Origin of the sequence: Duganella sp. P38, assembly GCF_050859475.1 — a bacterium.
Taxonomy (GTDB): Bacteria; Pseudomonadota; Gammaproteobacteria; order Burkholderiales; family Burkholderiaceae_D; genus Rugamonas.
Map to the genome: position 1 here is coordinate 5,040,470 of NZ_CP193936.1, position 228,281 is coordinate 5,268,750.

Genomic DNA, 228,281 nt, shown 5'->3' on the forward strand with positions numbered 1-228,281 from the left:
TACAACTCGGTAGCAGCGATCTGCGGGTCAGCAAGATCTGCCTCGGCACGATGACCTGGGGCGAGCAGAACACCGAAGCGGAAGCGCACGCGCAGCTCGACTACGCCATCGAACGCGGCATCAACTTCATCGACACCGCAGAGATGTACCCGGTGATGACGCGCGCGGAAACGCAAGGCGCGACCGAGCGCTACATCGGCACCTGGCTGAAGAAGACCGGCTTGCGTCACCAGGTGGTGCTGGCCACCAAGGCGGCCGGCCCCAACGCCAGCATCGGCTGGATACGCGGCGGCCGCGCGCGCAACTTCGACGCCGCCAACCTGAAGGCGGCGGTCGATACCAGCCTGCAACGGCTGCAAACCGACCATATCGATTTATACCAATTGCACTGGCCGAGCCGCAACGTGCCGGTGTTCGGCAACAATGTGTTCAATCCGAAGCATGAGCGCGCCTGTGTGCCGATCGAGGAAACGCTGGCGGCGCTGGGCGATCTGGTCAAGGCCGGCAAGATCGGCGCCATCGGCATATCGAACGAGTCGTGCTGGGGCGTGAACCAGTTCATCAAGCAGGCCGAGATGAAGAACCTGCCGCGCATCGCCACCATCCAGAACCTGTACAACCTGACCGCGCGCCACTACGAAACCAGCTTGCTGGACGAGACTTGCTACCGCGAGAACGTCAGCCTGCTGGCGTACAGTCCGCTGGCTTTCGGCCAGCTGAGCGGCAAGTACATCGACGATCCGAAGGCGCACGGCCGGCTGACGATTTTCCCGGCCAACTGGAGCCCGCGCTATGTGCGTCCCGCTACAGTCGAGGCAGCGCGGCGCTACGCCCAGCTGGCGCGCGAGCACGGCCTGACGCCGGCGCAGCTGGCGCTGGCGTGGTGCTATTCGCGCTGGTTTGTGGCCTCGACCATTATTGGCGCCACCAGCGTGGAGCAGCTCAAGCACAATATCGACGCCTACGCCGTCGCGCTGCCGCCGGAGCTGGTCAGACAGGTTGACCTGATCCACGCCGAAATCACCAACCCCGGCCAGTAACCCCGCCCCCGTCATTCCCACGCAGGCGGGAATCCATAGAGCGCGTGCATGTTGGCGCGCAGTCAGCATGGGTTCCCGCCTGCGCGGCAACGACGGGGCGACGTTATATCCAGAACTTGAATATGATTAGTCACAACGATTAGTGGGCAGCATACGCGCCTGCTGATATGCTTTTTGCTATCCATACTTTCAAGAGACACCCGATGCTACGTCCCCTGCTGCTGACCAGCCTGATTTCCTCCGTCGTCCTACCCGCCTTCGCCCAGGAACAACCCGTCGATGGCGAATTGCAGTCCATCGTTGTCACCGGCACCTACGCCAAGAACCGCCGCACCATCGACACCGAGTCGCCGGTCGACATCATCGGCGCGCGCGAGCTGCAAGCCAGCGGCTCGACCGAGCTGGCCACCGTGCTGGGCCGCGTGCTGCCGTCGCTGAACTTCCCGCGCCCGTCCGGCGCCGACGCCTCCGACGCGGTGCGCCCGGCGCAACTGCGCGGCCTGTCGCCGGACCAGGTGCTGGTGCTGGTCAACGGCAAGCGGCGCCATGCGTCGGCGGTGGTCAACGTCAACGGCACCCAGGGACGCGGCTCGGCGCCGGTGGACCTGAACGCGATTCCGCTGTCGGCCATCGACCACATCGAGGTGCTGCGCGACGGCGCCGCCGCCCAGTACGGCTCCGACGCCATCGCCGGCGTCATCAACATCATCCTGAAAAAAGGCGCGGACGGCGGCGATGCCGAAATCGGCTTCGGCGAGTACCAGGAGCGCGACGGCAAGCAGGTGTCGCTGCGCGGCTCGACCGGTTTCAAGCTCGGCGAAGACGGCTGGGTTCGGCTGGCGGTGGACGCCGCCGACCGCGATCCGACCAACCGCGCCGGCGCCGACTACCGCTTCCCCAACGACCCGCGCTACGGCCAGGTCAACCAGCGCTTCGGCGATCCGGACACCAAGCCGCGCACGCTGTTCGTCAACGGCCAGTACCGCGTCAGCGACAATATCGACTGGTACGCTTTCGCCAACTACGGCCAGCGCAAGACCTCGGCGGCGGCCACCTGGCGCAGCTTCGGCCGCAGCCCGGTGTTCCCGGAGGGCTTCCTGCCGCTGGAAAACAGCAAATCGACCGACAGCGCGCTGGTGACCGGCCTGCGCGGCGAAGCCAGCGGCTGGCGCTGGGACCTGAGCGCCAACTACGGCAGCAATGAATTCAAGCTGGACCTGGACAACACGGTCAACCTGTCGCTGGCCGACAGCCCGACCCATTTCTACGCGGGCAAGCTGAAGAACACGCAGGCGCTGCTGAACTTCGACGTCGCCCGCGAATTCCCGGTCGAGGCCTTCAGCGGCCCGCTGACGGTGGCGCTGGGCGCCGAATACCGCCACGAGGAATATGAAATCGGCGCCGGCGACGCGGCCTCGTACAGCGGCAGCGGCGCGCAGGGCTTCTCCGGCTTCCGCCCGGTCAACGCCGGCAGCAACAGCCGCCACAACCAGTCGGTCTACGCCAACTTCGAGGCCGAGATCAGCAAGCAGCTCTCCGCCTCGGCCGCGCTGCGCCACGAGCGCTACAGCGACTTCGGCAACACCACCTCGGCCAAGGCGTCGACCCGCTACGCTTTCAACGACGCGGTGTCGCTGCGCGCGACGGCCTCGTCCGGCTTCCGCGCGCCGTCGCTGGCGCAGCAGTTCTACACCATCACCACCACCAATTTCTCGGTGGTCAACGGCGTCAACACGCCGATCGAGACGGGCACGTTCGCGGTCGGCAGCGCCGCCGCCGCCGCGCTGGGCGCCACGCCGCTGAAGGCCGAGAAGGCGCGCAACTACAGCCTCGGCCTGCAGTTGCAGCCGAGCCGCAACTGGACCGCGTCGATCGACGCCTACCGCATCGACATCGACGACCGCATCGCGCTGTCGGCCAATATGACGCTGAACCCGGCGCTGCAAAACACGCTGGCGGCGCAGGGCATCCTGGTCGGCGCCGGCCGCTACTTCACCAACGCCATCGACACCCGCACCACCGGCGTCGACCTGCTCAGCACCTACCGCTGGGAAACGCGCGACGCCGGCCGCTTCGACTTCACCGCCGCCTACAACCACAACAAGACCAAGCTGGAACACGTCAACGCCAATCCGGCCATCCTGAGCGCCAACGGCCTGACCTTGATCGACCGCCAGACCATCAACCGCCTGACGGTCGGTTCGCCGAAGGACAAGTTCAGCCTGGCCACCGACTGGTCGCTGGCCAACTGGGGCGTGCGGGCAGTGGTCACGCGCTACGGCAGCTTCACCGTGCCGCAGAACAACGCGACGCTGGACCAGACCTACGATCCGCAATGGGTGCTGGACCTGTCGGCCAACGTCAAGCTGGGCAAGAACTGGCGGCTGACGGTGGGTGTCGACAACGCCACCGACCGCTACCCGGACCAGGTGACGTCGGCTGGCAACCTCAACACCAACGGCATCTACCCTTACAGCGGCTGGGCGCCGAACGGCTTCAACGGCCGCTACTACTACGCCAAGGCCGGCTTCAGCTGGTAGCGCGCAAGGGCGCGCAGGCGCCGCTCGGCGCATAAGTGGCGCATAAGTGGCGCTAAGGGCCGCGCGCCGGCGTGGCGCAGACGCGCTGCGGCGGCCCGTTTGCAGCGGCGCCTACGCAACGACCAGGTGGCGTGGCGCGGGACGCGGCGCGGCCGGCGGCGGTCCGCCCGCCAGCTTGAACACGCTGACGGCCTGCGCCAGCAAGTCCGCCTGGTCGCGCATGCTCTGCGCGGCGGCGGCGGCCTGCTCCACCAGCGCCGCGTTCTGCTGCGTCACATCATCAATCGACACAATCGCCTGGTTGACCTGTTCGATGCCGGTGCTCTGCTCGCTGCTAGCCGCGCTGATCTGCTGCATGATTTCCGCCACCTGCCGCACCGACTGCACGATGCTTTCCATCGTGCTGCCCGCCTGATCCACCAGCGCCGTACCCGCATCCACCGTTTCCACCGAGCGCCCGATCAGCTCCTTGATCTCCCTGGCGGCCGAGGCCGACCGCTGCGCCAGCGTGCGTACCTCCGACGCCACCACCGCGAAGCCCCGGCCCTGCTCGCCAGCACGCGCCGCCTCCACCGCCGCATTCAAGGCCAGGATGTTGGTCTGGAACGCAATGCCATCGATCACGCTGATGATGTCGACAATCTTGCTGGAACTCTCCTTGATCGCGCCCATCGTGCTCACCACCGCGCCCACCACCTGCCCGCCCTTGCTGGCGTAATCCGAGGCGGCCACCACCAGCCGGGTAGCCTGCCGCGCGTTCTCCGCATTCTGCGTGACGGTCGAGGTCAGCTCCTCCATCGACGACGCCGTTTCCTCCAGGCTGGACGCCTGCTGCTCGGTGCGCGAGGACAAATCCATATTGCCGGTGGCGATCTGGTTCGACGCGGTGGCAATCGTATCGCTGCCCTGCCGCACCTGGCCGACCGTGCGCGCCAGCGCATCGTTCATATCGATCAGCGCGCGCAGCAGCTGTCCGGTCTCGTCGGAAGAATGCACTTCCATGCGCATGGTCAGGTCGCCGCCGGCCACCGCCTGCGCCATGCCCACCGCGCGGTTCAGCGGCTGCGTGATGCTACGCGTGATGACGTAAATCACCCACGCCGCCAGCGCGGCCGCCAGCACCGTCAACACCAGCATGGTGTTGCGCGAGCTGGCATACGATTGTTCGGCCACCGCCGCCGTCTGCTCGATCGCTGCGTTTTGGTATTTGACCAGGTCGGTCAAGGCGTTCAGATAGGCGGTCTGCTCCTTGCGCACCGTGGTCAGCAGGTATCTGACCGACTCGTCGCGCCGGCCGGCATCGGGCGACATCTTCAGAAACACGCTTTGCACCACCACGTATTTTTCGCGCGCGTCCAGCACAGCCTGGAGTTTGGCCTTGCCTTGCGGATCGTTGTCATCGGCGATCAGCTTGCCCAGCTTGTCGAGCCGTTCGGCATTCTCCACGCGGCGTTTCTCGACGCGCTCCAGTTCCGCGCTGACCACGGCCGGATCGCTGGACAGCATGGCGTTGCGCATCGCGCGGGCGACATCGTTCAAGCCGCCTATCGTTTCGTAAGCCAGTATGACCTTGGGAACTTTGTCGGCAGCCAGGTCCTTGGTGTTGGCATTCAGCTTGCCAAGATTGCTGATGCCTTCGATGGAGATGCCGATCATGAAGATGATGGCCACGCCCAGACCGGCCGCCAGCCGGTAGCCGATTTTCCAATTGCCGAATCCCATTACGCGCTCCCGGATATGGTTGCAGGAATCCAGTATATGGCTGTTCCGATACGAAAATTAGAAAATTTACACGACTGTTTTGCCGCCGCCACACTCATGTGACGGCGGCAATCAATCAGGCCAGGTCACCGCCGTTGAGGGCGGCATCGATGTCGGCGCGGGTCAGGTCCGGCGCGAATTGCTGGATGAAATGGTAGGCATACGAGCGCAGGTAAGCGCCCTTGCGCACGGCCAGCCGCGTGGTGTTCTGCGCGAACAGGTGCGACGCCTCCACCGCGCGCATGCCCTTGTCGCGGCCATGGTCGAACGCCATCGAGGCAACAATGCCCACGCCCAGGCCCAGCGACACATACTGCTTGATGACGTCCGAATCCATCGCCGTCAGCACGATGTCCGGGCGCACGCCGGCTTGCGCGAAGGCGGCGTCGATGTGGCCGCGGCCGGTGAAGCCGACGTCATAGGTAATCAGCGGGAACTCGGCCAGGTCCTCCAGCCTGATCGGCGAACGCGACAGCAGCGGGTGGCCGTCCGGCACCACGATCAGGTGGCTCCAGCGGTAGCACGGGAACGACACCAGGTCCGGGAACTGCGACAGGCCCTCGGTGGCGATGCCGATGTCGGTCTTGCCGGACAAAATCCATTCCGCGATGTGCTCGGGCGCACTCTGCTGCAAGGCGATGCGCACGTCCGGATACGCGGTGCGGAAGCTCTGCACCACTTTCGGCAGCGCATAGCGGGCCTGCGTGTGGGTGGCCGCCACGCTCAAGGTGCCGCTTTGCTGGCCGGTGTATTCCAGGCTGGCCTGTTGCAGATTCTCCGCCTCGATCAGCAGGCGATCGATGATTTTCAAAATGCCCTTGCCCGGCTCGGTCATGCCGGTCAGGCGCTTGCCGTTGCGCTCGAAGATAACCACGCCCAGCTCGTCCTCGAGCTCGCGGATCTGGCGCGACACGCCAGGCTGCGAGGTGAACAGCGCATTCGCCACTTCGGTCAGGTTGTAGCCGCGCCGGGCCGCTTCGCGGATCGACCGCAGTTGCTGGAAATTCATACCGATGCTCCTTCGTCCACGAACACGCGCAAGCGCTTCGGACGCACCACCAATGTTTCGCCTTCCTTCAAGCCGAGGCTGATAAAGCGCTCGTTGGGAATGACGGCCTCGATCAGTTCGGCGTTATCGCCGCGCTCCAGGTCCAGCTGGGCCAGCGGGCCGATGGCGTGCGCGCGGCGCAGCTTGACCACGATGCCTTCCGCGCCCGGCGTGTAGCGGTCCACGTCAAGCTCGTGCGGACGCACATAGGCCGTGCCCTTGCCGGCCGCCGCCGATGCGCCCGGCACCGTGAAAGAGGCGTCGCCGCTGGCCAGCACGCCGTCCTGCACGCGGCCATGGAACACGTTGACGTTGCCCAGGAAGCCGTAGACGAACGGCGAGGCCGGGTGGTTGTACACCTCGTCCGGCGCGCCGATCTGCTCGACGTTCCCCTTGTTCATCAGCACCACCTGGTCGGCCACTTCCAGCGCCTCTTCCTGGTCGTGGGTGACGAAGATCGAGGTCACGTGCAGTTCGTCGTGCAAACGGCGCAGCCAGCGGCGCAGTTCCTTGCGCACTTTCGCGTCCAGCGCGCCAAACGGTTCGTCCAGCAGCAGCACGCGCGGCTCGACCGCCAGCGCGCGCGCCAGCGCGATGCGCTGGCGCTGGCCGCCCGACAACTGCGGCGGATAGCGGTCCGCCAGCCAGTCCAGCTGCACCAGCTCCAGCAGGTCCTTGACCTTGCGGCGGATCTGCTCTTCCGACGGACGCTCGCTGCGCGCCTTGACGCGCAGGCCGAAGGCGACGTTCTCGAACACCGTCATGTGCTTGAACAGCGCGTAGTGCTGGAATACGAAACCGACCTGGCGCTCGCGCACGTGGCGGTCCGAGGCGTCCTCGCCGTCCAGCAGCACCTGTCCGGAATCCGGATGTTCGAGGCCGGCGATGCAGCGCAGCAGCGTGGTCTTGCCGCAGCCCGACGGGCCGAGCAGCGCGGTCAGCTCGCCCTGCGGGAAGTCCAGCGAGATGTTGTTGAGCGCGACAAAATCGCCGAAACGTTTGTTGATGTTTTTTACTTGGATCGTCATGGTATTACTCCGAAGTACGTGCGTCGTCGGCGATGGATTCGTTCAGGCGCCAGGCGATAAAAGTTTTCACAACCAGGGTCACCAGCGCCAGCAGCGCCAGCAGCGAGGCCACGGCAAAGGCGGCGGCAAAGTTGTATTCGTTGTAGAGGATCTCGACTTGCAGCGGCATGGTGTTGGTTTCGCCACGGATGTGGCCGGACACCACCGACACCGCGCCGAACTCGCCCATGGCGCGGGCGTTGCACAGGATCACGCCGTACAGCAGGCCCCACTTGATGTTGGGCAGCGTCACGCGGCGGAAGGTGTCCCAGCCCGACGCGCCCAGCACGATGGCCGCTTCTTCCTCTTCGCTGCCCTGCGCCTGCATCAGCGGAATCAGCTCGCGCGCCACGAACGGGAAGGTGACGAAGATGGTGGCCAGCACAATGCCCGGCACCGCGAACAGGATCTTGATGTCGTGTTCCATCAGCCACGGACCGAACCAGCCTTGCGCGCCGAACAGCAGCACATAGATCAGGCCGGAGATCACCGGCGACACCGAGAACGGCAGGTCGATCAGCGTCAGCAGGAAGCTTTTTCCCCAGAACTCGAACTTGGCGATGCACCACGACGCCGCCACGCCAAACACCAGGTTCAGCGGCACGGCGATGGCGGCGGTAATCAGCGTCAGCTTGATGGCCGAGATCGCATCTTCCTCGACAATGGCGGTGACGTAGGCATCCCAGCCTTTTTTCAGCGCCTCGAAGAACACCGCCACCAGCGGGATGAACAGGAACAGCGTCAGGAACAGCAGCGCGATGGCGACCAGCACGCCGCGCACCCAGCGCGGTTCCAGAATGTCGGCCTTGGACGGCAGTTCGCCGCGCCGGACTTGCGTAACAGGAGCTCCGCTCATTTTATTTCCCCGACTTTCCGCGAGCCCAGGCTTGCAACAGGTTGATCGCCAACAGCAGGATGAAGGACACCACCAGCATCACCAGCGCGATCGCGGTAGCGCCGGCATAGTCGTACTGCTCCAGCTTGGTAATAATGAACAGCGGCGTAATCTCCGACACCATCGGCATATTGCCGGCGATGAAGATCACCGAGCCGAACTCGCCGGTGGCGCGCGCGAAGGCCAGCGCGAAGCCGGTCATCAGCGACGGCAAAATGGTCGGGAACACCACGCGCGTGAAGGTCTGCCAGGCGTTGGCACCCAGGCTCGCGGCGGCCTCTTCCAGTTCGCGCTCGGCGTCTTCCAGCACCGGCTGCACCGTGCGCACCACGAACGGCAGGCCGATGAAGGTCAGCGCGATCACCACGCCCAGCGGCGTGAACGCCACCTTGATGCCGAGGTAGCCTTCGATGAACTGGCCCAGCCAGCCGTTGGCCGAATACAGCGCGGTCAGCGTAATGCCAGCCACGGCGGTTGGCAGCGCGAACGGTAGGTCGACCAGCGCATCGACGATGCGCTTGCCGGGGAACTCATAACGCACCAGCACCCACGCCACGATGCCGCCGAAGATGACGTTGATGAAGGCGCCGATCAGCGAAGCGCCAAAAGTCAGCTTGTACGAGGCCACCACGCGCGCCGAGGTCACCGTGGTCCAGAACGAATCCCAGGTCAGCGTGAATGTCTTCAGGAACACGGCCGACAGCGGGATCAGCACGATCAGCGTCAGGTAAAAAATGGTGAAGCCCAGCGAGAGCCGGAAACCTGGCATCACGCGGAACGGTGCGCCCCGTTTGGCCACCGCTGTGGCGGCCGCGGGCGCTGCAAGAACAGCAGACATTGGATGCTCCCTTATTACAAAACCTTCTATAAGGGCTGCATGTTCTCATCATTGCTTCATAATACAAACGAAGCAATAGTCATTTGATTAGATGATTCAGCTATATACAAGCTTGACTGCGACGGCAACCAACGTTACCGCAAGGATAGCGCGCAGCAGGCGCTCGGGCACGGCGCGGGCAACGTAGGCGCCGAGGGTGATGCCGGGCACGGAGCCGACCAGCAAGGTTAGCAGTAGCGACCAGTCGATCGAGCCCAGCCACCAGTGGCCGATGGCGGCGATCGCGGTCAGCGGCACGGCGTAGGCGATGTCGGTGCCGGCCACTTCGGCGGCCGTCAGGCGCGGGTAGAGCATCACCAGCAGGGTCGCGCCGATGGCGCCGGCGCCGATTGATGAGATCGTCACCAGCACGCCCAGCATGGCGCCCGAAATAATGGTGGCGTTGCGTAGCGCCCTGCCCTGCAATTGGCGCTCGGGATGCGCGGTGACCCAGGCCAGCATCTGGCGCTTGAACAGCAGCGCGGTGACGGTGAGCATGACCGAGCCGGCGATGGTGTAACGGATGATCTGGCCCATCTCGTGGCTGAGGGTGCCGAAGTGCTTGAGCGCAAGGCTGGCGCACAGCGCCGCCGGCAGCGCGCCGAGGCACAGGCGGCGCACGATGTCCCAGTGGACCGTGCCGCGCAGGCGATGGGTGAAGGTGCCGACGCCCTTGGTCAGCGAGGCGAACGCGAGGTCGGTGCCGACCGCCACGGCGGGGGTGACGCCGAACAGCAAGGTCAGGAGCGGCGTCATCAGCGAACCGCCGCCAACGCCGGTCATGCCGACCAGCAGGCCAACTGCGAATCCTGATGCGACAAACTGCAAATCCATAACGCTTTCCCAAAGTAGGCCCGCAGGTTACCTAGTCTGGGAAGCAAACCCAACAACGAAAAACTCATAAGCTTATCCACCGTCGTTCCGCATCGGCGGACCGCCGCGCAGGCGGGAACCCATGGAACGCTGATTCAGCCAACTCCGCATGGATTCCCGCCTGCGCGGGAATGACGGGTTGCCGCCTGCGCGGGGAATGACGGGTTGCCGCCTACGCGGCGTCCGCCGATGCGGAATGACGCTTACTTGTTCGGCTGCGGCGTCACCCGCAGGTAAGGACGCTCGGCGGTAAAGCCTTTCGGATACTTCTGCTTCAGCACCTCCGGGTCCTGCACGGTCAGCGGGATAATGACATCATCGCCATCCTTCCAGTTGCCCGGCGTAGCCACGGTATAGCCATCGGTCAGCTGCAGCGCATCGATCACGCGCAGTACCTCGTCGAAGTTGCGGCCGGTGCTCATCGGATAGGTAATGGTCAGGCGCACCTTCTTGTTCGGATCGATGACGAACAGCGAACGCACGGTGGCGGTGGCCGACGCCTCCGGGTGGATCATATCGTACAGCGTCGACACCTTGCGGTCGGCATCGGCAACAATCGGGAAGCCCACCACGGTCTTCTGCGTTTCCTCGATATCCTTGATCCAGTTCTTGTGCGACTCGGCCGGATCGACCGACAGCGCAATCGCCTTCACATTGCGCTTGTCGAACTCCGGTTTCAGCTTGGCGGTCAGGCCCAGCTCGGTGGTGCACACCGGCGTGAAATCGGCCGGGTGCGAAAACAGCACCACCCACGAATTGCCAGCCCACTCATGGAACTTCAGCGGACCGATGGAGGAATCTTGTTCGAAATCAGGGGCGGTATCGCCCAGACGGATAGTCATGGTTAGTCTCCAGAGTAGAAAGGATCATGCGGACAATACACCATTGTGCGCCTGCTCTGCTAAAAAATACAAGGTTTCCAAACCTTCCGGCCAATCGCCCAGGCCGGACTCGGCATTGATGTGCCCCAGCGGTCCGCCATTGATAAAACGGCTCTGCCAGCGGTGCGCCCACAGCTGCGCGCGCGGCGCCGCCATCCACGGATCGTTGGTGCTGCCCACCATGATCGACGGCACCGCCAGCGCTTCTTGCGGCAGCAGCGCGGCGACGTTGAACTTATCCGGATCGGCCGGCGCCACCAGCAGCACGCCGGCCACCCCGTGCGGATCGCGCGCCACGCTGTGCACGGTGGCCAGCGCGCCGAAGCTGTGGCCGACGATCAGCGTGGGGCCTGCGGCACGCTGGCGCAACTCGTCCACCCGGGCCGACCAGCGCGGCAGGTCCGGCGCCTCCCAATCGTCCTGCTGCACCCGCTCGAAGGCGGGGAACAGGCGTTGCCAGCGGCTTTGCCAGTGCTCCGGTCCGCTGTTATGCAGACCGGGCGCAATCAGCACGCGCAACTGTTCAAAGGCGCCGCTCATGGTCATTACTTGTTAGGCTGGTAGATCTGGTCGAACAGGCCGCCGTCGGCGAAGTGGGTCTTCTGCGCCTTGGTCCAGCCGCCCGCCACGTCGGCGATGGTGAACAGCTTCACGTTCGGGAACTGGCCGGCGTATTTCTTGGCCGCTTTCTCGGTGGCCGGACGGTAGTAGTTCTTGGCGATGATGTCCTGCGCTTCGTCGGTGTACAGGAAGTTCAGGTAAGCCTCGGCCACCTTGCGGGTGCCGCGCTTGTCGACCACTTTATCGACCACCGCCACCGGCGGCTCGGCCAGGATGGAAACCGACGGCGCCACGATGTCGAACTTGGTCGGACCCAGTTCCTTGATCGCCAGCAGCGCTTCGTTTTCCCAGGCGATCAGCACGTCGCCGATGCCGCGCTCGACGAAGGTGGTGGTGGCGCCGCGCGCGCCGGAATCGAGCACCGGCACATTCTTGTACAGCTTGGTCAGGTAGTCCTTGGCGGTGGCTTCGCTGCCGCCCGGCTGGCGCAGCGCGTAGCCGTAGGCGGCCAAGTGGTTCCAGCGGGCGCCGCCCGAGGTCTTCGGATTCGGGGTAATCACCGACACGCCCGGCTTGATCAGGTCAGCCCAGTCCTTGATGGCTTTCGGGTTGCCCTTGCGGACCAGGAACACGATGGTCGAGGTGTACGGGGTGCTGTTGTGCGGCAGCTTTTTCTGCCACTCAGGCGACAGCAGCTTGTGCTCGGCGATAGCGTCGATGTCGTAGGCCAGCGCCAGCGACACCACGTCCGCTTCCAGGCCATCGATCACCGCGCGGCCCTGCTTGCCGGAGCCGCCGTGCGATTGCTTGATCTTGACGTTGTCGCCGGTTTTGGCTTTCCACTCTTTGGCGAATGCCGTGTTGACGTCCTGGTACAGCTCGCGGGTCGGGTCATACGACACATTCAGCAGCGAGATGTCCGCAGCCAGGGCTGGGGCAACGGCGGTGACGGCGAGAACAGCGGCGGCAATGATTTTTTGGACAACATTGGATTCCCCTAGTAGTGAAGGGCTCCAGATTACCGGCGCGCTTTATAAATTAGAACTAAGCTTTTTTTAGTTCTATATACCGGAAAATCATATGAAGCGGTTATACAGCACCACGCTCCAGGTGGCGACCGCCAGCAAGCAGGTCAGCAGCACCGCCGCGCTGCCGAAATCCTTGGCGTTTTTCGACAACGGATGGCGTTCCAGCGACACCCGGTCCACCACCGCCTCGATTGACGAGTTGATCAGTTCAACAATCAGAATCAGCAGCAACACGCCGATCAGCACCAGCTTTTCAAACGCCGACACCTTCAGCAGCAGCGCAATGACGGCGCCGACCACGAACACGCTGACTTCCTGGCGGAAGGCGTGCTCGTTGCGCCAGGCGGCGCGGAAGCCGTCGATGGAGTAGAGAAACGCCGTGTAAATACGCTTAAGACCGCTTTTGCTTTTGAATTCGCTGACTGGTTGCATGATGGCTGTGGTAACGGGTGAATAGCATATTATGCATCCAATTCCGCTTTTTTCCACATTATGGTATAAATCAATTATCGAATTCTGCATTGCACCAACCACATCATGAAAATCGAAACCGTTCCAGAGCAAAAGACCACTATCCAAGTGATCGAGCGCATGGTGGCGCTGCTCGATGCCCTGGCCAAGTATCCCGATCCCGTCAGCCTCAAGGAATTATCCAAGGTCTCGGGGCTACATCCGTCCACCGCGCACCGGATTCTGAACGACATGGTGGTCACCCGCTTTGTCGACCGGGTCGAGCCGGGCACCTACAGGCTCGGCATGCGGCTGCTGGAACTGGGCAATGTGGTCAAGAGCCGGCTGTCGGTGCGCGAGGCTGCGCTGGACTTCATGCGCGCACTGCACAAAAAACCCAGCAGACAATCAATCTGTCGGTACGGCAAGGTGACGAGATCGTCTACATCGACCGCGCCTTCTCCGAACGCTCGGGCATGCAGGTGGTGCGCGCGATCGGCGGCCGCGGCCCGCTGCACCTGACCTCGACCGGCAAGCTGTTCCTGTCGGTCGACGAGCCGAAAGCCATCCGCGCGTATGCGACGCGCACCGGCCTGGCCGGGCACAACAAGAATTCGATTACCGATCTGGGCAAGCTGGAGCGCGAGCTGAGCCTGGTGAAATCGCGCGGCTACTCGCGCGATAACGAGGAACTGGAACTGGGAGTGCGCTGCATGGCCGCCGGCATCTACGACGACAGCGGCAAGCTGATCGCCGGCCTGTCGATCTCGGCGCCGGCCGACCGCCTGCAGGAAGACTGGCTGGAAGATCTGGTGCTGACCGCGCGCCAGATCTCCGTCACCCTCGGTTACATGCCGGTCGAATAAGGCGTGGTGGCGACGCCGCCGCCGACCAGGTTGGCCGGGCGCAGCGCTTCCAGCCATTTGCGCATGCGGCCGGCGTCGGCCGTCCGCGACTGCTTGCCCTTGGAATCGAGGAACACCATGATGACCGAGCGGCCTTCGATCACCGCCTGCATCAGCAGGCAACGCCCGGCTTCGTTGATGAAGCCGGTTTTCTGCAAGCCGATCGCCCAGTCCGGGCTGGCCACCAGATGGTTGGTGGTGCCGAACTGCATCGGGCGGCCGTTGCTGGTTTCGACGATGGCTTTCGGATCGGTGGAGAACTGGCGCAGCACCGGCTGCTGGTAGGCGGCCATCGCCAGCTTGGCGAGGTCGCGCGCGCTGGCCACATTCATTTTCGACAGGCCGCTGGAATCGACATAGTGGGTGTCGCTCATGCCCAGTTCGCGCGCCTTGGCGTTCATCGCTTCGACGAAGGCCGGCTTGCCGCCCGGGTAGTTGCGGCCCAGCGCCGAAGCGGCGCGGTTTTCCGAGCTCATCAGCGCGATGTGCAGCATGCTGGCGCGGCTCATCTGCGTGCCGACCTTCAGGCGCGAGCTGCTGAATTTTTCGCGGTCCACGTCCTCATCGGTGATGGTGAGGATTTCGTCCATGTCCTGCTTGGCTTCCACCACGATCAGGCCGGTCATCATCTTGGTGATGGAGGCGATTGGCAGGGCGACGTTGGAATTTTTCTCGAACAGCACTTCCGAGTTGGCCTGGTCCAGCACCAGCGCCACGTTCGACGCCAGCGACAACGGATCGTCGGTTTTGTTCAGGCCGGCCAGATCGCCCATGGTCGGCATGGCCGGCGCGGCGGCCAGCACGCGCTGGTACACCACCTTGCGCTTGCCATTGACCTTAACCGTGCGCTTGACCACGCGGTCACTAGCAACCGGCGCTGCCAGACGCATGGTCTGGCGCTTTTTCTTCACGACCTGTTTTTGGGCGCGGCAGCGCTATCGGTTGCCGGCGCCGCGATGGCGGCGGAAGCAAACATCAGCGAAATCAGCGCGCTTAATGCGAGTTTGACCATTCGTATCCCCAAAAAAGAATTCAACCGAGCCGTTGCAGTGTAGCAAATCGCTGCGCGAGCGCAAGAAAATTTAACACTCACGGCAGCATTGGTTGTGTTCACGCAATATAGGAAAAGGCAAGCTATGCCTATTCAACAAATTTAACAAATTCCGGCAGCGCCATGCGCTCGGTCTGCAAAGAATTTTCGATCTGGCTCAAATCCGCCACACCGAGCGCCATGCCGCACACCACGGTTTCGCCTTCCGGCAGCGCCAGCTGCGCGGCGATGATGCGGTGGTACTGCGTAAAAGCGGCTTGCGGGCAGGTATCAAGACCGCGTGCGCGGGCGGCGATCATAATATTTTGCAGGAACATGCCATAGTCCAGCCACGATCCTTGCTCCATGATGCGGTCGATAGTGAAGATCAGGCCGACCGGGGCGCCGAAGAAGTCATAGTTCTTGCCGTGCTGGGCGGCCATGCCGGCCTTGTTGTCGCGGGTCAGGCCCAGCAGCGCGTACAAATCCCAGCCGACCTTGCGGCGCCGGTCGATATATGGCGACACCCATTGCTGCGGATAGTAGGCGTACTCTTCCTTGTGCTGTAGCGCCTGCTCTGGATCGTTATATGCGGCCAGTATCGCCGAAGACAAGCGCCGCTTGGCCTCGCCTTGCAGCACGTGGACTTTCCACGGCTGCGTGTTGGTGCCGGAAGGCGCCCTGCCCGCCACCCGCAGGATCTGCTCGATATCGTCGCGCGCCACCGGCGTCGGCAGGTAAGCGCGGATCGAGCGGCGCGAGGTGATGGCGGCATCGACCGCTTGCTGCTCGGGAGTTGAAATCATGCGTTCTTGCTCACTTTGGTTTCTTGACCACGAAGATCACGCCCGTCACCGCCAGCAACATGCCAGCCATGCCGAGCGCATTAAAAGCTTCGCCAAACATCAGCCAGGCCATGATAGCGGTAGTCGGCGGCGTCAGATACAGCAAACTGGTGACCTGGGTGGCGTCATTTCGGCGGATTAAGGCGAACAGCAGGAAAATCGCGCAGATCGACACGCCCAACACCGCCCAGGCCAGCGCGCCGATAAAGCGCGGCGTCCACTGCACCGCAGCAAAGTCCGGCCCCAGTCCCTCGAAGATCACGGCCAGCGGCAAGACCAGAATGGTCGAGGCGGCAAACTGGATCACGGTGCCGACGCGCAGGTCGAATTGCGGGCAATGGTGCTTCTGATACAGGGTGCCGCAGGTGATGCTGACCAGCGCCAGCACACACAGCAGGATTGCCGCAGCCGACAGGCCGACCAGCTGTATCTTGGCGGCCACCACCAGCGCTACGCCGCCGATGCCGAAAATCAGGCCCAGCCACTGGCGCGGCAGCACTTTCTCGCCAATCAGCGGCGCGGCAAACGCGGTCAGGATCGGCTGCATGCCGACAATCAAGGCCGACAGGCCGGCTGGCATCCCCTGCTTGATGGCGCACCACACGCCGATCAGGTAGCCGGCCTGCACCAGCAGCCCGGCGACAGCGATATGGCCGACCTGGCGTAGCGGCGGCCACGGCGCGCGCAACGCCAGCACCACCGGCGCCAGCACCGCCAGCACGCAGAGAAAGCGCAGCAGGATGAAGGTCAGCGGCGGCGCGTACGGCAGGCCGAACTTGGCGACGATGAAGCCGCTGCTCCACAACAGCACGAAAAACATCGGAATCGGCGACAAAAAACTGGCGTGCCGGGTCGTGGGAACGGCGGAAGGCGTGTTGGACATCAGGCTGACTTGTGAAATGGAAGGCAATCGGCGCCGCTGAACGACGCCGAAACCGGTGGCCTTGAGTCTAACACGTCAGACAACTTCCGGCCGGCAGGCCGCTATTTTCCTTGCGTGGCCGAGGAAGTTGCGGTCAGGAATTAGCTAGCACAACTAGTTGATCGTTCTTTGATGCAACGCACAAAAAAGCGCTTGACTTAATTTTTGAGGGGCTTAAAATTGATCGTGTTGCGTTGCACAATATGTTGTTCGGTCTGAAACGAAGTTTGCCTGTTTCTCACCGACGGTAGAAACACAAGCAGTAATTCAATCAACGACTATTTCTGGAGATCTAAATGTTTTCGATTCCTGAGCAATTTTCCAATGCGACCAAAGCTAATTTCGAAGCCCAGTTCGCGATCTTCTCGACCCTGACCAACAAGGCATTTGAAGGCGTGGAGAAATTCGTCGACCTGAACCTGACCGCGGCCAAGGCCTCGCTGGAAGAAACGTCGGCCACCACCAAGCAATTGCTGGCTGCTAAAGATCCACAAGAATTCTTCTCGCTGGCCACTGCTCAGGCTCAACCAAGCGCTGAAAAAACCATCGCTTACGGCCGTCACCTGGCGACCATCGCAACCAGCACCGGCGCTGAATTCAGCAAAGCCGCAGAAACCCAGATCGCCGAAACCAACCGCAAGGTTATTTCGCTGGTCGATGAAGTCAGCAAAAACGCGCCAGCCGGCACTGAAAATGCTGTCGCCCTGTTTAAATCGGCGATTGGCAATGCCACCGCCGGTTACGAGCAATTTACCAAAACTGCAAAACAAGCGGTTGAATCGTTTGAAAGCAATGTTAGCGCTGCGGTAAATCAATTCAATACCGCTGCCGCCAAGGTTGCGCCAGTGAAGAAATAAATAGAAATTATCCGGCACGGTAGGGTGCCGGTTATTTTCAGAAAGCCCCTGCGGGGGCTTTTTTATTCCCCCGTCGTTCCCGCGAAGGCGGGAACCCATACACAGCGTGAGTTTCAGGCCGCCTCAAAGGTAAGCTCAGCATGGATTCCCGCCTTCGCGGGAATGACGGTGGTGTGCGTGGCGTGCGTGGTATGCGTGCTGTGCGGAAGGTGCGTGCGGACGGCGGTGTGTGATGGGGATATGCGGATGGCGGTGTGCGACGGCGCTGTGCGGGCGCTAGTATGCACTTCCGGCCAAAAATCGGCACGAACGCACCAATTTTTAGCATATCCCAGCCCCAAAAAAGCCGCACAGCCTGCGCTGCACGGCTTTTCAGGAAAGCGCGAGTTATTCGCCCAGGTACGCGGCTTTCACGCGCGGATCGTCCAGCATAGCGCTGGCGGCCCCGGTCATCGTAATATTACCGGAGTCCATTACGTACCCGCGATGCGCGGCCTGTAGCGCCAGCTTCGCATTCTGCTCCACCAGCAAAATAGTAATACCTTCTTTCGACACCGTGCGAATAACCTCGAAAATCTTTTCCACCATAATCGGCGATAAACCCATCGACGGTTCATCCAGCAATAACAGCTGTGGATGCGACATTAACGCACGCGCCATCGCCAGCATTTGCTGTTCGCCACCAGATAAAGTACCGGCCAATTGCTGCGCGCGTTCTTTTAAACGGGGAAACACCGCAAACCATTTTTCAATATCCGATTCACTACCGGCTTTATCGGTGCGGGTATAAGCACCCATCATCAGATTCTCGTGAATCGTCATGCGGGTAAATACGCCACGGCCTTCCGGTACCATCGCCAGTTTCTTTTCAACCAAATGGAACGACTTGCTGCCTTTCAGCGATTGCCCCTGATAAGTAATCGTGCCCTCGACTTTGCACGGCGGCAGCGTGCCGGTAATCGCTTTCAGCGTTGTGGTTTTACCAGCCCCATTGGCGCCAATCAGCGCGATTAATTCGCCCTTGTTTTACTTCGAGATCGACCCCCTTGACGGCTTTAATGCCGCCATATGCGACTTTCAGTCCCGATACTTTTAGAACGTTGTCGCTCATTAGTGCGATCCTCCCAGGTAGGCGTCAATTACCGCCTGATTGCTTTGTATTTCCGCCGGCAGGCCCTCGGCGATCGGCTTGCCGTATTCCAGCACCATCATGCGGTCGCACAAGCTCATCATCATCTTGACATCGTGTTCAATTAACAACACCGTCCTGCCCTGCTGTTTGATCTTGATCAACAGTTCGCGCAGTGCCAGCTTTTCGGTGGCGTTCATGCCGGCCGCCGGTTCGTCCAGCGCCAGCAGTTGCGGATCGGTCGCCAGCGCGCGGGCGATTTCCAGGCGGCGCTGGTCGCCGTACGACAGGAATTTGGACGTGCGGCTGGCAAACTGGCCGATGCCGACGAAATCCAGCAACTCCTGCGCGCGCTGGCGGATCGCCGCCTCTTCCTCGCGCGCCGCCTTGTGGCGGAAGATGGCGCCGAACACGCCTTGCTTCGAGCGCACGTGGCGGCCGACCATGACGTTTTCCAGCGCCGTCATCTCGCCGAACAGTCGGATATTCTGGAAGGTGCGCGCGATGCCCGCCTTGGCCACCTGGTGCGGCGCCGACGGCGAATACGGCTTGCCGGCCAGCTCGAAAGTGCCGGTGTCCGGCTGGTAGAGGCCGGTAATCACGTTGAAGAAAGTGGTCTTGCCGGCGCCGTTCGGGCCGATCAGGCCGTAAATCTGGCCCTGCATGATCTTGATGCCCACATCGGTCAGCGCCTGCAAGCCGCCGAAACGCTTGTTGACGCCAGCGATCTGGAGAATTACCTGTTCAGTCATGATTGTCTCTTCCTCAGGCCGCCATTACGCCGGTCGATTGATTCTTGCTGTCGGAGTCGCCGTCCGGGCGATCCTCATGCTTGGGCGCGGGCCACAGGCCGGCCGGGCGCAGCAGCATGGTCAGCACCAGGGCCAGGCCGTACAGCAGCTGGCGCAGCACTTCGGCTTCGATCAGCACGTGACCGAACAGTTTCTCCTGCAACGGTTCCACCACGTGGCGCAGGATCTCCGGCAGCGCCGCCAGCAGCGTGCCGCCGAGGATCACGCCCGGAATGTGGCCGATGCCGCCCAGCACCACCATCGCCAGCACCAGGATCGATTCGGTCAGCGAGAACGATTCCGGCGACACAAAGCCCTGGAACGAGCCGAACATGGCGCCGGCGATGCCGCCGAACGAGGCGCCCATCGAGAACGCCAGCAGCTTGACGTTGCGGGTATTGATGCCCATCGCCTTCGCGGCGATCTCGTCCTCGCGGATCGCCACCCAGGCGCGGCCCAGGCGCGAGTGCTGCAGGCGCGAGGTGACAAACACCACCAGCACGCACAGGAACAGGAACAGGAAGTAGTAGGCATTCACCGACGGCATGCCGTAGTCGCCGATGAACACGGTGGCGCGCGAGCCGGCCTCGCCGGACAGGTTGACGCCGAACACGCGGATCGGGTCGATCATATTGATGCCCTGCGGGCCGTTGGTGAAATTGATCGGCGCGTTCAGGTTCAGCATGAAAATACGGATAATCTCACCGAAGCCCAGCGTGACAATCGCCAGGTAGTCGCCGCGCAGCTTCAGCGTCGGCGCGCCCAGCAAGGCGCCGAACAGGCCGGCCAGCGCCGCCGCCAGCGGCACGATCACCCACACCGACAGGTGGATGCCGTTCTGCTGGATTTCCGGCCCGAGAAGGGCCACCAGCGCCTGCGCCAGCGCCGGATAGTCGTAAATCATCGACTCCAGCATGGTGGCGAACTGCGGCGAGGCCAGCATGCCGGCCAGGTAGGCGCCCACCGCGTAGAAGGCGATGTAGCCGAGGTCCAGCAGGCCGGCGAAGCCGACCACGATGTTCAGGCCGAGCGCCAGCATGATATACAGCAGCGCCATGTCGGCGATGCGCACCCACGAGTTGCCGTAGTCCTGCGCGAAGAACGGGAAAGCCACCAGCAGCACGGCCAGCACCGCCAAGCTGCCGTAGGCCTGGCGCGGATGACGCTTGAGGTCGAAGCTCACAAATGCCATGGTCGTCTCCTTAAGCCCGGTCCGCCACGCGCTCGCCCATGATGCCGGACGGCCGCACCGTCAGCACCAGGATCAGCACCACGAAGGCGAAAATGTCCTGGTAATGGCTGCCGAGAAAGCCGCCGGTCACATCGGCCAGGTAGCCGGCGCCCAGGCTTTCGATGATGCCCAGCGCGATGCCGCCGACCATGGCGCCGTAGATATTGCCGATGCCGCCCAGCACCGCCGCGCAGAAGGCCTTCAGGCCCGGCAGGAAGCCCATGCTGAACTGCACGGTGGCGTAGTTGGCGCCCCACATCACGCCGGCGACCGCGGCCAGCGCCGCGCCCAGCGCGAACGTGACCACGATGACCATATTCGAGTCCACGCCCATCAGGCCGGCAACGCGCGGGTTTTCCGCGGTCGCCCGCATGGCGCGGCCCATCTTGGTTTTTTCCACCAGCAGCACCAGGCCGGCCATCGACACCAGCGCCAGCGCCAGCAGCAGGATCTGCGTCGGCGTGATCACCGCGCCGCCGATCAGCACCGGATCGCTCGGCAGCATTTGCGGGAACGGTAGCGGGTTGCGCTCCCAGATCATCATGGCGAACACATTGAGCAGCGTCGAGATGCCGATCGCCGTGATCAGCGGCGCCAGCCGCGGCGCATTGCGCAGGCGGCGGTAGGCGACGCGCTCGATCACCACATTGACGATGATGCAGACCGGAATCGCACCGCCGATGGCGATGGCCAGCTTGATATAGCCCGGCAACTCCGGCGCGTACTGGTTCAGCAGGTTAAGAATGGTCATGCCGGTCATGGCGCCGATCATCAGCACATCGCCATGGGCGAAGTTAATCAGATTCAGCACGCCATACACCATGGTGTAGCCCAGCGCCACCAGCGCGTACATGCTGCCCAGCACCAGCCCGTTAATGATTTGTTGGATAAACGTATCCATGTTTTGCCCTTTGTTATGCGCGGTCATGTAACAAAAACGGCACCCGGGTGTCCCCGTAGTGCCGCCGTTGACTACACAATCACGTTGCAAGTTCCATGCCTGATCGGTGTCTCCATCGCTCCGGATAATTAAGCCGAAACGACAACTTTTTAGAGCGAGGCCAATAATAACGAACATTCCGGAAAACTAACGCCGGAATACCGTTGGCGGAGCTGAATTATATTCCGCTCCGCGGCAAATGGATCAGAGGGCGCCCTCGATTGGTGCGTTTTTTTGTCCGCCGTCCAGGCCTTTGGGCAGCGGGAAGGTGACGTTCTCCTCGACGCCGTCCAGCGGCCGCACGCTGCGCACGCCCAGCTCCTTGAGCCGGTCGATGACGGCCTGCACCAGCACCTCGGGCGCCGAGGCGCCGGCGGTGACGCCGACGCGCAGCTTGCCTTCGAGCCACTCGGGCTGGATCTGCCGGGCGTTGTCGACCATGAAGGCCGGCGTCCCCTTCTTTTCCGCCACTTCGCGCAGGCGGTTCGAGTTGGAGCTGTTCGGGCTGCCGACCACGATCACCACTTCCACCTGCGGCGCCATGAATTTCACGGCCTCCTGGCGGTTGGTGGTGGCGTAGCAGATGTCGCCCTTCTTTGGCTCGATGATGGCCGGGTACCTGGCCTTCAGCGCGGCGATGATGTCGGCGGTATCGTCCACCGACAGCGTGGTCTGCGACACATACGCCAGTTGCTCCGGCTTGCTCACCTGCAGCCTGGCCACGTCCTCGACCGTCTCGACCAGGTACATGCCCTCCTCGGTCTGGCCCATCGTGCCCTCGACTTCCGGGTGGCCGTCGTGGCCGATCATGATGATCTCGCAGCCCTGCTTGCGCATCTTGGCCACCTCCACGTGCACCTTGGTCACCAGCGGGCAGGTGGCGTCGAAGATGCTGAAGCCGCGCGCATCGGCCTCGGCGCGCACCGCCTTCGACACGCCGTGCGCCGAAAACACCAGCGTGTTGCCCGGCGGGACTTCACTGAGTTCCTCGATGAAGATCGCGCCCTTGGCGCGCAGGTCGGCCACCACATAGGCGTTGTGGACGATTTCATGGCGCACATAGATCGGCGCGCCAAACTGCTGCAACGCGCGCTCGACGATTTCGATGGCGCGGTCGACGCCGGCGCAAAAGCCGCGCGGCTGGGCCAACAGGAGTTCTTTATCGCTCATGTAATCCTCACAGCACCGAAATCAGTTGAACTTCGAACTTCAGCGGCTGGCCCGCCAGCGGATGGTTGAAGTCGAACAAGCAGGTTTCCTCGCCCAGCTCGCGCAGGATGCCGGCAAAGCGGCCGCCGCCCGGCGCGGCGAAATCGACCAGGTCGCCGATCTTGTAGTCAGCGTCCGGCGCCGAGTTCTGGTCCAGCGTGGCGCGGCTGACCTCGCGGATCAGCTCCGGGTTGCGCGGGCCGAAGCCGACGCCCGGTTCCAGGTCGAAGGTCTTGTGCGTGCCTTCAGGCAGGCCGATCAGCAATTCTTCCAGCACCGGCGCCAGCTGGCCCTGGCCCATCAGCAACGTGGCCGGCGTGGCGCCAAAGGTGGTGACAATATCGTTGCCATCCAGCGAGGCCAGACGGTAATTCAGGGTGAGGTAGGACGACGCGGTGACAACAGGTTGCTCGTTAGACATGACTTCAGCTTTGTTGGACAGAGAAAGGCCATATTGTAAGCCACCTTTGATCCTGCTCGCCTTCTCCGGCTGCCGCTGATGCAAAGTAATTGCTGATTTCAAGGGGATCATCATGGCGATCATCGACTGGCCGCAGGAAAAACGCCCGCGCGAGCGGCTCATACGCGAGGGCGCGCAGGCGCTGTCGGACGCCGAGCTGCTGGCCATCTTCCTGCGCATCGGCGTGGCCGGCAAGGACGCCGTGCAGCTCGGGCAGGACATGATGCACCATTTTGGATCGCTGCAACGGCTGTTCGGCGCCACGCTGGCGGAGTTCGCCGAGGTGCACGGGCTGGGCCCGGCCAAGTTCGCCCAGTTGCAGGCGGTGATGGAGCTGGCCCGGCGCGCCCTGCTGGAGGAAGTCGCGGCCGGCTGCATGCTCGGTTCGCCGCGCGCGGTGAAGCAATACCTGCGCACGGCGTTCGCCGGCAAGCCCTTCGAATCGTTCCACGTGCTGTTCCTCGACGTCAAAAACCGCCTGATCGACGCCAAGGAAATGTTTCGCGGCACCTTGACCCACACGGCCGTGTATCCGCGCGAGGTGGTCAAGGAAGCGCTGGCGCGCAACGCGGCCAGCGTCATGCTGGCCCACAACCACCCGTCCGGCACGCCCGATCCCAGCGAATCCGACCTGCTGCTGACGCGCGCGCTGATGCAGGCGCTGGCGCTGGTCGATATCCGCATCCTCGACCACTTTGTGGTGGCCGGACATCAGGTTCACTCGTTCGCCGAGCATGGCCAGCTCTAGGTTTTACCCCTATGCGCTCAAGGGTTTACGAGCGGAATCACAATTGTTAAATTTTTCCATTCAATCGAGACACAATTGTTTTTCGTAAGTGATTGAAAAACCTGATTTTTTTGGATATACTCTCGTTTTTCCAATTGTGGAATGTCTTTTAAGGAGTGCGTTATGGCACGTGTTTGCCAAGTTACTGGGAAGAAGCCGATGGTCGGCAACAATGTTTCCCACGCAAACAACAAAACCAAACGTCGTTTCCTGCCTAACCTGCAGAACCGTCGTATTTTTGTTGAATCTGAAAACCGCTGGGTCTCCCTGCGTCTGTCCAACGCTGGTCTGCGTGTAATCGACAAGGTCGGCATCGATGCCGTCCTGGCCGACATGCGCGCGCGCGGCGAAAAAGTCTAATAGGGAGTTATCATGGCGAAAACTGGCCGCGACAAAATCAAGCTGGAATCGACCGCAGGCACGGGTCACTTCTACACCACCACCAAAAACAAGCGCACGATGCCTGCCAAAATGGAGATCACCAAGTTTGATCCTAAAGCACGCAAGCACGTGATCTACAAAGAAACCAAGATCAAGTAATCGATCTGCGCTTCTTGCAAAAAGCCACTCATCGAGTGGCTTTTTTTATTCAGCGCCGGATATTGGTGTTGCCGTCGGATGGCGGCGGCGGCCGGGTGTCGGTGGCGCCGGGATTGGCGCCGGTTGCCGTCGCTGTGCCGGCGCCGGCGCTGTCGCCGGCATGGTGTTCTCCGTTCCAGAGTGAATCACCAGCTTAGGCCGCGCGGCGCGGCGCCGATATAGGCCGGCGCCATGCGCGCCTGTAGGAGAACGGGCAAGAAAATGGCCCCGCAGGGCCATTGTTTGTTACGCGTAGCTGCGCAGCCGCAGCGAGAAGTCCTGCAGCGACTTGATGCCCGACGCTTCCGCGCGGTTGCACCAGTCTTGCAGCTTGTGCAGCAGCTGGTCGCGGGTGAAGTGCGAACGCTCCCAGATCACGCCCAGCTCCACGCGCATATTGTGCATGGTTTCCAGCGCCTTGCTGTGCTGGAACAGCTCCGACAGCTGCTGCTGTTGCGGCGCCTCCAGCTTGCCCGGCTCGCGCTGCAGCAGCTTGCGCGACGACTTGAGGAAGCGCGCTTCGAGCTGCGCCTTGTCCTTCAGGTGTTCCAGCTCTTCCTTCCAGGCGCTCTTGATCGACTTGGCGTACTTGGCCATGACGTCGTAGCGGTTGGCGATCACCGATTGCAGCGTGTCGAAGTCGGCTTCGGTCTTGCCCTTGGCGAACTTTGGTGCCGGCGCGCGTTTCTTCACTTTCGCCAGGCCCACCATTTCCAGCGCACGGATATAGCCCCAGCCGATGTCGAACTCGTACCATTTCGACGACAGCTTGGCCGAGGTGGCAAAAGTGTGGTGATTGTTGTGCAGCTCTTCGCCGCCGATCAGCAGGCCGAACGGGATGATGTTGGTGGCCGCGTCCGAGCAGTCGTAGTTGCGGTAGCCCCAGTAGTGGCCGATGCCGTTGATGATGCCGGCGGCGGTGACCGGTATCCACAACATCTGCACCGCCCACACGGTGATGCCGATCACGCCGAACAGCGCGACGTTGATCACCAGCAGCGACGCCACGCCCAGCGCGCTGTGCTTGGTGTAGACATTGCGCTCGATCCAGTCGTCCGGCGTGCCGTGGCCGTACTTCTCCATGGTTTCCTTGTTCTTCGATTCAGCGCGGTACAGTTCGGCGCCTTCCCAGAACACTTTCTTGATGCCGCGCGTGACCGGGCTGTGCGGGTCTTCCTCGGTATCGCACTTGGCGTGGTGCTTGCGGTGGATCGAGGCCCACTCCTTGGTCACCGGCCGGTGGTCAGCCACAGCCAGAAACGGAAGAAATGGCTGACGATCGGATGCAGGTCCAGCGCGCGGTGGGCCTGGCAGCGGTGCAGGTAAATCGTCACCGCCGCGATGGTGATGTGGGTAACCACCATCGTGTAAAAGAAAACTTGCCAACCGGTGAAACGGGTGATGCCGTTCGCCAGGAAATCCAGTACTGCATATAAATCCATTACCACTCCAACCAAGATTGTGTTTTTTACAGGCGTGCGCCGCCCGCCGTGTCCGACTTTTGGACGATATTGTACGACGATTTGCCGTCGCCGCCCTGACTATTCTTTAGGCACGGTCGTGCTTTCCTGCTCCGCCAGCGCGGCCGGCACCGGCCCCAGGATGCGCATCTCGCGCTGCGGGAACGGCACCGAGATGTGGTTTTGCTTGAGCGCGCGCCAGATCGCACGGTTGACGTCGGAGGTGACGCCGCCGCGGCCGTTCTCGGGATCGTTGATCCAGAAGCTGACCGACAATTCCAGGCCGTCGGCGCCGAAATTGGTCAGGTTGACCGACGGCGGCTTGTCCTTCAGCACCCGCTCGACCGTCAGCGCGGCCTCGGTCAGCAGCGCGATGACGGCATCGACATCGGTATCGTAGGCTACCGAGACCTTGGTGGAAATATTGACCAGGCTGTTCGACAGCGACGAGTTCTGCACCGCGCCCGACACCAGCATCTCGTTCGGCACGATCGATTCCATGCCGTCCAGGCTTTGCAGCACCGTGTAGCGGGTATTGATCTGGGTGACCTTGCCGCTGTACTTGTCGACCGTGATCATGTCGCCGATGGTCAGCGAGCGGTCCAGCAGGATCACGAAGCCCGACACATAGTTGCTGGCGATCTTTTGCAAGCCCAGGCCGAGGCCGACGCCAAGCGCGCCGCCGAACACCGACAGCACGGTCAGGTCGATCCCCACCAGCGACAGGCTCATCAGCACAGCCACCAGGATCAGCACCGCGCGCGCCGTGCGCGACACCACCACCCGCAGGTTGGTGTGCATGCCCTGCACCTTCATCAGCGATTCTTCCAGCGCCGCGCCGGCCCACAGCGCCAGCATCAGCAGCACGATCACCGACAGCGTCGCCTGCAGGATGTCGGCGACCGACACCTTGTACTTGCCGATCGGCAGCACGGTGTTCTCCATGAAGGCGAACACGTCCACCCACAGCCCGGTCACGTACAGCACGAACGACAGCCACACCAGCAGCTGGAACACCTTCTCGAACGCCAGCATGGTCGGGCTGATGGTGCGGCCGTTGCGCGCGAACACGCGCCGCAGCAGGTAGAAGGTGAAGCGGATCACCGCCAGCGAGCCGAAGATCGGCATCGCCACCAGCACCAGGTTGACGTGGATGTGGTACCTGACCAGCAGCAGGCGCGACAGGAACAGCAGGCCGACCACCATCAGCGGCGCCATCACCCGGCCGAAGCTCTCGACGCCAAAGCCCAGCACCCCCGCCTGCTCCTCGCGGGCGCGGCCGAAGCGCTTCTTCAGCAGCCGGGCCAGGCCGAAGCCGAGCGCCACCGACAGCAGGATGGCGCCTAGCTGCCACATCAGGCTGACGTCGTGGATATCGCCTTCGATCAAATCGTCGATCAGGTTGAGCAGGGGTTGTTGTCGTGCCATGGGCTTTCTGATTCAGTGGTGAGACGCGCAGCGTAACGGCAAACAGGCCGGAATCCCCGGCCTGCCGCGTTACTCCTGTTCCGCTTCCTTGGCCGGCTTGGCCATCGGCTTGCGTTCGAACACGGCGGCAAAGAAGCCGTCGGTCTGGTGCTTGTGCGGCAGCAGCTTCAGGTAGTCGCCCATCTCCAGCGCGATCTTCTGCTCGGCCAGCGCCTGGTGCATCGGCACCAGCGTGAAGTCCGGATGGGTTTCGAGGAATTGCTTGGCGATGAAGTCGTTCTCGTCGTCCAGCACCGAGCAGGTGGCGTACACCAGGCGGCCGCCGCCCTTGACCAGGCGCGCGGCGCCGTCCAGGATCGCCGCCTGCTTGACTTGCAGTTCGGCCACGGCGTCCGGCTTCTGGCGCCACTTGACGTCCGGATTGCGGCGCAGGGTGCCCAGGCCCGAGCATGGGGCGTCGACCAGCACGCGGTCGATCTTGCCGGCCAGGCGCTTGATCTTGGCGTCGCGCTCGTGGGCGATCACCACCGGATGGACGTTCGACAGGCCGCTGCGCGCCGGGCGCGGCTTGAGCTTGGTCAGGCGCTTCTCGGACACGTCAAACGCGTACAGGCGGCCGGTGTTGCGCATGGCCGCGCCCAGCGACAGCGTCTTGCCGCCGGCGCCGGCGCAGAAGTCGACCACCATCTCGCCGCGCTTGGCCGCGACCAGCGCCGACAGGATCTGACTGCCCTCGTCCTGCACCTCGATGTGGCCGTCCTTGAACAGCGGCAGGTTTTGCAGCTGCGGCTTGGTCTTGATGCGCAGGCCCTGCGGCGCGAACGGCGTCGGCTCGGCCTTGATCGGCGCCTCGGCCAGCTTGGCGATGACGTCCTCGCGGTTGGCCTTGAGCGTGTTGACGCGCAGGTCGAGCGGCGCCGGCTTGTTGAGGCTGTCGGCCAGCTCCAGCGTTTCCGCTTCGCCGTACTGCGCCACCAGCTTCTCGAACAGCCACAGCGGCATATTCGAGCGGCTCGACTTGTGCATCAGCGTGCGGTCGATGTCCATGATGCGCGTGACCCAGGCGGCCTCGTCTTCCGAGACGCCGCCCAGCGCTTCCAGGCCGACGGCGTCGCTCATGCCCAGCAGCGTCAGCCGGCGCATGGTGGCGCCGCCGCCCTGCTCGGAGAAGTCGGTGTAGAAGTTCTTGTTGCGCAGCACGTTGTACACGGACTCGGCGATGGCGCCGCGCTCGCGGCCGCCCAGGCGCGGGTGATCTTTGAAATAGCGCGACAGGGTGGTGTCGGCCGGCGCGGCAAAGCGCAAAATCTCGCGCAACACTTCTTCGGCGTTGGCGAGTATCGCTGGAGGCAATCTCATGGAATTCCTTGGTTAGTTGTTACTTACTGTGGTCCACCTGGACCCGGCCCTGCGCCAGCGTCAACCTGTCTTCGACAAACCAGCGCACCGCGCGCGGATAAATGGCATGTTCCTGTTCCAGCACGCGGGCCGACAGCGTTTCGACCGTATCGCCCGGCAACACCGGCACGGCAGCCTGCAACACCAGTGGCCCGTGGTCGAGTTCGGCCGTCACGAAATGCACCGTCGCGCCATGCTCCGCCACGCCGGCAGCCAGCGCCTGCGCATGCGTCGCCAGCCCGGGGAACAGCGGCAGCAGCGACGGATGGATGTTGAGCATGCGGCCGGCGTAGTGCGCGACAAAGCCGTCGGTCAGGATGCGCATGAAGCCGGCCAGCACCACCAGATCGGGCGCATAGCCGTCGATCACGGCCTGCAGCGCGGCGTCGAACTCGGCCCGGCTGGCGTAATCCTGGTTGCGGACGACAGCCGTGGCGATCCCTGCCCGGCCGCAAAGTCCAGTCCGGCGGCGTCAGCCCGGTTGCTGATGACGGCGGCCACGCGCGCCGGCCAGCGCTCCGCCTGCAGCGCGTGGACGATGGCTTCCATATTGCTGCCGCGACCAGAAATCAGGATGACGATGTTTTTCATAACCCGGCATTGTACCTCGTCCACAGGCGCAGGGCCACTGCCGGGGCAGGAATTGTTGCGGCGCAGCAGAGGCGCGCCGGGCGCAGCGGCGCGCCCGCGCGGCGCCGGGCGGCCTACTCGAACGAGTAAAACACCCGGAACGGCACGTGTTTGTCGGCCCAGAAGTCGGCCGCGTCGCGGAACACATCCAACAGCGTTTCCCGTGCTTCCTTGTCAAATTTCTGGGCGTTCGGCAGCTGTTCCAGCACCACCAGGAAGCCGGTGTGGGTGCCGGCGGCCTGCCACATGGTGTCGGTCAGCGTCGCGCGCAGCCCGTCGAAATTCTTGCCCACCCCTTTGGGGAACTGGAACGACTCCGCGATGATGCCCAGCACCTGCTGCTTGGTCGCGCCGGCGATGCAGTGCGCATACAGGAAGTGCTGGCCCAAACGGGCCGCCTCCTCCTGCAGTTCGCCCACGCGGAAGGCGCGGATCGACTGCACAAGGTTGGCCGGCACGCTGGCCAGCAGGCTTTCGTCTCCCTCGATTTGACCTGGCGTGTACGGTGTATCCACTTTGTTGTCGGGAGTGCCTAACTTGTGAATTAATGAATAAATAATTTGAGCACCTGTCCACTAGAATGGCCTGCAGGTCGGTGCCGGCCATCGATTCCCATACGCGTATTAGGGTAACGTGTTGTTCCTTCCAGATCAACACGTATATGATATCCAACGCAATATTTGTTAAAAACAGAAGTTTTTTGCGGGAATTTAGGGGTTAAATCGGCACAATTCCCGATCCGGCCGGCCCGGACGGTGCCCGTTGTTACAATTTGTTGCCACAGATACCGGCCGGCCACTAGCGGCGGCGGTGCCGCAGGATTACCATACGATTCATGCAATATCAGAATTCCCCTGATAGACACCCTGAACCAAAACGAGGTATCAAAATGAACCTGCAAGTGAAACTGATCGCGTCGGCCCTGTGCCTGAGCGCCCTGCCGTTCGCGCACGCCGCCGACTTCGAGGATTACGGCCGCGTGGTGCGGGTGACGCCGCAAACCGAGCAAATCAACCGGCCGCGCCAGGAATGCCGCACCGAGTACGTGCAGGTGCAGCAGCCGGCGCCTGAGCGCGGCGTCGGCGGCGCCATCCTGGGCGGCATCGTCGGCGGCCTGGCCGGCAACCAGATCGGCGGCGGCAGCGGCCGTTCGGTGGCCACCGCGGCCGGCGCCATCGCCGGCGCGCTGGTCGGCGACCGCGTCGACAACGCCAACACCCCGAACAGCGGCGGCGTGCAGGAGCAGGCCGTCAAGCAGTGCCGCACCGTCGACCACTGGGAGTCGCGCACCTCGGGCTACGAGGTGACCTACGATTACCGCGGCCGCAACTACACCAGCATCATGTCCTACGACCCGGGCGAGCGCGTGCGCCTGCGCGTGGTGGTCGAGCCGATGCAGCGTTGATCGGCAGCCGCCCTCCTCCCGCCTGAATGCCGGCCTTGCGCCGGCATTGTTGTTTTCAGATAATGCCGTTTCACTCCGTGCGCGACCTCCCCCATGTTAATCAAACGTAAATCCATCGAAAAAGAAGAATCCTCCCGTCCGGCCGCGGCCGCGGCGGCCAAGCCGGCGCGCAAGCCAAAGTACGCGCCGGTGACGCTGTCGGAATTCGATGGCGTGCGCTACCTGCATTTCGGCACCGAATGGGTGCAGGGCGCGATGCGCATCCGCAAGCCGAACTGGCCGGAGCTCGAATACGCGCAGCAGATGATGAGCTGGATGCTGTGGCTCGACCAGCCGCGCCACATCGCCCAGCTGGGCCTGGGCACCGGCGCGCTGACCAAGTTCTGCTACGCCACCTTCCCGCAGGCGCAGGTGACGGCGGTGGAACTCAATCCGTCGGTCATACACATCTGCGAGTCGATGTTCAAGCTGCCGCCGAACGACGCCCGGCTGCAGGTGCGGGAACAGGACGCGCTGCTGTTCGTCAACGACAAGGCCAACGCCGGCACGCTCGACGCGCTGCAGGTCGACCTGTACGACGCCACCGCGCGCGGCCCGGTGCTCGACACGGCGGAGTTCTACCAGGCCTGCAACGCCTGCCTGAGCGAGGACGGCGTGATGACGGTCAACCTGTTCGGCGACCACCCGAGCTACGCGCGCAATCTGAAGGCCATCCGGTTCGCCTTTGCGCAGGTGATTTGCCTGCCGCAGGTACATGATGGTAACGTGGTGGCGATCGCCTTCCGGCGCGCGCGCGACATCGATCCGGCGGCGCTGGCGGCGCGCGCCGCGCAAATCGTGGCTGACACCAAGCTGCCGGCCAAATCCTGGGTCAAGGGCATACTGACCGCATAAGTTCCGCTGAAAGGTGGCCTGACGATGACAGCGCTCGATCTGCAACAGATTTACACCTGGCTGCTGGCCGACGGCATGATACGCAAGGCCGACGTCAAGCAGCTGTACGCGCAGAGCCACGCCATCCTGAAGAACACCAGCGGCTATATGCACCCGCTGTGCGCGGTGGCGCACGCCAAGCTGCTGTCGGCGCAGCCGCCGCACCGGCTGCTGACGCTGGACGCGCTGTGCGAATGGCTGGCCGCGCGCGCCGGCCTGCCGTTCATCCGCATCGATCCGCTGAAGATCGATTTCACCAAGGTGGCCGACGTGATGTCGGCCAACTACGCCGCCCGCTTCAACATCCTGCCGGTCGAGATGACGGCCGACACGCTGGTGGTGGCCACCGCCGATCCCTATGCGCAGGAGTGGGAGGCCGAGATCGCCAAGGTGGCGCGCCGCGCGGTGCGCCGCGTGATCGCCAACCCGCTCGATATCGCGCAGTACATCACCCAGTTCTTCAGCCTGGCCAAGTCGATCAAGAAGGCCAACAAGTCCAACCGCCACGACCTGGCCTTGCGCAACAACTTCGAGCAGCTGGTCGAGCTGGGCAAGAGCAACCAGCAGGTCGACGCCAACGACCAGCACGTGATCAACATCGTCGACTGGCTGTGGCAGTACGCGTTCGAGCAGCGCGCCTCCGACATCCACCTCGAACCCAAGCGCGACATGGGGGCGATCCGCTTCCGCATCGACGGCGTGCTGCACCAGGTCTACCAGGTGCCGGCGGTGGTGATGATCGCCATGACCGCGCGCATCAAGCTGCTCGGACGGATGGACGTGATCGAGAAGCGCCGGCCGCAGGACGGCCGCATCAAGACCCGCACCGCCGGCGGCCAGGAGGTCGAGCTGCGCCTGTCGACCTTGCCGACGGCGTTCGGCGAAAAGCTGGTGATGCGCATCTTCGACCCGGACGTGGTGGTCAAGACGCTGCCCGAGCTGGGCTTCCCCACGGACGACGCCGCGCGCTGGGACGCGCTGACGCGGCGCCCGCACGGCATCATCCTGGTCACCGGCCCGACCGGCTCGGGCAAGACCACCACCTTGTACACCACGCTCAAGGCGCTGGCCACGTCCGAGGTCAACGTCTGCACGGTGGAGGACCCGATCGAGATGGTCGAGCCGGCCTTCAACCAGATGCAGGTGCAGCCGGGCATCGAGCTATCGTTTGCCGACGGCGTGCGCGCGCTGATGCGCCAGGACCCGGACATCATCATGGTCGGCGAGGTGCGCGACCTGGCCACGGCCGAGATGGCGATCCAGGCGGCGCTGACCGGCCACCTGGTGCTGTCGACGCTGCACACCAACGACGCGCCGTCGGCCGTCATGCGGCTGCTGGAGCTGGGCGTGCCGCACTACCTGCTGGAGGCGACGCTGACCGGCATCATGGCGCAGCGGCTGGTGCGCACGCTGTGCCCGGACTGCAAGACCGACGGCGGCGAGCTCAGCGACGACATCTGGGCCAGCCTGGTCGGCGACGCGCCGCTCGCCAGGCCGGCCCAGGTGTACCAGCCGGTCGGCTGCCCGGAATGCCGCCAGACCGGCTACCGCGGCCGCACCGGCCTGTACGAGCTGCTGACGGTGACCGAGGCCTTCAGCGCGCAGCTGCGCGCCCGCGCCGACGTCCAGGCGCTGCGCCGCCAGGGCATGGCCGACGGCATGCGGCCGCTGCGCATCGCCGGCGCGCTAAAGATCCAGGAAGGCGTCACCACAGCCGGCGAGGTGCTGAAGGTGACGGCGGCGCTGGGCATGCAATAAAAACGCCATAAAAAGAGCTTTGCAATTTGCGCCGGGCTGTATATAATACGGCCTCTTTCGGGGGTCGTTAGCTCAGCTGGTAGAGCAGCGGACTTTTAATCCGTTGGTCGCAGGTTCGAATCCCGCACGGCCTACCACCGAATTCCTGAAAAAGCTTCCGATCGGAAGCTTTTTTCGTCCCTCATCCGTGTAAGCTGGGGCCATGCGCGCACCGCGCCGGACTTTGGGGGCCTTATGGGCGGAAAGCACACCTGCTGGGCGGCGCTGCCACTGTGGTTGTGGCTGGCCGCGTCCTGCCCGCCGTCGCTGGCGGCGGCGCCCTCCCCCACCATCCTGCTGCGCACCGCCGCGCAGGAAGGCACCGAACCGAAATTCATCGCCGCCGGCAAGGACCGCATCAGCGGCCTGTGCATCGACATCATGCGCGCCGTCGAACAGGCCGATCCGGGCCTGCGCTTTGCCGGCGACCAGCGCTGGAAGCCGCTGGTGCGCGCTTACTCGGAACTGGAAAGCGGCGTCGAGGACGTGCAGTGCGCGGTCCAGCGCACCCGCGAGCGCGAGCGGCGCTTCAACTTCATCGGCCCGGCGCTGTACGCCATCGAATACCACTTGCTGGCGCGCGCCGGCGACCCGGTCAGCATCGCCAGCTGGGACGACGTGCGCAAGCTGGCGCCCGACAACGTGGTGCTGGTCAACCGCGGCTTCGCCGCCGGCGACGTCCTGGCCGCCATCGGCGGCATCGATGTCGACGCCAGCTCCACCAGCCAGGACCTGAACCTGCAAAAGCTGCTCGCCGGCCGCGGCCGGCTGTACTTCCATCGCGGTCCCGGCCTGCAAAAGCTGCTCGAACGCACCGGCACCGCCGGCAAGGTCAAGATCCTGCCGCCGGTGATGTACAGCGCCAAGCTGTACTTCGCCACCAGCAAGCAGCTCGACAGCCAGGTGGCCGCGCGCCTGGCCGCCGCGCTCGAGCAACTGGCCAAGAACGGCGAACTGGAACGCCTGACGCGCAAATGGGACTGAATCGCCGGCGCGGCCGGTCCCCGGCGCCGGCCGCGTGTTTTATACTGCCGCTTTCGACAGGCGATGGGAGTGGCGATGCGGTTACGGGGATGGCGCTGCGGATGGACGCTGCTGGGGGCGCTGCTGGGCGCGCCCGCGCTGGCGGCGCCGACGGTGCTGAAGGTGGTGGCGCAGGAAGGCACCGAACCGAAGTTCATCCCGGCCGGCATCGGCCGCGTGGTCGGCCTGTGCGTCGACCTGTACCGCGCCATCGAGCGCGTCGATCCGGGCCTCCAGTTTGTCGGCGACCAGACCTGGCTGCCGCTGCTGCGCGCCCACTTCGAGCTGATCTCGCACCAGCACGACGCGCTGTGCGCGGTGCTGCGCACCGACGAGCGCACGCGCGACTATGTGTTTCTTGAGCCGCCGCTGTTCCAGCTGCGCTACCAGCTGATCGCGCGCGCCGGCGACCCGGCCGTCATCCGCGGCTGGGACGATGTGCGCCAGCTGGGCGCCGACGGCGTGCTGCTGACCAACAGCGGCTACACCACGCCGATCATGCTCGAGCGCATCGGCGGGCTGCGCATCGACGCCAGCGCCAGCACGCCGGCCGACAACCTGCACAAGCTGGCGTCCGGGCGCGGCCGCTTCTTCCTGCACCGCGCGCCCGGCATCCAGGGCTTTATCGACCGCGCCGGCCTGGCCGGCAAGGTCAAGATCCTGCCGGCGGTGATGGCCACCACCAATGTCTACATGGCGCTTGGCACCCACGTCGATCCGGCCGTGCGGCTGCGCGTGCAGCGCGCGATCGAGCAGCTCGACAAGGCTGGCGAGCTGCGCCGCATGCTGAAGAAGTGGGATTGATCAGTCGCCCAGCAGGCGCGCGTGGCCAGCCACGCGGATCGAGCTGCCCGGCTCGTCGCCGAGCTGCACTTGCAAGTGGCAAGGCGCGCCCATGTCCTCGCCCTGGATGATGTCGATGGCGCCGCCGTGCGGCCAGCCGAGGTCGCGCAGATAGCCGGCCAGCGCGGCCGCCGCCGCGCCGGTGGCCGGGTCCTCGTAGACGCCGCCCGAGGCGAAGGCGTTGCGCGCGTGGAAGCGCTGCGGCGTCTCGGCGTACACCAGCGAGATGGTGGCGAAGCCGTGCCGGCGCATCAGCTCGCGTCCCTGCGCCAGGTCGTAGCGCATCGCCCGCAGCCGCTCGCGGCTGTTGAGCGCCAGCACCAGGTGCAGCGCGCCGCCGTTGGCCACGGCCGGCGGAATGCGGTCGTCGAGGTCGGCCGGCGTATAGCCGAACAGCGCCAGCGCGTCCCGCACCAGCGCCGGCGCCGCTGGCGCGCTGGACGTGGCCGGCGACTGCAGCGCCGCGTGGGCGCCGTTGGCGTGGGCGCGGCCCTCGACCGTCACGCGCGCGTGGTTGGTGGTCAGCGGAAAGATGCCGTCGCCGTTCTGCTGCGCCAGCACCGCGCCCAGCGCGATCGTCGCGTGGCCGCAGAACGGCACCTCGCCGTCCGGCGAAAAATAACGCACGCGCCAGCCGTCGCCGTGCGGCGCGGCAAACACCGTTTCCGAGTAGCCCATCTCGGCGGCGATGCGCTGCATCGCCGGCTCCTCCGGCAGGGCCGCGCGTATCATCACGCCGGCCGGATTGCCACCGCGCTCGCCGGCCGTGAAGGCCGCCACTTTGTGCACCTTGGTAATGGTCTGCATCTTGTCTCCAGTTGGGAAAACTTAATTGACAGCAATGGCGGTTGTGGCCACTATCGTTGTTTCACTGACTTTACCTGTACCTCGCCATGACTATACCGCGACTTTCCGTTCTTGCCTTCATCATTTCAGCGCAGCTGGCCGGCGCGGCGCTGGCCGCCGGCGCGGCGCTGGCCGCCGACGCCGCGCCGGCCCGGCACGCCATCACCCACGAGGATGTCTGGCTGATGAAGCGCCTCGGCGCGCCGCAGCCCAGCCCGGACGGCCGCTGGGCCGTGTTTGCCGTCACCGACCCGGCCTACGACAGCAAGGAACAGTGGTCGGACCTGTGGATCAAGTCGCTGACGGACGACACGCCGGCGCGCCGCCTGACGTTCAGCAAGGGCGGCGAAGGCGCGCTCAACTGGTCGCCCGACAGCAAGCAGCTGATCTTCATCGCCAAACGCGACGGCGACGAGGCCGGCCAGATCTACCGCATCGACATCGCCGGCGGCGGCGAGGCGCAGCGCCTGACCACGCTGACGCTGGGCGCGCGCACGCCGAAGTTCAGCCCGGACGGCAAGCAGATCCTGTTCGTCAGCGACCTGTTCCCCGGCAACGTCAGCGAGGACGACGTCAAGCAAACCGCCAAGCAGCGCAAGGAGCGCAAATACTCGGCGCGCGCCTATGAAAGCTTCCCGCCGCGCTACTTCGACAAATGGCTGGACGACAAGCAGGTGCGCCTGTTCGTCATGGACGCCGCCATCGGCGCCAGGCCGCGCGACCTGCTGAGCGGCACCACGCTGGCCGCCATGGCGGGCTTCGGCGGCGGCCAGGGCGACGAGGGCCAGTCGCTGGACGCGATCTGGGCGCCGGACGGCAAGAGCATCGTGTTTGCCGCCGCCACCAACCGCGACGAACTGGCGCGCAACTCGGCCTACACCCAGATCTTCAGCGTGCCGGCGGCCGGCGGCGACACCACCCGCCTGACCGCAGACAAGCGCAGCTACGGCAGCCTGAAATTCAGCGCCGACGGCAAGACGCTGTTCGCGCTGACCGAAGCCGAGGAGGCCGGCAAGGTCTACGACGTCAGCCGCCTGGCCAGCTTCAGCTGGCCGCTGCGCAGCGCCGCGCCGGCCATCCTGACCGCCGCGCTGGACCGCTCGATCGGCCGCTACGCGCTGCCGGCCGGCAGCAACCGCGTGCTGTTCAGCTACGAGCACGCCGGCCTGGAGCAGTTGCACTCGATCGGCTACAACGGCGCCGACCTGCGCGACGAGCCGTCGCTGCCGACCGGCGCCATCGGCGCGCTCAACGCCGGCGGCAAGGCCGTGGTCGGCCTGTGGGAATCGTCGGTCAACCCGCCGGAGGTATACGCCTTCGGCAACGGCGCGCCCAAGCGCCTGACCGCGTTCAACACCGAGCGCGCCGCCACGATCGACTGGCAGGCGCCCGAGCACTTCTGGTTCAAGGCCAGCGACGGCCGCATGATCCACAATATGGTGATCAAGCCGGCCGGCTTCGACCCGGCCAAAAAATACCCGCTGTTCGCGGTCATCCATGGCGGCGCCGCCAATATGTGGCGCGACCAGTTCGTGCTGCGCTGGAACTACCACCTGCTGGCCCGGCCCGGCTACGTGGTGCTGCTGACCGACTACAAGGGCTCGACCGGCTACGGCGAGGAATTTGCCCGCGCCATTCAGGGCGACCCGCTCAAGGGTCCGGCCGATGAAATCAACGAAGCGGTCGACGAGGCGATCAAAAAATACGACTACATCGACAGCGGCAAGCTGGCTGCCGGCGGCGCCAGCTACGGCGGCCACCTGGCCAACTGGCTGCAGGCCACCACCACCCGTTACAAAGCGATCGTCTCGCACGCTGGCGAGATGGACCTGATCATGCAGTGGGGCACCAGCGACAGCATCTGGGGCCGCGAGGTCAACAGCGGCGGCCCGGTGTGGGGCGAGCAAGCCGTCTGGCGCGAGCAAAGCCCGGTGCTCCAGGGCGGCAACCACGCCAAGGGCACCGGCTTCACGACGCCGATCCTGATCTCCGTGGGTGAGCTGGACTACCGTGTCCCGGCCAACAACGCGCTAATGAACTTCGCCACGCAGCAGCGGCTGAACGTCCCGAGCAAGCTGATCGTCTTCCCCGACGAAAACCACTGGATTTTAAAGGGAGAAAACAGCCGCTACTTCTACAACGAAGTGCACGGCTGGCTGGCCAAGTACCTGAAATAAACTCCGGGGTCAGATACCGTCTTGAATGGCAAGCCCTTTTGAAAGGTAATTGGCGTCAAAGGGCTTGCCGGTACGAATGACACCGTAGATGAGATGCACGAGCTTATGCATCACGGCGCCGATCACGGCTTTTTTCGCCATGCCATTATTCGCCAGGCGCTGGGCAAACTGGTGTAGTAGCGGGTTGTGGCGGCTTGCCACCATGCCGGGCATATAAAGCGCGGCGCGCATTGAGGTGTTGCCCTTGCGGCTGATGGTGGTGCGCCCCCGAAGCGAGGTTCCTGAGCTGCGCTGGCGTGGCGTCACGCCGAGAAATGCCGCCAAGGCCTTCGCGTTGCCGAAGCGCCGAATGTCGCCCAACTGGCCCAAGATGCGAGCTGCGGTGGTGTTGCCAATGCCTGGAATACTGGTGATGAGCTGCGCGTCGTGCTTGAGGCCGGGATGGCGGTCGATGTGGTCATCCACGTCGTCTTCCAGTTGCTTGATCTCGGTGTCAAACCAGGCAATGAGCAAGCGCGCGTGCTCAGCCACCTCGCCCATGCCGCTGGCCTCATAGCTTTCCAGCCGGTTGCGTTCCTGCTGGCGCATATCCTTCAGAGCCAGTATCCGCTGCGACCACGCACGCAACTGACGTTGCTCCAGCGGAGCGGGCGCCCACGTTGCCGGCGCCATCGCCGCGCAGTAACGTGCGATCAATGCTGCGTCCGCCTTGTCGGTTTTATTGCGCAGGTTCTCGCTCTGGCCAAAGCCCTTGATGCAGCCCGGATTGACTACGCTCACGGCAAGCCCGGCATCATAAAGCGTGGTCGCCACCTCCTCGAAATACACGCCGGTCGCTTCCATGCAGACCCGTAATGCCGCCTTGGGTAACTTGGTCTTGTCCAGCCATTCCAAGAGCACCTGATGGCCTGCGGCAGAGTTATCTATGACCTTGCTCTTGATCTTGCCGTTCACTAGCAGGGCCACGTCGAGCTTTTTCTTGCCGACATCAATCCCCACGATTGCTGTTGAGCTATCCATTTTTGACCTCTCTCGTATGCGGGCTTACGCGCGAGGCGATGACCCAAGATACCGTTCGGACTTTTAAAATGAAACAGGCAGGGGCACCAATCTGACCCACGGGCTCAATGGCCCAAATTCTGATCGGCATCACCCTGCCTGACCACCTCCGTCACTTTATCCGATGATGGGGCGGTATGCTCAATATACGAGGTCTGACATTCGCACACGAGCTCAGCTGCGTAGCAGCTGAGCTCGTGTGCGAATGTCAGACCTGACCCCGACTTGTCGACTTTGAAGGAGGCGCTATGACGATTGCGAATTGGTGCGTGCTGGTGGCTTGTCTGCTGCCGGTGGCGACCGTGGGACTGGCCAAGGGCGCGGGACGCGACGCCGAACGCTATAACAACCAGCGCCCGCGCGAGTGGGCCGCCAGGCTCACCGGCTGGAGGGCGCGCGCCAGCGCCGCCCAGCAGAATGGCTTCGAGGCGCTGCCGCTGTTCGTGGCGGCGGTGCTGCTGGCCCAGCAGGCCCACGCCGACCAGGACCGCGTCGATGCGCTGGCGCTGGCGTTCGTGGCGCTGCGCCTGGTGTATATCGCCGCCTATCTGGCCAATATCCCCGCGCTGCGCTCGCTGGTGTGGCTGGTCGGCGTGGCCACCTGCGTTGCCCTTTTGCTGATGAGCTAGCGGCGCACCGCGCGCGCCGGTTTAGTTGAAGCTCAGGCCACTGTTGCTGGCGTTGCTCAGCTTGCGCGCCTTGAGGTCGATGGTGAAGTGGTCGCTTGGCTTGCCCGAACCGAGCCCTTTCAGGATCGCAAACACTTGCTTGAACTGCGCCTGGAACGCCACGTGCACCGGGTTCTGGTCCGACAGCTGCGCGCCGACCTTGACGATTGCGGCAGGCGCGGCCGGGAAGGCGCCCATCAGCACCTTGTACTGCGCCACCCGCTCAGCGCCCATGTCGCGCAGCGCCAGCTCGCCGGCGTACACGGTGCGGTGGAAGTCGCCGTAGAACTCGTAGGCGCTGACCTTGGCGAAGTCGGCCAGCCTGAGGTTGGCGGCGGCTGCCACCTGCTCGGCCTTGGCGGTGGCGGCGGCCCAGTCGGCCGTCAGCTGGCTGGCGGCCACGCCGTCGACGCCCGCCGCGCCCTGCGCCGCGCAGGCGGCCGTCAGCGGCAGCACCGACGGGTTGTCCTTCAATTGCGCCAGCGTGACCCGGGTTTGCAACTGCGACAGGATCAGCATCTGGCGCAGGTCCAGCGCCATCGCCGCTTCCTTCATTTCGCACGGCCAGTAGTCGCCCATGAAGCGCAGCCGCGCCAGTTCGCCGAAGTAGGTGCGGGTGAATTCGCCGTAGGATTTGCTGTCGAGGATGTTGCGGTTCCAGCGTTTGGCGATGTCGCCGGCGGCCGTGCTGCCTTGCAGGTAGTCGTACTCGACCTGGTACAGCGGGAACAGTTCGTTGTGGCGCGCCACCGTGTTCAGGCCGACCGTCTGGACGTCGATCAGGTCCTTGCTCTGGTAGCGGATGATTTTGTAGGCGGCGCCAAACACGGCCAGCGACGGCGCTTGCACGTTGACCAGGTAATTGCCGGCGCTGTCCTGGTAGTCGTTGCTGCCGTTGAAGTGCATGTGGCCGCCCACGTGCAGCGGCAGCCCGGTCGCCGCCATGGCGGCGGTGGTGGCGGCCGCCGGCACGCGCGCCACCTGGAAGGCGCCCGGCTTGAACACGGCTTTCATGGCCTCGGTCTGGTTGGCGTAGAAGTCCATGGTCGGGTAGTGCGAGAAGGCCATCAGCTGCTTGCCCTGCGCCTTGGCGCGCGCGGCCACCGACTTGATCCACTCGATCTGGTGGATTTTGTGGGTCAGCATCTTGTTCCAGCCGCCATCGCCGGCGTTGTCGTAGCCTTTGAAGTAGTTGGGATTGGCCGGGTCGAAGTTGGCGTTGGGCGCGTGCACATTGCCGTCCAGCGCCAGCAGCCACAGGCCTTTGACCGGCTCGACCAGGTAGCTGGCGTCGACCATGTTGACGCAGCGGCTGTAGCTCTTGCCAGCCACCTTGTATTTGCCGCCCTCGCCTTCGGTGCAGATTTCGAACTGGCGCTTGCCGAGGTCGGCTGCGGCCACGGCAGCCTCATAGCTGTATTTGCCGTCGGCGTAGCTGCTGAACGGGGTTTCCCAGTAGACGTCGTTCTTGTCGGGCGCGTAGCCGAATGCGCCCAGCTTGGCCAGCAGCTTGTCGTAGCCCTGTTCCATCAACTGGTTGGTGCAGACCACCGCCGGGTCCTTGGCCTTGCAGGCGGCGTTGTTGACGGCGTAGATTTTCTGTTCCTTGCCGTCCTTGGTCAGGAAGTCGTTCTTGCCTGCCTCGTCGTCGTCATACGGTTCGTTGGGGTCGTGGTTGCCGGGGGCGATGAAGAAGCGCATGCCCTTGCCCTGGTATTCGCGCAGGATGTCGGCCAGGCCGTCGATGTTGATCGGCTGGGCGTCGTCCGAGATGTCGCCCGGCAGCGCCACCAGGCGCAGACCCTTGCCGTAGGCGTCGTCCAGCGCGGCGCGGAAGGCGAAGTAGTTTTCGTTGAACAGCCGCGTCGACGTCAGCTGCGCGTACATGGTGCGGATGGTGGCGTTCTTGCCATCCTTGGTCGGGATGCCGGCGAACTGGCTGCTCTTCAGGTCGCCATAAATATTTTCGAAGTGGACGTCGCTCATGAACGCGACCGCGGTACTGTTGACGCTGTCGGCCGGCGCCGGTGCGGCGGGCGCGGGCTCGTGGTCGCTGCCGCAGGCGGCCAGCACGGCGGCAAAGGCGGCGGCCGTCAGGGCCGCCGCAGGCAAGGCGTAACGCATGCAAAACTCCATCGGTGGTGGCAAACCGGCGCATTGTCACACCGGCAAATGACAGCCTGATTACATTTTGGAAGCGTTACCAGATTTTTACGCGGCGCTGGCGGCGACCGGCGCGCTGACCACCGCTGGCCGGCGGATCAGCCAGACTGCGGCGGCCGCCATCAGGCAGGCGGCGCCGGCGGCCCATAGCGCCGGATCGTAGGTCAGCAGCAAGGTGCGCACGCGGCCGGCGCCGTAGGCGGCCACGGCGGCGCCCAGCTGGTGGGCGGCGAAGATCCAGCCGAATACCATGCCGGCCTTCTCTTTGCCGAAGGTGGTGGCGGCCAGGCGCACGGTCGGCGGCACGGTGGCGATCCAGTCGAGGCCGTAGAACATGGCAAACAGCGACAGGCCGTACAGCGTGAATTCGGAATATGGCAGCCACAGCAGCGAGAGGCCGCGCAGGCCGTAGTAGATGAACAGCAGCTTGCGGTTGTCGTAGCGGTCCGACAGCCAGCCGGAGGCGATGGTGCCGACCAGGTCGAAGGCGCCCATCATGGCCAGCACCGAGGCGGCCGGCACCGCGCCGAGGCCGGCGTCGCCGCACAGCGCGATGAAGTGGGTCTGGATCAGGCCGTTGGTGCTGAGACCGCAGATGAAGAAGGTGCCGCCCAGTACCCAGAACACGCGGTGGCGCGCGGCCTCGGCCAGGATGGCAAACGGCGTGGCCAAGGTGATGCGCAGCGCCGGCGCGGCCGCCACCGGTGTGCCGGGCGCGGCGCCAAACGGCGCCAGGCCGAGGTCGGACGGCCGGTTGCGCATCAGCAGGTAGACCGCCGCTGCGGCCAGCGCGCAGGCGGCAAACACCGGCGCCACCGCGAGCCGCCAGCCGTAGCGCTCGACCAGCCAGGCGCCCACTGGCAGGAAGAGCAGCTGGCCGGTGGCCGAGGCTGCGGTCAGCAGGCCGACCACCAGGCCGCGTCGGCTGTCGAACCAGCGGTTGGAGACGACGGCGCTGAGCACCAGCGCGGTCAGGCCGGAGCCGATACCCAGCATGATGCCCCAGAACAACACCAAGTGCCAGAATTGCGTCATGCGCGTGGCCAGCGCCATGCCGGCCGCCACCAGCGTCAGCGCGGTGACGACGACGTTGCGCAGGCCAAAGCGTTCCATCAGGATGGCAGCGAACGGCCCTATCAGGCCGAACAGGGCGAAGCGCAGCGCCAGCGCTGATGAGATGTGCTCGACGTCCCAGCCGAATTCTTTCGACAGCGGCAGCAGCAGCGCGCCCGGCAGGCCCAGCGCGGCGGCCGACGACAGGCCGGTCACGAAGGTCAGGGTGACGATCACCCAGGCGTAATGCAGGCCGCGACGGTGCAGCCAATTGGATAAAGGTTGTGCAAACATCAAATCCTCACGATGGCGACGCGTGCGGAAGGCACGCTCACCGCCATTTTAAATGATGGTCATAATGAATACAACCAAAATGAGCGCGCAACATTGCGCGCCTACGGGGGTGGCGGGTGGCGGGTGGCGGCTGGCGAGTGGCGGCAGCGGGCGTGGCGGCGGGCAGCGGACGCAACGGCGGGCAGCGACGGTGAGCGGCGGTGAGCGGCAGCGGCGACGGCGAGCGACAGTGGGCGGCAGGCGGCAGGCGGTGCACGACAGCGCAGCGAACGGCGGGCCGCAGGCGCGGAGGTTCTGGGCCGGACGTGACGGCGCCCGGCGGCGTTTGCAAACGCGGCCGGGCGCCGGGGCGGCGGCGGAGGGGAGTTCCGCCCAACCCTTACTTGATGCGCAGCGAGCTCTGGACTTTATTGACGCCTTTGACGTTGCGCGCGACGTCAACCGCTTTGTCGACTTCAGCCTGCGAAGGCACGAAGCCGCTCAGCATGACGGTGCCGTTGTTGGTTTCCACGTGCACGTCCAGCGATTTCAGCGCTGGCTCGGCCATCAGCTCGGTCTTGACCTTGGTAGTGATGGTGGTGTCGGCGATAGCGTCCTTGGCCAGCTCGGTTTTAGAACGGGCTTCGCACGAGGCCTTGTCAGTGCCGCTCAGGCTGCTGCAGTCGATGCCGGTCTGCGCGGTGTCGGCAGCTTTCTTGCCGGCCTTGGCGTCGTTGACCCAGGCCGTGTGCTGCTGCTTGGCGCCGCTCAGGCAGCTGTCCTTGTCGGCGCCGCTGCGGTTGTCGCACTGTTCCTTGGCCAGGTCATAGTTGGCGTCGGCCACATTGATCTGGGCTTTTTCGATGGATTTCTTGTCGTTCTTGTATTGCAGGGCCGCAGTCGATTCGGCGTTGGCGCGCGCCACCTTGGCTTGCGCTTCGCAAACGTCCTTGGCGTTGCCGGACTGCGCGTCGCAGGCAGCCTTGGCGGTTTTGTAGTCGGCGTCCGACTTGTTGATCGCGGCCTTGTAGGCCACCGTGTCGTTGGTCGGGGTGGCGGCGAAGGCGGCGCTGGCGGCGGTGGCCAGCACGAAGGCGAGTAATTTGTTCATGATGTGTCCCTCTTTGTGGTGGTTGATGGACACATTAAACGCCTGTCGCGTTCAGCACTCCGTGCGGAAACGTACACTCGCCCGGTTTACTTGTCGCGCAACAAGCCCTGACGCCACAGCAGGCTGGCTTGCTCGAAGATCGGCAGGCCCGGCGTGAAGGCGGCGCCGCTCGGCGCCAGTTGCAGCCAGGTCAGCGTGCTGTGGGTGCCGGCCGCCGGCGCCGGTGCGCGCACCGCGCGCATCCACGCCGCCACGCTGGCGTATTGCTGCGGATGACGCTGGTGGATCCAGGCCAGCGCCACCAGGTCGGCGTAGCCCTCCTCGCGGCGCGTGTCGCGCAGCTCAGCTTCCGCGCCGGCCGCCAGCGGACGCTCTTCAAAACCGGCCGGCACGGCGTGCCAGTTGCCCTGGACGTAGCGCCAGCAGTGGCCGATCTCGTGCGCCACCATGGCCTCGATCATCAGCGGGCGCTGCGCGTCCGGCACGCTGTCGAGGATGTCCTCGGCGCCGGGATTGCCGCGCATCGACAGCACCAGCTTGCAGCGGCCCTGGCTCTGATCGTAGCCGAGCGCCAACGGTACATCGTGGGCGCGCGCCTGCGGTTGCACGGTGATATCGATCGGCAGCTTGAGTTCCTGCTTGGCGTAGTTCAGCACGGCCGCGCCGGCCGTCAGCCAGCGGATTTCGATCGCCGTCAGCTCGGCGGCGGAGGCGAAACTGGAGCTCAGCAACAGCAGGGGAGGAAGGCGCGTTTGATCATGGTGATCAAACTGTAGCATGCGTCGGGCAATAATTATTGCCCGACGGCAGGTATATTACTACGTAGAAAAACGGGAATGTTTACTTCGCCAACAAGGCAGTTGCCGTTTTAAACTCGGGGCGGATGTCGTTCGGCACCGCCCGCATTTTATCGAGCGCCTTCTGCACGTCCGGCCGGATCACCACGTACTTGCGCATCAAGGCCTGGGCGCGCGCGTAGTCGCCGGTGGCCTCGATGGTCAGGAATTCGCGGTCGAGGTCGGTCACGGCCTGGTGGATTTTGCTGAAATCGACCGCGAAAGTGCCGTCGCCGTGCGAGACGAAGCCGCCGTGGTCGAGCAGATAGTTGACCTGGATCGCCATGCCGCGCGCGTGCGAGTCGGTCAGGCCGAAGTGCAGCGTGCGGAAGGCCGAGGCCAGGAAGGTGGTGTACAGCTTGCGCTCGGCCGCGGCGCCCTGCCCCAGCGTGCCCTTGAGCTGGCCCTTGTCCATCATATAGGCCAGCGCGTACAGGCCGGTGATGTCGGCCTTGGCTTCCTCGATGGTCGAATACGCCTCTTTCAGGTCCTGGCGCGGGGTCGATTCCTTGCCGCCCTGGCGCGTGATGTGCGGGCCGAGGCCGTGCGTGATTTCGTGCGCCAGGATGTGGGTGAAGAAGGAGTCGAAGTCGACGTCCTGCTGGTCGGCCGGGCGCAGCACCAGTTTGGCGATCGGCGTCAGCGTCGACTGGAACTTGGCCTGCTGCACGTTCTTCAGCATCACGCGCTTGGAGCCGCGCTGGCTGATGATGCGCTCGTCGTTGGGCAGGTTGTAGGCGGCGGTCTGCACGCCCATATTGCCGTCGCCAGCGCCGTAGACCTGGTTGACCACCACCATCGGCGCCAGCGCGCCGACTTTCGGGTTGCGGTATTGCGCGTCCAGCGGCAGGTTGTCTTCAAGCTCCTGCATGTGCCTGGCGAAGAAATCGAGCTTTTGTGTTTCCTGCTGGTCGCGGATGCTGACGTAGGCTTCAAACGCGGCCTTGTAGCCGAACAGCTCGTCGTTATAGGTTTCGTACGGGCCGATGGTGACGTCGACCGGCGAGTCCAGGTCCATCCACGCGAAGTCGGAAGCCAGGTAGTCGTTGCTGAGGAAGGCGTCGGCGCGCAGCTCAAGGAATTTTTTCAGCGAGGCGTTGTCGGTGTCGGCGGCGGCCTGCCTGAGCAGCGCGGCGGCCTTGGCCAGCTCGGCCCTGTATTCATCGGCATACGTGACGGTGGCAAACTGGCCGGCCTGGTTTTTGCGAACGGTGGTGAAGAACCATTGCGCCTGTTCCTTGTCCTGGGCCGGCAGCGCGTTCATCCACGTTTCCAGTTCGGCCTTGGTGGCGCCTGCCGGATAGAAGTTGCCCCCTTCCGGCTTCTTGTGCGGCACCTTGATGCCGGCCACCTCGGCAGGCAGGAACGATTGGTGGTCGTCGAGGATGGACCAAGGGCCTTTGTTGAGCCAGAAGTAGTCAAGGCGCGCCTTGCCCAGCGGCGTGGTGTCCTGTTGCAGCGCGGCCCACAGCGCTTCGTTGCCGGACCAGCGCTGGCGCAGTTGCAGCACGTCGATGATCTTGGCCGCCTCGACCAGCTTGACGATGGCGCGCTTGTCGCCAGCGGACAGGTGGCTGGTGTCGGCGGTCAGCGCGACCGGCGCGTAGCGCTTGCTCATCTGGTTGAGCTGCTTGAGGTCGGCAGGGGCGGCGCAGGCGGTGGCGCAGGCGATGGCAAGCGCCAGCGGGAGCAGGATTTTTTTCATGGGGTCCTCTTGTGCGGTGAGGGACTTATTGTAATCGAGCCGCCCGCTTGCGGCTGCCGGCGGCGCCGCCCTGAACGGCGCGGAGAAACAGAGCACAGGTATAGCCGCTACCAGGCGCGGTAGACCTGGCCGGTCTGGGCGCCGTCGACGCTGCGGGCGTAGGCCAGCGCGGCGCGGCTGGCGGCGATCGGCTCAAAGCCGACGAAGAACGGGCCGTAGCTGCCCATCGATTCCTGCAGCACCGTCGGGCTGACGACGTTGATGCGCAGGCCGCGCGGCAGCTCGATGGCGGCGCCGCGCACGAAACCTTCAATGGCCGCGTTGACCATGCTGGCGCTGGCGCCGTGGCGAATCGGCTGCTCCGCCACGATGCCGCTGGTGAGCGTAATCGAGCCGCCGTCATGCAAATACTCCTGCGCCACCAGCGCCACGTTGACCTGCCCCATCAGCTTGCTGTTCAATCCCACGTGGAACTGCTCCGGCGTGAACGACGCCAGCGGCGCGAAATGCAGCTTGCCGGCCGCGACCACCACCGCATCGACCTTGCCGACCCGGGCGAACAAGTCGCGCACCGAAGCCATGTCGGCAAAGTCCACCTGCTGCTGGCCGCCGCGCGCGCCCACCGTCACCACCTCGTGGCGCTGGCCCAGTTCCGCCACCACCGCCTTGCCCACCGCGCCGGTGGCGCCAATCACGATCACTTTCATGCTGTGCTCCTTATAGAAAACAGCAGTATGTTCTCCTTCTCCCAAAGAATAAATGCGCTAACATGAACAACATTAGCAACCCACAGTTAGCAATCGATGGACAAGCTGCGCAGCATGGAAATTTTCGTTGCGGTGGTCGATGCGGGCAATTTCACCGCCGCCGCCGCGCGCTTCAACATTTCGCCGGTGATGGTGGGCAAGCATATCGCCCAGCTGGAGGCGACGCTGGGCGCGCGGCTGCTGGCGCGCACCACGCGCCGCCAGAGCCTGACGGAAATCGGCGCCCAGTACGCCGAACAGTGCCGCGCCATCCTGGCGCAGATCGACGCGGCCGAGCGCGGCGCCGAGGCGATGCGCAGCGGGCCGCGCGGGCGGTTGCGCATCACTGCGTCCACCTCGTTTGGCAACGAGTGGCTGGCGCCGGCGCTGACCGACTACCTGCGCCTGCATCCGGAAGTGAGCGTGGACCTCAACCTCAACGACCGCATGGTCGACCTGGTGGACGAAGGCTACGACGCCGCCATCCGCATCGGCGCGCCGGCCGATTCCAGCATGATCGCCCGGCCGCTGCGGCCGTACACCATGGCCATCTGCGCCTCGCCCGGCTACCTGCGCGCGCGCGGAACGCCGCGCACGCCGGCCGATCTGGCCGGGCACGAGTGCCTCGATTTCGTGGTGGGCGATGTGGGGATCAGCTGGCGGCTGCAATCGGTGCACGGCAAGCGCCCGCTGCAAGCGAGCCGCTTCCGCGCCAACAGCGGCCAGGCGCTGCGCCAGGCGGCGCTGAGCGACTTCGGCATCGTGATGCAGGCCGAGGTGCTGCTGGCGCAGGACATCGCGGCCGGGCGGCTGGTGCCGATCCTGCGCCAGCACCTGCCGCCGCCGCGGCCGATGAACGTGGTCTACCCGCGCGACCGCCGGGCCACGCCCAAGCTGACCACGTTCATCGATTTCATGGTGGAGCGCCTGGGACCAGCGGCAGGCATCCCCCGTCGTTCCCGCGCAGGCGGGAACCCATGCTGAGCCGGCGTTCCATGGATTCCCGCCTGCGCGGGAATGACGGCGAGGCCGCTGGCCTGTTCCGGCCAGCCGGTACCGTGCTGCGGCGTTACTGCGCCACGTGCGCCAGCTGCGGCGACGGCTGCCAGCCGGCGCCCAAGGCGCGCGCCACCGACACCGCCGCCAGCAGGCGCTGGGTGGTGATCTGCGCTGCCGCCCGATCGGCCGCCAGCGCGCTGCGCTGGGCGTCGGTAACGTCGAGGTAGGTCGACACGCCGCGCTCATAGCGGGCGCGCGCCACCAGATAACCGCGCGCCGCCGCCACTTGCGACGCCTGCTGCGCCTCGCCCTGCAACTGGCGCTGCTGGACGTCGGACAACGCATCCTCGACTTCGCGCAGCGCGGTCAGCAGCCTGGTCTGGTGATTGGCCAGCGCCTCGGCGTAGCGCGCCTTGGCGATGGCCAGGTTGGCCTTGTTGCGGCCGCCGTCGAACACCGGCAGCGACAATGCCAGCGGGCCGACGCTGAACTGGCGCGCATCGCCCTTGGCCAGCTTGCTCAGGTTCTCCGAGGCGAAGCCGAAGTTACCGGTCAGCGACAGCGACGGATAGAACGCGCCCTCGGCCACGCCGATCTGCGCATTGTCGGCGCGCAGCGTCGCCATGCTGGCGGCCAGGTCCGGGCGCTGCGCCAGCAGGCTGGCCGGCAGGCCGACCGGGATCGCCGGCGGCGGCGGCAGCGCGGCGGCGCTGGCGGCCGTCAGCATGGCCGACGGCGAGGCGCCAACCAGCGTCGCCAGGCTGTGTTCGAGCAGATTGCGCTGGCGCTGCACCTCGTGCAGGTCGGCCTGCGCGTTGGCGCGCTCGATGCGCGCGCGCGACACGTCCAGTTCATTCGACAGGCCGGCGTCGAAGCGCGCGGTCACCAGTTCCTCGCTTTCGCGGCGGGTGTCGAGCGCGCCGTTGAGGATGGCGATTTCGGCGTCGAGGCCGCGCAACTGCCAGTAGGTGGTGGCCAGTTGCGACGACAGCATCAGCAGCACGCCGTCGCGGTCGGCCTCGGCGGCCAGCGCCTGCGCGTCCGCCGCCTCCACCAGGCGGCGCACGCGGCCCAGCAGGTCCACCTCGTACGAGAAGCTGGAGCCAACCGCGTAGTTGTTGCCCTTGATCGAACGGCCGCCCAGCGCCAGCCCCTGCGAGGTTTCGGCCGAGGTGCGCGCGTTCGAGATGCCGGCGTTGACGCTCAGCTGCGGCTGCTGGTTGGCGCGGGTGACGCCGGCCTGCTCCAGCGCCTGCACCAGGCGCTGCGCGGCGGCCTGCACGCTGGGATTGTCGCGCAGCGCGGTTTCTTCCAGCCGGTTCAGGGTTGGGTCGTTGAACACGGTCCACCATTGGGCCGGCAGGTGCGCGGCGGCAGCGCCTTGCGGCTGGTGGCGGAAGGCGCTGTCGGCCACATTGGCCGGGGCCTGGAAATCGCTACCGACGGTAGCGCAGCCGGTGACGGCCAGGGTGACGGAAACAGCGAGCGTCAGGCGCTTCAAAGCTGAATGCAACATGATTACCTCTACATTTAAACAGTTATCCCGTCGTTCCCGCGTAGGCGGGAACCCATGGAGCGTGTCCTGCTTGCGTTCTATGGGTTCCCGCCTGCGCGGGAACGACGGGGATTCTTTAGTGGGCGCCGCCACCACCGCCGGATGGCGCTTTAACCTTGTCCGAGAACCACAGCACGCCGATGCACGCAAACAGCACCATCGCCACCAGGAAAAAGCCATCGTTATACGCCATGACAAAAGACTCGCGGCGCACCACGCCGTCGACCGCCTTGAGCGCCATATCGGCCGCGGTGGCGCTGTCGAAACCCTTGCCGACGAACGACGCGGTCAAGGTATCGAGGCGCTCCTGGGTGGCCAGCGCAAAGCTGCTGACCGACTCGCCGATGCGCACCGAATGGAAATGCTCGCGGTTGGTCAGCGAGGTCGCCAGCAGCGCGATGCCGATCGAACCGCCGAGGTTGCGCGTCATGTTGATCAGGCTGGACGCCGACGGCACATCCTTGGGCGCAATGCCGTTCATGGCGAAGTTCGACAAGGTCAGCATCACGAACGGCTGGCCCAGCGCGCGCACCACCTGCGACAGCAGCAACTGGTCGTAGCCGGTGGTGGCGTCCATATACGCGTTCATCAGGCACGAGCCGCCGAACAGCAGCAGGCCGAAGGTGCACAGGATGCGGTTATCGACCTTGGACGACAGCTTGGCCACGAACGGCATGATGAACAGCTGCGGCAGGCCGGCCCACATGATCACCTCGCCGATCTGCATCGGCGAGTAACCGGGAATCTGCGCCAGGAACAGCGGCAGGATAAACGCCGAACCATACAAGCCCATGCCCATCGCCATCGACAGCGCGGTGGCGGCGGCGAAATTGCGCTGGCCGTACAAAGCCAGGTTGACGAACGGCTGCTTGCGGGTGGCGCCGGTCACCACCCAGCCCAGCAGGCCGATCACGGCCAGTGCGGCAAAGGTGTTGATGAAGGCCGAGTCGAACCAGTCCTTGGAATTGCCCTCCTCCAGGAACACCGTCAGGCTGCCCAGGCCGACCGCCATGAAGGCGATGCCCAGCCAGTCGGCATTGAACAGCAGCGCAGGATTGGCCTTCTCCTTGTCGAGGCCGAAGGCGATGCCGCCGATCAACAGCAGGCCCGGCACCCAGTTGATGTAGAAGATCGACGGCCAGCCATACAGCTCGCTCAGATAGCCGCCCAGGGTCGGGCCCATCGACGGCGCCAGGGTCGCGGTCAGGCCGAAGATGGCCATGCCGGTGGCGCGCTTGGACGGCGGCAGCTTGGTCATCACCAGCGTCATCGCCATCGGGATCAAGGCGCCGCCGGTAAAGCCCTGCAACATGCGGAAGGCGATCATGCTTTCCAGGTTCCAGGCGAAGCCGCACAGCGTAGAGAAGCCGAGGAACAAGGCGGTGGTGCCGATCATATAGCGGCGCACGCCGAACACGCGCACGAACAGGCCGGTCATCGGAATGACGATGATCTCGGCCACCAGGTAGGCGGTGGCGATCCACGAGCCCTCTTCCTGCGTGGCCGACAGCGAGCCGAGGATATCCTTCAGCGACGAATTGGTGATCTGGATATCGAGCACCGCCATGAAGGCGCCCAGCATGCCGGCCGCCACCGCCAGCCAGGTGCGGCCGGAAACCTTGTCGGCCGCCGGCGCGCGCGCGGCCGGCGCGGCGCCGCCGTTATCGATTGTGGTGCTAGCCATGCCGGCTCCTTAGCGGGCGTCGGACTTCAGCGACACCTCGGCGATCGCCGACATGCCCGGCACCAGGCGGCCGCTGAGGGCCTTGACGTCCTCCGGCTTGAAGGTGATCTTGACCGGCACGCGCTGGACGATCTTGGTGAAGTTGCCGGTGGCGTTATCGGCCGGCAGCAGCGCGAACTGCGCGCCCGACGCTGGCGAGAAGCTGTCGACCGTACCGATCAATTCCTTGCCCGGCAGCGCGTCGACGGTGACGTGCACCGGCTGGCCTTTTTCAACTCGGCCAGCTGGGTTTCCTTGAAGTTGGCGGTCAGCCAGACGTTCTCCTGCACGATGGCGGTCAGCGACTGGCCCGGCTGCACGCGCTGGCCAACCTCGATGGTGCGCTTGCCGATGCGGCCCGACACCGGCGCCAGAATCTGGTTATACGCCAGCTGCTGCTGGGCGTCCTTGAGCTGCACCTGCAGCACGCCGATCTGCGCGTCGAGCACGGCGCGCGCCGACTTGGCCGAGGCGATCTGCGCCTTGGCGGCTGCCGCGCTGTCCTGGCGCGCGGCCACGTCGGCCACGGCGCTGGCGCGGGCGGCCACGGCGGCGTCCAGCTCGGCCTTGGAGACGGCCTTCATCTGGCTGTTATACAGCTGGCCGAAGCGCTCGGCGTCCTGCTTGGCGCGCAGCAGCTGCGCCTGCGACTGCACCACCTGGGCGGCGGCGGCGCTGGCCTGGGCCTGCACCTGGGCGATCTGGGCGTCGGCCTGCAGCACCTGCTGCTGGGCCGAGACGATCTGCGCGCGGATCTGCTCGACCTTGACGCCCTGGTCGAACGGATCGAGTTCGGCGATGACATCGCCCTGCTTGACCAGCTGGTTGTCGTCGATCAGCACCTTGGTCACCACGCCGGCGATGCGCGACGACACCGGATGCACGTGGCCGGCCACATACGCGTTGTCGGTCTCGACATAGTAATGGCTGCGATACCACATGCGGCCGCCGACGGCCAGCGCGGCCAGCGCAATGACAGCCACCACCACCAGCACGCGGCGGTTCGGCGGCTGCGGCGGCGTGACGGCCGGCGCAGCGGCTGGAGCGGGCGGCACGGCACTGATTTTTTGTTCTTGGACGGACATGAATAGCTCCAGGGAAATGAAATGAGATAGGAGCATTATCGCCGGATTCTGCGCAAAGTCAAGAAATGAAACGATTGCATTTCATTTTATGATGGACTAGCATAGCGCCATTCGCTATCATTCCCGGCCATGACTTCTTCAGACCTCACCGACGCCGCCCCGCTGGACGCGCAAGATTGTCCGGAAGGCCAGTACAGCCCCGACTCGCCCTGCTTCGGCAAGGCGGCCGGCCGCCCACGCGCCGCCGACAAGGAAGCGCGCCGCCAGGCGCTGTTGGCCACTGCCGGCCAGCTGTTCCTGGAAAAAGGCTACAGCAAGGTCAGCCTGGAAATGATCGCGCGCGAAGCCCACGTTGCGGTGCGCACCATCTACGTCAAGTTCGGCGGCAAGGCCGGGCTGCTCAAGGCCATCATCGCCAACGGCCGCTCGCACTACCTGTCCGGCCTAGCCTGCATGGAAACCGACCCGCGGCCGATGGAGGAGATCCTGCACGACTTCGCGCTGCGCTTCCTGGAACTGGTGTCGCTACCAACCTTCAACCACCTGCACCGGATGGTGGTGGCCGAGGCAAAAAGCACGCCGGAACTGGCCGAGACCTTCTTCAAGGCCGGCCCGCAGCTGACGCGCGACGAGCTGGGCCGCTTCTTCGCCCGTCCCGACATCCGCGCCCAGCTGCGCGACGGCGTGCGGCCCGAGCTGGTGCCGACCTTCCTGGTCAACTGCCTGATGGGCGACTACATGTCGCGGCTGCTGTTCCCGCGCGACGAACCGCTGCGCGGCGAGGAGCTGCGCCAGCGCGCGGCCGAAGGCCTGGACCTGTTTTTGCACGCCGTGCGCCGATAAGTTCGCTAGCGCACATTAAAACGCCGCCACGGATTTGCCATTTGGTCTATACTGATTTTTTGCAAATCGGAGTACACATGAGCAAAACAAATCGTCTGGACTGGAGCAAGCAAATCACGCTCATGAACGAGCGTATCAAACACTTCCAGGCCAATCCCGGCCAGGAACAGCTGGATGCGGTAGTCGCCGAGCTACAGGCTTATGCCGAGGCCGCGCGCAGTGGCGGCATCGAAATTCCGGCCCGCTTCACCGTCAACTAAGCCCCCGGCCGGCGCATGCGCATCCGCACCCTGCAACCCGACGACGCCGAACGGCTGCTGGCGTTCGAGCTGGCCAACCGCGGCTGGTTCGAGCAGCATGTGGAGGCGCGTGATCCGGCCTTCTATTCCCCCGAGGGCGTGCGCGCCCACATCGCCGACTACCTGGCCAGCCACGCGGCCGGCGCCATGCACCCGTGCGTGCTGACCAGCGATGACGACGCCGTCATCGTCGGCCGCGCCAATCTGCGCCGCATCGAGCGCGCGGCCGGCAGCGCCGAAGTCGGCTACCGCATCGCCCGCGACCATGCGCGCCAGGGCCTTGGCGGCCTGGCGCTGGCACACCTGATGGAACTCGCGCGCACGCACTACGGCCTACGCCTGCTCAACGCGTGGATTTCGCCGCAGAACCTCGGCTCGCGGCGCATCCTGGAAAAATACGGCTTCCAGCGCGACGCGCTGGCGGCGCCGCACGTGGTGCAGGTGGACGGCGTGGCGCACGCCTCCCACCTGTACCAATGTCACCTGTAATTACTTCTTGGCGCGCGCCTGCGCCACCAGCGCGTCCAGCACCTGCAGCGTGGCGGCGTTGAGCTGGGCGCGCGGCGTGCCCGGATTGGCGTCGTCCACCTGCGCCGGCGTGGTCAGGTAGCGGCCATCGACGATGATGGTCGGCGTGCTGCTCACCTCATAGGTGGCCGCCACGCGGCCGGCGTTCTTCAGCCGGGTCAGCACCGAGAACGAATTGTAGGTGGCGGTGAACTTGTCCTTGTCGATGCCGTTCTTGACCGCCCACTCGATATTGTCGGCGTCCGACTTCAGGCGCTTGCGTTCGACGTGCCAGGTCTGCAGCACCTTGGCGTGCAGCTGGTCCTCAAGCTTCATCGCCTCCAGCGTCAGGAACAGGTGCGCCTCGGGATCTTTTTCGCCGGTCAGCGGCAGGTGGATGCGGCGGAAACTGATGTTGTCGCCCTGCTTCTTGACCCAGGCCAGCATCTCCGGCTCCAGCGCGTAGCAGGCCGGGCAGTGGTACATGAAGAACTCGATCACCTCGACTTTTTTGCCCTGCGCCTGCACCGGCTGCGGGTTCTTCAGGGTGGTGTACTCGGCGCCGTTGCGCGGCGCGGTCGGCGAGGCAAACGCGGTAGCGGCGCACAGGCCGGCAACCACCAGGGCAATCTTCATCATACGCATGGGGCTAACTCCAAAGGCAAAAAACAGCAGAGTATCACTTCTGCGGCGCGCGCGCCTCCAGTCCGGCGATATCCTGCATCAGCGCGATCAGCCGCTTGGCGCCCAGGCCCAGCGGGCGGTCGTTGAGCCACACCACATCGACCCACAGGCGCAGCTCGCTGCTCATGTGGGCGAAGATGATCGGCAGCAGCTCGCCGCCGTCGATCAGCGGCTGCGCCAGGCGGCGCGGCAGGTAGGCCCAGCCGAGGCCGGCCCGCACCAGGCCCAGCGTGGCCAGATGGCTGTCGGTGCGCCACAGCTTGCGCGACACCAGCACGCGCTGGTCGGCCTCGGCCACGGCGCGGCTGAAAATGGCGATCTGGCGCAAGTCGACCAGGTCCTCCAGCCGGAAGCTGCCGTTGCGCGCCAGCGCCAGCGGATGGCGCGGCGAAATCACCGGCACCAGCACCTCGCTGCCGAGTTCCTGAAAACTCTCGTGCTCGTCGACGCGGGCGCGCTCGTAGATCAGCGCCAGCTGGGCGGCGCCGTCGTGCAGCAGGCGCAGCGCGTCGTCCTGCGGCGCCGACAGCACCTCGACCTCCAGCGCCGGGAAATCCTGCGCCAGCCGCGCCAGCGGATCGCTCCACGGCGCCGACAGCAGCTCCGGCGCCACCGCCAGCGTCAGGCGCCGCTCCAGCCCCTGGTGCAGCGACAGCGCGTGCGCCTGCAGGCGGCGCAGCTGGCCGGCCATCTGCCGCGCCTCGGGTTCCAGCGCGCGCGCCGACTCGGTCGGCCGCACCTCGCGCGAGCTGCGCTCGAACAGCGTCAGGCCCAGTTCGGCCTCCAGATGGGCGATGGTCATGCTGACGGCCGACGGCACGCGCCGCAGCGCCCGCGCGGCGGCGGAGAAAGAGCCGTGGTCCAGCACGGCCAGGAACACAGCGACGTTATCGGATGAAAAAGCCATAACTGGCAGCCTATCAGAAAAACTGACAGCTGCTGACTTTTTCATTCAGAAAACTGCGCATACCATGGGCGCCGTTGTCACAAGAAAGGAAATGCCATGCAAGGATTGAAACGCAAAATCGTCTACGCCAGCCTGTTCGAACTGATCGCCATCGGCCTGACCAGCAGCCTGCTGATGTTCGGCGCCGGCCACGACGCCGGCCACGCCGGCGTGGCGGCGGTGGTCTCGTCCACCATCGCCTTCGTCTGGAACTTCGCCTACAACTACGCGTTTGAGGCGTGGGAAGCGCGCCAGCCGGCGCGCGGGCGCGACTGGAAACGCCGGGTGCTGCACGCGGTCGGCTTCGAGGGCGGGCTGGTGCTGCTGCTGGTGCCGCTGTTCGCGTGGTGGCTGGCCATCTCGCTGTGGCAGGCGCTGCTGCTGGACATCGGCCTGCTGCTATTTTTCATGGTCTACACCTATCTGTTCGCGCTGGCCTTCGACCGCGTCTTCGGCCTGCCCGCCTCGGCGCAGGCGTAAGCTACAATCGCTGGCAGACCATCACCCGGAGAACTCATGAAACCGCTTGCACTCACCGTTCTGGCCCTGGCGCTGGGCAGCGCGCGCGCCGACGGACTGTCGGCCACCGAACGGCAGATCGTGGCCGAGGTCAAGGCGCACGCGCCGCACGGGCTGGCGCTGCTGGAGCGCGCGGTCAACATCAACAGCGGCACCATGAACCATGACGGCGTGCGCGCGGTCGGCAAGCTGTTCGGCGAAGAATTCGCGCAGCTCGGCTTTGCCACGCGCTGGTCCGACATGCCGCCGGCGATGCGGCGCGCCGGCCACCTGATCGCCTCGCGCGAAGGCAAACAGGGCAAGCGCCTGCTGCTGATCGGCCACCTGGACACGGTGTTCGAGAAGGACAGCCCGGTGCAGCTGTGGCGGCGCGACGGCGACCGCGTGCGCGGCCAGGGCGTCAACGACATGAAGGGCGGCGACGTCATCATCATCGAAGCGCTGCGCGCGCTGCACCGCGTCGGCGCGCTCGACAACACCAGCATCCGCGTGGTGTTCACCGGCGACGAGGAAGACGCCGGCGAGCCGATCGCCGTCTCGCGCGCCGACCTGGTCGACGCCGCCAAACGCAGCGACATCGCGCTGGCCTTCGAGGCCAATATGCGCGACCAGCAGGGACGCGACACCGGCACCATCGGCCGCCGCGCGGCGTCGTCGTGGCAACTCAAGGTCAGCGGCAGGCAGGGGCATTCCAGCGGCATCTTCAGCGACAGCGCCGGCTATGGCGCCATCTACGAGGCGGCGCGCATCATCGACGGCTTCCGCCAGCAGGTGATCGAGCCGGACCTGACCTTCAGCCCGGGCCTGATCGTCGGCGGCACCGACGCCGGCAGCGACGCGCTGGGCGCGGCCGGCCAGGCATCTGGCAAGAGCAACGTCATCGCCCGCACCGCCACGGTGGAGGGCGACCTGCGCTACCTGAGCTACGAGCAGCGCGACCGCGCGCACGCCAAAATGCAGGCCATCGTCGCGCAGCACCTGCCGGGCACCAGCGCCGGCATCAGCTTCCGCGACGCCTACCCGCCGATGTCGCCGACGGCCGGCAGCCTGGCGGTGCTACAGGTCTACTCGCAGGCCAGCCAGGACGCCGGCCTGGGCGCGATTCCCGCGCTGCCGCCGGGCCAGCGCGGCGCCGGCGACGTGCAGTTCGTCGCGCCGCTGCTCGACAGTCTGGATGGCCTCGGCGCCACCGGCAACGGCGCCCACTCGCCCGACGAAGACCTGGAAATCGCCTCGATCGAACGCGCCACTATCCGCACCGCCATCCTGCTGTACCGCCTGACGCGCTAGGCGGGAGCGTGGTGCTACCCTGGCTGAATGATTGCCATGGAAGCATCGACCAACGTCAACAGCCCAAAGTACGTTGAGCGAGGAATTGCCTTTGCCGACGCCCTGCATCGTGCTTGTTATCAAAGCTGCGAAAGGATGGTTTCTTTTGATAATCGCAAGTTCGCGCGGCGAGTGGTGCTGCGCTGAGGATGTAAAGAATCCAGGAACGTGCGCTAGCACCGCTCAGTTTATAACGTCGTTCCCGCGCAGGCGGGAACCCATGCTGAGTCTGCCCATCGGGCGCTCCATGGGTTCCCGCCTGCGCGGGAACGACGCGGGCTTGCTGCTTAGCGCTTGCGCGGTGGCGGCAGGTCGGTGCAGGAGCCTTCGTAGACTTCCGCCGCCATGCCGATCGACTCGCCCAGCGTCGGGTGCGGGTGGATGGTCTTGCCGATGTCGGTGCCGTCGCAGCCCATCTCGATCGCCAGCGCGATCTCGCCGATCATATCGCCGGCGTGGGTGCCGACGATGGTGCCGCCGATGATGCGGTGGGTTTCAGCGTCGAACAGCAGCTTGGTGAATCCCTCGGCGCGGCCATTGGCCACCGCGCGGCCGCTCGCCGCCCACGGGAAGTGGCCCTTCTCGACCTTGATGCCCTTGGCCTTGGCCTCGTCCTCGGTAATGCCGGCCCACGCCACTTCCGGATCGGTGTACGCCACCGACGGAATCACCTTCACATCGAAGTGCGACTTCTGGCCGGCCGCGGCTTCCGCCGCCACGTGGCCCTCGTGCACCGCCTTGTGCGCCAGCATCGGCTGGCCCACCAGGTCGCCGATGGCGAAAATGTTCGGCACATTGGTGCGCATCTGGCTGTCGACCGGGATGAAGCCGCGGTCGGTGACGATCACGCCGGCTTTCTCGGCGGCGATCTTCTTGCCGTTCGGGCTGCGGCCGACTGCCACCAGCACCAGGTCGTAGACCTGCGGCGCAGGCGCAGGCGCGCCGGCTTCCGCCGCCTCGAACGTGACCTTGATGCCCTCCGGCAGCGCTTCCACGCCGACGGTCTTGGTCTTGGTCATGATGTTGTCGAAGCGCGCCTCGTTGTACTTCTGCCAGACCTTGACCGCGTCGCGGTCGGCGCCCTGCATCAGGCCGTCCATCATTTCGACCACGTCGATGCGCGCGCCGAAGGTCGAGTAGACGGTGGCCATTTCCAGGCCGATGATGCCGCCGCCGATGACCAGCATGCGTTTCGGGATCTGGCGCAGTTCCAGCGCGCCGGTCGAATCGACGATGCGCGGATCTTCCGGCACGAACGGCAGCTTCACCACCGACGAACCGGCGGCGATGATGGCCTGCTTGAACTGCACTACTTTCTTCGAGCCATCCTTGGCGGTGACTTCGATGTGGTTGGCGCTCAGGAACTGGCCGACGCCGGTGACGATCTGCGTCTTGCGCGCCTTGGCCATGCCGGCCAGGCCGCCGGTCATGTTCTTGATCACGCCTTCCTTGTACTTGCGCACCTGGTCGATGTCGATCGAAGGCTTGGCGAAGGTGACGCCGGTGTTGGCCATGTGCGCGGTTTCATCGATTACCGAGGCCACGTGCAGCAGCGCCTTGGATGGGATGCAACCGACGTTCAGGCAGACGCCGCCCAGCGTCTCGTAACGCTCGACGATGACCGTGTTCAGGCCCAGGTCGGCGGCGCGGAAGGCGGCCGAGTAGCCGCCAGGGCCGCCGCCCAGCACCATCATGTCGCAGTCGATGTCGACCTGGCCGCTGTAGCTGCCGCCGATCGGGGCAACCGCCGGCGCGGCCGGGGCCGGGGCCGGGGCCGGGGCGGCGGCAGGCGCCGGTGCTGGCGCTGCTGCCGGCGCAGCGGCAGCGGCAGGCGCGGACGAGGCGGCGCCGGCGGCTTCTTCCACCACCAGCAGCGCCACGCCTTCCTTGACCTTGTCGCCGACCTTGACGCGCACTTCCTTCACCACGCCGCTGTGCGACGACGGGATTTCCATGCTGGCCTTGTCCGATTCCACGGTAATCAGCGACTGATCGGTCTTGATCGTATCGCCGACCTTGACCATCACCTCGATCACTTCTACCTCTGCGAAGTCGCCGATATTCGGCACTTTCACTTCTGTGCTCATCATGGCTCCTTACAGCAGAATTTTACGCATGTCGCCGAGCACTTCGCTCAGGTACACGGAGAAGCGCGCGCCCATCGCGCCATCGATCACGCGGTGATCGTAGGACAGCGAGGTGCCCATCAGCAGGCGTGGCTGGAACTGCTTGCCATCCCACACCGGCTTGGTCGACGCCTTGGACAGGCCCAGGATCGCCACTTCCGGCGCATTCACGATCGGCGTGAAGTGCGTGCCGCCGATGCCGCCCAGCGACGAGATGGTGAAGGTCGCACCCTGCATATCGGTCGGTTTCAGCTTGCCTTCGCGCGCCTGAGCCGACAGCTCGGTCATTTCCTTGGCGATCTGCGTCACCGATTTCTGGTCGGCGTTTTTGATCACTGGCACCACCAGGCCGTTCGGCGTATCGGCCGCGAAGCCGATGTTGTAGTACTTCTTCAGGATCAGGTTCTCGCCCTTTTCGTCCAGCGACGAATTGAAGGTCGGGAATTTCTTCAGCGCGGCCACCGAGGCCTTGATGACGAAGGCCAGCATGGTGAGCTTGGTCGCGTCCTTGTTTTTGGCGTTGGCGTTGTTCGACTCCACGCGGAACGCTTCCAGGTCGGTGATGTCGGCGTCGTCGAACTGCGTGACGTGCGGGATCTGCACCCAGTTGCGATGCAGGTTGGGACCGGAAATTTTCTTGATGCGCGACAGCGGCAGCAGTTCGGTTTCGCCGAATTTGCTGAAGTCCAGCGACGGCCATGGCAGCACGCTGAAGTTGCCGCCGCCACCGACGGCGCCGCCAGCGGCAGCCGGCGATGCGACGGTGCCGGCGATCACGCCTTTGACGTAGTTCTGCACGTCGATCTGCGTGATGCGGCCTTTCGGGCCGGAGCCAGGCACCTTGCCCAGGTCAACGCCGAGTTCGCGGGCGAACTTGCGGATCGATGGCGAGGCGTGCGCCAGCTTGCCGGTCTGGACCGAGCCTTGCGATGCGGCCGGCGCAGCGGCGGCAGCGGCTGGTGCTGGCGACGGTGCGGCGGCAGGCGCAGGGGCCGGCGCGGCAGCGGTGGCCGGCGACGGCGCGGCGCTGGTCGGCGCGGCGGCGGCGCCTACCGGGCCACCGGTGGCTTCCACCACGAACACGATCGAACCCATGGCAACCTTGTCGCCGACCTTGACTTTGACTTCCTTGACCACGCCGGCGTGCGACGATGGAATCTCCATCGAGGCCTTGTCCGATTCCACGGTCAGCAGCGACTGGTCAACCTTGATGGTGTCGCCCACCTTGACCATGACTTCGATGACTTCCACTTCCTTGAAGTCGCCGATGTCCGGCACTTTAACTTCGACCGGGCCGGCCGCGGCCGCAGGGGCGGCAGCTGGCGCAGGGGCCGGTGCGGCGGCCGCCGGCGCAGGCGCCGGGGCGGCGGCGGCGGCCGGGGCAGGCGCGGCGGCGGCGCCTTCGGCCTCCACCAGCAGCACCAGCGAACCCATGGCGACCTTGTCGCCGACCTTCACTTTGATTTCTTTCACCACGCCGGCGGCGGACGACGGGATCTCCATGCTGGCCTTATCCGATTCAACGGTAATCAGCGACTGGTCCACCTTGATGGTGTCGCCGACTTTGACCATCACTTCGATGATTTCAACTTCCTTGAAATCGCCGATATCCGGGACTTTAACTTCCACAATGCTCATAGCGTTTGCTCCGTATTTAGATCCGTCGTCCCCGCGCAGGCGGGGACCCATGGAACCTTGGCTCAGCATGGGTCCCAGCCTGCGCGGGGACGACGGGGTATTGTTATTGGGTCACCGGATTTGGTTTGTTCGGATCGAGGTTGTACTTGGCAATCGCTTGCTCAACCACTTTGACATCGAGCTTGCCTTCTTCCGACAGCGACTTCAGCGCGGCAACCGTGATGTAGTAACGGTTCACCTCAAAGAACTCGCGCAGCTTGGCGCGGCTGTCCGAACGGCCGAAGCCATCGGTGCCCAGCACGCGGTAGGTGCGGTCCTTCGGAATGAAGGCGCGGATCTGCTCGGCAAACGCACGCATGTAGTCGGTGGTCGCCACGATCGGACCCTGGGTATCCTTCAGCAGCTGCGCCGCGTAAGGCACGCGCTGCGGCTGGGTAGGATTGACCAGGTTCCAGCGCTCGGCGTCCTGGCCGTCGCGCGCCACCAGCGTCAGCGAAGGCGCGGACCAGACGTCGGCGGCGATGCCCCAATCGTTCAGCAGCAGTTCCTGGGCGAAGATCGACTCGCGCAGAATGGTGCCGGAACCGATCAGCTGCACGCGCTGCTTGGCTTTCTTGTCGCCCTCTTGCAGCAGGTACATGCCCTTCAGGATGCCCTCTTCCTGGCCCGGCTTGATGCCTGGGTGCGGATAGTTCTCGTTCATGATGGTGATGTAGTAGAACACGTCTTCCTGTTCTTCCACCATGCGGCGCATGCCGTCCTGAATGATGACTGCCAGCTCGTGACCGAAGGTCGGGTCGTACGGCATGCAGTTCGGCACAGCGGCGGCGAACAGATGGCTGTGGCCATCTTCGTGCTGCAGGCCTTCGCCGTTCAGCGTGGTACGGCCGGCGGTGCCGCCCATCAGGAAGCCGCGGGCGCGCATGTCGGCCGCTGCCCACACCAGATCGCCGATACGCTGCATACCGAACATCGAGTAGTAGGTATAGAACGGGATCATCACGCGGTTGTTGGTCGAGTACGAAGTCGCCGCGGCGATCCACGAGCTCATGCCGCCGGCTTCATTGATACCCTCTTGCAGGATCTGGCCGGCCTTGTCTTCGCGGTAGTACATCACCTGGTCTTTATCGACCGGCTCGTACAACTGGCCTTGCTGGTTGAAGATGCCGACCTGACGGAACAGGCCTTCCATACCGAAGGTACGCGATTCATCGACCAGCACTGGCACGATGCGCGGGCCGACGCTCTGGTCTTTCAGCAGAGTGGTCAGGATACGCACGTAAGCCTGGGTCGACGACACTTCACGGCCTTCGGCGGTGGCGTCCAGCACGTTCTGGAAAGCGCTCAGCGGCGGCACGGTCAGTTTTTCGTCGGCCTGCTGGCGGCGGGCCGGCAGATAGCCGCCCAGCGCGGCGCGGCGCTCGTGCAGGTACTTGATTTCCGGCGCGTCATCGGCCGGCTTGTAGAACGGGATGTCGGCCAGCTTGTCGTCCGGGATAGGGATCGAGTAGCGGTCGCGCATTTCGCGCACGGCTTCGTCGGTCAGCTTCTTGGTGTTGTGCGCGGTGTTGCGCGCTTCGCCGTGCTTGCCCATGCCGAAGCCCTTGATGGTTTTCACCAGCAGCACGGTCGGTTGGCCTTTGTGTTCCTGCGCCACCTTGAACGCGGCGTAGATCTTGTGCGGATCGTGACCGCCACGGGTCAGGCGCCAGATGTCGTCGTCGGTCATGTTGGCAACCATCTCCAGCAGCTTCGGATGCTTGCCGAAGAAGTGCTTGCGCACGTAGGCGCCGTCCTTGGCCTTGTAGTTCTGGTACTCGCCGTCGACGGTTTCCATCATCACCTTGCGCAGGATGCCTTCTTTATCCTTCTGCAGCAGCGCGGTCCCAGCCCGGGCCCCAGATGACCTTGACCACATTCCAGCCGGCGCCACGGAATTCGCCTTCCAGTTCCTGGATGATCTTGCCGTTGCCGCGCACCGGGCCGTCCAGGCGTTGCAGGTTGCAGTTGACCACGATAACCAGGTTGTCCAGCTTCTCGCGCGCGGCCATGCCGATCGCGCCCAGCGATTCCGGCTCGTCCATCTCGCCGTCGCCGCAGAATGCCCAGACCTTGCGGTCGGTGGTGTCGGCGATCGAGCGCGCGTGCAGGTACTTCAGGAAGCGCGCCTGATAGATCGCCATCAGCGGGCCCAGGCCCATCGACACGGTCGGGAACTGCCAGAAGTTCGGCATCAGTTTCGGGTGCGGGTACGACGACAGGCCGCCGCCGTCGACTTCGCGGCGGAAGTGCAGCAGTTGGTCTTCAGTCAGGCGGCCTTCCAGGAAGGCGCGGGCGTAGACGCCAGGCGACGAGTGGCCCTGGATGTACAGCAGGTCACCGCCGTGGTTTTCGCTCGGCGCTTTCCAGAAGTGGTTGAAGCCGATGCCCAGCATATTGGCCAGCGAGGCGAACGAGGACAGGTGGCCGCCCAGGTCGCCGTCGAAGCGGTTGGCCTTGACCACCATGGCCATGGCGTTCCAGCGCATCCACGAGCGCAGTTTTTCTTCGTATTCCAGGTTGCCGGGGCAGTGTTGCTCCTTGTCGGCAGGGATGGTGTTGACGTAGGCGGTGTTGGCCGAGAACGGGATGTCCGAGCCGCTCTGGCGGGCCAGGTCGATCAGGCGTTCCAGCAGGTAATGAGCACGTTCAGGGCCCTCTTGTTCCAGCACTGCGGCCAGGGAATCCAACCATTCTTTGGTTTCTTGCGAATCAGGGTCGGTGTTTGCCGTTACCTGGTCGAGTTGAGCTGACATTTATTGAGTCTCCTGAGTTGAGATGTGCCCCGAACCACGCGGCTTTCGGGTTGAGAGTTCGCTGATTATTTACTAATACTTCGATGACGTGTGGGGATTCTAGCAGCCTATTTTTGCTTTTTCAAATTACGATAAGGCATTTCATATCGTGAAATTTCCCTATGAAAACCTTGTGCAGTGCAGCATGCGCGCTGCGCTGAAAACAAGGCAGGACGGGCCGTGCGGCCTTATAATGCTGTTCTCCCTCTACCACCCTGGTTAAATCATGTCTGCACAACTGATCGACGGAATCGCCCTCTCCAAAAAACTGCGCGCGGAAATTGCTGCACGTGCTGAAAAACTCACCGCCGCCGGCAAGCAGCCGGGCCTGGCCGTGATCATCGTCGGCGACGACCCGGCCAGCCACGTCTATGTGCGCAACAAGGTCAAGGCTTGCGAGGATGCCGGCTTCTATTCGCTCAAGGAAGAATACCCGGCCGACCTGAGCGAGGCCGCGCTGTTGGAGCGTATTGCCGCGCTGAACATCGATCCGAAGATCCACGGCATCCTGGTGCAGATGCCGCTGCCCAAGCACATCAACGCGCACAAGGTGATCGAAGCGATTTCGGTCAAAAAGGACGTGGACGGCTACGCGGTGCTGAGCGCCGGCGAGCTGATGACCGGGCTGGAAGGTTTCCGTCCGTGCACGCCATATGGCTGCATGAAGCTGATCGAAAGCACCGGTGTCGACCTGCGCGGCAAGCATGCGGTGGTGATTGGGCGTTCGAACACGGTGGGCAAGCCGATGGCGCTGCTGCTCTTGCAAGCCAACGCTACCGTCACCATCTGCCATAGCGCGACCCCGGACATCGGCGTGTACACCCGCCAGGCGGACGTGGTCGTGGCTGCAACCGGCCGCCGCAATACGCTGACTGCTGATATGGTCAAGCCGGGCGCGATCGTGATCGACGTCGGCATCAACCGTAACGACGAGGGTAAGCTGTGCGGTGACGTTGATTTTGACGGCATCAAGGAAGTGGCATCGCACATCACCCCCGTACCGGGCGGCGTGGGGCCGATGACCATTACCATGCTGCTGATGAATACGGTGGAAGCGGCCGAGCGCGTTTAACGGTCGCGCGCCAGTGCACATCGCGCGTTGGCGCGAACTGCGTGTGCTGTTGCGCACAGCGCGTATGTTCGCGCGCGCGCACCGCACATGCTGGCGCGTGCACCGTCGCTCCCGCGCAGGCGGGAGCCTATGCTGAGCCAGCGTTCTATGGGTTCCCGCCTTCGCGGGAACGACGCTTGATAAAGGAAAAATATGACTGACGCCACCAATCCCCTGCTCGACTTCAGCGGCCTGCCGCGTTTTGACGCCATCCGCCCCGAACACGTGACCCCGGCCATCGACGACCTGCTGGCCAAAAGCCGCGCCGTGGTCGAACAACTGCAAGCGCCCGCCGACAGCGTCACCTGGGACAACTTCGTCACCCCGCTGGAAAACGCCACCGAACTGCTGGGCCGCGCCTGGGGCATCGTCAGCCATCTAAACAACGTGGTGGACACACCCGAACTGCGCGCCGTCTACAACGAAAACCAACCGAAACTGACCGAATTCTGGACCGAAGTCAGCCAGAACGAAGCGCTGTTCGCCAAATATAAAGCCCTGCGCGCCTCGGCCGAATTCGACACCCTGTCGCCGGCCCGCAAGCGCATCATCGACAACGCCATCCGCGACTTCCGCATGGGCGGCGCCGAACTGCCTGAAGACAAAAAGCCGCGCTTCGCCGAAATCCAGGAAGAGCATGCGATGACCTCCACCCGCTTCTCGGAAAACGTGCTGGACGCCACCAACGACTACAAGCTGCTGGTCACCGACGAAGCCGACCTGGCCGGCCTGCCGGACGACGTCAAGGCCGCCGCCCGCGCCGCCGCCGAGAAAGCCGGCAAGCAAGGCTGGGAATTCTCGCTGCACTTCCCGTCCTACTACCCGATCCTGCAATTCGCCGACAAGCGCGCGCTGCGCGAGACCATCTACCGCGCCAACGCCACCAAGGCGTCCGAACTCGGCGACGCCTTCAGCAAAAAGGAAGACTGGGACAACACGCAAAACATTGTCACGCTGCTCAAGCTGCGCGACGAGGAAGCCAAACTGCTCGGCTATAACAACTTCGCCGAAGTGTCGCTGGTGCCGAAGATGGCCAAGTCGCCCGACGACGTCATCGCCTTCCTCGAAGACCTGGCCCGGCGCGCGCGCCCGTTCGCCGAGAAAGACTTGGCGGAGCTGCGCGCCTTCGCCAGGGACGAACTGGGCATCGAGGAGTTGCAAGCCTGGGACATCGCCTACGCCTCGGAAAAACTGCAGGAGGCGCGCTACGCCTTCTCGGCGCAGGAAGTGAAGCAATACTTCCCTGAACACAAAGTGGTCGACGGCCTGTTCCGCCAGATCCAGAACCTGTTCAACGTCGAGATCAAGCCCGACAGCGCGCCGGTCTGGCACCAGGACGTGCGCTTCTTCCGCATCGAACGCGACGGCAAGCTGATCGGCCAGTTCTACCTCGACCTGTACGCGCGCGCCGGCAAATCCGGCGGCGCCTGGATGGACGACGCCCGCGGCCGCCGCGCCGACGCCGGCAATGTCCAGACGCCGGTTGCCTACCTGACCTGCAACTTCACGCCACCGGCCGAAGAGGATGGCGTGGTCAAGCCATCGCTGTTCACCCACGATGAAGTGATTACGCTGTTCCACGAATTCGGCCACGGGCTGCACCACATGCTGACCCAGGTGGACGAGCTGGGCGTGTCCGGTATTTCCGGCGTCGAATGGGACGCGGTCGAGCTGCCGTCGCAGTTCATGGAAAACTTCTGCTGGGAATGGGAAGTGCTGGAACACATGACAGCGCACGCTGTCACCGGGGCGCCGTTGCCGCGCGCGCTGTACGACAAGATGCTGGCCGCCAAGAACTTCCAGTCCGGCCTGCAAACCTTGCGCCAGGTCGAGTTCTCGCTGCTGGACATGCACCTGCACTACGACTACGACGCCAGCACCGGCCAGACCGTGCAGCAGCTGATCGACGACGTGCGCCGCCAGTTCTCGCTGGTGATCCCGCCGGCGTTCAACCGCTTCCAGAACTCGTTCAGCCACATCTTCGCCGGCGGCTACGCGGCCGGCTACTACAGCTACAAGTGGGCGGAAGTATTGTCCGCCGACGCCTATGCCGCCTTCGAGGAAGCGCAGAAGCTGGGCCCTGCGGCAGTGTCGGAAACCGGCAAGCGCTACCTGGCCGAGATCCTGTCGGTCGGCGGTTCGCGCCCGGCGCTGGAATCGTTCACCGCCTTCCGCGGCCGCGAGCCCAGCATTGACGCGCTGCTGCGCCACAGCGGCATGGCCGCGTAACAATTCGTTCCACTCTTCGCGCCGGAAAACGGCTGGTAGCAACATCGATGCCAGCGTTTTCCGGCGTTTTCGCATACACTGGATTCACCATGACACGCATCGACTTCCACACCAATGTTCCGGACAAAGTAGCCTACGCCTGCCGCCTGGTGCGCAAGGCCTGGGCCGCCAACAACCGCGTGGTGCTGATGGCCGACGATGCGGCCCAACTGGCGGAACTTGACGCGGCGATGTGGACGTTTTCCGCCACCGACTTCCTGCCGCACGTGCTGGCCGACGACGCGCTGGCAGCGCAGACGCCGATCCTGTTGACGGCGAACGATGAGGCGGAATTACCACACACGCACACGGAATTGTTGGTCAATCTGTCGCGCCGCGCGCCACGCAATGTGACACAGTTTGCGCGCATGATCGAAGTGATTTCCTCTGAAGAGGATGATGCGGCCGCCGGCCGCAAGCGTTACGTCGCCTACAAGCAGCAGGACTATCCCCTCACCCACTTTGTCGCAGGTAAATCATGAGCCAAGCATCGTTTGACGCCAGCATCCCTGTATTGACGGAAGTACTGAAGGCAGAGCAGACGGCCGAGTCGCCGCCCGCCGCCGTGCCGCCGCCGTCGGCCGCCGCCGCGCTGGAAGCGGCCGCCGTCGACGGCTGGACCGACGCCGAATGGGCGGTCATGGAGCATCGGCTGTCGGTGCGCATCATGCACCAGTTGCAATCGCGCGTGGACTTCGTGCTGGAACAGCGCATTAAGGACAGCATGGCCGAGGTGCTGAGCCACGCGCTGCACGACCTGACCAATGAAATCCGCATCGGCCTGCACGACACCATCGAGAAGATCGTCTCGCGCGCGGTCACGCAGGAGCTGACCCATCTGCAAGCGCAAAAGAAATAACCGTCATTCCCGCGCAGGCGGGAATCCATAGAACGCATCAACACCAACGCAGTATGGATTCCCGCCTGCGCGGGAATGACGACCGAGCCGCGGGATGACGACCGAGCCGAGGCAATGACGAACGAGCCGCAACGGTGCACCAGCCGCACCGCCCTGAAGCACCTTTGCATCAAATCAGGGAAACGCTCCAAAAAAGTTCAAAACCACCTGTTTGCCGCTTTGCGCGGCGATTTTTTTGTTGTACCTTGGTGGCCTTGCATACAACTTTTGGAGATTGCACATGCGGTTCAAGTTCATCCCACTGGCCCTGGTCCTGGCGTTCGCCGGCAGCGCCGGTGCGCAGGAAGTGATCAAGATCGGCCACGTCGGTCCCGTCTCCGGCCCGTCGGCCCACCTCGGCAAGGACAACGAAAACGGCGCCAAGCTGGCGGTCGAGGATTTGAACGCCAAGGGCATCAAGATCGACGGCAAGCCGGTCAAGTTTGTATTGCAGCTGGAGGACGACGGCAGCGATCCCAAGCAGGGCACGGCGGTCGCGCAGAAGCTGGTCGACGCCAAGGTCAACGGCGTGATCGGCCACCTGAACTCCGGCACCTCCATCCCCGCCTCCAAGATTTACCACGACGCCGGCATCCCGCAAATCTCGCCAGCCACCACCCAGACCAAGTACACGCAGCAGGGCTTCAAGTCGGCCTTCCGCGTGGTTGCCAACGACGCCAAGCTGGGCGGCTCGCTGGGCAACTACGCCGTCACCAAGCTGGGCGCCAGGAAAATCGCCGTGATCGACGACCGCACCGCTTACGGCCAGGGCGTAGCGGATGAGTTCGTCAAAGCCACGCGCAAGGGCGGCGGCGTCGAGATCGTCGCCAAGGAATTCACCACCGACAAGGCCACCGACTTCAACGCCATCCTCACCAAGATCAAGGCCAAAAATCCGGACCTGGTGTTCTTCGGCGGCATGGACTCGGTCGGCGGCCCGCTGCTGCGCCAGATGAAGGCGCTGGGCATCAACGCCAAGTACATGGGCGGCGACGGCATCTGCACCGAATCGCTGCCGAAGCTGGCCGGCGCGGCCAATGCCAACGGCATCGTCACCTGCGCCGAGGCGGGCGGCGTCACCGCCGAGCAGCAAAAGGGCATGGACGATTTCGTCGCCCGCTACAAGAAGAAGTACAACGCCGATGTGCAGATCTATTCGCCGTATGTGTACGACGCGGTGATGACCATGGCCACCGCCATGCAGGAGGCGAAATCGTCGCAGCCGGCCAAGTACCTGCCGTTCCTGCAGAAGATCAAGTACCAGGGCGTGACCGGCCTGATCTCGTTTGACGACAAGGGCGACATCAAGGACGGCGCGCTGACGCTGTTCACCTACAAGGATGGCAAGAAGACCAAGATCGAAGTCATCCACTAAAATAAAAAAGCGCCCTCGGGCGCTCTACCATCACACATCGTCATTCCCGCGCAGGCGGGAATCCACGGGCCGTAGCGGCGGACCGGCCGCCTCTACGGCAACGACCGGTCATTTCTGCGACAACACCCATTTCACCAGGGTCTTGGCGTCGGCTTCGTTGACCTGCGGATTGGCCGGCATCGGGATCGCGCCCCAGGTGCCCGAACCGCCCTTCATCACTTTGGTGACCAGCTTGGCTTCGGCGTCTTTCTGGCCGGCGTATTTGGCGGCCACGTCCTTGTAAGCAGGACCGACCAGCTTGGTCGCAACGGCGTGGCACGCCATGCAATTTTTTGCCTTGGCCAGATCCGAACCCGCATCCGCCATGGCGGCTTGCGAGGCGAATGCGGAGGCCATTACTACCCCAACCATCATCAAATTGCGTTTCATTATTCATTCTCCAAGTAAAGGCATACCAAATGCTGCCGGTCATTCTACCGCGTTTTACCTTGAAGCATTTAACGCTTAAGTCAAGTTAAAGGTTGACGACGTGAGGTAAGATACTAGCAAAGGAGAACAACATGCCACTGATTCTGCTGATCGTTGCTTTGCTTGTGCTGCGCTACTTTGAGGTGTGGAAGTTTGCCCAACTGTCATGGTGGGCGATCGGCGCCCTGGCGGTGCTGGCGTTTCTCTGGTTCGAGTTTATCGAGCCGATGCTGGGCTTTGACAAGCGCAAAGCCCATAACGAAGATGAAAAGCGCCGCAAGGAGCGCGTGAAACAGACCTTCGACAAGAAATGATCCGTCATTCCCGCGTAGGCGGGAATCCATAGGCCGTGTGACAGGATACTCAGCATGGATTCCCGCCTGCGCGGCGGTCCGCCGCTGCGGAATGACGGGGGTGGGGTTAGCGTTTCAGTTGCGACAGGTCGCGCACGGCGCCGCGGTCGGCCGAGGTGGTCAGCGCCGCATACGCCTGCAGCGCTTGCGACACATAACGGTCGCGGCCAACCGGCTGCCAGGCATCGGCGCCCTTGGCCTCCATCGCCGCCCGGCGCGCCGCCAGTTCCGCATCAGGAATGCGCAAGCCGATGCTGCGGTTAGGAATGTCGATATCGATCATATCGCCCTCCTCCACCAGGCCGATGGCGCCGCCCTCCGCCGCCTCCGGCGACGCATGGCCGATCACCAGCCCCGACGAGCCGCCCGAGAAGCGGCCATCGGTGAACAGCGCGCAGGCCTTGCCCAGGCCCTTCGACTTGATATAAGAGGTTGGATACAGCATCTCCTGCATGCCCGGACCGCCTTTCGGGCCTTCATAGCGGATGATGACCACATCGCCGGCATGCACCGTATCGCCAAGGATGGCCTCGACCGCCGCGTCCTGCGACTCGAACACGCGCGCCTTGCCGCTGAACTTCAGGATGCTCTCATCCACGCCCGCCGTCTTCACGATGCAGCCCTTCTCGGCCAGATTGCCGTACAGGACAGCCAGGCCGCCATCCTGCGAATACGCGTGTTCCTTGTCGCGGATGCAGCCGGTGGCGCGGTCCAGGTCCAGCGAAGCGAAACGCTCCGACTGCGAGAACGCCACCTGGGTCGGCACGCCGCCCGGCGCCGCGCTGAACAGCTTGTGCACGGCCGGATCGTCGCTGCGCTTGATGTCGTTGCGTTCGATGGCGTCGGCCAGCGTCGGCGCGTGGATGGTCGGGCGCGACGTGTCCAGCAGGCCGGCGCGCGCCAGCTCGCCCAGAATCGCAATGATGCCGCCGGCGCGGTGCACGTCTTCGATGTGGAACTTGTCGGTCATCGGCGCCACCTTGCACAGGCACGGCACCTTGCGCGAGATGCGGTCGATATCGGCCATGGTGAAGTCCACGCCGGCCTCGTGCGCGGCGGCCAGCAGGTGCAGCACGGTGTTGGTCGAGCCGCCCATGGAGACGTCCAGCGCCATGGCGTTTTCCCAGGTCGCCTTGGTGGCGATCGCGCGCGGCAGGATGGTGTAGTCGTCCTGCTCGTAGTGGCGCTTGGCCAGCTCGACGATCAGGCGGCCGGCGCGCAGGAACAGCTGTTCGCGGTCGGCGTGGGTGGCAACAATGGTGCCGTTGCCCGGCAGCGACAGGCCCAGCGCCTCGGTCAGGCAGTTCATCGAATTAGCGGTGAACATGCCCGAGCACGAACCGCAGGTCGGGCAGGCCGAACGCTCGATCTCCGCCACGTCGGCATCGCTGACGGTGCTGTCGCCGGCCTTGATCATCGCGTCCACCAGGTCCAGCTTGATGACCTTCTGGCCGCCGTTGACCACTTTCACCACCTTGCCCGCTTCCATCGGGCCGCCGGAAACAAAGATCACCGGAATGTTCAGGCGCATCGCGGCCATCAGCATGCCCGGCGTGATCTTGTCGCAGTTGGAGATGCACACCATCGCATCGGCGCAGTGGGCGTTGACCATGTACTCGACCGAGTCGGCGATCAGGTCGCGCGACGGCAGCGAGTACAGCATGCCGCCGTGGCCCATGGCGATGCCGTCGTCCACCGCGATGGTGTTGAATTCTTTCGCCACGCCGCCGGCTTTTTCGATCTCGCGCGCGACCAGCTGGCCCAGGTCCTTCAGGTGCACGTGGCCCGGCACGAACTGGGTGAAGGAATTGACCACGGCGACGATCGGCTTGTCGAAATCGCCGTCCTTCATGCCGGTGGCGCGCCACAGGGCGCGGGCGCCGGCCATGTTGCGGCCGTGGGTGGTGGTGCGGGAACGGTACTGCGGCATGATGCTTTCTCCTGGTGTTGCTCGACTGCTAAGGCGAGCTTAAAGATGCTGGCTTAGTATCACAGTTTGCGACCTCCCTACCGCAGTGTCAAATATATGATACCCACCTCGGTGATTCGTATAAAATATCACAGAGGATCAACCACATGGAATTGCGACAGCTACGCTACTTCGTCACCGTCGCCGAAGAACTCCACTTCGGCAAGGCGGCGCTGCGCCTGCACATGACGCAGCCGCCGCTGTCGCAGACCATCCAGGCGCTGGAGGCCGAGCTGGGCGCCGCCCTGTTCGAGCGCAACCGCCGCGGCGTGGCGCTGACGCCGGCCGGCGCCGCGCTGCTGCCGGAGGCGCGCCGCATGCTGGCGCAGGCGCAGGAACTGCCGCAGCTGGTGCGGCGCGCCGCCAGCGGCGAAGCCGGCCGCCTGACGCTGGCCTTCGTTTCCTCGGCCGACTACAGCGTGCTGCCGCCGTTTCTGCGCGCCTACCGCGCCGCCTACCCGCAAGTACAGATCACGCTGCAGGAATCCACGTCCGACCTGCAACTGGACGACCTGCTGCACAACCGCATCGACGCCGGCCTGCTGATCCCGCCGCTGCCCGAGAAGGCGCGCGAACAGCTCGACTACCTGCCGGTGCTGAACGAGCCGCTGGTGCTGGCCCTGCCCTCGGGCCTGCCGTTGCTGAAGAAGAAAGGCAAGCTGCACCTGAACGCGCTGCCGCCGCTGCCGCTGATCATTTTCCCGCGCGCGATCTCGCCGGCGCTGCACGACGCCATCCTGTCCGTGTTCCGCGCGGCCGGCGTCACGCCGCAGATCGGCCAGGAAGCGATCCAGATGCAAACCATTGTCAGCCTGGTGTCGGCCGGCATCGGCATGGCGCTGGTGCCGCAGTCGGTCTCCAACCTGATGCGGACCGGGGTAGAATACCGGGCGCTCAGCCACCCCACGCCGCTGGTCGAAACCGGCCTGGCCTGGCGGCGCGACAACGCCTCGCCGGTGCTGCACGGCTTTTTGGAATTACTACGAAAGAACGTCATATGCTGATACACCCGATGCCCGATCCGATTGCACTGCAACTGGGTCCAGTCGCCATCCACTGGTATGGCCTGATGTATGTGCTGGCCTTTGCGCTGTTCATCGCGCTGGGCCGCGTGCGCATCAAGCAGCCGCACATCGCCGCGCAGCAGTGGAAGAAGGAAGACCTGGACGACATGCTGTTCTACGGCATGATGGGCGTGATCATCGGCGGCCGCCTGGGCGAGGTGCTGTTCTACGAGCCGGTCAAATACTTCTCCGACCCGATTGAAATTTTCAAGGTGTGGCACGGCGGCATGTCGTTCCACGGCGGCTTTATCGGCGTGCTGGTGGCGATGTCGCTGTGGGCGCGCAAGGCCGGCCGCAACATCCTCGACGTCTACGACTTCATCGCGCCGCTGGTGCCGCTCGGTTACGCGGCCGGCCGCATGGGCAACTTCATCAACGCCGAGCTGCCGGGGCGCGTGGTCGGCGACCAGTCGCTGCCGTGGGCGATGCTGTGGCCGGACATCCGCTATCCGCTGCATCCGGACCCGGTGTTCCTGCAAGGGCTGCGCCATCCGTCGCCGCTGTACCAGATGCTGATCGACGGCCTGCTGGTGTTTGTGATCCTGTGGCTGTTCTCGCGCAAGGAGCGCCCGCGCCTGGCGGTGGGCGCCTTCTACACGCTGCTGTACGGTTGCGCGCGTTTCTTCACCGAATGGTTCCGCACGCCGGACTGGGAGACGCATGTGCTCGGCCTGCCGATCACCTCCGGCCAGGTGCTGTCGCTGCCGATGATCGTCGCCGCCATCGCCATGCTGGTGTGGTCGTACAAAGCCAACCAACGCGGCCGCGCCCCACTCAAGTAACCCGTCGTTCCCGCGCAGGCGGGAACCCATAGGGCGCGTGCCACGATGCTCAGCATGGATTCCCGCGTGCGCGGGAATGACGAAGGTCAGGCTAGCAGTTTCAGGATGGCTTTCCACTGCGCCGGCGTCACCGGCGTAATGGACAGGCGACTCCCCTTCTGCAGCACCACCATATCCTCCAGCGCCGGAATCGTGCGCATCTCCGCCAGCGGCAGCAGACGCGTTTTACGCATACCCTTCACATCGATCGAAATCCAGCGCGGCTGCTCCGGCGTCGCCTTCGGATCGTGGTACTTGCTCTTCGCGTCGAACTGCGAAGCATCCGGATAAGGCGTACTCACGACCTCCGCCAGCCCGGCAATCCCCGGCTCCGGGCAGCTGGAATGATAAAACAGCACCCCATCGCCCACCTGCATCTGGTCGCGCATGAAATTGCGCGCTTGGTAGTTGCGCACGCCGAACCAGGCCGTGGTCTGCCGCGGCGACGCCATCACATCGTCGATACTGACTTCATCCGGCTCGGACTTCATCAACCAATATTGCATCGGAATCTCCAGACGAAAAAAGCGGCTGCGCATTCACATGCTTGCAACCGCTTTCTAGTTGAATAGGGCCCCGCCTGTGCCGTCTTGCCGGCATCCCGAACCAAGAGGCTCAGGTGGTCACAGTTAGTTCAATTTCGGGTTCATCGAACGAGCGACGCTCACGCCCATCGAACAAATTTCCGTAACCGGTGCAAAAGAATGGTTCAAGGAATATATGACAAGTCTCGAACACTGCAGGGTAAGAAGAGTTTACTCTCTTGTGCGCCGCAAAGGAAGGGCTGATCCAATTAAAAACTGCTTAAAACAGCGCTTCCTGTGGTGTCAGCGCGGCGTCCAGCACTTTATTCATGGAGGCGATCTTGGTCTGCACTTCCAGCAGCGACATGTCGGACAACGGCCCTTGCGGCGCCTTCACCGTCAGGAATTCCGCCGCCACGGCCAGCGCCGCCATCACGGCGATGCGGTCGTTGCCCTTGATCTTGCCGGCGTCGCGGATCGAGCACATCTTGCGATCCACCAGGCCGGCCGCCTTGCGCAACGCCGCTTCCTCTTCTTCCTTGCAGGCCAGCTTATAGCTGTTGCCCATGATGGTCACGTCCACCTGGATCATCGTGCTTCCTCGTTTTCAGGCTGCTGGGTTTCGTCGGACGCGGCGGTGTCGCCGTTGTCCGGGGCGGGGATGTGTTCCAGCAGCGCCTCGACCCGCGAGGAAGCCTCGCTCAGACGGCGCTGATAGCCCATGTTCTCCACCACGAGGGCGGCGTTGGCCTGGCGTAGCTGGGCGTTCTCCCGGCGCAGCGCGGCGGTCATCTCGGCCAACTGGTCGATTTTATCGGAGAGTTCTTGGAATTCTGAAATCATCCCGCCACTATAGGCAGCGCGCGGGATGCCGTCAACCGAATCGCGTGTTTGCGGTCAACAAGCACGCGATTTATTTACTCGACGTCAATTACTTGGCCGGTTCGATGGTCACATGGCCCTCGATACCGCTGCCCTGCCCGGCTTCGGCCTCGATCAGCACATTCAGTTCGCGCTTGCCGGCACCGGCCGGCAGCACGACATCCAGCGGCCCCTCGGCATAGCTATCCTTCTTGCCGATCAGCTTACCGTTAAGCCAGATTTCCGCCTTGCCCTTGATGGCCCCGAAGCGGATCAGGCCATTGCCGTCGGCCAGGTTCTTGCGCGGCGTGAAGCTGGAACGGTACAGATGGTACTTGCTGCCGGCGGCCGCGCGCATCGGCGGCGAGCCCCAGCCCCAGGTATTCATGTCAAAGCCGGCCAGCTTCTGGTTCGGGTCCGGGCGCGTATCGCCGTCCGGCGCGATGCGCCAGTTGCGCACGAAGGTCAGCGGCGCGTCGGCCAGTTCCACATACGGCACGGCGGCGACGCGCCTGACCGGAATGGTCACGCGCGCGGCCTTCAGGCCGGCGGCGGTGGCGCTGACGGTGATGTCGTCGCCGGCCTCGTAGTTGGTCTGCACGATCAGCTGGGCCAGGCCGTTGAACAGGCGACGCGTCGCGCCCTTCTCGTCCTCGTGCGAATTCGGATCGCCATTGCCATGGCCGATGGAATGGCCGCCGCCCGACACCGCAAACGTCACCTCGTTCTGCGCCAGCGGCACGGCGCGGCCCTGCGCGTCCAGCGCGCGCACCGTGATCGGCAGCGCGTCGAAGCCGTCGCCGGCCAGCTGCGCGCGGTCCGGCGCCAGTTCCAGCGACACCGCCTCGCCGGTGGTTTCCACCGCCGTGCGCACCACTTCCCTGCCGCCCTTGTAGCCAACGGCTTCCAGCTTGCCCGGCTCGAAGACGACGTTGAAGTTGTTCATGCGGTAGGGGTCGGCCTTTTGCTCGCTCAGTTCGCGGCCATTGAGCAACAGCTTGATTCTCTCCACGTTGGTCATCACCATCACGCGCACGTTCTCGCCCTGCTTCCAGTTCCAGTGCGGCGCGATGTGGATCAGCGGCTTGTCCTTGATCCACTGCACCTGGTGGATGTAGTACGCGGTCTTGGCAAAGCCGTTCAGGTCCATGATGCCGAACACCGAGCTGACCGACGGCCAGTCGTTCGGCGTCGGCTCGCCGCGGTAGTCGAAACCGGTCCAGACAAAACCGCCGGCCACGAACGGACGCGTATCGATGGCCTGCCAGGCGTCGCGGTGGGTGTTGCCCCATTGCGCGGCGTCGTCGTCATAGCTGGCGATCAGGTTCTTCTCTTTCACGGTCTTGTACTCGCCGCGCGTCATGAAGGCCGAGGTGTCCTCGGAACTGGTGAACGGCTTGTTCGGATAGGCCTTGTGATAGCGGTCGTAGTCGGGCACCTGGTAGTTGGAACCCACCACGTCCACCGCGTGCGACACATTCAGCTCGGTGAAGAAGCCGCCGTTCATCGCGGCGGTGACCGGACGCGTATCGTCCAGCGCCTTCACGGCGGCGGTCATGCGGCGCACCATCTCGTAGCCGACTTCGCTAGCCTGCACCGGCTCCTCGTTGAACACCGACCACAGGACGATGCCCGGATGGTGACGGTCACGCTTGACCATCCACTCCAGCTGCTTCATGTAGTCCGGCGAGGGATTGAAGTTGCGGTTTTCGTCCATGACGACAAAGCCCATGCGGTCCACCATGTCCAGCACCTCGGACGCCACCGCGTTGTGCGAGAAGCGGATGGCGTTGACGCCCATTTCCTTCAAACGGCGCAGGCGATATTCCCAGATCGACAGCGGCACGGCCACGCCGACGCCGGCGTGGTCCTGGTGGATGCACACGCCTTGCAGCTTGACGTGCACGCCGTTGAGGAAGAAGCCCTTGGCGGCGTCAAAATGAATGGTGCGGAAGCCGGTGTTCAGGGCAGTCTCGTCCACCACCTTGCCGGCTTGCAGAACGCGCGTGGTCACGCGATACAGATTGGTCTTCTCGATAGACCACAGGGCCGGATCGTTGACCGTCACCGGCAGCTTGACGGCGCTGGTGGCCAGCACGCCCACGCGCGCCGACTCGATACGCCTGGCGACCTGCTTGCCCGACGGGTCGTACACGGTGACTTCCACCTGCACATCGCCGGCGGTCTTGCCGCTGTTATTCAGCGTGACTTCGACCGGGATGCTCCACTGCTTGCCCTTGACCTGGCGCGGCGTGGCGTGCACGCCGTCGGTGACGACGTGCAGCGGGCTGCGTTTCACCAGCCAGCTGTGGCGATAGATGCCGGCGCCCTCATACCACCAGCCTTCCATCGCTTCGGCGTCGACGCGGATGGCGATGGTGTTCAGCGAGTCGCCGTAGCGCAGGAACGGCGTGATGTCGATGTAGCTGGCGTTGTAGCCGGACCAGTTGCGGTTGACCACATTGCCGTTGACCCAAACGGTGGCGTGGGTGGCGATGGCGTCGAACTGCAACTCAAAATGCTTGCCGCGATCGGCCGGGTCGACCTTCAGGTAGCGGCGATACCAGCCGATGCCACGCGGGCGATAGCCCTGCGACACATTGGCCTTCGGATCGAACGGGCCCTCGACGGCCCAGTCGTGCGGCAGGTTGAGACGGCGCCAGTCGGAGTCGTCGTATTCGTTGCCGGCGGCGCCGCCGGCGTTGCCGGCCTTGGCGTTGCTATAGGACTCCTCGTGGCCGACGATCGGCGGCTCGACGATGTCGCCCTGGTGGAACAGCCAGCCGCGGTCAAGCGACAGGCGCTCGCGCGGCGCGTTAGTCGCTGCGCCGGCGCTGACGCAGGCCAGCATGAGCAGGATGGTGGCGAATGCCCGTATTTTCAAATCAGTCTCCCCTGATAAAAAAACGGAGCAGCGCCATCACGCACCGCTCCGCAAAACCACGATAAAAACTGTTACGCGCTTACAGCTTGAACGACAGGCCCAGGTTGTAGCGGCGGCCGAACTCGGTCACCTCTTGCTGCAGCGGGTTGTTGGCACTGGTGTAGACAGCCTTCTGATTGGTCAGGTTGTCGATACCGAAGCGCAGCTGGATATTAGGCGTCAGTTGCTTGGCCAGGTTCAGCGTCACATAGGTTTCCGCATCGTTGACCAGCAACTGGCCGGCGCTCCACGTCGGGTTGCGCACAAACTCGCTGTGGTAGTTGGCCGACAGTCGCGCTTCATATCCGGCTTTTTCGTACCACAGGGTCACGCCGCCGTTGTGCTTCATCAGGCCTTCAACCGGGAACGGATTCTTGACCGGCACCTGCTCGCGGATCGAGCTATTGGTGTAAGCGTAGTTGCTGGCGATGCCCAGGCCGTCGAACGGCGCCGGCAGCGAAGTGAATTGCTGCTGGTAGGCCAGTTCCAGGCCACGGATGTTGCCGCCCTCGCCGTTGACCGAACGGGTGATGTTCTCGCTCTGGGTGATGGCGATGTAACGCTGCACCTGTTTGTAGAACACGCCCGCCGACAGCAGCGAACCTTTGGCGAAGTACCACTGGTAGGCCAGGTCCAGCTGGTTGGCCATCATCGGCTTCAGGTCAGGATTGCCGGCGCTGCCGGTCTGCGGCTGGCCGGTGCCGGCCAGGCTCAGGTTACGCGAGGCGCGCAGTTCGTCCAGCGGTGGGCGCGACATGGCGCGCGCCAGGCTGAAACGCACCTGATGTTCCTGCGCTTCGTCCATATTGAAGATCAGGTTCAGGCTAGGCAGGATCTCGGTGTACGAGGTGCCGCCTTCGACCGCCGTTGGCGTGCCGCCGCCGATCGACTCCATGCCGTAGCTGTCGGTCTTGGTGTGCACCACGCGGACGCCGACGTTACCACGATAGGTTTTGCCGAAGGCTTCGCCATCGAGGTCGCCCTGCACGTAGGCCGAGGTGCTGCGCTCCTTGACCTTCCAGCCGGCCAGCAGATCGTTAAAGGTCTGCGTACGGCCGGTCGGGTTGGTGGCGTTGGCGCCGTAAATCGACGAGATGGTGCCGTCGAAGTCTTTCAGCGCAATGTAGGCCGGGAAGCCGTCTACCTTCACGGTCTCGAAGGCCGATTGTGGAATCGCCTGCGAACCCATATCCCAGGTGGTCTGGCGGAAGCTCTTCTCGCGGTCGGTGGCGCGGATGCCGATCTTCAGGCGGCTGACGATGCTGTTATCGATCGGGCGCGCGGCGCTGACCGAGACGGCGTTCAGCAGATCTTTCACGTGGCCGTCGGTGTCGACGTACAGCGTGGCGTTGCTGAAGTTGGCCGGATTGCCGGTGTCCATGCCGAAGCTATAGGACTGGTTTTCGTTGCCGGTGAAGTTCCAGGTGGTCTTGGTATAGTCGTTGCTCCACTGGCGCACGTCGACCCACTGGCTGCTGCGCAGCGCGTGGGAGGTCGACAGGTCGGTTTCAACTTTCCAGTCGCCGGCGGTGAACTTGCCGTTCAGGCCCGAAGCGGCAACGGAGGCGTCCTGCTTCCAGCGCGAGTGGTTGTTGACTACCTTGGTCCAGTCGGCGGTAGCGCCGGCGACGTAGCCGTCAATCAGGTTGACGTTGGTGTAGTTGCCGAAATTGGCCAGACCCTCGGTCCAGTGCTGCAGCTGGTCCTCATCGATCTTGGTCTGCGCGTAGTAAGTGTCGGCGGTAATCAGCACATCGCTGTTCGGCTTCCACTCAACCTTGCCCAGCACGCTGCTGCGCTTGTTGTCGCCGCGGCGCACGTCGTCCTGGAAGCCCCAGGGCGTGCGGTTGGTGGCGGCGCTTTCGTCAAAGCCCCAGTGGCGCACGTTCTTCTGCACCGACGGCTGATCCTGATAGCTGAAGGCGATGGCCGCGCCCAGCGTCTTGTTCAGGAACTGGTCGATGTAGATGCCGCCCACGCGCGGCGCGGTTTTGTCGGCGCCCGGGATGTCTTTCGAGATCGGATAGTACAGCGCATCGGCTTTCAGGTTGATCTGACGGCCGTTGTAGCGCAGTGGCGAAACGGTTTGCAGGTCGATGGTGGTGGCAACGCCGCCCTCCACCAGCTCGGCGTTCTGCGTTTTGTACACGGTAGCGCCGCTGATCGACTCCGACGGGAACTGCTCGAAACGCACGGCGCGGTTAGGCTCCGACGATGCCAGCTCGCGGCCGTTCAGGGTGGCGCCGATGAAGCGTGGGCCCATGCCACGCGCGACGATCTGCGAGGCGTTGCCGCGATCCAGGCCGGACGACAGGCCAGGCAGGCGCGCCAGCGATTCGGCGATGGTGGTGTCAGGCAGTTTGCCGATGTCTTCCGACGATACGACTTCCACGATGCTGTTCGACGCTTCCTTCGCCGCCAGCGCATTGCGCACAGAGGCGCGGATACCGGTCACGTTCACTTGCTGAATTTCGCCGGTAGCTGCCGGTGCGGCTGCGGCCTCCTGCGCGAATGCTTCCTGGACCAGAAGCGGCGAAGTGAAGAGCGTGGCAATCAGCCAGCTCACTTTTTTCTGTTTCATTGTGCATCTCCAGTGTTTGTATTTTGTCCCGTCTCTGGTGAGGATGTGGACGGATAGACTGGATGCTAACTGAAACGTTTATTTTCAAACCAATAGATTATTTCGCGCGCGGCATACCAAGTTCGTATATCAGATCTGCGCCGGCGGCTGATAATTAGGATAGATGCTGGCCGCCGCGTCGCGCAGCGCGATCAGCATGGCGTCGGCGCCCGGCGAGAGCTGGTGTCGCTTGCGCGTCACAATGCCGAACGAATCCATGCTGACGCCGAGGTCGAACGGCAGCGTCTTCAGCAGGCCGGCGTCCAGGTAGGGCTGGACCGCCTCGGCCGGCAGCGCGACGATCATGTCGTTGTTGAGCAGCAGGCTGGCCACCACCGGCATGTCCAGCGTCTCGACGGTTTCGACCGGCTGCTCCAGGCCGTGCGACAGAAACAGCGCGGTCAGGCGGTCGCGCAGGATGGAGCCAGCCGGCGGCAAGATCCAGCACTGGTCCATCAGGTCTTCCAGCTTGAGGTCGGCGCGCGACATCAGCGGATGGCTGGCGCGCGCGATCAGCAGATGCGGCTCGTCGGTCAGCGGTTCGAAATTCAGTTCGTCGGCGGCCTCGGTGTCGAGGATGCGGCCGACCACCAGGTCCAGCTCGCCGCCGCGCAGGCGCTCGACCAGCACCTTGCTGGTCGACATGGTCACCGCCACGTGCACGCGCGCATGCCGTTCTTTCAACAGATTGATCGCCTTCGGCACCAGGCCGGTGGCGGGCGCCAGCACCGTGCCCAGGCCGACGCGCCCGCGCAGGCCCGACAGCAGCTCCATCACCTCCTGGTGCGCCGCGTCCATCTCGGCCAGCGCCGCGCCGGCGCGGCGGATCAGCACCTTGCCGTACCAGGTCGGCGCCACGCCGCGCGACAGGCGCTCGAACAGCTGCACGCCGAGCGCGTGTTCCAGCTCGCCCAATAATTTGGACGCGCCGGGTTGCGTCAGGTTGGCGGCTTGCGCCGCGTGCGCGATGGAACCATGCCGGCCCAGTTCGACCAGCAGAACCAGATGGCGCGTTTTCAGGTGGGAACGAACGAAGCGGTCCGAGCGGGAATCAGTCATATTGGTTTCAGTTTGATTGCCCATCATAAATGGGGGCTGAACCATCGTCAATCACCGCTACGCATGTGCGCGCCCTGTGGAAGCGCTACCGCTATCAATAAACAAGCCATCTTCCACACCGGGCGCCAGGCCGCGCGCCAGATCCGGCGGCAAGCCGTACAAGCCGCCCTGCGCACCCAGCACCAGCAGCTGCCGCATGCCGTCGCCGCCGAAGGCCACCGACGCCGCCGCCTCGCGCGCCAGCGCGATACGCTGCAACAGGCGGCCGTCGCGTTCGTACTGCACCAGCACGCCATCCTGCACGCTCCAGACGTTGCCCACGCTGTCGACGATGGCGGCGCCGGCGCCCGGCCCTGCCAGTTCAGTAAACGTTTTCGTATTGCTTACCTTGCCGCGCTCGGCATCGTAGTCGCATCGCATCAAGTCGCCACGCGTGGCGTCGGCGAAATACAGCTGGCGGCCGTCGGGGCTAAAGGCGATGCTGGCCGCTTTCACCACCGCCGGCAGCGCCAGCCGGCGCAACCCATGGCGCTGCGAATACTGGTAGAAGCTGCCGATCGGCCGCTGGTCCGTGGCGGTGTTGGCGGTGCCGAAGACGAAGTTGCCGTGGCGGTCGGCGCAGCCGTCGCTGATGCTGGTGCGCGGCTCGGCGGCGTCGATGGTCAGCAGCACCTGCGCCTGCAACGGCCGGCTCGGCTGTCCAGGCGGCGGCAGGTCCAGCAGGCCGAGCCGTTTGCCCAGTCCCAGCAACAGCCGGCCGGAACTGCAGCAGGCGATGGCGCACGCGCGTTCCTGCAAGCGCAAGCCGCTGGGCATGGCAGGCGGCGCCGGCCAGGCATACAACTGGCTGCCGATCGGGTCAGGCCAACGCCAGCATTGCCTTTCAGCATCCCAACGCAGCGCGCAACCGGCCTGCCCGACCCGGACCAGCAGGATGCCGGGCGTGGAAGCGACTGCGGTGGCTACATTCATAGAAGTTTCGGGAACAGTTGTCGACCTGAAAAGTCTAAGGGAAGGTGCCATGCTGCAGCTATGAATAAAGCGCCGGCATCCATGCTGATATCGGATAGCAGCCACGGTTGTCGTTGGTGCGGGGTTGGGTGATTGGCGTGCAGGCTGTGCCATTGGCTGTGCAGCGGTGCGGAATTGCGTGTGCAGGCCACGTCAGTGCCGGCGAGGCCACCTCATTTCCTGCACCGCACACGTCATTCCCTGAGAGGCTACGTCTACCTGCGCCGACCACGTCATCGCCTGAGAGGCCACGTCTACCTGCGCCGCCCACGTCAGTGCCTGAGAGCCCACGTCATTGCCGCGTAGGCGGCAATCCATAGGGCGCGGATTGAGTCCGCGCAGCATGGGTTCCCGCCTGCGCGGGAACGACGGGGAGAGGTATCTGATAATGATATGGCTCCTTGCGAATTAATCATATTTCCAGTCTAGCGACCGGCCTTAGACTGAGCGCTGTTCCCCGAACTCCATCCTGACCTGATCTCTATGAAAATCACAAAACTGACGACCTACCGTGTTCCACCGCGCTGGATGCTGCTGAAAATCGAAACCGATGAAGGCGTCGTCGGCTGGGGCGAGCCGGTCATCGAAGGCCGCGCCCGCACCGTGGAAACGGCGGTCCAGGAAATGGAGCCGTATCTGATCGGCCAGGACCCGGCGCGCATCAACGACCTGTGGCAAACCATGTACCGCGCCGGCTTCTACCGTGGCGGCGCCATCCTGATGAGCGCGATCGCCGGCATCGACCAGGCGCTGTGGGACATCAAGGGCAAGGTGCTGGGCAAGCCGGTGTACGAACTGCTGGGCGGCCTGGTGCGCGACCGCATGAAGATGTACAGCTGGGTCGGCGGCGACCGTCCATCGGACATCATCGAACAAATCCGCACGCTGCAAAAAGGCGGCTTCAACACCTTCAAGATGAACGGCACCGAGGAACTGGGCATGCTGGACACCTCGGCCAAGGTCGATGAGGCGGTGGCGCGCGTGGCCGAGATCCGCGCAGCGTTCGGCACCACCATCGAGTTCGGCCTGGACTTCCACGGCCGCGTGGCCGCGCCGATGGCCAAGTCGCTGTTGCGCGAACTGGAACAATTCCGCCCGCTGTTCGTCGAGGAGCCGGTACTGGCCGAGCAGGCGGAATACTACCCGCGCCTGGCCGAGATGACCTCCATCCCGCTGGCGGCCGGCGAGCGCATGTACTCGCGCTTCGAATTCAAGAACGTGTTCGCGGCCGGCGGCCTGTCGATCGTGCAGCCAGACCTGTCGCACGCCGGCGGCATCACCGAATGCCTGAAGATCGCCTCGATGGCCGAAGCCTACGACATCACGCTGGCGCCGCACTGCCCGCTGGGCCCGGTCGCGCTGGCCGCCTGCCTGCAAGTGGACTTCGTGTCGTACAACGCCGTGCTGCAGGAGCAGAGCATGGGCATCCACTACAACAAGGGCGGCGAGCTGCTGGACTACGTCATCAACAAGGAAGACTTCAAGATCATCGACGGCTATTGCAAGCCGCTGCCGAAGCCTGGCCTGGGCGTGGAAGTGGACGAGGCGCGCGTGATCGAGGCCAGCAAGAATGCGCCGGACTGGCGCAACCCGGTGTGGCGCCACGAAGACGGCAGCGTCGCCGAGTGGTGATCCCGCAGCACCGCAGCACTTCTTAATCCGCACCACCCTGCGGCGGCCCGTCACCGGCCGCCGCGATCCCCCACACGCGGCTGGCGACATAGGTCGCGCCATCGCGCGTTTTCAGCAGATCACCGAATATCGCCCGCAAAGCGCGGCCGTCCGGCGTCGGCCGCATCACCGCCACCTGCGCGCGCGACCAGTCCAGCACTTGCGCGCCGACCGGATGCCGCTCGGCGTGATAACTATCCAGCAGTCCTGACGGCGCCTCGCCGCGTAGCGTGGCCGCCAGCTTCCAGCCCAGGTTGACGGCGTCGCCGATGCCGAGGTTCAGCCCCTGCCCGCCCAGTGGCGAATGGATATGCGCCGCGTCGCCGGCCAGCAGGATACGGCCGTTGCGATAGCAGGTAGCCTGGCGCGCGCGATCGGTCCACGTGGTGGCGATATGCAGCGCGCCCAGCGTGACACCGGTTTGCGAGACGCGCCGCAGCACCGCCTGCGCATGCTCGCGCGTGACCGGCTGGCCGCTCTGGTGAAACGCGCCGCCGTCGAAATCCTGCACGGCGAAGTAGCCGGGCTGCGACTGGAAATACATGCCGGCCGGCGTGATATTGCGGCCCGGCCGGAGCTGGCCGGGATCGGCAATATCGACCTGCATCGTGTAGCCGGTGAACTCCGGCTCCGTGCCGGCGAATGCGAACCCGCCGGCCTTGCGCACCGCGCTGCGCGCGCCGTCGCAGCCCACCAGCCAGCGGCCGGCAAACGCGCGCTGGCCGGCGCGCACCGAGACGCCCGCCGCGTCCTGCGCCACGCCGTCCACAGCGACGCCGCGTAGCAGCTCCACGCCCAGCGACAAGGCGCGGCGGGTAAGCACGGCTTCGATCTCGGCCAGTTCGGCGATCAGGCTGGCCGGCGACGGCCAAGCTGCCGCATCTATATCGGCGTAATAAAACGGCAGGCCGGCAAAGTGGCCCGCTTGCGTGGGCGCCACATGGCCCAAGGGCTTCCTGGGGCGCTTCGGCACCTCCAGCTGATCGAGCAGTCCGCGCTGCGCGAACGCCGCTATGGTCGGCGCCGTCAGGCCGCGTATGCCAAACGGCAGCTGCTTCAACGGCGAGTGCGGGTCCGCCGCCTTCTCCAGCACCAGCACGGCGCAGCCCTCCCGCGCCATCTCGCACGCCAGAAACAGGCCGACCGGACCGGCGCCTGAAATAATCACATCGTAGATAGTATTCATGCCGCCAGTCTAGGGACGGCGGCGCTGGGCGGCTTGTATAAACGCGACAAACTACGTTCTGCGCCTGCGCGCAAAGACCGCCGGCGTCACGCCGCTGTAGCGCTTGAATTCGCGGCTCAGGTGCGATTGATCGACATAGCCCAGCTCCTGCGCCAACGCCGCCAGGCTGGTCGCGGGCGCGGTCCACAAGCGGTTGCGCGCCTGCTCGAAGCGCATCAGCCCCGCCACGTCCCTGACCGTATGGCCGGACGATTGCTTGAACTTGCGCTCCAGCGTGCGCACCGTCGCATGCGCGGCAGCAGCGACCTCGCTGACCGCCAGCGCGCCGCGCGCCTCCAGCATCGCCATGCCTGCCTTGCGCAGCACCTCGTCGACCGCCGTTCGCCGCGCCTGCGCAAAGTAGCGCGCCACCAGCGCCACGGCGTCCTCGACGCGCCCCGCCGCTATGCACTCGCGCAAGGGCTGCTGCAATTGCGCGACCGGATGCTCGAACAGGCGCACGCCGTCGCCAGCCGGCGCCAGGTCCAGCAGCTCGAACACCGTCCACGGATAACAGCGGACGCCGATCACCTCCAGCGGGCCGTCGACGGTCAGCGCCACCGGCTGGTTGAGCAGCCCCATCAAAAACGGCGAAGGCAGCGACTTGCCGTCCAGATAACAAGCGCCGAAGTGGAAAACGATTTCCGCGTAGCCGTCCGGGATGATCTCGAACCGGGCCTCGGCGACGTCGCGGCGGTTGTACCAGAAGCAACGGATGACGTCGCGCAGCGCCGGCGGCGGCTCAAATTCGCGGTGCTGAACATGCGTTGTAGTCATATCGATACTATTTTCTCTTCTTTTTGATGTTTCACAAGCTTGCATGCCTTGAAATGGGCAAAGGTCGTCCCTATAATTGGCACTCGTTAGGGATGAGTGCTAACAGCTCGCCCAACTACCAACATACTGTACCATTGCTAAAAAATTAAGGAGTTTTGTATGAACCTTCGCCCTTTGAACGATCGCGTAATCGTCAAACGCCTCGACCAGGAAACCAAAACTGCGTCCGGCCTGATCATCCCTGATGCGGCCGCTGAAAAACCAGACCAAGGCGAAGTCCTGGCGGTTGGCAATGGCAAGATCCTGGACGACGGCAAAGTGCGTCCTCTGGATGTCAAAGTAGGCGACCGCGTCCTGTTCGGCAAATACGCCGGCCAGACCGTCAAGATCGACGGCCAGGAACTGATGGTCATGCGCGAAGAAGACATCATGGCGATCGTCACCAAGTAATCCTTGGTCCACTGATCCCACCTAACACCTCAAGGAGTAATAAACATGGCAGCTAAAGAAGTTATCTTCGGCGACGCAGCGCGCGCCAAAATGGTTGAAGGCGTGAACGTACTGGCCAACGCCGTTAAAGTCACCCTGGGCCCGAAAGGCCGCAACGTTGTGCTGGAACGTTCGTTCGGCGCCCCTACCGTCACCAAGGACGGCGTATCGGTTGCTAAAGAAGTCGAGCTGAAAGACAAGCTGCAGAACATGGGCGCGCAAATGGTCAAGGAAGTTGCTTCCCGCACCAGCGACAACGCCGGCGACGGCACCACCACCGCGACCGTGCTGGCCCAGGCCATCGTGCGCGAAGGCATGAAGTTCGTAGCCGCCGGCATGAACCCGATGGACCTGAAGCGCGGCATCGACAAAGCCGTGGCAGCGACCGTTGAAGAACTGAAAAAAATCGCCAAGCCAACCACCACCTCGAAAGAAATCGCCCAGGTCGGCGCGATCTCGGCCAACTCGGATTCGTCGATCGGCGAGCGCATCGCTGAAGCGATGGAAAAAGTCGGCAAGGAAGGCGTCATCACCGTGGAAGACGGCAAGTCGCTGAACGACGAGCTGGACATCGTTGAAGGTATGCAGTTCGACCGCGGCTACCTGTCGCCATACTTCATCAACAACCAGGACAAACAAGTTGCCGCTCTGGACAACCCGTTCGTTCTGCTGTGCGACAAAAAAATCTCGAACATCCGCGACCTGCTGCCTATCCTGGAACAGATCGCCAAATCGGGCCGCCCACTGCTGATCATCGCCGAAGACATCGAAGGCGAAGCGCTGGCGACCCTGGTGGTCAACAACATCCGCGGCATCCTGAAAACCGTTGCAGTGAAAGCCCCAGGCTTCGGCGACCGTCGTAAAGCCATGCTGGAAGACATCGCCATCCTGACCGGCGGCCAGGTGGTTGCTGAAGAAGTCGGCCTGACCCTGGAAAAAGTCACCCTGGAAGAGCTGGGCCAAGCCAAGCGCATCGAAGTGGGCAAGGAAAACACCATCGTGATCGATGGCGCCGGCCAGGCCGCCAACATCGAAGCCCGCGTCAAGCAAATCCGCGTGCAGATCGAAGAAGCAACCTCGGACTACGACCGTGAAAAACTGCAAGAGCGCGTGGCCAAGCTGGCCGGCGGTGTTGCCGTGATCAAAGTCGGTGCTGCCACCGAAGTTGAAATGAAAGAGAAAAAGCACGTGTTGAAGACGCACTGCACGCTACCCGCGCTGCCGTGGAAGAAGGCATCGTGCCAGGCGGCGGCGTTGCCCTGCTGCGCGCCCGCGCGCAAGTACAAGGCCTGAAAGGCGACAACGCCGACCAGGACGCTGGTATCAAGATCGTGCTGCGCGCGATGGAAGAGCCACTGCGCATGATCGTGCAAAACGCCGGCGAAGAATCGTCGGTGGTGGTTGCCGCCGTGCTGGCCGGCTCGGGTAACTACGGTTACAACGCCGCCAACGGCACCTACGGCGACATGGTGGAAATGGGCGTGCTGGACCCAGCCAAGGTAACCCGTTCGGCGCTGCAAAACGCCGCGTCGATCGCTGGCCTGATGCTGACCACCGACTGCATGGTGGCTGAAGTCGTAGAAGACAAACCAGCCGGCGGCATGGGCGGTATGGGTGGCATGGGCGGCATGGGCGGCATGGACGGCATGATGTAATACTGCCGGCCGGCTGACGTAGCCTGCTGTTGAAAAGCCCACGCGGACTGCGGTCTGCGTGGGCTTTTTTCTTGTCTGTTACACTGGCGGGCATGAAATTACTTGCCCTGCTTCTCGCCTCCGCCCCTGCCTTCGCGCAGGACCTGCCTCCCGTCCTCCATGCCGACAGTCTGCCGGTGATTACCGCCGCGCCCGGCGTCACGCTGCGCGAACTCAGCGGCCGCACCGCGCCCGACGGCGCCCGCAGCGACAAGGTCAGCGTCGCCCTGTTCCGGCTGGAAGCGGGCAAGGCCAGTCCGTGGAGCCACAACAAGCTGGGCGAGGAATCGTTCTTCGTCCTCAGCGGCGAGGGCGAAGTCTGGACCGACGGCAAGGCGCAGCCGGTCAAGGCAGGTTCCTACATCGTCATCCAGGCCAGCACCGTGCGCTCGATCCGCGCCAGCAAAGGCGTGCCGCTGGAGTTCTACGCCATCACCGCGCCGGCGTGGAGCAAGGACGATGACGTGCTAACCACCGCCCCCGCAGGCGCCCCCAAGTAATGACACTGCCGTCATCGACTGCGGCGCAAGCGGACGACGCCACCGCGCCGAGCCGGCGGCGCGCGCTGCTCGCAGCCAGCGGCGCGCATGCGGTGCATGACGGCCTTACCGATCTGATCTATGTCTTGCTGCCGGTCTGGCAGGCACAGTTCGCCATCAGCTATGCGATGATCGGCTTGTTGCGCGCCGCGTATTCGGGCGTGATGGCGGGCTTTCAGCTGCTGGCCAGCCGGCTGGCGCGGCGCTGGGGCCGCGAACGCATGCTGATCGGCGGCACCGCGCTGGCCGGCGTGGCCTACCTGATCGCCGGCATGGCTGGCGGCCTGCCGCTGCTGCTGATCGCGCTGATGCTCGGCGGCCTCGGCGCCAGCACCCAGCATCCGCTGGCGTCGTCGCTGGTGGCGGACGCGTACGAGGCCGGCGGCGGCGTCAAGCAGGCGCTGTCGCAGTACAACTTTGCCGGCGATATCGGCAAGACCCTGATTCCCGGCGCGGTCGGCTTGCTGGTGGTGGTGGTCAGCTGGCAGACCAGCGTCATGCTGATCGGCTTGCTCGGCCTGGCTGCGGCGGCGCTGCTGTGGTGGCTGTTGCCGTCGCGCGCCACGGCCGGCCGCGCCAAGGCCGCGCGCGTGAGCGGCGGCAACGGCTCCATCGGCGGCCTGCGCGCGCTGCTGGCTACCGGCACGCTGGACAGCGCGGTGCGCATGGGCTTCCTGACGTTTCTGCCCTTCCTGTTGAAGAACAAGGGCGCCGGCACGGCCGGCATCGGCGTCGCCTTGTCGCTGCTGTTCGTCGGCGGCGCGTTTGGCAAGCTGTTCTGCGGCTATCTGGGCGCGCGCGTCGGCATGATGAAGACCGTGTGGGCGACCGAGTCGCTGACCTCGCTGTGCATCCTGCTGGCGGTATGGCTGCCGCTGAGCGGCGTGATGCTGATGCTGCCGCTGCTCGGACTGGCATTGAACGGCACTTCGTCGGTGCTGTACGGCGTGGTGCCGGAACTGGCGGCGGCGGGCAGGCACGAGCAGGCGTTCGCGTGGTTTTATACCGGCACCATCGGCGCCGGCGCGCTGTCGCCGGTGCTGTTCGGGCGCCTCGGCGATGTGCTGGGCGTGCCGGTGGCGCTGTGCGCGCTGGCGGCGCTGCTGTTGCTGACGCTGCCGCTATCGTGGCGCGTGCAAAAGGCGCTTGTGGGCTAGAATCTGTGTTCCCATGGACTTCATCAGGAGTGCAACATGGAAACACAAGAATTGCATCGCGGTCGCCTGATCGACCATCTGCAACTGGTCGTGCGCGACCTGGCTGCCTCGCAAACGTTTTATACCGCCGTGCTGGAGGTGCTGGACATTCCGCTCGGCGGCACCGGCGACACCTACTTCTGGGCCGACGAGCTATTCGTCTCCACCGCCGACAGCGAGGCGGCGCTGGGGCAGCTGACCGGCCGTCACCACCTGGCTTTCCAGGCCAGGGACCGCGCCACCGTGGAGGCGTTTCACAAGGCCGCATTGGCCGCCGGCGGCAAGGACAACGGCGCGCCGGGCGAGCGTCCCTACCACCCGGGCTACTACGCCGCCTTCGTGCTGGACCCGGATGGCAACAACATCGAAGCGGTTTTCCACGGCGACGCCAAACGCAGCGCGCCGTCAGTCCACATTACATTTTAACGGCGAAGTCGCCGCGCAATCCGCTGAAGGATTTCAGCAGGCGTTCTGTGAGAATATCGCCTGCATTTCCGATCTCAACAGCATATCGCTTGAGCGTTTGCTTATCGATCTGATCGAGAGGCTTTTGCTCTTGCGTCTCAATGCCGGCCAAAACGGCCAGCGTAATCGCTCGACTTTCGGCACTCGGAACAGACGAAGGCGCATCAAAAAAAGGCCCCCCCTCATCTCCTCTCTATGATGTATTCCTCTGATAGTGGATTCGCCCGCAGCCTCACGGCGACTAGCTTGAACAAATTGGCAACTGGTGACACTGGAATGACAAGCATCATGCCACGATCTCCGCCGGGGGTACTGCTTCCGGTGTACCACAGCCAGAAGCGCAGGCGATGACCGGAATCAGGCGTCGCGGTACTGGCCTTCGAGTTCTTCGCGGCGCGGCGTGTCGGCGATGTGGAGGATCAGGGTTTCTTTGAGGTCTGCCGGATGCGCAGCGCGATGTTGGGCGAACCAGAAGACTTCGTCCAGGTCGTCGTCCTCGTGCGCGGTGACCTGCACGCGTCGCTCCTCGGGCACTTCTTCGTAGTTGACGGCTTCCAGCGCGGCGTCTTCCAGTGCTTCGCGCCATTGCTCGCTGTCCTGGCCCCACGCCAGCGCGTACAGGCAGCCGGACTCGATCAGCCAGCGGCTGATGTCCCACATCGTCGTCTGCTGCACCTCGGCATCGGCGACGAGAACGGTTTTGAACTGGCGCAGGCCCTCCAGGGCTGGAAGATCTGCGTCCGGGCGAAGGTGAAGATATTTAGGGGCTGGGCTTTGCATGGCGTAACGCTGTTGCTAAAGCCCGCATTTTAGCCGAAGCGCGCGGCCGGCACGCCGGCCACGTCGACCCGCACCGCGAACACGGCGCCGGTCAACGGATGGGCGGCCAGTTGCTCCGGCGTGTTGTCCTCGCTGGCGGTGGTGATGTACAGCGTTTTCAGGTCGGCGCCGCCGAAGGTGCACGAGGCTGGGTTGCGCACCGGCACGTGTATCGTGTCCAGCAGCTCACCGGCCGGCGAATAGCGGCAGACGCGGCTGCCGCCCCACTGCGCGATCCACACGCAGCCTTCGCTGTCGACCGTCATGCCGTCCGGCGAACCCTCGCCTTCGCCGAACTGGCGCCACACGCGCGGCTCGCCCAGCGTGCCGTCGGCGGCCAGCGGATAGGCGTAGGTGCGGCCTTCAAAACTGTCGGTGTGGTACATGGTGGCGCCGTCCAGGCTGAAGGTCGGGCCGTTGCAGATGTGGTAGCCCTCATCGGCCACATGCAGCGTATGGTCCGTCTCCAGGCGGAACAGCTTGCCCACCGCCTGCGCGTAATCGGTGTTGTGCATCGAGCCGGCCCACAGGCGGCCGGTGCGGTCGACCTTGGCGTCGTTCATGCGCAGGCCGCTGCCCTCGGCGAACGGCCGGTGCAGGTACTCGATGCGCAGTTCCGGCTCCAGCCACACGTGGGCGATGCCGTCGCGCAGGCCGGCCATGAAGCCGTCGCCGTCGCGGCGCGCGATCAGCCAGCAGATGAAGTCGGGGAACACCCAGCTGCGGCGCTCGCCGCTCCCGGCCTCGATCGCATGCAGCGTCCGGTTCTTCAGGTCGACAAAGTACAGGCGGTCCTGTTCCGCCACCCACAGCGGGCCTTCGCCCAGTTGCGCGCCCGCTTGCCACAGGCATTGCACGTCATGCTTGCTCATCAGTTCGATCCCGTAGCTCAGGCGGCCAGCGCGCGCCAGGTGTTGACGAAGGCCTCGGCGCGTTCCTTCAGCTGCTCCAGCGTGACGCCCGGCGTGTACAGTGCGCCGCCGATGCCGAAACCGGTGGCGCCGGCCTTCACCCAGTCGGCCATCGTTTCCGGCGAGACGCCGCCCACCGGCCACACCGGCGTCCCGGCCGGCAGCACGCTCTTCAGCGCCTTGACGCCGCCGTGGCCAACCGACTCGGCCGGGAAGATCTTCAGCGCGTGGGCGCCGGCGTCCAGCGCGGCGAACGCCTCGCTCGGCGTGGCCACGCCCGGCGCGCAGTACATGCCGAGATCGGCCGCGCGGCGGATCACCGCCGGCACGCAGTTCGGCGACACCAGCAGGCGGCCGCCGGCCTCGAACACGGCGTCGACATGGCCGACGTTGAGCATGGTGCCGCCGCCGACCAGCGTGTCCGGCAGGTTCAGCTGGACGATGGAGGCGATCGCTTCCAGCGCGCCCGGACGGTTCAGCGGTACTTCCAGCGCGCGGAAGCCGGCCTGGTGCAGCACCTTGGCGACATCGACCGCCTCGGCCGGATTGAGGCCGCGCAGGATGGCGACGAGCGGCGTGGTCGGATGGGATAACGTGGTCATGATCTAGCCCTTCAAGAATTGGGAAACGGCGGTGCAATACACCTGATGTGGGTCGAGCACCGCGCATTGCAAGCCGACATGGCGGGCGGCGATCTCGTAGCGGGCGGCCAGCGCCGGCGAGCCGATGACGGTGATGCCCTGTCCCTCGGCCGCGCGCGCGGCGGCGGCGAACTCGGCGCCGATCAGCAGGCCGCTGATGGTGGCGGCCGCCTGCTCGGGCGGGGCCGAGCGCGACACCACGCCGGCGCGCACGCGGAACAGCGAATTGGTCAGCGGCTCGTTGCGGGCCGCCTGGTCCAGGCCGGCGGCAAAGCCGGCCGCGTCGGCGCTATCGCCGGCCAGCATGGCCGACAGCGTGCCGCCCTTGGACAGCATGGCGAAGAATTCGCCGGTCATATACGTGGCAAACGACTGGATGACGCCGTCGCGCAGCAGCACCCACTTGCTGTGGGTGCCCGGCAGCACGATCCAGCCGTCGCGGTGGCCTTGCGCGACCGCGCCCAGCAGCTGGGTTTCCTCGCCGCGCATGACGTCGGCGCTGGCGCCGTTGCGGTAGACATAGCCGGGCACGATGTAGCCGCGGCCGGCCCATGCCGGATCGCTGACGGCGGCCAGATGGCGCGGCAACTGCTCCAGCGGCACCGCGGCGTCGAGGTAATCGACTTCCTGCCAACCGGAGGCGCTGCCGACCATGCCGGACATGATCACCGGCACGTCGGCCGGCAATTGCATGGCGTCCAGCACGCCGGCCAGCGAGGCGCCGAACTTGTCGCGTCCGCCAACGGCCAGCATGCCCTGGCCGTCCTCATGCTCGGCCAGGCAGGCGCCCGATTGATCTATCAGATAGGCGCGCCGGTTGCTGGTGCCCCAATCTATCCCCAAAATATTCTTGTCCACAGGCGTATCCTTTACTGAGCTGCGTCGATGGTACGGAAAACCGCCCTCAACAGCCAATGAATTATCTGAGCGGAGTAATACCAAAATAATATAGGATAGCCACGTTTTCATGCCAAAACACCAATGAAAACCGCGTAAAAAACGGGCAAAAGTTGCCCCTCAGTTGCCCCTTACATGCCTTTAGTTTAGTATGGCCAGCAATAAAATAGTCCCATCACCCCCTCCATGGAATTAAGCGAAGCAGTCCTCCCGCAAACTGGTCATCGCCGGCGTGGCGACGACGCTCATCGCGCTGGGTTTGGCCGCCTGGTTCAGCCGCCCGCCGGTGGTCGAAAAGCAGGTCACGGTCAAGGCGCCGCCGCCGCCGCCGGCCAGCGCCAGCGCCTCGGCCACGGTCAAGAAGCCGGCCCCGGCAGCCGCGCCGCAGCGCCAGCCGGAGATCAAGGACCCGGTGCCGCCGGGCGAACCGCCGGCCATCCGCACCAAGGAGCAAGGCGCGGCCGCGCTGATGGCGCTGCCCGAGCTGCAAGCGTGGTCGGCGGCGATCGAAAAGAACTCGGGCGGCAAGGCCCACGGCGGCCTGCTCGAATACGACCCGACGCCACGCAAGCTGAACGGCAAAAACTACTGGCAGTTCAGCTTTGTCGAAAACAGCGCCGAGGCGGCGCAGCGCTGGGAAAGCTTCCTGGTCTCGTCCAGCGACGATGAAATCCTGGTGGAAGACGCCAGCAGCGAGGAGGCGATCAGCCTCGGCCGCTGGCGCCGCGAAAAGCATCCCGGCAAGCGTACCGCCGTCGACAACTAAGCTGCCTTCACCACCGGCGCCGCCACTTGCGCGGCGCCGCGCACCTGCCCCACCCACAACACCGTCAGCACGGCCAGCCCGGCCGCGATCCAGCCATTCAGCCCGTAGCCGGCGATGTGGCCGGACGCCTGCGTCTGCAAGCTCAGGCCGCCGAGCAAGGCGCCGAGGCCGGTGCCGACCTGCTGGATGGCCGCGTTGGCGCTGAGGAAAGCGCCGCGCCGCGACGGCTCGGGCACCGTCGTCATCAGCGCCTGCATCGGAATATTGCGGCCCGACGCCAGCACCATGAAGAACGGGAAGAACAGCACCACGCCCAGCAGCGGCAGCGCCGGCATGTGGGTGATGAACAGCACCGGCACAATGAACAGCAGCGAGACGATGCGGTACACCTTGTGCGCGCCGACGCGGTCCGACCATTTGCCGATCATGCGCGCGGTGAAGAAGGTGGCGGCGCCGCCGGCCAGATAAACATAGGTGATCTCGGCCGGCTGAAGGCCGACGTTATTCACCAGCACCGGCGAAATAAACGGAATCACCAGCATGCCTGTGGTCATGTTGACCACGGACAGCAGAAAAGCCTTCAAATGCCTCGGCTCCTTGTACAGCGCGAACAGATTGGGCAGCGCCGCCGACAGCGGCGTGCTGTTGGGCAGATGGCTGTCCAGCGCCGGCAGTACGCGCGCGGCCAGCAGCAGGATCGGCAGCGAGCACAGCACCAGAATATAGAACGGCGAGGCCCAGCCGTAATGCGCGGCCAGCATCACGCCGGCCGGCACGCCCGCCACCGAGGCCATGCTGAACGACGTCATCACGATGCCGGTGGCGGCGCCGCGCCGGTTGGCCGGAATCAGGTCGCCGATGATGGCCATCACGATGGCGCCGAGGATGCCGCCGGTGAGGCCGGCGAAGGCGCGCGACAGCACCAGCACGTGAAAGTTCGGCGCGGCCGCGCACGCCAGATTGGACAGCGTAGACAAGCGCGAACACCGTCAGCAGCAGCTTGCGGCGGTCGAAGCGGTCGATAGTACATGGCCGCGGCCAGGCCGGAAATGCCGGCGCACCAGGCGTAGGCCGACACCGCGCCGGACACGGCGGCCGGCTCGATCGCAAACGCGTGCATCAGCTGCGGCGCCAGCGGCATCATCACCATGAAATCCATGATGACGGTGAACTGCGTCAGCGCCAGCAGCCACAGCACCAGGCGCTCGCGCGCCGGAGTCAGGGGCAAGCTCATAGCGCGTTGATGTCCTCGACCGCCTTGCGCAGGATCGCGCGGATCTGCTCGATGCGCTCCGGCTGGTGGTTGCTGGCGCGCGCCTGCTCGATGGCCGCGTGCTTCAGTTCGTGCATGGCGCTGCGCAGGCCTTCACGGTGCTCGTCCGGATCGGCCAGGCGGGCCAGGATGGCGTCGACGAACTGGCGGTTCCCGGCCAGGGAAAGCCTCGCCTTCCGGCGTGATGGTGTGCAGCTTCTTGTTGCCGTCAGGCGAAGCGACCACGTGGCCCATATCCAGCAGCATCGACAGCAGCGGATAAATGGCGCCGGGACTTGGCGAGTAGCCGCCGCCGGAACGCTGCTCGAGCTCCTTGATGATCTCGTAGCCGTGACGCGGCTTCTCTGCAATCAAATGCAGCACAACATAGCGCATGGCGCCGGCATCGAACATTTTCGGGCCGCGACCGCGCGGACTATGACCGCCGTGCGTGTGGTGATGGCCATGGGGGCCATGCGGATGATGATGGTGATGACGATGGAACATCTGAACTCCTTAAGATATAACTTATTAAGATATATCTTACCTCATTTCTCAGCGATCGCAAGCAGCCATTTGTAACAAAACCGGGGTCAGGTCTGACAAACGCACACGGGCTCAACTGCTACGCAGTTGAGCCCGTGTGCGTTTGTCAGACCTGACCCCGGGGGACGTTAGCCGTCGAGGTGGGAGATTAGGAGGCGGCGGTTGTCGGCCTCGCCGTTGCTGCTTTTGTGTTCGACGACCAGGCGCGAGTTCTGCGCGTCGAGCGAGATGCCGACCGACAGGATGTCGATCAGCAGCAGTTGCAGGATGCGCGAGATCATCGACAGGAAGGTGGTGCTGTCCTCGGTGTGATCGACCGTCAGGCAAACGCTGGCTTTCTTGGCCAGCGGCGAGTTGCTGGCCGTGATGGCAATGACGTCGGCGCCGGCCGCGCGCGCCGCATCGACCGCCGCCAGCAGGTCCGGCAGCTTGCCGGAATTGGAAATGGCAATCACCACGTCGCCCGGCTTCAACAATTCAGCCGCCAGCGTCAGCAGGTGCGAATCGCCATATGCCGCGGTCGGAATGCGGAAGCGGAAGAATTTGTGCTGGCCGTCCAGCGCCACCACGCGCGAGTTGCCCATGGCGTAGAACTCGACCCGCTTGGCCTTGGCCACCAGCGCGATCGCCTTGTCGAGCGAGCGCACGTCGAGCTGGTCGCGGAATTTCAGGATCGCCGAGACGGTGTTGTCGATGACCTTGGCGCTGAGGTCGTGCGTGCTGTCGCTGACGCGCACCTGGCTGTGCCGCACAGGAATGGCGCCGGTCAGGCTGCTGGCGAACTTCAGCTTGAAGTCGGCCAGGCCGAGGAAGCCCAGCGAACGACAGAAGCGGATCACGGTCGGCTGGCTGACTTCGGCCAGCCGCGCGATGTCGGCGATCGGTTCGTTCAGCACCAGGCGCGGCTGCTCCAGCACCAGCTGCGCGACGCGCTGCTCGGCCGGCGTCAGCTCGTGCTGCAGATGCTGCACGCGCTCCATCAGCGTGTTGGCGCCGCTGCGGCCGCGCAGGTGTTCCGACAGAATCGTCGCCACGCCGTAGAACGCCGGGTTCGGCGTGGTGATCACATAGGTCGGGATTTCAGCCAGGTAGCTGGTGAAACGGCCCTTGGCCTCGAAGCGCGCGCGGAACGGCGACGTGGCGAACCAGTCGCCCAGCCGCGGCACGATGCCGCCGCCGATGAACATGCCGCCGAACGCGCCCAGCGTCACGGCCAGGTTGGCGGTGGCGCCGCCCAGCATGGCGCAGAAGCATTCCAGCACTTCCAGGCACAGCGGATCCTGGTCGGTCAGCGCACCGGAGATGATTTCCTGCGAGGTCAGATCTCGCACCTGGCGGCCGTTGCGCTTGGCGATGGCGCGGTAGATGATTTCCATGCCGGGGCCGGATATCAGGCGCTCGGTCGAGACGTGCGACCAGGTCTGCCACGCGTATTGCAGGATCGCGTACTCGCGCTCGTCGGCGGGCGCGAAGTTGGTGTGGCCGCCTTCCGACCCCAGCGTGACGAAGCCGTCGACGGTCGGGATCACGCCCGAGACGCCGAGGCCGGTGCCAGGGCCGAGCACGCCGATCACGGAATTCGAGGCCGGCTTGCCGCCGCCCACCTGCATCAGGTCGGCCGGTTTCAGGCCCGGCAGCGACATCGCCAGCGCGGTGAAGTCGTTGACCACCAGCAGCGTGTGCAGGCCGAGCGCGCGGCGCACCTCGTCGGTGGAGAATTCCCAGTCGCGGTTGGTCATGCGGATGTAGTCGCCGCTGACCGGGTTGGCCACGGCCAGCGCCGCGTGATTCAGGTTGACGCCGCTGTGGTCCGACAGGTAGGAGCGCAGCATGGCGACGATGTCGGGATAGTCGTCGCACTTGAGCACGCGCACGGCGCGGAACTCGCCGGGAGCGGTCTGCAAGGCGAAGCGGGCGTGGGTGGCGCCGATGTCGGCCAGCAGGCGCGGGCCGTCGGCAAAGGCGGTGCGATTCAGTTTTTGATCCACTTCAGCTTGTTTCATCTTTGTTCAGTCCAAACAGTTGGCGGAAGCATACCTGAAATGTTGATTTCTCACTACGTCGTTCCCGCGCAGGCGGGAACCCATGCTGCGTCGGCGCTCCATGGATTCCCGCCTGCGCGGGAATGACGGGGGGATTACTGCGCGTAAGCGAACCAGCCGCCGAAGGCCGGCAGCTGGACTTTGCCATTGGCCGCGCTGCCCGGCAGGCCATGACCTTGCAGCGCTTCGGCGCCAGCGCTGGTCGGCAGCTCCACGCTCTGCGCCTCGCCGCTCAGGTTAAACACGGCCAGGATGCTGCGCTCGCCCGCCAGGTCGCGGCGCAGCGCCAGCACCTGGTCCTGCGTATCGAAGAACACGATCTCGCCGCGCAGCAGTTGCGGATGCTTGCGGCGCCACGCGGTGAACGCGCGGGTGAACGCCAGCGTCGACCCCTGATCCGCCTCCTGCACCGAAGCCGCCTTGGCCAGGTGATCCGGCGACACCGGCAGCCACGGCTTGCCGGTGGTGAAGCCGCCATTGCTGTCATCGGTCCAGGCGATCGGCGTGCGGCAACCGTCGCGGCCCTTGAACTCCGGCCAGAAAGTGATGCCATACGGATCCTGCAGCAGCTCGTAAGGCACGTCCGCCTCAGCAAACGCCAGCTCGTCGCCCTGGTACAGGCACGGCGTACCCTTCAGCGACAACTGCATCGCCAGCGCCAGCTTGGCGAAGGCCTGCGGCGCGCTCGTGCCGCCCCAGCGCGAGGCCACGCGCGGCACGTCGTGATTGCCGACCGACCACGAGGCCCAGCCGCCCTTCACGCGCTTCTCGAACTGCTCGACCTGCTCGCGGATGTAATGCGACGACAGGTGGTTGACCAGCAGGTTGAAGCTGTACGCCATGTGCAGCTTGTCGCCGCCCTCGGTGTATTCGGCCATGGTGGCCAGCGAATCGTCGGAACCGACCTCGCCGATCGACACCGCCTGGTATTCGTCCAGCAGCGCGCGCAGCTTTTTCAGGAACGGCACGTTTTCCGGCTGCGTCTTGTCGAAGTCGTGCGCCTGCATGCCGTACGGGTTGACGTCGGTAACGGTGATCGAGTCGCGGTTGGTGGCCGGTGGATTGTCGCGCAGCTGCCGGTCGTGGAAGTGGTAGTTGCAGGCGTCCAGGCGGATGCCGTCCACGCCACGCTCCAGCCAGAAGCGCAGCGCGTCCAGGTGCGCCTGCTGCACGGCCGGGTTGTGGAAGTTCAGCTGCGGCTGGCTGGTCAGGAAGTTGTGCATGTAGTACTGGCGGCGGCGGGTGTCCCACTGCCACGCCGAGCCGCCGAACACCGACAGCCAGTTGTTGGGCGGATTGCCGTCGGCCTTCGGATCGGCCCAGACGTACCAGTCGGCTTTCGGGTTGTCGCGGCTGGAACGGCTCTCCTTGAACCAGGCGTGGTCTTCGGCCGTGTGCGCCATCACCTGGTCGATCATGATCTTCAGGCCGAGGCTGTGCGCGCGCTCGACCAGCGCGTCGAAGTCGGCCAGCGTGCCGAACAGCGGATCGACGTCGCAGTAATCGGCGATGTCGTAGCCGAAATCCTTCATCGGCGATTTGAAGAAAGGCGAAATCCAGACGATGTCCACGCCCAGCGATGCGATATAGTCCAGCTTTGCCGTAATCCCCGGCAGGTCGCCCACGCCGTCGCCGTTGCTATCCATGTAACTGCGTGGATAAACCTGGTAGATGATCGCGTCGCGATACCAGTCTGGAGAGTGCGGGGAGACTTGAGTTAGTTGCTTAGTCATAAGAGAATCCGGGGTTGGCTGTCTGGTGTAATTGATTTTGTAGAGAATATACATCACGACCAAGGTTTTTTCAATTGACGCCCGGCTGAACGATTACCACGAATAGTCGTTTAAAAACAAATGCTTATGGATTTCAACAGAAATCTTGACGCTAAAAATAGTAGTCAAACTACACAAACACAGGAGTGAATATAGTGAGCAATACCGGCAACGGGCCGATGCCCCGGCAAATCCCCTACATCATCGCCAACGAAGGCTGCGAACGTTTCAGCTTCTACGGCATGCGCAACATCCTGACGCCCTTCCTGCTCAGTACGCTGCTGTTATTCATTCCGATCGGCGACCGCACCGCCGAAGCCAAGCACATCTTCCACACCTTTGTCATCGGCGTGTACTTTTTCCCGCTGCTGGGCGGCTGGATCGCCGACCGCTTCTGGGGCAAGTACAAGACCGTGTTCTGGTTCAGCCTGATTTACGTGGCCGGCCATGCCTGCCTGGCGATCTTTGAGCACAACCTGGAAGGCTTCTACCTCGGCCTGGCGCTGATCGCCTTCGGCTCGGGCGGCATCAAGCCGCTGGTGGTGGCGTTTGTCGGCGACCAGTTCGACCAGACCAACAAGAACCGCGCCAAGCTGGTGTTCGACGCCTTCTACTGGATCATCAATTTCGGCTCCTTCTTCGCCTCGCTGCTGATGCCGGTGCTGCTGCGCGACTACGGCCCCAGCGTGGCCTTCGGCATCCCCGGCCTGCTGATGGCGATCGCCACGGTGGTGTTCTGGCTCGGCCGCCACAAGTATGTGCACGTGCCGCCGGCCGCGCCGAATCCGGATTCGTTCAGCACCGTCGCCCGCACCGCGCTGCTGGCGCGCGCGCCGGGCCGCCCAGGCGATCGCCTGGGCCGTCCCGGCCTGATGGTGGCCGGCGCCGGCGCGCTCGCGGCGATCGTCTCGCTGTGCATGACGCCGTCGTGGGGCTTCGTGATTGCCGCCTGCACGGCGCTGGTGCTGCTGCTGGCGTTTGGCGGCATCGGCGTGTCGATGCAGCTGGACCGCGCGCGCGGCAAACATACCGACGCGGCGGTCGAAGGCGTGCGCGCCGTGCTGCGCATCCTGATCGTGTTTGCCATGATTACGCCGTTCTGGTCGCTGTTCGACCAGAAGGCCTCGACCTGGATCGTGCAGGCCAACTCGATGGACAGCCCGCTGCTGTCGCTCTTCGGCTGGGAATTCAGGCTGCTGCCGGCGCAGATGCAGGCGGTCAATCCGATCCTGGTGATGCTGCTGATCCCGCTGAACAACATCCTGCTGTTCCCGCTGATGCGCGCAATCGGCATCACGCCGACGCCGCTGCGCCGCATGGGGCTGGGCATCGCGCTGTCGGCGTCGTCGTGGGTGGTGATCGGCATGATCCAGCTGTGGATGGATGGCGGCGACCACGTCTCGATCATGTGGCAGTTGCTGCCGTATGCGCTGCTGACGCTGGGCGAGGTGCTGGTTTCGGCAACCGGCCTGGAATTCGCTTACAGCCAGGCCCCGGCCTCGATGAAGGGCATCATCCTGAGCTTCTGGTATCTGGCCGTCACGGTCGGCAACCTGTGGGTGCTGATCGTCAACTCGGCCGTGAAGAACGACGTGGTCAGCGGCTGGATCGCCAGCAGCGGGCTGAGTCCGATCGCCTTCCAGATGTTCTTCTTCGCCGCCTTTGCCGCCGTCGTTACCGCCATCTTCGCCCTGTACGCGATGCGCTACAAGATGGTCGACAACTACCGCGCCGCTTAACTCGTACCAAAACTACACATTCTGGAGTACCATAACCGCAAAGTTCAGGGGCAAATTACAGATTTTGTAATTGCACTACTTCATATTGACGGTTTGGAGACAGAAGATGGCTGGTAAGCGCTTGGCAGTGGCAGGTTTCGGGGGCGCGCTGGCGCTGTGGAGTGTGACGGCGGCGGCGGCCCCGGCGCTGGCAGACTGCGATGGCGCGTTTGCGACCACGCTGCACGCCGCGCCCAGCGTGGAGGCGCATGCTTACTGGCTGAACGGGCAGTTGATCAAGTGGCCGGCTGCCAGCGCCGATGGCGTGTTCAAACTGTACTACTCCGCCAGCGCCGCCCTGCGCGCCGCGCCCGGCCAGCGTGTCGCCGGCGCCGATGGTGCGATTACGCTGTCGCGCTTCGATGGCGCGCTGCCCGCCGCTGTTGCGCAGCGCTTCAGGCATGTCGGCGCCGGCCCGGTCCTGGCGCTCGCGCCGGCCGATGCGGCACGCGTGATGACGCAGCAGGTGCTGCTGGTGCGCGAATCCGCGGATGGCGCCGTGCAGGATGCGACCGCGCTGCAAATTGCCGGTGCGCTGGATGATATCTACGCCGGCGCGGCCAAGGCCGAAGACCTCGGCGTCAGCGTCGGCGCGCGCGAGGCGGCCTTTAAACTGTGGGCGCCGACCGCGCAAAACGTTGCGCTATGCACCTACGACAGCGGCAGCAGCAAGGCCGCCGCCATCACGCCGATGAAACGCGACGACGCCACCGGCATCTGGTCCGCCCACGCCGGCCGCAACGGCCAGTATTACCAGTACCTGGTGGATGTCATCGCCCCATCGGCCGGCCTGGTACGCAACCTGGTCACCGACCCTTATTCCATCAGCCTGACGACCGACTCCAGGCGCAGCTATATCGCCGACCTGGACGCGCCCAGGCTGAAGCCGGCCGGCTGGGACAAGAGCCGCGCGCCCAACAAGGTCGCCGCGCAAACCGACATGACGGTCTATGAACTGCATGTGCGCGACTTCTCGATCAACGACAGCACCGTCAGCGCCGCCAATCGCGGCAAGTACACGGCGTTCACCGAAACCCGGTCGAACGGCATGAAGCACCTGGCGGCGCTCAGCAAGGCCGGCCTGACCGACATCCACCTGCTGCCGGTGTACGACATCGGCAGCGTGCCGGAACAGGGCTGCGTCACGCCGGACATCGCCAACACCGCGCCGGACGGCGAGCAGCAGCAAGCCGCCGTCGAAAAGGTCAAATTCCAGGACTGCTACAACTGGGGCTACGATCCGTACCACTACAACGCGCCGGAAGGCAGCTACAGCACCGATCCGGCCGACGGCGCCAAACGCATCATCGAATTCCGCCAGATGGTGCAGGCGCTGCACAAGGCCGGCCTGCGGGTCGGCATGGACGTGGTCTACAACCACACCTACATCGCCGGACAAAACGAAAAGTCGGTGCTGGACCGCGTGGTGCCCGGCTACTACCACCGCCTCAACGCCAGGGGCGGCATCGAGCGCTCCACCTGCTGCGACAACACCGCCACCGAAAATCTCATGATGGGCAAGCTGATGGTGGATTCGGCGGCGCTGTGGGTCAGGCACTACAAGATCGACTCCTTCCGCTTCGACCTGATGGGCCACCAGCCACGCGCCGCCATGGAGCAGTTGCAGGCGCGCGTCGGCAAGCAGATTAACCTGATCGGCGAAGGCTGGAATTTTGGCGAAGTGGCCGATGGCGCGCGCTTCGTGCAAGCGTCGCAGCTGTCGCTGAACGGCAGCGGCATCGGCAGCTTCAGCGACCGCGCGCGCGACGCCGTGCGTGGCGGCGGCGCCAGCGACAGCGGCGCGCAACTGGTGGCGCAACAGGGTTACATCAATGGCCTGGTGTACGACGCCAACGAGCAGGCCGGCAAGCGCCCGGCGGCGGAACTGCTGCAGGCGTCAGACCTGGTGAAGGTTGGCCTGGCCGGCACCATCCGCAGCTACCCGCTGACCATCGCCGATGGCCGCACGGTGGCCTTGCAGGACATCGTCTACGGCGGCAACCAGCCGGCCGGCTTCGCCAGCGAACCGGGTGAAGCGGTCAACTACGTCGAGAACCACGATAACCAGACGCTGTACGACATCAACGCCTTCAAACTGCCGCAAGCCACCACCGCGCACGAACGCGCGCAGGTGCAGATGCTGGGCGCCGCCATCAACACCTTTAGCCAGGGCGTAGCCTACTTCCACGCCGGCTTCGACATCCTGCGCTCCAAATCGCTGGACCGCAACAGCTTCGAATCCGGCGACTGGTTCAATCGCCTCGACTGGACCTACCAAGACAACTACATCGCCACCGGCGTGCCGCCCGCTACCGACAACGGCAAGGACTACGCGCTGATCAAGCCTATCCTGCGCAACGCCGCCATCAAGCCGGCGCCGGCCGATATCGCTTACGCGCGCGACGCCTTCCGCGACCTGCTGTCCATCCGCGCCAGCAGCACCCTGTTCCGCCTGCGCACGGCGGAAGACATCAGGCAGCGCCTGCGCTTCTTCAACACCGGCCCGTCGCAGGTGCCGACCGTGATCGCTGCGCACCTTGACGGCAAGGGCTATCCGGGTGCGCGCTTCAAGTCGATCACTTACCTGATCAACGTCGACAAGAAAGCGCAGACGATCACCGTGGCCGAAGAGAAGAACCGCCGCTACCGCCTGCACCCGGTCCACACCAGCAAGACCGCTGCGGACCAGCGCGTGGCAGCGCAGGCCCGCTACGACCACGCCACCGGCAGCTACAGCATTCCAGCCCGCAGCGCGGTGGTGTTCGTCGAAGACTGATCCTTACAGATCGACCTTGACCCGCGCGACGACGCTGCGCTCGACGCCCGGCACCACGTACAGGTTGCCCCACGAGTTGCTGTAATACTCGCGGTTGAACAGATTGTTGACGTCCAGCGACAGGCGCACGGTCTTGTTCACCTGCCAGTAGCCGAGCAGTTTGGCAGTGGCGTAGGACGGCAGCGCATACGTGTCGGCGGTATTGCCGGCGCGGTCGCCGACGTAGTTGGCGCCGCCGCCGATGCCCCAGCGACCGCCGCCTGCCAGCGCCGCTTCGCGGATCAGCAGCAGGCCGGCGCTGGCCTTCGGCACGTTCATCAGGCGCGCGCCGCTGCGCAGCGTCCTGTCCTTCGATACGCGCGCGTCGATCCATGAGAAGTTCGCGCTCACGCGCCAGTTGTCGTCGATCTGGCCGAAGGCGTCCGCCTCGAAGCCGCTGCTCTTCACTTCACCGGCCGCCACCGAATAGCCGGGAACATCGCTGGCCGTCAGCACATTGGTCTTGGTGATGTCGAACACCGCGAAGTTGGCGCCCAGGCGCTCGTCCGCCGTTTGCAGCTTGAGGCCCGCCTCATACGCAGTCGAGTGCTGCGGATCGAAGGCGCGGCCGCTGATGTCGGTGCCGCTGTTGCCGCGGAAGGACTTGCCCGCCGAGACGTACACCGAACTCCATGCGTTCGGCAGGTAGGTCAGGCCGGCGCGCGGCGACACTTCGCTCTGCTGCTGGCGCGTATCGGTTTTGGCGACGCGGTTGACCACGTGCTGCTTGTACTGGTCCCAGCGCAGGCCGGCCAGCAGCTTCCACTTCGGCGCAAGGCTGATCTGGTCCTGCGCGAACAGCGCCTTGACGCGCTGCTGCTCGTCCGAGCTGGTGGTCAGCAGCGTCAGCGCCGGCGCCGGCTTGCCGTACACCGGCGCGTAGATATCGATCGGGTAATTGGTCGAGCGCAGAATCTCCATGTTCATGAACAGGCTCGACGCCTCGGCGCCGACCAGCACCGTGTGGCCGATGCCGCCGGTATCGAACTTGCCCTCGACCTCCGCCTGCATCGACACATCGCGCGACGGCAGCTGGCGCCAGGTCGCCTGGCGGTTCAGCGTGCGGTTGTCGGCGGCCAGCGAGTTGGCCTCGGTATAGTCGCCGTCGAAGGTGCTTTCCTTGTAGCTGGCGCCCACTCTGGCGCGCCAGCCGTCGGCCAGCACGCGGTCCAGCGTCAGCTGATGGGTGTCGCTGTTCAGGCGCATATTGCGGTCGGACGGCTCGTTCAGCACCCGGTCGCGCGGCAGCGTGCCGAGGACGCCGCGCACATTGATCACGCCGCGGTCCAGCGGCGTGTTGACGCGCATGAATTCACCCTCGTAATTGAGCGTGGTGGCGTTGTCGATCACCCACGTCAGCGCCGGCGCCACCAGGTGGCGCTTGTTGTCCAGCAGCGTAGAACGGCTCATGCCCTCTTCCGTCATCAGGTTGAGGCGATAGGCGACATTGCTGCTCAAGGCGCCCGTGCTGTCCAGCGTCGCGCGGCGCAGGCCACGGCTGCCGACGCTGAATTCGGCCACATTGTGCGATGCGAATTTCGGCTTCTTGGTGACGATGTTGATGGTGCCGCCAGGCTCGCTGCTGCCATACACCGACGACGCCGGTCCCTTGAGGAATTCGAAGCGCTCCACGGTGGCGGTGTCGCGTGGCGGGTTGTAGCCGCGCGAGCCGGGGAAGCCGTTGACCAGGTAGCCCATGTCGGTGCTGCTGAAGCCGCGGATGCCGAAGTTGTCCCAGGTGCCGCCAAAGTCGTTCAGGCGCGAGATGCCGCTGACGTAATCCACCGTGTCGGCCAGGCGCAAGGCGCCGAGGTCCTCGATCTGTTGCGCGCTCATCACGCGCACCGCCTGCGGCACTTCGCGCAGCGGCGTATCGGTGCGGGTGGCGCCGCTGGAATGGGACGGGTTGTAGAAATCGGTGCTGCGGTCGCCGGCGACCGTCACCTGGGGCAAGGCCTGCTCGCTCTCCTGAGCGGCGGCCAGCGGCGCGGCGGCGATCAGGCCGGCCAGCAAGGCGGAGTTTCTTAAGCAAATCGACATAAATACCTGCATATCATTAAAAAAGTTTCACAACTATAAATGAGAAGCATTATCAATTGCAAATTTATATGAGCACGATTGAAATCCATTTCAGCGCCGAAACACTCAGCATGATAAGATGCTCTTTCTCCTGGGAAACAATATTTACATTTCCGTCACTCGAGCCGCACCCCCGCTCACAATCGCCGCCAGTGCCCTGACCCGCATTGCACCTGAACTGCTTACGGACTTTGCACCATGCCGACATCCTGCCTGACCGCCGAGGCACGCCGCCTTGACGCCCTGTACAAATTGAACCTGCTCGACACGCCGGCGAGCGAGGCGTTCGATCGCATCACGCGCATGGCGGCCAGCCTGTTCAAGCTGCCGATCGCCGCCGTCTCGCTGACCGACGCCAACCGCCAGTGGTTCAAGTCGCGCGTCGGCGTCGAACACACCGAGATTCCGCGCCTGCGCGCGCCCTGCGGCCAGGTGGCCGACAACACCGATGTGCTGGTGATTCCGGACCTGCACCTGGACGCGTTTTACCGCGACAGCACGCTGGCGGAAAACGGCATCCGCTATTACGCCGGCGCGCCGCTGACCACCGCCGACGGCCACTGCCTCGGCGCCATGTGCGTGCTGGGCACCGAGCCGCGCGACACCACGCCGGAGGAACTGACGGCGCTGTGCGACCTGGCCGGCATGGTGATGTCGCAGATCGAGCTGCAGCACGCGCTGGGCCGCGTCGACGCCGTCAGCCGCCTGCCCAACCGCCAGCAGTTCATCGACGACTTCCACGACCTGCAATCGGACGCCCAGCAGGGCGAGCGGCGGCTGGCGATCCTGCTCAACCTGGCCACGCCGGACCAGCTGACGCACGCCGCGCGCGCCATGAAGTCGTCCTACCTGGACGAGCTGGTAAGCGAGGGCGCGCGCTGGCTGCGTAGCCAGATCGGTCCGAAGCGCCGCATCTACCATGTCTCCACCGCGCAGTTCATGCTGCTGTCGCCGCCGGGCGAAACGCTGGAAAGCTGGCTGCCGCAGGTTGAGGCGCGCATGCAGGAGGCGCAGACCATCGCCCGCTCGCGCTACGTGGCCACGCCGTCGGCCGGCGTTGTGCCGTTCGATATCCACCACGACGACGCGCTGTCGGTGCTGCGCAAGGCGCGCAGCGCGGCGTTCGACGCCATTGCGCGGCCCAACCACGTGGCGGTGTACTCGCAGGTGGAGGACGCCCTGTACCAGCGCCGATTCAGCCTGCTCAACGACTTCGGCACGGCGCTGGCCGGCAGCGGCCAGCTGCGGCTGGTGTTCCAGCCGCGCATCGACGTCGCCAGCGGCGCCTGCGTCGGCGCCGAAGCGCTGCTGCGCTGGAACCATCCGACGCTGGGCGCCATCGGCCCGGCGGAATTCATCCCGATCGTCGAGCGTTCAGGGCTGGCGCAAGCCGCCACCGCGTGGGTATTGGAAGAAGCGTTGCGCCAGCAGCAGGCCTGGCGCGCCGCCGGCCTGGCCAGGCAGGTCTCGGTGAACGTTTCGGCGGCCAACCTGACCGAGGACGACTTTGCCGCCAGCGTGGCGACCGCGCTGGCGCGCCACCATCTGCCGCCGGATTGCCTGGAACTGGAAATCACCGAAAGCGCCATCATGGAGCAGCCGGCGAAGGCGCATGCGACGCTGGCGCAGATCGCCGCGCTGGGCGTGGGCCTGGCCATCGACGATTTCGGCACCGGCTACAGCAGCCTGTCCTACCTGCAGAAGATGCCGGCAGATGTGGTCAAGATCGACCAGTCCTTTATCCGCGAACTGGAACACGATGCGCGCCAGCAGGCGCTGGTGACAGCCATGATTACGCTGTCGCAGGACCTGGGCCACCGCGTGGTGGCGGAAGGCGTGGAGAGCGAGGCGGTGCTGGACTTCCTGCGCCGCGCCGGTTGCGAGGAGGCGCAGGGCTACCTGTTCGCCGCCCCGCTGGAAGCCGAGGCGTTCGCCGCTTATTCCTGGCCGATGAGCACCAGCGCGTTGCGCGTGCCAAAGTTGACGCTGTCGCCGCGCACCACGGCGGTCTTGCCGGAGTAGTAGTCCTTCACGCGCTGGCCATTGGCGAACACGCCATGCAGCTTGATGGTGCTTGCCTTGTTGGTCGGCAGGTCGAGCGCCACCACCACCTTGTCGCGCAGGCCGTTCTTGTCGTAGGTGCGCTTGAAAACATAGGGTTTCGCTTGCAGCTGCTGGTGCACGCCGGCGCCCACCGCCACGTGGGCCCTACGGAATTGTCCCAGCCTGGCCCAGTGCGCGCGCACGTCGGCGATCCTGTAGCCGTCGCGTGAGACGTTCTGCGCCAGCTCGTTCCAGTTCATGAAGGAGCGCAGCCTGGCGTCGCCGGTGGCTTCGGCGATATCGAGCTTGCGCGCCGTCTCGTCGCCGTAGTAGATCTGCGCGGCGCCCGGCGCCAGCAGCAGCTTGGTCGCGCTTTCAAACGGCTTCTTGCGCGACGGGTCGAACGGCGCGCCGTCGTCGTGCGAGTCCAGGTAGTTCAGCACCGAATAGCCGTTCAGGCGGCCGCCGTGCAGCGCGTTGGAATAGCTGCTGAACAGCGTTTCATAATCCTGCTCGGCGTCCTTCACCAGCGCGAAGTTGATCATGCTGTTGAAGTTGGCCTGGTAATAGTTGACGCTCTGGCCGCCGCCAAGGTCGTGATACAGGCCGTCGCTGATCTTGTAGTTGTAGACTTCCGCCGTGGTGTAGAACTTGTCGTCGCCGAGCTTCTTGTCCGGGTTGGCCTTTTTCCAGTCCTCGAAGGCGATGGCGGCTTCCTTCTGCAATTCCTTCCACACCTTGGCTTCCACGTGCTTGACGGTGTCGGCGCGGAAGCCGTCCACGCCGTACTTGCGAATCCAGTCGGTGTGCCACTTGATCAGGTAGTAGCGCGGCGCGCGCGGGTAGCCGGTGCGCGCGAAGAACTCGTTCAGACTCTTGACCTCCTGCTCGAAGCGGCCCTCCTGCTGCCACTTGGCCATCAATCGTTCCGGCAGCTCGACCGGCTCGTCGCTCTCGGTCAGGAAGTCCGGCAGGTTCTTCACCAGCGTGCATTCGATGGTGCTTCTGGCGTCCTTGTAGGTGCACTGCGGCGCCGTGCGCACCCACTCCTTCGGCCACACCGGATCGGCCTCGGTCACCGGGCCGGTATGGTTCATCACCACATCGAGCAGCACGCGGATGCCGCGCGCATGCGCCGCGTCCACCAGGTTGCGGAAGTCGTTCTCGGTGCCGAGGTTGGCGTCGACCGCGGTGAAGTCGGACGCCCAGTAGCCGTGGAAGCCGTAGGACTTGCCGGTGCCTTCGTCGGTGCCTGCGTGGATCTGCTCCACCGGCGGCGTGATCCAGATGGCGTTTACGCCCAGGCTGTCGAAATAGCCGTCGTTGATCTTGTTGATCACGCCGGCCAGGTCGCCGCCCATGTAGCCGCGCAGCGGCGCCGCGTCCTTCTTGCGGTCGTAGGCCAGGTCGTTGCCGGTGAAGGCGTTGTTGAAACGGTCGGTCAGCAGGAAATAGACGGTCGCATTCTCCCACAGGAACGGCTTCGGTTTTTCCGCCGCCGCTGCCGCCAGCGGCGCGCCTGCCGCCGCGCCGAGCGCCATGGTGAATGCGATTGTCGTCAATTTCATGCTGTCGTCCTTTAGGTGGTTACGGTGGGATGGGCGCGGCCGGTCCAGTCGGCGATGCCCGCTACCTGTTCGGCGATCAGTATCAATGCCGACAAGGCCTGCTGCGTTGGCAGGTGGTGGTATTTCGGATCGGCCTCGTAACGTTCCAGGTAGACGCGCAGCGTCGCCCCTTCGGTGCCGGTGCCGGACAGGCGGAACACCACGCGCGAGCCGTTGGTGAATACAATCCGCACGCCCTGCTGCCTGGACACGGAACCGTCGACCGGATCGGTGTATTCGAAATCGTCGGCCAGTGCCACCACGTAGTGGCCCAGGTCCTGTCCCACCAGCGTGGCCAGCTTGATGCGCAGCGACGCCATCAGCTCATTGGCGGCCTTAGTTTCCACCGCCTCGTAGTCGTGGCGCGAATAGTAGTTGCGGCCGAAGCGCGCCCAGTGCTCGCTGACCAGCTGCTCCACCGACTTGCCGCTGGCTGCCAGCAGGTTAAGCCAGAACAGCACCGCCCACAGGCCATCCTTTTCGCGGATGTGGTCCGAGCCGGTGCCGTAGCTCTCCTCGCCGCACAGCGTCGCCTTGCCGTCGTCGAGCAGGTTGCCGAAGAACTTCCAGCCGGTCGGCGTTTCAAAGCTCGGGATGCCCAGCGCCTCGGCCACGCGGTCGGCCGCCTGCGAGGTCGGCATCGAACGGGCGATGCCTTTCAGGCCGGCGCGGTAGCCCGGCGCCACGGTCGCATGCGCGGCCAGCACGGCCAGGCTGTCGGACGGCGTGACGTCGAACTTGCGGCCGAGGATCATATTGCGGTCGCCGTCGCCGTCGGAGGCGGCGCCGAAGTCCGGCGCATCGTCGGCGGCCATGATCTCGATCAGTTGCGCGGCGTTGACCGGGTTCGGGTCCGGGTGGTGGCCGCCGAAATCCTCCAGCGGCTCGGCGTTGATGACGGTGCCGGCCGGCGCGCCCAGCTGGCCCTCGATGATCGCCCTGGCGTAAGGGCCGGAGACGGCGTGCATGCCGTCAAAGCACATGCGGAAACCGCCGGCGAACAGCTTGCGGATGGCGTCGAAGTCGAACAGCTGCTGCATCAGCTCCGCGTAGTCGGCGACCGGATCGATCACTTCCACCTCGGTGTTCTCGATGCGCGTGACGCCGGGGCGATTCAGGTCGATGTCGGCGGCGTCGCTGATGCGGTACTGGGTGATGCTCTCGGTGCGCTTGAAGATCGCCTCGGTGACGTTCTCCGGCGCCGGGCCGCCGTTGGCGATGTTGTACTTGATGCCGAAGTCGCCGTCCGGGCCGCCGGGATTATGGCTGGCCGACAGCACGATGCCGCCCAGCGCGCCGCGCTTGCGGATCACGCAGCTGACGGCCGGCGTCGACAGGATGCCGCCCTGGCCCACCAGCACCCTGGCAAAGCCGTGCGCGGCCGCCATGCGCAAAATGGTCTGCACCGCCACGCGGTTGTGGAAGCGGCCGTCGCCGCCCAGCACCAGCGTCTTGCCGGTGCAATCGCCGAGCGTGTCGAACACGCTCTGCACAAAATTTTCGAGGTAATGCGGCTGCTGGAAGACCGTGACCTTCTTGCGCAGGCCGGAAGTGCCGGGCCGCTGGCCGGGGATGGCCGTGGTGTTAACCGTGTTGATGCTCATGTTCGCTCCGCATAAGGTTGGTGAGACCGAATATTACTTGTCTCGCGAACAATATTACATCATACCGGTTCCGCTGCGTCGCGCACAATAAGCGTCAGCACGCCGGCCACCGCCATGCACACGCCGCCCAGCATCAAAGTCTTGACGCTATGGCCGCCGAACCAGTACTTGGTGACGAAGCCGAGCACCAGACCGCTGACGATCTGCGGGATGACGATGAAGAAGTTGAACACGCCCATGAAGTAGCCCATGCGATCCGCCGGCAGCGAGCCGGCCAGAATCGCATACGGCATGGTCAGGATGCTGGCCCAGGCGATGCCGACGCCGATCATCGGGTAGTACAGCGTTTCCAGGTCGTGGATCGCATAGATACTGAACAGGCTGACGCCGCCGATGACCAGGCAGCTCAGGTGCACGAACTTGCGGCTGGTGTAGCGTGCGAACACCGGCAGAATGAACGCCGCCAGCGCCGACACGCCGCCGTACACGGCGAACATCACGCCGACGTGGTTGCCGGCTTCCTGGTAGGCGGCCGATTGCGCGTCGGCGGTGCCGAACACATTTTCCGCCACCGCTTGCGTGGTGTAGATCCACATGGCGAACAGCGCGATCCAGGTGAAGAACTGCACCACCGCCAGCTGCACCATGGTCTTCGGCATTTGCGCGAAGCCGCTGAAGATCTCCTTCAGCGTGTGGGCCAGGCCCTTGCTGCGCTGCTGCTCGGCGCGGAACGCCGCCAGGTCGGCCGGCGGCATCTCTTGCGCGGTCAGCACGGTCCACAGCACGGAGAAGAAGTACACGGCGCCGCCGGCGTAGAACGAATAGCGCACGGTGTCCGGAATGGCGCCGTCGACCGGCACGTTGCTGACGCCGTAGTGGGCGAAGATCGACGGCAGCAGCGAGGCGATCACCGCGCCCCAGCCAATGAAGAAGGTCTGCATCGCGAAGCCGGCGGTCTGCTGGCGCGGTCCGAGCTTGTCGCCGACGAAGGCGCGGAACGGCTCCATCGAGACGTTGATGGCGCCATCGAGCAGCCACAGCACCACGATGGCCATCCACAGCGCGGTGGAATGCGGCATCAGGAACAGCGCGATCGACGCCAGCAAGGCGCCGATGAAGAAGAACGGACGGCGGCGGCCCCAGGTCGGGTGCCAGGTGTTGTCGCTCAGGTAGCCGATGACGGGTTGCACCAGCAGGCCGGTGACCGGCGCGGCCAGCCAGAACAGCGACAGATCATCGGGGTTGGCGCCCAGCGTGGAAAAATCCGGCTGACGTTGGCGTTTTGCAGCGCAAAGCCGAATTGAATGCCGAAGAAGCCAAGGCTCATATTCCACAGCTGCCAGAACGACAGGATGGGCTTGTTGTTGCTGGAAGAATGCATGCTGCGCGTCCCGATTTTAAAATTTGTAGCAAAATAACACGCTGCCCCACGCATGTCAATCGCAACAACTTCCTAGTAAAATAAAGGAAAAAGCCTGACAAAAGGCCGGGCTATGGTGTCAAATGTAGCCAAACAACAAAAAACTACCTTCCCACTGAGACCTCGTTCATGACCATTAAATCCTTTGCAACATTGGCCGCGGCGACGCTGCTGGCCAGCCAGGGCGCGCTGGCGCAAAACGCCGCGCGCAAGTTCGACGGCGCCACCGAGCGCGACGGCCATCTCGAAGTACGCACCAGCGACGGCACCTACCTGATCAAGCCCTACTCCGCCGGCATCGTCGAAACCACCTTCGTGCCGGCCGGCGAGAGCGCCGATCCGGCCTCGCACGCGGTGGTGCTGGCGCCGGCCGCGGTGCGCACCTCGCTCAGGCAAACAGGCGGCAGCATCGAATATGCCACACCGGGCATCAAGGTCACCATCACCAAGTCGCCGTTCCGCATTGCCTATGCCTACAAGGGCAAGCCGCTGGTGGCCGAGAAGCGCGGCTACATCCGCGTCAAGGACGACCCGGCCACCGGCAGCAAGGATATCAACAAAGGCGAGGCGCGCGAACTGGAAGCCATCGAATTCGCGCTGGACAAGAACGAGGCCCTGTACGGCGCCGGTTCGCGCGCGGTCGGCATGGACCGCCGCGGCTACAGGTTCACGCTGTATAACAAGGCGCACTATGGCTACGGCGACCACTCGGAGCTGATGGGCTACACCATGCCGGTGGCGCTGTCGTCGAAAATGTACGCGATCCACTTCGACAATCCGCAGACCGGCTACCTGGACTTCGACAGCAGGAAAAACAACAGCCTGACTTACGAGGCCATCGGCGGGCGCAAGACCTACCAGGTCATCGCCGGCGACAGCTGGGAAGACGTGGTGGGCAACTACACCAGCCTGACCGGCAAGCAGCCCTTGCCGCCGCGCTGGGCCTTCGGCAATTTCGCCATGCGCTTCGGCTACCACACGGAGCAGGAGGCGCGCGACACGGTCGCCCGGTTCATCGCCGACGATATCCCGCTGGACGCGATCGTGTTCGACTTGTACTGGTTCGGCAAGGAAGTCAAAGGCACGATGGGCAATATGGCCTTCGACAAGGACAACTTCCCGCGGCCGGAAGCGATGATGGCCGACTTCAAGCAGCAAGGCGTGCAGACGGTGCTGCTCACCGAACCGTTTGTCACCACCACCTCCAACCGCTGGCAGGAGGCGGTCGACCACAAGGTGCTGGCGCTGGGCGCGGACGGCAAGCCGATGACGTTCGACTTCTTCTTCGGCAACACCGGCCTGATCGATGTCTTCAGCAAGCCGGCGCAGGACTGGTACTGGAATATCTACAAGGGCCTGCGCCAGCAGGGCGCGGCCGGCGTCTGGGGCGACCTGGGCGAACCGGAAGTGCACCCGGCCGCGCTGCGCCACGCCACCGGCAGCGCCGACCAGGTGCACAACATCTACGGCCACCAGTGGGCGCGGCTGGTAACGGAAGGCTACCGGCGCGACTTCCCGAACGAGCGCCCGTTCATCCTGATGCGCGCCGGTTACTCGGGCACGCAGCACTACGGCATCATCCCGTGGTCGGGCGACGTCAATCGCGGCTGGGACGGACTGCAATCGCAGCCTGAAATCTCGCTGCAGATGGGCATGCAGGGCCTGGGCTATATGCACTCGGACCTGGGCGGCTTCGCCAACCCGGTGCTGGACGACGAGCTGTATCAGCGCTGGCTGCAATACGGCGTGTTCCAGCCGGTGTTCCGCCCGCACGCGCAGGAAGAAGTGCCGTCGGAGCCGGTCTACCGCGAAGCCAGAACCAAGGCGCTGGCGCGCGAGGCGATCCGCCTGCGCTATCGCCTGCTGCCATACAACTACACGCTGGGCTTCGACAACAACCAGCAAGGCCTGCCACTGATGCGCCCCATGCTGTACGAGGAGCCGGGCAACGCCAAGGTGCGCGCCATGTCGTCCACCTACCTGTGGGGCAAGGACTTCCTGGTGACGCCGGTGCTGAAGCCCGGCCAGAAAACGGCCGAAGTCTACTTCCCTGCGCGCAGCGCGTGGTTCGATTTCTACACCGGCGAGAAGCAGGCCGGCGGCGCCAGCCGCAGCGTCGCGCTGCAGCCGGACCATGTGCCGGTCTACGTGCGCGCCGGCGCCTTCATCCCGATGACGAAAGTGGTGCAGACCACGCGCGACTACAACACCAGGGCCATCGAGCTGCATTACTGGCACGACGCCTCCGTGCGCGCCGACGCCGGCAAGCTGTATGACGACGACGGCCTGACCGCGCAAGCCTACGAACAAGGCAAGTACGAGCTGCTGCACTTCACCAGCAAGCTGGAAGGCAAAGCGCTGTCGCTGCGTGTGGTATCGGAAGTCGGCAAGCAGCACCAGCGCCCGGAACGCGCGATTGCGCTGACAGTGCATAACGTAACGTCGGCGCCATCGTCGGTGCGGGTCGATGGCAAGGTGGCCGTCTTCGCCTGGGACCAGGCGGGCAAGCAGCTCAGCGTGCAGCTGCCGGCCGGCGACCAGGCCAGCCGCAGCGTCGATATCTCGCTGTAAGATGCAGCGGCGGCCCGCCTACATGCGGTCCGCCGTCTGCTCGCGCGCCTGCGGGGCGAGGCTGCGCGCGATGGCTGCGCGCGCGGCCGCTTGCACGGCGTCGATGCTGTAAGGCTTGCGGATGAACTCCAGCCCCAGCCCGTCGAGCCGCGCCGGGTCGCCGAGGAAGCCGCTGGCCAGCACGATCGGCAATGCCGGCCAGGCCTGGCGCAACTTGCGCGCCAGCTCCACGCCATCCATCGTGCCCGGCATTTTCACGTCCGAGAAGACGAAATCGATGTGCGCCAGATCCGACAGCAGCGCCGCATCGGCGCTGTGGGCGCAGCACACGCGGCAGCCCATGTTGGCAAACATCTCCACCGCCAGCTCGGCAACGAAGGGATCATCTTCCACGCACAGCACGCGCTTGCCCGACAGCACATCGCCGGCGCCGCCCACCGCGGCCTGCGCCGGCGCAGGCTCCTGCGTGGCCGCCGCATCGCCGCCGCGCGGCAGCACAATGCATACCGTGGTGCCGTGGTCGGACGTGCGCAGATAGGCCATGCCGTTGCTCTGCTGCGCATAGCCATACACCTGCGACAGTCCGAGGCCGGTGCCTTTGCCCAGCGGCTTGGTGGTGAAGAACGGCTCGAACGCCTGCTCGGCGACCTCCGGCGTCATGCCATACCCCTCGTCGATCAGCGCCAGTTGCACGAAATCGCCCGCCAGCCCTTGCAGCTCGGGGAAGGCGGGCGCGGGCAAGCTCAGGTTGCGGATCGCCAGCGTCACCTTGCCGCCGCCGGGCATGGCGTCGCGCGCGTTGACCACCATGTTCAGCAGGGCGATCTCCAGCTGCGCCACATCGGTCTTCACCGGCCATGGGTTTTCCGGAATATCGAGCGCAAAAGCGATATGCTTGCTCAGCGAATGATGCAGCAGCTGCGCGATATCGGGCAGGTGCTTTTCCAGCCGCACGTCGGCGATCTGCATCGGCTGGCGGCGCGCGAACGATAGCAGCTGCTGCGTCAACTGCGCCCCTGCGCGGTGGCGCGCGTGATGCTGTCCACGCTTTTCAACAGCGCCGGATGCTCCTTCAGCTGGAAGCGCATCAGCGTCGACGCCGACGCGATCACCTGCAACAGGTTGTTGAAATCGTGCGCGACGCCGCCGGTGAGCCGCCCCAGCGACTCCAGCCGCCGCGCCTCCGCCAGCGACATCTCGATCTGGCGCCGCTCGCGCACTTCGCGCGACAGTGCGGTGGTGCGCTCGTCGACGCGCCGTTCCAGCTCCGCCGCGTGGTCGTTCAGCTCGCGCAGCTGGTCGCGCACCTGGCGCTGCAAGGTGCGGGTGCGCTGCGCCGACAGGATGGCCAGCATCAGCACCTCGTGCCGCAGGGGCCGCGTCAGCAGCGTCACGTTGCCCAGCCGTTCCAGCACCGAGGTCGGGCCGCCGGGAATCAGCGCGTCGGCGTCGGCGATCGCAATGATCGGGATGTTCGACCAGAACGGCTGCTTGTCCAGCTGCACCGACAGCTGCTGCGCCGAGCAGCGCGTCAGCCCCTCTTCCGAGGCGATCGCCATCAGCGCCGTTTCGTCCAGCGCGGCGCAGAATTCATCGGCGCTGTCGCACAGCCGCGAATCGATGTGCACCGCCGCCAGGATATTGCTCAACACCTGCGCATCCCTGCCCAATGGCGCGAAAATCACCGCGGGCATGCTAGACACCGGCGGAGATGGCCGTGGTGGCGGCGACGTCGGTATCCTTGGCGCCGACCGCGAAACCGTCATCGGTCAGGATGAATTCGCGCACCTCGCGGCTATGGTCGCTGTGGCGCTTCTTGAGCACGCAGATATTCTTCTTGATCGAGCCTTCCGAGTTGTAGGAGCTGAGCGAAATGACGTTATCGGTGATGATCGACAGCGCATCGGGCTCGCGCGACGTGTCCAGCCCGTGCGAATGGGCGCCCACCACCACCGCGATCACGCCCATATTGGCCAGGTAGGAGAACAGCTCGTTCATCTGCAGCAGCAAGGTGCGCTCCTCCTTGATCAGGTCGAGATAGGAGTTGATGCTGTCAATGATGACGATGCGCACATTGTCGTCCTCGACGCGGCGGCGCACGGCCCAGATAAACGCGCCTGCCGAAATGCGCGACGGGTTGATGCGCGAGATCAGCAAGTCCTTCGGCGACGTGGCGTCCGGCTGGATGCCAAAGCGTTCGAGCATGCGCGACTTCAACGTCACTTCCGCCTCGTCCAGCACGAAATAGGCGGCGCGCCCGCCCTGGCGCACCGCGGCCAGCGCGTACTGCAAGGCCAGCGTGGTCTTGCCGACGCCGGAGGTGCCGACGATCATGGTCGAGGTGCCGCTGATCAGGCCGCCGCCGAGCAGCTCGTCGAGGCCGGGCACGCCGCTATCGAGCACCGTGCGCTCGTAGTCGCGCTGGTGCTCCTCGGCGATCAGGCTCGGGAACACCAGGATTTCGCTGCGCTGGATGGCGAAGTCGTGCCAGCCGCTCTGGTAGTCGCCGCCGCGCAGCTTGACCACTTTCAGCACGCGCCGCACCGAACCATAGGAACGCTCGCGCTGCTCCAGCGTGATGGCGCCGTGGACCGCGCTCTGCAATTCGAACTCGTGCTCGATCGAGGTCAGGTCGTCGAGCATCAGCACGGTGGCGCCGGCGCGCGTCAGCCGCTCGCGCAGCGAAATCACCTGCCGCCGGTAATGCGAGCTGTTGTGCGCCAGCAAGCGGATTTCCGCCATCGAGTCGATCACCACCAGCTGCGCCCCGGTGCGCTCGATCTCGCCGGCGATGGTACTGACCAGACGCGACAGCTCGGCGTCGCTCGGCAGCATGATGGTCTGCTCGCCGAACTGCTGCGGGCTGAACAGGTCCGGAATGAACAGCTGCACGCCGTCCAGCGACCAGTCGTGGCTGGCGGCGGTGGCGTGCAGCTCCTCGGCCGATTCGGACAAGGACACATACAGGCGGCGCTGCCCGCGTGACGCTTCGGAGATCAGGAAACGCATGCCGATCGTGGTCTTGCCGGTGCCGGGCCGGCCCTCCAGCAAATGTATGCGGCCCTTGATCAGGCCGCCCCGCAATACGGCGTCGAGTTCAGGAATGCCAGTGGCAACGCGCTCAGTAGACATAGTTGTTCATCCCAGTTGTTTGCCAATATCGTGGCATAACTGTGGGAAACGAAATGCGCGCCAGCCCGCACAACGCCGCGCTGCGCAAAGCAAGATTGCAGCGGCCGTTAGTTGCTTAACATTATGCTATCCGATGCGGTCCAGCAACTGCTGTTCGGCGCGGTCGCTCAGCACCAGCACCAGCTTCAGCGCGCGCGCGTCATGCCGACGAACAGCTTGCGCAGCACCAGCTGGTCGATTTGCTCGAAGTCGATCTCGGTGAAAATAATGGCCGGCGCCGACTGCCCCTTGAAGCGGTACACCGACTCGGCCAGCAGGCCGCCGTCGCGGTACAGCGGGTTGCCGAACAGGTCGTACTCGCCGGTGAAGGACTTCAGCGTGTGCACATCGCTCAGCTGGTCGAGCTGCAGGATCAGCGACTTCTCGCGGCCGCGGAACGAGGCGATGGCGATATCGTGGCGCGCGAAGCCGGCTGCCAGGCAGGACGTGACGGCGTGCCGCGTCTGCGCCAGCATCGCCTCGTTGTCGCCGTGCGGATAGACCAGCTCCTCGATATCGGCGCCCTTGAACGGGCTGCCCGCCTCCACCGGCGACTGGGTGGCGCCGATCGACGCCAGGATATCGACGATCTGGCGCGGGCTGCGGTAATTGGTGTCGGAATGCAGCGTCACCCAGCCCGGCAAGGCCACGCTCTGCTTGCCGTACAGGTTCTGGTTCGGGTCCTCCAGCCAGATCGCGCGGCCGCCGTCGCGCAGCAGGCGCAGCACGATATCGCGCCAGCCCTCGGAAAAATCCTGGCCCTCGTCGACGATCAGCACATCGCACTGCCAGCGCTCGGGCAGTTCGGCGGCGGCCATCTGCGCCTCGATCCGCTGCCACACATCGGGCAGGCTGTAATTCGGAATATGGCCCTGTTCGCGGGCAAAGGCGTCGCACAGCATATGGAAGCTGGCGACGCGGCCGCCGGCCGGCACCAGCGACTGGATATGGTCGGCCAGCGGCCGGTTGTAGCACACGTACAGCGGGCACAGGCCGGCCTCGATGGCGGCGGCGTACTCGGCCAGCGCCAGCTGCGTCTTGCCGCTGCCGGCGGTGCCGACCACGCGCAGGCGGAACGGCGCGAACTCCAGCCGGTGCGCCCAGGTCGCCAGGCCGCCGGACAGCCGCGCCACCATGCGCGCGGCGTTGCCGATCATCGCGCTCGGGTCCGGGCGCAGGCTCAGCATATTGCCGAGGAAGCGCGCCACCTTGTCGAACTGGGCGTCGGGGCGCGGGTCGTCGACCGGCAGCACCTCGCGCACCATCTGCGCCAGCCTGTGCTTGCTGTGGGCGTCGATGATATGGCGTGGATCGAGGCCGGCCAGATGCGGCTGGCGCACGATGTAGTCGGGGCAATACAGCAGGTAATCGATGGACAGGTCGGCGCCGAAACGTTCGGTCATCACGCGGATCGCGCGCATGATGTGCTGGGCCACCTTGCGCGGCTTGCCGGCGTACTGCTTGACCAGGCCGTCGGGCGTCTCGTTCAGAAAGCCGGCGATCTGCTCGATCAGCAGCACCCGCCCGTTGGGCGCGACGATCACGAAATCGACCTGATCGAACGCCGAGTAGCCCTTCTCCACATTAGTCCAATGGACGCCGTGATAGACGTGATAAGGCGCATCGGCCAGCGCCGCATTCAGGTAAGCCAGGGTTTCGATCTCGCGCGCGGCCGCGCCGGTCGCCGACATCTCTTGCCAGCCGGTAGGATGAAGATGAGCCATAAAAATAGACGCCAAATAAAAAGCACATTGTAAGACCAAGTCCGGAGGTATGATCTGGGATCAACTAAGGGAGATGTCTGTGACACCAAAAATTATCAGCACGCTGCTGGCGACCGCGCTGGCAGCCTCCGGCGCCACCGCGCTGGCCGCCCCCGCCACCAGGCCGACCGTCGCCGAAGCCGAACGCTTTCTCGCCGATACCGAAGCCAAACTTAATAAGCTGAACAACGAACAGGCGCGCGCCGCCTGGGTCGGCTCCAACTTCATTACCGACGACACCGAGGCCATCGCGTCCTACTTCGCCGAGCGCTACCTGAGCGCCTCGGGCGAGGCCGCCATCGGCGCGCGCCGCTTCAACGGCCTGAAGCTGGCGCCCGACTCGGCACGCAAGCTGTCGCTGTTGCAGCAGACCGTGGTGTTCGCCGATCCGAAAGAGCGCGCGCAGTACGCCGCGCTGCAAGCGGCGCTGAACGGCGCCTACGGCAAGGCCAAGTACTGCCCGCAAAGCGGCGAGTGCATGCCGCTGGGCGACATGGAGAAAGTGCTGGCCACCAGCCGCGACGAGGCCAGGCTGAAGGAGATGTGGCTCGGCTGGCACGCCCAGTCGCAGGATTACAAGCAGAAGTATGTCGATTACGTCGCCCTGTCCAACAAGGGCGCCAAACAGATGGGCTTTGCCGACACCGGCGCCCTGTGGCGCTCGCAGTACGACATGCCGCCGGAAGCCTTCGCCGCCGAGATGGAACGCCTGTGGCAGCAGGTCAAGCCGCTGTACGACTCGCTGCACACTTACACCCGCCACAAGCTGCGCGCCACCTATGGCGCCGACGTGGTGCCGCTGACCGGCCCGATTCCGTCCCACCTGTTCGGCAATATGTGGAGCCAGAGCTGGACCAATCTGTACCCGATCCTCAAGCCGTCCACCGGCGCCAGCAGCTATGACCTGAGCAAGGTGCTGGAACAGCGCAAGACCGACGCCAGGCAGATGACCAAGTACGCCGAGGGCTTCTACACCTCGCTTGGCATGCAGAAGCTGCCGGAATCGTTCTGGGAACGCTCGTTGCTGACCAAGCCGCGCGACCGCGACGTGGTGTGCCACGCCTCCGCCTGGCCGATCAATGAGAAAGACGACGTGCGCATCAAGATGTGCATCACGCCGACCGCCGAGGACTTCACCGTCATCCACCATGAGCTGGGCCACATCTACTACTTCCTCGGCTATACCAAGCAGCCTTTCCTGTTCCGCAACGGCGCCAACGACGGCTTCCACGAAGCCATCGGCGACACCGTGGCGCTGTCGATCACGCCGGCCTACCTGAAGCAGATCGGCCTGATGGACGAGGAGCCCGACGTCACCGCCGACATCCCGCAACTGCTGCAGCGCGCGCTGAGCAAGGTGGCGATCCTGCCGTTCGCCTATTCGGTCGACAAATGGCGCTGGGACGTCTACGCCGGCAAGACCAAGCCGGCCGACTACGATAAAAGCTGGTGGCAGCTGCGCGAGCAGTACATGGGCATGAAGCGGCCGGCGCCGGGCGACGACGCCAAGGGCTTCGACGCCGGCGCCAAGTACCACGTGGCGGCCGACGTGGCCTACGCGCGCTACTTCCTGGCCGACATGCTGCAATTCCAGTTCCATCGCGCGCTGTGCCGCGAGGCCGGTTACAGCGGTCCGCTGAACCGCTGCTCGGTGTACGGCAACGCCAAGGCCGGCGCCAAGCTGCAACAGCTGCTGGAACTGGGCGCGTCCAAGCCGTGGCCGGAGGCGCTGAAAGCCATCTCCGGCGAAGACAAAATCGACGGCAACGCCCTGCTCGAATACTTCGCGCCGCTGAAAACCTGGCTGGACCAGCAGAACGCCGCCTTTGCGGCGGCTGAGAAGCAGTAAGCCCTAGCGGGCCGCCGCGTAATCCATCGCCGTCAGATCGGCGATCAAGCCTGGGCCGGCCGGATGCCAGCCCAGGCGCGCCTTGGTCAGCGCGGCCGAGGCCGACATGTCCTGACCGGCAAACAGCGCCAGCCAGCCGAAATGCGCGCCGGCTTCGGCCGCGGCCAGCGACCGGACCGGCACACCCAGGCCCTTGCCCACCGCCTCGGCGATATCGCGCGCCGCAATGCCCTCCTCCGCCACCGCGTGATAGCGCTCGCCAGCCTTCCCCTTTTCCAGCACCAGGCGATACAGCAGCGCGACATCGCTGACATGCGCGGCGGACCAGCGATTCAGTCCCTCGCCGATGTACGCGGCCTGGCCCTGCTCGCGGCTATTGGCGATCAGGTAGCTCACCAGGCCTTGCCGCCGGGTGTCATGCACCTGCGGCAGACGCACCACGCGCACATCCACGCCCGACTCCAGCGCCGCAACGCCCGCCAGCTCGGAGGCGATACGCGGATTGCGGTGCTCCAGATTCAACACCGTCTCCACCGCCGCCTGGCCATGCCCGCGTTCGCCCATGCCGACCCCGGACGTGATGATCAGCGGCCGGGCGGAGCCACGCAGCGCCTCGGCCAGCGCCGCGATCACACGCCCGTCCTGCTCGCAGCTCGCGGCGAACTTGCTGAAGTCATCGTGATTGAACGCCGTATGGATCACCGCGTCCGCCTGCGCCGCGCCGGCGCGAAGCCGGTCCAGATCTTCCAACCCGGCGCGATGCACCTGCGCGCCCGCCGCGGCCAGCGTTTCGGCGCCGGCGTCCGAACGGCTCATGCCCAACACCTCGTGCCCCGCAGCCAGCAACTGGGCCACCACTTGCGCGCCGATAAAGCCGGTCGCGCCTGTCACAAATACCCGCATCTCATGCTCCTTGATAGCTGAAGTGCGCGTATTATGGCCAGCATGTCTTTCCTATTAAAGTAGTGACGTTATACAGGTATAAGGACCAACAGGATGCATGACGATAACCCCCTCGGCAAATTCCTGCGCGACCGCCGCAACCGGCTCGATCCGGCCGCCTTCGGCATCGCCGCCGGACGCCGCCGCACGGCCGGCCTGCGCCGTGAAGAAGTGGCGCAGCGCGCCAACATCAGCACCACCTGGTACACCTGGCTGGAACAAGGAAGGGGCGGCGCCGCGTCGGCCGAAGTGCTGGAGCGCATCGCCGCCGCGCTGATGCTGACCGAACCCGAGCGCGAACACCTGTTCATGCTGGGCCTGGGCCGTTTGCCGGAAGCCCGCTACAAGAGCGCCGACGGCGTCACGCCGCGCCTGCAACGGGTGCTGGACGCCTTCACCGGCAGCGCCGCCATGCTGCGCACGCCGACCTGGGACATCGTGGCCTGGAACCGTCCGGCCACGCTGCTGCTGACCGACTACGCCGCGCTTCCCGCCAAAGAACGCAATGTCGCGCGGCTGATGTTCAGCAACGGCCGTGTGCGCGCATCGCAAAACAATTGGGAAAGTGTGGCCCGCTTCGTGGTCGGTTCGCTGCGCGCAGACGCCATACGCGCCGGCGCAGGCAATGAGGCGGCCATGCTGGCCGACGAGTTGTCGCGCCAAAGCCCCGAGTTTGCGGCCATGTGGGAAGACCATGAAGTCATCAGCGTCTCGGACGGCTACAAGGTGCTGCACCATCCTGTGCTGGGGGCGATTGATCTGGAGTTTTCGACGTTTGCCGTCGATGGACGGCCCGATTTGTCGATGATGGTCTACAACCCGGCGACGCCGGACACGGCCAGCCGCATCGCTGCCTTTTTGAAGTCGTCATAAAAAAAGGCGTCCACGAGGGACGCCTTTGCCTGCCAAGCGCTGACGCTTAGAACTTGTAGTTCACGCCGGCCAGCACGGTGCGGCCGTATTTCGCGTATTCCAGCTGTTGCGAACGGTCGCCGTTGTAGGTTTCGTAGGCGGCGTTGCGCAGGTTGTTCACTTGCAGCACCAGGCCCAGGCCCTTCATCGAACCGGTTTCGAAGGTGTAGCCGATCTGGAAGTCGATCACGTTCTCACCGACCACATAACGCAAGGTGCGGTCGTTCGAGAAGTTGCCGATCTCACCCACGAAGTCCGAGCGGCGACGCTGGCTGATACGGGTCTCGAAACCATTCTTCTCGTAGTAGGCGGTCAGGTTGGTGGTGCGCTTCGACAGGCCTGGCAGCGGGATGTTCGAGCCGATGTTGCTGCCCTGATCCTGAATCGTGATCGCGCTCTCGGTGTAGGTGGTGCTGGCGCTGATGCCGAAGCCGTCCAGCGACTTGCTCAGCATGTTAAGCGGCAGCGAACCCGACAGTTCAACACCCTTCAGGATACCGCCCTCGCCGTTGTACGCGGCGGTGTAGGTGCCGATGTTGGTCAGCGGTGGCAGCGTGCCGGTTGGGTATGTCGACGGCAGGTATTGCGAGAAGTCATACGGACGGCCCTGGGTGAAAATGTAGGTGTCCAGCTTTTTGAAGAAGCCGGCCAGCGCGAAGTACGCCTTCTTGTCGAAGTATTTCTCGTACGAGATATCGATCGCCTTGGCGCGCCATGGGTCCAGGCGGGCGTTACCGCCGCTGGCGCCCGGTTCGCGCTTGGTGTTGTCGATGCCGATCTCCAGCGCCGAACGCAGCTGGTCGATACGTGGACGGGCCAGTTGCTTGGCCACGGCCAGACGTACGGTCTGCTGGTTGTCGAAGCCGAACGCCAGGTTCAGGCTCGGCAGGTAGTCGGTGTAGCTCTTGCCGTCATGCACAGGCTTGACCGGGTTGGTGCCAGCAGCCGCGTTGTTGTCGTAGTAACGCGAATCCGACGACTGGTTGGTGTGCTGGATCTGCACGCCGATGTTGCCGCGCAGGCTGACCGACGGCGACAGCTCGGCTTCGATATTGGCCTTGGCGTAGGTGGTGGCGATCTTCTCGTTGACTTCCCAGGTTTTCGGGATCAGGTAGTTCAGGTTGTCCACCGGGGCGAACGACATGTACTGGCTGACCATCGCTGGCACGTTCCAGGTTGGAATCGAACCGGCGCCGGCGAAGCCCAGGTCTGCCAGGCCGTATTGCAGGTTGCCCGGCACGGAAACACCCGCGCCCACCAGGTTGATCGAACCTTCCGGCTGATGCTTGTTCTTGCTGCGGTCGGCGTAGTTGACGCCGAAGTCGACGCTGGAGAAGGCTTTTTCCCACGCGCCGGTGATCGGCACATTGATCGCCAGCTTGGCGCTCTTCAGCTCATCTTCGATGCTAGGCGTTTTGCCGTAGCCCGAGCCGTAAATCGTGTTGCCGATGTACAGGTTGCTGGCGTTACCGTAGTTCAGGCCGGTGGTCATCTGCGAGAAGCCGCCGTTACCGTACACCAGGTTGACCTTGTCCAGCAGGGCCGTCGCTGCGCCGTTGCTGTACTGCAGATTGTTTTCCAGGCTCAGCTCGTCGCGCTTGGCTTTCGAGTAGCTCAGGTCGGCGACGACGGTGAAGTCCGGCGTCTTGAATTCATTGTTCCAGCCGATCGCGCGGATATCGTCCTTGCGCTTGTTGTACATGCCGCGCACCAGCGGGCGCACATTGTTCATCGTGCCGCTGGCGATGGTGCCGTCGGCCACCTGCACCGGGTTGTAGTTGGACTCGCCTTGGGACAGCGAAATTTCCAGCTGGTTGGCGGTCTCTTCGGCCTTGAAGCGCGACGCGTACAGGTCCAGGGTGCTGGTCCATTGCTTGTTCGGACGGTATTGCAGCACGCCCATCAGGCCATCACGCTCGTTGCGGCCGCTGCGCGCGACCGCCTTGATACCGTTGGCCGAGAAGGTGTTGGCTGGCAGGCCGTTGCGGGCGTCCAGCGTCCATGGCTCGTACAGCCCGGTTTCGTTCGACAGGATAGGCGTTTCCAGGCGGGCATAGCCCAGCGCGATACCGATCGTGCGGTTGGCGAACTGGTCGATGTAGCTGGCGCTGAAGCGGGTGCCGGTGTCCTTGGCGTTGGCGATCTTGCCCAGCGAGTTCTTCTCGCCGCGGGCGTTCAGCGCCACGGTGCGACCGCTGAAGTTCAGTGGGCGCACGGTTTGCATGTCGATGGTGCCCGACAGGCCCTGGCCGACCAGGCTGGCGTCCGGGGTTTTGTAGACGGTCACGCCAGCCATCAGTTCAGATGGGTACTGGTCGAATTCCACGCTGCGGTTGTCGCCGGTCGAGACTTGCTCGCGGCCGTTCAGCAGGGTGGTGGCGAAGTCCGGCGACAGGCCGCGGACCGAGATCACTTGCGCACGGCCGGCAACGCGCTGGGCGGCCAGGCCCGGCAGGCGCGAGATCGATTCGGCGATCGACACGTCCGGCAGCTTGCCGATGTCCTCGGCCGAAATGGCTTCAACGATGGAGCTGGCGTCTTTCTTGACCGAGATCGCGTCCTCGATGCCGCGGCGGATGCCGGCCACGGTCACGGACTGGACTTTTTGCTCTTCAGCGGCCGGCGCTGCGGCGGCGGCGGTTTGAGCAAACGCTGGCGCGGCGGCGGCAGCGATCAGCAAGGCGCAGCCGGCGGCGACAGGCTTCAATGGAAATGCGGTGTGGCTACGCGTACTTGCGAAGATATTCATTTAATGTCCCCTCTCATGACACAAAATTAAGTCCCGCAATCAGCTGCGACTACACGGGATCCAAGGAATGACAACGTTCTAAAGACGTTCTGCCAAGAATTTTGTACTAAAACTAGATTGCATGTCAATCAAACTTCCCTGCCACTACCTAATGCGAGCCCCGGATATCAAGGCTCGCCCTACGATATCGGTGTTCTCGTTGTATTTCGGCTACAAGACGCGCGGCGCACACTTGTAGTAGAACTACAGATTGGAGGCGAAAATGGTGATTTTATGAAAGCAAATATCAGCTTCCGTCCCTTCCCTTGGTCAAAATTGGTCGTCAAAGTGTATTCGCGGTAAATTCAGCGCGTTTGATACGGTCGCGTTTTAAGAGTATTCTCTCGAAAAATCAAAGCCCTAAGCCCGAAAACAACAAAAACATGGGCGTGTAGTACGACTACCTACCCGGAGACTGCATGAAGAAAGTCCTGCTGGCGGCGCTGCTCGCCGCCCTGTTGCCGGCCGCCGCGGCGGCGCCTTATCGCATCGATCACATGGACCCGCCGCTGTGGTGGACCGGCATGCACAACAGCAAGCTGCAACTGATGGTGCACGGTCCGCAGCTGGCCGACCTCGAACCGGCGCTGAACTATCCGGGCGTGCGCATCGCCAGCGTCTCGCGTGTCGCCAACCGCAACTATCTGTTCATCGACCTGGAGATCGCGCCGGAGGCTCGGCCCGGCACGCTGGAACTGCTGTTCCAGCGCGGCGCGCAAAGCCTGCGCTACAACTACACGCTGCTGGCGCGCGCGCCGGCGTCGGCGCAGCGCGCCGGCTTCAGCAGCGCGGACGCCATCTACCAGGTGATGCCGGACCGCTTTGCCAACGGCGACGCGGCCAACGACAACATCGACGGCTACGCGGACAAGCTGAACCGCACCGACGGCTCCGGGCGGCACGGCGGCGACATCGCCGGCATCACCGGACACCTGGACTACGTGGCGGCCATGGGGTTCACGCAGCTGTGGCCTACGCCGCTGCTGGAATCGAATATGCCGCGCGGCTCCTACCATGGCTACGCGACCACCGACCATTACCGCATCGACCCGCGCTACGGCAGCAACGAAGGCTTCCGCCAACTGGTGGCGCAGGCGCGCGGCAAAGGCATCGGCGTGATACAGGACGTGGTCTTGAACCATATCGGCAGCAAACACTGGTGGATGCAGGACATGCCGATGCCGGACTGGCTGACCTACCAGGGAAAATACGTGCCAACCGCGCACCACCGGGTGGCGGTGCAGGACCCGTATGGATCGCAGCAGGACCAGCGCAATTTCACGCAGGGCTGGTTTGTGCAAGGCATGCCGGACCTGAACCAGGCCAATCCCTTTGTGGCGAATTACCTGATTCAGAACAGCATCTGGTGGATCGAATACGCCGGCCTGTCCGGCCTGCGCGTGGACACCTACGGCTACTCCAACACCGATTTCCTCAGCCGCTGGTCCGGCGCGGTGATGGCCGAGTATCCGCGTTTGAACCTGGTGGGCGAGGAATGGAGCCCGCTGATACCTGTGGTCGCGCACTGGCAGCGCGGCAAGCAGAATGTCGACGGCCATGTGTCGCACATGCCGAGCATGATGGACTTCCCGCTCAACGACGCGCTGCGCCGCGCGCTGGTGGCGCCGGACGGCGCCGAGCAAGGCCTGACCACCTTGTACGAAACGCTGTCGCAGGACTACCTGTATCCGGACGCGGCCAACCTGGTGCTGTTCGAGGGTAATCACGACCTGTCGCGCATCTACAGCGCGCTGGATGCAGACCAGGACCTGTTCCGCATGGCGCTGGCGGTGGTGGCGACGCTGCCGCGCATTCCGCAGTTCTACTCCGGCACCGAGATTCAGATGACCAGCACCACAAAGGGCCGCGACGACGCCTCGTACCGCGCCGACTTCCCCGGCGGCTGGCCAGGCGACAAGGTGAACGCCTTCACCGGCGCCGGCCTGACGTCGCAACAGGCCGGCGCGCAGGCCTACGTCCGCAAGCTGCTCAACTGGCGCAAGGGCGCAGCCGTCATCCATCGCGGAAAGCTGATGCACTATGGCCCGGAGCAGAACACCTATGTCTACTTCCGCTACGACGGCAGCAGCAAGGTCATGGTGGCGCTTAACAAGAACAAGACCGACACCACGCTGCCAACGGCGCGCTTCCACGAAATGCTGAACGGCGTGCGCTCGGGCGTGGATGTCATCAGCGGCCAGCGCGTGTCGCTGGACGGACAAGTTAAACTGCCGGCGCGTTCCGCGCTGATACTGGAGATCGAACAATGAAGCAATCCACCGCGCGCGCGCCGCGCAAACCACATCCGGCCACTACGCGCCAGGCGGCGAAAGCCGCCGCGCCACGCGCGTCCGCGATGATACGCGCGGTCGCACTTGCCGCCAGCGCCGCTGCGCTGACCGCCCACGCCGCGCCAGACGCCGCGAGCGCCAGCTATCCCACCTGGGACGGCAAGAAGGAAACCGTCCGCTACGCCACGCCGGACGCCGGCGCCGCGCTGCGCAGCTACACGCAGTCGACCACCATGCGCGTGCGCGAAGGCGGCAAGCAGGAAATCAGCTACGCCGAATCGGCCACCCTGCCGACTGTCCGCAGCGGCAACCTGGCCTTTGACGCGCTGTTCGCGCTGGCCGGCGCCGAGATGAAGCTGGACTCCGTCAGCGATATCCGCGACGGCAGCTACAACGGCGGCAACGCCATTCCCTGCGAGTGCTTCGAGACCGGCGAGTTGTGGCACTACGTGTGGACGCGCGACCTGTCTTACGCCGCCGCGCTCGGTCTCGGCATGCTGGACCCGCAACGCACCCGCAATTCCCTGGAATTCAAGCTGGCCGGCTACCGCGACGGCGTCAGCGCCGGCCTGCATGCTGTCAGCAACGACAACGGCTTCCAGATCGTGCAGGACACCGGCAGCGGCGGCAGCTGGCCGGTGAGCACCGACCGCGTCACCTGGGCCTTCGGCGCCGACGAGGCCTTGAAGGCGCTGCCGCCGGAGCAGCGCAAGGCTTTCGCGGCGACAGCCCTGCGCGCGCTGCGCAATACGCTGGAAAATGACCGCATCGCCATCTGGGACGCGGCCGATGGCCTGTACAACGGCGAGGAATCCTTCCTCGACTGGCGTGACCAAAGCTACGCCAACTGGATGCCGGGCGAGCTCTCGTTCATGGCCACGTCCAAGGCGCTGTCCACCAACGCCGCCCACTACAAGGCGCTGACGCTGGCCGCGCAACTGGCGGCGGAACAAGGCGACAGCGCCACCGCCGCGCGCTACAGCGGCTGGTCCGCAGACCTGAAGGCCGCCATCAACAAGCGCTTCTGGCAGGCCGACAGCGGCATGTATAGCAGCGTGACAGCCGGCCACTTCGACGGCGCCGCCATGTACAAGTACGACTGGCTGGGGCAGTCGCTGGCCATCGTCACCGGCATTGCCGACCAGCGGCAGGCGCAGAGCATCCTGGCGCATTATCCGCATGGGCCATTGGGCGCGCCGGTGATTTTCCCTCAGCAGGCCGATACCGCCGTCTACCATAACCGGGCGATGTGGCCATTCGTCACCGCTTACGGTTTGAAGGCGGCCGCCATCGGCGGCAATGTCGCCGTGGCCGATGCGGCTTACGCGACGCTGATGCGCGGCGCGGCCACCAACCTGTCCAACATGGAGAACCTGGAGTGGTTGTCCGGCCAGCCGATGCTGGACGACGGCAAGCTGAGTGGCCCGGTAGTCAATTCGCGGCGCCAGCTATGGTCTGTGGGCGGTTATCTTGGTATGGTGATCGGCGGCGTATTCGGCGTGGAGACAACCAACGACGGCATCGCGCTGCGGCCTTTCATCACGGCCAAGCTGCGGCGCGACACGTTCGCCGGCAGCGATGCGATTACGCTGAATAATCTGGCGCTGCGCGGCAAGCGTCTCACCGTGCGGATTGCGCTGCCGGCAGCGGACAAGGGAAATGGCTACTATGCCGTCGACAACATCACGCTGAACGGCAGGCCGGCCGCCGCCACGCTGGCGTGGGATGCGCTGGGCGAGGATAACCAGATCGAAATCCGTCTCGGCAGGCTGCTGCCGGGCCAGCAGGCCAGCCGCAGCGTGACCGGCAAGCCGCTGGTGCAGGACGCCGCCGTCTACGCGCCCGCCGAGCCGCGCATCGCCAGGCTGGAACGCGGCGCCTACGGCTACCCGACGCTGCACATCGCCAGCGGCGCGGTCGACGCAAAGCCCAGCGCCGGCAAGGGCGTCGTGTACAACGTATACCGCGACGGCCAGCTGGCCGGCGCGAATATTTCGGCCTCCACCTGGGCCGACCGTCACGCCGTCGCCGCCGACAATCTGTGCTACGCCGTCGAAGCGGTGTACACCAGCTCCGGCAACCGCAGTCACCACAGCATGCCGGTTTGCCTGAACGGCGGCCAGGAAATCGCCGTCTCACGCGCCACCTGGGGCGCACCTTCGGACACGTTTGCACAGCACTTCAAGGTAGACCGCGCCGGCAGCTACGCCATCCAGATCAAATACCGCAACACCGCCCACCAGATCAACCTGGGCATCAGCGGCGGCGTCAAATGGGCATCGCTGAAAGACGACAGCGGCAATATCGTCGCCAACGGCGTGGTGCAGCTGCCGCACTCCCCGGCCGGCGAAGGCGCCAAATACTCGACGCCGCTGCGCGCCAGCCTCAAACCAGGCGACTACACGCTGCACCTGGACGACTTCTACAACATGAGCTACATGAAAAACAACGCCACCTACAGCGACGCCGGCGGCGTGCAAGGGCCATCCAACAAGTTCGACATCCACGGCGTGCGCATCATGCCTGTGCCGAAGAGCGACGCCCCCACCGAGGCAATCGCCGCCGGCACGCTGCGCATCGTCGACAACTTCGCCTCGCCACAACTTGGCAATACCCGCAAGCTGCGCATCTACCTGCCGCCCGGCTACGACGCCAATCCGCAACAGCGCTACCCGGTGCTCTACATGCACGACGGCCAGAACCTGTTCGATCCCAAGACCGCCGCCTTCGGCACGGCCTGGGAAATCGGCGCCACCGTCGACAAGCTGATCGCCACCGGCGCCATCGAACCGATCATCGTGGTCGGCATCGACAACGCCGGCGAACAGCGCGTCGCCGAATACACGCCATGCTGCGACAAGCAGCACGGCGGCGGCAAGATCGACGCCTACGCCGCCTTCCTAGTCGACACCGTCAAGCCATGGGCCGACGCCAACCTGCGCACCCTGAAGGACCGCGATCACACCGCCATCATGGGCTCCTCGCTGGGCGGCATCGCCTCGGTCTACATCGCGCAGAAATACCCGCAGGTGTTCTCGAAGGCCGGCGGCGTATCCAGCTCGTTCTGGTGGAACGACCAGATGTTTTCCAGGAACGTCCCGCCACGCCAGCCGGTCAGGTTTTACATCGACGCCGGCACCGAAGGCGACGGCATCGACTTCACCACCAATATGCGCGACGCCATGCTGGCCAAGGGTTATGTGCTCAATGAAGACCTGATGTACCACCGCGCCGAAGGCGGTAGCCATAACGAGAAATCGTGGGCCGCGCGGGTCGGCATTCCGCTGACCTGGTTCTTCAGGAAGTAAGCAGCACGCGCTGCTGGCGCCCGGCCAGCAGCGCCCCCACCTCGTCCGCCGCCACCGGCGGGCTCAAACAGAAGCCGAACGCCTCGTCGCAGCCCATCGCCGACAGGCGCGCCAGCTGCTCCCCGGTTTCCACGCCGGCGGCGATTACCCGCATGTTCAGGCCATGCGCCATGTCGATGATGGCAGCCACCATCGCCTCGCCGCGCACCAGGTCATCCACCAGCGACTTGTCGATCTTCACCACGTCCACCGCGTAGCGGCGCAGATAATTCAGTGACGCGTAGCCGGTGCCGAAATCGCTGATCGCCACGCGCACGCCCATCTGCCGGAACTGCCCGAGTATTTCCTCCGCCTGCTGGTTCCTGTCGATCAGCATGGCCTCGTTGATTTCGATCTCGATGCAGCGCCCCGGCACGCCGGCCTGCTCCAGCGTGGCGGCAAGACTCGGCACGATATCCCGATGGAAGAACTGGCGCGGCGACAGATGCACCGTCACCGTCAACGGCAAGCCCTGATCCAGCCAGCCGCGCGCCTGCGCCACGGCGGTGGACAGCACCCACGCGCCGACCGGCAGCATCAGGGTGCTCTGCTCCAGCACCGGCAGAAAATCCAGCGGCATCACCACGCCCAGCTCCGGATGCTTCCAGCGCAGCAGCGCCTTCACGCCGCTGATCTGGCGCCGGCGCAGATCCATCTTCGGCTGATAGGTCAGCGCGAACTCCTTGTGTTCCAGCGCGTGACGCAGCGCCGTTTCCAGGATCAGCCGCGAATAGGCCTTGGCCTGCATGCTGGGCAGGAAGCGCTGGCTGGCGCCGTTGCCGCGCTGCTTGGCGGCGTACATCGCCAGGTCGGCCTTCTCGATCAGCGTCTCGATATCGTCATCGTCATCGGGATAGACCGCCACGCCGATGCTGGCGCCGACGTCGAGCAGGTCGCCGTTGACGACGAACGGTTCGGCGATGGCGCTGGTGATCTTGTCCGCCACCTGCTGCGCATCGGCGCCTGCGCGCAGCTCCGTCAGCAGCACGATGAACTCGTCGCCGCCGTGGCGCGCCACCGTGTCGACTTCGCGCACGCAGCCGCGCAGGCGCTGGGCAAACTGCACCAGCACCTGGTCGCCGGCGTCATGGCCCAGCGATCGTTGATGGTCTTGAAGCGGTCGATATCGACAAACAGCACCGCCAGCAGGCTGGCGTGGCGGCGCGCATAGGCCACGCCGTGCTCCAGCCGCAGCTGCAACTGCAAGCGGTTGGGCAGGCCGGTCAGGCTGTCGTGATGGGCCATGAAGTCGAGCCGCATGCCGGTGTCGCGCTGCGCCGCCAGCGCCGCCTGCAACTGCGCGCAGCGCGCGCGCAACAGGCGCGTTTGCCATTGGCCGGCCAGCAGCGCCAGCAAACATGGCGTGATGGCGGCCAGTACCGGCCAGATGCTGTTCATGCTGTCCCTCTTCGTCCGGTGCGTTGCGGAAGAGGCCATCATAGTTGAACGCCAGCATGCAAAAACGCCGTTCGCGCGCCCGCTTGACGCGCATCAAACCGCCTGTAGCGAAAAGCTTAACCGACCAGGCGCAAGGCCCGGCCCGGCGCAGCCGGCCGCGCCGCTTGGTCGCTGAGCTTGAAGACGCTGACCGCCTCGCGCAGGCCGGACGCCTGCTGCTCCAGCGATTCGGCGGCGGCCGCCGCCTGCTCCACCAGCGCGGCGTTCTGCTGCGTCACGCTGTCCATCTGGCTGATGGCGATGCTGATCTGCTCGATGCCGTCGCGCTGCTCGACGCTGGCCACCGAAATTTCGCCAATGATGGCGGTCACGCGCTGCACGCTGGCCACCACCTCGGTCATGGTGGCGCCGGCCTGGCCGACCAGCCGGCTGCCCTCCTCCACGCGGCCGACCGAGGTGCCGATCAGCTCCTTGATCTCGCGCGCGGCGGCAGCCGAACGCTGCGCCAGGTTGCGCACCTCGGACGCCACCACGGCAAAGCCGCGCCCCTGCTCGCCCGCGCGCGCCGCCTCCACAGCCGCGTTCAGCGCCAGGATATTCGTTTGAAAGGCGATGCCGTCGATGACGCCGATGATGTCGACGATCTTGCGCGAGCTGTCATTGATCTCGCCCATCGTGTGCACCATCTGCGCCACCGCGTCGCCGCCCCTGGCGGCCACGGTGGAGGCGGTGTCGGCCAGCTTGCAGGCCTGGTCGGCGTTGGCGTTATTCTGCTGCACCGTGGTGGTCAGCTCGACCATGGCGGCGGCGGTCTGCTCCAGCGAGCTGGCCTGCTGCTCGGTGCGGCCCGACAGGTCGAGGTTGCCGGCGGCGATCTCGGTGGCCGCGTGGTGGATGGTTTCCGTCCCCGAGCGCACCCGGCCGACGATATTGCTGAGATTATGCTGCATCGCCTTCAGCGCGCCCAGCAGCTCGCCGATCTCGTCCTTGGTGCTGATGCGCACCTCGCTGCTCAAGTCGCCGGCGGCCACCGTCTGCGCCATGCTGACGGCGGCGTCCAGCGGACGGGTAATGCTGCGGATCAACGACGACACCGTCACGCAGCCCACCACCACCGTGATCAGCAGCGTGACGCCCATGGTGATCATGGTCTGGCGGTGGGCGGCGCGGTTGGCCTGCTCCATGGCGGCCGTCAGCCGCACCGATTCCTTGCCGATGAACGCGACGATATCGTCGATTTTCTTGGTCGGCTCGCGGTCCATGCCCTTGACCAGCGTATCGACCACGTGCGCGCTTTGCGGATTGGCGGCGTCGTACCGCTGCAGCGCTTGCAGATAACGCGCCACCAGCTCGTTCTGCGTGGCGAGCGCTTCGCCGACCAGCGGCGTTTTCAGTTCCAGCCCGGCCAGCAGGCCGTCGAGCTTCTGCAACTCGGCGCGCGTGGTCTCGCCGCCCTTGACAAAGGCCTGGCGATAGCGCTCCAGCTGGGCGGGATCGTTGCCGCGTATCAGGATGTTTTTCCACTCCTGCACCTGGATCTTGAATTCGACCTGGGCGCTGCGCGCAGTATCGATGGCCTGGCTCAGCGCGGCCGAGCGGGCCATGGCGTCGGCGCTGCGCGCATTGCTGTTCTCCAGCGCGCGCCAGCCGGCGAATGCCACCACCGCCAGCGCGGCAAAGAAGAACGCGCCCAGCAGCCCCAGGCGCACGCCTATCTTCAGATTGGCGAGTTTCATACCTACTCCCTTCAAGAATTCAATTCAAACAAGCTTGTTGTTCTTAATTGGTTCCGTTGTTTGGGGAACAGGCAGCCGGTGGCGCCACGGGACAATGATGCTATATGGAACGATAAAAATCTATCGGATTCCCACCTCAGCGCAAATCCAGCTGGTAAATATTGGTAGGACGATTATCGGGCGGCAGCGTTTTGTGTTCAATAAACGTCAGCCCGAGCTTGGCCAGCAGATTGATCGACACGGTATTGGCCGGGTTGGTGATGCCCATCAGGCGCGGCAGGCCCAGCACGTCGCGCGCGTAGGCCACCACGGCCGCGGCGGCCTCATAGGTGTAGCCCTGGCCGAAATGGGCCGGCCGGATGGCGTAGCCGATATCGACCTCGGGCAGGCTGTCGCGCTTGATCAGCCCGCACAAGCCCAGCGGCTGCCCGTCGCGCTTGCGCTCCATCACATACAGCGAATGGCCCAGCCGCTGCTGCATCGCGCAGGGGCCGTCGATGATGGCGGCGCGCGCGTCCTCAACGCTGCGGATGCCCTTGTCGCCGATGTGCTCGATCCAGGTCGGATCGTTGACCAGCGCGTAGTAAAACGCCGCGTCGTCCGGCGCGATGGTGCGCAGCGTCAGGCGCGCCGTGTCGAGTATCCTCATGCGTCCGGCCACTGCGCGGGATCTTCCAGCAACTGGTACATGACGTAGACGTCGACATAGCCGAGGTACTGGTGGCGATAGGCGCGCGGCAGGGTGCCGACGATGGAAAAGCCCAGCTTCTTCCACAGCAGCACGGCCGGCATATTGGAGCTGACCACATAGTTGAACTGCATCGCCAGGTAGCCCTGCGCGCGGGCGCGCACCAGGCAGTCGGCGCCGAGCAGCTTGCCGACGCCGACGCCCTGCGCCGCCGGGCTGACCATGAAGGAGGCGTTGGCCACATGAGCGCCGCGGTCGCGCTGGTTCGGAATCAGGCGGTACATGGCCACCAGGCGCTCGCCGTTGAGCACGGCGACAAAGCTCTGGATGCCTGCGCCGAACCAGTAGTCGTGGCAATCCTCGCGGCTGGTGTCGGCGGCGAAGTAATAGGTGTCGCCGCTGGCGATCAGTTCCTGAAATATCTCCCACATGGCGCCAAAGTCGGCTTCCGTGGCGGGGCGGATGGCGATTTCTTTCAAGGCAACTCCGGGCGGATTTAACAGTGTTCGATTGTCATGTATTTCCCGCTGCAAGTCCAGCCTCGCGCCTCAGCGGCCGAGGCGGAAATCGACGTGTTCGGGCCGCTGCGGCAGGTGCAGCCGGGCCTGCGCGCGCGGCGACTCGGCCACGATTTTTCCCCGACGCATCACCAGCCGGCGGCCGGCGCGCAGGCGGATCGCCTCCACCGGATCGGCGGCGTCCAGCAGCACCAGGTCGGCATGGCAGCCGGGCGCGATGCCATAGCCGCGCAGGCCGAGGATGGCGGCCGGCGTCGTGGTCACAGCGCGGAAGCAATCGCGCATCGCCTGCTGGCCGGTCATCTGCGCCACATGCAGGCCCATGTGCGCCACCTCCAGCATATCGCCCGATCCCAGGCTGTACCACGGGTCCATCACGCAATCGTGGCCGAACGCGACCGGGATGCCGGCCGCCAGCAGCTCCGGCACGCGCGTCATGCCGCGCCGCTTCGGATAGCTATCGTGACGGCCTTGCAGCGTGATATTAATCAGCGGATTGGCGATGGCGTTGACGCCCGCCTCGCGCATCAGTGGCAGCAGCTTGCTGACGTAATAGTTATCCATCGAATGCATCGACGTCAGGTGCGAGCCGGTCACGCGGCCGTGCAGGCCGAGGCGGTTGCTGTGGCAGGCCAGCGTCTCGATATGGCGCGACATCGGGTCGTCGGACTCGTCGCAATGCATGTCCACCATCAGGCCCTGGTCGGCGGCGAACTCGCACAGGATGCGCACCGACTCGGCGCCCTCGGCCATGGTGCGCTCGAAGTGCGGAATGCCGCCGACCACCTCGACGCCCATGGCGATGGCGCGCTTCAGGTTGATCAGCGCGTGCGGCGCGCGCAGCACGCCATCCTGCGGAAAGGCCACCAGCTGCAAATCGAGGTACGGCGCCACGCGGCGCTTCACCTCCAGCAAGGCCTCCACCGCCAGCAGGCGGTCGTCGCAGACATCGACATGGGAGCGGATGGCCAGCAGGCCGCGCGCCACCGCCCAGTCGCAATATTGCAGCGCGCGGTCGATCAGCGCCTGCTGGGTCAGTTGCGGTTTCAGCTCGCCCCACAGCGCGATGCCCTCCAACAAGGTGCCGGAAGCGTTGACGCGCGGCAAGCCGTAACTCAGCGTGGCATCCAGGTGGAAATGCGCATCGACAAACGGCGGGCTGACCAGGTCGCCGCCGGCATCGATCTCGCGCGCCGCCTGCAACGGCAGGCGGGGACCGACGGCGGCAATGCGGCCATGCTCGATGGCGATGTCGACGCCCTGCTGTCCGTCGGCCAGATTAGCGTTGCGTATCACCACATCCATCGGCACTCCCGTTGATTTGAAGTAAGAACATTGTAGGCGCATTCATCAAAATACAGCAATTATTGCGCCGCACTAAGGATATCTGGCGCCCGCCTGCCCATGGTAGAAAAAATAACTTTCCATCCCGGTCAATGCTGGCTAGAATGGGCTTATTGCGTTGCATCATAATCTCAGGAGAAATTATGTCATCGATTACCGAACAGTTTTCCGCAGCGACCAAATCCCAGCTTGAAGCGCAATTCCACCTGTTGAACACGCTGGCCACCACGGCGGTCGACAGCGCTGAAAAAGTCATCGCGCTCAACCTCACCACTACCAAAGCCTCGGTGGAAAAATCGTCGGCTGCCGCCAAGCAGCTGTGGTCGGCGAAAGACCCGAAAGAATTCTTCAGCGTCGCCCAGCCGGGCAGCTTCGACGCGCTGCTGGCCTACGGCCGCGAGCTGTACAGCATCGCCTCGACCGCCCAGCAGGCGCTGGTCAGCAGCGCCCAGGGCACGTTCAAACAAGCAAGCGAGGCAGCGAAGGCCAACGCCGGGACGGCGCTGACCGCCGCGCCGCCGGCGGTGGCCGTACCGGAATCGGCATCGGTAGCGGAAGCGGTGGCTGCAGCCGCGATCGCGCCGAAACTGCCGAAACCCAAACCGGTGGCCGCGCCGATCCCGGAGCAACAAGACGTCATCGAAGTAAAAGCCGCGATCAAGCCATCGTTCCCTGAAACACCGCCGCAACCGATCGCGCTGGCGCCAGAAGCCAAGCCCGCCAAAGCCGCCCCCAAGGCCAAGAAATAACAGCCTCTACATTCGGGGTCAGGTCTGACATTCGCACACGGGCTCAACTGCTTCGCAGTTGAGCCCGTGTGCGAATGTCAGACCTCGTATATTGAGCATACCGCCCCATCATCGGATAAAGTGACGGAGGTGGTCAGGCAGGGTGATGCCGATCAGAATTTGGGCCATTGAGCCCGTGGGTCAGATTGGTGCCCCTGCCTGTTTCATTTTAAAAGTCCGAATGGTATCTTGGGTCATCGCCTCGCGCGTAAGCCCGCATACGAGAGAGGTCAAAAATGGATAACTCAACAGCAATCGTGGGGATCGATGTCGGCAAGAAAAAGCTCGACGTGGCCTTGTTAGTGAACGGAAAGATCAAGAGCAAGGTCATAGATAACTCTGCCGCAGGCCATCAGGTGCTCTTGGAATGGCTGGACAAGACCAAGTTACCCAAGGCGGCATTACGGGTCTGCATGGAAGCGACCGGCGTGTATTTCGAGGAGGTGGCAACCACGCTTCATGATGCTGGGCTTGCCGTGAGCGTAGTCAATCCGGGCTGCATCAAGGGCTTTGGCCAGAGCGAGAACCTGCGCAATAAAACCGACAAGGCGGACGCAGCATTGATCGCACGTTACTGCGCGGCGATGGCGCCGGCAACGTGGGCGCCCGCTCCGCTGGAGCAACGTCAGTTGCGTGCGTGGTCGCAGCGGATACTGGCTCTGAAGGATATGCGCCAGCAGGAACGCAACCGGCTGGAAAGCTATGAGGCCAGCGGCATGGGCGAGGTGGCTGAGCACGCGCGCTTGCTCATTGCCTGGTTTGACACCGAGATCAAGCAACTGGAAGACGACGTGGATGACCACATCGACCGCCATCCCGGCCTCAAGCACGACGCGCAGCTCATCACCAGTATTCCAGGCATTGGTAACACCACCGCAGCTCGCATCTTAGGCCAGTTGGGCGACATTCGGCGCTTCGGCAACGCGAAGGCCTTGGCAGCATTTCTCGGCGTGACCCCACGCCAGCGCAGCTCAGGAACCTCGCTTCGGGGGCGTACCATCATCAGCCGCAAGGGCAGCGCCTCAATGCGCGCCGCGCTATATATGCCCGGCATGGTGGCAAGCCGCCACAACCCGCTACTACACCAGTTTGCCCAGCGCCTGGCGAATAATGGCATGGCGAAAAAAGCCGTGATCGGCGCCGTGATGCATAAGCTCGTGCATCTCATCTACGGTGTCATTCGTACCGGCAAGCCCTTTGACGCCAATTACCTTTCAAAAGGGCTTGCTATTCAAGACGGTATCTGACCCCGGGTTTTTGCTGCTTGTTGTATCCTAGCGGGCTACAGGCTTTACCGGGGCAACATGCATGTCTAAACTCTCACGGCTGATCGGCGGTTTCGTTCGCCAGCACAGCCGCGCCTATATTTTGTCCGGCGCCATGCTGGCCGGCGTCGCGACGCTGAGCATTTGGGTGCCGCGCAAGGTCGGCGCCATGATCGATGGCCTGGCCAACCATACCCTGGCCGGCAATGCGCTGCTGATGGAGATCGGCGCGCTGCTGTTGATCGGCCTCGGGATTTATTTTCTGCGCGTGGCCTGGCGCCAGATCCTGTATGGCGCCGCCTACCAGCTCGGCGTGTCGCTGCGCACCCGCCTGTATACCCGCTTGACGCTGCAAGGCCCGGCCTTCTATCAGCGCCAGCGCACCGGCGACCTGATGGCGCTGGCCACCAATGATATCGACGCCATCGAGATGGCCGCCGGCGAGGCGATGCTGGCCGGCTTCGACGGCGCCCTCACGCTGGTCATGGTGCTGGGCGTGATGCTGCTGGGCGTCGATTGGCGCCTGGCCTGCATCGCCCTGCTGCCCTTCCCGCTGATGGCGTGGGCGTTCTGGTATATCTCCGGCCATATCCATACCGCGTCGACCGATTCGCTCAAGCGCTTCAGCGCGCTCAACGATCATGTGCAGGAGACCTTGTCCGGCGTGCGCACCTTGCGCGCGCTCGGCCTGGAGCAGCGCAGCGCGCAGCAGTTTTCCGCGCTGGCCGGCCAGGCTTCCGACGCCAGCCTGCGCGCGCAAGTGTGGGAAGCGGCCTATGAGCCGGCCGTCGGCCTGACGCTGACCGCCGCCACCGGCCTGACCCTCGGCCTCGGCGGCTATCTGATCTGGCACGGCCAGCTGACCATCGGCGCGCTGACCTCGTTCACCATGTACCTGGGCCAGTTGATCTGGCCGATGTTCGCCGCCGGCTGGGTGCTGTCGCTGATCGAACGCGGCCGCGCCGCCTGGCAACGCTTGCAGCCGATGCTCGACGCGCCGCTGGCCATCGACGACCACGGCACGCTGGCCCCCGTGCCGGCCGGCCCGATCGCGCTGCGCGACGTCGGCTACGCCTATTCCGGCCAGAGCGCGCCGGCCATCAGCGCTATCTCGCTGACGCTGCAGCCCGGCCAGACCCTCGGCCTGGTCGGCCCGACCGGCAGCGGCAAGTCGACGCTGCTGCGCGTGCTGCTGCGCCAGCTGACGCCGCAGCACGGCAGCGTGCAGTGGAGCGGCCACGCGTTCGATCAGTACCAGCTGCGGGCGCTGCGCGCCGCCATCAGCTGGGTGCCGCAGGAGTCCTTCCTGTTTTCGGCCTCGATCGCCGAGAATATCGCGCTGGCCCGGCCCGGCGCCACGCGCGCGCAGATCGAGCACGCCGCCAGCCTGGCCGCCATCCACGACGATATCCTGCTGTTCGCCGACGGCTACGATACGCAGGTCGGCGAGAAAGGCATTACGCTGTCCGGCGGCCAGCGCCAGCGCGTCGCCATCGCCCGCGCGCTGCTGGCCGATAACGATCTGCTGCTGCTCGACGATGCGCTGTCGGCCGTCGATACCGGCACCGAGACGCATATCCTGCGCCACCTCGAAGAGCTGCGCGCGCAGCGCCCCGGCCGCAGCGCCGTCATCGCCAGCCACCGCCTCAGCTCCGTGGTCAGCGCCGATCTGATTGTCGTGCTGCGCGAAGGCCGCATCAGCGAGACCGGCACACACGAACAACTGCTGGCACTGGACGGCTGGTACGCCAGCCAGTGGCGCTATCAACAATTGGAAGCCAGCCTTGATGAAGCCTGAACCTAGCTCCCCCGCCGGCCAGATGCGGCAGGCGTTTTCCCTGCTGCGCCGCGCCGCGCTGCCGGACCAGCATCACCTGTCGTGGGCCGTGCTGTGGCTGATCGCCGCCGCGCTGCTGGAGGTGATGGGTCCGATCATGGGCAAGGCGCTGATCGATGAACACCTGCTGCCGCACCATCTGGACTGGCCGCGCATGGCCGCCCTGCTGGCCGGTGTGGTGCTGACCGGCTGGATCGCCAGCGGCCTGCGCTACCTGCAGCTGGTGCGCCTGTCCGGCCTGGCCATGCGCTCGGTGATGCGGCTGCGCGAGATGGTCTACACCCACGTGCTGCTGCTGCCGATGTCGTTCTTCGACCGCGCCATCACCGGCCAGCTGGTGTCGCGCGTCACCAACGACACCGAGGCGGTCAAGAGCCTGTACATCCAGGTGCTGTTCGTGATGCTCGATTCGACCATCGTGTTGATCGGCACCGTCTGCGCCATGGCCTTCCTCGACTGGCGTCTGATGCTGATCGTGCTGGCGCTGCTGCCGGCGGTGCTGCTGATCGTCTGGCTGTACCAGCGCTGGAGCGCGCCGGCGGTGACGCGCGCGCGCGCGCTGCGCAGCGAGATCAATGGCCAGATGGCCGAGTCGATCGGCGGCATGAGCGTGCTCCAGGCCAGCAACGCCGAGCAGCGCTTCGGCCAGCGCTTCGCCAGCACCAACGACAGCCACTACACGGCGCGCCTGGCCGAGCTGCGCGCCAACGCCTGGCTGCTGCGCCCCGCGCTGGACCTGTTCAACATCATCCTGCTGGCGGCGGTGATTTTCCTGTTCGGCCAGCGCGAGATGACCGCCACCGAGGTCGGCATCCTGTACGCCTTCATCAGCTACCGGCGCGCGTGATCGAGCCGCTGATCCAGATCACCATGCAGTTCAGCCAGTTGCAGCAATCGGTGGTGGCCACCGCGCGCGTGGCGACGCTGCTCGACGAAGGCGCGGCGCGGGAACACAGCGGCGCCTCGCCACGCGCGGCCGCCCACGCCAGCGACGATGCGCCGGCGGTCGACATCCGCCATCTGAGCTTCGCCTACAACGAGGGCCAGCCGGTGCTGCACGATTTGTCGCTGCGGATCCCGCAGGGCGATTTCGTCGGCATCGTCGGCCACACCGGCAGCGGCAAGTCGACGCTGCTGTCGCTGCTGCTGCGCTTCTACCCGGCGCCGCACGGCAGCATCCTGATGCACGGCGCGCCGCTGGACGATATCGACAATGAACGCTTCCGCGCCGACGTCGGCCTGGTGCCGCAGGACCCGTTCCTGCTGGCCGCCTCCGCGCGCGAGAACATCGACATGGGGCGCGGCCTGACGCAGGCGCAGATCGAAGCGGCCGCCCGCGCCGCCCATGCGCACGACTTCATCAGCGCGCTGGACCGGGGCTACGACACGCCGCTGGGCGAAGGCGGCTCGCGCCTGTCGGTCGGCCAGAAGCAGCTGATCGCCATCGCCCGCGCGCTGGCCGGCACGCCGCGCATCCTGCTGCTCGATGAAGCGACCTCGCACATCGATTCGCAAACCGAGCAGATCGTGCAAACGGCGCTCGATGAACTGCGCGGCAAGGTGACGGTGATCGCCATCGCCCACCGCCTGTCGACCATCCGCGACGCCAACCGCATCATCGTGCTCAATCACGGACGCATCGCCGAAACCGGCCCGCACGAGCAGCTGATGCAGATCGACGGCGGCTTGTACCAACGCCTATACCTTTTGCAGCAACTAGCTGCTTAATGTAGTTGAAACGGCAGCGAAATCTGTGCAATTTTGACGACAATCGCCGGCCGCACGGGCTTTCTTGACTGCAACGAGAATATAATGACTCACACATCGTAGGGCAATGTGCGAGGACGTCAAGTTGGCAAGATCAGGAAATAGCGGCCGGTGGCAAGGCAGGCGGCGCGCCGCAGCGGCGGCGATCGCGCTGGCGCTGGCGCCGGCGTGGGCGCTCGCCCAGGCCACGCTGGACGAGCGCATACTCGACATCCGCGAACAAAGCCGCTTCGTGCCCGACAAGGCGCTGGCGCAGCTGCAAAAGCTGCAGCCGGAACTGGCTTCCGCCGCCACCCACACCCGCGCCGAATTCCTGGTCCAGATGAGCGCCACCCGCATGCGCCTGGGGCAGAACGACGTCGCGCTCGACGTGGCCGAGCAGGCCATCGCCTTCGGCAAGTCGCTGCGCGACGACGTCATCGTCGCCAAGGGCATGCTGGCCAAGACCTATGTGCTGTTCGCGCTGGCGGAAATCGACGCCGCGCACCGCATCGCCTTCGAGGCCGAGAAGCTGGCCCTGAGCACCGTCGACAATCCGCTCAAGGTGCAGGCCACCATCACCGCCGGCCAGACCTACGCCGAACAAGGCAACTTCCCGGCGGCGCTGGCCAAGTTGCAGCATGCGGTGGAGATGGCGCGGCCGCCGGCCGGCGACCGTCTCAGCCTGGTGGCGGCGCTGAACGCGCTGGCCAAGCTGCACACGCAGATGAAGGAATACGAGAGCGCCGCCGAAACGCTGGCCGAACTGCTCGACGAAACCGAAAAACTCAACTCGCGCGGCCGCATGGCCATGGCCAAGAACACCGAGTACGGGCTGGCCATCGACTCGGGCCAGCCGCAGCGCGCCTTGCGCGTGCTGCAGGAAAGCCTGGCGCTGGAACGCCACATGGGCGCCGAGCGCATGGTCGGCGTGACGCTGGTGAACCTGTCGGACAGCTATCTGAAACAGCGCGACTACGCGCGCGCGGCGCAGTACGCGCAGGAGTCGCTGCAATCGGCGCAGAAGACGCGCGACAAATCCACCGAGGCGACGGCGCGCCTGAACCTGGGCCAGGCCTACCTCGGCATCGGCCGCCTGGCCGAGGGCAAGAGGCAGTACGAGCTGGGTCTGGAACGCTACGAACAGGAGAACAACAAGCCCGATCTGCAAGTGGCGCTGCGCGAATACGGCGAAGCGCTGGAGCGCGCCGGCGACCTGCGCGGCGCGGTGGACGCCTATCACCGCGAGCGCGATATCTCCAACGAGCTGTTTGAGAAACGCCGCCAGCAGGCCACGCTGGAACTGCAGGAAAAGTACGACACCGAAAAGAAGCAGCGCCAGATCGAGCTGCTGAGCCACGAGAACCAGGTGAAGGGCGCGGAGATCGACAATCGCCGCTTGCAGCAGCGCGTCTGGTGGCTGCTGGCCTTGGTGTTCGCGCTGGCCGCGGCGGTGGTCGGCCTGTTGTACCGCAAGGTACGCCACACCAACGCCCAGCTGCAGGTGAAGAACCTGGAGCTGAAGGCGCAATCCACGCTCGATCCGCTGACGGCGCTGTACAACCGCCGCCACTTCCAGGACTTCATGCGCGGCCTGGCCACGCCGGAGCGGCCGGACGGCATGGTCGGCGCCCTGTTCCTGCTGGACGTCGACCACTTCAAGCATATCAACGACAACTACGGCCACGCCGCCGGCGATGCGGTGCTGAAAATGATCGCCGAGAACCTGCGCATCGCCTTGCGCGAAACCGACATGATCGTGCGCTGGGGCGGCGAGGAATTCCTCGCCTTCCTGCCGGCGATCCAGCGCCATGGCGTCGACGAAATCGCGCGCCGCATCCTCACCAGCATTTCAGCGCAGGCGCTGAAGTACGGCGAGCATGAGATATCGGTGAATGTGTCGGTGGGCTTCTCGCCCTTCCCGCTGGCGCCGGGCGGCGAGCCGCTGCCGTGGGAGCGCGCGGTCAACCTGGTGGACATGGCGCTGTACCTGGCCAAGGCGCATGGACGCAATCGCGCCTACGGCGTGCGCGGCTTCGACAACTTCCATCTGACGTCGATGGAAGCGGTCGAGCAGGACCTGGAACGCGCATGGCGCGCCGGCTTCGTCGATTTGACGGTGGTGCTGGGCAGCGATGCGGACGGCCACGCGTCCGCGCAGCGCGACAACGTGGTCCCAATCAAGCAGTCGGCCAGCACGCACTGAGGCGCGGCGCCGGCTTATTTTTCGCTTCGCGTTGCTCGGCGGCCGTCTGCATCTTCTCCCCGGCCTGTTCCAGCTTGCGGCCGGCTTCGCGGGTAGCGTTGTTCAAGGTTTCGCCAGCCTTGTCGGCGGCCTTGTCGAGACGCTGGCTGGTTTCCTTGGCGGCGTCGCTCAGTTGCGCGTTGGCGTCGCGGGCGGCGTTGTCGAGCCGGGCGCCAGCCTGCTCGGTGGCCTGATCGAGCTTGCGGCCGGCCCGTTCGGCCGGACCCGCCTCGCTCGGATCATCCTTCTTCTGGCAGCCGCCCAGCAGCGCCAGCGCCGTCAATGTCACTGCCACATAACGCATCATCATGCTTATCTCCTGAAAGAATGAGTTGTTTCCAAGAGCATACATCCGGCGGCGGCGACGCAGCGCACGTTTTGTGGCCGGCCCGCTGGAAGCGGGGTCCCAGCCGGCCTAGTCGGCGACGATTTTTTCGGCGGCGGCGGCGGCGCGAAGTCGATGGTTTCGGAGGCGGGGCCGCTGTCCAGCATCTCGGACTGGCTCAGCCATTGCTGCAGTTTCTCCATGCGGCGGATCAGGATGCCCTTGTTGCTGATGTAGCCGACCTGCTCGAAGTTCTCCGGCTTGCTGACCATCTTGGACACGGTCGGCAGGTTCTCCGCCAGCCGCTCGAACGCCTTGCGCGCCTTCTGCTCCCACTTGACCAGGTTGGCCTCGTTGAAGCGGTTGCTTTCGTAGTAGATCGTTAGCGTTCGGTCATGGTTGCCATAACCGACAATCGCCGCCCCCATGCGCACCGTCTCCAGCACGTCGGCCTTGATCGCCGCCGTCGGCACGAACAACGCCGCACGGCCGGTGATATCCGGTCGTTCCAGCGGCAAATCCTGTCCCATCACTCTGGTCATCATGCTTCCTGTCATTATCGCCATGAAGTTGCTGCTAGGCTATTTTTTCATTCTATATCGCTCTTTTGCCCATTACAAGAAGAATGCGCTCGCCGTGGCGCGCCCTGCAACTCCCTTATAATGCGGGCTGTTCCTTTAAACCGCCTCACCATGACGTCCTCCCCCTCGCGTTTCGGCGCCATTCCCGAAGCCGCCGTCGACCAGGCCGAACGCCACCTGCGCGACACCCTCGGCATCGCCCTCGAACACCGCGCGCCGCGCGCCGCGCTGATCGTCTACGACACCCGCACCGACCTCAATCGCGCGCTGACCGAGGCCTATCGGCGCGCCGCGCCGGATGCGCAATTCATCGACTTCGACAGCACCACGCCGGCGGCCATTCTCGCCACCTTCGAGCGCATGCAGGCCGGCGACCTGGTGGTGCTGGTGCAATCGACCAGTTTCCGCATGGACGCCTACCGCATCCGCATCGAACTGTTCAAGCGCGGCCTGAAAGTGGTCGAGCACGTGCACCTGTCGCGCATGCCGGGCGAACAGGGGCTGCACTACATCGCCTCGCTGGCCTACGACCCGGCCTACTATCGCGGCGTCGGCCACGCGCTGAAGGCGCGCATCGACCGCGCGCAGCGCGGCGTGGTCGATAGCGGCGACGGCGCACAACTGGTGTTCGCCTCGCCGTTCGAACCGGCCAAGCTGAATATCGGCGACTACAGCGGGATGAACAACGTCGGCGGCCAGTTCCCGCTCGGCGAAGTGTTTACCGAGGCGCAGGACCTGGAAGCGGTCAGCGGCCGCGCGCGCATCTTCGTGTTTGGCGACACCAGATTCCTGGTCAACAGGCCGGCCACGCCGATCACCATCATCGTCGAAAAAGGCCGCGTCACCGGCACCGAAAACAGCACGCCGGCATTCGAGCAGATGCTGGCCATCATCCGCGAACACGAGGGCGAAGTGTGGTTGCGCGAACTGGGCTTCGGCATGAACCGCGCCTTCACGCGCGAGCGCATGGTGGACGACATCGGCACCTATGAGCGCATGTGCGGCATTCACCTGTCGCTCGGCGCCAAGCACGGCGTCTACAGCAAGCCGCAGCTCAAGCGCAAGGACGCGCGCTACCACATCGACGTCTTCGCCGTCACCGATGGCGTCTATCTCGATAACGAACGCGTCTACCAGGACGGCGCATGGCATACTGGCCCGGTGCCGACAACCTGACGATCTCCATGCCCGACCACGCCGCCCCCTTCTTCATCGCGCTCAACGCCGGTTCCGGCCATGCCGAAACCGAGGAGCGGCAAACCATCATCGAAGCGGTATTGCGCGGCGCCGGGCAGCCGTTTCAGCTGACCATCATCGATCCGCCCGACGCCATCGACCAGGTGGCCGCGCAGCTTGCCCGACAGGCCGCCGCGGCCGGCGGGGTGCTGGTCGCGGCAGGCGGCGACGGCACCATCAACGCCGTGGCGCAGCAGGCCATCCGCCACGGTTGCGCGTTTGGCGTACTGCCGCAAGGCACCTTCAACTACTTCGCGCGCACCCACGGCATCCCGGAGGATCTGGAACAGGCGGTGCACGCGCTGCTGGCGGCGCGGGTGCAGGCGGTGCAGGTCGGCGTGGTCAATGATCGGGTGTTCCTGGTCAACGCCAGCATCGGCCTGTATCCCAGGCTGCTGGAGGAGCGCGAAGCGGACAAGGCGCAGTTTGGCCGCAGCCGGCTGGTGGCGGCGTTCTCGGCGCTGAAAACCATCCTCAGCCCGCATCGCCGGCTGCGCCTGGTACTGAAGATCGACGGCGAGTTGCAACGCCTGCGCACCGCCACCTTCTTCGTCGGCAACAACCGGCTGCAAATGGAACAAATCGGCATTCCGCCGCTGAGCGAGGCGCTGGAAGACGGCCGGCTGGCGGCGGTTGCGCCGCGCACCAAGGGCAAGTTCGGCATGCTGTGGCTGCTGCTGCACGGCGCGCTGGGCCGCATGGGCCGGCTGGATCAGGCCGACGAGCTGACCACTTTCAGCTTCAAGCGCATTCAGGTCAAAGTCCGCACACTTTCGCGCCGCCGCCGCATCAAGGTCGCCACCGACGGCGAAGTCACGTTGATGAGCAATCCGCTCGAATTCCACGTAATGGAGGAGCAACTGCTGCTCCTGAAGCCCACCACCCGTCATTCCCGCGAAGGCGGGAATCCAAGCCGAGCATCGAGGCCGGCGGTCCATGGATTCCCGCCTGCGCGGGAATGACGGGACGAGGGGCGAAAAGCAAGTGCGGACATACCGATGTACCCTATGCCGGCTGGCCGGCCAAGGTAGTCCATACGTCGTCCGGCAGCGATCTATCCCGCAGACAGACCCGGTCATGATCAGGGTAAGTGATGCGGTCGACCGGCGTGCGGGTTCCCACCACCAGGCAGCGCGTCGCAGACGCGCTCCGGTTCTCCAGATAATGCCCGACCGCGACGCCGGCCCGGAAAGTGGCAACGCCACCGGCAGCCACGATAGTTTCGGACGCTCCCTCGACCACGGTGATCTCGCCGGCCAGAACATAGACCATTTCATCTTCCGCACTATGCCAATGCCTGTTCGAGGAACGGCATCCCGGCTGCAGGATTTCGATGAAAGCGCCAAACTGGGTCAGCTCGCCGGTTTCGCTGATCCAGTGCGTTCGATTCGGTTCGCTGGAACCCTGCACCGGCTGGACTTCGGTGACCAACTGGTCAAGTGTAAAGACAGGCATGGACGACGCTCCGCGGCAGTGGATATCGAGGCAGCAGATATTGTCTCATAAGCGCGCGGCTGCCAGAGCGCTGTCGCTCAGCGCCCGGTCCCACGGCGGCACGGGATGATATTCGGCGACCAGGAAATCGATCAGCGCGCGCACCTTGGGCGACGGCTGGCGGCTGGCGGGATACAGCGCGCTGAGATGATTCAGCGGCAGTTCCCAGTCGCTGAGCACCGGCACCAGCGAGCCGTCCAACAGGCTGCGCCAGGCGAGGAAGGTGGTGTTGTAGACGATGCCCAGCCCCTGCTGCGCCGCCTGTTGCAGCACCAGGCCGTTGTTGGCGGTGAAGGCGGCCGGCACGCGCACCGATTGCCGCTCCTCGCCGCGCGCGAAATGCCACTGGGTGCCGTCGGTCAGGTGACTGAAGTGCAGGCAGCGGTGCTGCTGCAACTCCTGCGGCGCGGCCGGCATGCCGTGCCGCGCGAGGTAGGCCGGCGATGCGCACAACACCGCACGACACGGCGCCAGCGGCCGTATCGCCAGCGCGTGCACGTCCGGTATGCCGCCCACCCGTATCGTCAGATCGAAGCCGTGCTCGATCGGATCGAGCAGCGCGTCGTCGACAAACAGCATCGGTTCCAGCAGCGGATGCTGCACGGCGAAGCGCGCCACCGCGCCGGCCAGCCATTCGCTGCCAAAGCTCGACGGCGCCTGTATCCGCAGCGGCCCGGCCAGATCGTCGCCGGCCTGCGCCACCACCCGCGCCGCCTCGCGCGCCTGCGTCACCGTCGCCGTGCATGGCGCCGGGTAGGCCTGGCCGACGTCGGTGAGGCTGACCTCGCGCGTCGAGCGGTGCAGCAGCCGCGCACCGAGCTTTTCCTCCAGTTGCAGAATGTGCTTGCTGACCATGGCGCGCGTCAGCCCCAGCCGGCGGCCGGCCTCGCTGAAGCTGCGCAGCCTTGCCACCTCCACAAAAATTTCCATCGCGCGTAACTGGTCCATGCGGCAATTGTCTCCATTTAAGCGACAATGTGTCAACCTTTTGCCGATTGTGAGCGCCCGGCCGGCCCCGTAAAATGCGCTAGATCAAATATCCCGCCATGGAGCCAGAAATGCTGACAGAAGCACAAAAACAACAATACCAACGCGATGGTTTTATTGTTATCCCCGGTTTCAAGACCGCCGAAGAAATCGCCAAGCTGCGCGCCCGCGCCGCGCAGATTGTCAACGATTTCGATCCGAGCGCCCAATCCGGCATCTTCAGCACCATCGAGCAGGAAAAGACCACCGACGATTACTTCCTCGGCTCCGACAACACCATCCGCTGCTTCTTCGAGGAAGAAGCCTTCGGCCCGGACGGCCAGCTGAAACAGGCCAAGGAACTGTCGATCAACAAGATCGGCCACGCCATGCACGACCTGGACCCGGCCTTCCGCGCGTTTACCGCCGACGCCCGCCTCGAAGAACTGGCGCGCGAACTGGGCCTGAGCGATCCGAAGGTCTGGCAGTCGATGTACATCTTCAAGCAGCCGGGCATCGGCGGCGAGGTGCGCTGGCACCAGGACGCCACCTACTTCGACACCGATCCGGTCAGCGTGACCACCTTCTGGTTCGCGCTGGAAGACGCGACGCTGGACAACGGCTGCATGTGGGCCGAGCCGGGCGGCCATCGCGGCCCGATGCGCGAACGCTTCCTGCGCAACGGCGATGACGTGCGCATGGAAAAACTGAGCGACATGCCGTGGCCGGGCGACGCCACCGCCGTGCCGCTGGAATGCAAGGCCGGCAGCCTGGTGTGCTTCCACGGCTTGCTGCCGCATTACAGCGCGCCGAACCGCTCGCCGGTGTCGCGCCATGCTTATACGCTGCATGTGACTGACGGCGCCACCCGCTATTCGCCGCAGAACTGGATCCAGCGCGACGACAAGCTGCCGGTGCGCGGCTTCCTCTAACGTCGTTCCCGCGCAGGCGGGAACCCATACACAGCATCCGCGCACGGGCCCATGGGTTCCCGCCTGCGCCGGAACGACGGATATTATGCAAATTCAAATTTTCGCCGCCCAGTGGGGCAACAACGAGCTGCCGGCGCCGGTGTTCATCGAGCGCGTCAAGGCCGCCGGCTTCGACGGCATTGAAATGTCGCTGCCGCTGGACGCCGCCGAGCGCGACGACTGGACCCGCCAGATCGCCGACGCCGGCCTCGGCCTGATCGTCGCCCAGTGGGAAACGGTATTCCACCCAACGTTCGAGCCGCACAAGGCCGCGCTGGCCGAACTGCTGCACAACGCCTGCGCCGCCAGGCCGCTGCACGTCAACTCGCACACCGGCAAGGACTACTTCACGCCGGCGCAGAACCGCGAACTGCTGCAACTGGCCGCCGACATCTCGCGCCAGCACGGCGTGCCGATCGTCCACGAGATCCACCGCAGCCGCTTCAGCGGCCACCCGATGCTGCTGCTGCCCTACCTGGAGCAAATGCCGGACCTGCAACTGACGGCCGACCTGTCGCACTGGTGCTGCGCCTGCGAATCGCTGCTGGAAGACCAGCCGCAGACGCTGGCCGCCACGCTGCCGCACGTGCGCCACATCCACGCCCGTGTCGGCCATGCGCAAGGCCCGCAGGTGGCCGACTTCCGCGCGCCGGAATCGCAGGCGGCGCTGGAAGCGCACCTGTCGTGGTGGGATGAGGTGATCCGCCTGCGCCGCGCCGCCGGCGCCGAACGCATGACGCTGACGCCGGAATTCGGCCCGGTGCCGTACACCCAAACCCTGCCGTACACGCAGCAGGAAGTCTCCAACGCGTGGGAGCTGAACGTGGCCATGCTGCAGCTGCTGCGCCAGCGCTACGCCTGAGCGCTCTCCGCCTCCGGCGCCGGCGACAGCGGCAGCACCAGCAGCACGCTGGTGCCCGCCGCCGGCACCGACTCCACGCGGATCGTCCCTTTCAGCACGCCGGTCACAATGTTATACACGATATTCATGCCCAGGCCCGAGCCGCCATGCCCCATCTTGGTGGTGAAGAAGGGATCGAATATCTTGTGCAGCACCACGTCGTTCATGCCGACGCCGTTATCCTTCAGCTGCAACACCACCAGGTCGTCGCCCTCGCGCCGCGCGCTGATGGTCAGCACGCCGCTGTCGCGGCCATCGAAGCCGTGCAGCAGGGCGTTGGCGATCAGGTTGCTGAGCACCTGGCTCAGGCTGCCGGGATAGGAATCGAACACCAGGTCCGCCGGCACGTCCACCGACACCGAACACGATGCGCGCCGCAGCTGCGCGGCGTAGGTGGCCAGCGTATCGTGCAGCACTTCGTCCAGCCGGAAGCGGCGCCGCTGGCCGCTGGCCTGGTCCACCGCCACCTGCTTGAATGAGGTAATCAGGTCGCCCGCGCGCGTCAGCGAACCGGCCATGATGGCGCATGCCTTGCGCGCGTCCGCCAGCAGCGCTTCCAGCGACGAGCGCTTCATGCCGCCGTCCTCCTTGAGCCGCTGCTCGAAGTCGCGCACCATGTCGCCCAGCGCGGTGGCCGTCAGCAGGCTGTTGCCGATCGGCGTATTCAGCTCGTGCGCCACGCCGGCCACCAGCGCGCCCAGGGACGCCATTTTCTCCGACGTCTGCAAATTGGTCTGCGCCTGCTTCAGCGTCGCCACCACGCGCGACAAGTCGTTGCGGGCGCGCTCGGCGTGGCTCTTCTCGCGCTCCAGTTCCTGCAGGCTGTTTTCCAGCCCGCGCCGCGCATCGCCCTCGCGGCGGTTGGTCACCAGCAGCGCCGCGATCAGCGCGCTGATGACGACGCCGAAGATACCGATCAACACCACCGGCAGCTGCGAGCGCCCGTAGCGCGCGCCGGCGCGGCCCTCGAACGTGATGATCCAGTTGCGCTGCCCCACAGGCAGCACCGTCGTCGCCTTCATGCCCGGCACGGTTTCGGCCCGGCGCTGATGGCTTTCCACCTTGCCGTCGCTGTCGTACAGCAGCGTGTTGATGCCGGACGGCGGCGCCTTGCCGTTCTGGAAGCCGCCATCCTCGATGCGCACGTGCAGATGCTCCAGCAGCGCCGGATCGATCACCTCGCGCATCAGCGCATTGACGCGGAACACGATGGCCACGAAGCCCACCAGCGCCTCGCGCCGCTGCGCCGTCGTTTCCAGCAGCACGCCGTTGCGGTACACCGGCGCGCGCGCCACAAAACCCGGCTCGCCGCTGGCGTCCTGCACCAGCGTGATCGGCTCGGTGGCGACGATTTCGCCGCTGTCGCGCCCCAGTTCCAGCGCCTTCAGATGCGGCGGCAGCGCCGCCAGGTCGAGGCCAAAGGCGTTCTCGTTGCCGGCCATCGGCTCGGTGTACTCAATGATGTAATGCAGCGGGCGGCGGCTGGCCGGGTGCACATGAAAGTCGGGGTAGCCCTCGCCGCGCACGCGCGCCACCAGCGCCGGCAGCCCGGCCTCCGGCACCGCGCGCACAAACTGCAAGGCCTGATAGCCGGGATAGCGCTTGCCGATCTTCAGCTCGTTGACGAAGCGCTGAAACTGGCCGCGGTCGATATGGTCGTTGACCGCGTACATGCCCTTCAGGCCATGCAGCGAGTCGGCGTAGATCTGCAAGCGGGTCTGCGTGTCGCGCGCCACGCGGTCGATGTCGCGCTGGAAGCCGGCGTACACCTGCAGCTTCTGCTGCTCCTCCATGACGAAATAGCAGGTCCAGGCTGTCAGGCAGATCCCGACAAAGAAAGCCAGGTAGCCGCGCCCGCGCATGGCTTAACCGGCCGCGTCGCTGTACTGGTTGGCGATGGCCATGAACTGCTGCTCCACCGTCAGCATGGCGTCGACCACGTCCGGGTCGAAGTGCTCGCCGCTGCCCTGCCGTATCATCTCCATCGCGGTTTCGTGGGTAAAGGCCGGCTTGTAGACGCGCCTGGAAATCAGCGCGTCGTAGACGTCGGCCACCGCCATCAGCCGCGCCGCCATCGGTATCGCATCGCCCTTCAGCCCTTGCGGATAGCCGGAGCCGTCATACTTCTCCTGGTGCGAATAGGCGATTTCGCGCGCGTAGCGCAAGAAGGTGTTGGTGTAGCCGAGCGCATTCTCGACGTTGGCGATGGCGTCGCGGCCGTAGACCGTGTGCAGCTTCATCACCGCGAATTCGGCGTCGGTCAGGCGCTCCGGCTTGAGCAGGATGGCGTCCGGAATCGACACCTTGCCGATGTCGTGCAGCGGCGCCGCCTTGAACAGCGCCTTGATATTGGCGTCGCTCAGCTCTTCCGCGAAGCGCTTGTGGCCTTGCAGCTGGCGCGCCAGCGCCACCACGTAATGCTGCACGCGGCGCAGGTGGTTGGCGGTTTCGTATTCGCGCGTTTCGGCCAGCGAGGCCAGCGCCCAGATCATGGCGTCGAGCATCTGGCTCAGTTCCGCCGTGACCTCTTCCACCACGTGCTCCAGCAGGTTGCGCTGCTGCTTGAGCAGCTCGCGCGCGTGGCGCAGTTGCAGATGGGTGTCGACGCGCGCGCGCAGCACCTCGGCCAGCACCGGCCTGGCCACCACGTCGGCGGCGCCGTGCGCGAAGGCGCGCCGCGCATCGGCCTCGCGCTGCAACAAGATGACCGGGATTTCAGCGGTGTCGGGGCTGGACTTGAGCTGCTGGCAGACGCTGTAGCCGTCGACGATGGGCAGCTGCGCATCGAGCACCACCAGGTGCGGGCGCGGCACGTGCTGCATGATGTCCAGCGCGGCGCGGCCGCTGTTGGCCAGCCGCACTTCGTACTGCTCCTCCAGCATGCCGTTCATCTGGATCAGATTGTCCGAAGCCTCATCGACGATCAGTACGATGGCCTTTTTGACATTCATGCGCCGCTGCTCCCTGTATGTGCTTACCATCATCATAACCGAGCGGCCAGGCCGGCCAAACTATTTTCTCCGCCCTCGCTTGCAATTATATAGCACACTATCTATACTGGGGACATGGATACCCAAACTGACACCGCCGCCGTCCCGCAGCTGGACGCGCAACTCTGCTTCGCCCTGTACTCGACCTCGCTGGCGATGAGCAAGCTCTACCGCAAGCTGTTGCGCGGCCTGGGGCTGACCTACTCGCAGTACCTCGTGATGATGGTGCTGTGGGAAAAAGACCAACTGACCGTGTCGGAGGTGGGCGAGCGCCTGTTCCTCGACTCGGCCACGCTGACGCCGCTGCTGAAGCGCATGGAGGCGGCCGAGCTGATTACCCGCACCCGCGCCGCCAGCGACGAGCGCCAGGTCATCATCAAGCTGACGCCGCACGGCGAGGCGCTGCGCCACGAGGCGGCCAAGCTGCCGCCTTCGATCCTGCAAGCGACGCAATGCACGCTGGACCAGGTGGTCGGCATGAAGCAGCAGCTCGACCAGCTGCGCGCCAGCCTGATGGCCTCCGCATGACGGCGCCGATCTACACGCCGCTGGCCGACGCCGCCGCGGCGCTGCGCCAGCAAGGCTACGCGCTGCTGGCGCCGCAGGACGTGGCCGCGCTGGCCGGCCTGCCGCTGGCCACGCTCGACACGCTGGCCCCTGGCTGGGACGCGCTGGAGCCGGACCAATACCTGAAGGACGGCGGCCGCTATCGCCGCCGCCGCCACTCCTGTTTCGTGCAGCAAGGCGCGGCGCTGACGCAAACGCCGCACCGCGCGCACTGGCAGCCGCTCGAATACAACGCCCTGCACGGCGGCATGAACCGGCTGTTCGCGCCGGTGCTGCCGGCCACCGTGGCGCAGCCGGCGTGGCCGGCGCTGATCACCGCCATCGGCCAGCTGTGCAGCGAGGCGCGCCAAAGCAGCGCGCCGTGGTATGTTGAGGCGCACCAGTTCCGCATCGACACCACCGACGGCATCGGCCGGCCGACGCCGGAAGGCGCGCACCGCGACGGCGTCGATTTCGTCGCCGTGATCCTGGTCGCGCGCGACGGCATCAAGGGCGGCGAAACGCGCGTGTTCGAGGCCGACGGGCCGAACGGCAAGCGCTTCACGATGACCGCGCCGTGGACCATGTTGCTGCTCGACGACGCAACTGTCATCCACGAATCGACGCCGATCCAGCCGCTGGCGCGGCACGGCCACCGCGACACCCTGGTGCTGACCTGGCGCGCGGGCGGCTTCCAGGGACAGGAAACTTCCCCTTGAGAGGGTAATCCGATATAGTTGGCGCTGCTAACTACGCACCAGGAGGGTGGTCTGTGGACACCAGTTACGAAATACAGCCCGATGAAATCGAAATACTGATCGTCGAAGACAGCCCCACCCAGGCCGAACGTCTGCGCCGCCTGATCCAGTCGATGCGCTATAACGCCCGCGTGGCGCCGAACGGCCGCCTGGCGCTGGAAGCGATCCGCGAACGCAAGCCGCACCTGGTGCTGTCGGACATCGTCATGCCGGAGATGGACGGCTACACGCTGTGCCGCGCCATCAAGGCCGACCCGGAGCTGCGCGAGATTCCGGTGATCCTGGTGACGTCGCTGATGGACCCGAAGGACATCATCCGCGGCATCGAGTGCGGCGCCGACAACTTCATCCGCAAGCCCTACGCGGAAGACTACCTGCTCAACCGCATCGGCCACATGCTGATGAACCAGAAGCTGCGCAAGAACCAGAACATGGAGATCGGCATCGCCCTCTACCTGGGCGAGCAAAAGCACTTCATCAACGCCGACCGCCAGCAAATCCTCGACCTGCTGATCTCCACCTACGAACAGGCGGTGCAGGTCAACAGCGAGCTGCAGGCGCGCGAGCGCCAGGTGATCGAACTGAATATGCGGCTGGCGCACCACGCCGGCGAGCTGGAAACCATCAACCGCGAAATCGCGCTGAAGAACCTGGAGCTGGCCGAAGCGAGCCGCATGAAGTCGGCCTTCATCGCCAATATGTCGCACGAGCTGCGCACGCCGCTGAACGCCATCATCGGCTTCACCGGCGCGCTGCTGATGAAGCTGCCCGGCCCGCTGACGCCGGAGCAGGACAAGCAGCTCAACACCATCCGCACCAGCGCGCGCCACCTGCTCTCGCTGATCAACGACATCCTCGACGTCGCCAAGATCGAAGCCGGCAAGGTCACGCTGGAACTGGAGACGGTGCAATGCCAGGAGCTGGTCAAGGACGTGGTGGACACGCTGCGGCCGCTCGCAGTGCAAAAAACCTGACGCTGGAGATGCAGCTGGCCGATCCGGCCATCGCGCTTGAAACCGACCGCCGCGCGCTGACGCAGATCCTGCTCAACCTCGGCAACAACGCCATCAAGTTCACCGAAGCGGGCACCGTGCGCGTGACGCTGGCCGAAAAGCCGGACCACGACGGCGGCCAGCACGTGATCGAATTCTCGGTGGCCGACAGCGGCGCCGGCATCCGCGAGGAAGACCAGGCCAAGCTGTTCCAGGCCTTCTCGCAACTGGACTCGACCTCGACCCGCCACGCCGAAGGCGCCGGCCTGGGCCTGTACCTGTGCCAGAACCTGGCCAACCTGATCGGCGGCACGCTGTTCTTCAAGAGCGACTTCGGCCACGGCAGCACCTTCACGCTGGCGCTGCCGGCCAGGTAACGGTTTGAGCAATACTAAAGATGACTATAATGACAACGTAATTCTACGGTATTGCACTGCAACATAAAGCCCGGTATAGTGGGAACTGTCTCCTCCAATCCGTTCGCTGAACATTGGAATTAGCCCGCACCGCATGGTCGCGGGTTTTTTTTGCCTGCCTTTTTGCTCGCTGCTGCAATATTTTCAAACGGCTAACGTCTACCCCGCTGCAACGCTCGCTTGAGCACGTTTCAGCAATAAATTAAACAATCGATTTAATTATATCATTTGTTTTAATTGTGTGATGTAATGCCGCCATGAACGCTAAACCCACCCATACCAGCCCGCCAGCCGACGACGGCCGCAAGCCGCGTTCGGACGGCGAGCAGTCGCGCGAACGCCTGCTGCAGGCGGCGATGCGCCTGTTCGGCGAGCAGGGCTTCTCCAGGACCTCGACCCGCGAGATCGCCCAGGCGGCCGGCGCCAACGTCGCCGCCATCAGCTACTACTTCGGCGACAAGGCCGGCTTGTACCAGGCCTGCTTTAGCGCCATCTGCACGCCGGTCGAGAACAATATCGTCATGTTCGACCAGCCGCACTTCACGCTGCGCGAATCGCTGCGCGGTTTTTACCAGCAGATGACGGCGCCGCTGATGGCCGGCGCCGACGCCGAGGTGCTGCTCAAATTGTTTTACCGCGAGATGCTGGAGCCGACCGGCTTCTGGCAGAGCGAGATCGAAAACAACATCAAGCCGGAGCACATGGCGCTGGCCGGCGTGCTATGCCGCCACCTCGGCGTGGCCGCACCGGACGAGCGCGTGCACATGCTGGCCTACGCCGTCGGCGCGATGTGCGTGCAAATGCTGATCGGGCGCGACGTGGTCAACGCGATCACGCCGCACCTGATGGCGGGCCCGGAGGCGATCGCCGCCTGGGTCGAGCATCTGACCAACTTCGCCGAGACGCTGGTGCTGGCGGAAAAAACCAAACTTCAACAAGGGAAAGCATGAGTATCTTTTTACGCGCGGCGGCGTTGGCCGTCGCCGCCACGCTGGGCGGCTGCGCGGTGCAGGGTCCGGCGAAGCAGGTGGATGCACTGGCGCCCCCGCAGTGGCAGGCGCCGTTGCCGCACAACGGCAGCCAGGCCGATCTCGCGTCGTGGTGGCGCGGGCAGTCGGATGATTTGCTGGCGCAGTTGATCGAGTCGGCGCAGGCGGTCAGCCCGAACGTGGCCTCGGCGGCGTCGCGCATCGCGCAGTCGCGCGCCGAGCGCGTGGCGGCCGGCGCCGCGCTGGCGCCGAACGTGGATGCGGCGGCGTCGGCGAATCGCTCCAACCAGCAGTCGGCGCTGCCGATGGGGACCACCTCGCAGCTGGCGTTGAACGCCTCGTGGGAGATCGATATTTTTGGCGCGAACCGGGCCGCGCGCGATGCGGCGCAGGCACGCCTGGAAAGCGCGCACGCCGGCTGGCATGATGCGCGCGTGTCGGTGGCGGCCGAGGTGGCGAACCAGTACTACGGCCTGCGCGCCTGCGAGCAGTTGATGGCGGTGGCGCGGCAGGACGCGGTGTCGCGCGCCGACACCGCGCGCCTGACGGAGCTGAGCGCCACGGCGGGCTTCGAGTCGCCGGCCAGCCTGGCGCTGGCCCGCGCCAGCGCCGCCGACGGCAACAGCCGCTACATCTCGCAGCGGGCGGCGTGCGACATCGACGTCAAGGTGCTGTCGGCGCTGACCGCCATCGCCGAGCCGGAGCTGCGCGCGCGGCTCGCCGCCGGCGCCGCGTCCGCCGGCCCGGCGCCGAACAGCGCCGCGGCGGTAACCGATGCCTACGCGTCATTCGCGGCGCCAGCCATGGCGATCGGCGCGCTGCCGGCACAGACGATCAGCCAGCGGCCGGACGTCTTCACCGCCGAACGCGAAGTGGCGGCAGCCAGCGCCGATGTCGGCAACGCCGAGGCGCAGCGCTATCCGCGCCTGTCGCTGTCCGGCTCCATCGGCGTGGCCAACTTCCGCGCCGGCGGCGAAAATACCAAGACCGACACCTGGACCATCGGCCCGGTTTCGCTGTCGGTGCCGGTGTTCGACGCCGGCCGCCGCCGCGCCAACGTCGAATCGGCCAAGGCGCGCTACGAGGCGGCGGTGCTCAGCTACCGCGCCACGGTGCGCCAGGCGGTCAGCGAGACCGAACAGGCGCTGGTCAACCTCGACAGCACCGCCGCCCGCGCCAGCGACGCGCAAACGGCGCTGGCAGGCTACCGCGCCAACTACACCGCCGTCGATGCACGCTACAAGAACGGCATGGCCAGCCTGTTCGAGCTGGAAGACGCACGCCGCACGCGCCTCGCGGCCGAACAAACCGTCATCAACCTGCAGCGCGAACGCAGCGCCGCCTGGGTCGCCCTGTACCGCGCCGCCGGCGGCGGCTTCGCGCCGCAAAGCGCAGACGCCGCGCCGGCCGCCAACTAACTTCATCGCCTACCATGAACGCAAAACTGAAACCTCTCGCCTACGTCCTGGCCGCCGCCTTCGCGGTGGCCGCCGCCAGCATCGCCGCCTACTCGCAAGCGGCCGACGAAAAGAAAGCGGCAACGCCCAAGGCCGCCCTCACCGTCACCATCGCCAGGCCGAGCACCGCCAGCCTGCCGATCAGGCTCACCGCCAACGGCAACGTCGCCGCCTGGCAGGAAGCCAGCGTCTCCAGCGAATCGAACGGCCTGCGCCTGACCGAAGTGCGCGTCAACGTTGGCGACGTGGTCAAGGCCGGCGAGGTGCTGGCCGTCTTCTCGGCCGACACCGTCAACGCCGACCTCGCGCAAGCGCAAGCGGCATTGCAGGAAGCCCAGGCCAACGCCGCCGACGCCGCCGCCAACGCCGCCCGCGCGCGCACGCTGCAAAACTCCGGCGCCCTCAGCGCGCAGCAGATCAGCCAGTACAACACCGCCGAACAAACCGCCAACGCCCGCATCGCCTCCGCCAGGGCGGCGCTGGCCAGCCAGCAGCTGCGCCTCAAGTACACCAGGGTGGTGGCGCCGGACAGCGGCATCATCTCGGCGCGCAGCGCCACCGTCGGCGCGGTGTCCGCGCCCGGCACGGAACTGTTCCGCATGATCCGCCAGGGCCGCCTCGAATGGCGCGCGGAAGTCGTCGCCGCCGACCTGCGCCACCTCAAGCCGGGCGTCAGCGCCGTGGTCAAGGCCGCCAATGGCAGCGAAGTCACCGGCAAGGTGCGCATGGTGGCGCCGACCGTCGACCCGCAAACCCGCTCCGCCCTGGTCTACGTCGATCTGCCACAGCGCGCCGGCAGCCAGGACGCGCCGTTCAAGGCCGGCATGTTCGCCAGCGGCCAGTTCCAGCTGGGCGCCTCGGAGGCGATGACCGTGCCGCAGCAAGCCATCGTCGTGCGCGACGGCTTCAGCTTCGTTTTCCGCCTCAACCCCAACCAGCATGTGAGCCAGCTCAGGGTGCAGCCGGGCCGCCGCCTGGGCGACCGCATCGAAGTGCTGGGCGGGCTCGACGCCAACACCCAGATCGTCGCGCGCGGGGCCGGCTTCCTCAACGACGGCGACCTGGTTAACGTCGTCGCCCAATAAGGACCGGCCATGAACTTCTCCGCCCTCTCCATCAGGAATCCGATCCCGGCGATCATGCTGTTCGTGCTGCTGTCGCTGGCCGGCTTCATGGCCTACAAGGCCAATCCGGTGCAGGACTTCCCGGACATCGAACTGCCCATCGTCACCGTCACCGCCACGCTGGACGGCAGCGCGCCGGCGCAGCTGGAAACCGAAGTCTCGCGCAAGATCGAAGACTCGGTGGCCACGCTGCAAGGCGTGAAGAACATCTACACCACGGTGCTCGATGGCGTCTCCACCACCACCGTCGAATTCATCCTGGAGAAAAACATCTCCGACGCGGTGAACGACGTGCGCGACGCCGTGGCCCGCGTCAAGGCCGACATGCCGGCCGAGCTGCGCGACCCGAGCGTCACCAAGGCCGCCACCGCCGGCCGCGTGGTGCTGACCTTCACCGCCGCCGCCGCGCAGGCCCCGGGCGAAAAGCTCGACAGCCAGGAACTGAGCTGGTTCGTCGACAACACCGTCGCCAAGCGCCTGCTGACGGTGCCCGGCGTCGGCGCGGTCAAGCGCGTCGGCGGCGTGTACCGCGAAATCCGCGTCGAGCTGGACGACGCCCGCATGGCGGCGCTGCGCGTCTCCGCGCTGGACGTCTCGCGCCAGCTGCGCCAGGTGCAGAAGGAAGCGCCGGGCGGCCGCGGCGACGTCAGCGGCGCCGAGCAATCGGTGCGCACCATCGCCACCGTGCAGACGGCGGCCGAACTGGCGGCCATGGACCTGCCGCTGCCGGACGGCCGCCACGTGCGGCTCGACCAGGTGGCGACGGTGACCGACACCGTCTCCGAACCGCGCGCCATCGCCTTGCAGGACGGCGCGCAAGTGGTCGGCTTTGAAATCTTCCGCACCAAGGGCGCCAGCGAAGTGGCGGTCGCCAACGGCGCGCGCGCCGCCGTCGCCGAGCTGCAAAAAGCCCATCCGCGCGTCGAGCTGAAACAGGTAATCGACAACGCCCGCCCGGTCGAGGAGGACTTCGCCGGCTCCATGCACCTGCTGTACGAGGGCGCCATCCTGGCCGTGATCGTGGTCTGGTGGTTCCTGCGCGACTGGCGCGCCACGCTGGTGGCGGCAGCCGCGCTGCCGCTGTCGGTGCTGCCGGCCTTCCTCGGCATCTATTTGTTCGGCTACACGCTCAACATCGTCACGCTGCTGTCGCTGGCCCTGGTGGTCGGCGTGCTGGTGGACGACGCCATCGTCGAAATCGAAAACATCGAGCGCCACCTGCGCATGGGTAAAACACCGATGGAGGCGGCGCTCGAAGCGGCCGACGAAATCGGCATGGCGGTCATCGCCACCACCTTCGCGCTGGTGGCGGTGTTCCTGCCGACCGCCTTCATGAGCGGCATTCCGGGCCTGTTCTTCAAGCAGTTCGGCTGGACCGCCGTGATCGCGGTACTGGCCTCGCTGGTGGTGGCGCGCCTGCTGACGCCCATGATGGCCGCCTACCTGCTCAAGCCGGCCGTCCACCGCGAGGAAAAAGACGGCTGGCTGATGTCGCGCTACATGACCACCATGCGCTGGTGCCTGCGCCACCGCCTGGTGACGGCGCTGGCGGCGGGCGCCTTCTTCATCTGCTCGATCATGCTCACCGGCCTGCTGCCGACCGGCTTCGTGCCGGCGGCCGACCGGTCGCAGACGCAGATCACGCTGGAGCTGCCGCCAGGTTCCACGCTGGCCGAAACCAGCGTGGTGGCCGAGCGCGCGCGCAAGGCGGCGATGGAGGTCAAGGGCATCAAGTCGATCTTCAGCTCCATCGGCGGCGGCTCCAGCGGCGACGCCTTCGCGCCCGGCGCGGCGGCCGAAGCGCGCAGCGCGGTGCTGACGCTGACCACCGTGCACCGCACCGACCGCAAGGAATCGATGGCCGACATCGAATCCGACATCCGCCGCAAGCTCGACGCCATTCCCGGCGCCCGCTTCAAGGTCGGCCCGCCGGACAACGGCGTCAAGATGCAGCTGGTGCTGCGCAGCGAAGACCCGGTGGCGCTGAAGGCGGCGGCGCAAAAGCCGAGCGCGAACTGCGCACGCTGCAAGGCGTGGGCAATGTGCGTTCGACCGCCTCGCTGGTGCGGCCGGAGATCATCGTCAAGCCGGACTTCGCCAAGGCGGCGGACCTCGGCGTCACCGCCGCCTCGATCGGCCAGACGGTGCGCGTGGCCACCGCCGGCGACTACGACACCGACCTGACCAAGATGAACCTGCCTGAGCGCCAGGTGCCGATCCGCGTCAAGCTGCCGGACGCCGTGCGCGCCGACCTCGACGCCATCGGCCGCCTGACGGTGCCGGGCAAGAACGGCCCGGTGCTGCTGGCCACCGTGGCCGAGATCACGATGGAAAGCGGGCCGGCGCAGATCAATCGCCTCAACCGCAGCCGCAACGTCACGCTCGAAGTGGAGCTGGGCAAGCGCACGCTGGGTGAAGTCAACGACGAGGCGCGCGCGCTGCCGGCGCTGAAAAACCTGCCGCCGTCGGTGCAGATCGCGGAACTGGGCGACACCCAGGAGATGGCGGCGCTGTTCGCCAGCTTCGGCATCGCCATGCTGATCGGCGTGTTGTGCATCTACTGCGTGCTGGTGCTGCTGTTCAAGGACTTCATGCAGCCGGCGACGATTCTGGCGGCGCTGCCGCTGTCGATCGGCGGCGCGTTCGTGGCGCTGCTGATCACCAACAGCGCGCTGTCGATGCCATCGATGATCGGCCTGATCATGCTGATGGGGATCGTCACCAAAAACTCAATCTTGCTGGTTGATTATGCTATTCTGGCGCGCCAGGCGGGCATGGGGCGCTTCGAAGCGCTGGTTGACGCCTGCCACAAACGTAGCCGTCCGATCCTGATGACCACCATCGCGATGGGCGCGGGCATGCTGCCGCTGGCACTGGGCTGGGGCGCCGACCCGAGCTTCCGTTCACCGATGGCGATCACCGTAATCGGCGGCCTGATTACCTCAACGTTATTAAGCCTGTTGGTGGTGCCGGCGGTGTTCACCTACGTCGACGACTTTGAGCACTGGCTCAAACGCATGGTGCGCAAGCTGCGCCGCCAGCCGCAGGCACAAGGAGACGAGCATGCAATACGAGATCAAAAACCTGCCTGAAGTCCGGGTCGCCTACCTGCGCTACAAAGGCCCGTTCGGGCCGGCGCTGGGCGACTTCTGGAAGGAAGTATTCACGCCGTGGCAAACGGCGTTCGGGCTGACCGGCAAGGTGACCTACGGCGTCGCGCAGGACGATCCCGCCAGCACGCCGCCGGACGCATGCCGCTACGACGCCTGCGTCGAAGTCGCGCCGGACTACCCGATTGTCGCACCGGCGAAGGAAGCGCACTTGCCGGCGGGGCGCTACGCGGTGGCGCCGTTCCGCGGCACGGCCGCCGACGTGCCGCGCGCCTGGGGCGACTTCTTCGCCCTGCTGTCAGCCGAAGGCAAGATCGGCGAAGGCCTGTGCTTCGAGCGCTACCCGGCCGACTACGCGATGGACCCGGCCACCGGCGTCTTCAACGCCGAGCTTTGCATCCCCGCCAGATAATCCGGGGATTTACGGCGCCCAGCCGCCGCCCATGGCGCGGTACAGGTCCACCGAGGCGATCAGGATCCGCGTTTTTAGTTGCAGGCGCCCGACGTCGGCGCTGTAGAGCGTGCGCTGGGCGTCCAGCTCTTCCAGGTATGAGGCGTAGCCATTGCGATAGCGGTTGTGCGCGATGCGCAGCGTTTCCGCCGCCGTGGCGCGGCGCGCGTCGTTCTGGACCGCTTGTTCCTTGAGCCGGACGATGGCGCCGAGGCCGTTTTCGGTTTCCGAGAACGCTGCGCGCACGGCGTTTTCGTAGGCGTAGATGGTTTGGTCGCGCTGCGCCGCCACCGCGTCGGTCTGGCTTTGTACCCGGCCGCCGTCGAAGATCGGCGCGGCCACCACGCCGCTCAGGCGCCATAGCGCGGTCGGGGCGTTGACGAAATCGTGCCACTTCAGGTTCTGCACGCCCCCGGTGGCGGTCAGCTTGAACGACGGCAGCAGCTGGTCGCGCGTGGCTTGCAGGTTGGCGTTGACGGCGACCAGGTTGTATTCGGCGCGGGCGATGTCGGGACGGCGGCGCAGCAGTTCCGACGGCAGGCCTTCCGGCACGGCCGGCGCCCGTAGGTCGGCCAGTTCGCTGCCGCGCGCGATCGGACCGGGGTTGCCGCCGGCGAGGATCGAGAGCGCGTTTTCCTGCTCGAAGATTTGGCGCTTCAGTTGCGGCACCTGTTCGGCGGTGGTCTGGTACTCGGCTTGCGCTTGCAGCCATTCGAGACGCGAGCTGTAGCCGACGTCGAACTGCTTTTTCGCCAGTGCGGCGGATTCTTCGCGCAGTTTTAATGTGGCTTCGGTCAGCGCCAGTTGGGCGTCCAGGCCGCGCAGGTTGAGGTAGCCGCTGGCGACGGTGGCGGCTATCGATAGGGCTGCGGCGTCGGCGTTGGCTTGTTCGGCCTGATAGGTGGCGGTGGCGGCGTCGGTCTGCGCGGCCAGGCGGCCCCACACGTCGATTTCGTAGCTGGCCTGGAATTCGGCCTGGTAGATGTTGGTGACGTAGGGGACGCCGGTATAGGCCAGCTGCCGTGCGCGCGATGGGGCGCTGTCGACGCTGACCGTGGGCTTCTGCCCCGCTTCGGCGACGCCGATCTGCGCGCGGTATTGGGCAACGCGGGCGCGGGCGATGCGCAGGTCGCCGTTGTTTTGCAGGGCTTGGGTGACCAGCGCGGTCAATGCGGGGTCGCCGAAGCTTTGCCACCACTGCTGCGCCACCGGGCCGCTGCCCTGCCCTTCGACCGCCGTGCGCCACGCGGCGGGCACCTGCAAGGTCGACGCCGGCGGCGGCGCCACCGTCGCCGCGCAGCCAGCCAGCAGCAAAGCGGCTGCCAGCGCAACAGCCGGGGCGCCGCGACGCCCTGACGCCGGCGCCGGCGCGCGCCCGGCACCCACTGTGCCGGGCGGTGCGAAGCGAGGCATCATGGCCGGACTCCAGCGCTTGCCGGCGCGCTGACGGCCGGCGCGGCGGGGGCCGCGCCGGCTGGTGCGGTGACGGCCGGCGCGGTACCTGGCGCTGCGGGGGCCGCGCCGGCTGGTGCGGTGACGGTCGGCGCGGTGCCTGGCGCTGCGGTGCGGTCGGTTTCGCGGACTTTGACCGAGGTGTCGATGCTGACGATGACCGACATGCCCGGCGCCAGCCGGCGCGCGTTGGCCTGCCCCTGGTCGATGCGGATGCGCACCGGGATGCGCTGCGCGATCTTGACGAAGTTGCCGGTCGCGTTATCGGCCGGCAGCACGCTGAATTCCGAACCGGTGGCCGGCGAGATCCGCTCCACCACGCCGGTCAGCTGCGCGCCGTCCAGCGCGTCGACCTTGAAGGTGGCCGGCTGCCCAACCTGCACGTGATTCATCTGCGTCTCTTTCAGATTGGCGATCACCCACAGCTGCTTCGGCACCAGGCCCATCAACTGCGCGCCCGTATTCACGTAAGCGCCCTTGCGCACCGTGACCTGCCCCAGTTGGCCATCCTCCGGCGCCGTGATGCGCGTATTGTCCAGATCCACCCTGGCCGCCTTCAGCGCCGCCTCCGCGCTGGCCACCGCCGCTTCCAGCGACTGCTTGTTGACCGCCACCGTGCGCACCTGCTGCTTCGAAATCTCCAGGTTGGCGCGCGCCTGCTCGACCGCAGCCACGGTCTGCGTGCGCGCCGCCTTGGTCGCGTCCTGCTCGCGCTGCGACAGCGAACCGTCCGCCGCCAGCGCATCGACGCGCTTGAGGTCCGCCAGCGACCTGGCCGCCTGCGCCTGCGCATTGGCCAGCGTCGCCTCGTTCAGCAACACGCCCGCTTCGGCCGAGCGGCGCGACTGCGCCCAGTTTTCCAGCGCCGCCTTCTGCGCCGCCACCTGCGCCAGCGCCTGCTCGTAGCGCTGCTGGTAAATGCGGTCGTCGATCTGCGCCAGCAAATCGCCCTGCTTCACGTACTGGAAGTCCTGCACCTTCACGTCCACCACATAGCCGGGCAGCTGCGTGCCGATCAGCGTGACCTGCCCGCGCACCAGCGCGTTCTCGGTCGAGACGATGGCGCTGCTGAACGGCGGCAGCCGCCACGCGTACAGCACCACCAGCACGCCGACCAGCGCCACCAGTGAGAACAGCACAGCGGAGATGATTTGCGCGCGCCGGTCCGGCGCCGGCGCGCTCGGCGCGGAGGCCGCGACCGCCGCTGCCGCCGCAGCGGCAGCCACCGCCGCCACGCGGCTATCGGAGGAAGTATCGTTGTCTGGCGTATTTTTATCCATGTTTTAGCGAGATCCAGAATTATTAAGAGAGACATTGGCCATGCCGGTTTGCGCGTTCGGCCCGGCCTTGCCCTGGCAAACCACGCACTCGGTCCACAGCCAGCGCGCCAGCAGCCACGCCATCGTGACCAGCGCCAGCACGGTAATCGCCAGGAACACATCGTTATAGGCGAGGATGTTGGCCTCGCGCGTGGCGGCGCCGCCCAGCGCGGCCAGCCCGCCGGACTGGATGCGCGCCGCCACCTGCGGATCGAGCAGCGACAGGTGCTCGACCAGAATACTGGAATGGTACTTCTCGCGCCACACCTGGAAGGTGCCGGTGAGCGCCGTGCCCAGCAGGCTACCCAGGGTCTGCGTGATGCTGAACATGACCGAGAAGCTGACCAGGTTATTCGGCGCCGCGATCACTGCGCCAAAGCCGGAAATGAAGGTCGGCCCGACAAACATCGCGCCGCCAAAGCCCAGCAGGAACTGCGACAGATACAGGTCCTGCGGCCGCGTCAGATTGGTAGCGTGCGAATCCATGTACGCGCCCAGCGCCATCACCGCCAGCGAGAACAGCAACTGCGCCGTGCCGCGCGCCGGCGAAATCGTCAGCGCGCTGACCACCATGCCGGCGATGGCGCCGAACATCACGATCCACCACAGTTCCAGCATCTGGTCGTTGTTCAGCCCCAGCGCCTGCAAGAAGCCGACCGTGCCGCTGGCCTCCGACTGCACCACGCGGATCAGCAGCACCGACAACGCCAGCCGCGCCATGTTGGCGTTGGACAGCCAGCGCGTGTTGATCAGCGGGCGCGCGCGGTTATGCTCGACCGCCAGCGCCGCCAATATCAGCACGATCGATCCGGCCAGCGCGTAGCCGACCCACGGCGCCTCCAGCCACCACACGGTGCGGCCCAGCGCCAGCACCGCCGACAGCAGCGCCACGCCTGGCGCGAACAGGCCGAAGGTGACGAAGTCCATTTTCTCGAATACCTTGATGCGGTCGCCCGGCGGCAGTTTCAGCGCCAGCACGCAGCCCAGCGACACCAGCGCCAGCCCCAGCTCGAAGAAGTACAGGCCGCGCCATTCGGCGATCTCCATCAGGTCCGACGAGAACAGCCGCGCCATCGGAATCGCCAGCTGCGAAAAGCCGATGCCGAGCACCGCGCCCTTGAGCCGGTACTGCGCCGGAAACGCCTGCAAGGTGTAGTACAGGCCGAGCGTGGTCAGCGCCGCGCCGCTCATGCCGTGCGCCGCGCGCACCGCGATGGCCGAGCCGAGGCCGTGGACGAACAGGTGCGCCACGGTCACCGCCGCGTACAGGATCAGGAACAGTTCCGTAAACAGCCGCAGGCCATACTGCTGGCGGAATTTGACCAGCAACAGGTTCATGCAGACATTCGCCATCACATAGGCGGCCGGCAACCACTGGATCTCGGTCGAATAGACGCCGAGCGATCCTTGCAGGTATGGCAGGTTGACCGACACCAGCGCGTTGCCCAGGCCACCGGTGATGGCGACGATGAAACCGACGACCAGGAACGCAATCCGCTTCGGGAAGGTGTGATGCGGATTGGACGGCGATCCGGGCAAGGTGGGACGCTCGTGCGGCTGCCAGGCTTGGGGGCGTAAACGTCCATGCGTCTATGGTCCAAAAATGCATTATGGCGAGCATATCACTATGCCCGCCATCGGTGCATACTTCAATGGTGATAGGCGCGCTTACACAGGCAAGCCGTCGTTTTCACGCTGGAAGTTGCGGTGCCCGCCCAGGGCCTGCTTGAACGCCGCCAGCGTGCCGCCCAGCGCGCTGGCCTCCACCGTCCACAAGGCCAGGTCGGGCGAGCCGTCCGGGCGTTGCGGCGGAATGCCGACCGCCTGCAGCAGCTCCTTGCCGGCGCCGATCGCCAGGATAGGCTTGCAGTGGCGGTACTGGTGACGGACGAATTCGCGCGCGTCGGCGTCGTCCACCAGCATCCTGGCGCTGGCCGCGCCGTCGGCGATCACCACCGCGTCGTACAGCACGCCGGGGCCGGCATCGATGGAGATTTCGATGTCGATGCGGCTGCCGTCCGCGGCCGCCAGCTGGCCCAGTTGCGGCGCCACCACGCGCGGCGCGGCGCCGGCCGCCAGCAGGTCGGCATACACGGCCTTCAGCGTAGCGGCTTCGACGCCATGGCCGGCCAGGATGGCGACCTTGCGCGTCTTCGGCCCGGTGACGCCGGGGCGCGCCAGCAGCGACAGCGCCGGCGACGGCTCGTAATGCGCCGGCGGCGTGTCGATCGCCAGCGGCATCGGCGGCGGCACGTCCACGCCCAGGCCCTGCGCCACGCCGTCGACCAGGATCGGGTCGACATTGGCCAGCATCGACAGCAGGCGCACGCGCACCGCCGGTGTCTGCACGCGCGTCAGCTCGAAGCGGAAGGCGTTGACGATGTGGGCCTGCTCGGCCGGCGTCTGGCTGATCCAGAACAGGCGCGCCTGCGAGTAGTGGTCGGCAAACAGTTCCGGCTTGCCGCGCACCTTGTCTTCCGGCGGCTGCGGCATGCGGCTGAAGGCGCTGGTGAAGCCGGCCATGCCGGCCTGGAACGGACAGCCGCCGCCCAGCGAGTTCGGCTCATACGACACGCGGCCGCGGTGCACGGCCTGGCGGTGCATGCCGTCGCGCTGGTTGTTGTGCACCGGCGCCAGCGGCGCGTTGACCGGAATCTCGTGGAAGTTAGGGCCGCCCAGGCGGCTGATCTGCGTGTCCAGGTACGAGTGGATGCGCCCTTGCAGCAGCGGGTCGTTGGTGAAGTCGATGCCGGGCACGATGTGCGCGGTGCAGAAGGCGACCTGCTCGGTCTCGGCGAAGAAGTTGTCCGGGTTGCGGTTCAGCGTCATCTTGCCGACGATGCGCAGCGGCACCAGTTCTTCCGGCACGATCTTGGTCGGGTCGAGCACGTCGAACGGGAAGCTCTCGGCCTGTTCTTCGGTGAAGATTTGCAGGCCCAGTTCCCATTCCGGATAGGCGCCCGCTTCGATCGCTTCCCACAGGTCGCGGCGGTGGAAGTCCGGATCGGCGCCGACGATTTTCGCCGCCTCGTCCCACACCAGCGAGTGGGTGCCGCCGACCGGGTTCCAGTGGAACTTGACGAACACCGACGCGCCCTGCGCGTTCACCAGGCGGAAGGTGTGCACGCCGAAGCCCTGCATGGTGCGGTAGCTGCGCGGGATGGCGCGGTCGGACATCTGCCACATCAGCATGTGGGTCGATTCCGGCATCAGCGAGACGAAGTCCCAGAACGTGTCGTGCGCGCTCGACGCCTGCGGCATGGCGTGGTGCGGCTCCGGCTTGACCGAGTGCACCAGGTCCGGGAACTTCATCGCGTCCTGGATGAAGAACACCGGCATGTTGTTGCCGACCAGGTCCCAGTTGCCTTCCTCGGTGTAGAACTTGACGGCGAAGCCGCGCACGTCGCGCACGGTGTCGGCCGAACCGCGCTCGCCGGCCACGGTGGAGAAGCGCACGAACACCGGCGTGCGCTTGCCGGCGGCCGCGAACGGCGCGGCGCGGGTGATCTCGCTCAGGTCTTCATAGGCTTCGAAATAGCCATGCGCCGCCGAGCCGCGCGCGTGCACCACGCGCTCGGGAATGCGTTCATGGTCGAAATGGGTCAGCTTTTCGCGCAGGATGAAATCTTCCATCGCGGTCGGGCCGCGCAGGCCGATTTTCAGCGAGTTCTGATTGTCCGCCACCGGCACGCCCTGATTGGTGGTGAGGCGCTGGTCGCTGCCGTCGGCGCGCACGCGGTCGAGGTGACCGGCCGGGCACACGCCCAGCGGCGGCACGCCGCCGCCGACTTTCGGCGAGGCGTTGGTTTCGGCGGCGGTGCTGGCGGTGGCCACCGGATGCGGCACCGGGCAGGTCTTGCCCGGCTGTGGCGCGCGCGCCGCCTCGCCATGTTCGCCGGCCTTGTTGGCGTTGAACGGCATGGCGGCGGCGGTCTGCTGGCCGCCGGCCACTTTGTCGATCAAGGTCTGGTCGTGCGGGCTGGCGCCGCCCAGGCTGTCCGGGGTGGATGCCGACGATGGTCCGGAGACGGTGCTCAATACGGAGCCGGCCCCCATGACGGAGGCCGGCGTTTGCTTGCTGTTTGCCATGGATATCCCCTGAAGAGACGAACGGGAGCCCGGTCCGGGACACAACCGGTCGTCCCGGCAGCGATACCAGCCGGGCAAGACGGGTTATTTGCTGCTGCGCGAGCCGAGCAGCTTGGAGATGCCGTAGCCGGCGGCGGCGGCCACCAGCACCGAGATCAGCGGGTTGGCGCTGACACGGGTGCGGCTCGATTCGGTGAAGTTTTTGTAGGTTTCCACCACTTGCCTGCCGCGTACGGCCAGGCGGTCCGAGGCGCTTTCCGCGGTGTCGGCTACCTTGTCAACGCCGGTGTGGGCTTGCTTGGCCAGGCGTTCGGTCGCTGGCGGGATTTTTTCTGCGACCTGGTCGATTTTGGCGTGGGCGTCCGCGCGCAGGTCCTTGCCGATTTGGGTGACGCCGTCGCGGGTGTTGTTGAGTTTGCTGTCGATGCTGTTATCCATGATGCGATCCTCTCGTTAGGGTTTGCGGTGAACTGCCACGATAAGCGCATCTGCCGTGCTTGACCGTGCGGGAGCGCACTTTTAACAAAATGGCTTCCTATGTGAAATGGCACACGGACGCGACCGCCTTATCAGCGCATGCTAAATGTGACGCATAGACCTTTTGGAGAGCGGCATGTTCCCTATTTCTTCCCTGACACCGTCGGCGGCGACGGAATTGCAACCGGTTAATCGCGCGGCAGAAGCGGCGGCGGTCAACAGCGCCACCATCAACGCCGTGGGTTCGGCGCTGGATGCGCCGCCTGCGGCGTCGGTGCAGGTGGACCTGTCGCCGGTGGCCAGTTTCCTGCTGACAGTGACCAATGCGCAGCAGCAGCTTGCTCAAGCGCAAGGCACACAGGCACAGCGGGCCGATTCGGTGAATGCTGCCGTGCAGAACGTAGTCGATGCGTTCAATTTGCTGCCGACCGTGGACTTCGACCAGGGGCAGCCGCTGGAGGCGTCGCTGCTGAACAATCTGGTCAACAGCCTGAACCAGCAGAACAATGATGGCGCCAATACGCAGGCGCAGAATCTGGCGCGGCTGGGGCTGACCTTGCAGCCGCCGCTGCTGTCGGACTTGACCGGCGGCCTGTCGCTGGAGCCGGAGCTGTTGCGCGCGGCGTTCGGCGCCAATGACCGGCAGACCACCGATACCTTGCAGAATACGCTGAACAGTTTCCGCGATCAGGCGACGCAGTTTGCCGAGCGCCTGGCGGCGGCCGGCAGTTCGCAGATTCCGGGCTTGAATCCGTTCCAGCAACCGGCGCTGACGCCGGCCGATCTGGCCGCCAATGCGCGCCTCAGCCTGGCGCGCGCGGAGATCGATAACCTGTCGCAAAATCCGCTGCCCGAGACGGCGGCCGACCGCCTCGCCGCACAGCGGGCCGAGCTGGAGCAGCCGACCAACGCGCAACAGCCGCAGACGCCCTCGCCCATCGTCAATCAGCAACTGACCGCCCAGCAGCAGGCGCAGCAGGCGCTGGACGCGCAGGCCGCTGCGGACCAGCAGGCACAGGCGACGCTGCAAGCCAACGCCCAGCAGGCGCTCAATGCCCAGGCGACCCAGCAGGTCAACGCGCAGCTGCAAGCCAACCAGCTCGCCGCAGGGCAGGCGCAACAGGCCCAGACGCCGCAACAAGCTTTGCAGGCGCAAGCCGCACAGCAAGCGCAGGCGACACAGCAAGGCCAGCAGGCGCAAGCCGCACAGCAGGCGCAGCAGGCGCAACAAGCCAATCAGTTGAATGCCGCGCAGCGGCGCAGCAGCAAGCACAACAGGCGCAGCAAGTTCAGCAGGCGACCGAGCAGCTACAAGGAGCGCAACTGGCGCAGGCCGATCAGGCCGCCGACGCACAGCGCGCGCAGTTGCTGCAAGCCGCCACCCAGCAAGCCAACCTAACGCAAGCCCAGCAAACCCAGGCCGCGCTGAACCGCCAGACCCAGCTCGACCAGGCCGAAGCCGCGCAGCAGGCGCAGCTCCAGCAGGCCGCGACCCAGCTGCAAAACTTCCAGCAAGCGCAGGCCGCAGGCGTCTCCTCGCTGCTACAGACCCAAGCGCTGAACCAGGCCGCCGCCGAACGCGCCCAGCAAGCCGCCGACGCCCAGGACGCCCAGCAGCTGAACGCCACCCAGTCGGCCCAACAGGCTGCCGCCACCCAAGCCGCCGCGCAGACGCAGGCTGCGGACGAGGCACAGGCCGCCGAACAGGCTCAGGCCGAGGAAACCGCCACGCAAACCGCTGCCGAACAAGCCCAGGCCGCCGCGCAGGCGCAGACCGCGCGCCAGCAAGCCACCGCCACCGTCAACAGCGCCACCACCGCCGCACAGCAAGCGCAACAGCAGGCAGTGGCGGCGCAAAACGCCGCACAGAGCGTCAACATCCCGGCCAACGCCACGCAGGCGCAGCAGGCCGAGGCGGCACAGGCCGCCGCCGCCCAGGTAGCCATCGCCAACGCCGCCGCGCAATCGGCCGCCGTGCAGGCGCAAGCCGCGCAGAACGCCGCCGACGCCATGGCCGCCCAGAACGCCGCCGCCAATGCCGCCGCCGCACAGGCGCGCCCGGCGCAGAACAACACCCGCAACCCGGACGCCGCCACCACCGCGGCGACGGTCGCCGCGCAACAGGCTGCCGCCGCGCAGGAAACCGCGTCCAGCCCGGCAGCGGCCAACGCCGCCGCAGCCGACGCCTCGCAACAGGCAGCCGCAGCCGCCAACGCCGCCCAGCAAGCGGCCGCCGCCCAAGCCGCAGCCCAGGCCGAGCAAACCAACGCGGCGCAAGTGGCTGCCGCCCAGGCCGCAAGCAACACGCCGGCCGACCTGCGCAGCAACCCGGCGCTGGCCGCGGCCATTGCCGCCTACAACATCAACGACGTGGCCGGCACCAACGCCCGCGCCGTCCAGGCCGCCCAGTCGGCCATCCCGCGCGTGGCTGCCGTCAGCGCCACCAACGCCACACGCGGCATCGGCAACGCACCGTAAGCTCCCGCATCAGGCAGCCGCCCCACACTGGGGCGGCATGCACCAAATTAAATTCTGAACGACTGTGGTTTATCGGCCCAACTCGCACGATAATATTCTCGTTTTTTGAGGATAATCACCGGACTATAGTTATTCAGGAGATCGCATGAAATCGAAGCTCACCGTCGCCGCCCTGGCCTTGCTGGCAGCCTATGGCTCCCAGGCCCAGGACACCATTGTCAAAATCGGCCACAGCGGCCCGTTGTCCGGCGCCCAGGCCTTTGCCGGCAAGGACAATGAAAATGGCGCCCGCCTGGCGGTGGAAGAGCTCAATGCCAAGCCGATCACGGTGGCCGGCAAAAAGCTCAAGTTCGAACTGCTGTCGGAAGACGACCAGGGCGATCCGAAAGCCGGCATGGCGGCCGCCCAGAAGCTGATCGACAAAGGCGTGCGCTACGTGGTCGGCCCGTACAACTCGGGCGTCGCCATCCCGGCCTCGCGCGCCTACAACGACGCCGGCGCGCTGATCGCCAGCGTCGCCACCAACCCCAAGCTTACGCAGCAGGGCTACAAGGGCCTGTACCGCATCAACGCCAGCGACACCCAGCTCGGCTCCAAGATGGCGCTGTACGCGGCCAATGAGCTGAAGCTAAAAACCGTGGCAGTCATCGACGACCGCACCGCATTCGGCCAGGGCGTGGCGGAAGAATTCAAGAAGCAGGCCCGCGCCGCCGGCATGACCGTCGTCGGCCACGAATTCACCAACGACAAGGCGTTCGACTTCACCGCCATCCTGACCAAGCTGAAAACCAAGAACGTGCAGGCGATCTTCTTTGGCGGCTACGCGCCGCAGGGCGCACCGATGGCGCGCCAGATGAAACAGCTGGGCATCAGCGCCAGGCTGCTCGGCGGCGACACCATCTGCACCGCCGAAATGGGCAAGCTCGGCGGCGACGCCGTCGGCGACAACGTGCTGTGCTCGCAGGGCGGCGCGATTCTGGACAAGGCGGCGGCCGGCCCCGGCTTCAAGGCCAGGTTCAAGGCCCGCTTCAAGCAGGACGCCGACGTCTACGCCGCCGCCTACTACGACGCCACCATGATGTATGCAAACGCCATGCGGCAGGCCGATTCGACCGACCCGCAAAAGGTGCAGCAGGCCATCAGCGCCGGGGCCTATCAGGGCGTGGCCGGCACCTATGCCTTCGACGCCAAGGGCGACATGAAGCAGTCGCCGGTGACCATCTTCAGCTTCAAGGGCGGCCAGCCGGTTGCGCTGACGAGCTATTAAGCCGGTCGACCAGCGCAATCAGGCGGTCGAAGGCCTGCCGCGCGCCCGCGCAGGCCTGTCCGATCTGGCGCTCGCTGGTCACCGCGCCGCGCAGCGCGGCCAGGAACTGCTGCCAGCGCGGACCGGGTGCACCGGTGCCGCGCAGGTACGCCAGCGGATGCGGCGCCAGCCGCGCCGCCAGCCGCTTGTACAGCACCGCGCCGCCCAGCTGCGAACCTTCCATCACATACGCCACGCCCCAGCGGTAAGCCTCGTCGTCGAGCGGCGGCCATGGCGCGGACGCCAGCGCCGGCGCCGGCGGCAGCCCGGCCAGCGCCGGATGCGCCAGGTCGGCGCGGATCAGCGACAGGTAATCGCGCGCCGGCAGGCCGTGCCGCGCGCCGTCGTCGTGGCGCGCCAGCAGCGGCTGCAACGGCGCCAGCCACGCTTCCAGCAGGTGCAGGTGGTCGCGGTAGGCGCGCAGGTCGGGCGCGGCGGCGGCCAGCGGCGTGCGGGTGTCGAGCTCGGCATGGCGCTCGGCGGTCGCGCTCCGCAAGGCGGTCAAGACATCCAAATCGTTCCCCTGATTCAACATGATTTAATGATTGTACACACGCCCAAGGGCGCACGGTACGCAATAGCCCACTCGCGGATCGTCATGCTCAGGTAGAATTTCCGTATTCACAACCGTTTGCCCATGAACGATATCACCACACCAGACTGTTCCGTCCTGCTGATCGACGACGAAGCCATGGCCGAAGACCTGATCGGCTTCCATCTGTCGCGCCAGGACGGCATCCGCCTGCGCTACGACAACCGCGCCGAGCAGGCTGGCGCCCTGTGCCGCGAAATCGCGGCGACCGTGGTGCTGGTCGACCTGCGCATGCCGGGCGCGGACGGCTTCGACGTGATCCGCATGCTGCGCGCGGCGCCGGACACCGAACACGTGCCGATCATCCTGCTGTCGTCCGAGGACGACGCCGACATCAAGGCGCGCGCCTTCGCGCTCGGCGCCAACGACTACCTGGTCAAATGGCCGGACGCGCGCGAACTGGAGGCGCGCATCCGCTACCACAGCGCCGCCTACCAGGCGCGCTGCCAGCGCGACGCCGCCTTCCTCGAACTGCGCCAGCGCGAGGAGGAACTGCGCGCCAGCCAGGCGGCGCTGCACCAGTCGCAGAAGATGGAGGCCATCGGCCAGCTGACCGGCGGCGTGGCGCATGACTTCAACAATGTGTTGCAGATCATCGGCGGCAACCTGCAACTGGTAAAGATGATCGGCGGCGTCAATCCGCAAGGCCTGGCGCGCATCGAGAATGCATTGGGCGGCGTCGAGCGCGGCGCGCGGCTGGCGCAGCACCTGCTGGCGTTCGCGCGCCGCCAGCCGCTGCAGAACGCGGTGGTGGCGCTGCAGCCGGTGCTGGCCAATATGGAGGACATGCTGCGCCGCGTGCTCGGTCCGCGCGCGGTGGTCATCACCGACATCGCGCCGCGGCTGTGGAACACCGAGGTCGACATCGGCCAGCTCAACAACGTCATCCTCAACCTGGCGATCAATGCGCGCGACGCCATGAACGGCGAAGGCACGCTGACCATCCGCGCGCGCAACCTGCCGGCCGGCTCGCCGCTGCCCGACAACCATGGCGACAGCGGCGCCGATTACGTGCTGATCGAAATCGCCGACACCGGCGAAGGCATGCCGGAGGAAGTGCGCCAGCGCGCGTTCGAGCCGTTCTTCACCACCAAGCCGACCGGCCAGGGCACCGGGCTGGGCCTGAGCATGGCGTATGGCTTCGTCAAGCAGTCCGGCGGCGAAATCGCGCTGCAAAGCACGGTCGGCCACGGCACCTGCGTGCAGATCTGCCTGCGCCGCTGCGACGGCGTGCCGGCCGCCCACGCGCCGGCGCCGATGGCGCCGCTCAGCGGCGGCGTCGAAACCATCCTGGTGGTGGAGGATGAGGAGGACGTGCGCACCTCGACCGTCGACCTGCTGGCGGCGCTGGGCTACCAGGTGCTGAGCAGTCCCGACGCCGAACAGGCGGCGCGGCTGATCGAAGGCGGCGCGAGCATCGACCTGCTGTTTACCGACGTCATCATGCCGGGCAAGGTCAGCAGCCTGGAACTGAGCCAGCTGGTGCAGCGCAAGCTGCCGCGCGCCAAGGTGTTGTTCACGTCGGGCTATGCGGAAGGGGTGCTGGCGCACGACGGCAAGCTGCCGCCGGGGGTGCACCTGCTGCACAAGCCCTACACCGCCGAGGTGCTGAGCGCGCGCATCCGCCACCTGCTGCGCAGGGACGCGCCCGTTACTGCGGCTTGATGTAGCGGTGCGAGCCTGGCGGCGGCTCGTTGAGCACCGCCCAGAAGATGCCGAGGTCGGCGATGGCGCGGACGAATTCCTTGAAATCGACCGGCTTGACCACGTAGGCGTTGACGCCCAGTTCATAGCTGCGCACCAGGTCCTGCTCTTCCTTGGACGAGGTCAGCATCACCACCGGCATGCTTTTCATCGCCGCCGACTGGCGGATCTCGGCCAGCACTTCCAGGCCGTCCACCTTCGGCAGCTTCAGGTCCAGCAGCACCACGGCCGGATTGCCCTGCTCGCGGCTGGCGTAGGCGCCGCGCGCGTTCAGGTAGTCCAGCGCCTCGGCGCCGTCGCGCACCACGATCACTTCATTGGCCAACTGGCTGCGCTCCAGCGCGATCAGGGTCAGCTCCAGATCATTGGGATTATCTTCTACCAGCAAGATAGGCTTTAACATACGTACTCTCAATCATGATTGGGCAAGGCGAACGAAAACGTTGCGCCCTCTCCCGGCACGGAAGTGGCCCAGACCCGGCCACCATGGCGCTCGATGATACGGCGCACATTGGCCAGGCCGATGCCGGTGCCCTGGAAATCTTCCATGCGGTGCAGGCGCTGGAATACGCCGAACAGTTTGTGCGCGTACTCCATGTTGAAGCCGACGCCATTGTCGGCCACGTGGAACACAGTCTCGCCCGGCAACTGCTCGCTGCTGATGCGGATCACGGCCGGATCGCTCTTGCCGGTGAACTTGACTGCGTTCGACAGCAGATTATACAGCGCCAGTTGCAGGAAGGCCGGATCGGCGTCGACCTCCGGCAGCGGGCCGACCTGCCAGTCGACGCGGTGCGGCGGCAGGTCCGGCGCCAGCTTGTCGATGCAGCCCTGCACCAGGTCGCTCATGCGCACGCGGATCGGCCGCAGCGCGGCGCGCCCCATCTGCGAGAAACTCAGCAGGTCGTCGACCAGCTTGCCGGCCAGCCGCGCCGCGTCCTTGATGTTGGCCAGGAAGCGCTGGCGCCGTTCGGCGTTGTCGCTGCCGGCCGTCTCCATCAGCAGGTCGGCGAAGCCGACGATGTGGCGCAGCGGCGCGCGCAGGTCGTGCGACACCGAATACGAAAACGCCTCCAGCTCCTTGTTGGCGCGGCCCAGCTCCTCGGCCAGGTCGGCCATCTGCTCGGCGCGTTCGAGCGCGATGCCGACCAGCGCCGTGCGGAACTCCACCGCCAGTTCGACCTCGCCGTCGCGCCACGGCACGCTGGTGCCGTGTATGGTCTGGCGCCACAGCTGGAAGCTGGTGCGCGGCGACAGCTGGCCGTCCGCCGCCTGCTTGCCGTCCGGGCGGCCGGCCCAGTCGATGTGGTAGACGTGCTCGGGGCGGAACCACAGCAGGTAGTGCTGGTGGATGCGCGAAATCTGCATCGCCAGCAGGCCGCTGGCGCTGTCGGCGAAGTCGGCCGCCGGCGGATACTGCGCCGACAAATGGGCGCTGTGGAACACCTCCTGGTGCACCTGGGCGCCCAGCCACGCGGCCAGCGCGCCGATCTGCTGATCGGACGGCGTGTCGCCGAAGGCGATCAGGCGGTCGTCGATGACGATGGCGACGCCGCCGGCGCGGCCGAAATGCAGCAGCTCGGGCAGCACGCTGCGCAGGTTCTCGATGAAGTCGGCGCCCTGGGTCAGGCCGCCGAGGATGCGCACCATCGAGCGCCGCACCTCGAGCCGGAACTGCAGTTCGTCGGCGTCGCAGCGGTTCTTGATGTGCAGCGCCAGGATCTGGCCCAGCTGCTCGCAGACGGTGCGCTGGTGGAAGCTGAGCAGGCGCGGCGCGGCGTGGTGGCAGGAAATCAGCCCCCACAGCTTGCCCTTGATGACCAGCGACACCGACATCGACGCCAGCGTGCCCATGTTGCGCATGTATTGCAGATGCACCGGCGAGACGCTGCGCAGGGCCGAGAACGACAGGTCGTTGATCTTGCCGGTCAGCGGGTTGTGCGGCGGCGTCAGCCTGGACGGCATGTAGCCGGCGTCCTGGATCATGCGCACGCGGTTGGCCACGTACAGCTCGCGCGCACTGGCGCGGGATGTCGCTGGCCGGGAAGCGCTGGCCGAGGTAGCTGTCGTAGCCGTCGGCCAGCGACTCGGCCAGCACGTTGCCGTGGCCGTCCTCGTCAAAGCTGTACACCAGCACGCGGCCGAAGCCGGTCAGCGCGCGGATCTCCGCCGCCGCCAGTGCACACAAGGCGGCGATGGTGTCGGCCTCGGTGATCTTGTTGAGGAAATCGCCCACCAGCGGATACAGCTGTTGCAGGTCGGCGCCGTAGCTGCCGTGCGCCGGCTCGAACTCCAGCATCACCAGCCCGTCCCAGGCGTGGGCCAGCACGTCGAACGGCGCGCCGCCCTGGCTGATGGTGGCCAGATAGGCCGGCCGCTCGCGCAGCGCCCCGGCCAGCAGCGGCGCCAGCGTGGCGGCGCCGGCTTCGCCGATGACGTCGGCCAGCGGCCGGCCCAGCGCCTGCTGCGGCGCCAGGCCGGTCAGTTGCGCCAGGTTGTCGCTCACCTGCAGCACCTGCAGCGCCACGCCCGGCGCCAGCGCCAGCAGGAAGCCATGCGGTTGCACCGCGCCGGGTGTGCGGATCGGTTCGCGTTCGCAGCTGGTGAGGTCGATGGCGGTGCTGTCCTGGGGCATGGCTGGGGACGGAAAAAATCCGGAATTATCAGGCCTGCATCATACCAAGTTCTGCGGTAAACCGACGCACCGGTGTCTAGCCGCCGCGCACATCGTCGAGCAGCGGCACCGCCGCCAGCAACAGCAGGGCCAGCGCCAGCGGCACCGTGGCGCTGAAGCCGAGATACTGAAAACCGACCGCGCCGGCCAGGCCGCCGCCCAGGAACATCGCCAGCAGGGAACTGAGCAGCGACAAGCGGCGGCGGTCGGCGGTGACGCGGCCATCGGCGCCGGCGTCGCGGTTCCAGTACAGCAGCTTGCCCAGCTCGATGCCGATGTCGGTCACCAGGCCGGTGACGTGGGTGGTGCGGATTTCCGAGCGCGAGGCCTTGCTGACGATGGCGTTTTGCAGCCCCATGACAAAGCACAGCAGCGCCACGGTGGCGGCGATATGGCCGTGCGCCGCCAGCCGCGCGCCCAGCAAGCCGAACGCCAGCAGCAGCGCCGCCTCCAGCAACAGCGGCAGCGCGCAGCGGCTATGGGCGGCGCGCCGCCGGCCCCAGTTGATCAGGATGGCCGAGGTGGCGGCGCCGAGAAAGAAGGCCAGCAGCGAGCCGAGGCCGGCCAGCAGCAGCGTGAACTTGCCCAGCACCAGGTTGTCGGCCAGCGCCGACACCACGCCGGACATATGCGAGGTATATTCCCCCACGGCAAAAAACCCGCCGGCGTTGACCGCGCCGGCCACGAACGCCAGCGAGCGGCCGAGCCGGCGGTTGCCGACGTCGTCGCGTTGCGGGCTGGCGTAGCTGCGCAGGTAGTGCATCGGCATGGAGGCCTCGGGGTGGGGGCAAGCCTCCAACATATACTAGTAGACCGTCTCCGGCAACACAGCGCGTGCGATCCCATCGCGCACATCAATCACGCGCGGCTGGAATTTGCCCAAACTCATCTTGAAGTAGGCCTGGCCCTCCTTCCACGCGGTCGGCAGCACCATCAGGGCCTGGAAGGAACTCGGCTGCTCGTCGTGGGTAGCGAAAATCGGCCGCGTGCCGGCCAGCACGATGGCCTGCAAGGGATCGCCGCTGTCGATTTCCACGTGGTGGCCGCGCACCGACATTTCATGGATGTCGCCGGTCACGGTTTCCACCGTAGCGGTGCCGACCGCGCTGCCGTTGACGCGGTTGATCACCAGGTTCAGGCGCAAGGACGGACGGCCCAGGGTGGCGCTGTGGATTTCGTAGACGGCAGCAAATAATTGACTCATGGCAATTCCTAAAGTGAAGATGTGTAACAGGTCGCCACTGTAGGTCTTGCGCTGAAATCTTTCCTTCCGATTACCTTCGGATTGCCAAGCCTTTGTTTCTTAAAGGATTTTAACGACGCGGCAAGACCCAGTCAGGCCGCACGTAATGGCAGGTGTAGCCATTGGGAATGCGTTGCAGGTAGTCCTGGTGCTCCGGTTCGGCCTCCCAGAACGGCCCTGCGGGCGCCAGCTCGGTCACCACTTTGCCCGGCCACAGGCCCGAGGCGTTGACGTCGGCGATGGTGTCTTCGGCCACCGCCTTCTGTTCGGCGCTGGCATAAAAGATGGCCGAACGATAACTCGTGCCGAGGTCGTTGCCCTGGCGGTTGGGCGTGCTGGGGTCATGGATCTGGAAGAAAAATTCCAGGATCTTGCGGTAGCTGGTGACGGCCGGATCGAACACGATCTCGATCGCCTCCGCGTGGCTGCCATGGTTGCGGTAGGTGGCGTTGGCCACATCGCCGCCGCTGTAGCCGACCCGGGTGCTGACCACGCCCGGCATTTTGCGGATCAAATCCTGCATGCCCCAGAAGCAGCCGCCGGCCAGTATCACTTTTTCGGTCGTCATATTTCATTCCTTTCCATAAACGTTCTTACTCAATTTGGAGACAGATGCATATTTCTTCAAGCAAACGAAGGAAATCCCTCTATAATTGACGCCAGGAAAGCCATTCAGCTTCCGCCCCGCGTGCCCCCCAGTTTGTCGCGCTTCCCTATCTCCCGGCCTGGACCCAGCCGAACGTCGTTTCACCTTTCGTTCACTATCATGGACCAGACCAATTCTATCCAACGTATTTTAGTCGTCGACGACAATAGCGCAGCGGCCGACATTTCGGCCGAGCTGCTGGAACTGCACGGCTATCGCACCGCCGTCGCCTATGCCGGCCTGCCCGGCCTGGAGGCGGTGCGCACGTTCCAGCCGCACGCGGTGCTGCTCGACCTCGGCATGCCCGGCATGGATGGCTACCAGGTGGCGGCCGCGCTGCGCGCCGTGCCGGACTTCGACGATGTGGCGCTGATCGCCTTCACCGCCTGGGGCGACGTGCTGACCCGCCAGCGCGTGGCCGATACCGGCTTCGACGAGCACGTGATCAAGCCGGCCAATCTGGACCGCATCCTGGCCGCCGTCGGCAACGCGCTGGCCAAGCGCCAGCAGCGGGCCGCCCCGGCGGTCGATGCCGCCTCCTGATTATTTCAACAGCACCCGGCCGAAGCCGGTATCGGTGCGCTCGCCCGCCTGTCCCGCCTGGTAGGCGAAGCGGCAAGTCTGCAAATAGGCCGCGGCCTGCCCGGCCAGCGCCGGCGGCTGGCCGTTCGGCTCGGCCACCACGCGCCGCGGCGCGCCGTCGGCGTCCAGCAGGAAGCGCAGCAGCATGCCGTCGGCGCCGCTCGGGCGCTGGTCGGCCTCGCGGAAGCCGGCAAACCGGTCCGACGGCGCGCAGCTATCCTTGACCAGCAGCGGCCGCGCGGCCGGCGCGTCGCTGAACTGCCATACATATTGCAGCGCGAACACGGCGCCCTCGCGCGCCTCGGCCAGCCCCGGCTTGAACACGCAGCGGGCGATGCCGGCCACGGCGGCGGCGTCGAGTATGCCCCAGCCGCTGCTGTGGGTAACGGCCGGGCGCAGCACCTTGCCGTCCTCGCCGATCTGAAAGCGCACCGTGGTGGCGCCGGTGATTTCATAGCGGACCGCCTCGGCCGGCCACTGCGGCTGGGCACAGCTGGCGGGGCTGACCAGCGCCGCGAACGGCGCCTGGCGCGGCCCCGGCTGGGCGGCGCGGCTGCCGAGGTTGATGACGGCGAAGATCACGCAAACGGCGGCAAGCGCCAGCAATTTCTGGTTCATGCCGCGATCATAGCGCGCTTATTTGGCGGCGGCCAGTTGCAGCGCGCCGGCGGTCTTGTAAAATTGCCGCGCCAGCACCTCAACCACGGACCACCATGCCCCACCCTGCCCATGCTTAGCCGCGAGATCGAAATCTTCCGCGTGGTAATGACCACCGGCTCGGCCACCAAGGCCGCCCGGCTGATGCAGCTGACGCAGCCGGCCGTGAGCCAGTCGCTGCGCCGGCTGGAAAAATCGGCCGGGCTGGCGCTGTTCGAGCGCGGCGGCGGCAAGCTGCAACCGACGCCGGAGGCACGCGCGCTGCTGGCCGAGGTGGAGCGCCATTTTGTCGGCCTGGAGGTGATCGAACAACGGCTGCGCTCCCTGCGGCGCTTCAGCGAGGGCCGCGTGCGCGTCGCCAGCTTTCCCGGCATCGGCGTCGGCTTCCTGCCGCGCGTGCTGGCCGACCTGACGCGCGAGCGCGAACGCACGCTGGTGTCGCTGCAAATCATGGGGTCGGCCGAGGTGCGCAAGCGCATCCTCGCCAACGAGGCGGAGCTGGGCGTGGTGGCCGACGACGTTTCCACCAACGGCATCGAGGCGACGCTGTTCGCCCATTACTTCGGCGTGGTCGCCCTGCCCGCCGGCCACGCGCTGGCGCGCCACAAGCGCATCACGCCGGCCATGCTAGCGCGCCATCCGTTCATCGCGCTCAATCCCGAGGACAGCGTCAGCCTGCGGCTGGAGCGCATCTGCCGCCAGCACGGGGTGGAGCTGAACACGGTGGTCGAGTGCCCGTTCACCATCAGCCAGTGCGAGCTGGTGCGCAACCAGGTCGGCGTCGCCATCGTCAACCCGGTTACCGCCTGCGACTACCTGCACGCGGGCCTGGTGTTCCGGCCGTTCTCCGAGCAGCTGACCTATACCGCGCTGACCGTGCGCCCGGCCGGCCAGCCGGCGTCGTCTTTCGTGCGGCTGCTGCTGGGCGCCATGCGCAAGCGGCTGGAACGCGATATGCACACGCTGGCGCAGGCGATGGCGGCCGGCGACGCCGCCGGCCCGCTGCACAGCTTTGCCCATCTCAGCGGCGGTGAAACTGCTTGACCAGTTCGCGGAAATTGTTCACCGTGACTGATTTTTCGCGCGGCCGCGTGATCAGCGCGATGGCCGTGCCCAGGTCCTTGTTGCTGATGTCCTGGTAAGTCACGCCCTCGGCGCGGAACTGGCCGATCGATTCCGGGATGATGGCCACGCCGAAGCCCGCCGCCGCCATGTTCACGCCGGACGAAATCTGCGGCGACTCCATCCCGATCTTCGGCGAAAAGCCGGCCGCATGGCAGGCGCTGATGATGGCGTCGTACAGCTCCGGCCCGATCGCGCGCGGATACAGGATGAAGGGATCGGCGGCCAACTGCTTCAGGTCGATGGTGCGGCGCCGCCCGAGCGCGTGGCCGCTGGGCAGCACGGCAATCATCTTCTCCTGCAGCAGCGGCGTGACAATGGCGTCGCCGCAGTCCAGCGGCAGGCGGATCATGGCGCAATCGACCTGGGCGTCGGCCAGCTTGCCCACCAGCGCGGCGGCGTTGCTCTCCTCGGTGCGGATCTTGACGCCCGGATAATCCTCGCGGAAGCGGCGCAGCAGCCGCGCCACCGTCGGATGGAACACGGTGGAGCCGGCGAAGCCGATCGACAGGTGGCCGCTCTCGCCGCGCGCCGCCATCTTGACGTGTTCCAGCGCGTCGTTGGCGTCTTCCAGCACGCGCTGCGCGCGCTCCTTGAAGATGGCGCCGGCCTCGGTCAGCTCGACCCGGCGCGGGTGGCGGATGAACAGCTTGGTGCCGATCTCGCGTTCCAGCTTGATGATCTGCTGGCTCAACGGCGGCTGCGCGATGCCCAGCCGCTCGGCCGCCACGGTGAAATGCAAGTGCTCGGCCACCGCCAGGAAATAGCGCAACTGGCGAAATTCCATATTTTTCCCTTATTTATGCTTATCTCAAAAAACGCCGCGAAACGGCGTATCGATATCTTTTTCGTCTTGAAGAGACTGGCACGAAATATTGGATTTGCGGGCGCCGCTCTCTTAACCTGTCTCCATGCTGAAGAATCTGATCACCACGACCGCCGCCAAGGCCAATCTGCTGGAAGGGATGCGCGCCGCCTCGGCCTCCGCCCTGATGCTGCTGCTGGGCTGCGCGCTGAACGTGCCGGATTTCTCGTGGGCCGCCATCGGCGCCTTCTGGACCTCGCTGGCCACCGCGCCGGACACCGCGCGCAGCCGGCTGGCGTCGATGCTGTCGTTCGCGCTGCTCTCCACCGTCGGCGGCGCGCTGGTCACCTACACCGCCTCGCTGAGCGCCACCGCCGGCGCGCTGGCGATCCTGATCTTCGTCACGCTGGCCGGCCTGACCCGCATCTGGGGCGACCGTCCTTACCAGGTGGCGATCCTGGCCGCCACCGCCTGCGTGGTGATGATCGACCATCCGTCGGCAGCGTCCGGCCACATGGGCTACCTCGGCCTGTACCTGCTGGGCTGCCTGTTCGCCACCGCCCTGAGCATGCTGATCTGGCAGATCCGTCCGTTCGCGCCGGAACCGCAGCACACCACCTGGCAACAAGCGGCCGAGCGAACCGTGCGCGAGGCGCTGGCGACGCTGCGCGAGCATGCCTCGCGCTCGAGCGACGGCATGCACTTCGCGCTGCGGCTCGGCATCGCCACCACCGCCGCCTACCTCACCGTCCACATGCTGCAACTGCCGTGCGGCTACTGGGCCACCATGGCGGTGCTGCTGATCTTGCAGCCGTCCGCCTCGGGCACGCTGCCGCGCAGCCTGGAACGCGCGGCCGGCACCGTGGTCGGCACGCTGATCGCGGTGGCCATCGGTGGCCTGGCGCAAACGCCGCTGCAGATCGCGCTGGCGGTGTTCCCGCTGATCGGCCTGACGATGGCCTTGCGCCCGGTCGGCTACAGCGTATTCGTGGCCTTCCTGACGCCGTCGTTCATCCTGGTGGCCGATTACGCGATGCCGGCCATCGACTACAGCTACGCGCTGGCGCGGCTGGAGAACAACCTGCTGGGCAGCGCCATCGCCATCGCCGCGACGCTGACCTTGTGGCCGCTGACCGAGCGCTTCAAGAAATAAACGCGCGCCGCAGTCCGACAGGCAAATCGGCGTCGTCCTACGCCGCCTGCGCGGCGCGCTGGCTATGATGGAAGTCCCAGCAGTCTGACGCCAGGAGACATCGCCATGTTTGCACTCAAAAAACTCAGCCCGACCATCACCGACATGATCCGCTTCGATCACTCGCATGTGCTGGTCACTTTCCACCAGTACACGGCCGATGCCAGGCCCAAGGTCAAAAAGGCGCTGGCCGAAACCATCTGCGACGCGCTGGAAATCCACGCCACGCTGGAGGAGGAACTGTTCTACCCGGCCATGCGCGGGATCGACAACGACGAGCCGGTGCTGCTGAAAAGCGTGCCGGAACATAACGAAATGCGCCGTCTCATCAGCGAGCTGCGCGCCACGCCGGCCACCGAGGTGCGCCACGCCCAGCTGCTGCAACAACTGATGCGCGACGTCATCCACCATGTGGCCGACGAGGAAACCGTGCTGCTGCCGCATGCCGAGCGCCTGCTGGGCAAGGACCGCCTCAGCGAGCTGGGCGTGGCGATGACCAAGCGCCGGCTGGAACTGGTCGGGCCCAAGGCAGGCAAGATCGCCATGGAAACCGCGGTTGGCTTCTCCGGCAGCACCGCTGCGCTGGTGCTGGGTGTGGTGGGTACGGCGGCAGCTGCGCTACTGTTGAGCAAGAGGGCCGCCAGGCCGGCGTGACGTCTGCCCCTTGTGCGGGAACGACGAGTGCCGCCCCTCGTCGTTCCCGCGAAGGCGGGAACCCATGCCGAGTATGCCGCAAGGTTGCAGGAATGCCTAAGTTGTATGGGTTCCCGCCTTCGCGGGAACGACGTGGGCAGGACAAATGTCACTGCAGATCGTGACGTTTGTCGGATGTGCGGCGGCCCGACGGTGCGTAGAATGTCTTTCATCGACACACAACACGCAGTACCTAAAACCTGAACCCCGTTTTAGTTGATTTAGCCCCTATCTAACCAACTTAACGAGGATTCAATCATGAACGCAATCAAAAACTTCATCGCCAGCGAAGACGGCATCACCGCCATCGAATACGCCCTGATGGCCGCCGCCATCGCCGCCGCCATCACCGCCGGCCTGGCCATCCTTGGTCCGAAAATCACCGCTTCGCTGACCTACATCTCGGGCCTGATCAAGTCCTCGTAATCGTCCGGTTAGACGTCATTTGCGATGCTGGTCGAAGAACTGCCAGATCACCTCATTGCCATCGATATCGCGCGTCGTCTTGCCGATCGGCAGGCCGACGTTGAATGGATCGGCGCCCGGCCAGGTATGGCCGCCCTCCCTGACCGTCGCCAACGCCACATTGCCCTGCTCCTGCCAGCGCACGCTGGTGCCGTCGTCGGCGTCGGTATCGATCAGGCGCGCCGTGCCGCCAGCGGCGATGCCGTTGCGCTTGATCCAGTAACTATAACTATCTTCTGCGGACAAATAGCCGCCGGCCTTGCCGCCGTAGGCCACCACCTGGTCCGCCGTGCCGTGTATCAGCAACACGCCCACACTGCCGGCCTTTGTGTGGTGCCGCATCACCGGCTCCGGCATCGGCCCGCCAACTGACGCCACCGCCGCAAACAGGTGCGGCAACTCCGCCGCGATCCGCAACGAGAAAAACCCGCCACGCGACAAACCGGTCGCATACACGCGTTGCGCATCCACGCGGTAATCCTGCTTTAACCTGGTCAGCAGCGCTTCGGTAAAGCCGATATCGTCGGTGCCTTCAAGATAGGACATGCCAAAGCCGACATTCCAGTCCTGCTTGATCCCCAGCGGATAGACGACAATAAACTGATGCCGGTCCCCCGCCCGGTTCATTTGCGTGTACAGCATCTGCTCGGCCATGGTCATGCCGCTGCCATGGAAATTGAACACCACCGGATACGCCTTCTGCGGCTGCGACTCATACGATGGCGGCGTGTAGACGATATAGCGCCGCTTGTCCTCCTTGTAGACCAGCGACTTCACCTGCGCCAACGCCGGCATGGAAAGACACACAAGGGTAAGGAAACCGATCAGCATTTTCATGATGCGCACTCGCTAAGTTAAGGAGCATGCAGCATACGAAACCGCAGGTGAAATCGCGGTGAAATATCGCAGATTATTGAAGCGGCACGATATCGACGCGGTACACCGTCTCGCCGGCATGGAAACTGATTTCCCAGTCCATGGCTATTGCAATACGTTGCAGCAGATTCTGGCCGTGCTGGAAGCCGTGGATGGCGGACGTCCCGCTGACGCTATTTTCAATACTGAGCAAGCCATCAGCAAACGACACGTTCAGCCGCGCCGCAGGCCCGCCATGAAACAAGGCGTTGCCCAGGCAGTTATTGACCAGCAGCGCAATCAGATGCCGGTTGCCGCGCACTGGCAGCCGCTCCGGCAAATCCAGCGTCAGTTCAACACCCTCGCTCATCAGCCGCAGCAGACCTTCCTCGATGCAGCCGCGCAGCTCAACCACCTCCCGCGCGATATGTTCGGCGCGCGCCAGCGCGAACAGCACATCGACGGTATTGCCGATCTCCGCCAGGCCGGCTTGCAACTGCGCCACGTCCTGCCCGGTCAGCGGGCGTGACGCGGCCAGCGTATTGTTCATCACCGTCAACGGCGTGCGCAGCTCGTGGCTGACATCGCGCGTGAAGGCATGCTCACGCGCCAGCGACGCCTGTAACTGTCCCAGCGTGGCATCAAGCTTGCGCGCCAGATAGCCGATTTCGTCCCGCCGTTGCGCGGCGCTGAACTGCGGCGTCCGGCCGCGCACCTCGTCGGCCAATGCCAGCAATGGCGACACCAGCCGCCGCGACAGCCAGTACGCCAGCAACAGGGCCAGCGCGATCAATCCCAGCGCTACGGCCGTCAGCAAGCCGCCGACCTCCTGGAACAGCTTAGACACCACCAGCAACGGCCGCGCGTCGGCCAGCAGATACACCTTCTGCTCCGGCAGATACAGGGTGCGCAAGTGATAGTGCTGGCCGGTGTCGCTGGCAATCTCCGCGCGCTCTCGGCCAGCCGCAAGCTGCGCCTGCACCACCGCCGGCAGCGCCTCCGCGCCGCGATACGCCCGGATAACATCGCTGGCCGGCTGCCGGATCTCACCATGTTCGCGGAAATGCGCCACCATGCCAGACGCCTCGCGCTCCAGCAGGCGGTCGATCAGCATATCTTCCGTCACGTACGAAATGACCAGGGCCAGCCCGGTGTAGCACAGGCAGATCAGCACCGTGAAGCTGGCCAGCGCCGCGAACAGGCCGTGCCGGATCGAGCTAAACATCGGGCAGCACCACACGGTAGCCCAACTGCGGAATGGTGACGATCATCTGTTCCGCCCCGGCCCGCTCCAGCTGCTTGCGCAACGCGTAGATATGCGACTTCAGCGCATCGCTGTCCGGCGGATTGGCGCCCCACACCTCATGCATCAGCGCCGAACGCGACACGGCTTGCGGGTACGCCGTGCACAGCTTGAGCAGCAGCTGGAAACCGATCTGCGTCAGCGCCAGCGGCGTGCTGTTGTAGAGTGCGCGTTTCTCCCGTTGCAGCAAGGTCAGTGGGCCAAGCTGCATCTGCTGGCTGACGTGCAACTGGCCGCGCCGCGCCAGCGCTTCGCAGCGCAGGGCCAGCTCGCGCAGATCGAAGGGCTTGGTCAGATAATCATCGGCGCCCTCGTGGAATCCGCGCGCCTTGTCCTCGAAAGCATCGCGCGCGGTCAGCATCAGCACCGGCACATTGCGCGGCGCGCGCTGCTTGATCGCGCGGCAGACTGCCAGCCCGTCCACATCGGGCAGATTCAGGTCCAGCAGCACGACGTCGTAAGGCTCGCGCGTGGCCAGGTCGATCGCCAGCGCGCCGGTAGCGGCATGGTCGGCGTGCCAGTTCAAGCCGTCCAGAAAATCAACCACCTGACGCGCAATGGTCGGGTGGTCTTCTACTACCAGAATGGACAGGGGGCTGCGCGGCATGGACTTTGTATTGGCACAAAATGTAATCCTAACAGCTACTGCCACCGGCCAGGAATTTGCCGCTGGCCGGCCGCGACCGGCGCTTACGTGCCGGGTGGCAGCGAACTGGCCAGCGTGCGTCCGCGTCCCTCTGACTTCGCCTGGTAAAGGGCGACGTCGGCGCGCTCCAGCATGGCATCGATGGTGTCGCCATCGTGCAGGCGCATGGCGAGGCCGCCGCTGTAGGACAGCGCAAAGCCCAGCTCATTGGCCGAGTGCTGCGCCAGCCACTGGCGCATGCGTTCGTCGTACGACATCACCGCCGCGAAATCGGCGCAGTTGAGCAGCACGCAGAATTCTTCGCCGCCATAGCGGCAGAACACGTCACCGGCCCGGCTCACGGCGCGCAAGCCCTTGACGAACAGCTGCAACGCGCGGTCGCCGACCGCGTGGCCATGCGTATCGTTGATTTGCTTGAAGTAGTCCAGATCCAGCAGCAACACGCCCAGCGGCTGCTGGTAGCGTACGCTGCTGGCCAGGTCTATGCCGGACTGCAACAACCACGCGCGCCGGTTCAAAGCGCCGGTCAGGCCGTCCAGCGTGGCCAGCATTTCCAGCTCGCGCGCCGCCTCGTCGCGGTGCGCGAGCAGGATGGCCATCATCGACAGCACCATCATGGCGTTGGACGACAGGGCAAACACCTGGTTCAGCAGATGCGGCGTATAAAAATTCGGAAACTCGGCGGTGTAGAACGCGCCCAGCACGCCGCGCCAGGCCAGCACCACCATCTGGATCAACAGCGAAATCACCAGCAGCCAGCGCCAGCGGCCAACCGGCACCTGCGGCCTGCGGCACAACATGAACACGACGGTGGCGATCTGCAAGGCCAGCAGGCCGTTGGCCCAGCCGGTACGGAACGCATAGCTGGAAAAACCGATGCCATAGCCGACGGTCATCACCAGCGCGATGATGGCTGGCGCGCGCGCACTCGCCTTGCGGCCGCACCACAGTTCAAAGGCGAAGGCGTTGAACACCATGCCGCTGGAGACGCAAGCCATCGCCAGCGTCGACAGCAGGTGATCGCCCACGCCGCCGCGCGGAAAGGTACTCGACAGCAGCAAGGAAATCCAGCCCGCCGTCTGCAACACGATGCCCATCTGCGCGCAGCGCGCGGCACGGTTCACCTGCCCCATGAAGTAAGGCAGCGCCACGACCATGATCAGCAAATTGAGCGTCATGGCAATGAGCAGGGAGGATACGTCGATTCGAAGCACTGTCTAACTCTCACAAATAATCCGGCCGGCCACAGGGCAATGATACGCACTGTCGCCAAGCGGACAACAAAAAACCCGCTTTCCTTTGCAGGAAAACGGGTTTTTCAGATTTCTTGGTGCCGCTGACCGGAATCGAACTGGTGACCTTCGCATTACGAATGCGCTGCTCTACCGACTGAGCTACAGCGGCGACGACCCGCATTCTAACAAAGAACCTGCACTCCAACCAGCCCTAAAACGATAAATTTTAGTCCAGTTGCAATAATTTCATTGCCTTATGCGGATCGGAGGCTGATCAGCCCTCGTTGTGGTAGCCGGTGACCACCGCCACTTCGTCGCGCGAACCGAGGAACACCGGCACGCGCTGGTGCAGCTTGGTCGGCTGGATGTCCATGATGCGCTGCTTGCCGTCGGTGGCGGCGCCGCCCGCCTGCTCGACGATGAAGGCCATCGGGTTGGCTTCGTACATCAGGCGCAGCTTGCCCGGCATCGAGGTGTCGCGGGTGTCGGCCGGGTACATGAAGATGCCGCCGCGGTTCAGGATGCGGTGCACGTCGGCCACCATCGAGGCGATCCAGCGCATGTTGAAGTTGGTGCCGCGCGGGCCGGTGTCGCCGGCCAGCAGTTCGCTGATGTAGCGCTGCACCGGCGGGTGCCAGTGGCGCTGGTTCGACATATTGATGGCGAATTCCTTGGTCTTGGCCGGGATCTGGATGTCGCGCTGGGTCAGCACCCACGAACCCATCTCGCGGTCCAGCGTGAAGCAGTTGACGCCGTGGCCGGTGGTCAGCACCAGCATCGTCTGCGGGCCGTAGACGGCGTAGCCGGCGGCGACCTGGCGGGTGCCGGCCTGCATGAAGTCCGCCTCGCTCGGCTGGGTCATGCCTTCGGGCGCCTTCAGCACCGAGAAGATGGTGCCGATCGAGACGTTGACGTCGATGTTCGACGAGCCGTCCAGCGGATCGAACAGCAGCATGTATTCGCCTTTCGGATAGCGGTTCGGGATCGGGTGGATCGATTCCATTTCTTCCGACGCCATGGCCGCCAGGTGGCCGCCCCATTCATTGGCTTCCAGCAGGATTTCGTTGGAGATGATGTCCAGCTTCTTCTGCACTTCGCCCTGGATGTTTTCGGTCTCGGCGGTGCCCAGCACTTCGCCCAGCGCGCCCTTGCCAACCGAGTGGCTGATGGTTTTGCACGCGCGCGCGACCACTTCGATCAGCAGCCGCAGTTCGGCCGGGATGGTGTTGTTCTGGCGTTGCTCTTCCACCAGATATTGGGTGAGGCTGACTCGTTTCATGGGTTCCCTTGGAGGTAAATGTAAATCTGCTTTGGCTCGGTATGGATTCCCGCCTGCGCGGGAACGACGGTTAGTTGGCCAGCGCCTTGGTGACGACTTCGGCGACGTCGTTCGACAGCTTCTGGGCGGCGACCTGCTCCAGCGCCTGCTTCATCTTCGCCTGCAGCGCCGGCGCGTAGCGGCGCCAGCGGTCCATGGCGCGCGCCAGGCGCGCCGCCACCTGCGGGTTGATCGCGTCCAGCTTGATGACGTACTCGGCCCAGAATGCGTAGGCGCTGCCGTCGGCCGCGTGGAACTGCGCCGGGTTGGCGTTGGTGAAGTTGAAGATCAGCGCGCGCGCCCGGTTCGGCGTTTTCAGCGTGAAGGCCGGATGCTCCATCAGCTGGCGCACCGCCGCCACGTTGGTGGTCGGCGCGGCCGCCTGCATGGCGAACCATTTGTCGACCACCAGCGCCTCGTTGGCGAAGTCGTTGTAGAAGGCGCTCAGGTAGGGGCCGGACTCGGCGCCGCTGTGGATCATCGCCACCAGCGCGGCCGCGCGGTCGGTCATGTTGGTGGCGCGCTCGAACTGCTGCTGCGCGAGCTTGAGCTCGGCCAGCTCCGGCGCCACCATCAGGTAGGACAGGCACAGGTTCTTCAGCGCGCGCTTGCCGGCCGACAGCGCGTCCGGGCTGTACTCGCCCGGCGTCTGGTTGGCGTGGTATTGCGCCAGCAATTGCTCCTTGAGCGCGGCGCCGATGGTGCGGCGCATGAACTGGCGCGCCGTGTGGATCGCTTGCGGATCGACCACGTCCATCTGCTCGGCAACGATGGTTTCCGACGGCAGGATCAGCGCCAGCTCGCGGAAGGCCGGGTCCAGCGTCTCGTCGGTCAGCACGCTGCGCATGGCGCTGATGAAGGTCGGGTCGAGCTTGAGATTGTGCTCGTTATGCGCGGCCACCTGCGCGGTCAGCTTCAGCAGGCGCGCCATCGCCAGGCGCTGGCCGGCTTCCCAGCGGTTGACCGGGTCGCTGTCGTGCTTGAACAGGTGCAGCAGTTCGTCGTCGGTGTAGTCGTATTCGAGGATCACCGGCGCCGAGAAGTCGCGCAGGATCGACGGCACCGGGCGCGCGTCGACGTTGCGGAAGCGGAAGATCTGCTCCTGCCCGGTCAGCTCCAGCACGACGGTGGTGGCGCCCTGCTCGTGCTGGCCGTGTTCCAGCGTCAGCGGCAGGTCGCGGCCGTGCTCGTCCAGCAGGCCGACCGCCACCGGGATGTGGAACGGCCGCTGGCCCGGCTGGCCGCGCTGCGACAGGATCAGGTCGAAGTTGCCCTTGGCGGCGTCGTAGCGGGTGCGCGCGCTGACCACCGGCGTGCCGGCCTGGTCGTACCAGCGCTCGAACTGGGTCAGGTCGCGCCCGTTGGCGTCGGCCATGGCGGCGCGGAAGTCGTCGCAGGTGACGGCCTGGCCGTCGTGGCGCTCAAAGTACAGGTCCATGCCCTTGCGGAAGCCGTCGCGGCCCAGCAGGGTCTGGTACATGCGCACCACTTCGGCGCCCTTCTCGTACACGGTGACGGTGTAGAAGTTGTTGATCTCGACGAAGGAGTCCGGGCGCACCGGGTGCGACATCGGGCCGGCGTCCTCGGGGAACTGGGCCTGGCGCAGCGTGCGCACCTGGTCGATGCGGGTGACGGCGCGGCCGGAATCGGTGCCGATCATGTCGGCGCTGAATTCCTGGTCGCGGAACACCGTCAGGCCTTCCTTCAGCGACAGCTGGAACCAGTCGCGGCAGGTGACGCGGTTGCCGGTCCAGTTGTGGAAGTATTCGTGGCCGACCACCGCCTCGATGCCGGCGTAGTCGATGTCGGTGGCGGTGCGCGGGTTGGCCAGCACGAACTTGGTGTTGAAGATGTTCAGCCCCTTGTTTTCCATCGCGCCCATGTTGAAGTCGCCGACGGCGACGATCATGAAGCGGTCCAGGTCCAGCTCCAGGCCGAAGCGCTGCTCGTCCCAGCGGATCGAGTGCTTGAGCGACTGCATCGCGTAGTCGGTCTTGTCGAGGTTGCCCTCTTCGACCCAGACCTGCAACAGCACCTCGCGGCCGTCGGCCAGCCTGAATGTCTCTTCCTGGCACACCAGCCGGGCGGCGACCAGCGCGAACAGGTAGGCCGGCTTCTTGAACGGGTCTTCCCACTTGGCGTAGTGGCGGCCGTCGCCCAGGTCGCCCTCTTCGACCAGGTTGCCGTTGGACAGCAGCACCGGGTATTGTTCCTTGTTGGCGCGCAGCATCACCGTGTACCTGGCCATCACGTCCGGGCGGTCGGGGAACAAGGTGATGCGGCGGAAGCCCTCGGCCTCGCACTGGGTGAAGAAGTTGCCGTTCGACACGTACAGGCCGGACAGCGAGGTGTTCCCGGCCGGCGCGCACAGGGTTTCGATTTCCAGCACCACCTCGGCCGGTGCGTTGCGGATGGTCAGCGTGGCGCCGGTCAGTTGGTAATCGTCCTCCCGCAAGGGCTGGCCGTTGAGGCGCAGCTGCACCAGCTCGATCTCCTCGCCGTGCAGCACGATGTCGCGGCTGGCCGCGGCCGGATTCTGGCGCAGCGTCATGCGGTTGGCGACCACGGTGCGCGCGGGGGCCAGGTCGAACCCCAGTTCTACCGTGTCTACCAGGTAGGCGGGCGGGGTGTAATCTTTGCGGTAAATCGTCGTTGGGCTGCTGTCTGTGCGCATGGGAGGCTCTGGATGGACGGAGGCAAAAGCATATTTTACCAATACCGGCGTCGGCGGACGCGCGAATTGGCAATTCCGCCAAGCTTTCCTAGCTGTAAGTTGCCGCTTTCCACGATGCGGTAACATTCTGTAATATCCGTGCACGATCCAGGCGTGCGACATACACTTAGCTCTGGAAAATACCGTCTTATCTGAGAGGGCACCATCATGAAATATCTCGCCACCCTGGCGACCGCCGCTGTGCTGCTGCTGAGCGGCTGCGCCACCACCATCCACAGCAACGTGACGGCGTTCAACGACTGGCCGGCCGACATCCAGGACAAATCGTTCGCCTTCGAGGCGCCGCAGGAGGCCGACGACACGCTGGAATACCGCAACTACCAGCTGCTGGTGGCGCAGGAACTGGGCAAGCTGGGCTTCCACCAGAGCGCCGAAGGCCAGCCGCCGAAGTTGCTGGTGGGCATGAAATTCTTCACCATCGACCATCCGGTGCGGGTGTTGCAGGAAGACCCGTTCATGGGACCGTACTGGGGTCCGTACTACGGCCGCTACAGCTGGGGCTACTCGCGCTGGGGTTATTCGCGCTGGGGCTACCGGCCGTTCTACAACGACCCGTTCTTCTACCCGACGCGGGTGGAGGAGCGCATCAAGCACCAGTATCAACGCCAGCTGCGGGTGACGATCAACTCGGTCACGGGCCGCAAGCTGTATGACGTCACCGTGCAAAACACCAGCGGCATCCAGGCCACGCCGCACGTGATGCCGGCGCTGGTGCAAAGCGCCTTCAGCGGCTTCCCCGGCGAAAACGGCGTGCCGCGCACGATCGACATCACGCTGGAGCCGAAGCCGGCGAAATAAACCCGGCGTTACAGGCGGCGCTTGAGGTAGACCGGCATCAGCCACCAGACGATGAGGATCAGCGTCGCCATCAGCGCGGCGGCGATGACGCCGACCGTGGCGCCGAATACTTCGGAGATGACCAGGTCCGTCCCCAGCACCAGCGCGATCGCCAGCGCGAAGGCGCCAGCGACGATCTGGCGCGTGGCGATGCGCTTGAAACGCACCCGGTCCTTCAGCGGTCGCATTACGCGGTGCTGGATCGCCGGCGCGCTCAGTAGCACCAGGCTGGTCAGCGCGAAGAAGAAGGTGGCCAGGAACAGCAGCTTTTCCATGTGCACGATCTGCGCGAAGCCGGAGTTGAACGGCAGGATGACCAGGAATGCCGACAGCATTTGCGCCCCTGGCAGCAGGATGCGCATCTCACTGAGCATGTCGGAGAAGTCGCCATCCCCGTCGCGCTCGTTGTCGTCGTAGTCCGGACGCTCGCTCATGGCAGCAGAATCGTCGAGCCGGTGGTTTTGCGCGCTTCCAGGTCGCGGTGCGCCTGCTGCACGTCGGCCAGCGCGTAACGCTGGCGGATGTCGATTTTCACTTCGCCGCTGCTGACCACGCCAAACAGCGATTTGGCCATCGCCTCCAGGTCCGCGCGCTGCGCCGTGTAGGCCATCAGCGACGGTCGGGTGATGAAGAGCGAACCGCGGCTGGCCAGTTCCGTCAGGCTGAACGGCGGCACCGGGCCGGAGGCGTTGCCAAAGCTGACCATGGTGCCCAGCGGCTGCAGGCAATCGAGCGAGCCGGTGAAGGTGTCCTTGCCGATCGAGTCGTACACGGCCGAGACGCCCTTGCCGTCGGTCAGCTCCCTGACCCGCTCGGTGAAGTTTTCCTCGTTGTAGTTGATCACGTGCGTGGCGCCGTTTTCGATCGCCAGCGCGGCCTTCTCGGCCGAGCCGACCGTGCCGATCAGCTTGACGCCCATTACCCGCGCCCACTGGCAGGCGATCAGGCCGACGCCGCCGGCCGCCGCGTGGAACAGGATGGTGTCGCCGGCCTTCAGCGGCACCGTGCGGTGGAACAGGTATTGCACCGTCAGCCCTTGCAGCATCATGGCGGCGGCGGTGTCGAATTCGATCTGCTTGGGCAGCACCAGCAGTTGCGCGGCCGGGATGTTGCGCGCCTCCGCATACGCGCCCAGCGGGCGGCCGCCGTAGGCGACGCGGTCGCCCACCTGCAGCTCGGTGACGCCCTCGCCCAGCGCCTCCACCACGCCGGCGCCCTCGACGCCCAGCGCGCCAGGCAGCGGCTGCGGGTACAGGCCGGTGCGGTGATACACGTCGATGTAGTTCAGGCCGATGGCTTCATGCCGCATCCGCACCTCGCCGGGGCCGGGCGGCGGCAGGTCCACCTCCACCAGTTCCATCACCTCGGGACCGCCGACGCGGTTGATGCGGATCGCCTTGACCATTTCCTTCCTCCAATAGTTATCGTTGCTGGAGCTGAGACAGTACCAGATGCGCGGACGCGACGTTGGTCGCGCACGGCGTATTGTGCACGTCGCAGGCGCGCACCAGGGCGTTGATGTCCGGTTCGTGCGGCTGCGGCGTCATCGGGTCGCGCAGGAAGATCACGCAGTCGATCTGGCCTTCGACCAGCAAGGAGCCGATCTGCAAGTCGCCGCCGAACGGGCCGGAGTGCTTGCGCTCGACCTCCAGCCCGACCTCGTTGACCAGGCGGCCGCCGGTGGTGCCGGTGGCCACCAGCGCGCAGGTCGAGAGGAAGGCCTTGTATTCGCTGGCCAGCGTAATCATGTCGTCTTTTTTCTTGTCGTGTGCAATCAGCGCGATGCGGAACTTCATTGTCGATCCCTTTTATTTTTTAGACAGCAGATAGATCCCGGCCAGCACCAGGGCAGTCCCGCCCAGCTGCCAGGAGGTGACAGGCTCGCCCAGCAGCAGCGCGCCCAGGAACAGCGTGGATACGGGCCCGATCATACCAGCCTGCGAGGCGGTGCCGGCGCCGATGCGTTCGACGGCGATCATGGTCATGAACACCGGCGCCACCGTGCACAGCAGGCCGTTGACCAGCGACAGGCCGTACACCGGCAGCGGCTGCACCAGTCCGGAAGCCGGCCGTAGCAGGAAGAACTGGCCGACGCAGGCCACGGTCGAGACGCACATCGCATACGACACCAGCCGCAGCGAGCCGAGCCGCTTGACCATTTCGCCCGATAGCAGCAGGTAGGCGGCGTAGGCGGCGGCCGAGCCGGTCACCAGCGACGCGCCCAGCGCGACGTTGCCGCCGCCTTGCAGGTCGTGCAGGAACACCAGCACGATGCCGAGGTAGGAGATCAGCAGCGCCAGCCACTGCTTGCGGCCGATGCGCTGCTTGAGCACGGTGGCGCTGATCAGCAGGACGAAGGTCGGCGTCAGGAACAGGATCAGCCGTTCCAGGCCGACCGAGATGTATTGCAGGCCGAGGAAGTCGAGAAAGCTGGACAGGTAGTAGCCGACCAGCCCGAGGCCGACGATGCGCCAGCGGTCGCCGCTGGACAGCGGCGCCGCGCCGCGCGTTTTCCAGATGGCGACGGCGGCGAATACCGGCAGCGAGAACAGCATGCGGAAGGCGATCAGTGTGACCGCGTCGATCTGGTAGCGGTATAGCAGCTTGGCGACGATGGCCTTGGTGGAAAACAGCACCGCGCCCCCGACCGCGATGCCCAACCCGCCCAGATAGGCGGCCCGCGCCGAAGCGCTGTGTGTGAGGCTTTTATCCATACCTCGATTGTAAGCCATCCGCCTTGCCGTCGTTCCCGCGCAGGCGGGAACCCATGGAACGCTGATGGGCGCCTCAGCATGGGTTCCCGCCTGCGCGGGAACGACGGGTTAGCTGATGGTCACGGCTGCGGCGCCGGCGGTGACGGTGGCGGTCGTCGTCCGGGCGATCGTGGTGGCCGGGGCGCTGGCGCCGACCAGCTTGTTGGCCTGCTTGAACTGGGCAGTCAGCTTACCCGGCGTCAGCGTCACCAGCGTATAGCCCTGCGCGTCCGTGTTCAGGTGCTTGAGCCACGGGTTGTTGCCAAGCGCGGACAACTGCTGCGCCAGCGACAGCAGGCTGGTGTTGAAATCGGCGTTGGCTTGCAGCCCGCTCAGCACGGCGCCGACCGTCGCTTCCAGCTGCACCTCCGGCACGCCCTTGGCCGCCAGCGCGCCGCGCAGCTGCACGCGGGTTTGCTCGGCCAGCGCCGCCACCGTCGGCGCCGCCTTGCCCATCGTGTAGTCCAGCAGGTTGAAGCTGAGGTTGACCGTGCCGATGCCCGTCACCGGCACCGCCAGCGGATACGACACCAGCGTGCCGATGTCGCCCAGCGACGCCGCCGCGTCGCGCAGGTAGCTGAAGAACGAGTCGGAGCTGATGCCGGCCGACACCAGGTCCACCATCACCGGCGTGCCGCCGCCCGCCGCGTCGAAGTCGTCGCTGACCGTGCCGGCGAAGAAGGCGTGGATGTCGCCGGTCAGCGCCACCACGTTCTTGACATTGTTGCTCTTCAGGTGAGACATCAGCGCCTTGCGCTCGCTGTTGTAGCCGTCCCACTGGTCGCAGTTGAGCAGGAATTTGGTGAAGAACGACGCCAGCGCCTCCTTCTTGCCCGAGGCCGCCACAAACGCGGAATTGGCCTTGTTCTGCTGCACTTCCGGCTTGATGTAGCCGAAGGCGATGGTTTGCCCGGCCACCGCCGCCAGCGCGGCGCCGCCCTGCCCCGCGCCGGCCGCCGCGGCGACCTTGCCGAAGGTGGCGGCAGCGATCGACGCCTGCGCCGCCGTCAGGCCGGCCTTGACGCCGGCAGCGGCCTGCGCCTCGGCCGCGCCGCCGGTGGCGGCCGCCGTGGCGATGGCGCTGGCGCCGGCTTGCGCCGCCGCCGTGGCAGCGCCGGCCGTCACGGCGGCCACCATCGCGCCGGCCACGGCAAAGTTGCCGCCCGCCGCAGCCGCCGTCGTGCCGACCGACGTTGCCAGCGACGCCACCGCGTTCAGCGCCAGCAGCGTGGCGACGGCATCGACGCCGTTCATGCCCATGCGCAGCAGCGACACCTCGTTGCCCCACAGCTTCCAGGTCGGGGTGGCGGCCTTCATCTTGTCCATCCACCACTGGCGCTGCGTGTTGCCGAGGATGGTGGCGGTGGTCAGCGGATCGAGGCCGATGGTCTTGGCGCCGGCCATCTTCTGCGCCTCCACGCTGTTGAACAGGTCCTGCGGCACCAGGTAGCGCGAGCCGATCCGGCCCAGCGGCTTGCCGGTGGCCGGATTGACCGACGATTCCGGAATCACGTGATCCGAACGGTACAGGCGCTGGTCGGTCATCACCAGCTGCATCAGCTTGCCGAACTGGAAGTCGCGGTAGATCTTGATGTTCTGGAAGGTGGTGTTGGCCGCGTCCAGCGTCACATCGGCCGGCATGAACTCGAACCACGCCTGGTTGGCGTTGCGGCGGCGCGCCGACTGGTGCAGGTCCGAGCCGTCGGCGTTGAACGAGCCGTCATAGGTCTGCGCGTCCTGCCACGCGTCGTCGGTGAATTCGTGATCGTCCCACACGGCGATGAAGGCGAAGCGCTCGTGCAGCGCCTGCAGGCGCGTATCGGTGCGGTATTTTTGTACAGGTAGCGGTAGTCGTTCAGCGTGCTGGCGTATTTGGCGCCCGCGCTGCCGTTCTTGAACACGCCGTCCGGCAGCACCAGCACGTCGTGGCGGCTTTCGACGGCGCCCAGCTGGAAGTCTTCGCCCACGGTTTCGTAGATGTAGTCGCCCAGGTGGACGATGAAATCGAGCTGCTCGGCGGCGATGGCGCTCATCGCGCCCCAGTGGTTGACGCTCCAGTCCTGGCAGGTCATGTAGGCGAACTGCAGCTGCGCCACGTCGGCCTCGGCCGCCGGCGCGGTCTTGAAGCGGCCGACGTTGGAGCGGTTGTCGCCGGCGATGAACTGATAGTAGTACACCGTGCCCGCCGTCAGGCCGGTCAGCTTGTGGCGGACGGTGTTGTCGTACTGCGCTTGCAGCGGCAGGCGCACGTCGGCCACGGTGGCGCCGCCCAGCGCCGTGTTGCTGCCCAGCGCGGCGCCGTTGTCGGCCGCTGTCACGATCAGGCGGATGGCGCTGTCGGCGCCGGCGGCCACGGCTGCCACGTTGTCGGCCGCCGCCGGCACGGCGCGGGTCCACAGCAGGATGCTGTCGGCGCGCGGGTCGCCCGAGGCCACGCTCTGCGGGAACTTCCAGGCGCCGCTGGCCAGCGCCGGGCCGCCGTCGGCCGGGCCATCGCTGCCGCCGCAGGCGCTCAGGCCGGCCGCCGATACCGTGATGAAGCCGCCGAATTTAAGAAACTGCCGTCTGTCCATGTGTTGCTCCGCCGAAAAAAAGCAACATTAGCAGCCGGATATGACAGCTTCCCTACAAAAAATGGAGGCCGGCCTCTAGCGAAACGGGGCGCCGCGCACCCGGTGAGCGGAATCCAACTCCCCGAGGTGCGGGAAAAGTTTATAAGCTGGCCCCTATGCTAGAATACCGCCCTCACCGCATTCTCCAACGATTACCAACGATATACCGCCGAAGGAAGACCGAACATGGCTGGACACAGCAAATGGGCCAACATCAAGCACAAAAAAGCAGCAACTGACGCGAAACGCGGCAAGATCTGGACACGCCTGATCAAGGAAATCACCGTTGCTGCACGCATGGGCGGCGGCGACGCGGCCGCCAACCCGCGCCTGCGCCTGGCCATGGACAAGGCGGCCGACGCCAATATGCCGAAGGATAACGTGCAGCGCGCGATCACCCGCGGCACCGGCGGCGAGGACGGCGCCAACTACGAGGAAGTCCGCTACGAGGGCTACGGCATCGGCGGCGCCGCCGTCATCGTCGACTGCATGACCGACAACCGCGTGCGCACCGTGGCCGAAGTCCGCAACGCCTTCAACAAGAACGGTGGCAATATGGGCACCGAGGGTTCGGTGGCCTTTATGTTCAAGCACGTCGGCCAGTTCCTGTTCGCGCCCGGCACCAATGAGGACGCGCTGATGGAAGCGGCGCTCGAAGCCGGCGCCGAGGACGTGGTCACCGACGACGAAGGCGGCATCGAAGTGCTGTGCGGCCCGCACGATTTCGCCGGCGTGAAAGACGCGCTGGAAGCCAAGGGCTTCAAGGCCGAAGTGGCCGAAATCATCATGAAGCCGGACGCCGTGACCACCGTCTCCGGCGACAACGCGGTCAAGATGCAAAAGCTGATGGACGCGCTGGAAGCGCTGGACGATGTGCAGGAAGTGTATTCGAACGTTGAAATCGAAGACTGAGGACTTATGAAAATTTTGGTAGTCGGCTCCGGCGGCCGTGAACATGCGCTGGCCTGGAAACTGGCGCAGTCCGAGCGCATCCAGATGGTGTACGTGGCCCCAGGCAACGGCGGCACCGCGCGCGATTCGCGCCTGGTCAACGTCAACATCACCGACCTGCACGAACTGGCCAACTTCGTCGAAAGCGAAGGCATCAGCCTGACCGTGGTCGGTCCGGAGACCCCGCTGGCCGGCGGCATCGTCAACCTGTTCCGCGCGCGCGGCCTGAAGGTGTTCGGCCCGACCAAAGAAGCGGCGCAGCTGGAGTCGTCGAAAGACTTCGCCAAGGCCTTCATGCAGCGCCACGGCATTCCGACCGCCAACTACCAGACCTTCTCGGACGTGGCGCCGGCGCACGCCTACATCGACGCCAACGGCGCGCCGATCGTCATCAAGGCCGACGGCCTGGCCGCCGGCAAGGGCGTGGTGGTGGCGCTGACGCTGGAAGAAGCGCACCGCGCGGTGGACGACATGCTGGCCGATAACCGCTTCGGCGACGCCGGCGCGCGCATCGTCATCGAGGAATTCCTGGCCGGCGAAGAAGCCAGCTTCATCGTCATGTGCGACGGCAAGAACGTGCTGCCGCTGGCCACCAGCCAGGACCACAAGCGCCTGAAGGACAACGACGAAGGCCCGAACACCGGCGGCATGGGCGCCTACTCCCCTGCTCCCATCGTCACCCCGGCGATGCACGCGCGCGTGATGCGCGAGATCATCAACCCGACCATCGCCGGCATGGCCAAGGACGGCATCGTCTTCACCGGCTTCCTGTACGCCGGCCTGATGATCGACGCCGCCGGCAACCCGCGCACGCTGGAATTCAACTGCCGCATGGGCGACCCGGAAACCCAGCCTATCATGTCGCGCCTGAAGACCGACCTGGTGACGGTGATGGAACACGCCGTCAACGGCACGCTGGACCAGGTGGAACTGGAATGGGACCGCCGCACCGCCGTCGGCGTGGTGCTGGCCGCCGAAGGCTATCCGGACACGCCGAAGAAAGGCGCCGTCATCGACGGCATTCCGGCCGAGACGCCGGAAGCGGTGACCTTCCACGCCGGCACCGCCGAGGTGGACGGCCAGCTGCAAGTGACCGGCGGCCGCGTGCTGTGCGTGGTCGGCCTGGGCGACAGCATCAAGCTGGCGCAGAAACAAGCTTACGAGGCGGTCGACCAGATCCACTTCGAAGGCGCGCAGTGCCGCCGCGACATCGGCTGGCGTGGCCTGAAGCACTGAGATGCCGGACCAACCGAATCCCGCGGCGGTCAAAGCCTGGCTGCTCGACCTGCAGGCCCGCATCGTGCAGGCACTGGAAGCGGTCGACGGCCAGCCTTTCCTGCGCGATGAATGGGAGCGCGCCGAAGGCGGCGGCGGGATTTCGCGCCTGGTCGAGGAAGGCAATGTGATCGAGCGCGGCGGCGTCAATTTTTCGCACGTGCTGGGCGCCAAGCTGCCGCCGTCGGCGTCGGCGCACCGCCCGGACATCGGCGGCAATCCGTGGGAAGCCATGGGCGTGTCGCTGGTGATCCACCCGCGCAACCCCTACGCGCCGACGGTGCACATGAACGTGCGCTTCTTCAGCACCACCAACGCCGCCGGCGAGCCGGTATGGTGGTTCGGCGGCGGCATGGACCTGACGCCGTACTACGGCGACGAGGGCGACGTGCGGCACTTCCACCAGACCTGCCGCGACGCGCTGGCGCCGTTCGGCGACGATCTGCATGCGCGCTTCAAGCAGTGGTGCGACGGCTATTTCTACCTGAAGCACCGGCAGGAGGCGCGCGGCGTCGGCGGCATCTTCTTCGACGACTTCAACGCGCCGGGCTTCGAGCAAAGCTACGCCATGACGCAAAGCGTCGGCGAAGCCTTCCTCGCCGCCTACCTGCCGATTCTGCGGGCGCGCAAGGACACGCCTTACGGCGAGCGCGAACGCGACTTCCAGGCTTACCGGCGCGGCCGCTACGTGGAATTCAACCTGGTGTTCGACCGCGGCACGCTGTTCGGCCTGCAATCGGGCGGCCGCACCGAGGCGATCCTGATGTCGATGCCGCCGGTGGTCAAATGGCGCTATCGCTGGGAACCGGAAGCCGGCTCGCCGGAAGCGGCGCTGTACACCGACTTCCTGCCGCACCGCGACTGGCTCGCCGCATAACGATGGCGTTCCGCGTCGCACTGCTGGGAGGCAGCTACGATCCGGTGCATCTAGGTCACGTCGCGTTGGGCGAATACTTCGCCGATCTGCTGCAGGTCGATCAGTTGCGCGTGATCCCCACCGGACTGCCGTGGCAAAAGCCGACGCTGAAGGCGTCGGCGCGGCAGCGCGCCGACATGCTGGCGCTGGCGTTTGCCGGCCGGCCGTTCAGCGTGGCGGTCGACCTGCAGGAAATCGCCCGCGGCGCCCAGGGGCTGCCTACCTACACCATCGATACGCTGCGCAGCGTGCGCGGCGAATTGGGGCCGCAGGCCTCGGTCAGCTTCCTGATGGGCGCCGACCAGCTGCAGCGGCTCGACACCTGGCATGACTGGCAGGCGCTGTTCGGCTACGCGCATATTTGCGTGGCGGCGCGCCCCGGCTATGACCTTGCTAGCGCCGGCCTGCCGCCGGCGGTGGCGCAGGCGTTTTCCAGCAGGCTGGCAACGCCCGAACAAATCCGTAACACGCCGCATGGTCTGACGTATCTGGCACAGGACTTCGCGGTGGATATCTCTGCCACCCGGATACGTGCGGCATTACAACGGGGGAGAAGGCGGACTCGCTTATCCCGCCGCTAGTGCTAGACTATATTGAACAACACAATTTATACAAAAGCTAATGGACATCAAAAAACTGCAAACCCTGGTCGTTGACGCCCTCGAAGACGTCAAGGCCCAAGACATCGTCCTGTTCGACACGACCCACCTCACCAGCCTGTTCGACCGCATCGCGATCGCCTCCGGTACCTCGAACCGCCAGACCAAGGCGCTGGCCGCCTCGGTGCGCGACAAGGTCAAGGAAGCCGGCGGCGAAGTCTATGGCATGGAAGGCGAGGACACCGGTGAATGGGTGCTGGTCGACCTGGGCGACATCATTGTCCACATCATGCAGGCGCCGATCCGCGCCTACTACCGCCTGGAAGAGATCTGGGGCGACAAGCCGGTGAAGCTGGGCGCGGCCAAGCGCAAGGGCACCAAGGAAGCCGAGGAAGCGGAACCGAAGAAGATCAGCAGCCACCTGGCCGCCGGCAAGAAGGCCGCCGCCGCCGAAGCCGTGGTCGAGAAAAAGCCTGCCGCGCGCAAGCCGGCCGCCGCCAAGACCACCGCCACCGCCGCCACCAGGAAAGCCGCCGCCAAACCGGCAGCCGCCGTCCCGGCCGGCAAAAAGGTCAAGGTCGGCGCGCCGAAAGCCACCGTGGCAGCCGTCAAAGCGCTGAAGGCCGCGCCGAAGCCGCGCGCCGCCAAGCCGAAAGCAGAAGAAGCGCCGGCCAAGAAGGTCATCAAGCGCATCAAAAAAACCGAAGAGTAATCCGGGATGCAGCTGATTATCGCTGCGGTCGGGCACAAGATGCCCGCCTGGATCGAAACCGGCTACGCCGAGTATGTGAAGCGCATGCCGCCGGAACTGAAGATCGTGCTGAAGGAAATCAAGCCGGTCGAGCGTTCCGGCAGCAAGACCGCCGCCACCGCGATGGCGCTCGAACGCGAGCGCATCGAGGCGGCGCTGCCGAAATCGGTGCGCATCATTGCGCTCGATGAACGCGGCAAGGACCTGACCTCGGTTGGCCTGTCGCAGCAGCTGGAAGCGTGGCAGCAGGACGGCCGCGACACCGCCTTCCTGATCGGCGGCGCCGACGGCCTCGATCCGGCGCTGAAGGCGCGCGCCGAGGGCCTGATCCGCATCTCCAGCATGACGCTGCCGCATGGCATGGTACGGGTGATGCTGGCCGAACAGCTGTACCGCGCCTGGACCATCACGCAGAACCACCCGTACCACCGCGTATAACCGCCGTCATTCCCGCGCAGGCGGGAATCCATGGAACGCATGCTCAGCATGGATTCCCGCCTGCGCGGGAACGACGTAACCCACGAGACTACACGCATGAAACCGCTCGACAAGAAGATCTACCTCGCCTCCAAAAGCCCGCGCCGGCGCGAGCTGCTGCGCCAGGTCGGCATCGACTTCGAGCTGCTGCTGCTGCGCAGCGACGGCCCGCGCGGCGCCGACGTCACCGAGGAAGTGCTGCCGGGCGAAGCCCCGCACGACTACGTGGCCCGCGTGGCCAAGGAAAAAGCCGCCTTCGCCGCCAACCTGGTGACGCGCCGCCGCATGGCGCAACGGCCGGTGCTATCGGCCGACACCACCGTCACCATCGACGGCGCCATCCTCGGCAAGCCGGCCAACGTGGCCGAGGCCAGCGCCATGCTGCAGCAGCTCTCGGGCCGCACGCACCAGGTGCTGACCGCCATCGCGGTCGAGGCGCAGGGCTTCTCGGCGCAGATCACCCAGGTGTCGGAGGTACGCTTCGGCGTGCTCACGCCAGCCGCCATCGCCGCCTATTGCGCCACGCCGGAACCCTACGACAAGGCCGGCGCCTACGGCATCCAGGGCCCGGCGGCCGCCTTCATCGAACACATCGCCGGCAGCCATTCCGGCATCATGGGCCTGCCCATCTACGAAACCGTGCAACTGCTGCGCCAGGCGGGTCTGCCGCTGCCCTAGCCGCCTTGGTGGCGTCGCCGACGCCTGCCGTGTATCATCGGGGCATGAACGAAGATATCCTGATCAACATCACGCCGCAGGAAACCCGCGTCGCCCTCATCATGCAGGGCGCCGTGCAGGAACTCCACATCGAACGCACCCTCACGCGCGGGCTGGCCGGCAACGTCTATTCCGGCAAGGTGGTGCGCGTGCTGCCCGGCATGCAGTCGGCCTTCATCGACATCGGCCTGGAACGGGCGGCCTTCCTGCACGTGGCCGACATCTGGGAAGCGCGGCCGCACGACGGCGGCGCCAACGCGACGCCGACGCCGATCGAAAAACTGCTGTTCGACGGCCAGGTGCTGACGGTGCAGGTGATCAAGGACCCGATAGGCACCAAGGGCGCGAGGCTGTCGACGCAGATCTCGATCGCCGGCCGCATGCTGGTCTACCTGCCGCAGGACGGCCACATCGGCGTATCGCAAAAAATCGAAAAGGAAGCCGAGCGCGAGGCGCTGCGCACGCGGCTGCAAAACCTGCTGCCGAAGGATGAAAAAGGCGGCTACATCATCCGCACCCAGGCCGAGGAAGCGTCGGACTCCGACATCGCCGCCGATGTCGAATACCTGCGCAAGACCTGGGCGGCGATCAGCCACGGCGCCCGCACCAAGCCGGCCACCACGCTGCTGCACCAGGACTTGAGCCTGGCCCAGCGCGTGCTGCGCGACTTCGTGCACGACGAGACGGCCACGATCCAGGTCGACTCGCGCGAAAACTACCTGAACCTGCAGGAATTCGGCCAGGCCTACACGCCGGGCGTGCTGCCGCGGCTGCACCACTACACCGGCGAGCGGCCGCTGTTCGACCTGTACGGCGTGGAGGAGGAAATCCTGCGCGCGCTGGGCCGGCGGGTCGACCTCAAGTCGGGCGGCTACCTGATCGTCGACCAGACCGAGGCGATGACCACCATCGACGTCAACACCGGCGGCTTCGTCGGCGGGCGCAATTTCGCCGACACCATCTTCAAGACCAACCTGGAGGCGGCGCACGCGATCGCGCGCCAGCTGCGGCTGCGCAACCTGGGCGGCATCATCATCCTCGACTTCATCGACATGGAAAACACCGAGCACCGCAACGCCGTGCTGGGCGAGTTGAAGAAGGCGCTGTCACGCGACCGCACCAAGGTCTCGGTCAGCGGATTTTCTGCGCTGGGGCTGGTCGAAATGACGCGCAAGCGCACGCGCGAATCGCTGGCCCACATCCTGTGCGAGCCGTGCCCGGCGTGCAGCGGCAAAGGCCAGGTTAAGACTTCGCGCACCATCTGCTACGAAATCCTGCGCGAACTGCTGCGCGAAGCCAAGCAATTCAACCCGCGCGAATTCCGCATCCTGGCGTCGCAGGAGGTGGTCGACATGTTCCTCGAAGAGGAATCGCAGCACCTGGCGATGCTGGGCGACTTCATCGGCAAGAAGATTTCGCTGCAGGTGGAGAACTCCTACCACCAGGAGCAGTACGACGTGATTTTAATGTGATTAAATTACCCATAAAAATCAAATACATACATAAAGATATCCGGATATTTCGCCGCTAGCTACACAGCTAGCTACACACCGATTGAACACCAAGAACTGGCCTTTGCAATGCAGATATGATTTTCGATGAGTAAAGATCGGTTGAACGAAGAGCAGCTAAATAAACTGCGAAGTGACTTGCACCTCCGGCTAAATTCGGGGGCATCGATTTTTAGTGTAACCGAAGAGGAGTCGAACTTCGGGCCAGACGATTGGGCTTGGTCATTTCTACGTCTCAGCAGCAGTTACCAACAGTCTTACAACGCTCATGCTGATGCTCCAGATGCAGACTTGACCCAAATCCTGCTTATGGAACCGCCTTCTGGGATTAAATTCGATGTCGATTACATCTGCGCTGAAGACTTTGGCTTGGCTGCTTGGTTACCCCCATCACTCAAAGAGCTCCCAAAGCTAAAGCATAAAAGTGATTCCTGGTTCTTTCCATTAAAGCGCCCAGTTTCGGAAGACTATAGACGGCTGGAGGTAGAAGCGCTTCCTCATCGACGCCTTCCTTGGTCAGGGCTCCCACCAACCGTTAAGGAACATGCTCATATCGCTGCTAATGAGTCACCATTCGGATACCGTGAACCTTCGTCAGTCCCCATACCCATATTTAGTCAGCCTCAACATGGAAAGCCGCAGATAAAGGCATCTGGCAAGTTTGATATAGCGACATTTAGCCAACTATGGGTTGCTATCGACTGCAGCATCCCCCCTACGGGCCAAGTATCAGCCTTTGAGGACTTAGCAACAAAGGTGCGCCAGGCACTAAAGGATCAGGGATGGAGAGGCCAAAGAAGCGCCGACAAAGTGGTTATACAGGATGTCGAAACAGCCGACGCCTTTGCCCATATGAGATTTCGACATGCAAGCAGGCCTTATCGAAAATCTGATAAAGAATACCCATACCTTTGGCGTGCAGTGATGATTGATTCAAGGGCCCCGATCAAAGGTCAGATTAAACAGATACTGAATCGATTGACCACCATTCATAGAAAGCTCGTAGCCGATGAACTGGCCGAGGCTCCGCAAGTTCTGCGCTTTAAAAAAGACCTTTCATTTGTCGAAAGGGCCGGAGACGGGACTCCTCGAATCAGCAGTGGAGGCAGTTATCTGAAAGCTCTACGAACACTAGCCATGCTTTATCGCCTAGGACATACAGACACTACCAAAGTCGCTCAGATTATTGGCCTTCACTCCCCGAGTGGCCGCTATGTCGGCTCATGGGCGCACCACTTCTTCAACGAGCTTGAAGACCACATCGCGTTTGCTCTAATGATGTCCGATGAAGGTTATCGGATGCTGATTCATAAGCAAAAACCAAACACTTAACATCTTCCCTACCAAAAAAACCGCACCTTAGCAAACACTAAGGTGCGGTTTTCGTTTTACGGCTGTATTTGAAATCATCCCATTAGCAAAAGTAGGAAAGCGAACATCCTTAGACAATCTCAACATGATTCGGGCCTGAATCTTCTCTAAACCGACACTAAGGAATCAATCATGAAAACTACTGAAGATGAACTGCCCTACGAGTTAAAGGAGATCATACGTCGTGTCAAAGAGTTGGCGAATGACCGTATGCTGCGACTCCCGCAGGCCAGTGGGAAGCTTGGCCTAGCGACATCGACATACTGGAAAGGAGTAAAAGAAGGGACCATTCCCCCGCAAGTTCCACTGGGGCCTCGAATCTCTGCATGGCGCGAGTCAGAGCTACAAGCCTGGATCGACGCTAAGACCTACGCCGCTCGAAACAATCTCATCATTGACATGAAGGCCTTCGTCAGCGCCTTAACGTCCAAATAAAATATAAATTATTTATATCAATTCCATGGACTCAAAACATACGCTTAAGATTCGCCGTGGCGCTATTCGACTAGGGCAAATGCTGGAAGTTGTTTTCCCCGTCGATACTGAGCTCCTGGGTGCAATGATCCTCGCCAAATCAATCGGAATGATTGCGGGGATGCGTGGCGGCGGTAAGTCTTGGCTAGCCATACTTATTGCATACGCCATTGCAGGTAAAAAAACACTCCCACCTTGGGGTAACGGGGCAGGACTCCCTACCGTCATCCTTGACGGAGAAATGCGTAGTGCCAGTCTCCAAAAGCGGCTCGAATTGATTCACGCCTCCAACAAAGATGACGAATCAAGACAAGCTGCCGAGCAAAATCTACACATCATCAGCCGCGACTGTATGGGTGTAGAAATTGGATCAATCGATACTATCGAAGGACAACGGCAGATCGACGCTCTTATCCCTGATGGGATTCGACTAATAATTGTCGACAACTTGTCAGCGTGGACAAGCGGTGGACGAGAGGACGGCAACTCATGGGCAGGGATAAAAACTTGGCTGATCGCGAAGCGCATAGCCGGGGTTGCAGTGTTGCTGATCCATCATGCGGGTAAGAATGGTCAGCAACGAGGTAGCAGCGCACATGAAGACCTTCTCGATTATTCGATTCTGCTGACGCCTCTACCAAATAGTGCTGATCGCGAAGACACCAGGTTCTCGGTTCAGCACACGAAGCTTCGCGATAACCTCCCTGAGTTGCGTAAGACTTTTGAATATACGATCTGGGTTCAAGATCAAGCGCTCCAGTTTGAAGTTGCGCCAGCTGGTTTTCAAGTATCAGCTCATGACGCGGAATGGTTGAGCTTGCACGAAGATGGAATGTCGTATGAGGAGATCGGCAGGAAGTACGGAGTGAATAAGTCGACGGTTAGCCGACGCCTTAAACGGCTTCGTGAAGAGCTCGATGGTAACGACGCTGAAGCAGAATAGTTCGTAGGTCGAGTTGCATTGTTGCGCGTGCTATGCGTTCGCAACGATGCAACGCCCTGGCGGGGGAGGTTAGTGCGAGGAAGTCGAAGCGTCCCAAAGGGCCTTGTAGGCACGCGCTATCCATGGAAGAAGCTGGCCAGCGGCTGTAAGCAATCGGCACTTAATCCGTGCGAATAAGTAAGTGCAATCGTTTTCCTGATCTACGTAAGAACAAGATGCGGAGGGCATCTTCGGTAGCTGTAGACGTCCCCAACGCGACGCTTCAAGAATTTCCAATGTGGCCGAATTTGATGACTATATAAACCACCAATATTCGGGGGTGATTGCAATTTGCCATAAGCAGCCAGCAGCAACCAACCTTTCAAGCATCTGCCACTTGAACAACACTGTAGAAGCTGAACTGCCTTAACAGTGTAGATCTCCCAGCCTAAGATTGGGATCACCACTACTGCTAAGGCTGTATCTTAATTCACGCGGAATCACAGATTATGACTGACACTATCAAGACATCCATCTCACTATCGAAGCTCGCCGCACTGGTACGCATGGACGTACCGGCACAGATGCGCAACTGCACCAATCCATGGGGCGAGTTTAAGGGGCAGTATGTTGCTCCCTCCACTCAGAAGAGTGCAATGACAAACACGAAGACAAAGTGGGTGATACGCTGCGAGCCCGGAACTGGACAACTTGAAGGGTACAACGTTCCTGCTTTCATAGAGGCAGAACTTAACATACCAAACGCGGTCACTGGGCAGAACGTTGAACACGGAACCAGTGTGTTCGCCTCTGGCGTGTCCTCATTAGAACTGCAGCGTATTTGGCTTGCCAACTGTGGATTGCCGAGGGAGCAGCTAGACCTGCTGACCGTCGACGACGTAAGGCTGAACGGGGTGACAATCACCTATTTGATGCACTTTTCGACTCGTTCTCAAGCTGAGGAACTGGTTGAGGCAATCGGGATCACAGGTAGGATATTGAATGACGACTGCAACGTGCACTTGTCCAGTAACGACACTGTTTATATACCCGAACGAGACTACAAGGTTACAGCCTACATCAAGTCCGACTTCAGTCATTGCGCATGGATTGATGGCACCACCAAGACGCAAATGACGGAAGCTGCTGCATACATCGTTCGCATAGAGTCGGTGCTCAGCCTGCCATTTCTCAGGGCACGCAACCTCATTCCTTTGGTGCGCTGGCAGGATGCTTACTCGACTGGATTGTACGAGAGGATATTCAATGATACCGTGCGGGCCTCGCTGCGTCTGACTGGAGGGATTCTTCGGCACAAGGCTCCTCGCGAAGAAGTCATGGCGAAACTGACGCCAACCGAAGCGAAGGTTTTACGCGGCTATCTCGCCACACCACCACTTGAGCCGCGCAAGTCTAAGAGTGTTCAGGACAGCGTGAATCCGAGTAAGCGGTTTCACGAACTCCGTAAGTCGATTCTTCAGCAGACGCGGATTGACATCAACATACCTTGGAAGAAGCATTCTAAACTCCGCTGCTTTGAGTTGGCGGATAGCTTGGTTTACCCCGGCGACTATTCGCCATCGGAAGATCGTGCTGCTCTGTCTTTTTGCGAGGCTAACTGGCCCAAAATCCGCGAGGATATGCAACTCGCGTATGAGCGGGCGCTGGCGGTAGCCGAGGCCCGAAACGCATCGAAAGTGGCGCGAGTGATGGGAGCGATTGTGTAAGTCGCTGGGCTTTGATGTCTGGCTGCATGGTCTGTATCATTGGTGTATCGCACAATACAGGCCATGCACGGGCCACTAATGCACCATGTCCTTAACCTTTGAAATCCTCGATTCCGAATCAGGTGTTTTTACATACTCGGGCGAGGCATACGATGGCCTGCTTGACGAGTTCGATGGTCTGCTTGATGACCATGCATCTGGCGAGATTGGAGCTACGGCCTATCTCGCTGCACTGGATGGGCTATCAGCGAAAGCACCGGACTTCGTTGATGTCTACGCACACGTCGGTTTGCACTGGCAGCAACAAGGCAAGCATAAGAAAGCTCTTGACGCTGCATTGCAGGGACTTAGCGCTGCAAACAGGTTGATACCCGAAGCTTTTAACGGCCAGATCAAATGGGCGCACATAGGTAATCGGCCATATCTGCGGGCCATGCATATCGCAGCCATCTCGTATGCCCGGCTACAGCGCCACAAGGATGCTGTTACGCTGATTGGTCTCATGTTGGAGCGGAACCCGAACGACAATCAGGGAGTTCGTTACCTACTCGGCTCAGAAGCCCTTCGAGCTGGCAATCACAAGCGAGCGCAGGAGGTGTTTGAGCAGGAGGCAAGCAGTTATCCACCGTACTTCTACGAACTTGGACTCAGCCACATCCTGCGCGATGATTGGAGGACTGCCGCTACAGCGCTACGCCGCGGGTTCATCGCCAATCCGTACATCGCAGAGATCCTTGCGGGGAACCCGAATCCTGAACCACTGGCCATCTGGCATGGGACCAACTTTGCAGAACCTGAGCTCGCTCGCCAGTACATCGAGCACTACGGCCTGCTGTGGCAGCGCAAGCCGGAGTATGCTGCGTTCGCTCGCTGGCTGTTCAACCACTCGAAGGTGATGGCGGAGCGTGCTGCTGTTTTGGAGTGCCAGGAATCGTTCTTGTGGGAGTCCGATGGCGTCAAGCGGGAAGAGCTCTATAAGCGCGCCGAAGATTTAGCTGGGAAGATTGACGATGCTCTATCCGCTGAGATCGTCACAAAGCGCCAGAATCGACGCAGCGGTGGTGCCATCTGGCCGTGGATGCTGCCCCAGCTTCGATTACCTGCTTAAGAGCTGCCGCCGTTCGCTTTAGCACCGCTGGCGACCACCGAAGAGCCGGCATCGTAAAGCCAGATGCAGCAAGGCCCTGCCAATTTCGCAGTGTACGCAATGTATATACTTTCACTGGGAGATGGTCATGGCACGGCTAACACGCTGGGGGAATTCCGATGGAGGACTGCGCTTACCTAAACACATTTTGGAAGCGGCAGGTCTGCGAGTAGGAGATGAGATAGGCTGCCGCATGATGGACGACGGCACTATCCGTTTGACGCCGTGCAAGGGGCGAATCGAAATTTCTAAAGAGCACGAGTCGATGAAAGTTAGCCGAGCGGTGCTGAAATGGTGATGACCCTTGGCCATCTCGTAGGAAGTGCTGCGACAGCCTCGCGGTTAAGCAAGTATATGCACCCAGTCCTGGGGAGCACATCGGTCGTGTGATCCAATTATTTGTGTTGCCAAAAGGAAATCTCAGGGGTATGCTGCAACGCATCCATTTTAAAATGTGGCAGCCATGTTCAAATCAATCCTTGTGCTCGAAGCACCATGGGATAGCGGTTCGTTAGAGTCTTCGTCTGTCTGGCCCATGATCCGCGAATTCGCCGCAATGCGAAACATTAAAGCGTTTCACCAGACTTTTTTGATAAATCTTCGTTTGAGCACTGGATCAAAGCATATGACGAGATGGCGATAGCTGGGCCGAAACTGCTGTACATCGCATGTCATGGTAGCAATGGTCAATTAGCCGGGCTGTCCAAAAACTTGAACAGAACGTCGATCCAGAGGGCAATTCAGGCCGCCCACAACATAAGATTTGTGCACTTCGGTTCCTGCCTATTCGGCTCCGAGAAGAATCTGCAGAATTTGCTAGATGCTGCCCCGCACCTTCGGTGGGTTGCTGGCTACGACAAGGAGGTTGACTGGGTAGACTCAACATTGTTCGATATCCTTTTATGGGGAAGGATCGAAAGCCGTGACAAAGATACCTACCGAAAAAAGACGCATACGTTGGCGAACGAACTGATAGATCAAGTGCAGGGGCTGGCTGATCAACTAGGTTTTCATTTCCAGTACCGTTACGGCGATGGGATCTGGCAGTTGAGTGCCGCTTAAGCTATCCGCGCCCACAACCTATCTATTGAGCAAAACGGGCCAGCCATTGCTGAAATCGTCCATCTTTCTCGCTAGCGCAATACCACTTCCCAGCTACACTTACTATTAGGATCTCAACGGGAGCAATCGATAATGTGCCTTTGCTGTTTAGCAGCAAACGGGCATCTAGTAAGGGTCGAACGAATTCATACACGTCAGCAACAGCATGTATACTTTTAAATCTCACCAAACTGGGATCATCGCCGGATAATTCGCCCTCCGTATGTAACAGATCGAGCAGTAGTTTTTGATATTCAGAAATTTCCAGCGGAGCCCATTCTCGACTCCGAGGTTCATCTTTTGGCAGTGGTGCAGTTATGATGCCATAACTCCAACCGACCTGCTGTTCAAGTTGGACCGGCCTAGCAAGCATGAGTGGATAAAGAACTTCATCTTCTAAGTCTGGGCCGCGATCAATCTCCACATTCAACGCGAGCTCAATTCGGTCATACAAAAGTTCCAAAATTAAAAGAAGAGGATTGCTGCTGCTGGATGCTAGCCAGCCCCAACCACCTTTCTCGTCCCAAAAACCGCGATACGGTAAACCAGTTGTTTTGACAATTGAGAAGCCATCACTGATCATCAGATTAGGCATGTTGATCACACCATAGCCTTCTTTATTGGCATTATTGTTGTATAACCCACCAACACCACGTCGAAAACCCTCTTCGCTCCTATAACCGTTGTATCCGATAGCAATTCTCACCGGTGTCAGACTATCACGGACTAATGCATGATATATCACGCGTTTATGAAGAGGTAGGAGATGATTTTCGTCATAATGCGGGGCTACCTCACCAAACAAATCCAGATATTCTAAAGCCGGGCGAGCCGTACTGAACTGAAGAGTTTTCTCATCTTCTTGGTGCTTATACGCCAGTCTCGACAACCGCAATGTGTCGTTAAGATGATGATAAGCCTCAGACATTTCAGTAGCAAAGAGGTTCTTTTTGACTTCTATGACTGCGAGAACCTGATCAATCGGATAAACGAAGTCATCAGTATGAGGAATGCGACTTCCGTTGCCAACCACAATCATGCAATCGATCTGGCCAGAGCGCTCTCCGCTCACCTGAATGAAGCCCGAAACGACATTGACCCCATACTCATCAAGCTTACTTTCTTTCAAGAGCTGCTTGGTGAGACCCTCGTACATTTTCCCGATGGTCGGCGCATGCTCAATCGGAAAATTATTGAGAATGGCCTTTTCGCGGTCACTCATTTTCTTGAGTAGTTCTGAAAGTACATGCATCTTCATAATTCTATCCAAAGCTGAAAAATTAGATGCTTCTCATTTAATTTAAAAACTTATATGCTAGTTGTGGTGACGTCAGGCTTTATGCTGACTATCGATAATGGTGGCTTTTCGATAGTCAGCTCTAATCCCTCAATTCATTGCATGCACTTTTAATAGCTATTGAAATGCAAGTTAAACAGCTTGGCGAAATCCCTATGAAGCAATCTTAGTTGTCACCCGCATTGGGAGTATCTCATGTAGAATTGCCTTAACGCAAATTCAGCAGAGCCAACCATGGCCACAAGAACATCTGAGCCATCGGATGATGGTCAGAAACTGACAACGACATCTATTCTCGAAGCTCTTTTCCGAGAGAAATCTGGGATCATCGTTCCGGCCTTCCGCCAGGCAGCGCTGAGATGAGTGATATGAGCGTCACGAACATGCGGCCTCTTAACCTGTTCTTGAAGATGGCGGTGACGGCTGGCGTCGAGAGCGCCATACGGATTCACATTGACAGAGGTGACGATCTCAATGCACGTGACAGCAACGGGCTGACCCCACTCATGTTATCGGCAGCACGGAACAAGCCTGCCATTTGCAAACTGCTCCTTGACGCAGGAGCTGATGATCAACTGAAAGCGCCATCTGGCGAAACAGCCCTCGCCATAGCTCTTGCCGCAGGGGCCCACGAGGCCGCCGCTGTCTTCAAGGCAGACGTCGCCGCGATAGTGGATTCGCCCCCTTGCTTACTAGCCCTGCTTCCGTTGCGTCACCCGACTTGATCAGCCACCCCGCTGACGGCGTTGCAGGGACGACGACAGAATTTGCACATATAGCATTGGCAAATGAATCGGACCATCCACAGGACAAACAGGATTTTGACTTGTCCGCCTGGGAGGCAGAAGAGGATAGCCCTCCACCTGATGCAGACTTGTCGGTTGTCACAGCCGTCAATGCAATTCAGGCAGCGATTACCGCGCATGAACCCATCGATTATTCAACCGACTGGGAGGACATTGACGTCTACCTTCCAGAGCGGTCACTGCCGTTGGCTCGCACTGGTGATGCCGAAGTCCGTGAGCGACTACGCCTATTGCTGCTTAGAGCAATCCGCGAGGGCAGCGTGCCCCGCATGGAAGTCGAAGTGACCTCACTCAACGAAGACCAATCTCCAAATTCCGAAGCAGAAGCGTTGTTGAGTATGGTCATCAATGATTTAGGTGCAGAAGTCGACGAGCGATTCGAGTGGGTCAGCATAGTCGAGAACTTCAAAGTCTTCGTAAGCCCAAAAGAAACGCTGTATGAAGAAGAGGCTCTTGCAGAGGCCCTCGCGTTCATCGACAGCTTGGCCTCTAATCATTGCCAGCCTCTCTACAACTATCAAAAGGAATTTCAAAGAGAGAAGCGTGTTACCACTGAAGAGGAAGTTTTGTTGGGCCAAACCATGGAGGCCGAACTTGAAAAGGCCCTCGATGCCTTAGCGGCATGGCCGCGTGGTATCGATTTAACTTCGGCTGCTGGCCAATCGGTCAAAACCGGACAGCAGTCATTGACTTGGTTTTCTTTGAGTCATTCTGAAGCCCAGCCAGAAATTGATACCACTATGGATGGCGAAAATATCGCGGGTGCGGCAGAGCACTACCCACCTGATGACCAAGTCGAATCTAACGAAGATTCCAGCCTCGAAATCCAGTCGTCACCCAACGACTATCCTTCGGACTTCTTGGAGGCTCTTGATCTTCTCGCGAGACTTCAAACCACCCCAGACTTGCAAGGAGCGGACTGGCATACTATTCGTGCAGCGCTGTCATCACTTCGTCTAAATCGTCGCTTCCTTCTACAACTGAATGATGCCGCAGGCGTTGACAGCTCCATTGTGGCCGCTCAATACGCCTGCGCCATGAACGCGTATCAACGCGCACGGGAGCGAATGACAGTCGCGAATTTGAAGCTTGTTTTCCATTTGGCCAAGAAATATTTATACAGCGGCGAACCACTGGACGACTTAGCACAAGAAGGAAACATCGGATTGATGAAGGCCGTTGAGCGTTTCGATTGGCGCCGGGGCTTTAAGTTTTCAACATATGCCACTTGGTGGATACGGCAGCAGATTGGGCGCCACGTGGCCGACAAGTGCAAGACCATACGTGTTCCAGTCCACGTCTATGAGAAGGCACAGCGCCTCCATCGAGAGACTCAATCATTTGAAGCGGAAACTGGGCGCACACCTGAACTTGACGAGATCGCCGCAAAAATGGATATGCCTGCTCACAAAGTGGCAGCTCTTCAATGCTTATCGCCAGAACCATTACCTATCCATGAAATGCATATCGATGAGTTAATCGCCGTCGAGGCACGATCAGATTTTATATCGCCTGATCCTGAGGAAATCGTTTCCGCGTCTCAGCTGTCTACAATGATCAATAGGACTTTGTCCACGCTAAAACCCAAGGAAGAGCAGGTTCTTCGTCTTCGCTTTGGCATCGGTGTTGAGGGCGCATTAACTCTTGAAGAAATCGGTATCCAGTACGGAGTTACAAGAGAGCGCGTACGGCAGATTGAAGCCTCAGCAATCCGGAAAATGAAGCAACCAAGTCGCATAGATGTATTAGCGCGAGCAGCCTTCGGAAGCCCGCACGTCATCTCTAGCGACAAAGGGGAAGCTGCCGAGCATGAGAGCTCGGAACACTCCATACAACCTATGCAAACGGAACAACCAGCCACAACTGAAACTACTTCCACCGGCCTGAATGGTCAAAAACCAATAAAATCATCGAGCATCGACAGGTTGTTAACACAAGCAGCAGAGTTGGGGATCTTGGTAGACAACTGCAAAGACACATCGGGGCGAATATGGGTTCACCTGATCAATGCATCTGACAGCCCTCGTCGCAAATTAACTCGAAAACTGCTTGCCTTAGGATTCGAATTCTCGCCTGAAAAAGGCTATTGGAAATGAGCGCAAAGACACGAAACGCACCTCCGAACGCCGTGTCCATGCTTGAATCCCTTCGCGGCCTTGGCTATTCCACCGCGACGGCACTGGCGGATATTGTGGACAACAGCATATCTGCTGGAGCGGTAGAAGTACAAATCGATTTTTCGTGGGATGGGAAGAACAGTCGTATTTCGGTACTCGACAACGGACACGGCATGAGCGATGCAGAGCTTGAGAGTGCCATGCGCCTGGGTGACAAGAACCCCTTAAGTGTCAGAGGAGCTCACGATCTAGGTCGCTTCGGCATGGGCCTGAAAACCGCTTCCCTCTCGCAATGCCGGCGCCTGACCGTAGCGTCCGCCAAGGACGGTGTCCACAGTTGCCTGCGATGGGATTTGGCTGAGTTGGCAGCAAATCCTGATAGCGGATGGCTTCTTTTCGAAGGGCCAGCCTCAGAATCCGCTCCTTTCATAGCAGTCTTAAAACACCAAAAATCCGGAACTCTCGTTTTATGGGAACTGCTCGACCGCATCGTCACCGATGGGTATACATCGGAAGACTACCTGGCTCTGATTGATGATGTCGAAACCCATTTGGCTATGGTCTTTCATCGACTCATTCAAGGACCAAGAGCTCGCTTGAAGTTACTGTTAAATGGTAAGACCATTAGACCGTGGGATCCGTTCATGATTGGCCATGTGGCAAAGTCATGGACATCTCCAACGACCAAGCATGCGACTACATACGGCACCATTGAAGTTCAGTGTCACGTTCTCCCCCATCGCGACAAATTGACGGCGTCGGAATTCGAGGCCAATGGTGGACCGGGAGGCTGGACAGCACAACAAGGCTTTTACGTCTACCGTAACGAACGTCTGCTTGTAGCTGGCGGATGGCTAGGACTAGGCAACTCTCGCGCTTGGAATCGGGAGGAAGCGCATCGTTTGGCTCGCATTCGTATTGACATTCCCAACACTGCGGACGCCGATTGGAAAATCGACGTTAGGAAATCTACTGCTCGCCCTCCAGTATCGCTCAGGCCCTGGCTCACTCAGCTAGCAGAGAACACCCGCGAGCGTGCTCGTCAGGTTTTCGCCTATCGCGGAACTCCTGCTCCAACCCATGGCAATGCGCCGGTTGAACAAGCCTGGAGGGTGGAGCGCATTAAGGCAGGAATGCGATATAGAATCGAAGAGAAACATCCGTCAGTTGCAGCCGTTCTCGAAGGCGCTGGTGAACTCCGATCCTTGGTCGAATCCATGCTTCGCGTGATTGAGGAAACAGTTCCCGTCCAACGTATCTGGCTTGACACCGCCGAACATAAGGAAACTCCGCGCACCGGTTTTGACGGTGAGCCTAACGAAGCTGTAATCGAGATAGCAACCGTTTTATTCAATGACCTTATCGAGCGAAAAAATCTAAGCCTCGACGATGCTAGAAAAGCTTTACTACGCACAGAACCATTTCATAAATTTCCTGCGCTTATTGCGCGGCTTGGGAGTAATGCATGACGCCGGCAGAATCTATAGCAGCTCAATCGGAGCTACTCGAAAATGTGATCGCCACTGCACAGCGGTTGATAAAGGCGGAAAAAGACAAGTCGAAAATCACAGCTGCATATATCGCAACAAAGGTATTACGAGCAGCTGAGATGTTCGAGGCAGGGGCCGACATCAGTTTGGACCAACAGCTCGCAGTTTCTACGCTCATACAAAGATTCAGCCATCGGATGGGAAAGGCTACTACGCTTCTGGACGAAGCCGGACACATCTATTGGCTCAACGCCGCACGTAAAAAAGACTGGCAATATTGGCGGCGCTACCGCGATTATCTGGAAGCCAAACTCTCGGATACCGTAGTGGAAGGATTGGACGAGGCAACGGAAGATATCCTGGCCCTACTTGAAGACCCTCACCGGACCGACTCATGGGATCGCCGCGGCTTGGTCGTTGGTCACGTTCAGTCAGGCAAGACCAGTAACTACTCTGGACTAATCTGCAAGGCAGCGGATGCAGGTTACAAAATCATTATCGTACTGGCTGGGACGCACAACAATCTGCGCTCCCAAACACAAATGCGTCTTGAAGAAGGATTCTTGGGCTATGAAACCACCGTCAACCGCGATCCCGGGCTACCCATCGGAGTAGCAGAGTTCGGAGAGGATCTGAAAACGAACTCTGCTACTACCCGCGCTGACAACGGAGACTTCAATAAGAACGTCGCCTCACATTTTCATGGCATATCACCAGAAGAGCGGCCGTGGCTTTTCGTGGTGAAGAAGGAAAAAACGGTACTCACGTCCCTCTTAAAATGGATTCAGACTCGCGTATTCGACGCCACGGAAGACGGCAGAAAGATTGTGACTAAACTGCCTTTGTTAATGATCGACGACGAGGCTGACAATGCATCCGTCGACACTGGTGAGCAATTGTTCAATGAGGATGGTACTCCCGACGAGCAGCACAATCCAAAGACGATTAACGGCCTTATCCGTGAACTGCTGCATGCTTTCACACGAAAAGCATATGTCGGCTACACAGCGACTCCCTTCGCCAACATATTCATTCACCATAAAGGAGCGACCAAGAAGCAGGGCCCCGATCTATTCCCGCGCTCGTTCATCATAAACCTAGGCGCCCCATCAAACTATGTCGGCCCCACTCGCCTCTTTGGCAAGAAGACAAAGGATGGGCGCGAAGGCGAGCTTCCTCTATCACGTCCAATTCTTGATCAGTATCATCCCGAAACCGATTCGGGCTGGATGCCTCCAAAACACAAGAAGACACATACACCCATTTATAACGGGCAGGAAATTATTCCACCGTCGTTGCGTGAGGCGATCTATGCTTTTGTCCTAGCCTGCGCGGTGCGAGAACTGCGCGGCCAGAAAACTGCACATAGCTCAATGCTTATCCACGTGACGCGCTTTGTGGATGTGCAAAACCACGTTCGGCGTCAAGTTGAGGATGCTGTAAGAAACATGCGTCAGAAAATCAGTAGAGGCATTGAAGCCGACGGACTTCTTGAGCAGTTAAAAGAACTATGGGAGCGGGACTTCGTGCCCACTAGCGCCAGGGTTTCCGATCTATCTGCGCCTGAAGAGCGTTCGGATGCATTGCCAACTTGGGATAAGGTACGAGCGGCACTTCCCGATGTTCTGGAGGATATAGAGGTTCGGTCGGTCAACGGCACTGCCAAGGACGCATTGGACTATGCAACGCCAGGCTCGGTTCTGAAGGTCATAGCCATTGGAGGCGACAAGCTGGCGCGTGGGCTGACCCTTGAAGGGCTCTGCGTAAGCTACTTCGTACGCACTACGAAGATGTATGACACACTGATGCAAATGGGCCGATGGTTTGGTTATCGTCCGGGATATCTAGATCTCTGCCGCCTCTATACTTCACCTGATTTGGTACGCTGGTTTGGGCACATCGCTGACGCCTCCGAAGAGCTGCGTGAGGAGTTCGACTTTATGGCCAGTGCGAAGCTCACACCCGAGCAATACGGCCTCAAGGTGGTGTCTCACGAAGTGCTTATGGTTACGTCACCCTTAAAGATGCGTAACGCCCAGACCTTATCCTTAAGCTATAGCGGAACCCGGCCACAAACCATTCTGTTCCATCGCGACGCAAAAATACAGGCGGCGAATTTGGCTGCTACCGACGATTTGATCTCCTCCCTAGGACAACCGACGGTCGTTGGTCCAGGATATGAGCGCAATGGTAGTGCCGACTCGTGGCCGCGTTCACACTTGTGGAAGGATGTGGACGCCGCGAAAGTATTGGCATTCCTAGAAGCGTACGTCACCCACCCTGACGCGACCGCCGCTAAAGCTCGAATGCTTTCGGAGTTCATCGTCAAGATGAACGAGATCGGTCAGCTAGACCAATGGAGCGTGGCTCTTGTTGCAGAAGGCAGCAGCGAAGGAACTCCGCATGACTTCACAGCAGGTATCCGAGTCGAGTCCTTACCTATGCGTTCGCCGGAAGATCCGGTGCCTCCCGAGCAAAGAGATCCAGTTAATTTCGCAATCGGAGTACTGACCGATCCCAAAGATGAAGGGATCGACCTGGATAACAGCGCTTGGCAAGTGGCCTTAGATATCACACAGGCCGCATGGAAACCCGAACCTGCACGTGGGCGTCTCAC

At 64.3% G+C, this 228,281-nt stretch carries 186 protein-coding genes, 2 tRNA genes, 1 other RNA gene and 14 pseudogenes (2 of these 203 running past the window's edge); 92 read left to right on the forward strand and 111 right to left on the reverse strand.

Annotated elements, in window-relative coordinates; all coding sequences use genetic code 11:
• Nucleotides 1–1,040, forward strand: partial view of an aldo/keto reductase gene (locus ACRQ5J_RS23460; protein WP_432380256.1) — the 3' portion only. The gene continues 10 nt to the left of window position 1, outside the view; the window shows 1,040 of its 1,050 coding nt (coding positions 11–1,050); the start codon falls outside the window, past its left edge; the stop codon is at nt 1,038–1,040.
• Between the two features lie 203 nt (nt 1,041–1,243).
• Nucleotides 1,244–3,580 carry a TonB-dependent receptor plug domain-containing protein gene (locus ACRQ5J_RS23465; protein ID WP_432380258.1) on the forward strand — a complete coding sequence of 779 codons (2,337 nt, stop codon included), beginning with the start codon at nt 1,244–1,246 and terminating at the stop codon, nt 3,578–3,580.
• A gap of 111 nt (nt 3,581–3,691) precedes the next feature.
• Here the strand turns inward: ACRQ5J_RS23465 and ACRQ5J_RS23470 are convergent, their stop codons facing one another.
• From ACRQ5J_RS23470 to ACRQ5J_RS23515, 10 genes are all read right to left on the reverse strand, one after another.
• On the reverse strand, nt 3,692–5,302 hold the full coding sequence (locus ACRQ5J_RS23470; RefSeq protein ID WP_432380260.1) for a methyl-accepting chemotaxis protein: 1,611 nt from the start codon (nt 5,300–5,302) through the stop codon (nt 3,692–3,694).
• 115 nt (nt 5,303–5,417) lie between these two features.
• Complete coding sequence (locus tag ACRQ5J_RS23475; RefSeq protein ID WP_432380262.1) at nt 5,418–6,350, reverse strand: CysB family HTH-type transcriptional regulator; 933 nt, start codon at nt 6,348–6,350, stop codon at nt 5,418–5,420.
• Nucleotides 6,347–7,417 carry a sulfate/molybdate ABC transporter ATP-binding protein gene (locus tag ACRQ5J_RS23480; RefSeq protein WP_432380263.1) on the reverse strand — a complete coding sequence of 357 codons (1,071 nt, stop codon included), beginning with the start codon at nt 7,415–7,417 and terminating at the stop codon, nt 6,347–6,349. The genes ACRQ5J_RS23475 and ACRQ5J_RS23480 overlap by 4 nt, the downstream gene beginning before the upstream one ends.
• A gap of 4 nt (nt 7,418–7,421) precedes the next feature.
• Entirely contained in the window at nt 7,422–8,312 is an 891-nt protein-coding gene (gene cysW, locus ACRQ5J_RS23485) for a sulfate ABC transporter permease subunit CysW (protein ID WP_432380265.1), read from the reverse strand.
• A gap of 1 nt (nt 8,313) precedes the next feature.
• The gene (gene cysT / locus ACRQ5J_RS23490; RefSeq protein WP_432380266.1) at nt 8,314–9,189 is read right to left on the reverse strand and encodes a sulfate ABC transporter permease subunit CysT; all 876 of its coding nucleotides are present in this window, start codon (nt 9,187–9,189) and stop codon (nt 8,314–8,316) included.
• A gap of 96 nt (nt 9,190–9,285) precedes the next feature.
• Nucleotides 9,286–10,062, reverse strand: coding sequence for a sulfite exporter TauE/SafE family protein (locus ACRQ5J_RS23495; RefSeq protein ID WP_432380268.1), 777 nt, complete (start codon nt 10,060–10,062; stop codon nt 9,286–9,288).
• A gap of 242 nt (nt 10,063–10,304) precedes the next feature.
• Complete coding sequence (locus ACRQ5J_RS23500) at nt 10,305–10,943, reverse strand: peroxiredoxin (RefSeq protein WP_090181715.1); 639 nt, start codon at nt 10,941–10,943, stop codon at nt 10,305–10,307.
• A 24-nt stretch (nt 10,944–10,967) separates the two neighbouring features.
• Entirely contained in the window at nt 10,968–11,522 is a 555-nt protein-coding gene (locus tag ACRQ5J_RS23505; protein WP_432380270.1) for an RBBP9/YdeN family alpha/beta hydrolase, read from the reverse strand.
• 5 nt (nt 11,523–11,527) lie between these two features.
• Nucleotides 11,528–12,562 carry a sulfate ABC transporter substrate-binding protein gene (locus tag ACRQ5J_RS23510; RefSeq protein WP_432383716.1) on the reverse strand — a complete coding sequence of 345 codons (1,035 nt, stop codon included), beginning with the start codon at nt 12,560–12,562 and terminating at the stop codon, nt 11,528–11,530.
• 57 nt (nt 12,563–12,619) lie between these two features.
• A complete protein-coding gene (locus ACRQ5J_RS23515; protein WP_432380272.1) occupies nt 12,620–13,003 on the reverse strand; it encodes a diacylglycerol kinase in 384 nt (127 codons plus the stop codon).
• 105 nt (nt 13,004–13,108) lie between these two features.
• Between ACRQ5J_RS23515 and ACRQ5J_RS23520 the strand changes: the two are divergent.
• Nucleotides 13,109–13,887, forward strand: a pseudogene (locus tag ACRQ5J_RS23520) (IclR family transcriptional regulator).
• Here ACRQ5J_RS23520 and pbpG read toward each other — a convergent pair.
• The 3 genes from pbpG to ACRQ5J_RS23535 form a co-directional block, all read right to left on the reverse strand.
• Nucleotides 13,869–14,816 (reverse strand): D-alanyl-D-alanine endopeptidase, encoded by a 948-nt coding sequence (gene pbpG, locus ACRQ5J_RS23525; protein ID WP_432380274.1) that lies wholly within the window; start codon nt 14,814–14,816, stop codon nt 13,869–13,871. The pseudogene ACRQ5J_RS23520 and the gene pbpG overlap by 19 nt on opposite strands.
• A gap of 250 nt (nt 14,817–15,066) precedes the next feature.
• The gene (locus ACRQ5J_RS23530) at nt 15,067–15,762 is read right to left on the reverse strand and encodes a nitroreductase (RefSeq protein ID WP_432380276.1); all 696 of its coding nucleotides are present in this window, start codon (nt 15,760–15,762) and stop codon (nt 15,067–15,069) included.
• Nucleotides 15,763–15,772: 10 nt separating this feature from the next.
• Nucleotides 15,773–16,684 carry a DMT family transporter gene (locus ACRQ5J_RS23535; protein ID WP_432380279.1) on the reverse strand — a complete coding sequence of 304 codons (912 nt, stop codon included), beginning with the start codon at nt 16,682–16,684 and terminating at the stop codon, nt 15,773–15,775.
• Nucleotides 16,685–17,019: 335 nt separating this feature from the next.
• Between ACRQ5J_RS23535 and phaP (ACRQ5J_RS23540) the strand changes: the two genes are divergently transcribed.
• On the forward strand, nt 17,020–17,580 hold the full coding sequence (gene phaP, locus ACRQ5J_RS23540) for a TIGR01841 family phasin (protein ID WP_432380280.1): 561 nt from the start codon (nt 17,020–17,022) through the stop codon (nt 17,578–17,580).
• A gap of 387 nt (nt 17,581–17,967) precedes the next feature.
• Here phaP (ACRQ5J_RS23540) and ACRQ5J_RS23545 read toward each other — a convergent pair.
• From ACRQ5J_RS23545 to ACRQ5J_RS23570, 6 genes and pseudogenes are all read right to left on the reverse strand, one after another.
• Nucleotides 17,968–18,691 (reverse strand): annotated as a pseudogene (locus ACRQ5J_RS23545) (ABC transporter ATP-binding protein).
• Complete coding sequence (locus ACRQ5J_RS23550) at nt 18,691–19,461, reverse strand: ABC transporter ATP-binding protein (RefSeq protein ID WP_432380282.1); 771 nt, start codon at nt 19,459–19,461, stop codon at nt 18,691–18,693. Before ACRQ5J_RS23550 ends, ACRQ5J_RS23545 begins: the two are co-directional and overlap by 1 nt.
• Nucleotides 19,462–19,474: 13 nt before the next feature.
• The gene (locus tag ACRQ5J_RS23555) at nt 19,475–20,692 is read right to left on the reverse strand and encodes an ABC transporter permease subunit (protein ID WP_432380284.1); all 1,218 of its coding nucleotides are present in this window, start codon (nt 20,690–20,692) and stop codon (nt 19,475–19,477) included.
• A gap of 10 nt (nt 20,693–20,702) precedes the next feature.
• The gene (locus tag ACRQ5J_RS23560; protein WP_432380286.1) at nt 20,703–21,632 is read right to left on the reverse strand and encodes a branched-chain amino acid ABC transporter permease; all 930 of its coding nucleotides are present in this window, start codon (nt 21,630–21,632) and stop codon (nt 20,703–20,705) included.
• A gap of 243 nt (nt 21,633–21,875) precedes the next feature.
• Nucleotides 21,876–22,841, reverse strand: a complete 966-nt coding sequence (gene ispH, locus ACRQ5J_RS23565; RefSeq protein WP_432380287.1) for a 4-hydroxy-3-methylbut-2-enyl diphosphate reductase — start codon at nt 22,839–22,841, stop codon at nt 21,876–21,878.
• Nucleotides 22,842–22,848: 7 nt separating this feature from the next.
• Nucleotides 22,849–23,301, reverse strand: a complete 453-nt coding sequence (locus ACRQ5J_RS23570) for an FKBP-type peptidyl-prolyl cis-trans isomerase (protein WP_432380288.1) — start codon at nt 23,299–23,301, stop codon at nt 22,849–22,851.
• Nucleotides 23,302–23,413: 112 nt separating this feature from the next.
• Here ACRQ5J_RS23570 and radC point away from each other — a divergent pair, with 112 nt between their 5' ends.
• From radC to rpmG, 3 genes are all read left to right on the forward strand, one after another.
• A complete protein-coding gene (gene radC / locus ACRQ5J_RS23575) occupies nt 23,414–24,088 on the forward strand; it encodes a RadC family protein (protein WP_432380289.1) in 675 nt (224 codons plus the stop codon).
• A 162-nt stretch (nt 24,089–24,250) separates the two neighbouring features.
• Nucleotides 24,251–24,487 (forward strand): 50S ribosomal protein L28, encoded by a 237-nt coding sequence (gene rpmB / locus ACRQ5J_RS23580; RefSeq protein WP_008451488.1) that lies wholly within the window; start codon nt 24,251–24,253, stop codon nt 24,485–24,487.
• Between the two features lie 12 nt (nt 24,488–24,499).
• Nucleotides 24,500–24,667, forward strand: coding sequence for a 50S ribosomal protein L33 (gene rpmG, locus ACRQ5J_RS23585; RefSeq protein WP_005665735.1), 168 nt, complete (start codon nt 24,500–24,502; stop codon nt 24,665–24,667).
• A 285-nt stretch (nt 24,668–24,952) separates the two neighbouring features.
• On the opposite strand, the pseudogene ACRQ5J_RS23590 reads toward rpmG, so the two are convergent.
• The 5 genes and pseudogenes from ACRQ5J_RS23590 to ACRQ5J_RS23610 all read right to left on the reverse strand — a co-directional run bounded on the left by ACRQ5J_RS23590 (nt 24,953) and on the right by ACRQ5J_RS23610 (nt 30,137).
• A pseudogene (locus ACRQ5J_RS23590) lies at nt 24,953–26,148 on the reverse strand (DesA family fatty acid desaturase).
• A 99-nt stretch (nt 26,149–26,247) separates the two neighbouring features.
• Nucleotides 26,248–27,594, reverse strand: a complete 1,347-nt coding sequence (locus ACRQ5J_RS23595; protein WP_432380293.1) for a mechanosensitive ion channel family protein — start codon at nt 27,592–27,594, stop codon at nt 26,248–26,250.
• A gap of 69 nt (nt 27,595–27,663) precedes the next feature.
• Nucleotides 27,664–28,953 (reverse strand): RsmB/NOP family class I SAM-dependent RNA methyltransferase, encoded by a 1,290-nt coding sequence (locus ACRQ5J_RS23600; RefSeq protein ID WP_432380294.1) that lies wholly within the window; start codon nt 28,951–28,953, stop codon nt 27,664–27,666.
• Nucleotides 28,954–28,972: 19 nt separating this feature from the next.
• Nucleotides 28,973–29,583: pseudogene (gene purN / locus ACRQ5J_RS23605) on the reverse strand (phosphoribosylglycinamide formyltransferase).
• A gap of 113 nt (nt 29,584–29,696) precedes the next feature.
• Nucleotides 29,697–30,137: a barstar family protein gene (locus ACRQ5J_RS23610; RefSeq protein ID WP_432380296.1), complete on the reverse strand. Its 441-nt coding sequence runs from the start codon at nt 30,135–30,137 to the stop codon at nt 29,697–29,699.
• A 374-nt stretch (nt 30,138–30,511) separates the two neighbouring features.
• Between ACRQ5J_RS23610 and ACRQ5J_RS23615 the strand changes: the two genes are divergently transcribed.
• The 6 genes from ACRQ5J_RS23615 (at nt 30,512) to ACRQ5J_RS23640 (ending at nt 35,584) form a co-directional block, all read left to right on the forward strand.
• Complete coding sequence (locus ACRQ5J_RS23615) at nt 30,512–31,027, forward strand: glycine zipper 2TM domain-containing protein (RefSeq protein WP_432380297.1); 516 nt, start codon at nt 30,512–30,514, stop codon at nt 31,025–31,027.
• Nucleotides 31,028–31,120: 93 nt separating this feature from the next.
• Nucleotides 31,121–31,921 carry a spermidine synthase gene (locus ACRQ5J_RS23620; RefSeq protein ID WP_432380299.1) on the forward strand — a complete coding sequence of 267 codons (801 nt, stop codon included), beginning with the start codon at nt 31,121–31,123 and terminating at the stop codon, nt 31,919–31,921.
• A gap of 24 nt (nt 31,922–31,945) precedes the next feature.
• The gene (locus ACRQ5J_RS23625; RefSeq protein ID WP_432380301.1) at nt 31,946–33,718 is read left to right on the forward strand and encodes a GspE/PulE family protein; all 1,773 of its coding nucleotides are present in this window, start codon (nt 31,946–31,948) and stop codon (nt 33,716–33,718) included.
• 61 nt (nt 33,719–33,779) lie between these two features.
• Nucleotides 33,780–33,855 (forward strand) — tRNA-Lys (locus ACRQ5J_RS23630).
• Nucleotides 33,856–33,952: 97 nt separating this feature from the next.
• Entirely contained in the window at nt 33,953–34,741 is a 789-nt protein-coding gene (locus ACRQ5J_RS23635; RefSeq protein ID WP_432380303.1) for a substrate-binding periplasmic protein, read from the forward strand.
• Nucleotides 34,742–34,816: 75 nt separating this feature from the next.
• Nucleotides 34,817–35,584 carry a substrate-binding periplasmic protein gene (locus ACRQ5J_RS23640; protein WP_432380305.1) on the forward strand — a complete coding sequence of 256 codons (768 nt, stop codon included), beginning with the start codon at nt 34,817–34,819 and terminating at the stop codon, nt 35,582–35,584.
• Here ACRQ5J_RS23640 and ACRQ5J_RS23645 read toward each other — a convergent pair whose 3' ends face one another.
• Nucleotides 35,585–36,430 carry a PhzF family phenazine biosynthesis protein gene (locus tag ACRQ5J_RS23645; RefSeq protein ID WP_432380306.1) on the reverse strand — a complete coding sequence of 282 codons (846 nt, stop codon included), beginning with the start codon at nt 36,428–36,430 and terminating at the stop codon, nt 35,585–35,587.
• 86 nt (nt 36,431–36,516) lie between these two features.
• Between ACRQ5J_RS23645 and ACRQ5J_RS23650 the strand changes: the two genes are divergently transcribed.
• Nucleotides 36,517–38,646 carry a prolyl oligopeptidase family serine peptidase gene (locus ACRQ5J_RS23650; protein ID WP_432380308.1) on the forward strand — a complete coding sequence of 710 codons (2,130 nt, stop codon included), beginning with the start codon at nt 36,517–36,519 and terminating at the stop codon, nt 38,644–38,646.
• Between the two features lie 9 nt (nt 38,647–38,655).
• Here ACRQ5J_RS23650 and ACRQ5J_RS23655 read toward each other — a convergent pair whose 3' ends face one another.
• Nucleotides 38,656–39,666, reverse strand: coding sequence for an IS110 family transposase (locus ACRQ5J_RS23655; protein ID WP_432380310.1), 1,011 nt, complete (start codon nt 39,664–39,666; stop codon nt 38,656–38,658).
• 287 nt (nt 39,667–39,953) lie between these two features.
• On the opposite strand from ACRQ5J_RS23655, the gene ACRQ5J_RS23660 reads away from it, so the two are divergent.
• The gene (locus tag ACRQ5J_RS23660) at nt 39,954–40,334 is read left to right on the forward strand and encodes an MAPEG family protein (RefSeq protein WP_432380312.1); all 381 of its coding nucleotides are present in this window, start codon (nt 39,954–39,956) and stop codon (nt 40,332–40,334) included.
• Nucleotides 40,335–40,355: 21 nt separating this feature from the next.
• On the opposite strand, the gene ACRQ5J_RS23665 is transcribed toward ACRQ5J_RS23660, so the two are convergent.
• The 6 genes from ACRQ5J_RS23665 to ACRQ5J_RS23690 form a co-directional block, all read right to left on the reverse strand.
• A complete protein-coding gene (locus tag ACRQ5J_RS23665) occupies nt 40,356–42,497 on the reverse strand; it encodes a metallophosphoesterase (RefSeq protein WP_432380314.1) in 2,142 nt (713 codons plus the stop codon).
• A gap of 87 nt (nt 42,498–42,584) precedes the next feature.
• A complete protein-coding gene (locus ACRQ5J_RS23670) occupies nt 42,585–43,883 on the reverse strand; it encodes an MFS transporter (protein ID WP_432380316.1) in 1,299 nt (432 codons plus the stop codon).
• A gap of 379 nt (nt 43,884–44,262) precedes the next feature.
• Nucleotides 44,263–44,973 carry a BON domain-containing protein gene (locus tag ACRQ5J_RS23675; protein ID WP_432380318.1) on the reverse strand — a complete coding sequence of 237 codons (711 nt, stop codon included), beginning with the start codon at nt 44,971–44,973 and terminating at the stop codon, nt 44,263–44,265.
• A gap of 86 nt (nt 44,974–45,059) precedes the next feature.
• A complete protein-coding gene (locus ACRQ5J_RS23680; RefSeq protein ID WP_432380320.1) occupies nt 45,060–45,704 on the reverse strand; it encodes a hypothetical protein in 645 nt (214 codons plus the stop codon).
• A gap of 109 nt (nt 45,705–45,813) precedes the next feature.
• The gene (locus tag ACRQ5J_RS23685; protein WP_432380322.1) at nt 45,814–47,514 is read right to left on the reverse strand and encodes a dipeptidyl-peptidase 3 family protein; all 1,701 of its coding nucleotides are present in this window, start codon (nt 47,512–47,514) and stop codon (nt 45,814–45,816) included.
• A 107-nt stretch (nt 47,515–47,621) separates the two neighbouring features.
• A complete protein-coding gene (locus tag ACRQ5J_RS23690; RefSeq protein ID WP_432380323.1) occupies nt 47,622–48,266 on the reverse strand; it encodes a short chain dehydrogenase in 645 nt (214 codons plus the stop codon).
• 51 nt (nt 48,267–48,317) lie between these two features.
• Here ACRQ5J_RS23690 and ACRQ5J_RS23695 point away from each other — a divergent pair, with 51 nt between their 5' ends.
• The gene (locus ACRQ5J_RS23695) at nt 48,318–49,244 is read left to right on the forward strand and encodes a LysR family transcriptional regulator (RefSeq protein ID WP_432380325.1); all 927 of its coding nucleotides are present in this window, start codon (nt 48,318–48,320) and stop codon (nt 49,242–49,244) included.
• Nucleotides 49,245–49,329: 85 nt separating this feature from the next.
• Here ACRQ5J_RS23695 and ACRQ5J_RS23700 read toward each other — a convergent pair whose 3' ends face one another.
• The 4 genes from ACRQ5J_RS23700 to ACRQ5J_RS23715 all read right to left on the reverse strand — a co-directional run bounded on the left by ACRQ5J_RS23700 (nt 49,330) and on the right by ACRQ5J_RS23715 (nt 53,622).
• On the reverse strand, nt 49,330–50,775 hold the full coding sequence (locus ACRQ5J_RS23700; protein ID WP_432380327.1) for an efflux transporter outer membrane subunit: 1,446 nt from the start codon (nt 50,773–50,775) through the stop codon (nt 49,330–49,332).
• A gap of 115 nt (nt 50,776–50,890) precedes the next feature.
• Nucleotides 50,891–52,498 carry a DHA2 family efflux MFS transporter permease subunit gene (locus tag ACRQ5J_RS23705; RefSeq protein ID WP_432380329.1) on the reverse strand — a complete coding sequence of 536 codons (1,608 nt, stop codon included), beginning with the start codon at nt 52,496–52,498 and terminating at the stop codon, nt 50,891–50,893.
• Between the two features lie 9 nt (nt 52,499–52,507).
• Nucleotides 52,508–52,756, reverse strand: coding sequence for a hypothetical protein (locus tag ACRQ5J_RS23710; protein WP_432380331.1), 249 nt, complete (start codon nt 52,754–52,756; stop codon nt 52,508–52,510).
• The gene (locus ACRQ5J_RS23715) at nt 52,717–53,622 is read right to left on the reverse strand and encodes an HlyD family secretion protein (protein ID WP_432380332.1); all 906 of its coding nucleotides are present in this window, start codon (nt 53,620–53,622) and stop codon (nt 52,717–52,719) included. The genes ACRQ5J_RS23710 and ACRQ5J_RS23715 overlap by 40 nt, the downstream gene beginning before the upstream one ends.
• A gap of 129 nt (nt 53,623–53,751) precedes the next feature.
• Between ACRQ5J_RS23715 and ACRQ5J_RS23720 the strand changes: the two genes are divergently transcribed.
• The 3 genes from ACRQ5J_RS23720 to ACRQ5J_RS23730 all read left to right on the forward strand — a co-directional run bounded on the left by ACRQ5J_RS23720 (nt 53,752) and on the right by ACRQ5J_RS23730 (nt 55,253).
• Nucleotides 53,752–54,465 carry a TetR/AcrR family transcriptional regulator gene (locus ACRQ5J_RS23720; protein ID WP_432380334.1) on the forward strand — a complete coding sequence of 238 codons (714 nt, stop codon included), beginning with the start codon at nt 53,752–53,754 and terminating at the stop codon, nt 54,463–54,465.
• 77 nt (nt 54,466–54,542) lie between these two features.
• The gene (locus ACRQ5J_RS23725; RefSeq protein WP_090181637.1) at nt 54,543–54,725 is read left to right on the forward strand and encodes a hypothetical protein; all 183 of its coding nucleotides are present in this window, start codon (nt 54,543–54,545) and stop codon (nt 54,723–54,725) included.
• Nucleotides 54,726–54,740: 15 nt separating this feature from the next.
• Entirely contained in the window at nt 54,741–55,253 is a 513-nt protein-coding gene (locus tag ACRQ5J_RS23730; RefSeq protein WP_432380336.1) for a GNAT family N-acetyltransferase, read from the forward strand.
• On the opposite strand, the gene ACRQ5J_RS23735 is transcribed toward ACRQ5J_RS23730, so the two are convergent.
• On the reverse strand, nt 55,254–55,916 hold the full coding sequence (locus ACRQ5J_RS23735; RefSeq protein WP_432380338.1) for a thiol:disulfide interchange protein DsbA/DsbL: 663 nt from the start codon (nt 55,914–55,916) through the stop codon (nt 55,254–55,256).
• A gap of 34 nt (nt 55,917–55,950) precedes the next feature.
• The gene (locus ACRQ5J_RS23740) at nt 55,951–56,862 is read right to left on the reverse strand and encodes a LysR family transcriptional regulator (protein WP_432380340.1); all 912 of its coding nucleotides are present in this window, start codon (nt 56,860–56,862) and stop codon (nt 55,951–55,953) included.
• Nucleotides 56,863–56,958: 96 nt separating this feature from the next.
• On the opposite strand from ACRQ5J_RS23740, the gene ACRQ5J_RS23745 reads away from it, so the two are divergent.
• From ACRQ5J_RS23745 to ACRQ5J_RS23755, 3 genes are read left to right on the forward strand one after another with little or no spacing between them, the layout of a single operon-like run.
• Nucleotides 56,959–57,381, forward strand: a complete 423-nt coding sequence (locus tag ACRQ5J_RS23745; protein ID WP_432380342.1) for a PACE efflux transporter — start codon at nt 56,959–56,961, stop codon at nt 57,379–57,381.
• 36 nt (nt 57,382–57,417) lie between these two features.
• Entirely contained in the window at nt 57,418–58,710 is a 1,293-nt protein-coding gene (locus tag ACRQ5J_RS23750; protein ID WP_432380344.1) for a M20/M25/M40 family metallo-hydrolase, read from the forward strand.
• A gap of 36 nt (nt 58,711–58,746) precedes the next feature.
• The gene (locus ACRQ5J_RS23755) at nt 58,747–58,896 is read left to right on the forward strand and encodes a hypothetical protein (RefSeq protein ID WP_432380345.1); all 150 of its coding nucleotides are present in this window, start codon (nt 58,747–58,749) and stop codon (nt 58,894–58,896) included.
• A 140-nt stretch (nt 58,897–59,036) separates the two neighbouring features.
• On the opposite strand, the gene lpdA is transcribed toward ACRQ5J_RS23755, so the two are convergent.
• The 3 genes and pseudogenes from lpdA to aceE all read right to left on the reverse strand — a co-directional run bounded on the left by lpdA (nt 59,037) and on the right by aceE (nt 65,308).
• Complete coding sequence (gene lpdA, locus ACRQ5J_RS23760) at nt 59,037–60,839, reverse strand: dihydrolipoyl dehydrogenase (RefSeq protein WP_432380347.1); 1,803 nt, start codon at nt 60,837–60,839, stop codon at nt 59,037–59,039.
• A 6-nt stretch (nt 60,840–60,845) separates the two neighbouring features.
• A complete protein-coding gene (gene aceF / locus ACRQ5J_RS23765; protein ID WP_432380349.1) occupies nt 60,846–62,513 on the reverse strand; it encodes a dihydrolipoyllysine-residue acetyltransferase in 1,668 nt (555 codons plus the stop codon).
• Between the two features lie 103 nt (nt 62,514–62,616).
• Nucleotides 62,617–65,308: pseudogene (gene aceE, locus ACRQ5J_RS23770) on the reverse strand (pyruvate dehydrogenase (acetyl-transferring), homodimeric type).
• A 265-nt stretch (nt 65,309–65,573) separates the two neighbouring features.
• Here aceE and folD point away from each other — a divergent pair.
• The 5 genes from folD to ACRQ5J_RS23795 all read left to right on the forward strand — a co-directional run bounded on the left by folD (nt 65,574) and on the right by ACRQ5J_RS23795 (nt 70,999).
• Nucleotides 65,574–66,419, forward strand: coding sequence for a bifunctional methylenetetrahydrofolate dehydrogenase/methenyltetrahydrofolate cyclohydrolase FolD (gene folD / locus ACRQ5J_RS23775; protein WP_432380351.1), 846 nt, complete (start codon nt 65,574–65,576; stop codon nt 66,417–66,419).
• A 192-nt stretch (nt 66,420–66,611) separates the two neighbouring features.
• Nucleotides 66,612–68,687, forward strand: a complete 2,076-nt coding sequence (locus tag ACRQ5J_RS23780; RefSeq protein ID WP_432380352.1) for a M3 family metallopeptidase — start codon at nt 66,612–66,614, stop codon at nt 68,685–68,687.
• 89 nt (nt 68,688–68,776) lie between these two features.
• Nucleotides 68,777–69,208: a DNA polymerase III subunit chi gene (locus tag ACRQ5J_RS23785; protein WP_432380354.1), complete on the forward strand. Its 432-nt coding sequence runs from the start codon at nt 68,777–68,779 to the stop codon at nt 69,206–69,208.
• Nucleotides 69,205–69,585 (forward strand): hypothetical protein, encoded by a 381-nt coding sequence (locus ACRQ5J_RS23790; RefSeq protein WP_432380356.1) that lies wholly within the window; start codon nt 69,205–69,207, stop codon nt 69,583–69,585. The genes ACRQ5J_RS23785 and ACRQ5J_RS23790 overlap by 4 nt, the downstream gene beginning before the upstream one ends.
• Nucleotides 69,586–69,865: 280 nt before the next feature.
• On the forward strand, nt 69,866–70,999 hold the full coding sequence (locus ACRQ5J_RS23795; RefSeq protein ID WP_432380357.1) for a branched-chain amino acid ABC transporter substrate-binding protein: 1,134 nt from the start codon (nt 69,866–69,868) through the stop codon (nt 70,997–70,999).
• Nucleotides 71,000–71,107: 108 nt separating this feature from the next.
• On the opposite strand, the gene ACRQ5J_RS23800 is transcribed toward ACRQ5J_RS23795, so the two are convergent.
• Nucleotides 71,108–71,428, reverse strand: coding sequence for a c-type cytochrome (locus tag ACRQ5J_RS23800; protein WP_432380359.1), 321 nt, complete (start codon nt 71,426–71,428; stop codon nt 71,108–71,110).
• Nucleotides 71,429–71,559: 131 nt separating this feature from the next.
• Here ACRQ5J_RS23800 and ACRQ5J_RS23805 point away from each other — a divergent pair, with 131 nt between their 5' ends.
• Nucleotides 71,560–71,781, forward strand: a complete 222-nt coding sequence (locus ACRQ5J_RS23805) for a TIGR04438 family Trp-rich protein (protein ID WP_432380361.1) — start codon at nt 71,560–71,562, stop codon at nt 71,779–71,781.
• A 106-nt stretch (nt 71,782–71,887) separates the two neighbouring features.
• Here the strand turns inward: ACRQ5J_RS23805 and ilvD are convergent, their stop codons facing one another.
• Nucleotides 71,888–73,750 carry a dihydroxy-acid dehydratase gene (ilvD, locus tag ACRQ5J_RS23810; protein WP_432380362.1) on the reverse strand — a complete coding sequence of 621 codons (1,863 nt, stop codon included), beginning with the start codon at nt 73,748–73,750 and terminating at the stop codon, nt 71,888–71,890.
• A gap of 146 nt (nt 73,751–73,896) precedes the next feature.
• Between ilvD and ACRQ5J_RS23815 the strand changes: the two genes are divergently transcribed.
• Both ACRQ5J_RS23815 and lgt read left to right on the forward strand, forming a co-directional pair.
• Complete coding sequence (locus ACRQ5J_RS23815) at nt 73,897–74,793, forward strand: LysR substrate-binding domain-containing protein (protein WP_432380364.1); 897 nt, start codon at nt 73,897–73,899, stop codon at nt 74,791–74,793.
• The gene (gene lgt, locus ACRQ5J_RS23820; protein ID WP_432380365.1) at nt 74,787–75,635 is read left to right on the forward strand and encodes a prolipoprotein diacylglyceryl transferase; all 849 of its coding nucleotides are present in this window, start codon (nt 74,787–74,789) and stop codon (nt 75,633–75,635) included. The genes ACRQ5J_RS23815 and lgt overlap by 7 nt, the downstream gene beginning before the upstream one ends.
• Nucleotides 75,636–75,721: 86 nt before the next feature.
• Here the strand turns inward: lgt and ACRQ5J_RS23825 are convergent, their stop codons facing one another.
• The 8 genes from ACRQ5J_RS23825 to ACRQ5J_RS23860 form a co-directional block, all read right to left on the reverse strand.
• Entirely contained in the window at nt 75,722–76,180 is a 459-nt protein-coding gene (locus ACRQ5J_RS23825) for an EVE domain-containing protein (RefSeq protein ID WP_432383717.1), read from the reverse strand.
• Between the two features lie 63 nt (nt 76,181–76,243).
• Nucleotides 76,244–76,423, reverse strand: a non-coding RNA gene (gene ssrS, locus ACRQ5J_RS23830) — 6S RNA.
• 55 nt (nt 76,424–76,478) lie between these two features.
• Nucleotides 76,479–76,790 carry a cell division protein ZapA gene (locus ACRQ5J_RS23835; protein WP_432380367.1) on the reverse strand — a complete coding sequence of 104 codons (312 nt, stop codon included), beginning with the start codon at nt 76,788–76,790 and terminating at the stop codon, nt 76,479–76,481.
• Complete coding sequence (locus ACRQ5J_RS23840) at nt 76,787–77,041, reverse strand: hypothetical protein (protein ID WP_432380369.1); 255 nt, start codon at nt 77,039–77,041, stop codon at nt 76,787–76,789. Before ACRQ5J_RS23840 ends, ACRQ5J_RS23835 begins: the two co-directional genes overlap by 4 nt.
• 88 nt (nt 77,042–77,129) lie before the next feature.
• Nucleotides 77,130–79,943 (reverse strand): beta-galactosidase GalA, encoded by a 2,814-nt coding sequence (galA, locus tag ACRQ5J_RS23845; protein ID WP_432380371.1) that lies wholly within the window; start codon nt 79,941–79,943, stop codon nt 77,130–77,132.
• 79 nt (nt 79,944–80,022) lie between these two features.
• Nucleotides 80,023–82,563 carry a TonB-dependent receptor gene (locus tag ACRQ5J_RS23850; protein ID WP_432380372.1) on the reverse strand — a complete coding sequence of 847 codons (2,541 nt, stop codon included), beginning with the start codon at nt 82,561–82,563 and terminating at the stop codon, nt 80,023–80,025.
• 129 nt (nt 82,564–82,692) lie between these two features.
• Nucleotides 82,693–83,661, reverse strand: a complete 969-nt coding sequence (locus ACRQ5J_RS23855; RefSeq protein WP_432380374.1) for a LysR substrate-binding domain-containing protein — start codon at nt 83,659–83,661, stop codon at nt 82,693–82,695.
• A 57-nt stretch (nt 83,662–83,718) separates the two neighbouring features.
• Nucleotides 83,719–84,633 (reverse strand): SMP-30/gluconolactonase/LRE family protein, encoded by a 915-nt coding sequence (locus ACRQ5J_RS23860; protein ID WP_432380376.1) that lies wholly within the window; start codon nt 84,631–84,633, stop codon nt 83,719–83,721.
• 522 nt (nt 84,634–85,155) lie between these two features.
• Between ACRQ5J_RS23860 and dgoD the strand changes: the two genes are divergently transcribed.
• The gene (gene dgoD, locus ACRQ5J_RS23865; RefSeq protein ID WP_432380378.1) at nt 85,156–86,304 is read left to right on the forward strand and encodes a galactonate dehydratase; all 1,149 of its coding nucleotides are present in this window, start codon (nt 85,156–85,158) and stop codon (nt 86,302–86,304) included.
• 22 nt (nt 86,305–86,326) lie between these two features.
• On the opposite strand, the gene ACRQ5J_RS23870 is transcribed toward dgoD, so the two are convergent.
• Together ACRQ5J_RS23870 and ACRQ5J_RS23875 are read right to left on the reverse strand one after the other, a co-directional pair.
• A complete protein-coding gene (locus tag ACRQ5J_RS23870; protein WP_432380380.1) occupies nt 86,327–87,529 on the reverse strand; it encodes an FAD-dependent monooxygenase in 1,203 nt (400 codons plus the stop codon).
• A gap of 51 nt (nt 87,530–87,580) precedes the next feature.
• Nucleotides 87,581–88,345 carry an AraC family transcriptional regulator gene (locus ACRQ5J_RS23875; protein WP_432380382.1) on the reverse strand — a complete coding sequence of 255 codons (765 nt, stop codon included), beginning with the start codon at nt 88,343–88,345 and terminating at the stop codon, nt 87,581–87,583.
• Between the two features lie 159 nt (nt 88,346–88,504).
• On the opposite strand from ACRQ5J_RS23875, the gene groES reads away from it, so the two are divergent.
• The 5 genes and pseudogenes from groES to ACRQ5J_RS23900 all read left to right on the forward strand — a co-directional run bounded on the left by groES (nt 88,505) and on the right by ACRQ5J_RS23900 (nt 92,689).
• Nucleotides 88,505–88,795: a co-chaperone GroES gene (gene groES / locus ACRQ5J_RS23880; RefSeq protein ID WP_161015212.1), complete on the forward strand. Its 291-nt coding sequence runs from the start codon at nt 88,505–88,507 to the stop codon at nt 88,793–88,795.
• 45 nt (nt 88,796–88,840) lie between these two features.
• A pseudogene (groL, locus tag ACRQ5J_RS23885) lies at nt 88,841–90,489 on the forward strand (chaperonin GroEL).
• Nucleotides 90,490–90,581: 92 nt separating this feature from the next.
• Nucleotides 90,582–91,028 (forward strand): cupin domain-containing protein, encoded by a 447-nt coding sequence (locus tag ACRQ5J_RS23890; RefSeq protein WP_432380384.1) that lies wholly within the window; start codon nt 90,582–90,584, stop codon nt 91,026–91,028.
• Nucleotides 91,028–92,224, forward strand: coding sequence for an MFS transporter (locus ACRQ5J_RS23895; RefSeq protein ID WP_432380386.1), 1,197 nt, complete (start codon nt 91,028–91,030; stop codon nt 92,222–92,224). Before ACRQ5J_RS23890 ends, ACRQ5J_RS23895 begins: the two co-directional genes overlap by 1 nt.
• Nucleotides 92,225–92,260: 36 nt before the next feature.
• Nucleotides 92,261–92,689 (forward strand): VOC family protein, encoded by a 429-nt coding sequence (locus tag ACRQ5J_RS23900; RefSeq protein WP_432380388.1) that lies wholly within the window; start codon nt 92,261–92,263, stop codon nt 92,687–92,689.
• On the opposite strand, the gene ACRQ5J_RS23905 is transcribed toward ACRQ5J_RS23900, so the two are convergent.
• From ACRQ5J_RS23905 to ACRQ5J_RS23925, 5 genes are all read right to left on the reverse strand, one after another.
• Nucleotides 92,679–92,840, reverse strand: a complete 162-nt coding sequence (locus ACRQ5J_RS23905) for a hypothetical protein (protein WP_432380390.1) — start codon at nt 92,838–92,840, stop codon at nt 92,679–92,681. The two genes, ACRQ5J_RS23900 and ACRQ5J_RS23905, sit on opposite strands and share 11 nt — an antisense overlap.
• A 245-nt stretch (nt 92,841–93,085) precedes the next feature.
• Complete coding sequence (locus ACRQ5J_RS23910) at nt 93,086–93,508, reverse strand: DUF7684 family protein (protein WP_432380392.1); 423 nt, start codon at nt 93,506–93,508, stop codon at nt 93,086–93,088.
• A 29-nt stretch (nt 93,509–93,537) separates the two neighbouring features.
• Nucleotides 93,538–94,419: an SMP-30/gluconolactonase/LRE family protein gene (locus tag ACRQ5J_RS23915; protein ID WP_432380394.1), complete on the reverse strand. Its 882-nt coding sequence runs from the start codon at nt 94,417–94,419 to the stop codon at nt 93,538–93,540.
• 17 nt (nt 94,420–94,436) lie between these two features.
• A complete protein-coding gene (locus tag ACRQ5J_RS23920) occupies nt 94,437–95,060 on the reverse strand; it encodes a 2-dehydro-3-deoxy-6-phosphogalactonate aldolase (RefSeq protein WP_432380395.1) in 624 nt (207 codons plus the stop codon).
• Nucleotides 95,061–95,063: 3 nt separating this feature from the next.
• Complete coding sequence (locus tag ACRQ5J_RS23925) at nt 95,064–95,957, reverse strand: 2-dehydro-3-deoxygalactonokinase (RefSeq protein ID WP_432380397.1); 894 nt, start codon at nt 95,955–95,957, stop codon at nt 95,064–95,066.
• 271 nt (nt 95,958–96,228) lie between these two features.
• Here ACRQ5J_RS23925 and ACRQ5J_RS23930 point away from each other — a divergent pair, with 271 nt between their 5' ends.
• Complete coding sequence (locus tag ACRQ5J_RS23930) at nt 96,229–96,762, forward strand: hypothetical protein (RefSeq protein WP_432380399.1); 534 nt, start codon at nt 96,229–96,231, stop codon at nt 96,760–96,762.
• On the opposite strand, the pseudogene ACRQ5J_RS23935 reads toward ACRQ5J_RS23930, so the two are convergent.
• The 4 genes and pseudogenes from ACRQ5J_RS23935 to ACRQ5J_RS23950 form a co-directional block, all read right to left on the reverse strand.
• Nucleotides 96,759–97,996, reverse strand: a pseudogene (locus ACRQ5J_RS23935) (MFS transporter). The gene ACRQ5J_RS23930 and the pseudogene ACRQ5J_RS23935 sit on opposite strands and share 4 nt — an antisense overlap.
• 132 nt (nt 97,997–98,128) lie before the next feature.
• Nucleotides 98,129–98,521 (reverse strand): PadR family transcriptional regulator, encoded by a 393-nt coding sequence (locus tag ACRQ5J_RS23940; protein WP_432380401.1) that lies wholly within the window; start codon nt 98,519–98,521, stop codon nt 98,129–98,131.
• Nucleotides 98,522–98,688: 167 nt separating this feature from the next.
• Nucleotides 98,689–100,563 (reverse strand): glucokinase, encoded by a 1,875-nt coding sequence (locus ACRQ5J_RS23945; RefSeq protein ID WP_432380402.1) that lies wholly within the window; start codon nt 100,561–100,563, stop codon nt 98,689–98,691.
• 134 nt (nt 100,564–100,697) lie between these two features.
• Nucleotides 100,698–102,335: an alpha-glucosidase gene (locus ACRQ5J_RS23950; protein ID WP_432380404.1), complete on the reverse strand. Its 1,638-nt coding sequence runs from the start codon at nt 102,333–102,335 to the stop codon at nt 100,698–100,700.
• Nucleotides 102,336–102,553: 218 nt separating this feature from the next.
• Between ACRQ5J_RS23950 and ACRQ5J_RS23955 the strand changes: the two genes are divergently transcribed.
• The gene (locus tag ACRQ5J_RS23955; RefSeq protein WP_432383718.1) at nt 102,554–104,113 is read left to right on the forward strand and encodes an oligopeptide:H+ symporter; all 1,560 of its coding nucleotides are present in this window, start codon (nt 102,554–102,556) and stop codon (nt 104,111–104,113) included.
• 106 nt (nt 104,114–104,219) lie between these two features.
• Nucleotides 104,220–106,928 carry an alpha-1,6-glucosidase domain-containing protein gene (locus tag ACRQ5J_RS23960; protein WP_432380406.1) on the forward strand — a complete coding sequence of 903 codons (2,709 nt, stop codon included), beginning with the start codon at nt 104,220–104,222 and terminating at the stop codon, nt 106,926–106,928.
• 3 nt (nt 106,929–106,931) lie between these two features.
• Here the strand turns inward: ACRQ5J_RS23960 and ACRQ5J_RS23965 are convergent, their stop codons facing one another.
• Complete coding sequence (locus ACRQ5J_RS23965; RefSeq protein WP_432380408.1) at nt 106,932–109,007, reverse strand: TonB-dependent siderophore receptor; 2,076 nt, start codon at nt 109,005–109,007, stop codon at nt 106,932–106,934.
• A gap of 237 nt (nt 109,008–109,244) precedes the next feature.
• Here ACRQ5J_RS23965 and ACRQ5J_RS23970 point away from each other — a divergent pair, with 237 nt between their 5' ends.
• Nucleotides 109,245–111,068, forward strand: a complete 1,824-nt coding sequence (locus ACRQ5J_RS23970; RefSeq protein WP_432380410.1) for a putative bifunctional diguanylate cyclase/phosphodiesterase — start codon at nt 109,245–109,247, stop codon at nt 111,066–111,068.
• Here ACRQ5J_RS23970 and ACRQ5J_RS23975 read toward each other — a convergent pair.
• The 3 genes and pseudogenes from ACRQ5J_RS23975 to ACRQ5J_RS23985 form a co-directional block, all read right to left on the reverse strand.
• Nucleotides 110,984–112,657 (reverse strand): alpha-amylase family glycosyl hydrolase, encoded by a 1,674-nt coding sequence (locus tag ACRQ5J_RS23975; RefSeq protein WP_432380412.1) that lies wholly within the window; start codon nt 112,655–112,657, stop codon nt 110,984–110,986. The two genes, ACRQ5J_RS23970 and ACRQ5J_RS23975, sit on opposite strands and share 85 nt — an antisense overlap.
• A gap of 11 nt (nt 112,658–112,668) precedes the next feature.
• The gene (locus ACRQ5J_RS23980) at nt 112,669–114,300 is read right to left on the reverse strand and encodes an alpha-D-glucose phosphate-specific phosphoglucomutase (protein WP_432380414.1); all 1,632 of its coding nucleotides are present in this window, start codon (nt 114,298–114,300) and stop codon (nt 112,669–112,671) included.
• A gap of 59 nt (nt 114,301–114,359) precedes the next feature.
• Nucleotides 114,360–115,681 (reverse strand): annotated as a pseudogene (locus tag ACRQ5J_RS23985) (MFS transporter).
• 168 nt (nt 115,682–115,849) lie between these two features.
• On the opposite strand from ACRQ5J_RS23985, the gene ACRQ5J_RS23990 reads away from it, so the two are divergent.
• Complete coding sequence (locus ACRQ5J_RS23990; RefSeq protein ID WP_432380416.1) at nt 115,850–118,291, forward strand: TIM-barrel domain-containing protein; 2,442 nt, start codon at nt 115,850–115,852, stop codon at nt 118,289–118,291.
• Nucleotides 118,292–118,309: 18 nt separating this feature from the next.
• Here ACRQ5J_RS23990 and ACRQ5J_RS23995 read toward each other — a convergent pair whose 3' ends face one another.
• From ACRQ5J_RS23995 to ACRQ5J_RS24010, 4 genes are all read right to left on the reverse strand, one after another.
• On the reverse strand, nt 118,310–119,299 hold the full coding sequence (locus ACRQ5J_RS23995; protein WP_432380418.1) for an ATP-binding protein: 990 nt from the start codon (nt 119,297–119,299) through the stop codon (nt 118,310–118,312).
• Nucleotides 119,296–119,985, reverse strand: coding sequence for a hypothetical protein (locus ACRQ5J_RS24000; RefSeq protein ID WP_432380420.1), 690 nt, complete (start codon nt 119,983–119,985; stop codon nt 119,296–119,298). Before ACRQ5J_RS24000 ends, ACRQ5J_RS23995 begins: the two co-directional genes overlap by 4 nt.
• 1 nt (nt 119,986) lies before the next feature.
• Nucleotides 119,987–121,423, reverse strand: a complete 1,437-nt coding sequence (locus tag ACRQ5J_RS24005; protein ID WP_432380422.1) for an ATPase domain-containing protein — start codon at nt 121,421–121,423, stop codon at nt 119,987–119,989.
• Nucleotides 121,424–121,608: 185 nt separating this feature from the next.
• Nucleotides 121,609–123,153, reverse strand: a complete 1,545-nt coding sequence (locus ACRQ5J_RS24010) for an ATP-binding domain-containing protein (RefSeq protein ID WP_432380424.1) — start codon at nt 123,151–123,153, stop codon at nt 121,609–121,611.
• Nucleotides 123,154–123,259: 106 nt separating this feature from the next.
• Here ACRQ5J_RS24010 and ACRQ5J_RS24015 point away from each other — a divergent pair, with 106 nt between their 5' ends.
• Nucleotides 123,260–125,074 carry a M2 family metallopeptidase gene (locus ACRQ5J_RS24015; RefSeq protein WP_432380426.1) on the forward strand — a complete coding sequence of 605 codons (1,815 nt, stop codon included), beginning with the start codon at nt 123,260–123,262 and terminating at the stop codon, nt 125,072–125,074.
• Between the two features lie 3 nt (nt 125,075–125,077).
• Here the strand turns inward: ACRQ5J_RS24015 and ACRQ5J_RS24020 are convergent, their stop codons facing one another.
• A complete protein-coding gene (locus tag ACRQ5J_RS24020; protein WP_432380428.1) occupies nt 125,078–125,977 on the reverse strand; it encodes an SDR family oxidoreductase in 900 nt (299 codons plus the stop codon).
• A gap of 93 nt (nt 125,978–126,070) precedes the next feature.
• Here ACRQ5J_RS24020 and ACRQ5J_RS24025 point away from each other — a divergent pair, with 93 nt between their 5' ends.
• On the forward strand, nt 126,071–126,889 hold the full coding sequence (locus ACRQ5J_RS24025; RefSeq protein ID WP_432380430.1) for a helix-turn-helix transcriptional regulator: 819 nt from the start codon (nt 126,071–126,073) through the stop codon (nt 126,887–126,889).
• 46 nt (nt 126,890–126,935) lie between these two features.
• Here ACRQ5J_RS24025 and ACRQ5J_RS24030 read toward each other — a convergent pair whose 3' ends face one another.
• The gene (locus ACRQ5J_RS24030) at nt 126,936–129,677 is read right to left on the reverse strand and encodes a TonB-dependent receptor (RefSeq protein ID WP_432380432.1); all 2,742 of its coding nucleotides are present in this window, start codon (nt 129,675–129,677) and stop codon (nt 126,936–126,938) included.
• A gap of 458 nt (nt 129,678–130,135) precedes the next feature.
• Here ACRQ5J_RS24030 and ACRQ5J_RS24035 point away from each other — a divergent pair, with 458 nt between their 5' ends.
• Both ACRQ5J_RS24035 and ACRQ5J_RS24040 read left to right on the forward strand, forming a co-directional pair.
• Entirely contained in the window at nt 130,136–131,986 is a 1,851-nt protein-coding gene (locus ACRQ5J_RS24035) for a glycoside hydrolase family 13 protein (protein WP_432380435.1), read from the forward strand.
• Nucleotides 131,983–135,315 carry an alpha/beta hydrolase-fold protein gene (locus tag ACRQ5J_RS24040; protein WP_432380437.1) on the forward strand — a complete coding sequence of 1,111 codons (3,333 nt, stop codon included), beginning with the start codon at nt 131,983–131,985 and terminating at the stop codon, nt 135,313–135,315. The genes ACRQ5J_RS24035 and ACRQ5J_RS24040 overlap by 4 nt, the downstream gene beginning before the upstream one ends.
• Here ACRQ5J_RS24040 and ACRQ5J_RS24045 read toward each other — a convergent pair.
• The 6 genes and pseudogenes from ACRQ5J_RS24045 to ACRQ5J_RS24070 form a co-directional block, all read right to left on the reverse strand.
• On the reverse strand, nt 135,305–136,156 hold the full coding sequence (locus ACRQ5J_RS24045; RefSeq protein WP_432383719.1) for a putative bifunctional diguanylate cyclase/phosphodiesterase: 852 nt from the start codon (nt 136,154–136,156) through the stop codon (nt 135,305–135,307). The genes ACRQ5J_RS24040 and ACRQ5J_RS24045 overlap by 11 nt on opposite strands.
• Before the next feature lie 24 nt (nt 136,157–136,180).
• A pseudogene (locus tag ACRQ5J_RS24050) lies at nt 136,181–136,794 on the reverse strand (diguanylate cyclase domain-containing protein); the annotation flags it as partial.
• Nucleotides 136,795–136,868: 74 nt separating this feature from the next.
• The gene (locus ACRQ5J_RS24055; protein ID WP_432380439.1) at nt 136,869–138,488 is read right to left on the reverse strand and encodes a methyl-accepting chemotaxis protein; all 1,620 of its coding nucleotides are present in this window, start codon (nt 138,486–138,488) and stop codon (nt 136,869–136,871) included.
• Nucleotides 138,489–138,624: 136 nt separating this feature from the next.
• Nucleotides 138,625–139,137 carry a GNAT family N-acetyltransferase gene (locus ACRQ5J_RS24060; RefSeq protein WP_432380441.1) on the reverse strand — a complete coding sequence of 171 codons (513 nt, stop codon included), beginning with the start codon at nt 139,135–139,137 and terminating at the stop codon, nt 138,625–138,627.
• Complete coding sequence (locus ACRQ5J_RS24065; protein WP_432380443.1) at nt 139,134–139,655, reverse strand: GNAT family N-acetyltransferase; 522 nt, start codon at nt 139,653–139,655, stop codon at nt 139,134–139,136. Before ACRQ5J_RS24065 ends, ACRQ5J_RS24060 begins: the two co-directional genes overlap by 4 nt.
• Before the next feature lie 69 nt (nt 139,656–139,724).
• On the reverse strand, nt 139,725–140,999 hold the full coding sequence (locus ACRQ5J_RS24070) for an amidohydrolase family protein (protein ID WP_432380445.1): 1,275 nt from the start codon (nt 140,997–140,999) through the stop codon (nt 139,725–139,727).
• A 182-nt stretch (nt 141,000–141,181) separates the two neighbouring features.
• Between ACRQ5J_RS24070 and phaP (ACRQ5J_RS24075) the strand changes: the two genes are divergently transcribed.
• The 5 genes and pseudogenes from phaP (ACRQ5J_RS24075) (at nt 141,182) to ACRQ5J_RS24095 (ending at nt 148,880) form a co-directional block, all read left to right on the forward strand.
• Nucleotides 141,182–141,787, forward strand: coding sequence for a TIGR01841 family phasin (phaP, locus tag ACRQ5J_RS24075; protein WP_432380447.1), 606 nt, complete (start codon nt 141,182–141,184; stop codon nt 141,785–141,787).
• A gap of 275 nt (nt 141,788–142,062) precedes the next feature.
• Nucleotides 142,063–143,073, forward strand: a complete 1,011-nt coding sequence (locus ACRQ5J_RS24080) for an IS110 family transposase (protein ID WP_432380449.1) — start codon at nt 142,063–142,065, stop codon at nt 143,071–143,073.
• A gap of 61 nt (nt 143,074–143,134) precedes the next feature.
• Nucleotides 143,135–144,889: an ABC transporter transmembrane domain-containing protein gene (locus ACRQ5J_RS24085; RefSeq protein ID WP_432380451.1), complete on the forward strand. Its 1,755-nt coding sequence runs from the start codon at nt 143,135–143,137 to the stop codon at nt 144,887–144,889.
• Nucleotides 144,879–146,656: pseudogene (locus tag ACRQ5J_RS24090) on the forward strand (ABC transporter ATP-binding protein). The gene ACRQ5J_RS24085 and the pseudogene ACRQ5J_RS24090 overlap by 11 nt, the downstream one beginning before the upstream one ends.
• A gap of 124 nt (nt 146,657–146,780) precedes the next feature.
• Nucleotides 146,781–148,880, forward strand: a complete 2,100-nt coding sequence (locus tag ACRQ5J_RS24095) for a diguanylate cyclase (RefSeq protein ID WP_432380453.1) — start codon at nt 146,781–146,783, stop codon at nt 148,878–148,880.
• Here ACRQ5J_RS24095 and ACRQ5J_RS24100 read toward each other — a convergent pair.
• Both ACRQ5J_RS24100 and ACRQ5J_RS24105 read right to left on the reverse strand, forming a co-directional pair.
• The gene (locus ACRQ5J_RS24100; protein WP_432380455.1) at nt 148,855–149,229 is read right to left on the reverse strand and encodes an apolipophorin; all 375 of its coding nucleotides are present in this window, start codon (nt 149,227–149,229) and stop codon (nt 148,855–148,857) included. The genes ACRQ5J_RS24095 and ACRQ5J_RS24100 overlap by 26 nt on opposite strands.
• A gap of 2 nt (nt 149,230–149,231) precedes the next feature.
• Nucleotides 149,232–149,786: a hypothetical protein gene (locus tag ACRQ5J_RS24105; protein WP_432380457.1), complete on the reverse strand. Its 555-nt coding sequence runs from the start codon at nt 149,784–149,786 to the stop codon at nt 149,232–149,234.
• A 150-nt stretch (nt 149,787–149,936) separates the two neighbouring features.
• Between ACRQ5J_RS24105 and ACRQ5J_RS24110 the strand changes: the two genes are divergently transcribed.
• Nucleotides 149,937–151,001, forward strand: a complete 1,065-nt coding sequence (locus ACRQ5J_RS24110; RefSeq protein ID WP_432380459.1) for a hypothetical protein — start codon at nt 149,937–149,939, stop codon at nt 150,999–151,001.
• Nucleotides 150,971–152,023, forward strand: a complete 1,053-nt coding sequence (locus tag ACRQ5J_RS24115) for a diacylglycerol/lipid kinase family protein (protein WP_432380461.1) — start codon at nt 150,971–150,973, stop codon at nt 152,021–152,023. The genes ACRQ5J_RS24110 and ACRQ5J_RS24115 overlap by 31 nt, the downstream gene beginning before the upstream one ends.
• A gap of 43 nt (nt 152,024–152,066) precedes the next feature.
• Here the strand turns inward: ACRQ5J_RS24115 and ACRQ5J_RS24120 are convergent, their stop codons facing one another.
• Nucleotides 152,067–152,516 carry a cupin domain-containing protein gene (locus tag ACRQ5J_RS24120; protein WP_432380463.1) on the reverse strand — a complete coding sequence of 150 codons (450 nt, stop codon included), beginning with the start codon at nt 152,514–152,516 and terminating at the stop codon, nt 152,067–152,069.
• 45 nt (nt 152,517–152,561) lie between these two features.
• Nucleotides 152,562–153,503: a LysR substrate-binding domain-containing protein gene (locus ACRQ5J_RS24125; RefSeq protein WP_432380465.1), complete on the reverse strand. Its 942-nt coding sequence runs from the start codon at nt 153,501–153,503 to the stop codon at nt 152,562–152,564.
• A gap of 110 nt (nt 153,504–153,613) precedes the next feature.
• Here ACRQ5J_RS24125 and ACRQ5J_RS24130 point away from each other — a divergent pair, with 110 nt between their 5' ends.
• Nucleotides 153,614–154,453: a phytanoyl-CoA dioxygenase family protein gene (locus ACRQ5J_RS24130; RefSeq protein ID WP_432380467.1), complete on the forward strand. Its 840-nt coding sequence runs from the start codon at nt 153,614–153,616 to the stop codon at nt 154,451–154,453.
• A gap of 85 nt (nt 154,454–154,538) precedes the next feature.
• Nucleotides 154,539–155,354, forward strand: coding sequence for a sugar phosphate isomerase/epimerase family protein (locus tag ACRQ5J_RS24135; protein WP_432380469.1), 816 nt, complete (start codon nt 154,539–154,541; stop codon nt 155,352–155,354).
• Here the strand turns inward: ACRQ5J_RS24135 and ACRQ5J_RS24140 are convergent.
• Both ACRQ5J_RS24140 and ACRQ5J_RS24145 read right to left on the reverse strand, forming a co-directional pair.
• Nucleotides 155,345–157,255: a CHASE domain-containing protein gene (locus tag ACRQ5J_RS24140; protein WP_432380471.1), complete on the reverse strand. Its 1,911-nt coding sequence runs from the start codon at nt 157,253–157,255 to the stop codon at nt 155,345–155,347. The two genes, ACRQ5J_RS24135 and ACRQ5J_RS24140, sit on opposite strands and share 10 nt — an antisense overlap.
• 3 nt (nt 157,256–157,258) lie before the next feature.
• Nucleotides 157,259–158,344: an HD-GYP domain-containing protein gene (locus ACRQ5J_RS24145; protein ID WP_432380473.1), complete on the reverse strand. Its 1,086-nt coding sequence runs from the start codon at nt 158,342–158,344 to the stop codon at nt 157,259–157,261.
• Nucleotides 158,345–158,458: 114 nt separating this feature from the next.
• Here ACRQ5J_RS24145 and ACRQ5J_RS24150 point away from each other — a divergent pair, with 114 nt between their 5' ends.
• The 9 genes and pseudogenes from ACRQ5J_RS24150 to ACRQ5J_RS24190 all read left to right on the forward strand — a co-directional run bounded on the left by ACRQ5J_RS24150 (nt 158,459) and on the right by ACRQ5J_RS24190 (nt 168,187).
• A complete protein-coding gene (locus ACRQ5J_RS24150) occupies nt 158,459–158,911 on the forward strand; it encodes a MarR family winged helix-turn-helix transcriptional regulator (RefSeq protein WP_432380475.1) in 453 nt (150 codons plus the stop codon).
• Nucleotides 158,908–159,648, forward strand: a complete 741-nt coding sequence (locus ACRQ5J_RS24155) for a 2OG-Fe dioxygenase family protein (protein WP_432380477.1) — start codon at nt 158,908–158,910, stop codon at nt 159,646–159,648. The genes ACRQ5J_RS24150 and ACRQ5J_RS24155 overlap by 4 nt, the downstream gene beginning before the upstream one ends.
• A gap of 53 nt (nt 159,649–159,701) precedes the next feature.
• On the forward strand, nt 159,702–160,661 hold the full coding sequence (locus ACRQ5J_RS24160) for a hybrid sensor histidine kinase/response regulator (protein ID WP_432380479.1): 960 nt from the start codon (nt 159,702–159,704) through the stop codon (nt 160,659–160,661).
• 8 nt (nt 160,662–160,669) lie between these two features.
• The gene (locus ACRQ5J_RS24165; protein ID WP_432380481.1) at nt 160,670–161,056 is read left to right on the forward strand and encodes an ATP-binding protein; all 387 of its coding nucleotides are present in this window, start codon (nt 160,670–160,672) and stop codon (nt 161,054–161,056) included.
• A 296-nt stretch (nt 161,057–161,352) separates the two neighbouring features.
• Entirely contained in the window at nt 161,353–162,045 is a 693-nt protein-coding gene (locus ACRQ5J_RS24170; protein WP_432380483.1) for a CerR family C-terminal domain-containing protein, read from the forward strand.
• The gene (locus ACRQ5J_RS24175; RefSeq protein ID WP_432380485.1) at nt 162,042–163,502 is read left to right on the forward strand and encodes an efflux transporter outer membrane subunit; all 1,461 of its coding nucleotides are present in this window, start codon (nt 162,042–162,044) and stop codon (nt 163,500–163,502) included. Before ACRQ5J_RS24170 ends, ACRQ5J_RS24175 begins: the two co-directional genes overlap by 4 nt.
• Before the next feature lie 14 nt (nt 163,503–163,516).
• The gene (locus tag ACRQ5J_RS24180) at nt 163,517–164,626 is read left to right on the forward strand and encodes an efflux RND transporter periplasmic adaptor subunit (RefSeq protein WP_432380487.1); all 1,110 of its coding nucleotides are present in this window, start codon (nt 163,517–163,519) and stop codon (nt 164,624–164,626) included.
• Between the two features lie 9 nt (nt 164,627–164,635).
• Nucleotides 164,636–167,757 (forward strand): annotated as a pseudogene (locus ACRQ5J_RS24185) (efflux RND transporter permease subunit).
• A complete protein-coding gene (locus tag ACRQ5J_RS24190) occupies nt 167,729–168,187 on the forward strand; it encodes an AraC family transcriptional regulator (RefSeq protein ID WP_432380488.1) in 459 nt (152 codons plus the stop codon). The pseudogene ACRQ5J_RS24185 and the gene ACRQ5J_RS24190 overlap by 29 nt, the downstream one beginning before the upstream one ends.
• A gap of 9 nt (nt 168,188–168,196) precedes the next feature.
• Here ACRQ5J_RS24190 and ACRQ5J_RS24195 read toward each other — a convergent pair whose 3' ends face one another.
• From ACRQ5J_RS24195 to ACRQ5J_RS24215, 5 genes are all read right to left on the reverse strand, one after another.
• A complete protein-coding gene (locus ACRQ5J_RS24195; RefSeq protein WP_432380489.1) occupies nt 168,197–169,642 on the reverse strand; it encodes an efflux transporter outer membrane subunit in 1,446 nt (481 codons plus the stop codon).
• Nucleotides 169,639–170,958 (reverse strand): HlyD family secretion protein, encoded by a 1,320-nt coding sequence (locus ACRQ5J_RS24200; RefSeq protein ID WP_432380490.1) that lies wholly within the window; start codon nt 170,956–170,958, stop codon nt 169,639–169,641. Before ACRQ5J_RS24200 ends, ACRQ5J_RS24195 begins: the two co-directional genes overlap by 4 nt.
• A 3-nt stretch (nt 170,959–170,961) precedes the next feature.
• Nucleotides 170,962–172,536, reverse strand: coding sequence for an MFS transporter (locus ACRQ5J_RS24205; RefSeq protein WP_432380491.1), 1,575 nt, complete (start codon nt 172,534–172,536; stop codon nt 170,962–170,964).
• A 129-nt stretch (nt 172,537–172,665) separates the two neighbouring features.
• Entirely contained in the window at nt 172,666–175,086 is a 2,421-nt protein-coding gene (locus tag ACRQ5J_RS24210) for a catalase (protein WP_432380492.1), read from the reverse strand.
• A gap of 84 nt (nt 175,087–175,170) precedes the next feature.
• Nucleotides 175,171–175,524, reverse strand: a complete 354-nt coding sequence (locus ACRQ5J_RS24215; protein ID WP_432380493.1) for a hypothetical protein — start codon at nt 175,522–175,524, stop codon at nt 175,171–175,173.
• Nucleotides 175,525–175,699: 175 nt separating this feature from the next.
• Between ACRQ5J_RS24215 and ACRQ5J_RS24220 the strand changes: the two genes are divergently transcribed.
• The 3 genes from ACRQ5J_RS24220 to ACRQ5J_RS24230 all read left to right on the forward strand — a co-directional run bounded on the left by ACRQ5J_RS24220 (nt 175,700) and on the right by ACRQ5J_RS24230 (nt 179,308).
• On the forward strand, nt 175,700–176,962 hold the full coding sequence (locus tag ACRQ5J_RS24220; RefSeq protein ID WP_432380494.1) for a hypothetical protein: 1,263 nt from the start codon (nt 175,700–175,702) through the stop codon (nt 176,960–176,962).
• Nucleotides 176,929–178,041, forward strand: a complete 1,113-nt coding sequence (locus ACRQ5J_RS24225) for a hypothetical protein (RefSeq protein WP_432380495.1) — start codon at nt 176,929–176,931, stop codon at nt 178,039–178,041. Before ACRQ5J_RS24220 ends, ACRQ5J_RS24225 begins: the two co-directional genes overlap by 34 nt.
• A gap of 145 nt (nt 178,042–178,186) precedes the next feature.
• Complete coding sequence (locus ACRQ5J_RS24230; RefSeq protein WP_432380496.1) at nt 178,187–179,308, forward strand: branched-chain amino acid ABC transporter substrate-binding protein; 1,122 nt, start codon at nt 178,187–178,189, stop codon at nt 179,306–179,308.
• On the opposite strand, the gene ACRQ5J_RS24235 is transcribed toward ACRQ5J_RS24230, so the two are convergent.
• Nucleotides 179,271–179,852 (reverse strand): biliverdin-producing heme oxygenase, encoded by a 582-nt coding sequence (locus ACRQ5J_RS24235; RefSeq protein ID WP_432380497.1) that lies wholly within the window; start codon nt 179,850–179,852, stop codon nt 179,271–179,273. The two genes, ACRQ5J_RS24230 and ACRQ5J_RS24235, sit on opposite strands and share 38 nt — an antisense overlap.
• A 132-nt stretch (nt 179,853–179,984) precedes the next feature.
• On the opposite strand from ACRQ5J_RS24235, the gene ACRQ5J_RS24240 reads away from it, so the two are divergent.
• Entirely contained in the window at nt 179,985–181,604 is a 1,620-nt protein-coding gene (locus ACRQ5J_RS24240) for a response regulator (RefSeq protein WP_432380498.1), read from the forward strand.
• On the opposite strand, the gene ACRQ5J_RS24245 is transcribed toward ACRQ5J_RS24240, so the two are convergent.
• From ACRQ5J_RS24245 to msrA, 6 genes and pseudogenes are all read right to left on the reverse strand, one after another.
• The gene (locus ACRQ5J_RS24245; protein WP_432380499.1) at nt 181,591–182,046 is read right to left on the reverse strand and encodes a response regulator; all 456 of its coding nucleotides are present in this window, start codon (nt 182,044–182,046) and stop codon (nt 181,591–181,593) included. The two genes, ACRQ5J_RS24240 and ACRQ5J_RS24245, sit on opposite strands and share 14 nt — an antisense overlap.
• 8 nt (nt 182,047–182,054) lie before the next feature.
• Nucleotides 182,055–183,647 carry a GAF domain-containing sensor histidine kinase gene (locus ACRQ5J_RS24250; RefSeq protein ID WP_432380500.1) on the reverse strand — a complete coding sequence of 531 codons (1,593 nt, stop codon included), beginning with the start codon at nt 183,645–183,647 and terminating at the stop codon, nt 182,055–182,057.
• Nucleotides 183,648–183,981: 334 nt separating this feature from the next.
• A pseudogene (locus tag ACRQ5J_RS24255) lies at nt 183,982–184,278 on the reverse strand (ATPase); the annotation flags it as partial.
• A 76-nt stretch (nt 184,279–184,354) separates the two neighbouring features.
• Nucleotides 184,355–185,086, reverse strand: a complete 732-nt coding sequence (locus ACRQ5J_RS24260) for a YoaK family protein (RefSeq protein WP_432380501.1) — start codon at nt 185,084–185,086, stop codon at nt 184,355–184,357.
• A gap of 36 nt (nt 185,087–185,122) precedes the next feature.
• A complete protein-coding gene (locus tag ACRQ5J_RS24265; protein WP_432380502.1) occupies nt 185,123–185,521 on the reverse strand; it encodes a DUF1842 domain-containing protein in 399 nt (132 codons plus the stop codon).
• Between the two features lie 109 nt (nt 185,522–185,630).
• The gene (gene msrA, locus ACRQ5J_RS24270; protein ID WP_432380503.1) at nt 185,631–186,128 is read right to left on the reverse strand and encodes a peptide-methionine (S)-S-oxide reductase MsrA; all 498 of its coding nucleotides are present in this window, start codon (nt 186,126–186,128) and stop codon (nt 185,631–185,633) included.
• 198 nt (nt 186,129–186,326) lie between these two features.
• On the opposite strand from msrA, the gene ACRQ5J_RS24275 reads away from it, so the two are divergent.
• Nucleotides 186,327–186,749 (forward strand): response regulator, encoded by a 423-nt coding sequence (locus ACRQ5J_RS24275; protein ID WP_432380504.1) that lies wholly within the window; start codon nt 186,327–186,329, stop codon nt 186,747–186,749.
• On the opposite strand, the gene ACRQ5J_RS24280 is transcribed toward ACRQ5J_RS24275, so the two are convergent.
• Nucleotides 186,750–187,406, reverse strand: coding sequence for an energy transducer TonB (locus ACRQ5J_RS24280; protein WP_432380505.1), 657 nt, complete (start codon nt 187,404–187,406; stop codon nt 186,750–186,752).
• Nucleotides 187,407–187,517: 111 nt separating this feature from the next.
• Between ACRQ5J_RS24280 and ACRQ5J_RS24285 the strand changes: the two genes are divergently transcribed.
• Nucleotides 187,518–188,489, forward strand: a complete 972-nt coding sequence (locus tag ACRQ5J_RS24285) for a LysR substrate-binding domain-containing protein (protein ID WP_432380506.1) — start codon at nt 187,518–187,520, stop codon at nt 188,487–188,489.
• Here ACRQ5J_RS24285 and ACRQ5J_RS24290 read toward each other — a convergent pair.
• On the reverse strand, nt 188,467–189,354 hold the full coding sequence (locus ACRQ5J_RS24290; RefSeq protein WP_432380507.1) for a LysR family transcriptional regulator: 888 nt from the start codon (nt 189,352–189,354) through the stop codon (nt 188,467–188,469). The genes ACRQ5J_RS24285 and ACRQ5J_RS24290 overlap by 23 nt on opposite strands.
• A gap of 124 nt (nt 189,355–189,478) precedes the next feature.
• Here ACRQ5J_RS24290 and ACRQ5J_RS24295 point away from each other — a divergent pair, with 124 nt between their 5' ends.
• From ACRQ5J_RS24295 to ACRQ5J_RS24305, 3 genes are all read left to right on the forward strand, one after another.
• On the forward strand, nt 189,479–190,525 hold the full coding sequence (locus ACRQ5J_RS24295) for an FUSC family protein (RefSeq protein ID WP_432380508.1): 1,047 nt from the start codon (nt 189,479–189,481) through the stop codon (nt 190,523–190,525).
• 105 nt (nt 190,526–190,630) lie between these two features.
• Nucleotides 190,631–191,218, forward strand: coding sequence for a hemerythrin domain-containing protein (locus ACRQ5J_RS24300; RefSeq protein ID WP_432380509.1), 588 nt, complete (start codon nt 190,631–190,633; stop codon nt 191,216–191,218).
• 297 nt (nt 191,219–191,515) lie between these two features.
• Complete coding sequence (locus tag ACRQ5J_RS24305; protein ID WP_432380510.1) at nt 191,516–191,683, forward strand: Flp family type IVb pilin; 168 nt, start codon at nt 191,516–191,518, stop codon at nt 191,681–191,683.
• Between the two features lie 15 nt (nt 191,684–191,698).
• On the opposite strand, the gene ACRQ5J_RS24310 is transcribed toward ACRQ5J_RS24305, so the two are convergent.
• The 7 genes from ACRQ5J_RS24310 to pepN form a co-directional block, all read right to left on the reverse strand.
• Nucleotides 191,699–192,559 carry an alpha/beta hydrolase family esterase gene (locus ACRQ5J_RS24310; protein WP_432380511.1) on the reverse strand — a complete coding sequence of 287 codons (861 nt, stop codon included), beginning with the start codon at nt 192,557–192,559 and terminating at the stop codon, nt 191,699–191,701.
• A 73-nt stretch (nt 192,560–192,632) separates the two neighbouring features.
• Nucleotides 192,633–193,802: a sensor histidine kinase gene (locus tag ACRQ5J_RS24315; RefSeq protein WP_432380512.1), complete on the reverse strand. Its 1,170-nt coding sequence runs from the start codon at nt 193,800–193,802 to the stop codon at nt 192,633–192,635.
• Nucleotides 193,795–194,487 (reverse strand): response regulator transcription factor, encoded by a 693-nt coding sequence (locus tag ACRQ5J_RS24320; RefSeq protein ID WP_432380513.1) that lies wholly within the window; start codon nt 194,485–194,487, stop codon nt 193,795–193,797. The genes ACRQ5J_RS24315 and ACRQ5J_RS24320 overlap by 8 nt, the downstream gene beginning before the upstream one ends.
• Before the next feature lie 83 nt (nt 194,488–194,570).
• Nucleotides 194,571–195,704 carry a GGDEF domain-containing protein gene (locus ACRQ5J_RS24325; protein ID WP_432380514.1) on the reverse strand — a complete coding sequence of 378 codons (1,134 nt, stop codon included), beginning with the start codon at nt 195,702–195,704 and terminating at the stop codon, nt 194,571–194,573.
• Nucleotides 195,705–195,854: 150 nt separating this feature from the next.
• A tRNA-Thr gene (locus tag ACRQ5J_RS24330) sits at nt 195,855–195,930 on the reverse strand.
• Between the two features lie 105 nt (nt 195,931–196,035).
• Complete coding sequence (locus ACRQ5J_RS24335) at nt 196,036–197,040, reverse strand: class 1 fructose-bisphosphatase (RefSeq protein WP_432380515.1); 1,005 nt, start codon at nt 197,038–197,040, stop codon at nt 196,036–196,038.
• 70 nt (nt 197,041–197,110) lie between these two features.
• Nucleotides 197,111–199,753 (reverse strand): aminopeptidase N, encoded by a 2,643-nt coding sequence (gene pepN, locus ACRQ5J_RS24340; protein WP_432380516.1) that lies wholly within the window; start codon nt 199,751–199,753, stop codon nt 197,111–197,113.
• Nucleotides 199,754–199,960: 207 nt separating this feature from the next.
• Here pepN and ACRQ5J_RS24345 point away from each other — a divergent pair, with 207 nt between their 5' ends.
• Nucleotides 199,961–200,611 carry a DUF4136 domain-containing protein gene (locus ACRQ5J_RS24345; protein WP_432380517.1) on the forward strand — a complete coding sequence of 217 codons (651 nt, stop codon included), beginning with the start codon at nt 199,961–199,963 and terminating at the stop codon, nt 200,609–200,611.
• 8 nt (nt 200,612–200,619) lie between these two features.
• Here ACRQ5J_RS24345 and ACRQ5J_RS24350 read toward each other — a convergent pair whose 3' ends face one another.
• From ACRQ5J_RS24350 to ACRQ5J_RS24370, 5 genes and pseudogenes are all read right to left on the reverse strand, one after another.
• Nucleotides 200,620–201,084 carry a DUF6328 family protein gene (locus ACRQ5J_RS24350; protein WP_432380518.1) on the reverse strand — a complete coding sequence of 155 codons (465 nt, stop codon included), beginning with the start codon at nt 201,082–201,084 and terminating at the stop codon, nt 200,620–200,622.
• Nucleotides 201,081–202,055 carry a quinone oxidoreductase family protein gene (locus tag ACRQ5J_RS24355; RefSeq protein WP_432380519.1) on the reverse strand — a complete coding sequence of 325 codons (975 nt, stop codon included), beginning with the start codon at nt 202,053–202,055 and terminating at the stop codon, nt 201,081–201,083. The genes ACRQ5J_RS24350 and ACRQ5J_RS24355 overlap by 4 nt, the downstream gene beginning before the upstream one ends.
• 16 nt (nt 202,056–202,071) lie before the next feature.
• The gene (locus tag ACRQ5J_RS24360; RefSeq protein ID WP_432380520.1) at nt 202,072–202,446 is read right to left on the reverse strand and encodes a methylglyoxal synthase; all 375 of its coding nucleotides are present in this window, start codon (nt 202,444–202,446) and stop codon (nt 202,072–202,074) included.
• A gap of 12 nt (nt 202,447–202,458) precedes the next feature.
• Nucleotides 202,459–203,364, reverse strand: a complete 906-nt coding sequence (locus tag ACRQ5J_RS24365; RefSeq protein ID WP_432380521.1) for a DMT family transporter — start codon at nt 203,362–203,364, stop codon at nt 202,459–202,461.
• A gap of 108 nt (nt 203,365–203,472) precedes the next feature.
• Nucleotides 203,473–205,976 (reverse strand): annotated as a pseudogene (locus tag ACRQ5J_RS24370) (alkaline phosphatase D family protein).
• A 225-nt stretch (nt 205,977–206,201) separates the two neighbouring features.
• Here ACRQ5J_RS24370 and ACRQ5J_RS24375 point away from each other — a divergent pair.
• The 15 genes and pseudogenes from ACRQ5J_RS24375 to ACRQ5J_RS24445 all read left to right on the forward strand — a co-directional run bounded on the left by ACRQ5J_RS24375 (nt 206,202) and on the right by ACRQ5J_RS24445 (nt 219,915).
• Nucleotides 206,202–206,927, forward strand: coding sequence for a YebC/PmpR family DNA-binding transcriptional regulator (locus ACRQ5J_RS24375; RefSeq protein ID WP_432380522.1), 726 nt, complete (start codon nt 206,202–206,204; stop codon nt 206,925–206,927).
• A gap of 6 nt (nt 206,928–206,933) precedes the next feature.
• Nucleotides 206,934–208,202, forward strand: coding sequence for a phosphoribosylamine--glycine ligase (gene purD, locus ACRQ5J_RS24380; protein WP_432380523.1), 1,269 nt, complete (start codon nt 206,934–206,936; stop codon nt 208,200–208,202).
• Nucleotide 208,203: 1 nt separating this feature from the next.
• On the forward strand, nt 208,204–209,118 hold the full coding sequence (hemF, locus tag ACRQ5J_RS24385; protein ID WP_432380524.1) for an oxygen-dependent coproporphyrinogen oxidase: 915 nt from the start codon (nt 208,204–208,206) through the stop codon (nt 209,116–209,118).
• Nucleotides 209,119–209,120: 2 nt separating this feature from the next.
• A pseudogene (locus tag ACRQ5J_RS24390) lies at nt 209,121–209,779 on the forward strand (nicotinate-nucleotide adenylyltransferase).
• Nucleotides 209,779–210,468, forward strand: coding sequence for a ribosome silencing factor (gene rsfS, locus ACRQ5J_RS24395; protein ID WP_432380525.1), 690 nt, complete (start codon nt 209,779–209,781; stop codon nt 210,466–210,468). The pseudogene ACRQ5J_RS24390 and the gene rsfS overlap by 1 nt, the downstream one beginning before the upstream one ends.
• A gap of 6 nt (nt 210,469–210,474) precedes the next feature.
• Entirely contained in the window at nt 210,475–210,945 is a 471-nt protein-coding gene (rlmH, locus tag ACRQ5J_RS24400) for a 23S rRNA (pseudouridine(1915)-N(3))-methyltransferase RlmH (RefSeq protein WP_072789839.1), read from the forward strand.
• Between the two features lie 96 nt (nt 210,946–211,041).
• Nucleotides 211,042–211,662: a Maf family protein gene (locus tag ACRQ5J_RS24405; RefSeq protein WP_432383720.1), complete on the forward strand. Its 621-nt coding sequence runs from the start codon at nt 211,042–211,044 to the stop codon at nt 211,660–211,662.
• Between the two features lie 44 nt (nt 211,663–211,706).
• Nucleotides 211,707–213,173 (forward strand): ribonuclease G, encoded by a 1,467-nt coding sequence (rng, locus tag ACRQ5J_RS24410; protein ID WP_432380526.1) that lies wholly within the window; start codon nt 211,707–211,709, stop codon nt 213,171–213,173.
• 126 nt (nt 213,174–213,299) lie between these two features.
• Complete coding sequence (locus tag ACRQ5J_RS24415) at nt 213,300–214,544, forward strand: hypothetical protein (protein ID WP_160989442.1); 1,245 nt, start codon at nt 213,300–213,302, stop codon at nt 214,542–214,544.
• Between the two features lie 171 nt (nt 214,545–214,715).
• Nucleotides 214,716–215,018 (forward strand): helix-turn-helix transcriptional regulator, encoded by a 303-nt coding sequence (locus ACRQ5J_RS24420; protein WP_160989443.1) that lies wholly within the window; start codon nt 214,716–214,718, stop codon nt 215,016–215,018.
• A 25-nt stretch (nt 215,019–215,043) separates the two neighbouring features.
• Nucleotides 215,044–216,000 carry an AAA family ATPase gene (locus ACRQ5J_RS24425; RefSeq protein WP_432380527.1) on the forward strand — a complete coding sequence of 319 codons (957 nt, stop codon included), beginning with the start codon at nt 215,044–215,046 and terminating at the stop codon, nt 215,998–216,000.
• Nucleotides 216,001–216,488: 488 nt separating this feature from the next.
• The gene (locus tag ACRQ5J_RS24430; RefSeq protein WP_432380528.1) at nt 216,489–217,706 is read left to right on the forward strand and encodes a hypothetical protein; all 1,218 of its coding nucleotides are present in this window, start codon (nt 216,489–216,491) and stop codon (nt 217,704–217,706) included.
• Between the two features lie 85 nt (nt 217,707–217,791).
• On the forward strand, nt 217,792–218,814 hold the full coding sequence (locus ACRQ5J_RS24435; protein WP_432380529.1) for a hypothetical protein: 1,023 nt from the start codon (nt 217,792–217,794) through the stop codon (nt 218,812–218,814).
• A gap of 127 nt (nt 218,815–218,941) precedes the next feature.
• Nucleotides 218,942–219,151 (forward strand): AbrB/MazE/SpoVT family DNA-binding domain-containing protein, encoded by a 210-nt coding sequence (locus ACRQ5J_RS24440; protein ID WP_432380530.1) that lies wholly within the window; start codon nt 218,942–218,944, stop codon nt 219,149–219,151.
• A gap of 335 nt (nt 219,152–219,486) precedes the next feature.
• Nucleotides 219,487–219,915, forward strand: coding sequence for a hypothetical protein (locus tag ACRQ5J_RS24445; protein WP_432380531.1), 429 nt, complete (start codon nt 219,487–219,489; stop codon nt 219,913–219,915).
• 22 nt (nt 219,916–219,937) lie between these two features.
• On the opposite strand, the gene ACRQ5J_RS24450 is transcribed toward ACRQ5J_RS24445, so the two are convergent.
• A complete protein-coding gene (locus ACRQ5J_RS24450) occupies nt 219,938–221,212 on the reverse strand; it encodes a DUF6602 domain-containing protein (protein WP_432380532.1) in 1,275 nt (424 codons plus the stop codon).
• Between the two features lie 449 nt (nt 221,213–221,661).
• On the opposite strand from ACRQ5J_RS24450, the gene ACRQ5J_RS24455 reads away from it, so the two are divergent.
• The 4 genes in view from ACRQ5J_RS24455 to ACRQ5J_RS24470 are tightly spaced (at most 56 nt apart) and all read left to right on the forward strand, a layout consistent with a single transcriptional unit that may run on beyond the window.
• Nucleotides 221,662–221,976: an ankyrin repeat domain-containing protein gene (locus tag ACRQ5J_RS24455; RefSeq protein ID WP_432383721.1), complete on the forward strand. Its 315-nt coding sequence runs from the start codon at nt 221,662–221,664 to the stop codon at nt 221,974–221,976.
• Nucleotides 221,977–222,032: 56 nt separating this feature from the next.
• A complete protein-coding gene (locus tag ACRQ5J_RS24460) occupies nt 222,033–224,153 on the forward strand; it encodes a sigma-70 family RNA polymerase sigma factor (RefSeq protein ID WP_432380533.1) in 2,121 nt (706 codons plus the stop codon).
• A 38-nt stretch (nt 224,154–224,191) separates the two neighbouring features.
• Nucleotides 224,192–225,643, forward strand: coding sequence for an ATP-binding protein (locus ACRQ5J_RS24465; protein WP_432380534.1), 1,452 nt, complete (start codon nt 224,192–224,194; stop codon nt 225,641–225,643).
• Nucleotides 225,640–228,281, forward strand: the 5' portion of a protein-coding gene (locus ACRQ5J_RS24470; protein WP_432380535.1) for a Z1 domain-containing protein. It continues 253 nt past the right edge of the window; the window shows 2,642 of its 2,895 coding nt (coding positions 1–2,642); it begins with the start codon at nt 225,640–225,642; its stop codon lies off the right edge, out of view. Before ACRQ5J_RS24465 ends, ACRQ5J_RS24470 begins: the two co-directional genes overlap by 4 nt.

What these genes read in the sequence shown, in the direction of transcription:
- ACRQ5J_RS23515 (WP_432380272.1), bottom strand. Translation starts at nt 13,003, where the DNA reads ATGCAACCAGTCAGCGAATTCAAAAGCAAAAGCGGTCTTAAGCGTATT.
- ACRQ5J_RS23805 (WP_432380361.1), top strand. Translation starts at nt 71,560, where the DNA reads ATGCCACTGATTCTGCTGATCGTTGCTTTGCTTGTGCTGCGCTACTTT.
- ACRQ5J_RS23470 (WP_432380260.1), bottom strand. Translation starts at nt 5,302, where the DNA reads ATGGGATTCGGCAATTGGAAAATCGGCTACCGGCTGGCGGCCGGTCTG.
- ACRQ5J_RS23695 (WP_432380325.1), top strand. Translation starts at nt 48,318, where the DNA reads ATGGACAAGCTGCGCAGCATGGAAATTTTCGTTGCGGTGGTCGATGCG.
- ACRQ5J_RS23940 (WP_432380401.1), bottom strand. Translation starts at nt 98,521, where the DNA reads ATGTTCCATCGTCATCACCATCATCATCCGCATGGCCCCCATGGCCAT.
- ACRQ5J_RS23650 (WP_432380308.1), top strand. Translation starts at nt 36,517, where the DNA reads ATGACTATACCGCGACTTTCCGTTCTTGCCTTCATCATTTCAGCGCAG.
- ACRQ5J_RS24230 (WP_432380496.1), top strand. Translation starts at nt 178,187, where the DNA reads ATGAAATCGAAGCTCACCGTCGCCGCCCTGGCCTTGCTGGCAGCCTAT.
- ACRQ5J_RS24450 (WP_432380532.1), bottom strand. Translation starts at nt 221,212, where the DNA reads ATGAAGATGCATGTACTTTCAGAACTACTCAAGAAAATGAGTGACCGC.
- ACRQ5J_RS24280 (WP_432380505.1), bottom strand. Translation starts at nt 187,406, where the DNA reads ATGAACCAGAAATTGCTGGCGCTTGCCGCCGTTTGCGTGATCTTCGCC.
- ACRQ5J_RS24465 (WP_432380534.1), top strand. Translation starts at nt 224,192, where the DNA reads ATGCTTGAATCCCTTCGCGGCCTTGGCTATTCCACCGCGACGGCACTG.
- rsfS (WP_432380525.1), top strand. Translation starts at nt 209,779, where the DNA reads ATGGACATCAAAAAACTGCAAACCCTGGTCGTTGACGCCCTCGAAGAC.
- ACRQ5J_RS24120 (WP_432380463.1), bottom strand. Translation starts at nt 152,516, where the DNA reads ATGCCTGTCTTTACACTTGACCAGTTGGTCACCGAAGTCCAGCCGGTG.
- ACRQ5J_RS24180 (WP_432380487.1), top strand. Translation starts at nt 163,517, where the DNA reads ATGAACGCAAAACTGAAACCTCTCGCCTACGTCCTGGCCGCCGCCTTC.
- ACRQ5J_RS24055 (WP_432380439.1), bottom strand. Translation starts at nt 138,488, where the DNA reads ATGAAACTCGCCAATCTGAAGATAGGCGTGCGCCTGGGGCTGCTGGGC.
- ACRQ5J_RS24265 (WP_432380502.1), bottom strand. Translation starts at nt 185,521, where the DNA reads ATGAGTCAATTATTTGCTGCCGTCTACGAAATCCACAGCGCCACCCTG.
- ACRQ5J_RS23920 (WP_432380395.1), bottom strand. Translation starts at nt 95,060, where the DNA reads ATGACCACGTTATCCCATCCGACCACGCCGCTCGTCGCCATCCTGCGC.
- ACRQ5J_RS24260 (WP_432380501.1), bottom strand. Translation starts at nt 185,086, where the DNA reads ATGCCGATGCACTACCTGCGCAGCTACGCCAGCCCGCAACGCGACGAC.
- rpmG (WP_005665735.1), top strand. Translation starts at nt 24,500, where the DNA reads ATGGCGAAAACTGGCCGCGACAAAATCAAGCTGGAATCGACCGCAGGC.
- ACRQ5J_RS24140 (WP_432380471.1), bottom strand. Translation starts at nt 157,255, where the DNA reads ATGCGCGGGCGCGGCTACCTGGCTTTCTTTGTCGGGATCTGCCTGACA.
- ACRQ5J_RS23800 (WP_432380359.1), bottom strand. Translation starts at nt 71,428, where the DNA reads ATGAAACGCAATTTGATGATGGTTGGGGTAGTAATGGCCTCCGCATTC.
- ACRQ5J_RS23965 (WP_432380408.1), bottom strand. Translation starts at nt 109,007, where the DNA reads ATGTCGATTTGCTTAAGAAACTCCGCCTTGCTGGCCGGCCTGATCGCC.
- ACRQ5J_RS24035 (WP_432380435.1), top strand. Translation starts at nt 130,136, where the DNA reads ATGAAGAAAGTCCTGCTGGCGGCGCTGCTCGCCGCCCTGTTGCCGGCC.
- ACRQ5J_RS23780 (WP_432380352.1), top strand. Translation starts at nt 66,612, where the DNA reads ATGACTGACGCCACCAATCCCCTGCTCGACTTCAGCGGCCTGCCGCGT.
- ACRQ5J_RS23895 (WP_432380386.1), top strand. Translation starts at nt 91,028, where the DNA reads ATGACACTGCCGTCATCGACTGCGGCGCAAGCGGACGACGCCACCGCG.
- ACRQ5J_RS23970 (WP_432380410.1), top strand. Translation starts at nt 109,245, where the DNA reads ATGCCGACATCCTGCCTGACCGCCGAGGCACGCCGCCTTGACGCCCTG.
- ACRQ5J_RS23700 (WP_432380327.1), bottom strand. Translation starts at nt 50,775, where the DNA reads ATGTTGCATTCAGCTTTGAAGCGCCTGACGCTCGCTGTTTCCGTCACC.
- ACRQ5J_RS23620 (WP_432380299.1), top strand. Translation starts at nt 31,121, where the DNA reads ATGTTAATCAAACGTAAATCCATCGAAAAAGAAGAATCCTCCCGTCCG.
- ACRQ5J_RS23635 (WP_432380303.1), top strand. Translation starts at nt 33,953, where the DNA reads ATGGGCGGAAAGCACACCTGCTGGGCGGCGCTGCCACTGTGGTTGTGG.
- rlmH (WP_072789839.1), top strand. Translation starts at nt 210,475, where the DNA reads ATGCAGCTGATTATCGCTGCGGTCGGGCACAAGATGCCCGCCTGGATC.
- dgoD (WP_432380378.1), top strand. Translation starts at nt 85,156, where the DNA reads ATGAAAATCACAAAACTGACGACCTACCGTGTTCCACCGCGCTGGATG.
- ACRQ5J_RS24310 (WP_432380511.1), bottom strand. Translation starts at nt 192,559, where the DNA reads ATGAAAATGCTGATCGGTTTCCTTACCCTTGTGTGTCTTTCCATGCCG.
- ACRQ5J_RS23685 (WP_432380322.1), bottom strand. Translation starts at nt 47,514, where the DNA reads ATGAAAAAAATCCTGCTCCCGCTGGCGCTTGCCATCGCCTGCGCCACC.
- ACRQ5J_RS24100 (WP_432380455.1), bottom strand. Translation starts at nt 149,229, where the DNA reads ATGATGATGCGTTATGTGGCAGTGACATTGACGGCGCTGGCGCTGCTG.
- ACRQ5J_RS24045 (WP_432383719.1), bottom strand. Translation starts at nt 136,156, where the DNA reads ATGTACGCCGCCAAGCAGCGCGGCAACGGCGCCAGCCAGCGCTTCCTG.
- rng (WP_432380526.1), top strand. Translation starts at nt 211,707, where the DNA reads ATGAACGAAGATATCCTGATCAACATCACGCCGCAGGAAACCCGCGTC.
- hemF (WP_432380524.1), top strand. Translation starts at nt 208,204, where the DNA reads ATGCCGGACCAACCGAATCCCGCGGCGGTCAAAGCCTGGCTGCTCGAC.
- ACRQ5J_RS24345 (WP_432380517.1), top strand. Translation starts at nt 199,961, where the DNA reads ATGAAATATCTCGCCACCCTGGCGACCGCCGCTGTGCTGCTGCTGAGC.
- ACRQ5J_RS23640 (WP_432380305.1), top strand. Translation starts at nt 34,817, where the DNA reads ATGCGGTTACGGGGATGGCGCTGCGGATGGACGCTGCTGGGGGCGCTG.
- ACRQ5J_RS24025 (WP_432380430.1), top strand. Translation starts at nt 126,071, where the DNA reads ATGCATGACGATAACCCCCTCGGCAAATTCCTGCGCGACCGCCGCAAC.
- ACRQ5J_RS23730 (WP_432380336.1), top strand. Translation starts at nt 54,741, where the DNA reads ATGCGCATCCGCACCCTGCAACCCGACGACGCCGAACGGCTGCTGGCG.
- groES (WP_161015212.1), top strand. Translation starts at nt 88,505, where the DNA reads ATGAACCTTCGCCCTTTGAACGATCGCGTAATCGTCAAACGCCTCGAC.
- ACRQ5J_RS23990 (WP_432380416.1), top strand. Translation starts at nt 115,850, where the DNA reads ATGACCATTAAATCCTTTGCAACATTGGCCGCGGCGACGCTGCTGGCC.
- ACRQ5J_RS23595 (WP_432380293.1), bottom strand. Translation starts at nt 27,594, where the DNA reads ATGGCACGACAACAACCCCTGCTCAACCTGATCGACGATTTGATCGAA.
- ACRQ5J_RS24020 (WP_432380428.1), bottom strand. Translation starts at nt 125,977, where the DNA reads ATGCGGGTATTTGTGACAGGCGCGACCGGCTTTATCGGCGCGCAAGTG.
- ACRQ5J_RS23715 (WP_432380332.1), bottom strand. Translation starts at nt 53,622, where the DNA reads ATGTCCGTCCAAGAACAAAAAATCAGTGCCGTGCCGCCCGCTCCAGCC.
- ACRQ5J_RS23500 (WP_090181715.1), bottom strand. Translation starts at nt 10,943, where the DNA reads ATGACTATCCGTCTGGGCGATACCGCCCCTGATTTCGAACAAGATTCC.
- ACRQ5J_RS23560 (WP_432380286.1), bottom strand. Translation starts at nt 21,632, where the DNA reads ATGGATACGTTTATCCAACAAATCATTAACGGGCTGGTGCTGGGCAGC.
- ACRQ5J_RS23735 (WP_432380338.1), bottom strand. Translation starts at nt 55,916, where the DNA reads ATGCGTATGATGAAGATTGCCCTGGTGGTTGCCGGCCTGTGCGCCGCT.
- ACRQ5J_RS23550 (WP_432380282.1), bottom strand. Translation starts at nt 19,461, where the DNA reads ATGACTGAACAGGTAATTCTCCAGATCGCTGGCGTCAACAAGCGTTTC.
- ACRQ5J_RS23945 (WP_432380402.1), bottom strand. Translation starts at nt 100,563, where the DNA reads ATGAAACAAGCTGAAGTGGATCAAAAACTGAATCGCACCGCCTTTGCC.
- ACRQ5J_RS24240 (WP_432380498.1), top strand. Translation starts at nt 179,985, where the DNA reads ATGAACGATATCACCACACCAGACTGTTCCGTCCTGCTGATCGACGAC.
- cysW (WP_432380265.1), bottom strand. Translation starts at nt 8,312, where the DNA reads ATGAGCGGAGCTCCTGTTACGCAAGTCCGGCGCGGCGAACTGCCGTCC.
- ACRQ5J_RS23900 (WP_432380388.1), top strand. Translation starts at nt 92,261, where the DNA reads ATGGAAACACAAGAATTGCATCGCGGTCGCCTGATCGACCATCTGCAA.
- ACRQ5J_RS24070 (WP_432380445.1), bottom strand. Translation starts at nt 140,999, where the DNA reads ATGGATGTGGTGATACGCAACGCTAATCTGGCCGACGGACAGCAGGGC.
- ACRQ5J_RS23535 (WP_432380279.1), bottom strand. Translation starts at nt 16,684, where the DNA reads ATGTCCAACACGCCTTCCGCCGTTCCCACGACCCGGCACGCCAGTTTT.
- ACRQ5J_RS24040 (WP_432380437.1), top strand. Translation starts at nt 131,983, where the DNA reads ATGAAGCAATCCACCGCGCGCGCGCCGCGCAAACCACATCCGGCCACT.
- ACRQ5J_RS24195 (WP_432380489.1), bottom strand. Translation starts at nt 169,642, where the DNA reads ATGATGCCTCGCTTCGCACCGCCCGGCACAGTGGGTGCCGGGCGCGCG.
- cysT (WP_432380266.1), bottom strand. Translation starts at nt 9,189, where the DNA reads ATGTCTGCTGTTCTTGCAGCGCCCGCGGCCGCCACAGCGGTGGCCAAA.
- ACRQ5J_RS23475 (WP_432380262.1), bottom strand. Translation starts at nt 6,350, where the DNA reads ATGAATTTCCAGCAACTGCGGTCGATCCGCGAAGCGGCCCGGCGCGGC.
- ACRQ5J_RS24425 (WP_432380527.1), top strand. Translation starts at nt 215,044, where the DNA reads ATGGACTCAAAACATACGCTTAAGATTCGCCGTGGCGCTATTCGACTA.
- ACRQ5J_RS24200 (WP_432380490.1), bottom strand. Translation starts at nt 170,958, where the DNA reads ATGGATAAAAATACGCCAGACAACGATACTTCCTCCGATAGCCGCGTG.
- ACRQ5J_RS24105 (WP_432380457.1), bottom strand. Translation starts at nt 149,786, where the DNA reads ATGACCAGAGTGATGGGACAGGATTTGCCGCTGGAACGACCGGATATC.
- ACRQ5J_RS24290 (WP_432380507.1), bottom strand. Translation starts at nt 189,354, where the DNA reads ATGGAATTTCGCCAGTTGCGCTATTTCCTGGCGGTGGCCGAGCACTTG.
- ACRQ5J_RS24315 (WP_432380512.1), bottom strand. Translation starts at nt 193,802, where the DNA reads ATGTTTAGCTCGATCCGGCACGGCCTGTTCGCGGCGCTGGCCAGCTTC.
- ACRQ5J_RS24215 (WP_432380493.1), bottom strand. Translation starts at nt 175,524, where the DNA reads ATGGATAACAGCATCGACAGCAAACTCAACAACACCCGCGACGGCGTC.
- ACRQ5J_RS23555 (WP_432380284.1), bottom strand. Translation starts at nt 20,692, where the DNA reads ATGGCATTTGTGAGCTTCGACCTCAAGCGTCATCCGCGCCAGGCCTAC.
- ACRQ5J_RS23625 (WP_432380301.1), top strand. Translation starts at nt 31,946, where the DNA reads ATGACAGCGCTCGATCTGCAACAGATTTACACCTGGCTGCTGGCCGAC.
- ACRQ5J_RS24285 (WP_432380506.1), top strand. Translation starts at nt 187,518, where the DNA reads ATGCTTAGCCGCGAGATCGAAATCTTCCGCGTGGTAATGACCACCGGC.
- ACRQ5J_RS24455 (WP_432383721.1), top strand. Translation starts at nt 221,662, where the DNA reads ATGGCGGTGACGGCTGGCGTCGAGAGCGCCATACGGATTCACATTGAC.
- ispH (WP_432380287.1), bottom strand. Translation starts at nt 22,841, where the DNA reads ATGAGCGATAAAGAACTCCTGTTGGCCCAGCCGCGCGGCTTTTGCGCC.
- ACRQ5J_RS24085 (WP_432380451.1), top strand. Translation starts at nt 143,135, where the DNA reads ATGTCTAAACTCTCACGGCTGATCGGCGGTTTCGTTCGCCAGCACAGC.
- ACRQ5J_RS24150 (WP_432380475.1), top strand. Translation starts at nt 158,459, where the DNA reads ATGGATACCCAAACTGACACCGCCGCCGTCCCGCAGCTGGACGCGCAA.
- ACRQ5J_RS23785 (WP_432380354.1), top strand. Translation starts at nt 68,777, where the DNA reads ATGACACGCATCGACTTCCACACCAATGTTCCGGACAAAGTAGCCTAC.
- ilvD (WP_432380362.1), bottom strand. Translation starts at nt 73,750, where the DNA reads ATGCCGCAGTACCGTTCCCGCACCACCACCCACGGCCGCAACATGGCC.
- ACRQ5J_RS24135 (WP_432380469.1), top strand. Translation starts at nt 154,539, where the DNA reads ATGCAAATTCAAATTTTCGCCGCCCAGTGGGGCAACAACGAGCTGCCG.
- ACRQ5J_RS23890 (WP_432380384.1), top strand. Translation starts at nt 90,582, where the DNA reads ATGAAATTACTTGCCCTGCTTCTCGCCTCCGCCCCTGCCTTCGCGCAG.
- ACRQ5J_RS23495 (WP_432380268.1), bottom strand. Translation starts at nt 10,062, where the DNA reads ATGGATTTGCAGTTTGTCGCATCAGGATTCGCAGTTGGCCTGCTGGTC.
- radC (WP_432380289.1), top strand. Translation starts at nt 23,414, where the DNA reads ATGGCGATCATCGACTGGCCGCAGGAAAAACGCCCGCGCGAGCGGCTC.
- ACRQ5J_RS24175 (WP_432380485.1), top strand. Translation starts at nt 162,042, where the DNA reads ATGAGTATCTTTTTACGCGCGGCGGCGTTGGCCGTCGCCGCCACGCTG.
- ACRQ5J_RS23860 (WP_432380376.1), bottom strand. Translation starts at nt 84,633, where the DNA reads ATGAATGTAGCCACCGCAGTCGCTTCCACGCCCGGCATCCTGCTGGTC.
- ACRQ5J_RS24350 (WP_432380518.1), bottom strand. Translation starts at nt 201,084, where the DNA reads ATGAGCGAGCGTCCGGACTACGACGACAACGAGCGCGACGGGGATGGC.
- ACRQ5J_RS23795 (WP_432380357.1), top strand. Translation starts at nt 69,866, where the DNA reads ATGCGGTTCAAGTTCATCCCACTGGCCCTGGTCCTGGCGTTCGCCGGC.
- ACRQ5J_RS24030 (WP_432380432.1), bottom strand. Translation starts at nt 129,677, where the DNA reads ATGAATATCTTCGCAAGTACGCGTAGCCACACCGCATTTCCATTGAAG.
- ACRQ5J_RS23835 (WP_432380367.1), bottom strand. Translation starts at nt 76,790, where the DNA reads ATGATCCAGGTGGACGTGACCATCATGGGCAACAGCTATAAGCTGGCC.
- ACRQ5J_RS24325 (WP_432380514.1), bottom strand. Translation starts at nt 195,704, where the DNA reads ATGACGCTCAATTTGCTGATCATGGTCGTGGCGCTGCCTTACTTCATG.
- ACRQ5J_RS24275 (WP_432380504.1), top strand. Translation starts at nt 186,327, where the DNA reads ATGGACCAGACCAATTCTATCCAACGTATTTTAGTCGTCGACGACAAT.
- ACRQ5J_RS24115 (WP_432380461.1), top strand. Translation starts at nt 150,971, where the DNA reads ATGGCATACTGGCCCGGTGCCGACAACCTGACGATCTCCATGCCCGAC.
- ACRQ5J_RS23915 (WP_432380394.1), bottom strand. Translation starts at nt 94,419, where the DNA reads ATGAGCAAGCATGACGTGCAATGCCTGTGGCAAGCGGGCGCGCAACTG.
- ACRQ5J_RS23725 (WP_090181637.1), top strand. Translation starts at nt 54,543, where the DNA reads ATGAGCAAAACAAATCGTCTGGACTGGAGCAAGCAAATCACGCTCATG.
- ACRQ5J_RS24060 (WP_432380441.1), bottom strand. Translation starts at nt 139,137, where the DNA reads ATGAGGATACTCGACACGGCGCGCCTGACGCTGCGCACCATCGCGCCG.
- ACRQ5J_RS24320 (WP_432380513.1), bottom strand. Translation starts at nt 194,487, where the DNA reads ATGCCGCGCAGCCCCCTGTCCATTCTGGTAGTAGAAGACCACCCGACC.
- ACRQ5J_RS23975 (WP_432380412.1), bottom strand. Translation starts at nt 112,657, where the DNA reads ATGAAATTGACGACAATCGCATTCACCATGGCGCTCGGCGCGGCGGCA.
- ACRQ5J_RS23645 (WP_432380306.1), bottom strand. Translation starts at nt 36,430, where the DNA reads ATGCAGACCATTACCAAGGTGCACAAAGTGGCGGCCTTCACGGCCGGC.
- ACRQ5J_RS23790 (WP_432380356.1), top strand. Translation starts at nt 69,205, where the DNA reads ATGAGCCAAGCATCGTTTGACGCCAGCATCCCTGTATTGACGGAAGTA.
- ACRQ5J_RS23570 (WP_432380288.1), bottom strand. Translation starts at nt 23,301, where the DNA reads ATGTCTAACGAGCAACCTGTTGTCACCGCGTCGTCCTACCTCACCCTG.
- ACRQ5J_RS23505 (WP_432380270.1), bottom strand. Translation starts at nt 11,522, where the DNA reads ATGAGCGGCGCCTTTGAACAGTTGCGCGTGCTGATTGCGCCCGGTCTG.
- ACRQ5J_RS23615 (WP_432380297.1), top strand. Translation starts at nt 30,512, where the DNA reads ATGAACCTGCAAGTGAAACTGATCGCGTCGGCCCTGTGCCTGAGCGCC.
- ACRQ5J_RS24165 (WP_432380481.1), top strand. Translation starts at nt 160,670, where the DNA reads ATGCAGCTGGCCGATCCGGCCATCGCGCTTGAAACCGACCGCCGCGCG.
- ACRQ5J_RS24305 (WP_432380510.1), top strand. Translation starts at nt 191,516, where the DNA reads ATGAACGCAATCAAAAACTTCATCGCCAGCGAAGACGGCATCACCGCC.
- ACRQ5J_RS24420 (WP_160989443.1), top strand. Translation starts at nt 214,716, where the DNA reads ATGAAAACTACTGAAGATGAACTGCCCTACGAGTTAAAGGAGATCATA.
- ACRQ5J_RS23655 (WP_432380310.1), bottom strand. Translation starts at nt 39,666, where the DNA reads ATGGATAGCTCAACAGCAATCGTGGGGATTGATGTCGGCAAGAAAAAG.
- ACRQ5J_RS23670 (WP_432380316.1), bottom strand. Translation starts at nt 43,883, where the DNA reads ATGTTTGCACAACCTTTATCCAATTGGCTGCACCGTCGCGGCCTGCAT.
- lgt (WP_432380365.1), top strand. Translation starts at nt 74,787, where the DNA reads ATGCTGATACACCCGATGCCCGATCCGATTGCACTGCAACTGGGTCCA.
- pbpG (WP_432380274.1), bottom strand. Translation starts at nt 14,816, where the DNA reads ATGCGTCTGGCAGCGCCGGTTGCTAGTGACCGCGTGGTCAAGCGCACG.
- ACRQ5J_RS23910 (WP_432380392.1), bottom strand. Translation starts at nt 93,508, where the DNA reads ATGCAAAGCCCAGCCCCTAAATATCTTCACCTTCGCCCGGACGCAGAT.
- ACRQ5J_RS23815 (WP_432380364.1), top strand. Translation starts at nt 73,897, where the DNA reads ATGGAATTGCGACAGCTACGCTACTTCGTCACCGTCGCCGAAGAACTC.
- ACRQ5J_RS24355 (WP_432380519.1), bottom strand. Translation starts at nt 202,055, where the DNA reads ATGGTCAAGGCGATCCGCATCAACCGCGTCGGCGGTCCCGAGGTGATG.
- ACRQ5J_RS24005 (WP_432380422.1), bottom strand. Translation starts at nt 121,423, where the DNA reads ATGTCTACTGAGCGCGTTGCCACTGGCATTCCTGAACTCGACGCCGTA.
- ACRQ5J_RS23980 (WP_432380414.1), bottom strand. Translation starts at nt 114,300, where the DNA reads ATGAGCATCAACACGGTTAACACCACGGCCATCCCCGGCCAGCGGCCC.
- ACRQ5J_RS23960 (WP_432380406.1), top strand. Translation starts at nt 104,220, where the DNA reads ATGGCTGGTAAGCGCTTGGCAGTGGCAGGTTTCGGGGGCGCGCTGGCG.
- ACRQ5J_RS23755 (WP_432380345.1), top strand. Translation starts at nt 58,747, where the DNA reads ATGGAAGCATCGACCAACGTCAACAGCCCAAAGTACGTTGAGCGAGGA.
- ACRQ5J_RS24430 (WP_432380528.1), top strand. Translation starts at nt 216,489, where the DNA reads ATGACTGACACTATCAAGACATCCATCTCACTATCGAAGCTCGCCGCA.
- ACRQ5J_RS24170 (WP_432380483.1), top strand. Translation starts at nt 161,353, where the DNA reads ATGAACGCTAAACCCACCCATACCAGCCCGCCAGCCGACGACGGCCGC.
- ACRQ5J_RS24110 (WP_432380459.1), top strand. Translation starts at nt 149,937, where the DNA reads ATGACGTCCTCCCCCTCGCGTTTCGGCGCCATTCCCGAAGCCGCCGTC.
- ACRQ5J_RS24015 (WP_432380426.1), top strand. Translation starts at nt 123,260, where the DNA reads ATGTCTGTGACACCAAAAATTATCAGCACGCTGCTGGCGACCGCGCTG.
- ACRQ5J_RS24360 (WP_432380520.1), bottom strand. Translation starts at nt 202,446, where the DNA reads ATGAAGTTCCGCATCGCGCTGATTGCACACGACAAGAAAAAAGACGAC.
- msrA (WP_432380503.1), bottom strand. Translation starts at nt 186,128, where the DNA reads ATGACGACCGAAAAAGTGATACTGGCCGGCGGCTGCTTCTGGGGCATG.
- ACRQ5J_RS24190 (WP_432380488.1), top strand. Translation starts at nt 167,729, where the DNA reads ATGCAATACGAGATCAAAAACCTGCCTGAAGTCCGGGTCGCCTACCTG.
- ACRQ5J_RS23705 (WP_432380329.1), bottom strand. Translation starts at nt 52,498, where the DNA reads ATGGCTAGCACCACAATCGATAACGGCGGCGCCGCGCCGGCCGCGCGC.
- ACRQ5J_RS24210 (WP_432380492.1), bottom strand. Translation starts at nt 175,086, where the DNA reads ATGGCAAACAGCAAGCAAACGCCGGCCTCCGTCATGGGGGCCGGCTCC.
- ACRQ5J_RS24080 (WP_432380449.1), top strand. Translation starts at nt 142,063, where the DNA reads ATGGATAACTCAACAGCAATCGTGGGGATCGATGTCGGCAAGAAAAAG.
- ACRQ5J_RS23750 (WP_432380344.1), top strand. Translation starts at nt 57,418, where the DNA reads ATGAAACCGCTTGCACTCACCGTTCTGGCCCTGGCGCTGGGCAGCGCG.
- purD (WP_432380523.1), top strand. Translation starts at nt 206,934, where the DNA reads ATGAAAATTTTGGTAGTCGGCTCCGGCGGCCGTGAACATGCGCTGGCC.
- ACRQ5J_RS24245 (WP_432380499.1), bottom strand. Translation starts at nt 182,046, where the DNA reads ATGTTAAAGCCTATCTTGCTGGTAGAAGATAATCCCAATGATCTGGAG.
- ACRQ5J_RS23745 (WP_432380342.1), top strand. Translation starts at nt 56,959, where the DNA reads ATGCAAGGATTGAAACGCAAAATCGTCTACGCCAGCCTGTTCGAACTG.
- ACRQ5J_RS24445 (WP_432380531.1), top strand. Translation starts at nt 219,487, where the DNA reads ATGGCGATAGCTGGGCCGAAACTGCTGTACATCGCATGTCATGGTAGC.
- ACRQ5J_RS24010 (WP_432380424.1), bottom strand. Translation starts at nt 123,153, where the DNA reads ATGTCGGCGACCGGCGCGGCCGCGCGCGAGATCGAAACCCTGGCTTAC.
- ACRQ5J_RS24435 (WP_432380529.1), top strand. Translation starts at nt 217,792, where the DNA reads ATGTCCTTAACCTTTGAAATCCTCGATTCCGAATCAGGTGTTTTTACA.
- ACRQ5J_RS24405 (WP_432383720.1), top strand. Translation starts at nt 211,042, where the DNA reads ATGAAACCGCTCGACAAGAAGATCTACCTCGCCTCCAAAAGCCCGCGC.
- ACRQ5J_RS23855 (WP_432380374.1), bottom strand. Translation starts at nt 83,661, where the DNA reads ATGACTGATTCCCGCTCGGACCGCTTCGTTCGTTCCCACCTGAAAACG.
- lpdA (WP_432380347.1), bottom strand. Translation starts at nt 60,839, where the DNA reads ATGATGAGCACAGAAGTGAAAGTGCCGAATATCGGCGACTTCGCAGAG.
- ACRQ5J_RS24145 (WP_432380473.1), bottom strand. Translation starts at nt 158,344, where the DNA reads ATGAATGTCAAAAAGGCCATCGTACTGATCGTCGATGAGGCTTCGGAC.
- ACRQ5J_RS23720 (WP_432380334.1), top strand. Translation starts at nt 53,752, where the DNA reads ATGACTTCTTCAGACCTCACCGACGCCGCCCCGCTGGACGCGCAAGAT.
- rpmB (WP_008451488.1), top strand. Translation starts at nt 24,251, where the DNA reads ATGGCACGTGTTTGCCAAGTTACTGGGAAGAAGCCGATGGTCGGCAAC.
- ACRQ5J_RS23675 (WP_432380318.1), bottom strand. Translation starts at nt 44,973, where the DNA reads ATGAACAAATTACTCGCCTTCGTGCTGGCCACCGCCGCCAGCGCCGCC.
- ACRQ5J_RS23465 (WP_432380258.1), top strand. Translation starts at nt 1,244, where the DNA reads ATGCTACGTCCCCTGCTGCTGACCAGCCTGATTTCCTCCGTCGTCCTA.
- aceF (WP_432380349.1), bottom strand. Translation starts at nt 62,513, where the DNA reads ATGAGCATTGTGGAAGTTAAAGTCCCGGATATCGGCGATTTCAAGGAA.
- ACRQ5J_RS23950 (WP_432380404.1), bottom strand. Translation starts at nt 102,335, where the DNA reads ATGACTAAGCAACTAACTCAAGTCTCCCCGCACTCTCCAGACTGGTAT.
- ACRQ5J_RS23600 (WP_432380294.1), bottom strand. Translation starts at nt 28,953, where the DNA reads ATGAGATTGCCTCCAGCGATACTCGCCAACGCCGAAGAAGTGTTGCGC.
- ACRQ5J_RS24375 (WP_432380522.1), top strand. Translation starts at nt 206,202, where the DNA reads ATGGCTGGACACAGCAAATGGGCCAACATCAAGCACAAAAAAGCAGCA.
- ACRQ5J_RS24335 (WP_432380515.1), bottom strand. Translation starts at nt 197,040, where the DNA reads ATGAAACGAGTCAGCCTCACCCAATATCTGGTGGAAGAGCAACGCCAG.
- folD (WP_432380351.1), top strand. Translation starts at nt 65,574, where the DNA reads ATGTCTGCACAACTGATCGACGGAATCGCCCTCTCCAAAAAACTGCGC.
- ACRQ5J_RS23660 (WP_432380312.1), top strand. Translation starts at nt 39,954, where the DNA reads ATGACGATTGCGAATTGGTGCGTGCTGGTGGCTTGTCTGCTGCCGGTG.
- ACRQ5J_RS23480 (WP_432380263.1), bottom strand. Translation starts at nt 7,417, where the DNA reads ATGACGATCCAAGTAAAAAACATCAACAAACGTTTCGGCGATTTTGTC.
- ACRQ5J_RS23740 (WP_432380340.1), bottom strand. Translation starts at nt 56,862, where the DNA reads ATGGCTTTTTCATCCGATAACGTCGCTGTGTTCCTGGCCGTGCTGGAC.
- ACRQ5J_RS24415 (WP_160989442.1), top strand. Translation starts at nt 213,300, where the DNA reads ATGAGTAAAGATCGGTTGAACGAAGAGCAGCTAAATAAACTGCGAAGT.
- pepN (WP_432380516.1), bottom strand. Translation starts at nt 199,753, where the DNA reads ATGCGCACAGACAGCAGCCCAACGACGATTTACCGCAAAGATTACACC.
- ACRQ5J_RS23875 (WP_432380382.1), bottom strand. Translation starts at nt 88,345, where the DNA reads ATGACTACAACGCATGTTCAGCACCGCGAATTTGAGCCGCCGCCGGCG.
- ACRQ5J_RS24220 (WP_432380494.1), top strand. Translation starts at nt 175,700, where the DNA reads ATGTTCCCTATTTCTTCCCTGACACCGTCGGCGGCGACGGAATTGCAA.
- ACRQ5J_RS24300 (WP_432380509.1), top strand. Translation starts at nt 190,631, where the DNA reads ATGTTTGCACTCAAAAAACTCAGCCCGACCATCACCGACATGATCCGC.
- ACRQ5J_RS23850 (WP_432380372.1), bottom strand. Translation starts at nt 82,563, where the DNA reads ATGAAACAGAAAAAAGTGAGCTGGCTGATTGCCACGCTCTTCACTTCG.
- phaP (WP_432380447.1), top strand. Translation starts at nt 141,182, where the DNA reads ATGTCATCGATTACCGAACAGTTTTCCGCAGCGACCAAATCCCAGCTT.
- ACRQ5J_RS23870 (WP_432380380.1), bottom strand. Translation starts at nt 87,529, where the DNA reads ATGAATACTATCTACGATGTGATTATTTCAGGCGCCGGTCCGGTCGGC.
- ACRQ5J_RS24295 (WP_432380508.1), top strand. Translation starts at nt 189,479, where the DNA reads ATGCTGAAGAATCTGATCACCACGACCGCCGCCAAGGCCAATCTGCTG.
- ACRQ5J_RS24155 (WP_432380477.1), top strand. Translation starts at nt 158,908, where the DNA reads ATGACGGCGCCGATCTACACGCCGCTGGCCGACGCCGCCGCGGCGCTG.
- ACRQ5J_RS23825 (WP_432383717.1), bottom strand. Translation starts at nt 76,180, where the DNA reads ATGCAATATTGGTTGATGAAGTCCGAGCCGGATGAAGTCAGTATCGAC.
- ACRQ5J_RS24000 (WP_432380420.1), bottom strand. Translation starts at nt 119,985, where the DNA reads ATGCCCGCGGTGATTTTCGCGCCATTGGGCAGGGATGCGCAGGTGTTG.
- ACRQ5J_RS24365 (WP_432380521.1), bottom strand. Translation starts at nt 203,364, where the DNA reads ATGGATAAAAGCCTCACACACAGCGCTTCGGCGCGGGCCGCCTATCTG.
- ACRQ5J_RS23665 (WP_432380314.1), bottom strand. Translation starts at nt 42,497, where the DNA reads ATGCGTTACGCCTTGCCTGCGGCGGCCCTGACGGCCGCCGCCTTTGCC.
- phaP (WP_432380280.1), top strand. Translation starts at nt 17,020, where the DNA reads ATGTTTTCGATTCCTGAGCAATTTTCCAATGCGACCAAAGCTAATTTC.
- ACRQ5J_RS23530 (WP_432380276.1), bottom strand. Translation starts at nt 15,762, where the DNA reads ATGATTTCAACTCCCGAGCAGCAAGCGGTCGATGCCGCCATCACCTCG.
- ACRQ5J_RS24440 (WP_432380530.1), top strand. Translation starts at nt 218,942, where the DNA reads ATGGCACGGCTAACACGCTGGGGGAATTCCGATGGAGGACTGCGCTTA.
- ACRQ5J_RS24125 (WP_432380465.1), bottom strand. Translation starts at nt 153,503, where the DNA reads ATGGACCAGTTACGCGCGATGGAAATTTTTGTGGAGGTGGCAAGGCTG.
- ACRQ5J_RS23955 (WP_432383718.1), top strand. Translation starts at nt 102,554, where the DNA reads ATGCCCCGGCAAATCCCCTACATCATCGCCAACGAAGGCTGCGAACGT.
- ACRQ5J_RS23840 (WP_432380369.1), bottom strand. Translation starts at nt 77,041, where the DNA reads ATGATTTCAGAATTCCAAGAACTCTCCGATAAAATCGACCAGTTGGCC.
- ACRQ5J_RS24130 (WP_432380467.1), top strand. Translation starts at nt 153,614, where the DNA reads ATGCTGACAGAAGCACAAAAACAACAATACCAACGCGATGGTTTTATT.